This is a genomic window from Herbidospora yilanensis, assembly GCF_001570565.1.
Taxonomy (GTDB): domain Bacteria; phylum Actinomycetota; class Actinomycetes; order Streptosporangiales; family Streptosporangiaceae; genus Herbidospora; species Herbidospora yilanensis.
This window is the reverse complement of the sequence record NZ_BBXE01000013.1, coordinates 514748-743940: the sequence shown is the minus strand read 5'-3', so window position 1 is coordinate 743940 and position 229193 is coordinate 514748. Positions and strand designations below refer to the sequence as shown.

The 229193-nt window shown below is 71.1% G+C and carries 206 protein-coding genes (1 of these 206 cut by a window edge); 136 read left to right on the top strand and 70 right to left on the bottom strand.

The window, feature by feature from the left end; all coding sequences use genetic code 11:
• The first annotated feature begins 92 nt into the window (after positions 1 to 92).
• The 6 genes from rpsM (at position 93) to truA (ending at position 4171) form a co-directional block, all read left to right on the top strand.
• A complete protein-coding gene (gene rpsM / locus AW273_RS03455; RefSeq protein WP_062345037.1) occupies positions 93 to 473 on the top strand; it encodes a 30S ribosomal protein S13 in 381 nt (126 codons plus the stop codon).
• A gap of 37 nt (positions 474 to 510) precedes the next feature.
• Complete coding sequence (rpsK, locus tag AW273_RS03450) at positions 511 to 915, top strand: 30S ribosomal protein S11 (protein WP_020542285.1); 405 nt, start codon at positions 511 to 513, stop codon at positions 913 to 915.
• A 20-nt stretch (positions 916 to 935) separates the two neighbouring features.
• The gene (gene rpsD / locus AW273_RS03445; protein WP_030451475.1) at positions 936 to 1562 is read left to right on the top strand and encodes a 30S ribosomal protein S4; all 627 of its coding nucleotides are present in this window, start codon (positions 936 to 938) and stop codon (positions 1560 to 1562) included.
• A gap of 110 nt (positions 1563 to 1672) precedes the next feature.
• Positions 1673 to 2689 carry a DNA-directed RNA polymerase subunit alpha gene (locus AW273_RS03440; protein ID WP_030451474.1) on the top strand — a complete coding sequence of 339 codons (1017 nt, stop codon included), beginning with the start codon at positions 1673 to 1675 and terminating at the stop codon, positions 2687 to 2689.
• 83 nt (positions 2690 to 2772) lie between these two features.
• Complete coding sequence (gene rplQ, locus AW273_RS03435; protein WP_062345035.1) at positions 2773 to 3294, top strand: 50S ribosomal protein L17; 522 nt, start codon at positions 2773 to 2775, stop codon at positions 3292 to 3294.
• Positions 3295 to 3367: 73 nt separating this feature from the next.
• The gene (gene truA / locus AW273_RS03430; protein ID WP_062345448.1) at positions 3368 to 4171 is read left to right on the top strand and encodes a tRNA pseudouridine(38-40) synthase TruA; all 804 of its coding nucleotides are present in this window, start codon (positions 3368 to 3370) and stop codon (positions 4169 to 4171) included.
• Here truA and AW273_RS39020 read toward each other — a convergent pair.
• The 3 genes from AW273_RS39020 to AW273_RS03415 form a co-directional block, all read right to left on the bottom strand.
• Complete coding sequence (locus AW273_RS39020; protein WP_062345032.1) at positions 4161 to 6686, bottom strand: hypothetical protein; 2526 nt, start codon at positions 6684 to 6686, stop codon at positions 4161 to 4163. The genes truA and AW273_RS39020 overlap by 11 nt on opposite strands.
• Before the next feature lie 61 nt (positions 6687 to 6747).
• Complete coding sequence (locus AW273_RS03420) at positions 6748 to 7467, bottom strand: hypothetical protein (protein ID WP_062345030.1); 720 nt, start codon at positions 7465 to 7467, stop codon at positions 6748 to 6750.
• Between the two features lie 26 nt (positions 7468 to 7493).
• Positions 7494 to 8105 carry a CAP domain-containing protein gene (locus AW273_RS03415; protein ID WP_062345028.1) on the bottom strand — a complete coding sequence of 204 codons (612 nt, stop codon included), beginning with the start codon at positions 8103 to 8105 and terminating at the stop codon, positions 7494 to 7496.
• 368 nt (positions 8106 to 8473) lie between these two features.
• Here AW273_RS03415 and rplM point away from each other — a divergent pair, with 368 nt between their 5' ends.
• The 3 genes from rplM to glmM are packed head-to-tail and all read left to right on the top strand — an operon-like array spanning position 8474 to position 10802.
• The gene (rplM, locus tag AW273_RS03410; RefSeq protein WP_062345026.1) at positions 8474 to 8917 is read left to right on the top strand and encodes a 50S ribosomal protein L13; all 444 of its coding nucleotides are present in this window, start codon (positions 8474 to 8476) and stop codon (positions 8915 to 8917) included.
• A 30-nt stretch (positions 8918 to 8947) separates the two neighbouring features.
• Positions 8948 to 9469, top strand: coding sequence for a 30S ribosomal protein S9 (gene rpsI / locus AW273_RS03405; protein WP_030451466.1), 522 nt, complete (start codon positions 8948 to 8950; stop codon positions 9467 to 9469).
• Position 9470: 1 nt separating this feature from the next.
• Complete coding sequence (gene glmM / locus AW273_RS03400) at positions 9471 to 10802, top strand: phosphoglucosamine mutase (protein ID WP_062345024.1); 1332 nt, start codon at positions 9471 to 9473, stop codon at positions 10800 to 10802.
• A gap of 34 nt (positions 10803 to 10836) precedes the next feature.
• Here the strand turns inward: glmM and AW273_RS03395 are convergent, their stop codons facing one another.
• Both AW273_RS03395 and glmS read right to left on the bottom strand, forming a co-directional pair.
• Entirely contained in the window at positions 10837 to 12243 is a 1407-nt protein-coding gene (locus AW273_RS03395; protein ID WP_062345021.1) for a PhoX family protein, read from the bottom strand.
• Positions 12244 to 12284: 41 nt separating this feature from the next.
• The gene (gene glmS / locus AW273_RS03390) at positions 12285 to 14120 is read right to left on the bottom strand and encodes a glutamine--fructose-6-phosphate transaminase (isomerizing) (protein WP_062345018.1); all 1836 of its coding nucleotides are present in this window, start codon (positions 14118 to 14120) and stop codon (positions 12285 to 12287) included.
• A 93-nt stretch (positions 14121 to 14213) separates the two neighbouring features.
• On the opposite strand from glmS, the gene coaA reads away from it, so the two are divergent.
• The 16 genes from coaA to tsaD all read left to right on the top strand — a co-directional run bounded on the left by coaA (position 14214) and on the right by tsaD (position 27796).
• A complete protein-coding gene (gene coaA / locus AW273_RS03385; RefSeq protein WP_083949503.1) occupies positions 14214 to 15137 on the top strand; it encodes a type I pantothenate kinase in 924 nt (307 codons plus the stop codon).
• 130 nt (positions 15138 to 15267) lie between these two features.
• Complete coding sequence (locus AW273_RS03380) at positions 15268 to 16224, top strand: DUF389 domain-containing protein (protein WP_062345017.1); 957 nt, start codon at positions 15268 to 15270, stop codon at positions 16222 to 16224.
• Positions 16225 to 16277: 53 nt separating this feature from the next.
• Positions 16278 to 17168 (top strand): ABC transporter ATP-binding protein, encoded by an 891-nt coding sequence (locus AW273_RS03375; RefSeq protein ID WP_062345016.1) that lies wholly within the window; start codon positions 16278 to 16280, stop codon positions 17166 to 17168.
• Positions 17165 to 18031, top strand: coding sequence for an ABC transporter permease subunit (locus AW273_RS03370; protein WP_062345015.1), 867 nt, complete (start codon positions 17165 to 17167; stop codon positions 18029 to 18031). Before AW273_RS03375 ends, AW273_RS03370 begins: the two co-directional genes overlap by 4 nt.
• Positions 18028 to 18936: an ABC transporter ATP-binding protein gene (locus tag AW273_RS03365; RefSeq protein ID WP_062345014.1), complete on the top strand. Its 909-nt coding sequence runs from the start codon at positions 18028 to 18030 to the stop codon at positions 18934 to 18936. Before AW273_RS03370 ends, AW273_RS03365 begins: the two co-directional genes overlap by 4 nt.
• On the top strand, positions 18933 to 19649 hold the full coding sequence (locus AW273_RS03360; protein ID WP_062345012.1) for an ABC transporter permease: 717 nt from the start codon (positions 18933 to 18935) through the stop codon (positions 19647 to 19649). The genes AW273_RS03365 and AW273_RS03360 overlap by 4 nt, the downstream gene beginning before the upstream one ends.
• Complete coding sequence (locus AW273_RS03355; RefSeq protein WP_062345010.1) at positions 19646 to 20104, top strand: holo-ACP synthase; 459 nt, start codon at positions 19646 to 19648, stop codon at positions 20102 to 20104. The genes AW273_RS03360 and AW273_RS03355 overlap by 4 nt, the downstream gene beginning before the upstream one ends.
• A gap of 105 nt (positions 20105 to 20209) precedes the next feature.
• Positions 20210 to 21670, top strand: coding sequence for a bifunctional ADP-dependent NAD(P)H-hydrate dehydratase/NAD(P)H-hydrate epimerase (locus AW273_RS03350; RefSeq protein WP_062345007.1), 1461 nt, complete (start codon positions 20210 to 20212; stop codon positions 21668 to 21670).
• Positions 21667 to 22794 carry an alanine racemase gene (gene alr, locus AW273_RS03345; protein WP_062345005.1) on the top strand — a complete coding sequence of 376 codons (1128 nt, stop codon included), beginning with the start codon at positions 21667 to 21669 and terminating at the stop codon, positions 22792 to 22794. Before AW273_RS03350 ends, alr begins: the two co-directional genes overlap by 4 nt.
• Complete coding sequence (locus AW273_RS03340; protein ID WP_062345003.1) at positions 22791 to 23843, top strand: alpha/beta fold hydrolase; 1053 nt, start codon at positions 22791 to 22793, stop codon at positions 23841 to 23843. Before alr ends, AW273_RS03340 begins: the two co-directional genes overlap by 4 nt.
• A gap of 26 nt (positions 23844 to 23869) precedes the next feature.
• Positions 23870 to 24298, top strand: a complete 429-nt coding sequence (gene tsaE, locus AW273_RS03335; protein WP_062345444.1) for a tRNA (adenosine(37)-N6)-threonylcarbamoyltransferase complex ATPase subunit type 1 TsaE — start codon at positions 23870 to 23872, stop codon at positions 24296 to 24298.
• A 117-nt stretch (positions 24299 to 24415) separates the two neighbouring features.
• On the top strand, positions 24416 to 25051 hold the full coding sequence (locus tag AW273_RS03330) for a hypothetical protein (protein ID WP_062345000.1): 636 nt from the start codon (positions 24416 to 24418) through the stop codon (positions 25049 to 25051).
• 4 nt (positions 25052 to 25055) lie between these two features.
• A complete protein-coding gene (locus AW273_RS03325; protein ID WP_062344997.1) occupies positions 25056 to 25595 on the top strand; it encodes a class F sortase in 540 nt (179 codons plus the stop codon).
• Positions 25596 to 25627: 32 nt separating this feature from the next.
• Positions 25628 to 26329, top strand: a complete 702-nt coding sequence (gene tsaB / locus AW273_RS03320) for a tRNA (adenosine(37)-N6)-threonylcarbamoyltransferase complex dimerization subunit type 1 TsaB (protein ID WP_062344996.1) — start codon at positions 25628 to 25630, stop codon at positions 26327 to 26329.
• 20 nt (positions 26330 to 26349) lie between these two features.
• A complete protein-coding gene (gene rimI, locus AW273_RS03315) occupies positions 26350 to 26781 on the top strand; it encodes a ribosomal protein S18-alanine N-acetyltransferase (RefSeq protein ID WP_062345442.1) in 432 nt (143 codons plus the stop codon).
• On the top strand, positions 26774 to 27796 hold the full coding sequence (tsaD, locus tag AW273_RS03310; RefSeq protein WP_062344994.1) for a tRNA (adenosine(37)-N6)-threonylcarbamoyltransferase complex transferase subunit TsaD: 1023 nt from the start codon (positions 26774 to 26776) through the stop codon (positions 27794 to 27796). Before rimI ends, tsaD begins: the two co-directional genes overlap by 8 nt.
• A 67-nt stretch (positions 27797 to 27863) precedes the next feature.
• Here tsaD and AW273_RS03305 read toward each other — a convergent pair whose 3' ends face one another.
• From AW273_RS03305 to AW273_RS03295, 3 genes are all read right to left on the bottom strand, one after another.
• Positions 27864 to 29039, bottom strand: coding sequence for a coiled-coil domain-containing protein (locus AW273_RS03305; protein WP_157555536.1), 1176 nt, complete (start codon positions 29037 to 29039; stop codon positions 27864 to 27866).
• Positions 29040 to 29220: 181 nt separating this feature from the next.
• Entirely contained in the window at positions 29221 to 30372 is a 1152-nt protein-coding gene (locus tag AW273_RS03300; RefSeq protein ID WP_062344990.1) for a class I SAM-dependent methyltransferase, read from the bottom strand.
• Between the two features lie 34 nt (positions 30373 to 30406).
• Positions 30407 to 31480 carry a ricin-type beta-trefoil lectin domain protein gene (locus AW273_RS03295; RefSeq protein ID WP_062344988.1) on the bottom strand — a complete coding sequence of 358 codons (1074 nt, stop codon included), beginning with the start codon at positions 31478 to 31480 and terminating at the stop codon, positions 30407 to 30409.
• A gap of 250 nt (positions 31481 to 31730) precedes the next feature.
• On the opposite strand from AW273_RS03295, the gene groES reads away from it, so the two are divergent.
• The 4 genes from groES to AW273_RS36920 all read left to right on the top strand — a co-directional run bounded on the left by groES (position 31731) and on the right by AW273_RS36920 (position 34774).
• The gene (gene groES / locus AW273_RS03290; RefSeq protein ID WP_030451443.1) at positions 31731 to 32042 is read left to right on the top strand and encodes a co-chaperone GroES; all 312 of its coding nucleotides are present in this window, start codon (positions 31731 to 31733) and stop codon (positions 32040 to 32042) included.
• A 63-nt stretch (positions 32043 to 32105) separates the two neighbouring features.
• Complete coding sequence (gene groL, locus AW273_RS03285; protein WP_062344986.1) at positions 32106 to 33728, top strand: chaperonin GroEL; 1623 nt, start codon at positions 32106 to 32108, stop codon at positions 33726 to 33728.
• Positions 33729 to 33971: 243 nt separating this feature from the next.
• The gene (locus tag AW273_RS03280; protein WP_081898345.1) at positions 33972 to 34616 is read left to right on the top strand and encodes a sigma-70 family RNA polymerase sigma factor; all 645 of its coding nucleotides are present in this window, start codon (positions 33972 to 33974) and stop codon (positions 34614 to 34616) included.
• Complete coding sequence (locus AW273_RS36920) at positions 34613 to 34774, top strand: hypothetical protein (RefSeq protein ID WP_157555535.1); 162 nt, start codon at positions 34613 to 34615, stop codon at positions 34772 to 34774. Before AW273_RS03280 ends, AW273_RS36920 begins: the two co-directional genes overlap by 4 nt.
• Here the strand turns inward: AW273_RS36920 and AW273_RS03275 are convergent.
• Together AW273_RS03275 and AW273_RS03270 are read right to left on the bottom strand one after the other, a co-directional pair.
• Positions 34735 to 35112 (bottom strand): DUF5319 domain-containing protein, encoded by a 378-nt coding sequence (locus AW273_RS03275; protein ID WP_062337713.1) that lies wholly within the window; start codon positions 35110 to 35112, stop codon positions 34735 to 34737. The two genes, AW273_RS36920 and AW273_RS03275, sit on opposite strands and share 40 nt — an antisense overlap.
• Before the next feature lie 48 nt (positions 35113 to 35160).
• On the bottom strand, positions 35161 to 36150 hold the full coding sequence (locus tag AW273_RS03270) for a helix-turn-helix transcriptional regulator (RefSeq protein WP_062344984.1): 990 nt from the start codon (positions 36148 to 36150) through the stop codon (positions 35161 to 35163).
• A 412-nt stretch (positions 36151 to 36562) separates the two neighbouring features.
• Between AW273_RS03270 and guaB the strand changes: the two genes are divergently transcribed.
• Together guaB and AW273_RS03260 are read left to right on the top strand one after the other, a co-directional pair.
• Entirely contained in the window at positions 36563 to 38044 is a 1482-nt protein-coding gene (guaB, locus tag AW273_RS03265; protein ID WP_062344981.1) for an IMP dehydrogenase, read from the top strand.
• Between the two features lie 26 nt (positions 38045 to 38070).
• Entirely contained in the window at positions 38071 to 39189 is a 1119-nt protein-coding gene (locus tag AW273_RS03260; RefSeq protein ID WP_232327045.1) for a GuaB3 family IMP dehydrogenase-related protein, read from the top strand.
• A 259-nt stretch (positions 39190 to 39448) separates the two neighbouring features.
• Here AW273_RS03260 and nagA read toward each other — a convergent pair whose 3' ends face one another.
• The 3 genes from nagA to AW273_RS03245 are packed head-to-tail and all read right to left on the bottom strand — an operon-like array spanning position 39449 to position 42021.
• The gene (gene nagA / locus AW273_RS03255) at positions 39449 to 40570 is read right to left on the bottom strand and encodes an N-acetylglucosamine-6-phosphate deacetylase (protein ID WP_083949466.1); all 1122 of its coding nucleotides are present in this window, start codon (positions 40568 to 40570) and stop codon (positions 39449 to 39451) included.
• Complete coding sequence (locus AW273_RS03250) at positions 40567 to 41430, bottom strand: SIS domain-containing protein (RefSeq protein WP_062344979.1); 864 nt, start codon at positions 41428 to 41430, stop codon at positions 40567 to 40569. Before AW273_RS03250 ends, nagA begins: the two co-directional genes overlap by 4 nt.
• Before the next feature lie 27 nt (positions 41431 to 41457).
• Positions 41458 to 42021: a dihydrofolate reductase family protein gene (locus tag AW273_RS03245; protein WP_062344977.1), complete on the bottom strand. Its 564-nt coding sequence runs from the start codon at positions 42019 to 42021 to the stop codon at positions 41458 to 41460.
• A 130-nt stretch (positions 42022 to 42151) separates the two neighbouring features.
• Here AW273_RS03245 and AW273_RS03240 point away from each other — a divergent pair, with 130 nt between their 5' ends.
• A complete protein-coding gene (locus AW273_RS03240) occupies positions 42152 to 43561 on the top strand; it encodes a WGR domain-containing protein (protein WP_062344975.1) in 1410 nt (469 codons plus the stop codon).
• A 26-nt stretch (positions 43562 to 43587) separates the two neighbouring features.
• Here the strand turns inward: AW273_RS03240 and AW273_RS03235 are convergent, their stop codons facing one another.
• On the bottom strand, positions 43588 to 44325 hold the full coding sequence (locus AW273_RS03235; protein ID WP_062344973.1) for a TetR/AcrR family transcriptional regulator: 738 nt from the start codon (positions 44323 to 44325) through the stop codon (positions 43588 to 43590).
• Between the two features lie 71 nt (positions 44326 to 44396).
• Between AW273_RS03235 and AW273_RS03230 the strand changes: the two genes are divergently transcribed.
• A complete protein-coding gene (locus AW273_RS03230; RefSeq protein WP_062344971.1) occupies positions 44397 to 45218 on the top strand; it encodes an alpha/beta fold hydrolase in 822 nt (273 codons plus the stop codon).
• A 32-nt stretch (positions 45219 to 45250) separates the two neighbouring features.
• Positions 45251 to 46993, top strand: coding sequence for a glycerol-3-phosphate dehydrogenase/oxidase (locus tag AW273_RS03225; RefSeq protein WP_083949465.1), 1743 nt, complete (start codon positions 45251 to 45253; stop codon positions 46991 to 46993).
• Here AW273_RS03225 and AW273_RS03220 read toward each other — a convergent pair.
• Complete coding sequence (locus AW273_RS03220) at positions 46990 to 49086, bottom strand: beta-propeller domain-containing protein (protein ID WP_062344967.1); 2097 nt, start codon at positions 49084 to 49086, stop codon at positions 46990 to 46992. The two genes, AW273_RS03225 and AW273_RS03220, sit on opposite strands and share 4 nt — an antisense overlap.
• Positions 49087 to 49124: 38 nt before the next feature.
• Positions 49125 to 51017, bottom strand: coding sequence for a protein kinase domain-containing protein (locus tag AW273_RS03215; protein WP_157555534.1), 1893 nt, complete (start codon positions 51015 to 51017; stop codon positions 49125 to 49127).
• 97 nt (positions 51018 to 51114) lie between these two features.
• Between AW273_RS03215 and AW273_RS03210 the strand changes: the two genes are divergently transcribed.
• The 3 genes from AW273_RS03210 to AW273_RS03200 are packed head-to-tail and all read left to right on the top strand — an operon-like array spanning position 51115 to position 55525.
• Positions 51115 to 52671, top strand: a complete 1557-nt coding sequence (locus AW273_RS03210; protein WP_062344964.1) for a succinic semialdehyde dehydrogenase — start codon at positions 51115 to 51117, stop codon at positions 52669 to 52671.
• Between the two features lie 39 nt (positions 52672 to 52710).
• A complete protein-coding gene (guaA, locus tag AW273_RS03205) occupies positions 52711 to 54258 on the top strand; it encodes a glutamine-hydrolyzing GMP synthase (protein WP_062344963.1) in 1548 nt (515 codons plus the stop codon).
• Between the two features lie 25 nt (positions 54259 to 54283).
• A complete protein-coding gene (locus tag AW273_RS03200) occupies positions 54284 to 55525 on the top strand; it encodes an acyltransferase family protein (RefSeq protein ID WP_198167978.1) in 1242 nt (413 codons plus the stop codon).
• Here the strand turns inward: AW273_RS03200 and AW273_RS03195 are convergent.
• The 3 genes from AW273_RS03195 to dprE1 form a co-directional block, all read right to left on the bottom strand.
• Positions 55423 to 56223: a polysaccharide deacetylase family protein gene (locus AW273_RS03195; protein WP_062344962.1), complete on the bottom strand. Its 801-nt coding sequence runs from the start codon at positions 56221 to 56223 to the stop codon at positions 55423 to 55425. The genes AW273_RS03200 and AW273_RS03195 overlap by 103 nt on opposite strands.
• 68 nt (positions 56224 to 56291) lie before the next feature.
• A complete protein-coding gene (gene dprE2 / locus AW273_RS03190; protein ID WP_062344961.1) occupies positions 56292 to 57026 on the bottom strand; it encodes a decaprenylphospho-beta-D-erythro-pentofuranosid-2-ulose 2-reductase in 735 nt (244 codons plus the stop codon).
• A complete protein-coding gene (gene dprE1 / locus AW273_RS03185) occupies positions 57023 to 58327 on the bottom strand; it encodes an FAD-binding protein (protein WP_062344960.1) in 1305 nt (434 codons plus the stop codon). The genes dprE2 and dprE1 overlap by 4 nt, the downstream gene beginning before the upstream one ends.
• A gap of 183 nt (positions 58328 to 58510) precedes the next feature.
• Here dprE1 and AW273_RS03180 point away from each other — a divergent pair, with 183 nt between their 5' ends.
• From AW273_RS03180 to AW273_RS03170, 3 genes are read left to right on the top strand one after another with little or no spacing between them, the layout of a single operon-like run.
• Positions 58511 to 59458 (top strand): glycosyltransferase family 2 protein, encoded by a 948-nt coding sequence (locus AW273_RS03180; protein WP_062344959.1) that lies wholly within the window; start codon positions 58511 to 58513, stop codon positions 59456 to 59458.
• Complete coding sequence (locus tag AW273_RS03175; RefSeq protein ID WP_063909811.1) at positions 59455 to 60747, top strand: polysialyltransferase family glycosyltransferase; 1293 nt, start codon at positions 59455 to 59457, stop codon at positions 60745 to 60747. The genes AW273_RS03180 and AW273_RS03175 overlap by 4 nt, the downstream gene beginning before the upstream one ends.
• Complete coding sequence (locus AW273_RS03170; protein WP_062344957.1) at positions 60744 to 63665, top strand: bifunctional glycosyltransferase/CDP-glycerol:glycerophosphate glycerophosphotransferase; 2922 nt, start codon at positions 60744 to 60746, stop codon at positions 63663 to 63665. Before AW273_RS03175 ends, AW273_RS03170 begins: the two co-directional genes overlap by 4 nt.
• Here the strand turns inward: AW273_RS03170 and AW273_RS03165 are convergent.
• Entirely contained in the window at positions 63662 to 65119 is a 1458-nt protein-coding gene (locus AW273_RS03165) for a stealth family protein (protein WP_198167977.1), read from the bottom strand. The two genes, AW273_RS03170 and AW273_RS03165, sit on opposite strands and share 4 nt — an antisense overlap.
• 229 nt (positions 65120 to 65348) lie before the next feature.
• On the opposite strand from AW273_RS03165, the gene AW273_RS03160 reads away from it, so the two are divergent.
• The 5 genes from AW273_RS03160 to AW273_RS03140 all read left to right on the top strand — a co-directional run bounded on the left by AW273_RS03160 (position 65349) and on the right by AW273_RS03140 (position 69004).
• A complete protein-coding gene (locus AW273_RS03160; protein ID WP_062344953.1) occupies positions 65349 to 66188 on the top strand; it encodes a CDP-alcohol phosphatidyltransferase family protein in 840 nt (279 codons plus the stop codon).
• Positions 66181 to 67182, top strand: coding sequence for a sulfotransferase family protein (locus AW273_RS03155; RefSeq protein ID WP_062344951.1), 1002 nt, complete (start codon positions 66181 to 66183; stop codon positions 67180 to 67182). The genes AW273_RS03160 and AW273_RS03155 overlap by 8 nt, the downstream gene beginning before the upstream one ends.
• Before the next feature lie 4 nt (positions 67183 to 67186).
• Positions 67187 to 68233, top strand: a complete 1047-nt coding sequence (locus AW273_RS03150; RefSeq protein WP_062344949.1) for a sulfotransferase family protein — start codon at positions 67187 to 67189, stop codon at positions 68231 to 68233.
• A 73-nt stretch (positions 68234 to 68306) separates the two neighbouring features.
• The gene (locus tag AW273_RS03145; protein WP_062344947.1) at positions 68307 to 68681 is read left to right on the top strand and encodes a type II toxin-antitoxin system RelE/ParE family toxin; all 375 of its coding nucleotides are present in this window, start codon (positions 68307 to 68309) and stop codon (positions 68679 to 68681) included.
• Complete coding sequence (locus AW273_RS03140) at positions 68678 to 69004, top strand: helix-turn-helix domain-containing protein (protein ID WP_062344945.1); 327 nt, start codon at positions 68678 to 68680, stop codon at positions 69002 to 69004. The genes AW273_RS03145 and AW273_RS03140 overlap by 4 nt, the downstream gene beginning before the upstream one ends.
• Here the strand turns inward: AW273_RS03140 and AW273_RS03135 are convergent.
• The 5 genes from AW273_RS03135 to AW273_RS03115 form a co-directional block, all read right to left on the bottom strand.
• Positions 69001 to 70059, bottom strand: coding sequence for a glycosyltransferase (locus tag AW273_RS03135; RefSeq protein WP_062344943.1), 1059 nt, complete (start codon positions 70057 to 70059; stop codon positions 69001 to 69003). The two genes, AW273_RS03140 and AW273_RS03135, sit on opposite strands and share 4 nt — an antisense overlap.
• Complete coding sequence (locus AW273_RS03130) at positions 70056 to 72770, bottom strand: CDP-glycerol:glycerophosphate glycerophosphotransferase (protein ID WP_232327043.1); 2715 nt, start codon at positions 72768 to 72770, stop codon at positions 70056 to 70058. The genes AW273_RS03135 and AW273_RS03130 overlap by 4 nt, the downstream gene beginning before the upstream one ends.
• Positions 72771 to 72880: 110 nt before the next feature.
• Entirely contained in the window at positions 72881 to 73495 is a 615-nt protein-coding gene (locus tag AW273_RS03125) for an SRPBCC family protein (protein ID WP_062344941.1), read from the bottom strand.
• Positions 73496 to 73585: 90 nt separating this feature from the next.
• Positions 73586 to 73798: a hypothetical protein gene (locus AW273_RS03120; protein ID WP_062344939.1), complete on the bottom strand. Its 213-nt coding sequence runs from the start codon at positions 73796 to 73798 to the stop codon at positions 73586 to 73588.
• Complete coding sequence (locus AW273_RS03115) at positions 73788 to 75251, bottom strand: PspC domain-containing protein (RefSeq protein ID WP_198167976.1); 1464 nt, start codon at positions 75249 to 75251, stop codon at positions 73788 to 73790. The genes AW273_RS03120 and AW273_RS03115 overlap by 11 nt, the downstream gene beginning before the upstream one ends.
• A gap of 158 nt (positions 75252 to 75409) precedes the next feature.
• Here AW273_RS03115 and AW273_RS03110 point away from each other — a divergent pair, with 158 nt between their 5' ends.
• The 5 genes from AW273_RS03110 to AW273_RS03090 are packed head-to-tail and all read left to right on the top strand — an operon-like array spanning position 75410 to position 80213.
• On the top strand, positions 75410 to 76555 hold the full coding sequence (locus AW273_RS03110; protein WP_369409024.1) for a PspC domain-containing protein: 1146 nt from the start codon (positions 75410 to 75412) through the stop codon (positions 76553 to 76555).
• Entirely contained in the window at positions 76552 to 77190 is a 639-nt protein-coding gene (locus AW273_RS03105; RefSeq protein WP_030451408.1) for a response regulator, read from the top strand. The genes AW273_RS03110 and AW273_RS03105 overlap by 4 nt, the downstream gene beginning before the upstream one ends.
• A gap of 27 nt (positions 77191 to 77217) precedes the next feature.
• Positions 77218 to 78675: a glutamate-cysteine ligase family protein gene (locus tag AW273_RS03100; RefSeq protein WP_062344933.1), complete on the top strand. Its 1458-nt coding sequence runs from the start codon at positions 77218 to 77220 to the stop codon at positions 78673 to 78675.
• A 51-nt stretch (positions 78676 to 78726) separates the two neighbouring features.
• Positions 78727 to 79452 carry a neutral zinc metallopeptidase gene (locus AW273_RS03095; RefSeq protein WP_062344931.1) on the top strand — a complete coding sequence of 242 codons (726 nt, stop codon included), beginning with the start codon at positions 78727 to 78729 and terminating at the stop codon, positions 79450 to 79452.
• Between the two features lie 17 nt (positions 79453 to 79469).
• Positions 79470 to 80213, top strand: a complete 744-nt coding sequence (locus AW273_RS03090; protein ID WP_232327041.1) for a CPBP family intramembrane glutamic endopeptidase — start codon at positions 79470 to 79472, stop codon at positions 80211 to 80213.
• Here the strand turns inward: AW273_RS03090 and AW273_RS03085 are convergent.
• Positions 80202 to 80921 carry a PIG-L deacetylase family protein gene (locus AW273_RS03085; RefSeq protein ID WP_062344927.1) on the bottom strand — a complete coding sequence of 240 codons (720 nt, stop codon included), beginning with the start codon at positions 80919 to 80921 and terminating at the stop codon, positions 80202 to 80204. The two genes, AW273_RS03090 and AW273_RS03085, sit on opposite strands and share 12 nt — an antisense overlap.
• A gap of 75 nt (positions 80922 to 80996) precedes the next feature.
• Here AW273_RS03085 and pcrA point away from each other — a divergent pair, with 75 nt between their 5' ends.
• Both pcrA and AW273_RS03075 read left to right on the top strand, forming a co-directional pair.
• Positions 80997 to 83213 carry a DNA helicase PcrA gene (pcrA, locus tag AW273_RS03080; RefSeq protein ID WP_232327039.1) on the top strand — a complete coding sequence of 739 codons (2217 nt, stop codon included), beginning with the start codon at positions 80997 to 80999 and terminating at the stop codon, positions 83211 to 83213.
• Between the two features lie 88 nt (positions 83214 to 83301).
• The gene (locus tag AW273_RS03075) at positions 83302 to 84231 is read left to right on the top strand and encodes an amidohydrolase family protein (protein WP_062344925.1); all 930 of its coding nucleotides are present in this window, start codon (positions 83302 to 83304) and stop codon (positions 84229 to 84231) included.
• Positions 84232 to 84236: 5 nt separating this feature from the next.
• Here the strand turns inward: AW273_RS03075 and AW273_RS03070 are convergent, their stop codons facing one another.
• Positions 84237 to 85088 carry a hypothetical protein gene (locus tag AW273_RS03070; protein WP_062344923.1) on the bottom strand — a complete coding sequence of 284 codons (852 nt, stop codon included), beginning with the start codon at positions 85086 to 85088 and terminating at the stop codon, positions 84237 to 84239.
• A 186-nt stretch (positions 85089 to 85274) separates the two neighbouring features.
• Between AW273_RS03070 and icmB the strand changes: the two genes are divergently transcribed.
• The 4 genes from icmB (at position 85275) to AW273_RS03050 (ending at position 89604) form a co-directional block, all read left to right on the top strand.
• The gene (icmB, locus tag AW273_RS03065; RefSeq protein WP_062344921.1) at positions 85275 to 85676 is read left to right on the top strand and encodes a coenzyme B12-dependent isobutyryl CoA mutase small subunit; all 402 of its coding nucleotides are present in this window, start codon (positions 85275 to 85277) and stop codon (positions 85674 to 85676) included.
• 214 nt (positions 85677 to 85890) lie between these two features.
• A complete protein-coding gene (sucC, locus tag AW273_RS03060) occupies positions 85891 to 87072 on the top strand; it encodes an ADP-forming succinate--CoA ligase subunit beta (RefSeq protein WP_062344919.1) in 1182 nt (393 codons plus the stop codon).
• Positions 87072 to 87947, top strand: a complete 876-nt coding sequence (sucD, locus tag AW273_RS03055) for a succinate--CoA ligase subunit alpha (RefSeq protein ID WP_062344917.1) — start codon at positions 87072 to 87074, stop codon at positions 87945 to 87947. The genes sucC and sucD overlap by 1 nt, the downstream gene beginning before the upstream one ends.
• A 121-nt stretch (positions 87948 to 88068) precedes the next feature.
• Entirely contained in the window at positions 88069 to 89604 is a 1536-nt protein-coding gene (locus tag AW273_RS03050; protein WP_062344916.1) for a cell division protein PerM, read from the top strand.
• Here AW273_RS03050 and AW273_RS03045 read toward each other — a convergent pair.
• Positions 89601 to 90002, bottom strand: coding sequence for a hypothetical protein (locus AW273_RS03045; RefSeq protein ID WP_063909808.1), 402 nt, complete (start codon positions 90000 to 90002; stop codon positions 89601 to 89603). The genes AW273_RS03050 and AW273_RS03045 overlap by 4 nt on opposite strands.
• Positions 90003 to 90097: 95 nt before the next feature.
• Here AW273_RS03045 and purN point away from each other — a divergent pair, with 95 nt between their 5' ends.
• From purN to AW273_RS03030, 3 genes are read left to right on the top strand one after another with little or no spacing between them, the layout of a single operon-like run.
• Positions 90098 to 90706, top strand: coding sequence for a phosphoribosylglycinamide formyltransferase (gene purN, locus AW273_RS03040; RefSeq protein WP_083949459.1), 609 nt, complete (start codon positions 90098 to 90100; stop codon positions 90704 to 90706).
• Between the two features lie 22 nt (positions 90707 to 90728).
• Positions 90729 to 92270: a bifunctional phosphoribosylaminoimidazolecarboxamide formyltransferase/IMP cyclohydrolase gene (gene purH / locus AW273_RS03035; RefSeq protein WP_062344909.1), complete on the top strand. Its 1542-nt coding sequence runs from the start codon at positions 90729 to 90731 to the stop codon at positions 92268 to 92270.
• A gap of 9 nt (positions 92271 to 92279) precedes the next feature.
• A complete protein-coding gene (locus AW273_RS03030) occupies positions 92280 to 93140 on the top strand; it encodes a bifunctional methylenetetrahydrofolate dehydrogenase/methenyltetrahydrofolate cyclohydrolase (protein ID WP_062344908.1) in 861 nt (286 codons plus the stop codon).
• 217 nt (positions 93141 to 93357) lie between these two features.
• Here the strand turns inward: AW273_RS03030 and AW273_RS03025 are convergent, their stop codons facing one another.
• Positions 93358 to 94020 (bottom strand): FHA domain-containing protein, encoded by a 663-nt coding sequence (locus AW273_RS03025; protein WP_062344906.1) that lies wholly within the window; start codon positions 94018 to 94020, stop codon positions 93358 to 93360.
• A gap of 238 nt (positions 94021 to 94258) precedes the next feature.
• On the opposite strand from AW273_RS03025, the gene AW273_RS03020 reads away from it, so the two are divergent.
• The 4 genes from AW273_RS03020 to AW273_RS03005 all read left to right on the top strand — a co-directional run bounded on the left by AW273_RS03020 (position 94259) and on the right by AW273_RS03005 (position 99062).
• Positions 94259 to 95380, top strand: coding sequence for a citrate/2-methylcitrate synthase (locus AW273_RS03020; protein ID WP_062344904.1), 1122 nt, complete (start codon positions 94259 to 94261; stop codon positions 95378 to 95380).
• 56 nt (positions 95381 to 95436) lie between these two features.
• Positions 95437 to 95751, top strand: coding sequence for a DUF3017 domain-containing protein (locus tag AW273_RS03015; protein ID WP_062344902.1), 315 nt, complete (start codon positions 95437 to 95439; stop codon positions 95749 to 95751).
• 67 nt (positions 95752 to 95818) lie between these two features.
• On the top strand, positions 95819 to 97033 hold the full coding sequence (locus tag AW273_RS03010; protein ID WP_062344900.1) for an NADP-dependent isocitrate dehydrogenase: 1215 nt from the start codon (positions 95819 to 95821) through the stop codon (positions 97031 to 97033).
• A gap of 163 nt (positions 97034 to 97196) precedes the next feature.
• Positions 97197 to 99062 carry a serine/threonine-protein kinase gene (locus AW273_RS03005; RefSeq protein ID WP_062344898.1) on the top strand — a complete coding sequence of 622 codons (1866 nt, stop codon included), beginning with the start codon at positions 97197 to 97199 and terminating at the stop codon, positions 99060 to 99062.
• Here AW273_RS03005 and AW273_RS03000 read toward each other — a convergent pair.
• Entirely contained in the window at positions 99059 to 99430 is a 372-nt protein-coding gene (locus tag AW273_RS03000; protein ID WP_062344896.1) for a hypothetical protein, read from the bottom strand. The two genes, AW273_RS03005 and AW273_RS03000, sit on opposite strands and share 4 nt — an antisense overlap.
• A gap of 60 nt (positions 99431 to 99490) precedes the next feature.
• Here AW273_RS03000 and AW273_RS02995 point away from each other — a divergent pair, with 60 nt between their 5' ends.
• Positions 99491 to 100282: a DUF11 domain-containing protein gene (locus AW273_RS02995; RefSeq protein ID WP_157555533.1), complete on the top strand. Its 792-nt coding sequence runs from the start codon at positions 99491 to 99493 to the stop codon at positions 100280 to 100282.
• Here AW273_RS02995 and AW273_RS39015 read toward each other — a convergent pair.
• On the bottom strand, positions 100257 to 100385 hold the full coding sequence (locus AW273_RS39015; protein ID WP_269750208.1) for a hypothetical protein: 129 nt from the start codon (positions 100383 to 100385) through the stop codon (positions 100257 to 100259). The genes AW273_RS02995 and AW273_RS39015 overlap by 26 nt on opposite strands.
• A gap of 42 nt (positions 100386 to 100427) precedes the next feature.
• Positions 100428 to 101366 (bottom strand): UDP-glucose 4-epimerase GalE, encoded by a 939-nt coding sequence (gene galE, locus AW273_RS02990; RefSeq protein WP_062344893.1) that lies wholly within the window; start codon positions 101364 to 101366, stop codon positions 100428 to 100430.
• A 111-nt stretch (positions 101367 to 101477) separates the two neighbouring features.
• Here galE and AW273_RS02985 point away from each other — a divergent pair, with 111 nt between their 5' ends.
• Genes AW273_RS02985 through AW273_RS02975 form a run of 3 tightly spaced genes read left to right on the top strand, consistent with a single transcriptional unit; the run spans position 101478 to position 104793 of the window.
• Positions 101478 to 102767 carry a hemolysin family protein gene (locus tag AW273_RS02985; protein WP_062344891.1) on the top strand — a complete coding sequence of 430 codons (1290 nt, stop codon included), beginning with the start codon at positions 101478 to 101480 and terminating at the stop codon, positions 102765 to 102767.
• A gap of 40 nt (positions 102768 to 102807) precedes the next feature.
• Positions 102808 to 103812, top strand: a complete 1005-nt coding sequence (gene trpS / locus AW273_RS02980) for a tryptophan--tRNA ligase (RefSeq protein WP_062344889.1) — start codon at positions 102808 to 102810, stop codon at positions 103810 to 103812.
• A 24-nt stretch (positions 103813 to 103836) separates the two neighbouring features.
• The gene (locus AW273_RS02975; protein ID WP_232327037.1) at positions 103837 to 104793 is read left to right on the top strand and encodes a YihY/virulence factor BrkB family protein; all 957 of its coding nucleotides are present in this window, start codon (positions 103837 to 103839) and stop codon (positions 104791 to 104793) included.
• On the opposite strand, the gene AW273_RS02970 is transcribed toward AW273_RS02975, so the two are convergent.
• A complete protein-coding gene (locus AW273_RS02970; protein WP_062344887.1) occupies positions 104769 to 105854 on the bottom strand; it encodes a D-alanyl-D-alanine carboxypeptidase family protein in 1086 nt (361 codons plus the stop codon). The genes AW273_RS02975 and AW273_RS02970 overlap by 25 nt on opposite strands.
• A gap of 230 nt (positions 105855 to 106084) precedes the next feature.
• On the opposite strand from AW273_RS02970, the gene AW273_RS02965 reads away from it, so the two are divergent.
• From AW273_RS02965 to AW273_RS02930, 8 genes are all read left to right on the top strand, one after another.
• The gene (locus AW273_RS02965; RefSeq protein WP_062345431.1) at positions 106085 to 107257 is read left to right on the top strand and encodes a glutamate--cysteine ligase; all 1173 of its coding nucleotides are present in this window, start codon (positions 106085 to 106087) and stop codon (positions 107255 to 107257) included.
• On the top strand, positions 107244 to 108515 hold the full coding sequence (locus tag AW273_RS02960; protein ID WP_062345428.1) for an amidohydrolase: 1272 nt from the start codon (positions 107244 to 107246) through the stop codon (positions 108513 to 108515). The genes AW273_RS02965 and AW273_RS02960 overlap by 14 nt, the downstream gene beginning before the upstream one ends.
• A 168-nt stretch (positions 108516 to 108683) precedes the next feature.
• Positions 108684 to 109754, top strand: coding sequence for a BMP family lipoprotein (locus AW273_RS02955; RefSeq protein WP_198167975.1), 1071 nt, complete (start codon positions 108684 to 108686; stop codon positions 109752 to 109754).
• A 73-nt stretch (positions 109755 to 109827) separates the two neighbouring features.
• A complete protein-coding gene (locus AW273_RS02950; protein ID WP_062345427.1) occupies positions 109828 to 111363 on the top strand; it encodes an ABC transporter ATP-binding protein in 1536 nt (511 codons plus the stop codon).
• Entirely contained in the window at positions 111360 to 112499 is a 1140-nt protein-coding gene (locus AW273_RS02945) for an ABC transporter permease (RefSeq protein WP_062344883.1), read from the top strand. The genes AW273_RS02950 and AW273_RS02945 overlap by 4 nt, the downstream gene beginning before the upstream one ends.
• Positions 112496 to 113764: an ABC transporter permease gene (locus AW273_RS02940; protein ID WP_062344881.1), complete on the top strand. Its 1269-nt coding sequence runs from the start codon at positions 112496 to 112498 to the stop codon at positions 113762 to 113764. Before AW273_RS02945 ends, AW273_RS02940 begins: the two co-directional genes overlap by 4 nt.
• Positions 113761 to 114156, top strand: coding sequence for a cytidine deaminase (locus tag AW273_RS02935; protein WP_062344879.1), 396 nt, complete (start codon positions 113761 to 113763; stop codon positions 114154 to 114156). Before AW273_RS02940 ends, AW273_RS02935 begins: the two co-directional genes overlap by 4 nt.
• Entirely contained in the window at positions 114156 to 115439 is a 1284-nt protein-coding gene (locus tag AW273_RS02930) for a thymidine phosphorylase (protein ID WP_062344877.1), read from the top strand. Before AW273_RS02935 ends, AW273_RS02930 begins: the two co-directional genes overlap by 1 nt.
• Before the next feature lie 60 nt (positions 115440 to 115499).
• Here the strand turns inward: AW273_RS02930 and AW273_RS02925 are convergent, their stop codons facing one another.
• On the bottom strand, positions 115500 to 117269 hold the full coding sequence (locus tag AW273_RS02925) for an MFS transporter (protein WP_062344875.1): 1770 nt from the start codon (positions 117267 to 117269) through the stop codon (positions 115500 to 115502).
• Positions 117266 to 117913 (bottom strand): chorismate pyruvate-lyase family protein, encoded by a 648-nt coding sequence (locus tag AW273_RS02920; protein WP_062344873.1) that lies wholly within the window; start codon positions 117911 to 117913, stop codon positions 117266 to 117268. Before AW273_RS02920 ends, AW273_RS02925 begins: the two co-directional genes overlap by 4 nt.
• 392 nt (positions 117914 to 118305) lie before the next feature.
• Here AW273_RS02920 and AW273_RS02915 point away from each other — a divergent pair, with 392 nt between their 5' ends.
• From AW273_RS02915 to AW273_RS02905, 3 genes are read left to right on the top strand one after another with little or no spacing between them, the layout of a single operon-like run.
• Positions 118306 to 120399, top strand: a complete 2094-nt coding sequence (locus tag AW273_RS02915; protein WP_157555532.1) for a hypothetical protein — start codon at positions 118306 to 118308, stop codon at positions 120397 to 120399.
• Positions 120396 to 121622 carry a GNAT family N-acetyltransferase gene (locus AW273_RS02910; protein WP_062344869.1) on the top strand — a complete coding sequence of 409 codons (1227 nt, stop codon included), beginning with the start codon at positions 120396 to 120398 and terminating at the stop codon, positions 121620 to 121622. Before AW273_RS02915 ends, AW273_RS02910 begins: the two co-directional genes overlap by 4 nt.
• An 8-nt stretch (positions 121623 to 121630) precedes the next feature.
• Complete coding sequence (locus AW273_RS02905; protein WP_062344868.1) at positions 121631 to 121882, top strand: hypothetical protein; 252 nt, start codon at positions 121631 to 121633, stop codon at positions 121880 to 121882.
• On the opposite strand, the gene AW273_RS02900 is transcribed toward AW273_RS02905, so the two are convergent.
• Complete coding sequence (locus tag AW273_RS02900) at positions 121815 to 125000, bottom strand: helix-turn-helix domain-containing protein (protein WP_062344866.1); 3186 nt, start codon at positions 124998 to 125000, stop codon at positions 121815 to 121817. The two genes, AW273_RS02905 and AW273_RS02900, sit on opposite strands and share 68 nt — an antisense overlap.
• A gap of 543 nt (positions 125001 to 125543) precedes the next feature.
• On the opposite strand from AW273_RS02900, the gene AW273_RS02895 reads away from it, so the two are divergent.
• Entirely contained in the window at positions 125544 to 126728 is a 1185-nt protein-coding gene (locus tag AW273_RS02895) for a xanthine dehydrogenase family protein molybdopterin-binding subunit (RefSeq protein ID WP_157555531.1), read from the top strand.
• Here the strand turns inward: AW273_RS02895 and AW273_RS02890 are convergent.
• Both AW273_RS02890 and AW273_RS02885 read right to left on the bottom strand, forming a co-directional pair.
• On the bottom strand, positions 126655 to 127596 hold the full coding sequence (locus AW273_RS02890) for a hypothetical protein (RefSeq protein ID WP_062344861.1): 942 nt from the start codon (positions 127594 to 127596) through the stop codon (positions 126655 to 126657). The genes AW273_RS02895 and AW273_RS02890 overlap by 74 nt on opposite strands.
• A 427-nt stretch (positions 127597 to 128023) precedes the next feature.
• Complete coding sequence (locus AW273_RS02885) at positions 128024 to 128419, bottom strand: MarR family winged helix-turn-helix transcriptional regulator (protein ID WP_062344859.1); 396 nt, start codon at positions 128417 to 128419, stop codon at positions 128024 to 128026.
• A gap of 107 nt (positions 128420 to 128526) precedes the next feature.
• Between AW273_RS02885 and AW273_RS02880 the strand changes: the two genes are divergently transcribed.
• The 3 genes from AW273_RS02880 to AW273_RS02870 are packed head-to-tail and all read left to right on the top strand — an operon-like array spanning position 128527 to position 131646.
• Positions 128527 to 129939 (top strand): MFS transporter, encoded by a 1413-nt coding sequence (locus AW273_RS02880; protein WP_232327035.1) that lies wholly within the window; start codon positions 128527 to 128529, stop codon positions 129937 to 129939.
• Positions 129940 to 129976: 37 nt separating this feature from the next.
• Positions 129977 to 131050, top strand: coding sequence for an adenosine deaminase (locus AW273_RS02875; protein ID WP_062344857.1), 1074 nt, complete (start codon positions 129977 to 129979; stop codon positions 131048 to 131050).
• Positions 131047 to 131646, top strand: coding sequence for a PH domain-containing protein (locus AW273_RS02870; RefSeq protein WP_062344856.1), 600 nt, complete (start codon positions 131047 to 131049; stop codon positions 131644 to 131646). Before AW273_RS02875 ends, AW273_RS02870 begins: the two co-directional genes overlap by 4 nt.
• Positions 131647 to 131654: 8 nt before the next feature.
• Here the strand turns inward: AW273_RS02870 and AW273_RS02865 are convergent, their stop codons facing one another.
• Genes AW273_RS02865 through AW273_RS02855 form a run of 3 tightly spaced genes read right to left on the bottom strand, consistent with a single transcriptional unit; the run spans position 131655 to position 134574 of the window.
• Entirely contained in the window at positions 131655 to 133289 is a 1635-nt protein-coding gene (locus AW273_RS02865; protein ID WP_062344854.1) for a phospho-sugar mutase, read from the bottom strand.
• Between the two features lie 14 nt (positions 133290 to 133303).
• Entirely contained in the window at positions 133304 to 134104 is an 801-nt protein-coding gene (locus AW273_RS02860) for a purine-nucleoside phosphorylase (RefSeq protein ID WP_083949455.1), read from the bottom strand.
• Positions 134105 to 134121: 17 nt separating this feature from the next.
• A complete protein-coding gene (locus tag AW273_RS02855; protein WP_083949454.1) occupies positions 134122 to 134574 on the bottom strand; it encodes a gamma-glutamylcyclotransferase family protein in 453 nt (150 codons plus the stop codon).
• A gap of 96 nt (positions 134575 to 134670) precedes the next feature.
• Between AW273_RS02855 and AW273_RS02850 the strand changes: the two genes are divergently transcribed.
• Both AW273_RS02850 and AW273_RS02845 read left to right on the top strand, forming a co-directional pair.
• Positions 134671 to 136062: an NAD(P)H-quinone dehydrogenase gene (locus tag AW273_RS02850; RefSeq protein ID WP_062344847.1), complete on the top strand. Its 1392-nt coding sequence runs from the start codon at positions 134671 to 134673 to the stop codon at positions 136060 to 136062.
• A gap of 93 nt (positions 136063 to 136155) precedes the next feature.
• On the top strand, positions 136156 to 136590 hold the full coding sequence (locus AW273_RS02845) for a MerR family transcriptional regulator (protein WP_062344845.1): 435 nt from the start codon (positions 136156 to 136158) through the stop codon (positions 136588 to 136590).
• On the opposite strand, the gene AW273_RS02840 is transcribed toward AW273_RS02845, so the two are convergent.
• The 4 genes from AW273_RS02840 to AW273_RS02825 all read right to left on the bottom strand — a co-directional run bounded on the left by AW273_RS02840 (position 136580) and on the right by AW273_RS02825 (position 142274).
• Positions 136580 to 137623 (bottom strand): NAD-dependent epimerase/dehydratase family protein, encoded by a 1044-nt coding sequence (locus AW273_RS02840; RefSeq protein WP_083949453.1) that lies wholly within the window; start codon positions 137621 to 137623, stop codon positions 136580 to 136582. The two genes, AW273_RS02845 and AW273_RS02840, sit on opposite strands and share 11 nt — an antisense overlap.
• Positions 137624 to 137697: 74 nt before the next feature.
• A complete protein-coding gene (locus AW273_RS02835) occupies positions 137698 to 138894 on the bottom strand; it encodes a pentapeptide repeat-containing protein (protein WP_062344843.1) in 1197 nt (398 codons plus the stop codon).
• A gap of 144 nt (positions 138895 to 139038) precedes the next feature.
• Positions 139039 to 140406 carry a hypothetical protein gene (locus AW273_RS36915; RefSeq protein WP_062344841.1) on the bottom strand — a complete coding sequence of 456 codons (1368 nt, stop codon included), beginning with the start codon at positions 140404 to 140406 and terminating at the stop codon, positions 139039 to 139041.
• A gap of 122 nt (positions 140407 to 140528) precedes the next feature.
• Positions 140529 to 142274: an acetyl/propionyl/methylcrotonyl-CoA carboxylase subunit alpha gene (locus AW273_RS02825; RefSeq protein WP_062344838.1), complete on the bottom strand. Its 1746-nt coding sequence runs from the start codon at positions 142272 to 142274 to the stop codon at positions 140529 to 140531.
• Between the two features lie 204 nt (positions 142275 to 142478).
• Here AW273_RS02825 and AW273_RS02820 point away from each other — a divergent pair, with 204 nt between their 5' ends.
• On the top strand, positions 142479 to 142751 hold the full coding sequence (locus AW273_RS02820) for a WXG100 family type VII secretion target (RefSeq protein WP_030451352.1): 273 nt from the start codon (positions 142479 to 142481) through the stop codon (positions 142749 to 142751).
• Positions 142752 to 142797: 46 nt separating this feature from the next.
• Here the strand turns inward: AW273_RS02820 and AW273_RS02815 are convergent, their stop codons facing one another.
• Positions 142798 to 147324 (bottom strand): type VII secretion EssC family protein, encoded by a 4527-nt coding sequence (locus tag AW273_RS02815; protein WP_062344836.1) that lies wholly within the window; start codon positions 147322 to 147324, stop codon positions 142798 to 142800.
• 549 nt (positions 147325 to 147873) lie between these two features.
• Between AW273_RS02815 and AW273_RS02810 the strand changes: the two genes are divergently transcribed.
• The 12 genes from AW273_RS02810 to AW273_RS02755 all read left to right on the top strand — a co-directional run bounded on the left by AW273_RS02810 (position 147874) and on the right by AW273_RS02755 (position 159117).
• Positions 147874 to 148575, top strand: coding sequence for a hypothetical protein (locus AW273_RS02810; protein WP_062344833.1), 702 nt, complete (start codon positions 147874 to 147876; stop codon positions 148573 to 148575).
• Positions 148576 to 148578: 3 nt separating this feature from the next.
• Positions 148579 to 149319, top strand: coding sequence for a MinD/ParA family ATP-binding protein (locus tag AW273_RS02805; protein WP_062344831.1), 741 nt, complete (start codon positions 148579 to 148581; stop codon positions 149317 to 149319).
• Positions 149316 to 150623 carry a TadA family conjugal transfer-associated ATPase gene (locus AW273_RS02800; protein ID WP_062344829.1) on the top strand — a complete coding sequence of 436 codons (1308 nt, stop codon included), beginning with the start codon at positions 149316 to 149318 and terminating at the stop codon, positions 150621 to 150623. The genes AW273_RS02805 and AW273_RS02800 overlap by 4 nt, the downstream gene beginning before the upstream one ends.
• A complete protein-coding gene (locus AW273_RS02795; protein WP_062344826.1) occupies positions 150620 to 151501 on the top strand; it encodes a type II secretion system F family protein in 882 nt (293 codons plus the stop codon). Before AW273_RS02800 ends, AW273_RS02795 begins: the two co-directional genes overlap by 4 nt.
• Positions 151502 to 151853: 352 nt before the next feature.
• Complete coding sequence (locus tag AW273_RS02790) at positions 151854 to 152792, top strand: type II secretion system F family protein (protein WP_062344824.1); 939 nt, start codon at positions 151854 to 151856, stop codon at positions 152790 to 152792.
• A gap of 2 nt (positions 152793 to 152794) precedes the next feature.
• Positions 152795 to 153019 (top strand): hypothetical protein, encoded by a 225-nt coding sequence (locus AW273_RS02785; protein WP_030451345.1) that lies wholly within the window; start codon positions 152795 to 152797, stop codon positions 153017 to 153019.
• Positions 153016 to 153447 (top strand): TadE/TadG family type IV pilus assembly protein, encoded by a 432-nt coding sequence (locus AW273_RS02780; protein ID WP_062344822.1) that lies wholly within the window; start codon positions 153016 to 153018, stop codon positions 153445 to 153447. Before AW273_RS02785 ends, AW273_RS02780 begins: the two co-directional genes overlap by 4 nt.
• Entirely contained in the window at positions 153440 to 153832 is a 393-nt protein-coding gene (locus tag AW273_RS02775) for a TadE/TadG family type IV pilus assembly protein (protein WP_157555530.1), read from the top strand. Before AW273_RS02780 ends, AW273_RS02775 begins: the two co-directional genes overlap by 8 nt.
• Before the next feature lie 20 nt (positions 153833 to 153852).
• On the top strand, positions 153853 to 154254 hold the full coding sequence (locus AW273_RS02770; protein ID WP_062344818.1) for a pilus assembly protein TadG-related protein: 402 nt from the start codon (positions 153853 to 153855) through the stop codon (positions 154252 to 154254).
• Entirely contained in the window at positions 154251 to 157517 is a 3267-nt protein-coding gene (locus AW273_RS37740) for an AfsR/SARP family transcriptional regulator (RefSeq protein WP_062344816.1), read from the top strand. The genes AW273_RS02770 and AW273_RS37740 overlap by 4 nt, the downstream gene beginning before the upstream one ends.
• A 62-nt stretch (positions 157518 to 157579) precedes the next feature.
• Positions 157580 to 158191 (top strand): hypothetical protein, encoded by a 612-nt coding sequence (locus tag AW273_RS02760; RefSeq protein ID WP_157555529.1) that lies wholly within the window; start codon positions 157580 to 157582, stop codon positions 158189 to 158191.
• On the top strand, positions 158188 to 159117 hold the full coding sequence (locus AW273_RS02755) for a hypothetical protein (RefSeq protein WP_157555528.1): 930 nt from the start codon (positions 158188 to 158190) through the stop codon (positions 159115 to 159117). Before AW273_RS02760 ends, AW273_RS02755 begins: the two co-directional genes overlap by 4 nt.
• Positions 159118 to 159179: 62 nt before the next feature.
• Here AW273_RS02755 and AW273_RS02750 read toward each other — a convergent pair whose 3' ends face one another.
• The 5 genes from AW273_RS02750 to AW273_RS02735 all read right to left on the bottom strand — a co-directional run bounded on the left by AW273_RS02750 (position 159180) and on the right by AW273_RS02735 (position 164464).
• On the bottom strand, positions 159180 to 159677 hold the full coding sequence (locus AW273_RS02750) for a methylated-DNA--[protein]-cysteine S-methyltransferase (protein WP_062344812.1): 498 nt from the start codon (positions 159675 to 159677) through the stop codon (positions 159180 to 159182).
• Positions 159674 to 161050, bottom strand: coding sequence for a DNA-3-methyladenine glycosylase 2 family protein (locus AW273_RS02745; protein ID WP_062345419.1), 1377 nt, complete (start codon positions 161048 to 161050; stop codon positions 159674 to 159676). Before AW273_RS02745 ends, AW273_RS02750 begins: the two co-directional genes overlap by 4 nt.
• Before the next feature lie 571 nt (positions 161051 to 161621).
• Complete coding sequence (locus AW273_RS02740) at positions 161622 to 162560, bottom strand: NYN domain-containing protein (RefSeq protein ID WP_062344810.1); 939 nt, start codon at positions 162558 to 162560, stop codon at positions 161622 to 161624.
• Positions 162561 to 162674: 114 nt separating this feature from the next.
• Positions 162675 to 162878, bottom strand: coding sequence for an acyl-CoA carboxylase subunit epsilon (locus tag AW273_RS35945; protein WP_083949449.1), 204 nt, complete (start codon positions 162876 to 162878; stop codon positions 162675 to 162677).
• On the bottom strand, positions 162875 to 164464 hold the full coding sequence (locus AW273_RS02735; RefSeq protein WP_062344808.1) for an acyl-CoA carboxylase subunit beta: 1590 nt from the start codon (positions 164462 to 164464) through the stop codon (positions 162875 to 162877). The genes AW273_RS35945 and AW273_RS02735 overlap by 4 nt, the downstream gene beginning before the upstream one ends.
• 83 nt (positions 164465 to 164547) lie before the next feature.
• Between AW273_RS02735 and AW273_RS02730 the strand changes: the two genes are divergently transcribed.
• From AW273_RS02730 to AW273_RS02705, 6 genes are all read left to right on the top strand, one after another.
• Positions 164548 to 165864: an APC family permease gene (locus tag AW273_RS02730; RefSeq protein WP_062344806.1), complete on the top strand. Its 1317-nt coding sequence runs from the start codon at positions 164548 to 164550 to the stop codon at positions 165862 to 165864.
• A gap of 60 nt (positions 165865 to 165924) precedes the next feature.
• Positions 165925 to 166287, top strand: coding sequence for a type II toxin-antitoxin system RelE/ParE family toxin (locus tag AW273_RS02725; RefSeq protein ID WP_062344804.1), 363 nt, complete (start codon positions 165925 to 165927; stop codon positions 166285 to 166287).
• Complete coding sequence (locus AW273_RS02720; RefSeq protein ID WP_062345417.1) at positions 166287 to 166610, top strand: helix-turn-helix domain-containing protein; 324 nt, start codon at positions 166287 to 166289, stop codon at positions 166608 to 166610. Before AW273_RS02725 ends, AW273_RS02720 begins: the two co-directional genes overlap by 1 nt.
• Before the next feature lie 80 nt (positions 166611 to 166690).
• A complete protein-coding gene (locus AW273_RS02715) occupies positions 166691 to 167455 on the top strand; it encodes an ABC transporter ATP-binding protein (RefSeq protein ID WP_062345415.1) in 765 nt (254 codons plus the stop codon).
• On the top strand, positions 167431 to 168984 hold the full coding sequence (locus AW273_RS02710) for a hypothetical protein (protein WP_062344802.1): 1554 nt from the start codon (positions 167431 to 167433) through the stop codon (positions 168982 to 168984). The genes AW273_RS02715 and AW273_RS02710 overlap by 25 nt, the downstream gene beginning before the upstream one ends.
• A 68-nt stretch (positions 168985 to 169052) precedes the next feature.
• Positions 169053 to 171701 (top strand): phosphoenolpyruvate carboxylase, encoded by a 2649-nt coding sequence (locus AW273_RS02705; RefSeq protein WP_062344800.1) that lies wholly within the window; start codon positions 169053 to 169055, stop codon positions 171699 to 171701.
• Here the strand turns inward: AW273_RS02705 and fdhD are convergent.
• Together fdhD and AW273_RS02695 are read right to left on the bottom strand one after the other, a co-directional pair.
• Positions 171651 to 172493: a formate dehydrogenase accessory sulfurtransferase FdhD gene (gene fdhD, locus AW273_RS02700; RefSeq protein WP_062344798.1), complete on the bottom strand. Its 843-nt coding sequence runs from the start codon at positions 172491 to 172493 to the stop codon at positions 171651 to 171653. The two genes, AW273_RS02705 and fdhD, sit on opposite strands and share 51 nt — an antisense overlap.
• Complete coding sequence (locus AW273_RS02695) at positions 172486 to 174642, bottom strand: FdhF/YdeP family oxidoreductase (protein ID WP_062344796.1); 2157 nt, start codon at positions 174640 to 174642, stop codon at positions 172486 to 172488. The genes fdhD and AW273_RS02695 overlap by 8 nt, the downstream gene beginning before the upstream one ends.
• A gap of 119 nt (positions 174643 to 174761) precedes the next feature.
• Here AW273_RS02695 and AW273_RS02690 point away from each other — a divergent pair, with 119 nt between their 5' ends.
• The 6 genes from AW273_RS02690 to AW273_RS02670 all read left to right on the top strand — a co-directional run bounded on the left by AW273_RS02690 (position 174762) and on the right by AW273_RS02670 (position 179042).
• On the top strand, positions 174762 to 175577 hold the full coding sequence (locus tag AW273_RS02690) for a biotin--[acetyl-CoA-carboxylase] ligase (RefSeq protein ID WP_062344794.1): 816 nt from the start codon (positions 174762 to 174764) through the stop codon (positions 175575 to 175577).
• Positions 175578 to 175619: 42 nt separating this feature from the next.
• The gene (locus tag AW273_RS02685) at positions 175620 to 176132 is read left to right on the top strand and encodes a PH domain-containing protein (RefSeq protein ID WP_062344792.1); all 513 of its coding nucleotides are present in this window, start codon (positions 175620 to 175622) and stop codon (positions 176130 to 176132) included.
• Between the two features lie 85 nt (positions 176133 to 176217).
• The gene (locus AW273_RS35940; RefSeq protein WP_030451325.1) at positions 176218 to 176397 is read left to right on the top strand and encodes a (2Fe-2S)-binding protein; all 180 of its coding nucleotides are present in this window, start codon (positions 176218 to 176220) and stop codon (positions 176395 to 176397) included.
• A 15-nt stretch (positions 176398 to 176412) separates the two neighbouring features.
• On the top strand, positions 176413 to 176895 hold the full coding sequence (bfr, locus tag AW273_RS02680) for a bacterioferritin (RefSeq protein WP_030451324.1): 483 nt from the start codon (positions 176413 to 176415) through the stop codon (positions 176893 to 176895).
• Between the two features lie 201 nt (positions 176896 to 177096).
• Positions 177097 to 177765, top strand: a complete 669-nt coding sequence (locus AW273_RS02675) for a response regulator transcription factor (protein WP_030451323.1) — start codon at positions 177097 to 177099, stop codon at positions 177763 to 177765.
• 5 nt (positions 177766 to 177770) lie between these two features.
• Positions 177771 to 179042 (top strand): sensor histidine kinase, encoded by a 1272-nt coding sequence (locus AW273_RS02670; RefSeq protein WP_062344790.1) that lies wholly within the window; start codon positions 177771 to 177773, stop codon positions 179040 to 179042.
• On the opposite strand, the gene AW273_RS02665 is transcribed toward AW273_RS02670, so the two are convergent.
• Complete coding sequence (locus AW273_RS02665) at positions 179015 to 179497, bottom strand: GtrA family protein (protein ID WP_198167972.1); 483 nt, start codon at positions 179495 to 179497, stop codon at positions 179015 to 179017. The genes AW273_RS02670 and AW273_RS02665 overlap by 28 nt on opposite strands.
• Positions 179498 to 179715: 218 nt before the next feature.
• Between AW273_RS02665 and AW273_RS02660 the strand changes: the two genes are divergently transcribed.
• From AW273_RS02660 to purE, 3 genes are read left to right on the top strand one after another with little or no spacing between them, the layout of a single operon-like run.
• A complete protein-coding gene (locus AW273_RS02660) occupies positions 179716 to 180663 on the top strand; it encodes a hypothetical protein (protein WP_062344788.1) in 948 nt (315 codons plus the stop codon).
• Positions 180664 to 180712: 49 nt separating this feature from the next.
• Positions 180713 to 181783, top strand: a complete 1071-nt coding sequence (locus AW273_RS02655) for a 5-(carboxyamino)imidazole ribonucleotide synthase (protein WP_062345411.1) — start codon at positions 180713 to 180715, stop codon at positions 181781 to 181783.
• Positions 181776 to 182282, top strand: coding sequence for a 5-(carboxyamino)imidazole ribonucleotide mutase (gene purE / locus AW273_RS02650; protein ID WP_269750207.1), 507 nt, complete (start codon positions 181776 to 181778; stop codon positions 182280 to 182282). The genes AW273_RS02655 and purE overlap by 8 nt, the downstream gene beginning before the upstream one ends.
• A 4-nt stretch (positions 182283 to 182286) precedes the next feature.
• Here purE and AW273_RS02645 read toward each other — a convergent pair whose 3' ends face one another.
• On the bottom strand, positions 182287 to 183597 hold the full coding sequence (locus tag AW273_RS02645) for a UDP-glucose dehydrogenase family protein (RefSeq protein ID WP_083949499.1): 1311 nt from the start codon (positions 183595 to 183597) through the stop codon (positions 182287 to 182289).
• Positions 183598 to 183707: 110 nt separating this feature from the next.
• On the opposite strand from AW273_RS02645, the gene AW273_RS02640 reads away from it, so the two are divergent.
• On the top strand, positions 183708 to 184871 hold the full coding sequence (locus AW273_RS02640) for an acyl-CoA dehydrogenase family protein (protein WP_083949448.1): 1164 nt from the start codon (positions 183708 to 183710) through the stop codon (positions 184869 to 184871).
• A 1-nt stretch (position 184872) separates the two neighbouring features.
• Here AW273_RS02640 and AW273_RS02635 read toward each other — a convergent pair whose 3' ends face one another.
• Positions 184873 to 187635, bottom strand: a complete 2763-nt coding sequence (locus AW273_RS02635; protein WP_062344784.1) for an ATP-binding protein — start codon at positions 187633 to 187635, stop codon at positions 184873 to 184875.
• A 78-nt stretch (positions 187636 to 187713) separates the two neighbouring features.
• On the opposite strand from AW273_RS02635, the gene AW273_RS02630 reads away from it, so the two are divergent.
• The 9 genes from AW273_RS02630 to helR all read left to right on the top strand — a co-directional run bounded on the left by AW273_RS02630 (position 187714) and on the right by helR (position 199573).
• Complete coding sequence (locus AW273_RS02630) at positions 187714 to 190494, top strand: helix-turn-helix transcriptional regulator (protein ID WP_198167971.1); 2781 nt, start codon at positions 187714 to 187716, stop codon at positions 190492 to 190494.
• A 75-nt stretch (positions 190495 to 190569) separates the two neighbouring features.
• Entirely contained in the window at positions 190570 to 191070 is a 501-nt protein-coding gene (locus tag AW273_RS02625; RefSeq protein ID WP_232327032.1) for a helix-turn-helix transcriptional regulator, read from the top strand.
• Between the two features lie 80 nt (positions 191071 to 191150).
• Complete coding sequence (locus tag AW273_RS02620; RefSeq protein ID WP_062344780.1) at positions 191151 to 191942, top strand: alpha/beta hydrolase; 792 nt, start codon at positions 191151 to 191153, stop codon at positions 191940 to 191942.
• A 21-nt stretch (positions 191943 to 191963) separates the two neighbouring features.
• On the top strand, positions 191964 to 192752 hold the full coding sequence (locus tag AW273_RS02615) for an oxidoreductase (RefSeq protein ID WP_062344778.1): 789 nt from the start codon (positions 191964 to 191966) through the stop codon (positions 192750 to 192752).
• A gap of 118 nt (positions 192753 to 192870) precedes the next feature.
• Positions 192871 to 193509: an HD domain-containing protein gene (locus AW273_RS02610; protein WP_062344776.1), complete on the top strand. Its 639-nt coding sequence runs from the start codon at positions 192871 to 192873 to the stop codon at positions 193507 to 193509.
• Entirely contained in the window at positions 193497 to 194426 is a 930-nt protein-coding gene (locus AW273_RS02605) for an NADP-dependent oxidoreductase (RefSeq protein ID WP_232327030.1), read from the top strand. Before AW273_RS02610 ends, AW273_RS02605 begins: the two co-directional genes overlap by 13 nt.
• A 99-nt stretch (positions 194427 to 194525) precedes the next feature.
• Complete coding sequence (locus AW273_RS02600; protein WP_062344774.1) at positions 194526 to 195731, top strand: serine hydrolase domain-containing protein; 1206 nt, start codon at positions 194526 to 194528, stop codon at positions 195729 to 195731.
• A gap of 316 nt (positions 195732 to 196047) precedes the next feature.
• Positions 196048 to 197352, top strand: coding sequence for a sensor histidine kinase (locus AW273_RS02595; RefSeq protein ID WP_232327029.1), 1305 nt, complete (start codon positions 196048 to 196050; stop codon positions 197350 to 197352).
• An 88-nt stretch (positions 197353 to 197440) separates the two neighbouring features.
• Positions 197441 to 199573: an RNA polymerase recycling motor ATPase HelR gene (helR, locus tag AW273_RS02590; RefSeq protein WP_062344770.1), complete on the top strand. Its 2133-nt coding sequence runs from the start codon at positions 197441 to 197443 to the stop codon at positions 199571 to 199573.
• Positions 199574 to 199582: 9 nt separating this feature from the next.
• Here the strand turns inward: helR and AW273_RS02585 are convergent, their stop codons facing one another.
• The gene (locus AW273_RS02585; protein ID WP_062344768.1) at positions 199583 to 200431 is read right to left on the bottom strand and encodes a class II glutamine amidotransferase; all 849 of its coding nucleotides are present in this window, start codon (positions 200429 to 200431) and stop codon (positions 199583 to 199585) included.
• Positions 200432 to 200595: 164 nt separating this feature from the next.
• On the opposite strand from AW273_RS02585, the gene AW273_RS02580 reads away from it, so the two are divergent.
• Positions 200596 to 200928: a helix-turn-helix domain-containing protein gene (locus AW273_RS02580; protein WP_198167970.1), complete on the top strand. Its 333-nt coding sequence runs from the start codon at positions 200596 to 200598 to the stop codon at positions 200926 to 200928.
• Positions 200929 to 200932: 4 nt separating this feature from the next.
• Here the strand turns inward: AW273_RS02580 and AW273_RS02575 are convergent, their stop codons facing one another.
• Genes AW273_RS02575 through AW273_RS02560 form a run of 4 tightly spaced genes read right to left on the bottom strand, consistent with a single transcriptional unit; the run spans position 200933 to position 203730 of the window.
• Positions 200933 to 201472 (bottom strand): hypothetical protein, encoded by a 540-nt coding sequence (locus AW273_RS02575; protein WP_157555527.1) that lies wholly within the window; start codon positions 201470 to 201472, stop codon positions 200933 to 200935.
• A gap of 40 nt (positions 201473 to 201512) precedes the next feature.
• Positions 201513 to 201800, bottom strand: coding sequence for a PepSY domain-containing protein (locus AW273_RS02570; RefSeq protein WP_062344762.1), 288 nt, complete (start codon positions 201798 to 201800; stop codon positions 201513 to 201515).
• 35 nt (positions 201801 to 201835) lie between these two features.
• Positions 201836 to 203056: a sensor histidine kinase gene (locus AW273_RS02565; protein ID WP_062344760.1), complete on the bottom strand. Its 1221-nt coding sequence runs from the start codon at positions 203054 to 203056 to the stop codon at positions 201836 to 201838.
• On the bottom strand, positions 203053 to 203730 hold the full coding sequence (locus AW273_RS02560) for a response regulator transcription factor (RefSeq protein WP_062345401.1): 678 nt from the start codon (positions 203728 to 203730) through the stop codon (positions 203053 to 203055). Before AW273_RS02560 ends, AW273_RS02565 begins: the two co-directional genes overlap by 4 nt.
• A gap of 96 nt (positions 203731 to 203826) precedes the next feature.
• Here AW273_RS02560 and AW273_RS02555 point away from each other — a divergent pair, with 96 nt between their 5' ends.
• Complete coding sequence (locus AW273_RS02555) at positions 203827 to 204261, top strand: hypothetical protein (RefSeq protein ID WP_157555526.1); 435 nt, start codon at positions 203827 to 203829, stop codon at positions 204259 to 204261.
• Positions 204262 to 204268: 7 nt separating this feature from the next.
• Here the strand turns inward: AW273_RS02555 and AW273_RS02550 are convergent, their stop codons facing one another.
• On the bottom strand, positions 204269 to 204832 hold the full coding sequence (locus tag AW273_RS02550; protein WP_062344755.1) for a TetR/AcrR family transcriptional regulator: 564 nt from the start codon (positions 204830 to 204832) through the stop codon (positions 204269 to 204271).
• Between the two features lie 77 nt (positions 204833 to 204909).
• On the opposite strand from AW273_RS02550, the gene AW273_RS02545 reads away from it, so the two are divergent.
• On the top strand, positions 204910 to 205479 hold the full coding sequence (locus AW273_RS02545; protein ID WP_062344753.1) for a dihydrofolate reductase family protein: 570 nt from the start codon (positions 204910 to 204912) through the stop codon (positions 205477 to 205479).
• Here AW273_RS02545 and AW273_RS02540 read toward each other — a convergent pair.
• Positions 205470 to 207011 (bottom strand): LCP family protein, encoded by a 1542-nt coding sequence (locus AW273_RS02540; RefSeq protein ID WP_062345399.1) that lies wholly within the window; start codon positions 207009 to 207011, stop codon positions 205470 to 205472. The genes AW273_RS02545 and AW273_RS02540 overlap by 10 nt on opposite strands.
• On the opposite strand from AW273_RS02540, the gene AW273_RS02535 reads away from it, so the two are divergent.
• The gene (locus AW273_RS02535; protein WP_062344750.1) at positions 207010 to 208026 is read left to right on the top strand and encodes a glycosyltransferase family 2 protein; all 1017 of its coding nucleotides are present in this window, start codon (positions 207010 to 207012) and stop codon (positions 208024 to 208026) included. The genes AW273_RS02540 and AW273_RS02535 overlap by 2 nt on opposite strands.
• On the opposite strand, the gene AW273_RS02530 is transcribed toward AW273_RS02535, so the two are convergent.
• Positions 208006 to 209697 carry a CDP-glycerol glycerophosphotransferase family protein gene (locus AW273_RS02530; RefSeq protein ID WP_062344748.1) on the bottom strand — a complete coding sequence of 564 codons (1692 nt, stop codon included), beginning with the start codon at positions 209695 to 209697 and terminating at the stop codon, positions 208006 to 208008. The genes AW273_RS02535 and AW273_RS02530 overlap by 21 nt on opposite strands.
• Before the next feature lie 9 nt (positions 209698 to 209706).
• Positions 209707 to 211101, bottom strand: coding sequence for a bifunctional cytidylyltransferase/SDR family oxidoreductase (locus tag AW273_RS02525; RefSeq protein ID WP_062345397.1), 1395 nt, complete (start codon positions 211099 to 211101; stop codon positions 209707 to 209709).
• 105 nt (positions 211102 to 211206) lie between these two features.
• Between AW273_RS02525 and AW273_RS39010 the strand changes: the two genes are divergently transcribed.
• The 6 genes from AW273_RS39010 (at position 211207) to AW273_RS02495 (ending at position 216911) form a co-directional block, all read left to right on the top strand.
• On the top strand, positions 211207 to 212625 hold the full coding sequence (locus tag AW273_RS39010; RefSeq protein ID WP_062344747.1) for a CDP-alcohol phosphatidyltransferase family protein: 1419 nt from the start codon (positions 211207 to 211209) through the stop codon (positions 212623 to 212625).
• On the top strand, positions 212625 to 213248 hold the full coding sequence (locus AW273_RS39005) for a DUF5941 domain-containing protein (RefSeq protein ID WP_062344745.1): 624 nt from the start codon (positions 212625 to 212627) through the stop codon (positions 213246 to 213248). Before AW273_RS39010 ends, AW273_RS39005 begins: the two co-directional genes overlap by 1 nt.
• A gap of 93 nt (positions 213249 to 213341) precedes the next feature.
• Entirely contained in the window at positions 213342 to 214073 is a 732-nt protein-coding gene (locus AW273_RS02510; protein WP_062344743.1) for a phosphocholine cytidylyltransferase family protein, read from the top strand.
• 30 nt (positions 214074 to 214103) lie between these two features.
• Positions 214104 to 215144, top strand: a complete 1041-nt coding sequence (locus AW273_RS02505) for an iron-containing alcohol dehydrogenase family protein (protein WP_062345395.1) — start codon at positions 214104 to 214106, stop codon at positions 215142 to 215144.
• Positions 215122 to 215880 (top strand): CDP-alcohol phosphatidyltransferase family protein, encoded by a 759-nt coding sequence (locus tag AW273_RS02500; protein WP_062344741.1) that lies wholly within the window; start codon positions 215122 to 215124, stop codon positions 215878 to 215880. Before AW273_RS02505 ends, AW273_RS02500 begins: the two co-directional genes overlap by 23 nt.
• 149 nt (positions 215881 to 216029) lie before the next feature.
• Positions 216030 to 216911 carry a glycosyltransferase family 2 protein gene (locus AW273_RS02495; protein ID WP_062344739.1) on the top strand — a complete coding sequence of 294 codons (882 nt, stop codon included), beginning with the start codon at positions 216030 to 216032 and terminating at the stop codon, positions 216909 to 216911.
• Here the strand turns inward: AW273_RS02495 and AW273_RS02490 are convergent.
• The 5 genes from AW273_RS02490 to AW273_RS02470 form a co-directional block, all read right to left on the bottom strand.
• Positions 216908 to 217636 carry an acetoacetate decarboxylase family protein gene (locus tag AW273_RS02490; protein WP_062344737.1) on the bottom strand — a complete coding sequence of 243 codons (729 nt, stop codon included), beginning with the start codon at positions 217634 to 217636 and terminating at the stop codon, positions 216908 to 216910. The genes AW273_RS02495 and AW273_RS02490 overlap by 4 nt on opposite strands.
• A 38-nt stretch (positions 217637 to 217674) precedes the next feature.
• The gene (locus AW273_RS02485) at positions 217675 to 218793 is read right to left on the bottom strand and encodes a glycosyltransferase family 4 protein (RefSeq protein WP_062344736.1); all 1119 of its coding nucleotides are present in this window, start codon (positions 218791 to 218793) and stop codon (positions 217675 to 217677) included.
• Between the two features lie 60 nt (positions 218794 to 218853).
• Entirely contained in the window at positions 218854 to 220995 is a 2142-nt protein-coding gene (locus tag AW273_RS39000; protein ID WP_062344734.1) for an acyltransferase family protein, read from the bottom strand.
• Between the two features lie 282 nt (positions 220996 to 221277).
• Positions 221278 to 223215, bottom strand: a complete 1938-nt coding sequence (locus AW273_RS02475) for an LCP family protein (protein WP_062344732.1) — start codon at positions 223213 to 223215, stop codon at positions 221278 to 221280.
• Positions 223216 to 223391: 176 nt separating this feature from the next.
• The gene (locus tag AW273_RS02470; RefSeq protein ID WP_062344729.1) at positions 223392 to 224774 is read right to left on the bottom strand and encodes a hypothetical protein; all 1383 of its coding nucleotides are present in this window, start codon (positions 224772 to 224774) and stop codon (positions 223392 to 223394) included.
• A gap of 314 nt (positions 224775 to 225088) precedes the next feature.
• Here AW273_RS02470 and AW273_RS02465 point away from each other — a divergent pair, with 314 nt between their 5' ends.
• The 4 genes in view from AW273_RS02465 to AW273_RS02450 are tightly spaced (at most 48 nt apart) and all read left to right on the top strand, a layout consistent with a single transcriptional unit that may run on beyond the window.
• Positions 225089 to 226867, top strand: coding sequence for a hypothetical protein (locus tag AW273_RS02465; protein ID WP_232327027.1), 1779 nt, complete (start codon positions 225089 to 225091; stop codon positions 226865 to 226867).
• Positions 226868 to 226915: 48 nt separating this feature from the next.
• The gene (locus AW273_RS02460) at positions 226916 to 227836 is read left to right on the top strand and encodes a glycosyltransferase family 2 protein (RefSeq protein WP_062344727.1); all 921 of its coding nucleotides are present in this window, start codon (positions 226916 to 226918) and stop codon (positions 227834 to 227836) included.
• The gene (locus tag AW273_RS02455) at positions 227836 to 228894 is read left to right on the top strand and encodes a glycosyltransferase family 4 protein (RefSeq protein WP_062344725.1); all 1059 of its coding nucleotides are present in this window, start codon (positions 227836 to 227838) and stop codon (positions 228892 to 228894) included. Before AW273_RS02460 ends, AW273_RS02455 begins: the two co-directional genes overlap by 1 nt.
• A 34-nt stretch (positions 228895 to 228928) precedes the next feature.
• Positions 228929 to 229193 carry the beginning of a class I SAM-dependent methyltransferase gene (locus tag AW273_RS02450; RefSeq protein WP_198167969.1) on the top strand. The gene runs 587 nt beyond the window's last position, so the window shows 265 of its 852 coding nt (coding positions 1-265); its start codon is at positions 228929 to 228931; the stop codon falls past the right edge of the window.

Here is a 229193-nt window from a genome sequence, read left to right as displayed (position 1 = left end):
GACCCCCGGTCGGAGGCCGGGGCCCTCACCCCGGGCATTGGGGAGGGGCGTGGGGCGCAGGACCTCCGCGAAACGAAGGAGAATGCCCGACCATGGCTCGCCTGGTTGGCGTCGACCTCCCCCGCGACAAGCGGCTGGAGATCGCTCTCACCTACATTTACGGCATCGGCCGTACCCGCGCGCTCGAGATCCTGAACGCCACCGGCGTCTCCGGCGACCTGCGCGTGCACCAGCTCTCCGACACCGAGCTCGTGCCCATGCGTGACTACATCGAGGCGAACTTCAAGATCGAGGGTGACCTCCGCCGCGAAGTTCAGGCCGACATTCGTCGCAAGATCGAAATCGGCTGCTACCAGGGCATCCGGCACCGCAAGGGCCTGCCCGTCCACGGTCAGCGGACGCAGACGAACGCGCGTACCCGCAAGGGCAAGAAGAAGACCGTGGCCGGCAAGAAGAAGCCGGGCAAGAAGTAGTCCTTAGCTGCAGCCCATTTCAGGAGATAGCGCTTAAATGCCGCCGAAGAGCCGCCAGGGCGCACCCAAGAAGGTGCGCCGCAAGGAAAAGAAGAACGTCGCTCACGGGCACGCCCACATCAAGAGCACGTTCAACAACACGATCGTCTCGATCACCGACCCGAACGGGAACGTGATCTCCTGGGCCAGCGCCGGCCACGTCGGGTTCAAGGGCTCCCGTAAGTCCACCCCGTTCGCCGCCCAGATGGCCGCCGAGAACGCCGCCCGCCGCGCCATGGAGCACGGCATGCGCAAGGTCGACGTCTTCGTCAAGGGCCCCGGTTCCGGCCGGGAGACCGCGATCCGTTCGCTCCAGGCGACCGGGCTCGAGGTCGGGTCCATCCAGGACGTGACGCCGGTCCCGCACAACGGTTGCCGTCCGCCGAAGCGCCGCCGCGTCTGACGTCCAGGAGATAAGAAAAAATGGCTCGTTACACGGGTGCGGACTGCAAGCTCTGCCGCCGCGAGAAGACCAAGCTCTTCCTCAAGGGCAAGAAGTGTGAGTCCGCGAAGTGCCCCATCGAGATCCGTCCTTACCCCCCGGGTGAGCACGGTCGCGGTCGGCCGAAGGAGTCTGAGTACCAGCTCCAGCTTCGTGAGAAGCAGAAGACCCGCCGCATCTACGGCATCCTCGAGAAGCAGTTCCGCAACTACTACGAGGAAGCCAACCGCAAGAGCGGCAAGACCGGCGAGAACCTCCTCCAGATCCTGGAGAGCCGTCTCGACAACGTGGTCTACCGCGCCGGTTTCGCCGAGTCGCGCGACGCCGCCCGCCAGCAGGTCCGCCACGGCCACGTGACCGTGAACGGCAAGAAGGTGGACATCCCGTCCTACCGCGTCCGCGAGCACGACATCGTGGAGATCCGCGAGAAGTCGCGCAACCTCATGCCCTACGAGGTGGCCCGCGCCACCGCCGGTGACAAGACCGTCCCGGCGTGGCTGGGTGTCGCCCCCGAGGCCATGCGGGTGCTCGTGCACCAGCTCCCGGTCCGCCAGCAGATCGACACGCTGGTCCAGGAGCAGCTCATCGTCGAGCTCTACTCCAAGTAAGTAGTGCTCCTTGATGCCGCATGGTCCGGTTTGACCGGATCGTGCGGCATCATGGTTGTTGTCGAGTGGCGTCAAATAGCGGGCGCCGCCGTCTGTGAAGGGAATCACGCATGCTCATCGCACAGCGTCCCAGTCTCGTCGAGGAGTCCCTCGAGGAGCACCGGTCCAAGTTCGTCATCGAGCCGCTGGAGCCGGGCTTCGGTTACACCATCGGCAACTCCGTGCGGCGCACGCTGCTGTCGTCCATTCCGGGCGCGGCCGTGACCTCCATCCGCATCGAGGGTGTGCTCCACGAGTTCTCGACCGTTCCCGGGGTCAAGGAAGACGTCACCGACATCATCCTGAACCTCAAGAACCTGGTCGTCTCCTCCGAGCACGACGAGCCGGTGGTCATGTACCTGCGCAAGCAGGGCCCCGGCGAGGTCACCGCCGCCGACATCGCGCCCCCGGCCGGTGTCGAGGTGCACAACCCCGACCTCCACATCGCCACGCTGAACGGCAAGGCGAAGCTGGAGATGGAGCTGACCGTCGAGCGCGGTCGCGGCTACGTCTCCGCCGCCCAGAACAAGCAGCCCGGCCAGGAGATCGGCCGCATCCCGATCGACTCCATCTACTCGCCGGTGCTCAAGGTCACCTACAAGGTCGAGGCGACGCGTGTCGAGCAGCGCACCGACTTCGACCGGCTGATCCTCGACGTCGAGACCAAGCCGTGCATGAAGCCCCGCGACGCGGTGGCCTCGGCCGGCAAGACCCTCGTCGAGCTGTTCGGCCTGGCCCGTGAGCTCAACGTCGAGGCCGAGGGCATCGACATCGGCCCGTCGCCGACCGACGCCGCCCTGGCGGCCGACCTGGCGCTGCCGATCGAGGAGCTCAACCTCACGGTCCGGTCCTACAACTGCCTCAAGCGCGAGGGCATCCACACCGTGGGCGAGCTCGTCGCGCGCAGCGAGCAGGACCTGCTGGACATCCGCAACTTCGGCGCGAAGTCCATCGAAGAGGTCAAGCAGAAGCTGCACGAGATGGGTCTCGCGCTCAAGGACAGCCCGCCCGGATTCGACCCGTCCGCTGTCGCCGGTGGCGGCTACGACGACGAGGACGGCGGCTTCATCGAGACCGAGCAGTACTGAGTTTTCCCAGATAGAACGATCGTCTGATCGGCCCGACCCCGGTACCTGATACGGCCGGGGCGGGTTATCCAAAGGAGCATGTCATGCCCAAGCCCACCAAAGGCGCCCGTCTCGGTGGCTCCCCGGCGCACGAGAAGCTGATTCTGTCGAACCTGGCGACGCAGCTCTTCCAGCACGGGAAGATCAAGACCACCGAGGCCAAGGCCAAGCGCCTGCGCCCGCTGGCGGAGCGGCTGATCACCAAGGCGAAGAAGGGCGACATCCACAACCGTCGCCAGGTGCTGACCGTCGTCCGCGACAAGGGCGTCGTGCACCACCTCTTCACCGAGATCGCCCCCTCCTTCGCGGAGCGTCCCGGTGGCTACACCCGGATCACCAAGATCGGTCAGCGTAAGGGTGACGCCGCTCCCATGGCCGTCATCGAGCTCGTCAGCGAGCCGCTGAACGCCGTCACCACGACCCGCAAGGCCCCCGAGCCCGCCGCCGCCCCGGCGCCGGAGCCCAAGGCCGCGGAGATCGACGAGGTCGAGGAGACCAAGGCGGCGGCTTCCGCCGACGAGGCCGAGGTCACCGAGACCGAGGCCAAGAAGGACGACGAGGCCTGATCCTTCGGGCTTTCTGGGTCCGGCGTCCCGTGGGACGCCGGACCCGTTTCTTTTTCACCAAAGGGGTGTGTCGATGCGGCTGCGGCTCGATCTGGGATATGACGGGACCGACTTCTCGGGCTGGGCCAAGCAGCCCGGCAGGCGTACCGTCCAGGGAGAGCTCGAAGCCGCCCTGGGCCGCATCCTGCGCCTGCCCGAACCCCCGTCCCTGACCGTGGCGGGCCGCACCGACGCGGGCGTGCACGCGCGGGGCCAGGTCGCCCACGTCGACCTGGCCGACGACATCGAGGGGCCCGCCATGCTGCTGCGGCGGCTGGCGGGGGTGCTGCCTCCCGACGTGCGGGTGAACCGCGTCAGCGTCGCCCCTCCCGGTTTCGACGCCCGCTTCTCGGCCCTTTCCCGCCGGTACGGCTACCGCGTGAGCGACAACGCCGGGGGAGTCGACCCGCTGCGGCGCAAGGACGTCCTCTGGTATCAGCGCCCCCTCGACGTCGGCCTGCTGAACGCCGGTTCGGCGGCACTGCTCGGCGAACACGACTTCGCGGCGTTCTGCAAGAAGCGCGAGGGCGCGACCACGATCCGCGAACTCCAGCGGTTGTCGTGGGAGCGCGGCGAGACGTTCCTGACGGCGACGGTGGTCGCGGATGCCTTCTGCCACTCGATGGTCCGGGCGCTGGTGGGGTCGCTGCTGATGGTCGGCGACGGGCGGCAGCCCATCGAATGGCCGGGCGAGGTGCTCCGCCGCGCGGTGCGCGACTCTGGCGTGCACGTGGCGCCGGCGGTCGGGCTGACCCTGGAGGAGGTCAGCTACCCGGCCGACGCCGAACTCGCGGGACGGGCGGAGATGACCCGCCGGGTGCGCACGCTCAGCTCGTGACGCGCTTCTCGATGATCTCGGCCGTCTGGTCGCGGAAGGCGCCGCTGACCGGGCCGAGGTCCTTCTCCTTCTCGCCCGGGGTGTGGCCGTCGGCGTAGGTGGCGTAGCTGAAGACGATGTAGCGGCCCCAGACCATGCCGGCGGCGTAGCCGCCGCTGATGGCGACCCGGTCGGCGCCCGAGTCGGGGTCGCCGTTGAGGCCGCGGAACCACAGGTTGCTGCCGAGGTTCTTGGTCTGGTCGACGGCCAGGGCCGCGTCCTTGGTGGGGAGGACGGCGATGCCGGTGGTGACGGCGTACTGCTTCTTGCCGTCGACGTAGGTCGCGCGGAGCACCCGGCGGCAGTCGTTCTCCGTCAGGGACTTGGCGAACGCGCCGGCGGCGGCCGAGGCGCAGTCGTCGGTGATGTTGACCTTGACGCGTTTGAAGGTGCGGCCGTTCACGCTGACCTTCTCGTCGGGGAAGGCCTCGTTGAGGGTCAGCTTGCGGGGGTCGGTTGCCTCCGAGTCGAGCATCGCCGCCTCGACCGTCGGGGCGGGCTCGGCCTCGCCGCCGGGGGCCGCCGGGGCGTTGGTGACCGGGGGAGCCGCGACCTCGCCGACCGGCTCCTCCTCGCCCGAGTAGGCCATGTAGGCCGACGCCCCGATGGCCGCGATGACGACGAGGGCGCCGCCGGCCATCAGCACCTTCTTGGCGCCGCCGCCCTTCTTCTTGGCGGGCACCTCGATGATCGGGGCGGCCTCGGCCGGGCGGTAGCCCTTGGGCAGCGGCGGATGGACGATCCCCTCGGCCACCGGCGCGGCGCCCAGGCTCTCGAACCCTCGCCCCGGGGACGCCGGTGCGGCCGGCGGCACGGGGGGAGTGAACAGGTTCTCCTGCGTCTGCTCCGGCTTGGGGTCGACCTTCTGCAACGGCATCTCCGGATCGGTGGGGACGTCGGCCGCGGTGCCGTTCACCGCGGCGGATGAATGCTGGGCCTCCTGGAAGGCCGGTTGCTCCTCGCGGGGGATCGTCGTCTCGGCGGGCTCCTCGCCGGGGATCGCGGCCGACGGCCACGGGGTGCCGGTGTCGCTGGCCCACTGCTGCGCGGGCGGCCACGGCGTCGCCTCGGGGCGGTCGCCCGGGACGGTGGCCACCCCCGTGTCGGCCTCGGCGGGCGCCTCGGCCGGGTGGGCGGCCGCGGGCCAGTGACGCGGGTAGACGGGCGGGTCGTCGTGGGACTCGACCGGCTCGGCGGGGGCGGCGGATTCCTCGCCCGGCAGACGCGGCGGCCAGACGGCGATGTCACCCGGCTCACCCGGGCGCTCGGTCTCGGCGGCGGGCCACTCGGGGAGCGGGGGGAGACCGGAGGCGGTGGCGTCGACGGCCGCGGGCTCCTCCACCGGCGCCGGCGGCTCCGCGGTGGGCACGGTGGGCGCGGCGGGCGCGGCGGGCCACCCGGGCCACTGCTGCGCCGGAGCGGGCGGCCACGAACCGGCCTTGCCGTGGTCGCGGGTCTCCTCGGTCTCGGGGTCGTAGGCGGGGACCGGCCAGGCCGCGTCGCGGTCGCGGGTCTCCTCGGTGTCAGGGGAGTAGACGGGGGGCGGCCAGGCCTCCCGGGTGTCCTGGGTGTCGATGTCGCCTTCCGGGACGGGCGCCCAGGCGGCCCGGGTGTCGTCTTCCTGCGGCGGTTGCCAGGCGGCGCGGGAGTCGCGCGTCTCCTCGGTTCCCGGGTCGTAGACGGGGGCGGGCCAGGCCGAGCGGGTGTGGCCCTGTTCCTCGGGTGGCGCGGGGGCGGGCCAGGCGGCTTGGGGGTCGCGGGTTTCCTCGGTTCCCTGCCAGGCCGAGCGGGTGTGGCCCTGTTCCTCGGGAGGCGCGGGGGTAGGCCAGGCGGCCTTGGGGTCGAGGGTCTCCTCGGTTCCCTGCCAGGCCGAGCCGGTGTCGCCCTGTTCGTCGGGAGGCACGGGGGCGGGCCAGGCGGCCCTGGGGTCCCGTGTTTCCTCCGTCTGCGGGTCGTAGGCCGGCCAGGCCGGCTGGATCTCCGGCTCGGGGGCGGCGGGGATCGGCCAGGGGGCCCTCGGGTCGCGGGTCTCCTCGGTCTGCGGATCGTAGGCCGGAGGAGGCCAGGCAGAGGGCTGGACGGGATCGGCGGAGGCCTTCGGGAAGCCGAAGTGGCCCGCCGGGGGAGCCTCGGGGGTGTGCTCGGTCACCGGCGCGGGCGGTTGCCACGAGCGGGGCGTCGGCCAGGTCGAGCCGGGTTCGTCGGAGCGTTCCGCGTCTTCGGGGGCGAACCAGCCGCCGGATTCCGCGGGCTCGCGAGCCGGGGCCGGAGGCCACGTCGGGGGCTCGGCGGGCCGGGCGGCGGGAGCGGGTGGCCACTCCGGCTGGGCAGGGCGGGTCGTCGGGACGGCGAACCAGCCGTTGCCGGAGCCCTCTCCGGGCTGCGGGTAGTTCTCGTCACGAGCCGACTGCCCGAAACTGGGCGGGGGCACCTTGCCCTCGTGGTCGTGCTCGGAGGCGGAATCCTGGCCACGCATACCCGGAAGCGTATCGGCGCACGCGAGATCGTCGTGCCGCTATGGGCGTTTCCGCATCGGGCTAGCCTCGGCCACCCCGCACTGACCTGGTGTCGAGCGCGGTGAACACGGTGGCGTCGGTGATGTCGACGGCCGCCTGGTATAGGCGCTTGAGCTCGGCTTTCTTCGGTTCGTGGCCGTCTTTGAACTGGAACCAGAGCAGAATCGCATAATGCCCGTGGGTCCAGCCCCCGGCATAGGCCTCGCCGTCGCCGAGCTCCTTGGTGTGGTCGTCGTCGCCCGCGAGGGGCTTGAGGTAGTCCTTGCGCTCCTTGCCCGCCCCGGCCCCGGCGACGGTCTTGGCGCCCTTGCTGGTCTTCAGGTTGGCGACGCCGACGGTGCCGATCACGGTGCCCTTGGCGTCGTGGAAGCTGGCGCGGGCGAGCTGGTTGCAGCCGGCCGACTTCAGGGCCTTCTGCAGCTTCTCGCCGGTGACCGCGTTCTTGCAGTCCTTCTTCTCCATCTCGCGGACGGTCATCTTGTAGGACCTGCCGTTGCTCTTGAAGCGGCTCCGGCCGAAGATCTCGTTCAGGGTGAGCGGATCGGGGTCGGTCTCGCGCGCGGCGGCGTACCCGAACGTGCCTCCGGGGGCGACGGGCAGGCTCGGCTTGGGCGCGGCCGAAGTGGTGGCGGCGGGCGGGGCGGCGCCGTCGGAGCAGCCGGTGACGAGGCCGACGACCAGGGTGGCGACCAGACCGGCGGGGACGGCGCCGGCGAACCGGCGTCTGGCGGGGGAACCCATGACCTTGAGATTAACCGCAGACCGGGTCAGGAATACCCGAAGTCCTGCGTCCACCACGGCCCGCCGGGTTCGAGGGTGACGCCGACCCCGGTCACGGTGAGCTGGCAGTTGAGGATGTTGCGCCGGTGGGAGGGGCTGTTGAGCCAGCTCTTCACCGCGTCGGCGGCGTTCCGGTAGCCCTTGGCGATGTTCTCGGCGCCGCCCAGCCGGTAGCCGGCGCGGGTCATGCGGTCCCAGGGGCTCGCGCCGTCGGGCGACTCGTGGACGAACTTCCCGGTCGCCGCCATCTCGGCCGAGTGTTGCCGGGCCGAGGCCACCAGCCGGTGGTCGATCCGCAGCTTGGGGCAGCCGGCGTTGACGCGGGCCTCGTTGACGAAGAACACCACGTTCGCTTCGAGCTCGGCCACGTGGCTGCTGACCGGGGGCAGCCTGGTGCCTGCTTCGCCGCGGGTGGAGGGGGCCACCGACTCCTCGCCGCCCACGGGAGCGACCGGGACCAGCCCGGGCCGGTTGCGGGGCGGCGGCGACGGGGTCGCCTTGGCGGCCGGCTGGTTGTCGCGCAGGTAGACCTCGCTGGAGCCGTTGCCCAGCACGGTGATCCTGCCGATCACGATGCCGAGGACCAGGACCGCCAGCACGCATGCCAGAACGCCCAGCAGCGTCCCGCGTCGGGCGCTTGGCTGGGAATGCCGGTTGTGAGGGTTCTGCCACATACCGCAGCCAAATATAGGGATCCGAGAGCCTGTTGAAAATGAGAATGGAGAGACCGGATGGGTACCGGACCCGCAGATCAGGGCAGCGGAGTAAGCGCTCCGTTTTGGACCGTTGCGTTTTGCTCAAGTCAACGGCACCGGGTATGGTGGTGGATCGTTGTGTGTGCTTCAGTCCTTCGCTGACTGAACACGGCGCGTCCGGCGTCATCTCCCGTATGTGTGGAGACGGATGGTTGTGCCGCCGTGTGCCCGCGCGACCTCCGACTGTTCACCATTCGACAGAAGGCACTGCCGTGCGCACGTTCACCCCGAAGCCCAACGACGTCGAGCGTCAGTGGTACGTCATCGACGCCACCGACGTCGTGCTCGGCCGGCTGGCCAGCCACGTCGCGGTCCTGCTCCGTGGCAAGCACAAGCCGATCTTCGCGAACCACGTCGACACCGGCGACTTCGTGATCATCGTCAACGCCGACAAGATCGCTCTGTCCGGCAACAAGCTGGAGCAGAAGAAGGCCTACCGCCACTCCGGCTACCCGGGCGGTCTGCGCTCGGTCACCTATGGCGAGCTGATGGAGAAGCGTCCCGACCGGGCCGTCGAGAAGGCCGTCAAGGGCATGCTGCCCAAGAACGCCCTCGGCCGGAAGATGGCCAAGAAGCTCAAGGTCTACGCCGGTCCGGAGCACCCGCACCAGGCGCAGAGCCCGGTGCCCTTCGAGATCACTCAGATCGCCCAGTAACGCCGAGCCAGAAAAGTTAAGAGGAGAACCGTGGCTGAGACCATCGGTACCGAGACGCTCGTCGAGGGCGACGTCGAGGAATTCGCGGGCGAGGAGTTCCCGTCCGAGTACACCACCGAGTCGGCCCCCGCCGCCGACGCCCCCGTGCGCAAGCCCGTCACCACGGGCAACTCGTACGGCACCGGCCGCCGCAAGGAGGCCGTGGCCCGGGTCCGGATCGTTCCGGGCACCGGCAAGTGGACGATCAACGGTCGTAGCATCGACGTCTACTTCCCGAACAAGGTCCACCAGCAGATCGTCAACGAGCCCTTCGTGGTGCTCGGCGCCGAGGAGCAGTTCGACGTCATCGCCCGCATCGACGGCGGCGGCGTGACCGGCCAGGCCGGCGCCCTGCGCATGGGCCTGTCCCGCGCGCTGGCGATCCTCGACGCGGAGACCAACCGGCCGCCGCTGAAGAAGGCCGGCTTCCTCACCCGTGACGCCCGCGCCACGGAGCGGAAGAAGTACGGCCTCAAGAAGGCCCGTAAGGCTCCGCAGTACAGCAAGCGTTAAGTTGGGCCGCCTCTTCGGCACCGACGGGGTACGTGGGGTCGCGGGTCGCGACCTCACCGCCGAGCTGGCCATGGACCTGTCCGTGGCCGCCGCGCACGTCCTGCGCGATGCCGGGAGGAGCCGCCCGCTCGCCGTCGTAGGCCGGGACCCGCGCGCTTCGGGGGAATTCCTCGAAGCCGCCGTGGTCGCCGGCCTCGCGTCGTCTGGCATGGACGTGCTCCGTCTCGGCGTGCTGCCCACCCCGGCGGTCGCTCATCTGACCCCTGAGCTGGGAGCCGACCTCGGTGTCATGCTCTCGGCCTCGCACAACCCGGCGCCCGACAACGGCATCAAGTTCCTCACCCGGCAGGGCTTCAAGCTGCCCGACGCGGTGGAGAACGAGATCGAGCGGCGTCTCGGGGAGAAGTGGGAACGTCCCGTCGGCGCGGCCGTTGGCCGGGTCCGGGAGGCGTACGGCGAGACCGAACGCTATGTCTCCCACGTCCTGAGCTCGTTGCCGCACCGTCTCGACGGTCTGCGGGTCGTCGTCGACTGCGCCCACGGCGCCGCCCACATGGTGGCTCCCGAGGCGCTGCTGCGCGCCGGGGCCGAGGTCGAGACGATCGGCACCGCCCCCGACGGCCTCAACATCAACGACGGCGTCGGCTCCACTCACCTGGGACCGCTGCGTGCGGCGGTGCTGGCGCGCGGGGCCGACGTGGGCATCGCCTACGACGGCGACGCCGACCGCTGCCTCGCGGTGACCGCCGACGGCGCCGAGATCGACGGCGACCAGATCATGGCGATCCTCGCGATGGAGATGCGCGCCGAGGGCCGCCTGGCCAAGGACACGGTCGTCGCCACGGTGATGTCCAACCTGGGCTTCAAGCTGGCCATGCGCGAAGCGGGGGTGACGGTCGTCGAGACGGCCGTCGGCGACCGCTACGTGCTGGAGCGCATGCGGGAGGACGGCTTCACCTTCGGCGGCGAGCAGTCCGGGCACGTCATCATGCTCGACCACGCCACCACCGGCGACGGCCTGCTGACCTCGCTCCACCTGCTCGCGGCGGTGGCCCGCTCCGGCAAGCCGCTGGCCGAGCTGGCCTCGGTGATGACGAAGCTGCCGCAGGTCCTCGTCAACGTGAAGAACGTCGACAAGAACCGCGCCGGCGAGGCCGCCCTGCTGGCGGCGGTCGCGCAGGCAGAGCTGGAGCTCGGCGACACCGGCCGGGTGCTGATCCGGCCGAGCGGCACCGAGCCGATGATCCGCGTCATGGTCGAGGCGGCCTCGCACGACCAGGCGACGGAGATGGCCGAACGACTGGCCGAGGTCGTCCGAGTCACCTGCGGATGAACTGGGCCATCAGGCGAGGGCGGTTTCTGATCTCTCAGAAGCCGCCCTTCTGCCATGGTCCCCAGATGGCGAACGACAGGCCCTGGGACGACTGCACGTTGACGTACAGGGTGTGACCACCCGGCCCGAACGAGGCCCCCGCGAACTCCGCGCCCCCGTCGGTGCTGATCAGCCGGGAGAAGTCGAAGATCTGGCCGCGCCGGGTGAGCCCGCGCAGGTAGTTGCCGCCGTCGCCGTCCTCGCAGAGGACCAGCGTGCCGTGGCTGCTCGTGGTGATGTTGTCGGGCAGGTCGAGCGCCAGCGACGAGGGCGACTCGTAGATCAGGCGCAGCCGTCCGGAGCGGGTGTCGTAGGCGAAGACCTGGCCCCGGCCCTTGCCGAACCCCGACGGCGGCGTCTCGCCGGGTGCGGTCGCGCCGCCCTGGGTGGAGACGAAGTAGATCACGCCGTCGTCGTACACGGCCCCTTCGAGGCGGGAGAACAGCGCCGCGCCCTTTTCGCGGCCCTGGGCGCCGACGTACTGGATGGCCTGGTCGTTGGTGGGTTTCACGGTGAAGGTGGGGTCGGGGTCGTCGATGTCGACCCAGGTGGTCTCCCACGTCGAGCCCGGCGCGAGCCCGACCGACAGGTCCTCGCGCGGGCTGCGCTTCACGGCGAGCATCTGGAGCCGGCCGCCGTCGAGGATCCGGCCCGCCCGTCCGGGGTGCCTGGGCGCGAGGTAGCGGTAGAAGCCCGACGGGAAGCCGAAGTTGTCCTCGGTGAGGTAGATCGCGCCGCTGCCCGGGTCGAAGGCCGCCGATTCGTGGGCGAACCGACCGGCCTTCCTGATGGGTGTACGGGATGCGTCCCGCCGCAGCGGCACCTCGAAGATGTAGCCGTGCTTCTGCTTGAGCAGCGTGTTGTCGGCGCCGGTGAAGTCGTTGCCGACGTCGGGCCCGTTGACGGTCTCCTCGCAGGTCACCCAGGCTCCCCACGGCATGGGGCCGCCGGAGCAGTTCATCTGGGTGCCGTTCAGCGACACGCCGGAGCTGACGACCTCGCCGAAGCGGGTGACGGTGAGCGTGGCGCAGCCGCCGCCGGCCGCCGGGTCGTAGGCGGCGGTCACGTCGCCGAAGGCCCCGACCGGGCCGTTGACCTCGTGGTTGCGCACCAGGATCGCGGTGCCGCGCGGCCCGGCGAAGGCGGCCATGCCGTCGTGGCGGCCCGGGGTGACGCCGCCCTGGGTGAAGTCGCTGCCCGCGGGGTTGAACGACCGGTAGGCGAATCCCTTCGGGAGTTCCAGGCGGACCACGCCGTCGCGCAGGTCGGCGACGGGGGCCAGCGGGCCGTAGTCGGCTCCGTGGACGCGGGTGGCGCGAGTGCCGGCCGCGGCGACTCCGGCGAAGGGGCCGCCTAAGAGGGCGACGCCGGCGCTGCCGGCGATGAACGAACGTCGATCCATGAGGGTCTCCCTGGTCACTCTTCGTTCATGTCACATTAATCTCATTCGACCGTCACGGACTTGGCGAGATTGCGGGGCTGGTCGACGTCCAGGCCCTTGGCGGTGGCCAGTTCGCACGCGAACACCTGGAGCGGGACCGTCGTGACCAGCGGCTGGAGGAGCGTCGGCACGGCCGGGACGCGGATCAGGGCGTCGGCGTAGGGTTCGACGGCCGTGTCGCCGTCCTCGCAGACCACGACGGTCATCGCGCCGCGGGCGCGGATCTCCTGGATGTTGGAGACGATCTTGCCGTGCAGGGTCGGTTCGCCTTTCGGCGACGGGACCACCACGACGACCGGCAGGCCCTCCTCGATCAGGGCGATCGGGCCGTGTTTCAGCTCCCCGGCCGCGAAGCCCTCGGCGTGCATGTACGCCAGCTCCTTGAGTTTCAGCGCGCCCTCCATGGCGACGGGGTAGCCGACGTGGCGTCCGAGGAACAACACGCAGCGCCGGTTCTTCAGGGTGCGGGCGAGTTCGCGTACCGGCTCGACGGTGGCCAGCACCGCCTCCACGTCGGCGGGGGCCTTCGACAGGCGGGCGAGGATGCCGGCGATCTCCTCCTCGGGTAGGGTCCGGCGGCGTTGTGCCAGGTAGAGGGCCATCAGGTAGCAGGCGACGAGCTGGGTCAGGAACGCCTTCGTCGAGGCGACCGCGATCTCCGGCCCGGCGTGGGTGTAGATCACCGCGTCGGCCTCGCGCGGGATGGTCGAGCCGTTCACGTTGCAGATGGCCAGGACGGCCGAGCCCTGTTCGCGGGCGTGCCGCAGCGCCATCAGGGTGTCCATGGTCTCGCCCGACTGGGAGATCACCACGATCAGCGTGCCGGAGCTCAGGATCGGGTCGCGGTAGCGGAACTCGCTGGCCAGTTCGACCTCGCAGGGCAACCCGGCCCAGCGTTCGACCGCGTGCTTGGCGATCAGCCCGGCGTGGTAGCTGGTGCCGCAGGCCACGATGACCATCTTGTCGACCGTGCCGAGCGGCAGCCTGACCTCGTCGAGGCGCAGGCGGCCCTGTTCGTCGACCCGGCCCAGCAGCGTGTCGGCGACCGCCCGGGGCTGCTCGGCGATCTCCTTGAGCATGAAATGGTCGTGGCCGCCCTTCTCGGCGGCCGTGGCGTCCCAGTCGACGACGAACTCGCGGCAGGAGACCGGGATGCCGTCGAAGTCGGTGATCGTCACGTCGTGGGCACGCAGTTCGACCACCTGGTCCTGGCCCAGTTCGATGGCGCGGCGGGTGTGCGCGATGAAGGCGGACACGTCGGAGCCGAGGAAGTTCTCCCCGACGCCCCGTCCGACGACCAGCGGCGAGTTGCGGCGGGCCCCGACGACCAGGTCGGGCTCGGCGGTGTCCACCGCGAGCAGGGTGAACGCGCCCTCCAGCCGCCGGCAGACGCGGCGCATGGCCTCGGCGAGGCCCGCGCCGGTGGCCCGTTCGTCCTCGATGAGGTGGGCGACGACCTCCGTGTCGGTGTCGGAGGCCAGGATGTGCCCTTTCCCGGCCAGGTCGGCCCTGAGGGCGGCGAAGTTCTCGATGATCCCGTTGTGGATGACGGCGACCTGCGCGGGACAGTCGGTGTGCGGGTGGGCGTTCTGGTCGGTCGGGGCCCCGTGGGTGGCCCAGCGGGTGTGGCCGATCCCGACGGTGGCCTCGACGAGCGAGGTCTCGGCCAGAGCGGCCCGGAGATTGGCGAGTTTCCCGGCCCTCTTCTGTACGCTCAGCTTCCCGTTGACCAGGGCGATCCCCGCCGAGTCGTAGCCCCGGTACTCCAACCGGGCCAGGCCGTCGACGACGACGTCGATGGCGAGACGTGATCCCACGTATCCGACGATCCCGCACATAGTTCGCCCCCAATCACGTATGGGACAGAACATTCCATTTCACCAGTCCTGGAAACTCCACCGGCGGTCAAGATCGGGGTAGGGTTGGGCGTCGTGGCGGATCGGGACGCGTACGTCGAGCTGAGCCGGGCCCAGTGGGGCGAGCTGCGGCGCAACACGCCGATGACGCTCACCGAGGCCGAGCTCGAAGAGCTCAGGGGGGTCGACGACCCCATCGATCTGGCCGAGGTGACCGATATCTACCTGCCGCTGACCCGGCTCCTGAACCTCCACTTCACCGGCGCCCGGCAGCGCGGGGCCGCCGTCAGCACCTTCCTCGGCGACGACGCCGCCCCGCCGCCCTACATCCTGGGCATCGCCGGCAGCGTCGCGGTCGGCAAGTCGACGACGGCGCGCCTGCTCCACACCCTGCTCGCCCGCTGGCCCGAGCACCCGCGCGTCGACCTGATCACCACCGACAGCTTCCTCTACCCGAACGCGGTCCTCGCCGAGCGCGACATCATGCACCGCAAGGGCTTCCCCGAGAGCTACGACCGCCGGGCCCTGGTCAAGTTCGTGGCCGACGTCAAGCGCGGCATGCCCGAGGTCCACGCCCCGGTCTACTCCCACCTCGAATACGACGTCGTGCCGGGCGCGCGGCAGGTGGTCAAGCGGCCCGACATCCTGATCGTCGAAGGCCTGAACGTCCTGCAGCCCGCGCCGCCCACGGCGCTGGCGGTCAACGACTACTTCGACTTCTCGATCTACGTCGACGCCCGCGTGGAAGACATCCGCGGCTGGTACGTCGACCGTTTCCACAAGCTCCGGCGCACCGCCTTCGCCGACCCGAAGTCCTACTTCAGGCACATCGCCGAGTTGTCGGAGGACGAGGCGACCGTCTTCGCGCGCAACGTGTGGCGCGACATCAACGAGCGCAACCTCGTGGAGAACATCGCCCCCACGCGGGGGCGGGCGGGACTCATCCTGCAGAAGGGGCCCGACCACTCGATCAGGAGGATCCGGTTGCGCCGGATCTGAACCCCGTCGTCGCCGCGCGGGGACGCCGGATATGCGCGGGTAAGCCGGTGTCCCCTCTTCTCGTGCGGGTTTTCCACAGGTTCCGCGAGATGCGAAACCGCGTTCGACGGCTGCGGCCATAATCGGTCGGGTGCTGCATATTCGGGTCATCAGCCCCGCCCCTGCCACCGACGCGGTCATGGGGTGCCTGGCGGAGGCGACGGGGGTCACCAACCTCGTGGTTCTCCCTGGCGTGGCGCGTTCTCCCGAGGGTGATCTCGTCGAGTTCGACGTCGCCCGGGAGGCCGCCAACGGGGTCATCGAGAGCCTGCGCGGGCTCGGGATCGAGACCAGCGGGTCGATCGCCGTCGAGAAGATCGACCTCGCCATCTCCGAGGCCGCCGACCGGGCCCGTGAGGAGGCGCCCGGTGAGAGCGACGACGCGGTGGTGTGGGAGGAACTCGCCGCGCGGGTGGCCGACGACAGCCGCATGACGTGGGCGTTCATCGTCTTCCTCGCCATCGCCGCGCAACTCGCCGCGATCGGGGTGCTGCTCAACTCGCCGATCCTGATCGTGGGGGCGATGGTGCTCGGGCCGGAGTTCGGGCCGATCGCGGCCGTCTGCTTCGGGCTCATGCAACGGGAGTACGGGCTGATCGGGGCCGCGGTCCGCAACCTGGTCATCGGGTTCGCCGCCGCCATCGCGGTCACGCTGGCGTGCGCGCTGGTGGCCCGGGGGCTCGGCTGGATCGAACCGGCCATGATCGCCGATGGGAACACCGAAGAGGTGAACTTCATCGTCAAGCCCGACCGGTGGTCGTTCATCGTGGCCCTGCTGGCCGGGGTGGCGGGGGTGTTGTCGATCACGGCCGGGAAGTCGTCGTCGCTGGTCGGTGTGTTCATCTCGGTCACCACCGTGCCGGCCGCCGGATACGCCGCCGTCGCGGTCGCCCTCGGCGAGTGGGCCGAGGTGGGCCACGCCGGGCTGCAACTCGGGGTGAACATCCTCGGCATGGTCATCGCGGGCACCCTCACCCTCATGGTCCAGCGGCTCCTCTGGGGGAAGTACGGCGAACGCGTCGGTCCGCGACCACGGTCTGACCGATGACTCGTTCTTATGGGCGACGACCCGTCGACAGGTGAAGGGGTACTGTCCCGATCATGACCATCCTCGCCACCGAGGCGCTCACCAAGCGATATCCCCGGGTCACCGCGCTCGACCAGCTCACGGTCGACGTCGGCACCGGGGTGACGGGGCTGGTGGGCGCCAACGGCGCGGGCAAGTCCACGCTGATCAAGATCCTTCTCGGGCTGGTCCCGGCGAGCGAGGGCTCGGCCCGGGTGCTCGGCCTCGACCCGGTCACGCAGGGGCAGGAGATCAGGCGTTCCGTCGGTTACATGCCGGAACACGACTGCCTGCCGCCCGACCAGTCCGCCACCGAGTTCATCGTCCACATGGCCCGGATGTCCGGCCTGCCGCGCATCGCCGCCCGTGAACGGGCCGCCGACACGCTGCGCCACGTCGGGCTCCAGGAGGAGCGCTACCGGCCGATCGGGGGCTACTCGACCGGCATGAAGCAGCGGGTCAAGCTGGCCCAGGCGCTCGTCCACGACCCCAAGGTGATCTTCCTCGACGAGCCGACCAACGGCCTCGACCCCCAGGGCCGCGACGAGATGCTGCGCCTGGTCCACCGGATCGGCACCGAGTTCGGCATCAGCGTCCTGGTCTGCTCCCACCTGCTGGGCGAGCTCGAACGCATCTGCGACCACGTGATCGTCATCGACGCCGGGCGGCTGCTGCGCTCCTCGGCGATCGGCGAGCTCACCCAGGCCTCGCAGGTGATCTCCGTGGAGGTCGAGGAGGGCCTGGAGAAGCTGGCCGCCCGGTTGACCGAGACGGGCGAGACCGTCGTCGTCGAGGGCCGCTCCCTGACGGTGCAGGTGCGCGCCGACGAGACCTACGACCTGCTCAGAGACGCGGTCGTCGACCTCGATCTCAACCTGGTCCGCCTGGAGCAGCGCCACGCCCGCATTGAGGATGTGTTTCGATGAGCCAGCCCACCGGCGTCATCCACGACATCGGTTACCGCCACTACGACGGGCCCCGGCTCGGGCGGGGCGCCGCCGCCGTCGCCCTCGGTGTGCACAGCCTGCGCGGCGCCTTCGGGCTCGGCCGCACGTTCAAGTCGAAGATCATGCCGTTCCTGCTGTTCGGGACCATGATGTTGCCGGCCGTGGTGTCGATCACGATCATGGCGCTGCTGAAGCAGGTGCCGATGGGCTACACCGACTACGCGGTCTTCATGCAGCCGGTCATCGCGATCTTCCTGGCCGCGCAGTCGCCCGTGCTCGTGGCGCCCGACCTGCGCCACCGGGTGATCCCGCTCTACCTGTCGCGGCCCATCACGATCGTCGACTACATCGGGGCCAAGCTCGTGGCGATGATCGCGGCGCTGCTGATCCTGATGGTCGTGCCGCTCACCGTGCAGTTCGCCGGCGAGTTGCTGATCGACCTGCCGATGCCGCTGCACACCCACGAATACCTGGCCGCGCTCGGCGGTTCGCTGCTCAACGCGGTGCTGCTGACGGCGATCGGGCTGACGCTGGCGTCGTTCACGCCGCGCCGGGGGCTCGGGGTCGCCTCGGTGATCGCGTTCTACATGTTCACGCTGGCCGCCTCGGCGGTGCTCACCGGGGTGCTGGAGAGCGAGGGCTACCGCGACGCGTCCTCGTGGAGCATCCTGCTCAACCCGTTCTTCCTGGTCAACGCCGTTCAGAGCAATCTGTTCGGGACCCAGCCCACCGAGGGTCTCCCCTTCCCGTCCGGGGCGGGTCCGGCGCTGATCCTCCTCGCCGTGGTGGCTTTGGCCGTGACCGGCCTCTACGCCCGTTACCGGAAGGCGCTGACCGCATGAGCGTGATCGAGATCCGGCAGGTCAGCCGCTGGTACGGTGACGTCGTCGCGGTAAACGACGTGACGATGACGATCGGCCCCGGCGTGACCGGCCTCCTCGGCCCCAACGGCGCCGGGAAGTCGACCCTGCTGCACCTGATGGCCGGTTTCCTCCAGCCGTCGGGCGGCACGGCCACCCTCGACGCCAAGCCGATCTGGAAGAACCAGGACGTCTACCGCACGATCGGCCTGGTGCCCGAGAAGGAGGGCGTCTACGGCTTCCTCACGGGCCGGCAGTTCGTGCAGTCGGCCGCCCGCCTCCACGGCCTCGGGATCGACGCGGCCGACCGGGCCATCGCCCAGGTCGACATGGCCGCCGCCCAGGATCGGCGGATCGAGACCTACTCCAAGGGCATGCGGCAGCGCATCAAGGTCGCCGGGGCGCTCGTCCACGAACCCTCGGTGCTGCTGCTCGACGAGCCGTTCAACGGCATGGACCCGCGCCAGCGGCTCCATCTGATGGACCTGGTCCGCGACCTCGGCGCGGCCGGCAAGACCATCGTGTTCAGCTCCCACATCCTCGAAGAGGTCGAACGGGTCGCCCAGCAGATCGAGGTCATGGTCGCCGGGCGGCACGCCGCCTCCGGCGACTACCGGGAGATCCGGCGGCGGATGACAGACCGGCCCCACCTGTTCCGGGTGCGCTCCTCCGACGACCGCCGGCTGGCGGCGGCGCTGATCGCCGACACCGCGTCGGGCGGGGTGTCGTTCACGCCGCAGGGCCTGGAGGTCCGCACCGTCGACTTCCGGCGCTTCACCCACCAGCTCCCGAGGCTCGCCCGCGACCTGGGCGTGCGCCTGTGGCAGGTGTCCCCGACCGACGAAGACCTGGAAAGCGTCTTCTCCTACCTGAGCGGCCGATCATGAACACCGTCGTCGCGTCCATCACCTACCGGGCCATGCTGGGCCGCAAGCGGATCTGGCTGCTGGCCCTGCTGCCCATCGCGCTGATCGCGTTCGCCCTCCTGTTCCGCTTCATCGGGGGCGGCGACGAGAGCGTCGCGGTGCGGCTCATGACCACCTTCGCCATCGGCACGATGTTGCCCCTGCTGGGCCTCATCGCCGGAACCGGCGTGATCGCGCCCGAGATCGAAGACGGCACGATCATCCACCTGTTGTCGAAGCCGATCTCCCGTCCGGTGATCGCGTTCACCAAGTTCGTCGTCGCGGCCTCGCTGATGGTGGGCTTCTCGGTGATCCCGACCTATGCGGCGGCCTACATCCTGATCGGCACCGAGTCGGGGATCGCCAGCGGTTTCGCCCTGGGCGCCCTGTTCGCCGGGATCGCCTACGCCGCCGTGTTCCTCCTCCTCGGAGTCGTCTCCCGGCACGCCGTCACCATCGGCGTGATCTACGCGCTGGTGTGGGAAGGCCTCATCGGGGGGTATGTGCCCGGAGCCCGGCGTTTCTCCATCCAGCAGTGGGCCCAGTCGATCGCCGACCAGGTGACGACCTCGGCCTTCCTGAAGTCGGAGGTGGCGCTGAGCTTCGCCGTCCCGGCCATGGTCATCGTCGTGGTGGGATCGGTGTTGTGGGCCGGTCAGCGGCTACGTGTGCTCTCACTCACGGGGGACGAGTGATCGTCGGTATCGGGGTCGACCTGGTGGACGTCGCGCGGTTCGCGGCCACCCTGGAACGCCGGCCCGCCCTGCGCGAACGCCTCTTCACCGAGGTCGAACTCCAGGGCCGCTCGGTCTCGACCGGGCTGGTCTCCGGCCAGGCCGGTGCCCTGTGCACCGGCCACGCCGGAGACGAACTCTGCGGCGAGACCTTCGCCGACGCGGGCCGCGAGGTCCCGGTGGCCTCCCTGGCGGCCCGCTTCGCCGCCAAGGAGGCGGTGGCGAAGTCGCTGGGCGGCCCGCCCGGCCTGGCCCACCGCGAGGCCGAGGTCGTCGTCGGCGACCACGGCCGGCCGGTGCTGACGGTCAGCGGCCGGGCCGGAGAGGTCGCCGGGGAACTCGGAGTGCGCAGGTGGCACCTGTCGCTCAGCCACGACGGGGGCTTCGCGGTCGCCTACGTGATCGCCGAGGGCTGATCGCCGCTCGTCCCCGGATCGCCGCTCAGGCGAAGCGCCGCGACGCCCGGAATTTCGCCATACGGGGTGGGTGATCGCAGGAGGCCCCGGGATAGCGTCGTCATCATGTGGACTGCTTTCACCAGCGATCAGGTCAGGCAGGCCGAGCACGCCCTGATGGCCCTCGTGCCCGACGGCGAGCTCATGCAGCGTGCCGCCGCCGGGCTCGCCGCCGTCTGCGCGCGGCTCCTGCCGGGCGTCTACGGCTCCCGGGTCGTCCTGCTCGTCGGAGGCGGGGACAACGGCGGGGACACCCTCTACGCCGGGGCGCGGCTCGCCGCGCGGGGCGCCCGGGTCGAGGCGGTGCTCGCGGGGAGCAGGACCCATGAAGGCGGCCTCGCGGCCCTGAAGAGGGCCGGTGGGCGGGTGATCGAGGCCGGAGAGGTCGGCGTGCCCGATCTGATCCTCGACGGGCTGCTCGGGATCGGCGGCAAGGGCGGTCTGCGGGAGCCCTATGCCACGCTCGCCCGGATCGCCGCGGAGTCGGGGGCCATGGTGGTGGCCGTCGACCTGCCGAGCGGGGTCGACTCCGGCACCGGCGAGGTCCCGGGAGAGGCGGTGAAGGCCCAGGTCACCGTCACGTTCGGGGCGCGGAAGGCCGGGCTGCTCGTCGACCCGGGAGCCCAACGGGCCGGGATCGTCGAACTGGTCGACATCGGGCTGACCGGCCACCTGCCGGAGCCGGAGATCACCGCGCTGACCGCCGCGGACGTGGCCGGGCTGCTGCCGGTGCCGGGGTTCGAGTCGGACAAGTACCGCCGGGGCGTCGTCGGCGTCCTGGCCGGGAGCGATCGGTTCGCGGGGGCGGCCGTCCTCGCGGTGGGCGGGGCCGTCAGGTCGGGGGCGGGGATGGTCCGGTTCGCCGGGCCGGAAGACGCCGTCCACCAGGTCAGGGCCCGGTGGCCCGAGGCCGTGACGACCATGTTGAGGGAGGATCCGGTCGAGGAGGCCGGGCGGGTCCAGGCGTGGGTGCTCGGCCCCGGCATGGGCACCGACGAGCGTGCCCAGCGGATCGCCGCCGAGGTGCTCGCCACCGGCCTGCCGGTGATCGTGGACGCCGACGCGCTCACCATCGTCGCGAAGAACCCCGAGCTGCTGCACCGCCAGGCCCCCACGCTGATCACTCCGCACGCCGGTGAGCTGGGCCGGATCCTGGGCGCCGACCCGAAGGACATCGAGGCCAGACGGATCGAGCACGTCCGCAGGGCGGTCGAGGAACTCCAGGTGACGGTTCTGCTCAAGGGGTCGACCACGGTGATCGCCGAGCGGGGCCGGCCGGTCAGGGTGAACATGACCGGCACCCCCTGGCTGGCCACGGCGGGCACCGGCGACGTCCTGTCCGGCATCTCGGGGACGCTGCTGGCCGCCGGACTGGCCCCCTACGACGCCGGGAGCGTGGCCGCTTTCCTCCACGGCCTGGCCGCCCGGAAGGCCGCCGAGGGCGGGCCGATCGCCGCACTCGATGTGGCCATCTCGTTGCCGGATGTGATCCGGCACCTCCGGACGGCTGCAAATATGGAGGCATGAGCAGCAGCTTCGTCACTCCTGCCGAGGCCACGGTCGACCTTTCGGCCATCCGTCACAACGCCGCCCTCCTCAAGGAGGCCGCCGGCGGGGCCGAGATGCTGGCGGCGGTCAAGGCCGACGCCTACGGCCACGGTCTGGTGCCGTGCGCGATGGCGGCCCTGGAGGGCGGGGCGTCCGGGCTGGGGGTCGCCACGGTCCGCGAGGCCGTCGCCCTCAGAGACGCCGGGGTCGTCGCGCCGGTGCTGGCCTGGCTGATCCCGCCGGGGGAGCCGCTCGACGAAGCCGTGGCCAAGGGCGTCGACCTCTCGGCCGGAGCGCCGTGGCTGATCGACGAGATCGCGGCCGCCGCACGGCGTACCGGAAGGACGGTGAACGTCCACCTCAAGGTCGACACGGGCATCTCCCGGGGCGGGGCGACCGCGGAGGCCTGGCCCGACCTGGTCGACGCGGCCCTGAAGGCGCAGGCCGAGGGCGTGATCGTGGTCGACGGGGTCTGGTCCCACTTCGCCTGCGCCGACATCCCCGGCCATCCGTCCATCGACAGGCAACTGGCCGCCTTCGACGAGGCGGCCGGAAGCCTGCCGGGCGTCCGGCGGCACATCGCCAACTCCGCCGCGATCGTCACCCTGCCCCAGGCCCGCTACGACCTGGTCAGGCCCGGCATCGCCCTCTACGGGCTGAGCCCGATCCCCGAGATGGGCGGCTTCGGCCTGCGGCCCGCCATGACCCTCACGGCCAGGCTCGCCCTCGTCAAGAAGGTCCCGAAGGGCACGGGGGTCTCCTACGGCCACCTCTACGTCACCGGCAGGGACACGACGCTTGGCCTGGTTCCGCTCGGGTACGCGGACGGAATCATGCGAAACGCCACCAACCGTGCCCAAGTCCTCGTCAACGACCAACGCTTCACCATCGCCGGACGCGTCTGCATGGATCAGTTCACCATCGACCTGGGTGACCACCCCGCCACAGAAGGGGACGAAGTTGTCCTTTTCGGCCCAGGCGATAGAAATGAACCCACATGTCAGGAATGGGCCGATTCCCTCGGCACGATCACTCATGAGATCGTGACCAGGATCGGCACCCGGGTGCCACGTGTGCACGTGCGGCAAGGAGATCGGGAATGACAGTACGGCGCACAGCCGGCATCGCGGGGATCGTGGTCGGCGCGGCCTCCGCGGGGGTGGCGGTGGCCGCCCTGGCCAAGCGCTACGCCGTGGGCCGCATCCGGTTGCGGCCCGACCTGGAGGCCAGCGAACCCTTCGGCGAACTCCACGGCACGACCGCCCAGGTCGTCACCTCCGACAACCTCACCATCACCGCCGAGGTCGACGGGCCGCCCGACGCCCCGCTGACCATCGTGCTCTGCCACGGCTACTGCCTGACCTCCGACTCCTGGCACTACCAGTGGCGGCTGCTGCGCGAGAAATACCGTGTGGTCGTCTGGGACCAGCGCTGCCACGGCCGGTCGGAGCGGGTGGTCGACGTCGACCAGTCGATCGACCGGCTGGGCGAAGACCTCGCGCAGGTGATCGACGACCTGGTGCCGGGGCCGTGCGTGCTGGTCGGCCATTCCATGGGCGGCATGACCATCATGGCGCTGGCCGACCGCCGGCCCGAGTTGTTCGGCGACAAGGTCAAGGGCGTCGCGCTCATCTCGACCTCCGCGGGTAAGCTGGCCGAGCTCAGCCTGGGCCTGCCCGCGCTGGCGGCCAAGCTGGTCCACAAGGCCACGCCGACGGCCGTCGCGGTCATGAAGAAGAAGGCCGCGCTGGTCGACCGGGGGCGTCAGGCCGGGAACGACATCGCGTTCCTGCTGCTGCGCCACCTCGGCTTCGGCGACTCCGGCCGGGTCAGCCCGACCCTGGTCGACTTCGCCGAGTCGATGATCCGGGCCACGCCCGCCGACGTGATCGCCGGTTTCTACCCGGCGCTCATGTCCCATGACAAGCTGAAGGCGCTCGACGTGCTCAACAAGGTGCCCACGTCGATCATCGTCGGCGACCGCGACTGGCTGACCCCGCCCGAGCACAGCAGGGCGATCGCGGCGGCCGTGCCGACGGCGACGCTGACCATGGTGACCGACAGTTCCCACCTGGTGCAGCTCGAGTGTCCGGGAATCGTGAACGATGCCCTGATCGACCTGATCGACCGGGCGGAACTGGGGGACAGGTGAAGGAGCCTGCGGCCACGGCCGAGGACATGCGCTCACTCGGCGTGAAGATCGCCGGGCTGCTGCGCGCGGGCGATCTGGTCGTGCTGACCGGCCCGCTGGGAGCGGGGAAGACGACTCTCACCCAGGGGATAGGCGAGGGCCTGAAGGTACGCGGCCCGATCACCTCCCCGACCTTCGTGATCGCCCGGGTGCATCCGTCGTTGTCCGGGGGCCCGGCCCTCGTCCACGCCGACGCCTACCGCCTGGGCGGCGCGCTGGAGGTCGACGACCTCGACCTCGACGCCTCGCTGGCCGACTCGGTCACCGTGGTCGAGTGGGGCGAGGGCCTCGTCGAGGGTCTGTCGGACGAGCGCCTTGAGATCGTGATCGACCGGGACGACACCGACGAGAGTAGGTATGTCCTGCTTCGGGGTGTTGGTGATCGTTGGTCCGATATTCCCGCAGGGACGATCTAGTACGGTCCCGCTTGGAGCCTTCCACACCGCCGCCGATTCGTTAGAAAATGAAGATCTTTACTAATGGATTGGCCTAGATTTTCTGGGTAATGGTCGGCGGTGGGAGGGGTGGGGCCGATGAACGCGTTATCGAAGGCCGCGTTGGCCGGGGTGCTGCTACTCGGAGTCGCCGGCTGTTCTGCGGAGGCGGGCATCGTCCCGGAGCCGTCCATCACGGTGACGCCACCGGTGCCGACGGTCACGGCGAGCGTCCCGCCCCGGCAGGAGGTCCGGGTCACGCTCAACCCCGACGAGATCCAGGGTGGGCAGTCCCGCAACATCCGGATCACCGCCTACTGCCCGCCCGCGCTGCCGGGCACCAGCTACCAGGCCAGCGCCCACTCCGACGCGTTCACCGGCATCGTGAGCCTGCTGGCCCCGGCGGCCGAGACGCCCGCGCCGTCCCCGGCCCCCGCGCCCCGGCTGACCGGCGTGGCCGTGCTCAAGGCCAGCGCGAAGGCCGGTGGCTACCGCGTCGAGGTGCGCTGCTCGGCCACCAACGACACCGGCAACGCCCGTCTCCAGGTGCTGCGCAGCGGCAACACCGCCGACGAGACGCGTTTCCCGACCAAGGCGCCCGGCGCGGGCGGCGGCGGCACGGCCGCCGGCGGTCCCGCCGACGAGTCGGGCATCCCGGTCGCTCCGTTCGCCGTCGGGCTGCTGGCCGCGGCCGGTCTCGGCATCGCGGTGGCCCGCAGGCGCGCCCGGGGCTGACGCCTTGGCCGTCTCCACCCGGATGGTCGTCGCGGCGATCGTCTCGGGGTTCGTCCTGTTCGCGATGACCAAGCCCGACACGGCCGAGGTCGAGGGCGCGCGCAGCAGCGCGGTGCCCGAACGCATCGACATCCCCGTGCTGCGGATGAAGGCGCCGCTGATCAAGCTCGGCCTCACCGGCGACGGGGAGGTCGAGCTGCCGCCGTACGAGAAACCCAAGATCGCCGGGTGGTACGAGGGCAGTTCCGTGCCCGGCGACGAGGGCGCGGCCGTGATCATCGGCCACGTCGACACCAAGACCGCGCCCGCCGTCTTCTACCGGCTCCGGGAGCTGAAGAAGGGCGCGGCCGTCAAGGTCGTCAGGTCCGACGGGAAGACGGTCTCCTACAAGGTCGACGCGATCGAGCAGATCCCCAAGGAGTCCTTCCCCGCCGAGAAGGTCTACCTCGGCGAGGGCCTGCGCCTGATCACCTGCGGCGGGCAGTTCGACTGGGACGCCCACGAGTACAAGGACAACGTCATCGTGTACGCCTCCCGCACCTGAGCACACGCCCTGTAGGGCTAGGCTTGCTTTTTGTGCTGGTCCTGGCCTTCGACACGGCGACCCCTGCCGTGACCGCCGCGGTGCACGACGGAACACGCGTGCTGGCGGAATCCACCACCATCGACGCCCGGCGCCACGGGGAACTGCTCGCGCCGGCGATCGAGACCGTCCTGCGTGAAGCGGGCGTGACCGTCCACGACGTCACCGCCGTCGTGGCGGGGGCGGGTCCCGGGCCCTACACCGGGCTGCGGGTCGGCCTGATCACGGCGCGGGCGTTGTCGACGACGCTCGGGGTGCCCGCCTACGGCATCTGCACCCTCGACGCCATCGCCTACGCCGCCGGGGTGCCCGGCCCGTTCACGGTGATCACCGACGCGCGCCGCAAGGAACTCTTCTGGGCGACCTACGCCGACGGCTCGACCCGGCTCGACGGCCCCCGGGTCGACAAGCCCGCCGACGTGCCGGCGCGCGGCACGGTCGTGGGCGCCCGGCTCCACCTCGACGGCGTGACCGGTCCCGAACACCCGTCGGCCGGGGCGCTGGCCGCGCTGGCCGCCGTCGAACTGGGCCGGTTGTCGCCCGAGGAGGCCGCCGCGGCGGCCAAGCTGCCCGAGGGGCGCATCGACTCGGTCGAGGCCGCCCAGAACCGGGCCATCCTAGGACCGCCCGTGCCGATCTACCTGCGGCGCCCCGACGCGCAGATCCCGGGGGCGCCCAAGAAGGTGACGGCGTGAGCGTGGTGACGCTGCGCGGCATGGGCGTCGACGACCTGCCGGCCGTCATGGAGCTCGAACGCGCCACGTTCCCCGCCGACGCGTGGAGCGAGCGCATGATGCTCGGCGAGCTCGCCGACCAGCCCCGCACCCGCCACTACATCGTGGCCGAACGCGACGGCCGGATCGTGGGCTACGCCGGCCTGGCCGTGGCGGGCGACCAGGGCGACGTGCAGACCATCGCCGTCCTGGCCGAACACCGGCGGGCCGGGGTCGGCGCCCTGATGCTCAACGCCCTGCTCGACGAGGCCGGCCGCCGCGGGGCCTCCGCGGTCTTCCTCGAGGTCCGGGCCGACAACGCCCCCGCCCAGGCCATGTACGAACGGTTCGGCTTCCACCAGCTCGGCCTCCGGCGGGGCTACTACGACGACGGAACCGACGCGATCACGATGGTGAGGAAACTCGATGGCTGACGAGCCGATCGTCCTGGGAATCGAGACGTCCTGCGATGAGACGGGCGTCGGCATCGTACGCGGCCACACCCTGCTGGCCGACACGATCGCCTCCAGCATGGACGAACACGCCCGCTTCGGGGGAGTCGTCCCCGAGGTGGCCTCCCGGGCCCACCTCGACGCGATGGCCCCCACGGTCGACAGCGCCCTGGCGAAGGCGGGCCTGAAGTTCTCCGACATCGACGCCATCGCCGTCACGGCGGGCCCCGGCCTGGCCGGCGCGCTGCTGGTCGGCGTGGCCGCCGCCAAGGCCTATTCGGTCGGTCTCGGCGTGCCCCTCTACGGGGTCAACCACCTCGCCGCCCACGTGGCGGTCGACCAGCTCGAACACGGGCCGCTGCCCGAGCCGTGCATGGCCCTGCTGGTGTCGGGCGGCCACTCGTCCCTGCTGCTGGTGCCCGACGTGACCCGGGAGGTGATCTCCCTCGGTTCGACCGTCGACGACGCCGCCGGCGAGGCGTTCGACAAGGTCGCCCGGGTTCTCGGGCTGCCGTTCCCCGGCGGCCCCCACATCGACCGGGCCGCCCGCGAGGGGCGCGGCGACGCGATCCCGTTCCCCCGGGGCAAGGTCGACGACGGCACGCTCGACTTCTCGTTCTCCGGCCTGAAGACGGCCGTGGCCCGATATGTGGAGAAGCAGGGCGACTCCGTGTCGGTGTCCGACGTGGCGGCCTCGTTCCAGGAGGCCGTGGTCGACGTGCTGACCAGGAAGGCGCTCCAGGCGTGCCGCGCGCACGGCGTGGAAGACCTGCTGATCGGCGGCGGCGTGGCGGCCAACTCGCGGCTGCGGGCGCTGGCCCAGGAGCGCTGCGACGCGGCCGGGGTCCGGCTGCGGGTGCCCCGGCCGGGGCTCTGCACCGACAACGGGGCGATGGTGGCCGCTCTGGGGTCCAACCTGGTCGCGGCGGGGGCGACGCCCTCGCTGCTCGACATCCCGGCCGACTCGTCGATGCCCGTCACCACGGTCAGCGTCTGACCGCTTCGCGACGCGAGAAGGGCCGGGCCACCGAAGTGGCCCGGCCCTTCTCGCGTATGAGGCGTTGTCAGTCCTTGGAGCCCCTGGTTGGCCTCAGGAGGGCCTCAGCCAGCGCCAGCATCGTTTCCTCCAGCGCCCCCAGCCTTCTGGTCAGGTCGGTGTGGGCGGGCTCCACCGTGGTCGACAGGGCCTCGCGGACCGCCTCGCGGTCGGGGCGGGTCTCGACCAGCGGGGCGATCTCGCCGACCAGACGGTGGAGTTCGCCGATCTCCAGGGTCGCGGGGAGCTGGCCGAGCCGCTGGTTGATCGACTCGACACGGTCGTCGACGCCGTCGAAGCGTTCGCCGAGCTGCTCTTCCAGGGCCTCGACCTTCGAGCTCAGGCGGCTCTCCGAGTCGCCCACGCAGGCGCCCAGGCGCTCGTCGAGGGCGCTGACGGCGCGGTCGGTGCCGTCGAGCTTCTCGCCGTTCTCGGTGAGCTTGGCCTCGACGCCCGTCACGCGGGTGTCGATGTCGGCCAGGCACTCGTCGGCCGTCTCGATGCGGGCGTCGATGCGGTCGAGGCGGGCGGTCACCCCCGCGACCTGGCCCTCCAGGGCGTGGAACTGGGCCTTGGCGCCCGACTGGGCCTCGCTGATGGCGCTCAGGCGGGCGTTGCTGGCCGACTGCTGGCCCTCGACGCCGGAGATGCGGGTCGCGATCTGATCGAGGGTCGCGGTCAGGCGGGTGACCACGTTGTCGAGGCCGGTGGTGAGGGACTCGGTGAAGTCGGCCTCCAGGCGGTCGAGGCGCTCGGTGAGGTCGGTGACGGCCTTGTCGATGCGGCTGAAGCGGGCGGCGGCCGCCTCCATGCCGGTCTGCATCTGGGTGAGGCGGTCGGTGACCGAGGCCAGCCGGGTGAGGGACTCCTCGACGCTCTCGCCCATCGTGCCGACGTCGGCCCACAGGCTGGGGAGCTCGCCGATGGGGGTGACCTTCTCGCCGACGGTGTCGACGTGGTCACGGACCATCTCGATGTGCTGGGCCAGGCCCTCGGCCCAGGCGGGCGGGCGGCCCGTCAGGTCCTCGAGGCGGCCGCCGACCGCCTCCATGGTCGCGCTGATGCCGCCGAGCTCGCGCTCGCGGACCTCGCGGAGCAGCCATTCCATGCCCTCCATGCGCTGGCGGATCTCGTCGAGCACCGCCCCTTGGGTGCGCTGCTCGTAGACATGGTCCTGGGCCGCGCGGGCCAGCAGCTCGCGCATCCGGTCGGACACTGCGGCCTGACCGCCCGCTTGAAGGAGGGTGTGGTTTTCCACCGAGGAGCTCCGGATCAAGAGGAAGACGTGAACACGTAATGTCACCGAACGATAACCCTCGGCGCTGCCACTTTCCCGGGGACAGGGAAACATCGGGGTTCCCGATGGATTGCCCGGACTGGCGGCTTTACCTGCCCATTTCCGAGGCCAGCACGGCCACGGGACGGGTGCCGAGACGGGTCAGCACGACGACCGCCGACCTGTCCCCGGACAGTCGCAGATCGTGACGGAGCTTCTCCACGTCGACCGCCGAACCGCGCTTCTTGATCGTGACCGCGCCGACCCCGCGCTCCCGCAGCGCGGCCCTGAGCCTCTTCAGCGAGAACGGCATGACCTCCTCGACGAGATAGCCGGCCGCCCACGGCGTGGGCACGTGGTCGTCGGCGGACAGGTAGGCGATCTGGGGGTCGATCAGCCAGCCCCCGACGAGCTCGGCGACCTCGCCGACCAGGTGGGCGCGGACCGCCGCGCCGTCGGGTTCGTACAGGTAGCGCCCGATGGGGGCGACGTCGGCCTCGACGCCGCGGGCCGTCATCGTCTCGCCGTACGGCAACAGGGTCGCCCGGCGCCCCTCGGCGCCGGACCAGAGGACCGCCTCCTTGACCTCGCCCCGGAACGAGACCCATTCGGCCTCCATGCCCTCGGGGATGTACTCGTAGGGGATGCCGGGGGCCACCTTCAGGCACGCGGTGCGGGCCCGGGAGATCAGGTCGAGGATCACCTCCCAGCTCGGCGAATAGGCGGCGGGGTCGAAGACACGGCCCTTCGTGGTCCTGCGGGCGGGGTCGGCGAACAGGGCGTCGTAGGCCGACGGGTCGAGCTTCGCGGCGTCGGCGACGCGGACCTCCGCGTCTACGCCCAGAGCGTGGGCGTTCGCCGTCGCCACGGCCACGGTCAGGGGGTCGAGGTCGACCGCGTCGACCGCGCAGCCCGCACGGGCCTGGGCGATCAGGTCGCCGCCGATGCCGCAGCAGGCGTCGGCCACCGACCGGCCCGCCAGCCGCCGGGCGCGGTGTTCGGCGACCTCGGGGCGGGTGGCCTGCTCCAGGCCGTGGGGGGTGAAATACATCACCTCGGCGTCGGGGCCGAACTTGGCGACCGCGCGGCGGCGCAGGCCCGCCTGGGTGAGCGCGGCGGAGACCAGGTCGGCGTCGAAGCGCCGGCGCAGCGTGGTCACGGCCTCGACCTGGCCCGCGCCCGAGGCCAGCGTCGCGCCGGCCTCGGCCAGGGCCGTCTGGCCGCCGGGAGTGAGCAGGCGGGCGAAGCTCTCCAGGTCCACACGGAGACGCTAGCGCCCGCCGCTCACTGGTCGGCTATCGCGTGGTCCAGCGCTGGGCCGTGGTGCCGTCGCAGTCGCGGAGTTCCACCAGGGCGCCGTTGCCGGTGCCGGTGGAGTGCAGGCACTTGCCGGAGCCCGCCGCCGTGATCGAGCCGTTGGCGTTGTGGCTGAAGCGCTGCGCCGGGCTGCCGTTGCAGGGCCAGATCTGGATCTTGGTGCCGTTGGCGGAGCCGTTGCCGTTGACGTCCAGGCAGCGGGTCCCGTCGTAGACGCGGTACTCGCCGGCCGCGGTGCGGGTCCAGCGCTGGTTGGGGTTGGTGTGGCAGTCCCACGTGATGATCTGGGCGCCCTGGGCCTGGCTGGCGCCGTTGACGTCCATGCAGCGGTTGCTCGCGCCGTTGACCAGGTTGACCGTGGTGGAGGCCGTGGGCACGAGGCTGCCGGGGACCGACTGGAGGGCGGTCCACCAGCGGGCGGCCATCTTGTCGTAGCCGGTCTGGTTGGGGTGGAGGCCGTCGGCCAGGTCGGCGGTGGTGAAGCCGGTGTTCATGTCGACGAGGTGAGTCAGCGGGCCCTTGGAGGCCACGATGCCGGGGATCGCGGCGTTGAAGGTCTGGATCCGCGCGTTGAAGGCGGGATCGGCGGACGGCGTGATCTGTGCGACGAACAGCTCGACCTGAGGGGCGTTGGCCCGGATCTTGTCGATCAGGGCCGACAGCCGCGCGGGCGCCGTGGACACCTGGAACTGCTGGCCCATGTCGTTGGTGCCGATGTGCAGCAGGATCGTCCGGGGGCCGTACGCCTGGAGCCAGCCCACGATCTGGGCGTCGATTTGGTCGATCCGCCAGCCCGAGTGGCCCTCGTGGTCGTGGTCGCCCAGGCTCGCCGGCCCGTTGAACCCCGAGCCGACGAAGTCGACCGTGTGACCTGCCTGGACCATTCGCTGCCATAGATTGACGCGGTAGCCGCCGGGGACGTTGAACCCGTCGGTGATGCTGTCTCCCAGCGGCATGACCCGCACGCCGCCGTTCGACTCCGCGTGGGCGGGTGTGGTCAGGAGACCCGCCGTGAGCAGGAGGCCCGTGAGGGCCGTCAACAATCTGCGCATTGCCCATCCCTTCGATTGGTGGCACAAGCGAGGGCGAGATCAATGAACGACTGGGGCCACCGGCTGTCAACACTCGCCTGAGGTGCGGTCCCGCTCGTGTTGACGTGCTCGGGGAAGGTGCATACTGTGTCGTGTTGGCACTCGCCTAGTGAGAGTGCCAATGCGACGCAGATAGGTCTGACACCCGCGACGGCAGGCCGCTGGTCGCCTCTTCAGCTCATTCATCGCAATCTGAAGGGGAGGTCCGATCGTGACGACCGCCACCAAGGTTCCCGTTAAGCCGCTCGGCGACCGCATCGTGGTCCAGCCGCTTGAGGCCGAGCAGACCACCGCCTCCGGCCTGGTCATCCCGGACACCGCGAAGGAGAAGCCCCAGGAGGGCAAGGTCCTCGCGGTGGGCCCCGGCAACTGGGACGAGTCCGGCAGCAAGCGGGTTCCGCTCGACGTCAACGAGGGCGACGTCGTCCTCTACAGCAAGTACGGCGGCACCGAGGTCAAGTACGGCGGCGAGGAGTACCTCGTGCTCTCCGCCCGTGACGTGCTCGCCATCATCGAGAAGTAAGCCGTGAGAAGACCCCGGGCGCGACGAGCGCCCGGGGTCTTCGACGCTGAGAGGACTTGTTAAATGCCCAAGACCCTGTCGTTCGACGAGGACGCCCGCCGCGCTCTTGAGCGTGGCGTGAACGCCCTCGCCGACGCGGTCAAGGTGACCCTCGGCCCGCGTGGCCGCAACGTGGTCATCGACAAGAAGTTCGGCGCGCCGACGATCACCAACGACGGCGTGACCATCGCTCGTGAGGTCGAGCTCGACAAGCCTTACGAGAACCTGGGCGCCCAGCTCGCCAAGGAAGTCGCCACCAAGACCAACGACGTCGCGGGTGACGGCACCACCACGGCGACCGTGCTGGCCCAGGCCATGGTCCGCGAGGGCCTGCGCAACGTGGCCGCCGGCGCCCAGCCGCTGTCGCTCAAGCGCGGCATCGACCTGGCCGCGAAGGCCGTCAGCGAGAAGCTGCTGTCCTCCGCGCGTCACGTCGAGGACAAGAAGGAGATCGCCCACGTCGCGACGATCTCCGCCCAGGACGCCAAGATCGGCGAGCTGATCGCCGAGGCGTTCGACAAGGTCGGCAAGGACGGTGTCATCACCGTCGAGGAGAGCAACGCGCTCGGCCTGGAGCTCGAGTTCACCGAGGGCCTCCAGTTCGACAAGGGCTACCTGTCGGCCTACATGGTCACCGACCAGGAGCGCATGGAGGCCGTCCTCGACGACCCCTACATCCTCCTGACCCAGGGCAAGATCGCCTCCCTGGCCGACTTCCTCCCGCTGCTGGAGAAGGTCGCCCAGACGAAGAAGGCCCTGTTCGTGATCGCCGAAGACGTCGAGGGCGAGGCCCTGGCCGTCCTGGTCACCAACAAGATCCGCGGCACCTTCACCTCGGTCGCCGTCAAGGCCCCCGGCTTCGGCGACCGCCGCAAGGCCATGCTGCAGGACATCGCGATCCTGACCGGCGCGCAGGTCGTCTCCGAGGAGATCGGCCTCAAGCTGGAGCACGTCGGCCTGGAGGTGCTCGGCACGGCCCGCCGCGTCGTCATCACCAAGGACGCCACGACCATCGTCGACGGCGCCGGTGAGGGCTCGGCCATCGCCGACCGCGTCAAGGAGATCAAGCTCGCCATCGAGCAGTCCGACTCCGACTGGGACCGCGAGAAGCTCCAGGAGCGCCTCGCGAAGCTGTCGGGCGGCGTGTGCGTGCTCAAGGTCGGCGCGGCCACCGAGGTCGAGCTGAAGGAGAAGAAGCACCGCCTGGAGGACGCGATCTCGGCCACCCGCGCCGCGATCGAAGAGGGCATCGTCTCCGGCGGCGGCTCGGCGCTGGTCCACGTGGCCGCCGAACTCGACAACCTCGGCCTGTCGGGCGACGAGGCGACCGGTGTCGCCGTCGTCCGCAAGGCTCTGGTCGAGCCGGCCCGCTGGATCGCCGAGAACGCCGGCCTCGAAGGCTACGTCGTGACCTCCAAGGTCACCGAGCTCCCCGTGGGCCACGGCCTCAACGCCGCCACCGGCGAGTACGGCGACCTGGTCGCCCAGGGCGTCATCGACCCCGTCAAGGTCACCCGGTCGGCCGTGCAGAACGCCGCGTCCATCGCCGGCATGCTGCTGACGACCGAGGCGCTCGTCGTCGACAAGCCCGAGGAGGAGGCCCCCGCCGCCGCCGGCGCGGGTCACGGCCACGGGCACGGTCACTAATAACGGTTGCCGTTCTACGGCCCTCACCCCATTCCGGGGTGGGGGCCGTAGTTCTATATAGAAGCTGTACGCCCAATGGGTCTGAGCTGTCAGAACATCTGACAGAAATACAGCAATTTCAACGTATTAGTGAAATGTCCAAAACCGTCGGGTGTTCGTGCGATTACTTATGGTTATCGCCGCCCCAATGTGACCAATCCGTATCCGTTCACCATGACGACAGTTCTCTGTGTGGCGGGCATCATGCCTAACGTGACCGAGGGATGCGTCGCCGACGCCGCAACTGGGGTAAGGCTTGCGATTGGGTCCAGAGTCGACGTGAGGCCGGAGGAGTCCGACCTCAGGGAGCTGACCAGTCTGGCCGTGACAGGGGACCGCACCGCCATCGAGAGGCTGCTGACGCAGCTCCGGCCGATGGTCGTGCGCTATTGCCGAGCCAGGCTCGGCCGGGTTTCGGGGCATTACCACAACGCCGACGACGTGGCCCAGGAGGTCTGCATCGCGGTGCTCTCGGCGCTGCCGCGTTATCGGGACATGGGCCGCCCGTTCGCGTCGTTCGTCTTCGGCATCGCCTCCCACAAGGTGGCCGACGCGCTGCGCAGTTCGGTGCGGTCGGCCGTGCCGACCCAGGATCTCCCCGACGGGCCCGACGAGGGTCCCGGGCCCGAGGAGACCGTGGTGCGCTACATCGAGGCCGAACACGCCCGCGCGCTGCTGTCGCGGCTGCCGGAGAACCAGCGGGAGCTGCTGATTTTGCGGGTGGTCTCGGGGTTGTCGGCGGAGGAGACGGGCAACGTCCTCGGCATGTCACCCGGCGCGGTCAGAGTGGCCCAGCATCGTGCTCTTGCCCGGCTCCGTCAGATGGCGGAGCTAGAGTCGATTGCGTGACAATCGACGTTGACGCCGTGCTCGACGCGTTGGCCCGGCGCGAGGTGGTGCGGTCAGCCGATCCGGCGATCCTGGTTCTGAAGACCCTGATCGCCGATGTTGACAGCATTCAGGAAGCTCAGCGGCTCTCTTCGGTGTCGATGACGCCGTCGACGTAGCCCCGGGCGTACTCCCAGCTCACGTAGTCGGCGGGGTCGGGTTGGAAGGCGGGCTCGTGGACTTGGGGCCGGCCGTTGTCGATCATCTGGCGCAGGTTGCCCCGGAGCAGGTCCCAGTCGAAGTAGTGCTGTTCGCCGCATTCCGGGCAGTCGAGCACGAGACCGAGCACCCCCTGCGGTTCGAGCAGGGAGCGGAACACCTCCACGTCGGCGAGGTCGGTCAGGGCCTCGTCGCGCTCGGCCATCGTGAGCGGCTCGGGGTCGTCGAGCTCGCCCAGCTCCACGGCGGGGTCGTTGGGGTCGTCCGCGAACGGGTCGCGGGGGACGTCTTCCAGCACGTAACCACCATATGACTCCCATCGCCCCCGGTGTGCTCAAAGGCCGGGTCAGGACAACCAGCCCCGGCGGGCGGCCTCCACCCCGGCCTGGAAGCGGGTCTGGGCCCCCAGCTCCGCCATGGCGTCGGCGAAGCGGGCCCGGACGGTCCGGACCGAGAGCCCCAGGCGCCGGGCGATGGTGTCGTCGGAGATCCCCTGGGACGCCAGCCTGAGGACCTGAACGGCCCCCGGAGAGTGCCGGACGGGCACCGCCCGCTGCCACATCTCGTCGAACAGCGCCCGCAGCGCGCCCACCACGATCGGGGCCCTGACCAGGTAACAGTTGTATGCGCTGCCGGGCAACGACACCCCCCAGTCGGCCGGGAGGCCGGCGGCGTCGTGGCCGATCGCGAAGAACCAGCTCGGTACACGGTCGAGGGCCCGGATGCCCGCCCCCGCGGCGGCGAGCCGGTCGAGCGAGTCGCGCATTCCGGGCATCGAGAGGGCGGACGAGGGGATCACCGCACGGGCGGAAAGGAGATCGCTTTTGAGCGCCTCGATCCACGTGTCGGCATATTTTCGGATGAAATCCGTCAAACTGCGTTCATCGGGGATCGCGGTCACCAGATCAGAAGGCGGCGATTGGAGCGCCAGCCCGATCACGCTCTCGTAGAGTTCGTCGGCGCCGTTCACCAGTTCCACCGGGAACCGGCGGTCCTGATAATCGCGCCCGGCGTCGTAGGTCAGGGTCAGCCCGCCCACCGAGGCGAGCACCTCGTCGATCTGGCGGCTCTCCTCGGCCAGGCGGTCGAGGCGGGCGGCGATCAGGCGGCCGATGGCGGCGGCGGGGTGGCGGGCCAGGTATTCGCCCGCCTGCTCGTCGACCGCGCCCAGCCGGACCAGGCCGGCCAGCCGGGCGGCCACCTCGTCGGCGGGCTCGTCGGCGGCCTGGGCGATCTCGGGGAGGGTGGCGCGGTGCAGCCGCAGGACGGTTTCGTACACCGCCGTCTGGGCCCTGGTGAGGCCCAGGCGTTCCAAAGGGTCGGCAGAGGTGGTCATCGTCGGTCCAGTTTCAGGTCGTGGTCGCGCCCGGATGTCTGCTCCCTCGCCCGGAGCCGCCGCGGCCGGGCCACCGAGCGACTTCGCGAGAATAACGCGCTATTGCGTTTCGGGCCGAGAAAACCGCGACAGGTGCAGCTTCGTGTAGTTGCAGGTTCGGACATTGTGCCGAGACCGAGGGTGACGCACTCTTGACCGTGCGTCGGCACGGGTGGGACACCGTGACCGACCGGGCGCGGAGGGGGGCTCGGCGGTCACCGTGGGGGTCCCATCACCCGACGCGTCAGGGGGGTCCGTCCAGCGACGGCCCCCCTTTCCCATGGGGGTGGCGGTTCCCTTGTTCGGCTCGCTCTAGACTGGCTCGAAGGCCTGACGAGGTCTTCTTTGCCGCACGAGGGGGTTCGCGGACACCATGGCCAGATTCACCGAACAAGGGCTCACGTACGACGACGTACTGCTGGTGCCCGCATATTCGGACATGCAGCCGGGTGACGCCGACACCAGCACCCGGCTGACCCGCACGATCACGCTGCGGATTCCTCTGATCAGCGCCGCGATGGACACGGTCACCGAGGCGCGCATGGCGGTGGCGATGGCCCGCCAGGGCGGCGTCGGCATCCTCCACCGGAACCTGTCGATCGACGACCAGGCCCGCCAGGTCGACCTGGTCAAGCGGTCGGAGGCCGGCATGGTCACCAACCCGGTCACCTGCTCGCCCGACGACACCCTGGCCGACGTCGAGGCGCTCTGCGCGACCTACCGGATCTCCGGCGCCCCGGTCACCGACGCCGAGGGCGTGCTGGTCGGCATCGTCACCAACCGCGACATGCGCTACGAGACCGACCACTCCCAGCGCGTCAGCGACGTGATGACCAAGATGCCGCTGGTCACCGCGCCGGTCGGGGTCTCCCGCGAGGAGGCCTTCCGGCTGCTGCGCACCCACAAGGTCGAGAAGCTGCCGCTCGTCGACGATCGCGGCCGCCTCCAGGGCCTGATCACGGTCAAAGACTTCACCAAGAGCGAGCAGTATCCGCTGGCCACCAAGGACGCCGACGGCCGCCTCATGGTCGGCGCCGCCATCGGGGTCGCCGGTGACGCCGAGGAGCGCGCCCGCGCCCTCGTCGAGGCCGGCGTCGACGTCATCGTCGTCGACACCGCCCACGGTCACTCCAAGGGCGTCTGCGACATGATCGCCAAGATCAAGGCCAACACCGCCGTCCAGGTCATCGGCGGCAACATCGCCACCCGCGCGGGCGCCCAGGCGCTCATCGACGCGGGCGTCGACGCCGTCAAGGTCGGCGTCGGGCCCGGCTCCATCTGCACCACCCGCGTGGTCGCCGGCGTCGGCGCCCCGCAGGTCACCGCCATCCACCAGGCGTCGCTCGCGGCCGGCCCCGCCGGGGTGCCGCTGATCGGCGACGGCGGCCTCCAGTACAGCGGCGACATCGCCAAGGCCATCGCGGCCGGCGCCGACGCGGTCATGCTCGGCTCCCTGCTCGCGGGCTGCGAGGAGTCGCCGGGCGAGCTGATCTTCATCAACGGCAAGCAGTTCAAGTCCTACCGGGGCATGGGCTCGCTGGGCGCCGTCCGCAACCGCGAGCGCGGGGGCGTGTCCTTCTCCAAGGACCGTTACGCCCAGGACGCCGTCTCCGGCGACGACAAGTACATCCCCGAGGGCATCGAGGGCCAGGTCCCCTACCGCGGTCCGGTCGCCGCCGTGGCCCACCAGTTGGTCGGAGGGGTCAGGCAGGGTATGTGGTACACCGGCTCCCGCACCATCGAGGAGCTGCGTGAGAACGGCGAACTGATGCCGATCACCGCCGCCGGGCTGAAGGAGAGCCACCCCCACGACATCCAGATGACGGTGGAGGCTCCGAACTACCACCGTCGCTGACCTCTATCGACCAACAGGAAACACACATGACTCAGGTGGAGATCGGGCGCGGCAAGACCGGGCGGCGCGCCTACGCCCTCGACGAGATCGGCATCGTTCCCTCGCGGCGCACCCGCGACCCCGAGGAGGTGTCGATCTCCTGGCAGATCGACGCCTACCGCTTCGACCTGCCGCTCGTGGTCAGCCCGATGGACAGCGTGGTCTCACCCCGCACGGCGATCGAGATCGGCCGGCTGGGCGGCCTGGGCGTCCTCGACCTCGAAGGTCTCTGGACGCGCTACGACGACCCGCAGCCGCTGCTCGACGAGGTGGCCGAACTCGGCACGGCCGCCGCGACCCGCCGGCTGCAGGAGATCTACACGGCGCCGATCCAAGACGACCTGATCGGCCGCCGCATCGAGGAGATCCGCGCGGCCGGGGTGACCACGGCGGTCCGGCTGTCGCCGCAGCGCACCGTCCAGCACCACAAGGCCGTCATCGACGCCGGCGTCGACATCTTCGTGATCCGCGGCACGACCGTCTCGGCCGAGCACGTCTCGGGCAGGGCCGAGCCGCTGAACCTGAAGCAGTTCATCTACGAGCTCGACGTCCCCGTGATCGTCGGCGGCTGCGCGACCTACACGGCGGCCCTGCACCTGATGCGGACCGGCGCGGCCGGCGTCCTGGTCGGCTTCGGCGGCGGCGCGTCCCACACGACCCGCAACGTGCTGGGCGTCGTGGTGCCGATGGCGACCGCGATCTCCGACGTGGCGGCGGCACGACGTGACTACATGGACGAATCGGGCGGCCGCTACGTCCACGTCATCGCCGACGGCGGCATGGGCGGCTCGGGCGACATCGCCAAGGCCATCGCCTGCGGCGCCGACGCGGTCATGGTCGGCTCGCCCCTGGCCCGCGCCGCCGAGGCCCCCGGCCGCGGCTTCCACTGGGGCTCCGAGGCCCACCACCCCGACCTTCCCCGCGGACGTCGCGTGGAGTTCGGCACCATCGGGACCCTGGCGGAGATCCTCCACGGCCCGTCGTCGGTGGCCGACGGCTCGATGAACCTGATGGGCGCCCTGAAGCGCACGATGGCGACGTCGGGCTACAGCGACATCAAGGAGTTCCAGCGCGTCGAGGTCGTGGTCGCCCCGCCGCAGCCGTGACGACGTTCTGACGCAGGGCGCCGAGATCTTTCCCGGCGCCCTGCCGCGTTTTTCGGTGCGGCCGGCGCATATGGCGAGATTTCCGGCGCTTGCGCCGGATGGCCGGTTACCGGCCCTTGCGTCCGGCTCCCGTTCGGCTGGTCGCGTATGCCGAAATTTCGGCACTTGCACCCGATGGTGGTCGCGTAGGCCGGATTCGGGCCTCGGCGCGTGGGCGCGCGCGGAGCAGGGGCTGGCGAGTAGGCATCGGTTCGTCGTCTCAGACCCACTCGCCGTGGCGCATGACCCGGTGGACCTCCAGATCGTCGTCCAGGACCACCAGGTCGGCGCGTTTGCCGACCGCGATCGAGCCGACCTCGTCGTCGAGGCCCAGGGCTCTGGCGGGGTTGAGGGAGGTGACCTCGGTGGCCTGCGGGAGGGTCAAGCCGTTGAGCTTCACGCCGCGCCGGAAGGCCTTGTCCATGGTCAGCGTGCTGCCCGCGATCGAGCCGCCGCCCTCCAGGCGGGCTTCGCCGCCTCTGACCTCCACGCGCATCGGGCCGAGGTCGTAGTCGCCGTCGGGCATGCCGGCCGCGTCCATCGCGTCGGTGACGAAGGCGACGCCGCCCCTGGCCGAGCGCAGGGCCAGGTCGATGACCGCCTCGTGGAGGTGGAAGCCGTCGTTGATCAGTTCGACGGTCACCCGTTCGTCGGCCAGGGCCGCCGTGATCGGGCCGGGGTCGCGGTGGCCCAGGGGGCGCATGGCGTTGAACAGGTGGGTGGCCACCGTGGCGCCCGCGTCGATGGCCGCGCGGGCCTCGTCGTAGGTCGCGTCGGTGTGGCCGATCGCGGCGATCACGCCGTTGGCGACGCAGGCGGCGACGGCGTCGAGGGCGTTCGGGAGTTCGGGGGCGATGGTGAACATGCGGGCGTGGCCGTGGGCCGACTTGATGAGGTCGAGGAACTCGGCGACCGACGGCTCCCGCAGGAGGGCGGGGCGGTGGGCTCCGCACTTCGCGGCGGAGATGTACGGGCCCTCGAAGTGGATGCCCGCCAGCAGGCCCTCGCGGCAGAGTTCGGCCAGTTCGCCGGCGACCCGGCGGAGGTGGTCGAGCGGGGCGGTGACCAGGCTGGCCACGGCCGTGGTCGTGCCGTGGGACAGGTGGAAGGCGAAGGCGCGTCTCGCCTCGGGGGCCAGGCCGGTCGGGTAGCCCGCGCCGCCGCCGCCGTGGACGTGCATGTCGACGAACCCCGGGACCACGAAGTGGTGATTCAGCGATTCGCCGTCGCGCGGGGCGGTGCCGTGGCCGATGTGGGTGATGCGGCCCTCCTCGATGGAGAGCCAGCCGTCGGCGACCGCGTGTCCGGTGACGATCCGGGCGTTGACGAGGGTCGTGCTCAAGGCAGGATCACCGATCTCGTGAGGTGGCGCGGTTCGTCGGGGTTCAGGCCGTGGGCCAGGGCGCGGGCGACGGCCACACGCTGGATCTTCACCAGTTCCGCCATCGGGTCGCGGGCCGAATCGACGAACGTGCCACCACAGTCGAGCACCTCCGCCGCCAGGCCCTCGGGGGCGTCGCCGAGCAGCCACGTCACCCGCCCCGGGCCCGCGATCGAGATCGGGCCGTGGCGGTATTCCATCGCCGGGTAGCTCTCGGTCCAGGCGCGGGCGGCCTCGCGCATCTTCAGCGCCGCCTCGGCCGCCAGGCCGGTGGTCCAGCCCCGGCCGAGGAAGGTGTACTGCTCGGCGCCGGCCAGGTCGCCGAGGTCGTCGGAGAGGGCGAGTTCGGCGTCGGCGATCGGCCCGGTCAGGTCTTCGCCCAGGTGGGCGCGGAGCAGGGCCAGCTGGGTGGTCGCGAAGCGGGTCTGGACGACCGATCGTTCGTCGGCGAAGTCGAGCACGATCACCTCGCCCGCCGCCGTCATGACGGGCGTGGCCGGGTCGGCGGTGATCGCCACGGTCGGCGTCTCCACCGCGTTCAGCAGGGCCAGGACCTCGGTCGTGGTGCCCGACCGGGTCAGCGCGAGGACACGGTCGTAGCCGCGCCCCAGCGGGAACTCCGAGGCGGCGAAGGCGTCGGTCTCGCCCAGGCCGGCGGACTCCCGCAGGGCCGCGTACGCCTGGGCGACGAACCAGGACGTGCCGCAGCCGACCACGGCGACCCGTTCCCCCGGCCGCGGGAGCGGGGCGTTCGCGGCCAGGTCGGCGGCCCTGGCCCAGAGAGCCGGTTGTGAGGCGATTTCCGATTCGGTGTGCGTCACAACCGGCACTTTATCCAGGCAGGCCCCTCAGGAACCGGCGGGGGCGTAGCGGTGCACGGTCACCGAGCCGCAGGTCCGGGACTCGATCAGGCGCAGCCGCAGGCGGTCCTTGACCCCGCTGAGCAGCGGGGTGCCGCCGGTGAGGATCACCGGGTGGACGGCGACGACGATCTCGTCGAGCAGGCCCAGGCCGGCCAGCGTGGAGGCCAGCGCGTTGCCGCCGGTCAGCATGATGTTCCCGTCGCCCTCGCCCTTCAGGGCGGTCAGGTCGGCGGCCAGGTCGGCGCCCCGGACGATCCGGGTGTCGTCCGGGACCTCGGTCAGGGTGTCGGAGACGACGACCTTGGCCTTCGACCGCCACTTGGGGGCGTAGGCGATGTCGTGCGGGTGGTCGCTGACCTGGTCGGCGGTGGGCCAGTAGGAGGCCATCCAGCCGTAGACGACTCTGCCGTAGAGCAGGATGTCGGTGGCGTCGGTCTGCTCCTCGGAGAAGGCCGACAGTTCGGGGCCCATCTCGGCCCAGTCGAAGGCGCCGGGGCCGTCGATGTAGCCGTCGAGCGACGTGTTGACGTAGTAAACGATCTTTCGCATGTCCGCTCCTCAGTCGTCGTTTCAGCAGTGGGTCGGAGCCGGGCGCGGGTTCTCTACATGCGTACCAAGAAAAAATGTCCGCCACTTCCCCTACGCTCGCGATCACTCATCAAAGGGAGGAAATGGGGATATGACGTACCTGGAGCTGTCCGAGGAAGGCGGCGGGGCGCACAAGTTCTACGAGGCCGTGGTCTCGGGGACGCGGGTGACCGTCACGTACGGCCGGATCGGGGAGAACGGGCAGGTCAAGGTCGCCGACTTCCCTACTGAGGAGAAGGCGCGGGCGGCGGCGGCCAAGAAGATCGCGGAGAAGACCAAGAAGGGCTACGCCCCGGCGGTCCGGGGCGTGCGGCAGCGCCGCGCGGTCACCCGGCGGGCCATCGTCAGCACCCGCTCCACCGCCCAGCAGGCGCCGGTGCTCTGGCGCTTCGCCAGCGGCTCGGCGGCGTTCGGCATCTTCGTCGACCGGGAGCGCTGCTGGGTCGGCAACCAGGCCGGGCAGGTCTACACGCTGACCCCCGAAGGGGAGATGACCGGGCGCTACAAGCTGCCCGACGGGGTCAAGTGCATCGTCGCCGACGACTTCTGGATCTACGCGGGCTGCGACGACGGCAAGGTCTACGACCTGAGCGGGAAGGTGCCGCGGGCGGCGTACGAGATCGCCTCCGACGTCGACATCTTCTGGCTCGACATCGCCGACGGCGTGCTGGGGGTCTCCGACGACTCCGGGCGGATCACCACGATCGACTACGAAGACGAGTTCCTCTGGGCCCGCACCGGCGGCGGCCGCTCCGGGTGGATGGTGCGCTGCGACGGCGACGCCGTCTACCACGGGCACTCCGGCGGCGTGGCCCGCTACGACCTCCAGGGCAACCAGGCGTGGTACCAGACCGCCGCCTCCGGCGTGCTGTTCGGCTGGCAGGAGGAGAAGTCGGTGTACGCCGGCACGGCCGGCCGCACCGTCCACAAGCTGGCCAAGGCCGACGGCGCGGTCGAGGCGGTCTACCGGTGCGACGCGGCGATCTACTCGTGCGCGACGTCGCCCGGCGGCCAGTACGTCTTCGCCGGCGACTCCTCCTCGTCGGTCTACTGCTTCTCCGCCGACGGGACCCGGTTGTGGAAGCTGGCGACCGGCTGCGGCTCGGCGTTCTCCATGCAGTACCTCGACGAGCGCCTCTACATCGTGACCACCGACGGCTCGCTGGCCTGCGTCGACGCGACCGAGCAGGCCATCGCGGCGGCCCGCGGGGGCACCGTCCCGCAGGCCCGCGATGTCAAGATCGCCGCCGCCCTGCCCGTCGTCGAGCCGTCGGTGACCGTGGAGACGACGACCGACACGGGCGACGGCGTCCTCGTCGAGTGCTTCAGCGAGGGCGGCCGGTTGCGGATCCGGGTGCTCAGCCCCGGGTACGAGGCGTGGAACGTGCAGTTCCCGCGCGAGATCCGCGAGCCGGGCGCGCGGTATGTGGTCGAGGGCATCCGGCCGTCGGGCAACGGGGGGTTCTACCGTGCCTTCGGAGACATCCGCCGCCTGGTCTGATCCGGGGGGCGGCCCAAGGTCCGGCGCTAGCCGTTCCGTCTGCCGGCCTGGTTCTCCAGGCCGTCCAGTAGCAGGTTGAGGCCGCCCGCGAACGCCTCGCGGGCGGCCTTGTCCCATGCGACCGGGGGCAGGCCGGCCGACCTGGGGAAACGGTCCGCGAAGTCGGGGACCAGGTCGTTCATCAGGCGGGATCTGGCCGTCCACCACTCCTGGTCGGACGTGCCCGTGCCGGCGGCCGCCCCCCGGTTTTCCGCGATCGTTCTCGCCGAGCCTCTGACCAGGCTGAACAGGGCGCTCACGGTCGCCCTGACCGCCACGTCCGGGAGGACCTCCAGCAGTCTCTCCAGCACCGTCTGCTCGTGGGGGCCCAGGACCGGGCGGGCGTGGGAGACCTGGAGCAGCCACGGATGCCGCAGGTAGCGCTCGTGGAGGGCCACGGCCCAGGCCTCGACCGCCTGCCGCCAGTCGCCGGGCAGGCCGGGGACCAGGCCCGCGTGGGCGTGGTCGTACATGAGGTCGATCAGTTCCCGCTTGGTCGGGACGTAGGTGTAGAGGGCCATCGCCGTCTTGCCCAGGCGCTCGCCGACCGCGCGCATCGACAGGCCGTCGAGGCCTGATTCGTCGGCCACCGCGATGCCCGCCGCCAGGATCGCGTCGACGGTCAGGGCCGGTTTGGGGCCGCGCCTAGGCGGGCCGTCGCCCGGCGTCCGCCACAGGAGCGCGAGTGTGCGCTCGGGGTCACCCTGTCCCGCGTAGACGACCACGCCGTTCCAACTCCTTACGGCATAAGCTATTGTTCCGGCCATAAATAGCTTACAAGATAAGGAGATAGTCGATGTTCGCCACCCTCCACGACGGCGCCCGGATCGACGTCCACGTCCACGGCGAGGGGCCCGCCCTGCTGCTGCCCGTCGATCCGAGACCGGCCGACGACGGGCCGGCGGCGGAGGCCCTGCGGGCCTGGGGAGGAGAGCCCGGTCTCGGGTTCAATCTGATCAAGGGGCTCGAAGACCGGTTCAGGGTCGTCGCCTTCGACTACGAGGGGCACTGCCTGGCCGTGCCGAAGAAGGACCTGACCCCGGCCAACGTGGCCGCCGACCTCCTCGCCGTCGCCGACGCGGCGGGCGCCGACACCTTCGCCTATTACGGCTACTCGTGGCTCGCCATGGTGGGGCTCCAGCTCGCCATCCGGTCCGACCGGGTCGACACGCTGGTCATGGGCGGATATCCGCCGATCGACGGGCCCTACCGGGAGATGCTGGCCGTCACCGAGGCGGCCTGGGAGTACGCGAGGAACCCCGCCCCGCCCGCCGAGAACGTCACCCCCGGCGACTGGGACAACGCCACGCCGAGCGCGAGCCCGGCCCAGACCGGGCAGTTCATGGCCCTCTATCAGGAACTCCAGGAATTCGACGACCGGGCCGTGACGCTGGACATTCCGAGGCTCTGCTTCGCCGGATCCGAGGACACCATCGTCTACAGCGACAAATGGGGCGGGGTCACCGTCGACGTGGCCGGGCCCTTCCTGCGGAGCCGGGCCGACATGGAGGCGAAGGGCTGGGAGGTACGGGTGCTCGACGGCCTCGACCACATGGGCGCCATGCGGTCGGCGGTCGTGCTGCCGATCCTGACAGGATGGGTAGGACGCCAGGGGTAGGCGCATAGCCGTACAAAGGGAGAGTTGAACCCATGACCGCGCTTATGGGGACAGGGCGGCTGGGGCCGGCGGAACGCTACGCGGCCCTGTCGCAGATGGCGGCGCAGGAGCTCGACGTCGTGGTGGTCGGGGGCGGCGTGGTGGGCGCGGGCGTCGCGCTCGACGCCGCCACGCGAGGGCTCTCCGTGGGCCTCGTGGAGGCGCGCGACTACGCCTCGGGCACCTCGTCGCGCTCGTCGAAGCTGATCCACGGCGGGTTGCGCTATCTCGAACAGCTCAACTTCGAGCTGGTCAGAGAGGCGCTCCAGGAGCGCGCGCTGCTGCTCCAGCGCATCGCCCCCCACCTGGTGCGGCCGGTGCCGTTCCTGTTCCCGCTCACCCACGCGGGCTGGGAGCGGCCCTATGTGGGCGCGGGCCTGATGCTCTACGACTCGCTGGGCTTCTCGTTCGGGTTCACCCGGGGCGTGCCCGGGCACCGGCACCTGTCGCGCACCCGCGCGCTGCGGCTGGCCCCGGCGTTGCGGAAGACCGCGTTCAAGGGGGCCGTCCAGTACTGGGACGCCCAGGTCGACGACGCCCGCTACGTCATGACCCTGCTGCGCACCGCCGCGACCTACGGCGCCCACGTCGCCTCCCGCACCCAGGTGGTCGGCTTCCTGCGGGAAGGGGAGCGGGTCACCGGCGTACGGGTCCGCGACCTGGAGACCGGCGAGGAGATCGACATCCGGGCCCGGCAGGTCGTCAACGCCACCGGGGTGTGGACCGACGACATCCAGGAACTCGTCGGCGGGCGCGGCCAGATCCACGTCAAGGCCTCCAAGGGCGTGCACCTCCTGGTGCCCCGCGACCGCATCCACTCGCTGACCGGCATCATCCTGCGCACCGAGAAGTCGGTGCTCTTCGTGATCCCGTGGGGACGCCACTGGATCATCGGCACCACCGACACGGCCTGGACCCTCGACCTGGCCCACCCGGCCGCCTCCCGGACCGACATCGACTACGTCCTCGACCACGTCAACGAGGTGCTGGCGGTCCCGCTGACCCGAGACGACGTCGAGGGCGTGTACGCCGGTCTGCGGCCCCTGCTGCGCGGCGAGTCGGAGCAGACGTCGAAGTTGTCGCGCGAACACGTCGTCGCCCACCCGGTGCCGGGGCTGGTGCTGGTCGCGGGCGGCAAGTTCACCACCTACCGCAAGATGGCCGCCGACGCCGTCGACGCGGTGGTCCACGGCCTGGCCACCCGGGTGCCGCCCTCGTGCACCGACACCGTCCCGCTCGCGGGGGCCGAGGGCTACCAGGCCCGCTGGAACTCCCGCTACCGGCTGGCCCAGCAGTCGGGCCTGCACGTCGCCCGCATCGAGCACCTGCTCCAGCGCTACGGCTCGATGATGGACGAGGTCCTGGCCCTCATCGAAGACGACCCCGACCTGGCCCGGCCGCTGACCGGCGCCGACGACCACCTGCGGGCCGAGATCGTCTACGCCGCCACCCACGAGGGCGCCCGGCACCTCAACGACGTGCTCAGCCGGCGCACCCACATCTCCATCGAGACCTTCCACCGCGGCCTGGCCGTCGCCGAAGAGGTCGCCCAGCTCCTCGCGGGGCCGCTGGGCTGGGACGACGACCAGGTCAAACGTGAGGTGGAGTACTACACCAAGCGGATCGAGGCCGAGCGCGCCGCCCAGGAGACCGACACCGACCAGGAGGCCGACGCGATCACCATCGGCGCTCCCGAGATCGTCCCGGTGGCCGCGCCCGATCGCAAACCCGTCTAGAAGAACTTCACCCAGGCCCGGTCGGCCAGGGTCGCCTTGTCGCTGATCTTGACGCCGAGGTCGGAGAAGGTCCAGACCGTGTCGCCGATGATCACGCTGCGCCTGATCGACGGGTCGAGCGGCAGGTTCGGGTCGCCCGGCTTCGGATGGGTGATCACACCGGCCTTCTCGATCGTGTCGCCGATCTTCAGCACGAGCGCCTGCGAGCCGTCGTAGTAGTCGGCTCCCCAGGTGGCCAGCGGGATCAGCGCCAGGCCGTCCTGCGGCCAGTAGAGGAAGGCGTGCGGGTCCCATTCGGCCTGGGTGGCCGACTCCTCCTGGTGGTAGCGCGACAACACCGCCGGGGCGCCCGGGTCGCGGACGTCGAACAGCGACACCTGGGTGCCCTGCGTCCGGCCCCTGGTGTCGGCCTCCTGGCCGACGCCGATCAGCCTGCCCTCGCCCGCCGGGTGCAGGTAGGCCGAGAAGCCGGTGATCTTCAGCTCGCCGGTGACCTTCGGGGCCTGCGGGTCGCGCAGGTCGAGGGTGTAGAGCGGGTCGACCTGGCGGAAGGTGACCATGTAGCCGACCGGGCCGATGAACCGCACCGAGTAGATGCGCTCACCCTTGCCCAGGCCCGTCACCCGGCCGGTCTCGGCGAGAGTGTCGGCCTTAAGGACGTAGACGGCGCTCTCCGACTTCTCGTTCTGGGCCCGCGGCGTCGTGGTGGTGGCGATGCGCAGGTGGTTCTCGTACTCCGACATCGAGTACTGGTTCAGCAGCCGCCCGGGGACCGAGCCGGAGGCGACGTAGCGCGGCGTGCCGGTGCCGGTGACGTCGAACCGGTGCACCTCGGTGCGCTCGGACACGGGCACGACCTCCGGCACGGTGTCGTCGCGCCCGGAGGGCGAGGGGCTGACGACCTCGGCGGTGGGGACGACCTTCTCGGCGCCGCTCGGCGTCGGCTGCGCCTCGGGCGCGACCTTGCCCGGGTCGGGGATCTGGGTGGGCATGTCCGGGTCGGGCGACGGGGGCACCGGGGCCGCGGGGGTCGCCTCGGCGATCGGCGCCGGGTCGACGTCCACGGCGATCGGCATCGGGAAGAAGCCGCCCCACCAGAGCGGGTTGCTCGTCACGTAGAGGCTGTTCTGGGTGCCGTAGACGGTGTCGCCGTCGGCCGCGACGCTGATCGGTTCGGTCGTGCCGAAGGAGCCGTTCAGGTCGAGGGTGTGGACGGTCACCAGCGACCGTCCCGTGAAGTCGGCCGGGTGGCTGACGTTCTCGCACTTCACCGCGCCCTGGGTGAGCCGGCCGTTCGACTCGATCTCGAACTTGGGCAACCAGGCGTCGAGGGGGGCCTTCCGGTAGGTCTCCTTGACCGCCTCCAGCATCTCCTCCTGGGTCTTGGCGCCGTCGTACTGGGGCATCGGCACCTGCGGCTCGCTGCGCACCACGATCCGGACGGTGGTCCCGACCATGCGCGCGTCGACGTGGATGGCGTTGGCGGGGGACATGCTGCCGAGGACCTTCGGCGGGCCGGCCAGGTCGACCATGACGTAGCGCGGCGAGGCGAGCATCGCGGGCCCGGCGGCCACGCGGGCGGTGGCGGCCGGGACGTACCCGCCGTTGTTGAACAGCACCAGCGCGCGGTCACCGGCCACCAGCAGGTTCGCCTCGGCCCACGACTGCTCCTCGGCGACCAGCCGCAGCGTGCCGGTCACCTTGCCGGACGCCGCGTCCATCACCCGCAGCACGCCGCGGTTGACCGTGACGACCCGCTCGCCGTCGGTCTTGACCAGGTCGGGCTCGTCGACCCCGGCCTCGTGGACGTTGGTCGTCGAATGGGTCTGGGCGCCCGCGCCCGCGGTGGACCGGGCACTGTCGGCCGCCTCCGCCATCGCCATGGGCATCACCTGGAAGCTCTGGGCGTGCTTGACCGCGGCCTCGCGCAGCCCTTCGAGCATGCTGTCGCAGTCGTCGAACGCGACCAGCTTGATGTTCGACGTCAGGTCGATCGGCGTCACCGGATCGGGTGCCGGGGCGGCGCCCGGCGTGCAGGCCGTCGCCAGCAGGGCAATCGCGATGGCGCCCGCCACGCGAAACGAGGTGGTCATGCCCACAAGACGGATCGGAGGCCCCCTCGGTTCGGGCGCTAATCGCGCCGCAGGTAGCCGTTGCGGAAGTAGAGCTTGTCCATCGCCGCGTCGGTCGCCCTGATCAGCGTCTGGGTCTCGGCGCCCTTCAGGTCGGTGACCACCACGGCGTCCTCGTCGTCGTCTCCGGTGGCCGTGCAGAAGATGTGGGTGGTGTCCCACCAGCCCAGCACGGTGTCGCAGCCCGACTCGAACTCCTCCAGCACCGCCCCGGTAGCGGTGTCCCAGACGCACAGGGTCACCGTCTTGTCCGCGCAGGTGGCCACGAACGCCCCGCCTCCGGCGGTGAACAGGTCGCGCGGGTCGGTGAGGGTGCCGCCGATCTCCGGCAGCGTCTTCACCTCCTTCCCCTGCAGGTCGTAGACGTGGGGGACGCGGCTCTCCTTGTCGGCGACGATCGCGGCGATCGTGTCGCCGTCGCCGGTCCAGGCGAACGCGGCGTCCTCGGTCAGGCCGGGCACCTCGACGATCCGGGCGGTCCCGGCCGGCACGTCGACCAGGACGAAGCCCTTGGTCGTCGTCTTGTCGTCGACCTTCTCGCGCATGGTGAGCAGGACCCGGTCGCCCTCGGGTGACCAGTGGACGTAGTTGGTGGTGCGCGGCTTGGCGACCGTCCGCACCGTCACGGTCGTGCCGCTCGCCACATTGGTGATCTTCAGCGAGTCGAGGTCGTCGGCGTCGTACTCCCACGGGATCCCGGCCAGCCGGTCGGCGGTGGGGCTGGGGGCGGCGTCGACGTAGGAGTGGCGGGTGAAGGTCGCCTTGCCGGGATCGCGGACGTAGGCGTCCCACTTCTCCCGGTCGACCCAGAAGATCGACAGGTAGGCCGGGTCGCCGGGTCGTTCCAGCGCCACCGCCGTGGTGTCGTCCATGTCGATGGTGACCGGCGGCCGGGGGCTGGGGGACGCCGGGCCCGGCGCGGCCGAGGTCGTGACCGGGGCCGGGGGCGGGGCGCTGTTCGTGGTCGCGGCCCACACGCCGCCGATCGCCGCGATCACCGTCACCGCGGTCGCGGCCGTGACCACGGCCAGCGTGGGGAACTTCCGCTTCTCCCGGAAGACCTGCGGGACCGTCACCCGCGCCGCCGCCGGATCGCTGACCAGCAGCCGGTCGATCACCTCGCGCGCGGTCGGGCGCAGCGCCGGGTTCTTGTTCAGGCAGTCGAGCAGGATGCCCCGCAACGGCTGGGGGACGTCGCCCAGGTCGGGCGGCATGCGCAGCACCCGGTTGATCACCGCCGGCATCGTGTCGTTGCCGAACGGCGCCCGCCCGGTCGCAGCGTAGGCGATCGTGCCCGCCCACGAGAACAGGTCGGCGGCCGGTCCGATCGGCCCCCCGGCGAGCTGCTCCGGAGCCATGTAGGCGGGAGTGCCGATCATCGTCGAGGTCAGCGCCGTGTGGCTGCCCAGGGCCTTGCTGATGCCGAAGTCGATCACCCGGGGGCCGTCGGACCCGAGGATCACGTTCGGCGGCTTGAAGTCGCGGTGCACGATCTCGGCCTGGTGGATCGCCGCCAGCGCCGTCGCGGTGCCGATCGCGAGCCGGTGCAGCGAACTGCCCGTACGCGGCCCGCTCCGCGGGATCGCCTGGGCCAGCGACTCGCCCTCGATGTACTCGCTCACGATGTAGGGCCGCTGGTCTTCGGCCCCCACGTCGATCACCTGGGCGGTGCAGAACGGCGCCACCCGCTTGGCCGTGCTGACCTCCTGCAGGAACCGCCGGACCATCGTCTGGTCCTGCGCGAGCTCCGGCCGCAGCCACTTGATCGCCACACGTTCGCCGCTGGGACCGGCCCCCAGGTAGACGATGCCCTGACCGCCTTCCCCGAGGACCGCCTCCAGCCGGTAGCCGCCGAGCACAGGGGGATCGGACGGGCGTAAGGGAGTCGTCACGACTTGAATTGTGGCCCATCACCTCGGTGGCAGGGCGTTGCGAATTGACCGTACCGGCCGGTAGTCATGAGCTTCGCGCCGGAATAGTCTCGCTTTCATGGCTGGTGAACTCCGGGTGCCCGACCCCGCGCTGCTCGACCGTCTCCTCCGTCACGTCACGTCGGAGGGCAAGACGCGGACCGTGGTCGCGCCCTTCACCGGAGCGCCGCTGGCCGAGGTGCCGATCTCGTCGGCCGAAGACGTGCGCCGGGCCTACCGGCAGGCGCGGGAGGCCCAGGAGGCCTGGGCCGAGCTGCCGGTCAAAGACCGGATCAGGCCGTTCGAGCGGCTGCACGACGCGATCCTCGACCGCCGCGCCGACCTGCTCGACGTCATCCAGTGGGAGACCGGGAAGGCCCGCCGGCACGCCTACGAAGAGGTCCTCGACGTCGCCGCGAGCAGCCTCCACTACGTGCGCAAGGCCCCCGGCCTGCTCGCGCCGCGCGCCCGCCGGGGCCCGTTCCCGCTGGCCACCCGGACCGTGGAGGTACGCCATCCGCGCGGCGTCGTGGCCTTCATCAGCCCGTGGAACTACCCCCTGTCGCTCGGCGTGAGCGACGTCGTGCCCGCCCTGATCGCCGGGAACGCGGTCGTCCACAAGCCCGACACCCAGACGCCCCTGTCCACCCTGTGGACCATCGACCTGCTCACCGAGCTCGGCATGCCGCCGGAGATCTGGCAGGTCGTCGTCGGCGACCCGGCCGACATCGGCGAACCCCTGATCGACGACGCCGACTACGTCGCCTTCACCGGCTCGACCCGGGCCGGCCGGGGGGTGGCCGAGGCCGCCGCCAAGCGGCTCATCGGGTGCTCCCTGGAGCTCGGCGGCAAGAATCCCATGATCGTCCTGGACGACGCCGACGTCGACCGCGCCGCCGCCGGCGCGATCAGGGCCTGCTTCACCAACGCCGGTCAGCTCTGCGTCTCGATCGAGCGCCTCTACGTCCACGACGCCGTCTACGACGCCTTCACCGAGCGGTTCGCCCGCGCCGTGGGCAACATGAACATCGGCCCCGGCCACGACTGGGCCGTCCAGATGGGCTCCCTCACCTCCCAGCGCCAGCTCGACGCCGTCACCGCCCACGTCGAGGAGGCCGTCGAGAAGGGCGCCACGGTGGTCACCGGCGGCAAGGCCCGCCCCGACCTCGGCCCGTTCTTCTACGAGCCGACCATCCTGGAGGACGTCACCGACGACATGGCCCTGTGCCGCGCCGAGACCTTCGGCCCGGTCGTCGCCCTCTACCGCTTCGACACCATGGCCGAGGCGCTGGAGCTGGCCAACGACACCCCCTACGGCCTCAACGCCTCCGTCTGGACCGGCGACCCCGCCAAGGGCCGCGCCCTGGCCTCCCGGATCAAGGCCGGCACGGTCAACGTCAACGAGGGCTACGCCTCGGCCTACGGGTCGTTCGACTCCCCGATGGGCGGGATGAAGAACTCGGGTCTGGGCCGCCGCCACGGGAACGAGGGGCTGACCAAGTTCACCGAGAGCCAGACGATCTCCTCCCAGGCGGCCTGGCTCGGCTTCGACCCCATCCTCGGCATGCCATATGAGACATATGCCGACACCCTGGTCACCCTGCTCAAGGGAATGAAGAGACTCCGCCTTAAGTAGACTGGCGCTACCGCCGGTTCATCTTCAGGGAGTCCTCCTGTGTCAGAGTTCGACACGGTCCTGGTCGTCGACTTCGGGGCGCAATACGCCCAGCTGATCGCGCGCCGGGTACGTGAATGCCAGGTCTACTCCGAGATCGTCCCCTCGACGATGCCGGTGGCCGAAATGCTGGCCAAGAAGCCCAAGGCGATCATCCTGTCCGGCGGGCCCTCCTCGGTCTACGCCGAGGGCGCCCCCGCCGCCCCCGTGGGGTTGTTCGAGACCGGGGTGCCGACGTTCGGCATCTGCTACGGCTTCCAGGTCATGGCCCAGGCCCTCGGCGGCACGGTCGCCAAGACCGGGGTCGCCGAATACGGCCGCACCGACCTGACCGTCGTCGAGCCGGGCCGCCTGTTCGGCGCGCTGCCGGTCTCCCAGCAGGTCTGGATGTCCCACGGCGACTCGGTGAGCCAGGCCCCCGAGGGGTTCACGGTCACCGCGTCGACCACCGAGACCCCGGTCGCCGGGTTCGAAGACCCCGCGCGGGGCTTCTACGGCGTGCAGTTCCACCCCGAGGTCATGCACACCGACCACGGGCAGAAGGTGCTGAAGGCGTTCCTCGACGCGGCCGGGTGCCGGCCGAGCTGGACGATGCTGAACATCGTCGAAGACGCCGTCGAGGCGGTCAAGGCGAAGATCGGCGACGGGCGGGCCATCTGCGCCCTGTCGGGCGGGGTCGACTCCGCGGTGGCCGCCGCGATCGTGCAGCGGGCCATCGGCGACCGGCTGACCTGCGTCTTCGTCGACCACGGGCTGCTGCGCAAGGGCGAGGCCGAGCAGGTCGAGCGTGACTTCGTGGAGATCACCGGGGTCAAGCTGCGCGTCGTCGACGCGGCCGAGCGGTTCCTCAAGGCGCTGTCCGGGGTGACCGACCCCGAGGAGAAGCGCAAGATCATCGGCCGGGAGTTCATCCGGGTCTTCGAAGACGAGCAGCGCGCGATCCTGGCCGACGGGCCGGTCGACTTCCTGGTGCAGGGCACCCTCTACCCCGACGTGGTCGAGTCGGGCGGCGGCACCGGCACCGCCAACATCAAGAGCCACCACAACGTCGGCGGCCTGCCCGACGATCTTCAGTTCGACCTGGTCGAGCCGCTGCGCGCCCTGTTCAAAGACGAGGTGCGGCGGGCGGGCGAACAGCTCGGGCTGCCGGCCGCGATGGTCTGGCGGCAGCCGTTCCCGGGGCCGGGGCTCGGCATCCGGATCATCGGCGAGGTCACCCATGACCGGCTCGAGATCCTGCGCGAGGCCGACGCCATCGCCCGTGAGGAGCTGACCCGGGCCGGGCTCGACCGCGACATCTGGCAGTGCCCGGTGGTGCTGCTGGCCGACGTGCGGTCGGTGGGCGTGCAGGGCGACGGCCGCACCTACGGCCACCCGGTCGTGCTGCGGCCGGTGAGCTCCGAAGACGCCATGACGGCCGACTGGTCGCGGGTGCCCTACGACGTGCTGGCCCGCATCTCCACCCGGATCACCAACGAGGTGCGCGAGATCAACCGGGTCACCCTCGACGTCACGAGCAAGCCGCCGGGCACCATCGAGTGGGAATAGTGCCAGTCGGGGTAGATTGGCCCCGGTGACCACGTCTAACCGCCTGGCCTGGCTTGACGCGTTGCGCGGCATTGGCGCGCTCGCCGTGGTGGCCGAACACCTGCTCCCGTGGGTCTATCCGCCGCTCCGGCCGACGTTCATGAACATCGGCATGTACGGCGTGGTCGTGTTCTTCCTGGTCAGCGGATACATCATCCCCGCCTCGCTGGAGGGGCGGGGAGACGTGCGGGCCTTCTGGACCAGCCGGCTGTTCCGGCTCTACCCGCTCTACCTGGTGGTGTGCGCCATCGCGCTGCTGGTCGGGCTCTGGGTCCCGGTCCGGGAGCAGGTGCCCCGTGACGCGTCCGGGGTGCTCGCGCACGTCTCGATGTTGCTCGACGTGGTCCACGTGGGCGGGCTGGCCGATCCGATGTGGACGTTGTCCTACGAGATGGTGTTCTACCTCGTCGTGACGGCCCTGTTCGTGAAGGGCGTGCACCGGTTCAGCGGGTGGTACGCCATCGGGTTCGGCGTGCTCGCGGTGGCCGCCGGGATCGTGATCGGGGCACCCTGGCTGCCGGGGCCGTGGCCCGCCGTCGTGTCGGGGGTCGTGTTCGTCGTCGGCATGGCCGGAATGTTCAGTGGGCGGTTCCAGACGACCGCCGCGCTGGTCCTCGGCGTGATGGCGCTGGTGCTGCTGATCGGGTCGTCGTACGTGCCGTGGTTCGGGGCGGCGATCCTCGCGATGATGTTCACCGGGACCGCGATCTATCGCTGGGAGAAGGGCACCGGGCCGTTGTGGCCGGTGTTCGCCGCCGCCGTCCTGGTCGCGCTCAGCCCGGCCTGGGCCATCGCGGCGGGCTGGTGGTGGGTGCAGCCACCCGTGTGGATCACCACGCTGGTGCTGGCCGGGGCCACCTTCTGGGCCGGGCGGGCGCTGCGCCACCGCACCTGGCCGAAGGTGTTCGTCTGGCTCGGGCTGATCAGCTACTCGGTCTACCTCGTCCACCACCCGATCCTGCGGATGGTGCCGATCCTGTTCGGCCACATGATGTCCAAGCCGGTGTGGGAACGCGCGCTGCTGGCCGTCGGCTATCTCGTCGTGCTGCTGCTGGTGAGCTGGGCCACCTACAGATGGGTCGAGGCGCCCGCCCAGCGGCTGGGCAGGCGCCTCGTGAAGAAGCGTCAGACCTCGCCGGCGGGCTGGCCGCCGAACGGGTCGTCCTCGTCTTCGAGCAACTGGCCGTCGTCGTCGCTGCCCTCGGGGGCGGGCGGCGGCGCCGGGTAGGACTGGCCGGGCGTCAGCTTGACCCCTTCGAGCAGGGTCGAGGCCGTGACGAAGTGGTAGCCCTGCTTCTTCAGCGTGGCCAGCACCTTCGGCATCGAGTCGACCGTCTGCTTGACGGTCTCGTGCATCAGGATGACCTCGCCGCGCCCGGCCACTTCGAGGGCCTTGGAGGTCAGCAGGCCGACCTGGCGGTTCTCCGCGACCCAGTCGCCGGTCGAGGTGGTGCCGGGGATCAGCACCATGCCGAACTTGGCGGCGATCTCGCGGACCGTGTCGTCGGTGAGGCCGCCGGGGGCGCGCATCACCGTCGGGGCCTTGCCGGTGACCTTCTTGATCAGCTTGTGGGTCTCGTTGACCTGGTCGTAGACCTCGGTGCGGGTCAGCTCGGTCAGCCACGGGTGCGACCACGTGTGGTTGCCGATCTGGTGGCCGGCCTTGGCGATGTTCTTCAGCAGCGCCTGGTGCCTGTTCACCTCACGGCCGATCACGAAGAACGTGGCCTTGGCGTCGTACTTCTTGAGCGTCGCCAGCAACCTGGTCGTATAGGGCCCCGGGCCGTCGTCGAAGGTCAGCGCCAGGCACTTGTGGGTGGCGCAGAACGGCTTCTTGGGTGCCTTCTTGGGCGTCGCCGCGGCGGGTGCGGCGGGCAGGGTCACCACCAACGCTAAGGCGGCGAGGGCGGGGATCAGACGGCGCATCACAGACTCCTCGGGGATCACTCAAGCCCGAAGCGTAACGCCTGTTATTGAGAGTTCTCTGAGCCGCGTCATCCGGTGATACGACGGACGACCGAGCCGGGCAGCCGGGTGAGCTGGCCGAGGATGCCCGGCACCCACACGACCCCCGACTTCGCGCGCAGGCCGTCGAGGACCGCGCCGGCCACCGTCTCGGGGCTCGTCGCGATGGCCGGCGGGGTGACGCCCCTGGTCAGCCGGGTGCGGACGAAGCCGGGGCGGACCACCATCACGTGCACGCCGGATCCGCGCAGCGCCTCTGTCAGACCGCGGGCGAAGGCGTCGAGGCCCGACTTGGCGGAGGCGTACAGGAAATCGGCCGCGGTCGGGCGGCCCGCCGAGACCGAGGAGAAGACCACGAGCGCGCCGTGGGTCTGCCGGCGCATCGCGTCGGCGCACACGATCGCGGCGGTCATCGCCCCGACGTAGTTGACCATCGCCACGTCGGCCGCCTTCAGCGGGTCGAGGTCGGCGTCGCCGAGCAGGCCGCAGGCCACCAGCGCCACGTCGACGTCGCCGCCGGCGAACACGTCGCCGATCACCTTGGCGTGCTCCTCGACCCGGAAGGCGTCGAAGTCGGCCGTCTCCACGCTCGCGCCCGCCTCGGCCAGCCGCACCGCCGCGGCGTCGCGGGCCGGCGACGGCCGCCCGGCCAGGATCACCCGGCGCACCCGGCGGCGGACCAGCCGCATGGCGGTGGCCATCGCGATCTCGGACGCCCCGCCGACGATCAGCAGGCTCTGCGGTTCGCCGAACGCGTTCTTCACAACGACAACCTCCTGGCGAGATCTGACTGGAAGACCAGGCGCGGATCGAGCTCGCGCCGGCGCTCCCGGAAGGCGGCCAGCCCCGGATACATCACCGGCAGCAGTTCGGGCCGCAGCCGCGAGTCCTTGGCCAGATAGACCCGCCCGCCCGCCTCCGCCACCAGCTCGTCGAGCCGGTCGAGCAACCAGGCCAGCCCCTTGGTGGTGGTCGGGAAGTCGAGCGCCAGCGACCACCCCGGCGTCGGGAACGAGAGCCAGCCGCCGCTGCCCGGCCCGAAGCGCTTGAGCACGGTCTGGAACGACGCGGCGTGGCTGCGCCTGATCCGTTCGACGATCTTCATGAGGGTCTGCTCGGCGCCCATCGGCACCACGAACTGGTATTGCACGAGCCCGCGCGGCCCGTAGAGGCGGTTCCAGTGGCCCACCCGGTCGAGCGGGTGGAAGAACGACGCCAATGGCCTGACCTGCACCGATTCGCGTTTCGTGGTGGCGTAGAGGCCCCGGTTGACCAGGCTCATGGTGTGGCGGTTCAGCAGCCCGACCGGTAGGAAGCCGGGGGAGGCCTCGAAGCCGCGGGCCCGGAACGACCGGGCCGCGCCCTGCCGTGCGTGGTCGGCGCCCTCGACGACGCCCCGGCCCTGCCGGGACAGGCAGTCGACCCAGGCGGCGGTGTAGCGGTGGGCGAGGTCGGCCTGGGTCAGCCGGGTCATCACCGATTCGAGGTCGCGGCACTTCCAGGTGTTCACGATCATGCGGGAGGTCTCGATCGGGGTGAGCCGGATCGTCGCCTTGGTGATCACCCCGGTCAGGCCCATGCCGCCGACGGTCGCCCAGAAGTCGGGGTCGGCGGGCGTGAGCGTACGGGTCACGCCGTCGGCGCCGAGCAGGTCGAGGGCGGTGACGTGGCTGCCGAAGGAGCCGTCGATGTGGTGGTTGCGGCCGTGGATGTCGGCCGCGACGGCCCCGCCCACGGTCACCTGCCGGGTCGCCGGGGTGACCGGCGGGAACCAGCCCTCGGGCACCAGTTCGCGCATCAGCCGGTGGAGGCTCACCCCAGCCTCGACCGTGACGTAGCCGTCGCGGACCGGCCCGATCGCGGCCAGGCCGGTCATGTCGAGCACCAGCCCGCCCGCGTTCTGCGCCGGGTCGCCGTAGCTGCGGCCGAGACCGCGCGCGATCATCCCGCGCCCGCCCGGGGCCAGCACCAGCGGGGTCAGCTCCGCCTCGGCGCCGGGCCGCAGCAACTCGGCGACGCTCGGGGAGGTACGGCCCCAGCCGGTGAGGATCGTCTTGTTCGCCATCGACTCTCTCCGTGATTGACCGATCGCGTCACGTTATCCCGGCATTCGGGGGAGAGCGAGCACGCACCCGCCACGGGCGGGTGACCTGCGCCTCAAGGATGGGTCAAGAGATCGGTCGTGACTCACCGTGACCGGCAGGGTTGCGGGGTAACCGCACCGTTCCGCCCGTTGGAGTTGCCCCGGATGGCCGCCACCCTTTCGGTGATCGTTCCCGTCAGGGACGGCGAACGCCACATCGCCGACGCCCTGACCTCCCTGCGCGCCAACGCGCGTGCCGACTTCGAGTTCATCGTCGTCGACGACGGCTCGGCCGACGCGACCAGGGAGATAGCCGAGAGCTTCCGGGGCGACCTGCCGGGGCTGACCGTCATCGGCCGGGACGCCTCCTCCGGCGTCTCGGCGGCCCGCAACCTGGGCCTGGCGGCGGCGAGCGGGACGTACGTCACCTACCTCGACGGCGACGACTGGTACGCCCCCGGCTACCTTCCCCAGCTCGTCTCCGCCATCGAACGGCTCGGTTGCGACTTCGTCCGGGTCGACCACGTGCGGGTGACCGGCACCACCCGGGAGGTGCGGCGGGCGCCCGAACAGCGGCGCGGGGTCGTCTTCCCGGGCCGTGCGGGCATCACCGGCATGGGCCGCCTCGGCATGGTCGACTACCCGGTCCCGTGGGCCGGGATCTACCGGCGTTCCCTCGCCGGCCAGGGCCTGCTCACGTTCGACCCCGCACTGGCCACCGCCGAGGACCGGGCCTGGGTGTGGCGCCTCCACCTCCACGCCGCCACCTACGCCGTCGCCTCGCTGACCGGCGTGTTCTACCGGCGCGGCCGCAAGGCCTCGCTCACCCAGGTCGGCGACGAACGGCAACTGCACTTCCTGGACGCCTACCTCGGCGTCATCCACGACCTCGACGGAGACGACCCGGAGCTCGTCCGCAAGGCGACGCACAACCTGTGCGCGCTGATCGCCTACCACCACAAGCTGCGCGGGCGGCTGCGCCCCGACGTCGCGGCCACCTTCGACACCCGGGCCACCGCCGCCCTGCGGGAAGTCCCGCCGGACGCCCTCGCGGTGGTCCTGCCGACGCTGGGCCACGCCCGCGAGAAGCTGCTCAGGAGGTTCCTGCCTTGAAAACCCAGCTTTTCTACTGTTCGACGTTGTTCGGGGCGATGACGCTGGCCGCGGCCATCGACGCCGGTCTGTTCGGCCCGGCCGGGCGGCGTGTGCTGCTCGTGTCGAACAACGTCGCCGTCCCCGAGCTGATCTCCCCGCTGCACCGGACGCCCGCCTTCGAGGCGATCGGCGACCGGTTCGACCACGTGCACTTCTGGAACGAGCTGATCGCCCCCTACCACCCCGTCCGCGTCCGGGTCCGGCCCGAGCAGGGGCCGCTGCTGCGGCGGCTGCTCACCCAGCGGCTGCTCGACGGGCACGCCCCCGACGAACTGGTCGTCGAGTCGATCGGCGCCTACCCGGCGCGCGGGCTGGTGGAGATCTTCTCCGGATGCCCGATCACGGTCTACTCCGAGGGCCTGATGAGCTACGGCCCGACCCGCGACGCGATCCCCGGCGACCTCGGGGCGCGTGTCGACCGGCTGCTCTACCTCGACCTGATCGAGGGCATGCGGCCGCTGATGTTGTCGGAGCACAAGGTCCCGGCGGTCGCGGTGCCCGACGTGGCCTTCCGCGACATCGTCGGCAAGGTCAGCGCGGTCACGCCGGTCGGCGGGCGCGGCGGGGCGCTGCTGCTCAGCCAGTACATGTCCGACGCCGGGCTCATCTCGTGGGACGAGGAGCAGGCCATCCACGAGGCCATGCTGCACGGCGTCGCCGCCCGCGGCTTCACCACCGTCCGGTTCAAGCCGCACCCGTCGGCCGGCCGCCGCCAGGTGCGCGGCATGAAGGCGCTGGCCGAGCAGCTCGGGGTGCAGCTCACCGTGGTGCCCGAGTCGGTGCCGGCCGAGACGTGCTTCGCCGCCTACCGGCCCGACCTGGTCGTCGGCACCTTCTCGACCGGCCTGATCACCGCCCGGCACTACTTCGGCATCCCGGTCGCCACGGTCGGCTGCCCGCGGGTGCTGGAGCGGCTGAAGCCCTACGAGAACAGCAACCGGGTCGCGCTGACGATCGTGGACGCGAGCGTGCCCGAGCTGACCCGGACCGGCGCGCTGGTCCCGGCCCCGGTCGAGCCCGACCTGCTGCCCCGGCTGGTGGAGGGGGTCGTCTACTGCGCCCAGCGCAAACGGATGCCCCACCTGCGGGCCAGCGCCGAGGCGGTCGTCCGGGAACTGCGCAAGGACCTGCGCTGGCGCTACTTCCCGCGCCGCCGCCTGGCCCAGTACGGGCTGATCAAGAAGGCCCCCCGGCCGTCGTTGTGGCGGCGGGCGCTGCGCTACGCGCGCCGGCTGGTGACCGGATGACCCGGCCGACGCTCTCGGTCGTGGTGCCCTTCCACGACGTCGCCGAGTTCCTGCCGCGCTGCCTCAACTCGCTGGCCAGGCAGCGGCTCAAGAACATCGAGTACGTGCTGGTCGACGACGGCTCCACCGACGGCAGCGCGGTCATCGCCAAGGAGAAGGCCGCCGCCGATCCCCGGTTCACCGTGATCGAGCAGGAGAACCGGGGCCTCGGGCCGGCCCGCAACGCGGGGGCGCGGGCGGCCCGGGGCACCTACCTGGCCTTCGCCGACGGCGACGACACCCTGCCCCGCACCGCCTACGCGTCGCTCGTCGGCAGCCTGGAGGCCACCGGCTCCGACCTGGCCTGCGGGAACGTGAAACGGATCGTCGGCGGCAAGCTGCGGCCCTCGGCCGGGCACGCCGAGGCGTTCGCCGCCACGGTCACCGGCACCCACATCCGCCGCCGGCACGCGCTGCTCGCCGACCGGACCATCTGGAACAAGGTCTTCCGGCGCGAGTTCTGGGACCGGCACGGCTTCGAGTTCCCCGCCCGGCGCTATGAGGACTCGCCGGTCACCATCCCGGCCCACGTGTTGTCGGGCTCGACCGACGTGCTCGAAGAGGTCGTCTACCACTGGCGTGTCCGGTCGGGCTCGATCTCGCAGCGGCGGACCGAGCCGGCCAACGTGCTCGACCGGCTGGCCTCGATGCGCGCGGTGTCGGAGTTCCTGACCGAGCACGCGCCCCGTCTCTGGGCCAGGCACGACCTGCTGGTCACCGAGTTCGACCTGTCGTTCCTGCTGGAGGCGCTGGAGACGGCCGAAGGTGCGGAGCAGGAGGCGCTGCTCGACTCGCTGGCCGAGACCCTGGGCGTGCTGCACCCGAAGGCGATCGCCAAACAGCCGTCGATCCGGCGGCTGGAGCTGCATCTGGCCGCCAACCGGATGGTGCCCGAACTGCGGGAGGTCCGGATGTTCCGCCGCGCGTCGCTCGGCGACGCCGGCGCGGTGCGGCACGGCTGGTTCAGGCGCCGCCGCTGGTTCATGGACTACCCGTTCCTGCGCGACCCGGCGAAGGGCATCCCCGACTCCGTGTACGACCCCGGCGTCGACTTCCAGCTCAGGGCGGTCGTGGACGGCGTACGGATGGACGGAACCCGAATGACCGCCAGGGGCTACGCCTACATCACCCACCTGGACAGCTCGCGCGGCACGGTCGACGTGTGGTTCCAGCGGGAGGGCGTCCGGCTGCCGCTGGAGGTGAAACGGGTCACCCGGATGGACGCCACCGCCGACTCCGGGCAGTCGGCGACCTGCCACGACGACGCCGGGTTCGAGGCGTCGATCGACCTGGCCGACGTGCCGCGCGGACGCTGGAACCTGCACTGCTCGGTGACCGACGGCGAGGTCGTCAGGAAGGGCGTGCCGGAGGCCCATCCCGACACCGGCCATCGCCGTTATCCGCCCGGGGGAGTACACCAGCCGAGCCTGACCGAAGAGGGGCTGGTGCTGCGGCGGCCGGTGAAGGACCGCGGCCACGCCTGGATCGAGTGGAGCGGCGACCGGATCGCGGTGCGGACCAGGAAGGTCCAGCCGCTGGTGTTCCAGAAGACCACCCACCGTCCCGGCGAGGACGGCCGCGTCCTCATCACCCCGCCCGCGCGGGTGGGCGTCTGGCGCATCAGGAAGACCGACGGCACACCCCTTCGCCTGCGCGTGGGGGTGTCGCCGTCTCCGCGCCGGATCGGCGTGCACCTGGTGTCGTTCCGTACCGAGCTCGAAGGGGAGGTCCTGGTGGTGGTGCAGCCCGCTCTGGAGGACGACGAACGGGGCCGGTTCGCCGAACGCCGCCTGCGCGGGACCGTGCGGCACTTCAAGAGGAACCCCATCAGGGAGACCGTGGTCTTCGACGCCTACGGCGGCCGGCTGGCCTCGTGCAACCCGCGGGCGGTCTTCGAGGAGATGCGGTCGCGGGACCTGCCGCTGGAGTACGTCTGGGTCACCCGCGACGGCTCGTTCGAGACGCCGGAGGACTCCCGGGTCGTCCTGCACGGCTCCAAGGAGCACGAACTCGCGCTGGCGACGGCGCGTTACCTGGTCGGCAACCGCACCCAGCCGAACTGGTACACCAAGCCGCCCGGCCAGACCTATCTGCAGACCTGGCACGGCACGCCGCTCAAGAAACTCGGCCACGACCTGCGCGACCTGCCGTTCCGGCGCACCGAGCTGCTCGACTGGATGGCCCGCGACGTGCCGCAGTGGGACCTGCTGATCTCGCCGAACCCGTTCTCGACGCCCATCATGCGGCGCGCGTTCGGCTACCGGGGCGTGGTGTTGTCGACGGGCTATCCGCGCAACGACGCGCTGTTCTCCGCCGACCGGGCCGCGCTGGTGCGCAGGAGGCTCGGCATTCCGCCGGGCAAGAAGGTGGTCCTGTACGCCCCCACGTGGCGCGACGACCTCCACCGGGGCAGGAAGCGCCGCCTGTCGATGGAGCTCGACCTGGCCCGCATGCGGTTCGCGCTGAAGGACCACGTCGTGCTGGTCAGGGCGCACCACCTGATCACCGACCGGCCGAAGATCAAGGCTCCGGCGATCGACGTGACCGGCTACCCCGAGATCTCCGACCTCTACCTGGCGGCCGACGTGCTGGTCACCGACTACTCCTCGGCCATGTTCGACTTCGCCTGCACCGGAAAGCCGATGGTGTTCTTCACCTACGACCTGGAGCGCTACCGCGACACGCTGCGCGGCTTCTACTTCGACTTCACCGCCGAGGCGCCGGGGCCGCTGACCAGGACCACCGACGAGACCATCGACGCCATCAGGGAGGCCGCGGTGCCCGCGGCCTACCGGACGTTCCGGCAGAAGTTCTGCCCGTGGGACGACGGGAGGGCGTCGTCCCGAGTGGTCGACATCCTGCTCAGCGGCTCTCTTTAGAGGCTCTCGAACGGCGTGGGGGTCGGGTAGTAGGCGTCGAGGAAGCGGGCCAGGGCGGCGTCCTGGTCCGCCGTCGTCGGCGCCGTGTCGTTCAGGCAGAACGCGTCGTGCTCGCGGTTGGCCAGCATGCGGCGCAACTTCGCCGGGGTCTTCGGCAGCGCCAGGTCGACGTAGGTGTAGTCGATCTGGCCCGGCAGCGCCCGGCCCGTCAGGTAGGCGTAGTAGTGGGCCAGCGACGACGCGGTCGAGATGTCGCTCGCCCGCCGGAACCGGCTGGCCGAGACCGTCTTGAACTCGGCCGGGAACCGCTCCTCCAGCTCGAACAGCAACGACCGGCGCAGCGCGTAGGGCACGTGCTTCATCTTCTGCGTCAGCGTGCGCCCGCACAGCTCCTCCAGCATCCGGCGGTTGTTCATGCCGGCCTGGTGGACGGGGTTGTCCTCGTTCAGCGTGAACGGGACCTGCGCGACCGACGGGAAGAACCGGGTGATGCCGTTGCCCTCGAAGAACGTCTCCGGGTAGAGCACCTTGCCCAGGAAGAAGTCGTCGTTCAGGTAGAGGAAGTGCTCCGACAGGCCCTCGATGTGGTGCAGCCGCGACTCGATCGCGTGGCTGTTGAACACCGGCAGCACCGACTGGTCGGCGAAGATCTCCCGGTGGTCGACGATCCTGATCCGGTCGTCCTCGACCAGCCACGACGGCTTCTGCCGGTCGGTGACGACGAAGACGTTCCGGATCCAGGGCGCGTACGTCAGCAGCGAGCGCAGCGAATAGCGCAGCTCGTCGCGGCTGACGAACCGGGCCTCGCTCGTGGCCAGGTCGCTCAGGCCGCCGGTCAGCGCCAGCTCCTTGCGCGCCCGCCATTCCGGGTCGTTGCCGTCGACCCAGGTGTAGACCGCGTCGATCGGGAAGTCGACGTCGTCGACCAGCCGGCGCGCGAACTCCGGGCGCGTCGGATAGACCCGCGCCGACTCCGACACCAGCCGGTTGAACAGCGACTCCGGCGCGTCGACGGTCTCCTCGTGGACGGGCACCGCCTCGCACACGCGGTTGGGCCGCGGGGCCACCAGCATCTCGCCCTCACGCTGCCAGAACTCCAGGTCGACGCCCGACTCGGGGCCGAGCGTGAGGGTGCGTGACGGGCTCGCGTAGTAGAGCCACAGGCGGATCGCCTTGGCGTCGCCCATGTCGTTGCGGCGCAACTGCCGGATCTTGCCCAGCTCGTTGACCTTGTGCCGGCCCCCCGGCAGCCGCGCGCCGTAGAGCCCGTGACGGGTCAACGACGTGATGGCCCTCTGCCGGTACGTCGTGCGCACCGCGATGACCGGTGGACGGCCGCGCATGGGCCGTACACAGAAGAACGGAATCGCCGATCCGGACAGTGATCGGCAGATCAGGTCGAACGTCTCCCGCGAAGCCTGCGCGGGACTGGCGTCCTGCCTGATCAGAGCCACCCTGGGTGGCATCGGTTCGCGCGCTGTCAGGCGGCTGTGAAGCTGTCGGTACAACGTAGACACCGGCATGGCTCTCCCCCCGAAGAATGCGGCGACCCTACCGGACGCCTGAGTGCGTTGGCGGGGGCTTTGCCCACGTCAGGGCAATGGTCAAGAAGTGGCAACGAGATGCTCTGGGGAGCCCAGAAGAAGCCGTTGACGACTACCGAACGTAGTCATTCTTACGTTCATGGGGGGCTTCACGCTCGACGACATACTGGCGACGCGCAAGCCACGGGACTCCTGGTGGACCGTCTTCGCGGTCGACCCGGTCGCGTGCCGGCTCGCGCTCCTGACCGCCAACCACACCTCGATCACGCCCAACGGGCTGACCGGCCTGTCGATGCTGCTCGGCGGCGCCTCGGCCGCCTGCTTCGCGGCCGGTGAGCTGGCCGCGGGCGCGGCGCTGTTCTACCTGAGCTTCACCGTCGACTGCATGGACGGCAAGATCGCCCGGCTGAAGGGCAGCGGCACCTCGTTCGGCCTCTGGCTCGACTACGTCGGCGACCGGGTGCGCGTCGCCGGATGCGCGTTCGGCTTCGCCTTCGGCGAGGGCACCCTGTGGGCGTTGTGGCTGGCCGCCGGGATCGTGGTCCTGGACCTGTTCCGGTATGTCAACGGGCCCCAGCTCCTCAAGGTCAGGGAGGCCTCCCGCGACCGGGTGCGCGCCGCGACCGGCGGCGACCCCGTGTTCGTCGAGGACGTCCTGCTGGCCGACCCGCTGGCCGACGTCCGCGACGAGTCCGTCGTCGATCTCCAGTCGGCCTTCCGCCGCAGATTCCCCTGGTTCGACCGGTTCCGCCTGTTCCTCGCGCGGCACCGCGTCCGGACCCATCTCATGAGCGGCATCGAGTTCCACGCGGCGATCTTCGTCGTCGCGCCCCTGTTCGGGGCGGCCGCGATGCTCTGGTCCGCGCTCGCCACGGGCGCGCTGCTGGCCGCGTTCGAGGCCGCTCTCGTCTACCGCACCTGGCTGGCGGCCCGTGAGGCCGACCGGGTCGTACCGGAAAGGGTGAAAGTGCTTGTCTGATCGGCCGATCTTCATCGTGGCGTGCCCCCGCTCGGGAACCACGCTCCTCCAGCTCATGCTGCACGCCCACCCGCGCATCGCGATCCCGCCGGAGACGCGCATCCTCGTGCAGGCCTACCTCAAGCGCCGCCGCTTCGGCGACCTGCGCAACCCCGAGCGCCGCCGCGAGATGGCGCAGTGGGTCACCGGCGGCCACCGCACCCAGTTCGGCGACCTGGGCATCGACAAGCACGAGTTCATCGAGCGCGCCGTGGCCGGTCCCGGCTCGCTGGGCTCGGTCGTCGGCCTGGTCTACAAGATGTTCGGCGAGCAGCACGGCAAGCCGCGCTGGGGCGACAAGCGCCCGCCGTACATCAAGCACATGGACGCGCTCATTGCGATGTTCCCCGACTGCCAGATCGTCCACATCATCCGCGACGGCCGCGACTGCGTCTCGTCGCTGAAGGAGATGCCCTGGTTCAAGGAGGACATCTACCAGGCGGTCAACCGCTGGTGCGAGGCCATCGACTTCGGCCGCAAGTGCGGCCTGGGCCCCGACAGCTACTACGAGATGCGGTACGAGGACCTGACGGCCGAGCCCGAGCTCGAACTGAAGAAGTTGTGCGCCTTCCTGGGCGAGGAGTACCACCCCGCCATGAAGGAGCCCTCCAAGGTCGCCGACACGATCCCGTCGCACAAGTCGTGGCACGAGAACACCCGCGGCGAGGTCACCACCTCCCGCACCGGCACGTGGGCGACCCGCCTGGATCCGTGGGAGCTCTCGCTCTGCGAGACCGTGATGGGCGAGCGCCTCACCGCCTACGGCTACGAGCTGTCGGGCGCGCCCAAGGCCGAGCGCAAGCACGTGGCCCAGTACGAGAAGACCGCCGCCTACTGGAAGCGCCGCTACCGCAAGCGCGCCGTGACGGAGTGGTTCAACCGCTTCCGCGAGGCAGGCCCGGTCGCCGCGCAGCTCACCGAAGGCCAGCGAGAGCTGTCCGGGCTGGGCTCCTGAGCTTATGGAGACCCTGGACCGGCCGGTCTTCGTCATCGGCTGCCCGCGCTCGGGCACCACGATGCTGCAGCTCATGCTGCACAGTCACCCGCGGATCGCGGTCCCGCCGGAGACCCGCTTCATGATCCAGGCCTACCACGCCCGACGCCGGCACGGCGACATGCGGCGCCCGGACAACCGGCGCCGCCTGGCCGAATGGGTGGCCGGCGGAAAGGACACCAAGTTCCGCGAACTGGGCCTCGACCGCGTCGAGTACGTCGACCACGCGGTGGCGGCCCCCGGCTCGCTCGGCTCGGTCCTGGGCACGGTGTTCCGCGACTACGCGGCCCGCTTCGGCAAGCCGAGGTGGGGCGACAAGCGCCCGAGCTACTTCAAGCACGTGGGCATGCTGCTGCGCCTGTTCCCGGACGCCCAGTTCATCCACCTGGTCCGCGACGGCCGCGACTGCGTGGCCTCGCTGATGGAGATGCCCTGGTACAAACTGGACGTCTACCACGCCATCGCGAACTGGGCCGAGGCGATCGACTTCGGCCGCCACCACGCCGCCCACCTCCCCGCCGGTTCCTACTACGAACTCCGGTACGAGGACCTGACGGCCGACCCGGAGTCGTCCCTGAAGCGCCTGTGCGGCTTCATCGGCGAGGACTACGACCCGGCGATGTGCGAACCCCGGCACGTCGCCCAGGTGGCCGTGCCGGCCCACAAGGTCTGGCACGCCAACACCCACACGGCCGTCACGACGGCCCGCAGCGGTAGCTGGTCGAACCGGCTGGAGCCCTGGCAGATCTCCCTGTGCGAGACCGTTCTGGGCTCCCGTCTGGAAGCCCACGGCTACGCCCTGAGCGACGCCCCCCGCGCCGACCGCGGCCACCGCACGGCCTACCGGACGACGGCGGCCAAGCGACGCGGCGCCCGGCTGAAGCGGGTGGGGCGGGAACGCCTGGTCCGGTTGTGGGAACCGGGCCCGATCCCGGCCCTGCTGACCTCGGGCCAGCGCGAACTGGCCGGGCTACTGCCCCTGCCACACGGCCAACTGGTCGAATCGTCGTAGACGGGGGATTTCCTGGGATTCCAGCCCTGGGAAATCCCCGCTCGGGACATTATCCTGAGGTTATGTTTCGTGCATGATCTGGGATGTCGTCCTTCTGGAGCCCGTGGAGTCGTGGTTCTTGGAACTCGTCAAATCCGACCTCGTCACCGCGGAGTTGATCGAGGACGCTATCGATCAGCTCGCTGAGGTCGGTCCCACCCTGGGGCGGCCTCTCGTCGACACCCTTGAGCACAGCAATCTTCCGAACCTGAAAGAACTGCGGCCAGGCTCGACAGGGAGATCGAAGATCCGGTTGCTCTTCGTCTTCGACCCCGACCGGTCGGCGATCTTCCTGGTCGCCGGTGATAAGGCGGGACAATGGTCCCGCTGGTATGACAAGGCCATACCTCTCGCTGAGGCACGCTACGCCGAATACCGGGCGAAGCTGGAAAAGGAGGTTGATCGATGAAAGCCCGCCGCTGGGAAGACGTCAAAGCCGAGGCGCATCGTCTGAATCCTGAGATGGCCGATCCCGAACGCAAGGCGAAGGCTCGTGCCCTGCAAGACGCGTATGTCGCCGGCTATCAGCTAGGGGAACTCCGCAAATCCCTGGGTAAGACGCAAGCGGACATCGCGAAGATCCTTGGCGTCTCACAGTCCAGAATCTCCCAGATCGAGAACGGCAACCTCGAAGTCATGGAGCTGGAGACGCTGCGGGCCTATGCCGCCGCGCTGGGCGGGCACCTCGACGTCACGATCAACGTCGGGTCCCACTCGATCAAGGTCGCCTAGCGGCTCAGGTGGGCGAAGAGGTGTTCCCACTGGTCGAGGACGGGTTCCAGGCGGAAGGCGTCCGCGTGGGCGCGGGCGGCGGCGCCCATCTCGGCTCTTCTCGGTTCGTCGTCCATCAGCTCCGCCAGCGCCGTCGCCAGAGCCGTCACGTCGCCCGGGGGGACCAGGACGCCCGTCACGCCGTCGTCGATCAGGGTGCGGACCCCGCCGGAGACGTCGAAGGCGACCGTCGGGATGCCGAAGGCCGCCGCCTCGCCCAGAACCAGAGGGAAGCCCTCGTGATCGCTCGACAGGGCCACCAGTGACGCGGCGCGATATTCGGTCGGCATCTCCCCGGCGGGAATCCGGCCCCGGAACACGACCTTGTGTGACACGCCCTCGGTCACGGCGTGCAGCATGAGGCGGTCGGTGTCGGGGCCGTCTCCGATCAGGTGGAGTTCCCAGTCGGGGCGGCCGGTGCGGGCGAAGGCCGAGATCAGGCGGTCGAAGCGTTTGACGCCGGTCAGGCGGCCCACGCCCAGGATCCGGGTCCTCCGCAGCGGCGACGGGCGGTGCGGCCAGCCGGGCAGCGGGTTCGGGATGTGCCAGGTGTTGGGGAGCAGGGCCTCCTCCGAGAAGCGCCACGCGTCGTCCTCGCTCAGGAAGACGGCCTGGTCGAGGTCGCCGTAGTGGGCCTTGACCGCGCCGAAGTGCCAGGTGCCCCGGGCGTGGGCGAACGAGCCGTGGTACTGGCCGATGCCGCGGTGGCCGCCCAGGAGGCCCGACAGGCGGCCGACGACCCCCGGTGAGGTCATCACGAGCAGGCCGGGCGCGATTCCGTCCAGGAGCCGCCGGGCTCGTTTGGCCGCGCCGAAGCCCCAGCGCGGGCCGCGGTTGAGCTCGTGGCGGCCGTAGGCCGGGTCTTCGACGTACGTCACCGGGTCCAGCGACATGTGCAGGCCGATCACGTGGACGTCGTAGCCGCGCCGGGCCAGGCCCTGGGCCAGCGTGTGGGTGACCCGCTGCAGGCCGCCGAGCGTGTCGGCGTCCAGGCAGGCGAAGGAGACGGTGTTCACAGGGCGGCCTCCGTCGGCTGCGGGATCACGGCGACTGGCGTCTCGGGTGTCACGCCCTCGAAGAACGTGTCCACGACCCGCGCCGCCGCGTGGCCGCGCTCCTCGGCGCACCACGTCCGGCGGAAGGCGGCGTAACGTTCGGGGCTCCACGGGTCGCGGATGGCGGCGGCCAGTTCCCGCGTCGTGGTGACGCAGGGGCCGGGGGCGATCTCGGGCAGGTCATAACGGCTGCCGCGTTCGGTCTTCCGGTAGGTCTCCCAGTCGTCGACGAGGAAGACCATCGGCTTGCCCGTCACGGCGAAGTCGCACATCAGCGACGAGTAGTCGGTCACCAGCACGTCGGCGGCCAGCAGCAGGTCGTTGACCTCGGGGTAGCCGCCGGCCTGGCGGGCGAACCAGCGCAGGTCCTGCGGGATCACGTGCCTCTCGATCGGGTGGGTGCGCAGCACCAGGACCCACTCGTCGCCCAGTTCGGCGGCCAGCTCGCGCAGGTCGGCCCGGACGGAGGCGCCCCTGGAGAGGTCCCGATACGTGGGCGCGTACACGACGATCTTCTTGGCGGCGGGGATCTCCAGGTCCCGGCGCACCCGGGCCGCCGCCTCGGGGTCGCCGTGGAACAGCACGTCGCAGCGTGGCGAGCCGTGGCGCAGCACCGGGCCGGCGTACTCGTTGGCGGGGATGAAGGTGCGTTCGAACTCGGCGCCGGGGGAGACCAGGGCGTCCCAGCGGGCCACGTTGGCGCGCCACTCCTCACGCGGGCCGGGGAAGTCGCCGCGCAGGTCGGGGGCGTCCAGGCCGATCGACTTGATGCCCTGGCCGTGCCAGGTCTGCAGGTAGCGGGTGCCGCGCGGTTTCGGGAAGCCGAGCGGCATGCCGTGGCTGTCGACCCACCAGCCGGCGCGGGCCATGGTCCAGACGTGCCGCCAGCTCATCCGGCGGACCGTCGTCAGGTGACCGGGGAACACGCCCGAGGCGCGCGACCAGACGGCGCGCAGGTTCGACCCCCGCCGGACGAGCTCCTCGTGGACGTAGCGCGGGTGACCGGTGTAGCCCCGGCCGCAGTCGGCCTCGAACAGGACCAGGTCCTTCTTGCGCGGGACGACGCGGATGAGCACCTTGTAGACGGCCAGTTTCACGTCTCTGGCGGCCAGCCGCCTCCGTAGCCGGGCCGGGAGCCCGGCGGCCCGCAGGGCGTGCGGCCGGATGAACGGCCGCCGCGCGACGGCCCGTACCAGGCCCGTTCTGCGCCAGTGCAGCCGCAACGTCGCGGTGTCGCCGAGGGGGCGGGCGGTGATCTCATACCCCTTGGTTCTCAGCGTCAGCGGCTCCAGGCCCGCACCGACCAGCAGCGGGTCGCTGGTGGTGTGGCCGTCGAGCGGGCGGGTGAAGCCCAGGCGCGGTTCGCGGGCGCCGCCGCGGCCCGGCGGGATCGTGGCCAGGTCGACGACGACCTCGGTCCTGATCGTCCCGTCGGGCTGGCGGCGCGGGATCAGCCGGATCCGGTGCCTGCCGGTGATGAGGTCGGCCACGTCGTCCAGGCCGACGACGCCGAAGGGGTCGTAGGTGGTGATCGACATCGACAGGACCGAGCCGGCGGCGGAGATCTCGGTGACCTCGTGGCGCAACCGGGCCTCCGAATAGGGCAACTCGGCCAGCCGCATGTCGGTGATCTCGAAGGCCGGGTCGGGCTCGGTGCCCCAGTAGGTCAGGCCGTCGACCCTGACCGCGTGCCGGGGCGGCGCCTTCGGGCCGGTCAGGCTGCGCGCGGCCACACACAGGTCCTCGACGCGGTCGCGCAGCAGCAACTCGCCGCAGACCCGCGTCATCGGGTCGGCCCGCTCCAGTACGCCCGGCTCCAGGCGCTCCAGGTAGGGACGCACCACGGCGGCCATCTCCTTGGCCCACACCGCGTCGAACCGGGGCAGCGCGTTCAGGTAGACCCGCAGGTCCTGCTGGACGAACCGGGACTGGCGGCGGGCGACCAGGTCGCCCATCCCGGCGTCGCGCAGCGCCTGGTCGGCGGCCTCGGCGGCGGCGACCCGGGACCGCGCGTTGGCCACGTCGCGCAGGCTCAGGGAGATCGACGGGTTCTCGCCGGTCGCCCGGTGCCACAGGTAGACGGGCCACGGCACCACCGCGAACCGCCGCGCTTCGGCGTAGAGGCGGGCGGTGAAGACGTGGTCCTCGTAGTGGAGGTCCTCACGGAAGCGCAGGTCGTGGCGGCGCAGGAACTCGACGTCGTAGATCTTGTTGGTCGAGAAGCCGTCGAGGAACAGGCCGGGCTCGGCCCGGATGCCCTCGACCAGGCGTCTGCGCCGGAACAACTCCGGGTAGTAGGGCGCGCTCGTCCCGCCGGCGTCGTAGTGGCGCACGATCTGGCCGGCCACGAAGTCGGCGCCGGTCCGTTCGATCTCCGCCAGCAGCGCCTTGCAGGCGTGTCTCGGCAGTTCGTCGTCGCTGTCGAGGAACATGACGTAGGGCGCCCGCGCCGCGTCGAGCCCCGCGTTGCGCGGCGCCCCGCAGCCGCCGGAGTTCCGGTCGAGCCGGAGGTAGTGCACCCCGGGGAACCGGCCGGCCACGTCGGCGGTGTCGTCGGTGCTGGCGTCGTCGACGACGATGATCTCCAGGTCGCGGAGGGTCTGGGCGTAGAGGGACCGCACGGCCCTCGGGAGGCGGGCCGCGTCGTTGTAGGTGATCACGACCACACTCACAGCCGGTCGGGCCGCCATACCCACCCCCATATCAGATGAAAATCACTGATATGGGATGTTCCCTGACGAAATCGGACGATTGCCCTCTGTAGTCATCTTTTGCCGACGACTTACCGGCGGCCCCACCGCCGGACGGCGTAGACGATCAACCCGATCGCGCCGAGCCCGCCCACCACCGGGGCCAGCCGCTTGACCAGGGACGCCCCGGCGGCCTCCCGCAGGTCGAAGGCCTCCTCGTCGGCCGTCCGGGAGGTGCGCAGCGTGCCGGACGGATGGGACTCGTGGATGGGATCGGGCACGACCGTCAGATGCCGCCGCCCCTCGATCACGGCGGCCAGGTTGGCGGCGAACCGTGTGCCGACGTCGTCGAGGACCGGCCGCGGCAGGTCGGTCGCGCACGTCGTCACGAGCGTGACCCGGGTGCCCGCCACGTCTTCCAGCAGGTGGGCCACCATGGCCGCCTCGGTGGCGCCGGTCGCGTGCACGCCCTCGGCGACGACCTCGACGCTCCGGGCGTCCTTGTCGACGTTGGCGATGCGGGCGCTGCCCCGGTAGTCGACCGTGAGCGGGCCGACCCTGACCCGCATCCTCCCGGTGGCCGTGTCGCCCTCGACGGAGTCGAGTGTGACGCCGGGCAGGCAGGGGGCCAGCCGTTCAACGTCGAGGAGGACCGACCACGCCTGGTCGACCGGGACCGGCACGGTGAACTCGTGCTCGAATCGCATGGCTCGACTCCGTTCTCTCAAAGCCGCTCCGGAGACAACTACCGCCAAACTCCGAACGTACGCCTGCGCAGTCCCAGATCAACCCCCGGGTCACCGCTTCCGGATCACCTTGGCCAGGATTCCCGCGATTCCCGCGACTCCCAGGCCCCCGATGAGGATGGGCCCGATGATCGCCGGGTCGGGTGTCGGGTCGGTCAGGTAACGCACCCCGACCCCCACGAACAGCAGGCCGCACAGCAGCGCCATCCAGTCGGTCCGGTGGCCCCTCTTGCGGTCGTTCCGCTCCGGCACGTCAGGCGCCACGGCGCACCTCCACGTCGCCGACGCCCGCCGAGACGTACAGCTCGATCGTGGCCGCGAGGCCGTCGGGGCTGGTCACCGGGTCGAGGACCCGGCTGATCCGGACGCCGGCGCCGTCGCTGACGTGGTGGTCGATCTTGACGTCGCCCAGGCGGGTGGCGCCGTGCACCTCGATGACGGCGTCGGGTGGCACGACCACGGTGAGCTGGCCCAGTGACACCGAGGCGTCGAACCTGACCCGCGACCCGGGCGCGAGTTCGAGGTCGGTCAGGTCGAGTTCGCCGGCCCCGACGCCCACGGCGTAGGTGCGCGCGGCGGTGGCGACGGTCGTCGGGTGCCACGAGTAGCTGCCGACCCGCTTCTCTATGCCGGTGACCGACGTGCCGACCACCAGGGCCACCGCGACGATCACGCCGAGCGCGATCAGCCCGGCCCCCCGGCCGAACCAGGCGGCGACGAGCAGGCCCCCTCCGATGACGGCCAGCACCGCCCCGCCGACCATCGGCAGACTCACCGAATCGGTCCCGGGCTGCTGCACGGCGACCATGACCCCTCCAACGATCATTGCGAGCACGAATGTCAGGACGCCGACGAAGGACCTGCGCTTCTTGACCTTCGGCGCCTTGGGTGGTTTGGGCGGTTTGGGTGGCCTGGGCGGCGCCGGTGGCGGCGCGGGCGCCCTCTTGGCGAACGGCCCGTGCGGGGCGAACGCGTCGCCGGCCGCGTAGGCCGCCTGCCTGGCCTCGTAGGCCAGATCGGACAACCGCCGGTAGCCGTCGGGCGACGTCGGCGGGGGAGGGGTCCGGGGATACTCCCGCGTCGGCCGCCGCGCCTCGGGCGCCGGTTCCTGGTCGGCCGAGCTCGCCGACGGGTAGCGGCCGAACGACATCCGGTAGGACTCGCGGAACGACTCCCGTACCGTCTCCCGGAGGTTCCCGCCCGTCGCCCCCGCGGTGAAGGCCCCCAGCGTGAACGCCGGGGCGGCGGCGGGCGGCGGCTCCATCTTCGTGGTGCCCCGGCGTCCCGCCAGCCGTTCGGGAAGCGACGTGATCAGCCCGAGCACGTCGACCCCCCGCGCGTGGGCCGCCAGCAGCGTGATCGCCAGCAGCACCCCCACCACGATGGTCCCCCGGTCGATGCCCCCCGAGGCCAGGTTGATGATCAGACCGAGCGTGAAGACGGCCACGAGCAGGGCCGTCACGGTCTCGGGGTCGAATATCCTGCGCGTCCACTGCTCGACGTAGCCGGGCCCCCCGCCCGGCTCGCGCATCAGCAGGAAAGCCGCGATGTAGAGGAACAAGCCGATGCCCGACCCCAGCAGCAGCACCGCGAAACCCACGCGGAACAGCACCGGGTCCATGCCCGTGAAGCGGCCCATCCCGGCGCACACGCCCATGAGCATGCGCCCGTCGGACGAACGGGCGAGCGGGATCTCCTCGGGTGGTGCCTCGGTCATGGTGCCCATCCTGTCCGTTTTCCTGGGATGACCGCCATCGGGGACGTCCCTGAAAGCCTTCTCAGGGACTCGCCCTGATGCGTCCGCGCGAGACGACATGTGACGATGCAGGAGCAATGTCGGATAACCCTGGCGCCGCCGAGGCGTCCCCCAGATTGATGAGGCCCCGGGCGGGGCGCGTGGTCGCCGGAGTCGCCCAAGGGGCCGCCGCTCAGCTGCGCCTCGACCCGGTCGTGCTGCGGCTGGCGTTCGTGCTGCTCACGATCCTCGACGGGGTCGGGGTGGTGGCGTACGCCGCCCTGTGGATGTTCACCGCGACCGAGCCCACCGAACAGCCCCACGGCAGCCGCGACTGGGGCCAGGTGGCGGCCTACGGCCTGCTCGGGTTCGCCTTCGGAGCGCTCGCCCTGGTCAGCGGGGCGGCGGCCGGCGGGCTCGCCATGTGGCCGATCGCCGTCGGCGGGATCGGCTCCCTCATCCTGTGGCAGCAGGCCGAGCCGGGCCGGCGGCAGAAGTGGATGACCTCGACCGTCGGCCGGGTGCGCGCCACCTGGGTCAGGTCGGGCATCGGCCTGCTGCTCGTCGGCGTCGGGGTCATCGGGTTCCTCGCGGCGCAGGACCAGCTCGCCCAGGCGAGCACCGGGCTGGTGTTCACCGGGGTCGTGCTCGGCGGGGTCGCCCTGATCGCCGCGCCGTGGCTGGCCGCGTTGTGGCGGGAGTTGCAGAAGGAGCGCACCGAGCGCATCCGGCAGGAGGAGCGCGCCGAGGTCGCCGCGCACGTCCACGACTCGGTGCTGCACACCCTGACCCTGATCCAGCGTGCCGCCCACGACCCCCGCGAGGTCACCCGCCTGGCCCGCAGCCAGGAGCGCGACCTGCGCAACTGGCTCTACATGCCGAAACAGGACGCCGACGCCACCCTGGCCGCCGCCGTCCGGCGGGCCGCGGCCGAGGAGGAGGACGCCCACGGCGTCCCGATCGAGATCGTCTGCGTCGGCGACTGCGACCTCGACGACGGCCTCCGCGCGATGGTCCACGCGACCCGGCAGTCGATGGTCAACGCGGCGAAGTATTCCGAATCGCCCGTGGTATCGGTTTACCTTGAGGTCGAACCCGGCGAGGCCACCGTTTTCGTCCGGGATCGCGGGAAGGGGTTCGTGCTTGACGACGTACCGGACGACCGCATGGGCATCCGCCAGTCGATCATCGGCCGGATGGAGCGCTTCGGCGGCACGGCCCGCGTCAAGACCGCCCCTGGCGAGGGCACCGAGATCATGCTGACGATGAAGAGGACCACCCCATGAAGACGGTAAGAGTGCTGATCGTGGACGACCACCGGCTGTTCCGGTCGGGGGTGCGGGCCGAGCTCGGCCCCTCCATCCAGGTGGTCGGCGAGGCCGAGGACGTGGAGTCGGCCGTGGCCACGATCGCCGAGCTCGAACCCGATGTGGTCCTGCTCGACGTGCACATGCCGGGGGGCGGCGGGGTCGAGGTGCTGCGCCGGGTGCTCGGCTCCGGGGCGCAGGTCCGGTTCCTGGCGCTGTCGGTCTCCGACGCCGCCGAAGACGTGATCGGCGTGATCCGGGGCGGCGCGCGGGGCTACGTGACCAAGACGATCAGCGGCGCCGAGCTGACCGACGCGATCACCCGCGTGGCCGACGGCGACGCGGTCTTCTCGCCCCGCCTGGCCGGTTTCGTGCTCGACGCGTTCGCCTCGACCGAGGCCCCGCCGATCGACCCCGAGCTCGACTCCCTGACGCAGCGTGAGCGGGAGGTGCTCCGGCTGATCGCGCGCGGGTACGCGTACAAGGAGATCGCGAAGGAGCTCTTCATCAGCGTGAAGACCGTGGAGACCCATGTCTCCTCGGTGCTCAGGAAACTCCAGCTCTCCAACCGCCACGAGTTGTCCCGCTGGGCCACCGCACGCCGGCTGGTCTGAGCGCGCCGGGTGTGACACGCTGCACAAATGGGGCGTGACGTACCCGCGACGCAGTTCAGCCGCGACGACCGGCGGCGCTACCGCGACAAACTGAAGCGCTCGCTCGACGTGCTCGCCCGCATGCTCGGCGAGGCGCGGTTCGACTCCGAACGGCCGCTGGCCGGCCTGGAGATCGAGCTCAACCTGGTCGACGACCGGGGCGAGCCGGCGATGAAGAACGCCGAGGTCCTCGACGCGATCTCGGCGCCCGACTGGGACACCGAGCTGGGCCAGTTCAACGTCGAGATCAACGTGGCCCCCCGGGAGCTCGGCGGGCCCGGCCTGGTCGAGCTGGAGCAGACCGTCCGCAACAGCCTGAACCACGCCGAGGCGCAGGCCCGCACGGTCGGCGGCCACATGGTCCTGGTCGGCATCCTGCCGACGCTGAAGGAGAGCGACCTCTCCGAGGCCACGCTGTCGGCCAACCCCCGCTACAGGCTGCTGAACGAGCAGATCTTCGCCGCCCGGGGCGAAGACCTGCGCATCGCGATCGACGGCGTCGAGCGCCTGCACACCTACGCCGACAGCATCACCCCCGAGGCCGCCTGCACCAGCGTCCAGCTCCACCTGCAGGTCAGCCCGCGCAACTTCGCCGCCCACTGGAACGCCGCCCAGGCCATCGCCGGGCCGCAGGTCGCCGTGGCCGCCAACTCGCCCTACCTGTTCGGCAGGGAACTCTGGCGCGAGACCCGGCTGAGCCTGTTCGAGCAGGCCACCGACACCCGCCCCGAGGAGCTCAAGGCCCAGGGCGTGCGCCCCCGCGTCTGGTTCGGCGACCGGTGGATCACCTCGGTCTTCGACCTGTTCGAGGAGAACAACCGCTACTTCCCGGCGCTGCTGCCGCTCTGCGACGACGAAGACCCGGCGATGGTCCTGGAGGCCGGGGGAGTGCCCACGCTGAGCGAGCTGACCCTGCACAACGGCACGGTCTACCGCTGGAACCGGCCCGTCTACGACATCTCCGGCGGCCTCCCCCACCTGCGCGTCGAGAACCGGGTCCTGCCGGCCGGCCCGTCGGTGGCCGACATCCTCGCGAACGCGGCGTTCTACTACGGCCTGATGCGCGTGTTGCCCTTCGCCGAACGCCCGGTCTGGACGCAGATGTCGTTCTCCGCCGCCGCCGACAACCTGCGCGCGGCGGCCCGCCACGGCATCGACGCCCGCCTCTACTGGCCCGGCATGGGCGAGGTCACCGCCTCGGAGCTGATCCTGCGCCGCCTGCTGCCGCTGGCCCACGACGGCCTGAAGTTGTGGGGCTGCGACCCCAAGTGCCGCGACCGCCTGCTCGGCATCATCGAACAACGCTGCCTGACCGGGGTGACCGGCGCGACCTGGCAGGTCCGCAAGGTGCGTGAACACGGCGGCGGCCACGAGGGCCTGCGCCTGATGACGCTGGAGTACATGGCCAACATGCACACCAACGAACCCGTCCACCAGTGGGGCTAGAACTCCGGGCTTCTCAAGAAATATCCGCCTTTGGGCGGGCAGGATGAGGGCGTGCAATTACGCAGGCTCCTGGCGATCTCCCTCCTGGCCCTGACCACGTCGTGCGGTTCCGTGACCGCCCCCGATCCCGAGGCCGGACCGGCTCCCGAGGTGACCACGCCCGACCTGATCGAGACCGACCTCGACCCGCCCGCCGACCCGCCGTCCTCCGACTGCGAGGTCAGGGGCGAGAACTTCTCCGAGGACGTCCGCCTCGCCCGGTGCATGACCGAGGAGTTCTGGACGCAGCAGTTCACCGCCTCCGGCGGCACCTACCAGCCGATCAGCCGGTTCGTCGAGTACAACGGCGACGACGGCCCGGCGTGCGGCGATCAGCCCGCCGTGCCGAACAACGCCTTCTACTGCCCCGACGGCCACTTCATCGCCTACGACGCGACCTGGCTGCAGAGCCTCTACGACCAGCTCGGCGACGGCGCCGTCTACCTCGTGATCCCGCACGAGTTCGGGCACTCCGTGCAGAACCAGCTGATGTCGAACTTCGAGTTCTCCGTCCAGGCCGAGCTCCAGGCCGACTGCTACGCGGGCGGGACCCTCAACGGCCTGATCGCCGCCAACCGGCTGCAGGCGCAGGAGGGGGACGACGTCGAGCTGATGGCCAACCTGGAGGCGGCCGGCGACCCGACCGACGCGTGGTGGGAGCCGGGAGCCCACGGGACCGCGCAGCAGCGGCAGCTCAACTTCGCGCGCGGCTTCGAACGGGGCGTCGGGGCCTGCTGAAGGGGCAGACCTACCTGATGGCTCACGCGATGGCGAGTGGACAGGCCCGGCCACGACGGGTTCGGCGACCGGGAGCGGCGCTCGGGGCGGCGGTGGGGGTGCTGGCCGCGGCCAACGTCCTCAACAACACGGTGGCGCGCCGCTACGCGCCGCTGACCTCGGCGGTGGCGACGGGCGCGCTCCTCCTGATAGCCCGCCGGGCCGGGGCGGGGCCCCGCGACCTCGGCTTCGCCTCACCCGCCCGGGGCGCGCTGATCGGCGGCGGCCTGGCCGTCGCCGTGGCGGCCGGCTACACCGGCGGCGTGCTGCTGCCCCCGACGCGGCGCCTGTTCCTGGACGAACGGGCCCTGGCGCTGACCCGGGCCCGGCTGTTCGAGGAGGCGCTGCTACAGGTGCCGGTCGGGACGGTCCTGCTGGAGGAGGTCGCCTTCCGGGGGGTGCTCCCCGAGTTGTTCGGCCACTCGTTCAAGCCCCGGACCGCCTCGGCGGCCTCCAGCCTGCTGTTCGGGTTGTGGCACGTGCTGCCCGCCCTCGACATGGCCCGCGCCAACCCGGCCGCCGCCAGGGCCGGCGCCTCCCGGCTGGTCGCCGGGACCGTGGCCACCACGACCCTGGCCGGCCTGGGCTTCCACGAACTGCGCCGGCGCGGTGGCCTGCTCGCCCCCGCTCTCCTGCACGTGGCGACCAACTCGCTGGGTTTCCTCGCGGCCCGGGGCGCCCGCCGGATGGACGCCCGGAGGACCCGCCGCTCAGCCCGTTGAGACCACGTGGAACGCCTCGGCGTACGTCCCCTCGGGCAGCCCGCCGGCCCGCGCGTTGGCCGACAGGAAACCCTTGACGAAGTCCTCCATGCCGTCCATGTGGCCGGTCTGGGACTCGTGGGCGCGCAGGGCGGCGAGCTTGCGGTCGAGCGTCGCGGTCACGTCGACCCAGTGGTTGGGGGTGGGGGAGCCGATCATCCAGACCTCGCGGACCGTCCAGGCCTCCAGGCCCTCCTCGGCGAGCAGGTCGGGGAAGGCGTAGGGGTTGCGGGCGTCGGGGTAGACGGCGTCGAGGGTGGCCGAGCCGACCGCGCGGTGGTCGGGGTGGGTCGGCCCGAGCCGCACGTAGTTGCGCTCCGGCGTCGAGGTGATCACCAGGTCGGGCCTGACCTGGCGGATCACCCGGGCGATGTCCTTGCGCAGCGCCAACGTCGCCTCGACGGCCCCGTCGGGGTAGCCGAGGTGGCGGATGTCGGCGACCCCGACGTGCTTGGCGGCGGCCGCCTGCTCGGCACGGCGGAGCTCGGCCATGCCGACGCCGTCGACGGCCCGGTCGAAGCCCCCGGCGTCACCCGAGGTGGCCAGCAGGTAGACGACCTGGACGCCCTGGTCGGTGAACGAGGCGACGGTGCCCGCGCCCCCGAAGTCGATGTCGTCGGGGTGGGCGGTCACCACCAGCACGGTCTGGATCTCGGCGGCGTCCAACATGTGTCCTCCCGGAAGTCGGTCGCGGATGTTCGTTCACTTGAGCGAACTGTCGCTGCGCGGCCCTACGCTAGACGGGTGACCCATCCCTTGCTTGACGGCCTCAACCCCCAGCAGAAGGAGGCCGTCGTCCACCAGGGCGGCCCGCTCCTCATCGTCGCGGGGGCCGGTTCCGGCAAGACCCGGGTCCTGACCCATCGCATCGCCTACCTGCTGGCCGAGCGCGACGTCCATCCGGGTGAGATCCTCGCGATCACCTTCACCAACAAGGCCGCCCGCGAGATGAAAGACCGGGTCGACAAGCTGATCGGCCCGCGCTCCAAGGCCATGTGGGTGATGACCTTCCACAGCGCCTGCGTCCGCATCCTGCGCCGCGAGGCCAAGCGGCTGGGCTTCACCACCAGCTTCTCGATCTACGACCAGGCCGACTCCCAGCGGCTGATGGCGCTGGTCTGCCGCGAGATGGACCTCGACCCCAAGCGCTACCCGCCGAGGTCGTTCTCCGCCCAGGTCAGCAACATGAAGAACGAGCTGATCGACTACGAGACCGCCGCCGACAAGGCGCAGACCCACCTTGAGAAGACGCTCGCCGAGGCCTACCGCACCTACCAGCGCCGCCTCACCGAGGCCGGCGCGATGGACTTCGACGACCTGATCATGCTCACGGTCACGCTGTTCCAGCTCTTCCCCGAGGTCGCCGAACACTACCGGCGCCGGTTCCGCCACGTCATGGTCGACGAATACCAAGACACCAACCACGCGCAATACACGCTGGTCAGGGAGCTCGTCGGCGTCGAGCCGCTCAAGGCGGCCGGTGAAGACGCGGTCGCCCCCGCCGAGCTCGTGGTGGTCGGCGACGCCGACCAGTCGATCTACGCCTTCCGCGGCGCCTCGATCCGCAACATCCTGGAGTTCGAGCGCGACTACCCGTCGGCCAAGACGATCCTGCTGGAGCAGAACTACCGCTCCACCCAGACGATCCTCAACGCCGCCAACGCGGTCATCTCCCGCAACGAGAGCCGCAAGCCCAAGAATCTCTGGTCCGACCAGGGCGCCGGCCCCAAGATCATCGCCTACGTCGCCGACAACGAGCACGACGAGGCCACCTTCGTCGCCCAGGAGGTCGACCGCCTCTCCGACGACGAGGGCGTCACCCCCGGCCAGGTCGCGGTCTTCTACCGCACCAACTCGGCCTCCCGCGTGTTCGAAGAGATCTTCATCCGCACCGGCCTGCCCTACCGGGTGGTCGGCGGCGTGCGCTTCTACGAGCGCAAAGAGGTCAAAGACCTGCTGGCCTACCTGCGCGTGCTGGCCAACCCCAGCGACACGGTGTCGCTGCGCCGCATTCTCAACGTGCCCAAGCGCGGCATCGGCGACCGCGCCGAGTCGATGGTCGAGGCGTTCGCGTCCAGGGAGCGCGTCTCCTTCTGGGAGGGCCTGCGCCGCGCCGAGGAGGCCCCCGGCATCGCGACCCGCTCGCTCAACCAGATCCGCGAGTTCGTGTCCCTCCTCGACGACCTGCGGGCCAAGGAGCTGCCGATCTCCGACCTGGCCGAGGAGATCCTCACCTCGACCGGCTACCGCACCGAGCTGGAGACCTCCGGCGACCCGCAGGACGAAAGCCGCATCGAGAACCTCAACGAGCTGATCTCGGTCGCGTCCGAGTTCGAGGCGGCCAACCCCGAGGGCACCCTGGTCGACTTCCTGGAGCAGGTCTCCCTGGTCGCCGACGCCGACTCGATCCCCGACCCCGACGGCGAGAGCGGCGGCGTGGTGACCCTGATGACCCTCCACACCGCCAAGGGCCTGGAGTTCCCCGTGGTCTTCCTGACCGCGATGGAAGACGGCGTCTTCCCCCACATGCGCTCCCTGAGCGACCCGAGGGAACTGGAGGAGGAACGCCGTCTCGCCTACGTGGGCATCACCCGCGCCGAGAAGCGCCTCTATCTGTCCCGCGCCGCCGTCCGCACGGCCTGGGGGGCCCCCTCCTTCAACCCGGCCTCCCGCTTCCTCGCCGAGGTGCCCCAAGACCTGGTCGAGTGGCGCAACGACCCGAAGAAGAACGCCTGGGGCGCCGCGACCAAACGCGAGACCCGCCCGCTCGCGAGCCGCGGCGGCGGCAAGCCCGCCGTCCAGTTCACCGCGGGCGACCGCGTGACCCACGACCAGTTCGGGCTGGGCACGGTCCTTGAGGTCGAGGGCGAGGGCGAGAAGACCCGGGCGAGAATCGACTTCGGCAGCGCGGGCGTGAAAACCCTCATGACCCACTACGCGAGAAGCCTCGAAAAACTGTAGACGCGGCGTTTTCCGGCCGGTGGTGGGTCTTTTCTCCCGTTACGAATGCGATATTTCCTGACGCGTACACCCGAGAGACGAGGATCACATGGCCGGCGAACTGATCGACGTGCACGCCCACTTCGTGACCGGTGACTACATCGCCGCCGCCACCGAGGCGGGGCACGTCACCCCCGACGGCATGCCCCGATGGCCCGCCTGGACCCCCGAAGACCACCTGAGCCTGATGGACGTCAACGGCATCCGGAAGTCGTTCCTCTCGGTCTCCTCGCCGGGCACCCACTTCGGCGACGACCTCGCGGCCCGGAAGCTCTCGCGGCAGGTCAACGAATACGCCGCCGACCTGGCCAGAAGGCGGCCCGACCGGTTCGGCCACTTCGCCTCGCTGCCGCTCCCCGACGTCGAGGGGGCCCTGGCCGAGGCCGGTCACGCCCTCGACGAGCTGGGCAGTGACGGGGTGGCCCTGATGAGCAACGCCCACGGCCGCTATCTCGGCGACCCGGCCTACGAGCCGCTCTGGGAGGAGCTCGACCGGCGGCGGGCGGTGGTGTTCGTCCACCCGACCTCGCCGGTCAACCACGAGCAGGTCGCGATGGGGCGGCCGAGGCCGATGCTGGAGTTCATCTTCGACACCACCCGGACCGTCTCCGACCTGGTGTTCACGGGGGTCCTGACGCGGCACCCGGGGATCAGGTGGATCTTCACCCACGGCGGGGGCGCTCTGCCGCTGCTGTCCGACCGCATGGAGTTGTTCCGGACCGCCTTCTTCGGCGGCTCGCCCGCCGATCCGTCGGTCCTGGACCAGGTCGGGAGGTTGTGGTTCGACCTCGCCGGGACGCCGTTCCCCCGGCAGGCGCCGGCCCTGGAGAAGGCCTTCGGCACCGGTCAGATCCTCTACGGCAGCGACTACTGCTTCACGCCGCCCCCGGCGGTGGCCGCCCAGGTGGCGTCGGTCGACGCGACCTGGCGGGCGCTGACCACGGCCAACGCCCGCCGGTTGTGGTCACACGCGACCTGAGGAGGTCAGGCCGCCTCGGCCTTCAACGCGGCCAGCGAGGACGACAGGCCCGCGCCGCTGAAGTCGAGCTCGTCGAGCTCCGCGACGTCCTCGGTGGGCGCCTTGACGGACACCTTCGCGCCCCACGACACGAACCGGGAGTCGATGGTGACCGTCTCCTCGCCGTCCATCCGGAACGTGCGGTCCGACGTGGTCGTGACGATGCGGACCACCAGGCCCTTGGCGTTGACGTACAGCTTGTAGGACAACACCGACTTCTTCTGGGCGGAGGTCGGCATGCCCATCGAGCCGAGGCCCTGGAGCCACTTCGACGTTTTGTGGAGGTCGCCATAGGTGATCTTGCCGGCGTACACCGACCCGACCCGCTTGCTCTTCTTCAGCAGTTTCTGCAGCGTGGCCGGCTCGGCGGGGTTGATGAGCTGGCCGAACTGGCCGGTGACGCCCGACGCGAGGCCCTCGGGGAAGCGGACCCACGTCTTGCCCTCGGGCAGCAGGGCGCTGAGGGTGCCGCCCTTGATGTAGGCGATCTTGCCGACCTTGATGACCTGCTCCGGCTTGGCCATGGCCTGGAGGTCTTCCGGCATCTCCGCCACTTCGGAGGCCTTCATGTTGAGCTTCGTGGTGATGTCCGACGCGGCCACACCGGACCGGCCGAATTGGAGCGTTCCCGTGCGTCGGGTCAGGATCTCCTTGCCGACGAGGAACTTGTCATTGAACTTCACGCCGAGCCCGGTCTTGAACTGCGCCTTGAGCGCGGCGACGGGGTTCGGGGCGGCGGCCTGCGCGGGGGCCGCGCCGACAGCGGTCACGGCCGCGACGGCCGTGGCGCATGCCGCGATGGCGAGGGTTCGCCTCATTGGGGGGTTCCTCCGGGATGGGTCCCTGAATGGGAGAGGTGGGACGGGAGGATTCTGCCGGAACATCTACCTCAAATCGATCACTTATCGCGTCTTTTCACAAACTTCACACTTGAAACTCCAACAAACTCCGTCAGGCCGAGGCTTCGCCGAGACGTCCGGGGCGGCCGGGTTACAGTGCGAACCATGGAATCCAGGATCAGGATCGTCGTCGCCAAACCCGGGCTCGACGGTCACGACCGCGGCGTGAAGGTCGTCGCCCGCGCCCTGCGTGACGCGGGCATGGAAGTCGTCTACACAGGTCTGCACCAGACCCCGGAGCAGATCGTCCGCACCGCCATCCAGGAGGACGCCGCCGCGATCGGGCTGTCGATCCTCTCCGGCGCCCACATGACCCTCTTCGCGAAGGTGATGGAACTCCTCCGTGAACAGGACGCCACCGACATCGTCGTCTTCGGCGGCGGCATCATCCCCGAGGAGGACATCCCCGCACTCCGCGACATGGGCGTGGCCGGCATCTTCACCCCCGGCGCGACCACCGACGAGATCGTCGAATGGGTGAAGGCGACGATCCCCGCCTCCGTCTGAGCGGGGCCCGACTCGCCCATTCGGTACGTATCCGGGAGCCCGCACACCCCCATCCCGGACGTCTAGTACATAACGGGAAAGTCGGCAACCCCCAAACGCCCCCCTATGACCGCGCCACACACGGCCTGGGGCTAGGCTTTCTGCGCGGAAATGCCAGGCAGGACGACGGCGCCCTGTCCAGTGGCGCCCTCGACATTCAAAGGGACGGACCCTCGTGGACCTGTTCGAACATCAGGCGAAGGAGCTCTTCGCCGCGTACGGCATCCCGGTGCCGCGCGGAATCGTCGCGCACACCGTGGCTGAAGCACGGGCGGCGGCCGAACAACTGACCGGGCGGGTCGTGGTCAAGGCCCAGGTCAAGACCGGTGGCCGCGGCAAGGCCGGCGGCGTGAAGGTGGCCGACGACGCCAACGACGCCGAGGCGAAGGCCAAGGCCATCCTCGGCATGGACATCAAGGGCCACACGGTCCACAAGGTCCTGATCGAAGAGGCGAGCGACATCGCGGAGGAGTACTACTTCTCCTTCCTGCTCGACCGCGCGAACCGTACCTTCCTCGCGATCTGCTCCGCCGCGGGCGGCATGGACATCGAAGAGGTCGCGCACACCGCCCCCGAGAAGGTGGCGAAGGTCCCGGTCAGCCCGATCGACGGGATCGACCGGGCCAGGGCGCGCGAGATCGCGCAGGCCGGCGGGCTGCCCGAGAAGTCGCTCGACGGGGCCGCCGAGCTCATCGAGCGCCTGTGGGCCGTCTTCGTCGACGAAGACGCCTCGCTCGTCGAGGTCAACCCGATGATCCTCGCGGCCGACGGCCAGGTGAAGGCGCTCGACGGCAAGGTCACCCTCGACGCCAACGCCGACTTCCGCCAGAAGGAGCATGAGGCCTACGTCGACAAGGCGGCCGAAGACCCCCTTGAGGCGCGGGCCAAGGAGAAGCACCTCAACTACGTGAAGCTCGACGGCAACGTCGGCATCATCGGCAACGGCGCCGGTCTGGTCATGTCCACCCTCGACGTGGTCGCCTACGCCGGCGAGCAGTTCCCCGGCTCGCCGAAGCCGGCCAACTTCCTCGACATTGGCGGCGGCGCCTCGGCCGAGGTGATGGCCAACGGGCTGGAGATCATCCTGTCCGACCCGGCCGTGAAGTCGGTGTTCGTGAACGTCTTCGGCGGCATCACCGCCTGCGACGCGGTCGCCGACGGCATCGTCAGCGCCTTCAAGCTGCTGGGCGACCGGGGCGAGGCGGTCACCCGCCCGCTCGTGGTTCGCCTCGACGGCAACAACGCGGCGCTGGGCCGCGAGATCCTCCAAGGCGCCGCCCTTCCGGGCGTCGAACTTGTCGACACCATGGACGACGCGGCCAAGCGCGCCGCCGAACTCGCCGCGGTAGGTGCGTAATGGCCATCTGGCTCACCGAGAAGAGCAGGATCATCGTCCAGGGCATCACGGGGTCCGAGGGCACCAAGCACACCCTGCGCATGCTGGCCTCCGGCGCCAACGTCGTCGGCGGCGTGAACCCGCGCAAGGCGGGCACCACCCACGAGGGCCTGCCGGTGTTCGCGACCGTCGCCGAGGCGATGGAGAAGACCAAGGCCGACGTCAGCGTCATCTTCGTGCCGCCGGCCTTCACCGCGAGCGCGGTCAAGGAGGCGATCGACGCCGAGATCCCCCTCGCGGTCGTCATCACCGAGGGCGTGCCGATCCACGACACGACCGAGTTCTGGGCCTACGCCGTCGCCAAGGGCAACAAGACCCGGATCATCGGCCCGAACTGCCCCGGCATCGCCTCGCCCGGCGCCTCCAACGCCGGCATCATCCCGGCCGACATCACCACCCAGGGCCGCATCGGCCTGGTCTCGAAGTCGGGCACGCTGACCTACCAGCTCATGTACGAGCTGCGCGACTTCGGCTTCTCCACGGCGGTCGGCATCGGCGGTGACCCGGTCATCGGCACCACCCACATCGACGCCCTCCAGGCGTTCCAGGACGACCCGGGCACCGACGCCATCGTCATGATCGGCGAGATCGGCGGCGACGCCGAGGAGCGCGCGGCGGCCTACATCGAGAAGAACGTGACCAAGCCCGTCGTGGCCTACGTCGCCGGTTTCACCGCCCCCGAGGGCAAGACGATGGGCCACGCCGGCGCCATCGTGTCGGGGTCGGCGGGCACCGCCCAGGCGAAGAAGGAAGCCCTGGAGAAGGTCGGCGTGCGTGTCGGCAAGACCCCCAGCGAGACCGCCCGTCTCATGCGGGAGATCATGCAGAACCGTTGATCATTCCCCGCGGACCCCGGTGCGAAGCGCGCCGGGGTTCGCGTTTTCCTGAGGACAAACGGGACGGCCCATCGGCGCGGCGTGACCGTGTTACGGCCCGCCCTTGAGAGCATCGGCTACTGTGACGGCGCTTCTCGACCAGATTCGGACAGTCCCCCGGGCCGTCTTCGGCGACGACGACCGGCGTCCGCTGCCGGTCTCGGGCATGCTGGCCGCGGCGGGCACACTCGGCATCGGCCTGGCGGTCCTCACGACGCTGACGCTGATCGGCTGGATCGCGGCACCGCGCGGCACGTTCGGCGCGGGGCTGCCGGGGGTGTTCCGGACCGCCTGCCAGCTCTGGCTGGCCGCCCACCACGCGGGGTTCGAGATCCCGGGCGGCGGCCGGGTCGGCCTGCTGCCGCTGGGCCTGATGATCCTGCCGGGCACCCTGCTCTACCGGGCCGGGTTGTGGATGGCCAGAGACGCCGACCTGCGGCTGCGGCTGCCCGCGCGGTTGCCGAAGGGCTCGTCCAAAGACCTGGCGAACGCCCGCCGCAAGGCCCAGCTCATCCTGATCGCCCGCGCCGGCATCTCGCTGGCCGCGCCCTACGCCCTGCTGGCCGGGATGATCGCGCTGGTGGCGCGCAACGAGGTGACCCAGCCGTTCGTGGCCGAGGCGCTGATCAGCCACCTGCTGCTGGCGTTCCTGGCCGGTTCGGTGGCGGTGGCCCGCACGATCGGGCCGTGGCGGGCGATGGTCCGGCTGCTGCCCGAACGGCCGCGCTCGGTCGTGGTGGGCACCTTCGTGGCCGTCTCGCTGATGCTGGTGGCCGGGCTGCTGCTGGTGCTGGGCATGATCGCGGTCAAGTTCGGCGAGATCAAGGCCCTCACCGACGTGCTCAAGCCGGGCCTCGTGGGCGGGGTGCTGCTGGCGCTGGTCGAGGTGCTCTACCTGTTCAACGCGGGGATCTGGGGGATGGCGTACATCACCGGGCCCGGGTTCGCCATCGGGGCCGGCACCCTGGTCGCGCCGACCGGGGTGAAACTGGGCGCCATCCCGTCGTTGCCGCTGCTGGGCGCGCTGCCCGAGTCGGGCCCGGTGCCGCCGTGGCTGATGGCCGTGGTGGCCGTCCCGTTCGCGGCCGGGGCGGTGGCCGGGGTGGTGGTCGCCCGCATCGCGCCCACGCCATCGCTGGAGGCGGCGCCGCTGTGGGGGTTCGTCTGCGGGCTGAGCTCGGGCGCGGTCGCCGGGCTGCTGGCGGCGTTGTCGGGCGGCCCGCTGGGTGGCGCCCGCATGGCCGCCGTCGGCCCCTCGGCGTGGGAGGTGGCCTTCTCGGTCACCCTCGAAGTCGGCGTGGCGGCGGGCATCTCGGCCGGGCTGGCCAACTGGTGGCTGATCTCCCACACGCCCGCGCAGCAGCCGATCGCCGAGGTCGTCACGAAGGTCAAGAAGAAGCGCAAGGCCAAGAAGCAGCCGCTGCCCGGTCACTGGATGGACGCCACCGAGGCCGACACCATCCCGATCCCGGTGATCCGCGACGTCGAGCCCGACGACCACGCCGTCGAGACCTTCGCCCGCAAACGCTCGACCCCGATCAGGCCCGACGACGACGAGGAGCCGATCGACGATCCGACCGGCGCCCACGTCACCTATCTGAACATCAAGGACGACTAGCCGGGCAGCGGCATGTTGGCCGGCCAGGGCATGCCGAGCTTGGCCTCCAGCGCCGTCTTCAACTGGGTGGAGCACTCGGTCTGCGCCGTGACGGTGCCGGCCCCCTTCAGGCACTCCGTGTACGCCGTCAGCTCGGTCCCCAGGTAGACCTGCACGGCCGTGCTGACCCCGCCGAGCAGGAACGCCAGCGTGGAGATGACCACCGCGCCGGTCGCCATGCCGGTCGGCTGGCCGCCCTTCTTGAGCGTCCGCAGGTCGCGGACGCCCACGATGAGGCCGAACACCGACAGGGCCAGGCCCATCGTCGGCACGAACAATGTGAAGATCAGCGCCATCAGAGCGAGGGCCAGCGCCCGGCGCCCGCCCATCTCCGCGGCCGTCTGCAGTGGTGTGGTCACGATCTCCCGCCTTGCTGATAGGGCCTTCACGCCGCACGACGGCGTGACCGATACCCTTTGTCACGCACCCGTTCACTTCCCCGAAGGAGACCGCTCTGTCTTCCCGGCTAGTGGTCCTCGTCTCGGGTTCGGGGACCAACCTACAAGCCCTTCTCGACGTCGCGGCAGATCCGGCCTACGGAGCGACCGTCGTGGCCGTCGGGGCCGACCGTCCGGAGATCGAAGGGCTGGCCCGCGCCGAACGCGCCGGTCTGCCCACCTTCACCGAGCGGGTAAGTGATCATACGGCCCGTACGGCGTGGGATTCCGCTCTGGCCGAGAAGATCGCCGAGTACAAACCCGATCTGGTGGTGTCGGCCGGGTTCATGAAGATCCTCGGCCCGGCCGTGTTGTCGCGGTTCACGGTGGTCAACACCCACCCGGCGCTCCTCCCGGCCTTCCCCGGAGCCCACGCCGTGCGCGACGCGCTCGCCTACGGGGTGAAGGTCACCGGCTGCACCGTCCACCTCGTCGACGACGGGGTCGACACCGGCCCGGTGATCGCCCAGACGGCGGTGCCCGTCGAAGACGGCGACGACGAGGCGACACTCCACGAGCGCATCAAGGTCGTCGAGCGCGGGCTGCTGGTCGAGGTGGTCGGGCGGATGGCCCGCGAGGGCTGGCGGGTCTCCGGGCGCACGGTGCGTCTGGGCACGACCCTCTGAACAGAACACAGGAGGCTACACAGTGACTCGGATCGCCATCCGGCGCGCGCTGATCACGGTTTACGACAAGACCGGCCTGGAAGACCTGGCCCGCGGCCTCGAAGCGGCGGGCGTCGAGATCGTCTCGACCGGCGGCACGGCCGCCGCCATCGCCTCCTACGGCATCCCGGTCACCAAGGTGGAGTCGCTGACGGGCTTCCCCGAGTGCCTCGACGGCCGGGTCAAGACCCTCCACCCGCGTGTCCACGCCGGGCTGCTGGCCGACGGCGCCAACCCCGATCACGTCACCCAGCTCGAAGAGCTGGAGATCGAGCCGTTCCAGCTCTGTGTGGTCAACCTCTACCCGTTCCGCGAGACGGTCGCCTCGGGCGCGTCCGACGCCGACTGCGTCGAGAAGATCGACATCGGCGGCCCGGCGATGATCCGCGCCGCCGCCAAGAACCACAACACGGTCGCGGTGGTCGTCGACCCGCGCTCCTACTCCTCGGTGCTGGCCGCGATCGGCGAGGGCGGCTTCACCGTCACCGAGCGCCGCCGCCTGGCCGCCACCGCCTACGCCCACACGGCCAGTTATGACGTGGCCGTGGCCTCCTGGTTCGCCAACGTCTACGCCCCCGAGGGCGAGTGGCCGACCTTCATGGGCGCCGACTGGACCCTCAAAGACGTGCTGCGTTACGGTGAGAACCCCCACCAGCGCGCCGCCCTCTACTCGACGGGCTCGGGCGGCCTGGCGGGCGCGCAGCAGCTCCACGGCAAGGAGATGTCCTACAACAACTACGTCGACGCCGATGCCGCCTGGCGCTCGGCCTGGGACTTCGACGCCCCGGCCGTCGCGATCATCAAACACGCCAATCCGTGTGGCATCGCCGTGGGTTCCGACGTGGTCGAGGCGCACCGCAAGGCCCACGAGTGCGACCCCGTCTCGGCCTACGGCGGTGTCATCGCGGTCAACCGCGAGGTCACCAGGGAGCTGGCCGAGCAGATCGCGCCCATCTTCACCGAGGTGGTCGTCGCGCCGTCGTTCGCCGACGACGCCCTGACCGTGCTGAAGGAGAAGAAGAACCTCCGGCTGCTGGCCTGCCCGCAGGGCCCCCGCAACGCCGCCGAGTTCCGGCGCGTCGACGGCGGGCTGCTGGTGCAGACCGTCGACCGCGTCGACGCGCCCGGCGACGGCGTCGCGGGGTGGGAACTGAAGGCCGGTCCGGCGGTCTCCGCCGAGACGCTGGCCGATCTGGAGTTCGCCTGGAAGGCCGTTCGCTCGGTCAAGTCGAACGCGATCCTGCTGGCCAGCGACGGCGCCTCGGTCGGCGTCGGCATGGGCCAGGTCAACCGGGTCGACTCGGCGCGCCTGGCGGTCACGCGGGCGGGGGAGCGGGCGGCCGGCTCGGTGGCCGCCTCCGACGCCTTCTTCCCGTTCGCCGACGGCCTGCAGGTGCTGGTCGACGGCGGCGTGACCGCGATCGTGGAGCCGGGCGGCTCGATCCGTGACGACGAGGTCATCGCGGCGGCGCAGGCCGCCGGGGTGAGCCTCTACTTCACCGGCACCCGACACTTCTTCCACTAGGAGGGGCCCATGAGCGCAGGGATTCTCGACGGCAAGGCCACCGCGGCCAAGATCAAGCTCGACCTGGCGCTGCGCGTCGGCAAGCTCGCCGAGGCGGGCGTCACGCCGGGCCTGGGCACGGTCCTGGTCGGCGACGACCCGGCCAGCCACATCTACGTCGCCAGCAAGCACCGCGACTGCGCCGAGGTCGGCATCAACTCGATCCAGCGCGAGCTGCCCGCCGACGCGACCCCGGGCCAGGTCGAGGACGTCATCGACGAACTCAACGCCGATCCGGCCTGCAACGGCTACATCGTGCAGCTCCCGCTGCCGCGCCACCTCGACACGATGGCCCTGCTGGAGCGCATCGACCCGGCCAAGGACGCCGACGGCCTCCACCCGGTCAACCTGGGCAAACTGGTGCACATGGTCGACGCCCCGCTGCCATGTACGCCACGCGGGGTCGTCGACCTGCTGCGCGAATACGACGTGCCGATCAACGGCGCCGAGGTCGTGGTGATCGGCCGCGGCATCACCGTCGGCCGTCCGCTCGGCCTGCTGCTGACCCGGCGGTCGGAGAACGCCACCGTCACCCTGTGCCACACCGGCACCCGTGACCTGGCCGATCATGTCAGGCGGGCCGACATCGTCGTCGCGGCGGCCGGGGTGCCCGGGCTCATCACCGCCGAGATGGTGAAGCCGGGTGCGGCCGTGCTCGACGTCGGCGTGTCGCGGGTCGACGGGAAGATCGCCGGCGACGTCGCGCGCGACGTCGCCGAAGTCGCCGGGTGGGTCGCCCCCAATCCCGGCGGTGTCGGACCGATGACCCGCGCCCTGCTGCTGACCAACGTGGTCGAGGCCGCGGAGCGGGACGCGGGTCTGGTGAGCTAGGAAACGGAGACCCCTCGCCGAGCTCCGCGACCCGTCTCGTGTTTTTCGGGCAGGTTCCCACCGTGAGTCACAGTCGGCGTTCGGCCGTCCGTGTCTCGTGTCTCTCTGGCAGGTTCCCAGTGCGAGCCACGGCCGGCGTTCGGCCGTCCGCGTCTCGTGTCTATCGGGCAGATTCCAGCGCGAGCCACAGCCGGCTTCTGGCCGTCTGCGTCTCGCTTCAGCTCGCTCGGCGCCCGGCTGCGGGCGCCGAGGCGGGATGCGCCGGAGTTCCGCCTCCCTCGGTCGCCCGTTGTGGCGGGACGACCGGGGTCGGGCGGACCAGCCCGAGCGCGACCACCTCGTTGGCGAGGCGGGTGCGCCGGTTGGTGCCCTCGGGAATGCGGAACTTCTGGTAGAGCCGCAGCAGGTGCTGCTTCACCGCGGCCTCCGTGACGACCAGGTCGTCGGCGATCTCGCGTGCGGTCGCGGGCGCCACGAACGCTTCGTCCGAGAGCGCCGGCCGACAGAGCGACGTCAGCACGTCGACCTCGCGCCGGGTGAGCTCGGGCGCGGCGGCCCGCCGCAACTCGACCTCTGGCGCCAGGTCTTCGCGTGGTATCCCGCCGACGCGCGCGCGGGCGGCGCCGAACGAGACGACGTCGCCGTCGTCGAGGACCCTCCGGGCGATCGGCCTGCCGTTCACCCGTGTGCCGTTGCGGGACAAGCCCAGGTCAACGACATACAGGTAAGGTCCCCGCCTGACGAACTCGGCGTGTAAACGCGACACGCTCGGGTCTGTCAGCCGGATGTCGGCACCTCGGCCCCGGCCGATCGTAGTGATCTCGGGGCGCAAGGGCACCACCTCGCCGGTGTCCTCAATCCGTATGAACGGCCCCTCCACGGCAGTTCCTCCCCAGGTAGCCCGCCGTTACTTTCACATCAGCTGCGGCTTACCCAAACGTGGGGATCGGGAATCGCCTTTACCCTGACCAGAATCGGCGCTCAATTGGTCTGGACCTCTAAGCCAGATGCGGACGGCCGAAGGCCGGCCGGGGCTCACGTTGGAATCTGCCTGAAGGAAAGGGTGCCTTAGCAGCTCACGGGTAGACTTTCGCGGTAGATAAGCGGAGGAAACACTCATGGCAGACAAGCCCACCAAAGGCCTCGCCGATGTCGTCGCCGCGTCCACAGCGCTCAGCGACATCGACGGCAAGGCCGGTCTGTTGTTCTACCGCGGATACGACATCCACGACCTGGCCGGCCGTACGACATTCGAGGAAACCGCCCACCTTCTCCAGCACGGCACCCTCCCGAACCGCGACCAGCTCGCCGAATACGGCGCGGAACTCGTGCGGGGGCGCGGGCTCGGCAGTCTCGTCGAGCAGAACATCGTGGAGATCGCCGAGAAGCAGGAGCCCATGGAGGCCCTGCGCACGCTGCTCTCCCTCACCAGCGCCGACGATCCCGACAAGGACTCCAACGCCGCCGACGCGAACCTGCGCAAGGCGGCCCGGCTGACGGCGCTCCAGCCGATCCTGGTGGCGCGTTTCCACGCGGCCCGCCGGGGCGTGGACGCACCCGAGCCCGATCCCGACCAGTCGATCGCGGCCAACTTCCTGCGCCAGGTCACCGGCAGGGAGCCGACGCCCCGGGAAGTCGAGATCTTCGACGAGTGCCTGGTGCTGCACGCCGACCACACCATGAACGCCTCGACGTTCGCCGCCCGGGTCTGCGCGGCCACGCTGTCCGACATGCACTCGGCCGTGGTCGCCGCCATCGGCACCCTCAAGGGGCCGCTGCACGGGGGCGCCAACGAGCAGGTGATGCGCACCCTGGAGACGATCGACCCCGGCGGCGTCGCCGACGCGGTGCGCGCGAAGCTCGCCGGCGGCGAGAAGATCATGGGGTTCGGCCACCGGGTCTACAAGACCGAGGACCCCCGGGCCACCCACTTGCGCCGCATGTCGGAGGAGCTGGGCGAAGCGTCCGGCGACGACACCTACTATCGGATGTCGAAGGAGATGGAGGAGGTCGTCTTCGCGGAGAAGGGCCTCTACCCCAACGTCGACTTCTACGCCGCGACGGTCTACCACTTCCTCGGCATCCCGACCGACCTGTTCACCCCGGTGTTCTCGGTCAGCCGGATGGCGGGGTGGACCGCCCACGTCATCGAGCAGCACGCCGACAACCGGCTGATCCGCCCGGACAGCGAGTACATCGGCGCGCGCGACCAGAAATGGGTCCACATCGACGAGCGGTGACCAACCGCACATCTGACCAGAGACGGATACCGACCATCAACACCAACGCGAGGCGCATGGCCTGGGGGGCCTACGTCATGGTGGCCGCGGGCGCGGCCACCGGGCTGATCCTCATCTCCGAGCTCCCCGAACCCTGGTTGGGCGGCGTCGTGCTCGGCGCCGCCTTTCTCGCGGGCGCGGTGCTGCGACTGCTGCTGCCCCGGCGTCACTCCGGCGGACTGTCGGTCCGGTCGCGTCTCACCGACACCCTCACCCTCACCGTTTTCGGGCTGCTGATGGTGGCGGCCGGGGTCTTGCTGGAGGTCGACCTCCATCCCTCCGACCTCATCGTCGACCAGGCACGGCCGTCCGATAGCCTCGTCGGCCAGTGACCTCAAAAAGGACGCAGGCCATGCCCGACTTCGGGGCAAATGTTCGTTCAGAAGGGGAACCCCACGAATGCCCAAGATCAAGGTAGCGGGTCCGGTCGTCGAGCTTGACGGCGACGAGATGACCCGGATCATCTGGCAGTTCATCAAGGACCAGCTGATCCTGCCCTACCTCGACGTCGACCTCAAGTACTTCGACCTCGGCATCGAGCACCGTGACGCGACCGACGACCAGGTCACCATTGACGCCGCGAACGCGATCAAGCAGTACGGCGTCGGCGTCAAGTGCGCGACGATCACCCCCGACGAGGCACGTGTCGAGGAGTTCGGCCTGAAGAAGATGTGGAAGTCCCCGAACGGGACGATCCGCAACATCCTCGGCGGCGTCATCTTCCGTGAGCCGATCATCATGTCGAACGTGCCGCGCCTGGTGCCCGGCTGGACCCAGCCGATCGTCGTCGGCCGTCACGCGTTCGGCGACCAGTACCGCGCCACCGACCTCAAGATCCCCGGCGAGGGCACGCTGACCCTGACCTTCACCCCGAAGGACGGCAGCGAGCCGATCGAGCTCAACGTCTTCGACTTCCCCGGCGGCGGCGTCGCCCTGGCCATGTACAACCTGGACGAGTCGATCCGCGACTTCGCCCGCGCGTCCATGCGCTACGGCCTGGCCCGCAACTACCCGGTCTACCTGTCGACGAAGAACACGATCCTGAAGGCCTACGACGGCCGGTTCAAGGACATCTTCGCCGAGGTGTTCGAGAGCGAGTTCAAGGCCGACTTCGAGGCGGCCGGGATCACCTACGAGCACCGGCTGATCGACGACATGGTCGCGGCGTCCCTGAAGTGGGAGGGCGGCTACGTCTGGGCGTGCAAGAACTACGACGGTGACGTCCAGTCCGACACGGTGGCGCAGGGCTTCGGGTCGCTCGGCCTGATGACCTCGGTGCTGATGACCCCCGACGGCCAGACCGTCGAGGCCGAGGCCGCCCACGGCACGGTGACCCGCCACTTCCGGCAGCACCAGCAGGGCAAGCCGACGTCGACCAACCCGATCGCGTCGATCTTCGCCTGGACTCGTGGCCTGCAGCACCGCGGCAAGCTCGACAACCAGCCCGAGGTCATCGACTTCGCGTCCAAGCTGGAGCAGGTCTGCATCGAGACCGTCGAGAGCGGCAAGATGACCAAGGACCTGGCCCTGCTGGTCGGCGGCGACGCCGAGTGGCTGACCACTCAGGACTTCCTGGCCACGCTCGACGAGAACCTCAAGAAGAAGATGGCCTGACGCACGCGCCTCCCCCGGAGCCGCTCGCCTTTCCCCGGTGGGCGGCTCTTGTGTTTGCCGTAAAGTCAGCCTGGCCAAATGATGACGAAAAGCGAGACTCGGACGGCCGAAGGCGGCCGGGGCTCGCGCCGGGAATCTGCCTAAAGAAGCGTGGGACTCATTCATGATCGAGCCGCTCGGGTCGGGGGACCCGAAACAGCTCGGTCCCTTCACCCTGTCCGGGCGGATCGGCGAGGGCGGCCAGGGGACCGTCTACCTCGGCACCGATCCTTCGGGTGAGCGGGCCGCGGTGAAACTGCTGCACGTCAAGTTCACCGGCGACGCCATGGCCCGCTCCCGCTTCGCGCGGGAACTGCGGGCCGCCGAACGCGTCGCCAGTTTCTGCACGGCCCGCGTGATCGCCGCCGATCTCGAAGGCGACACCCCCTACATCGCCAGCGAGTACATCGACGGCCCGTCGCTGCGCGAGCAGATCGACCGGTCGGGCCCGATGAGCGGCGCCGAACTCGAACGCCTCGCCGTCGGCACCGCGACCGCGCTGACCGCCATCCACCAGGCGGGCATCATCCACCGCGACTTCAAGCCCGACAACGTGCTGCTGGCCACCGACGGGCCCCGGGTGGTCGACTTCGGCATCTCCCGCATCCTCGACTCCACGGGCACCATCACCAGCCGGGCGATCGGCACACCGGCGTACATGGCGCCGGAACAGGTGTCCGGGGACGACGTCGGACCCTTCACCGACGTGTTCGCGTGGGGCGCGACGATCGCCTACGCCGCCACCGGGCAGGCCGCGTTCGGGGCGAAGTCGATCGCGGCGGTGCTGAACCGGATCCTCAACCACGACATCGACCTGAGCCCGCTGCCCGAGCCGCTGCGCGGCGTGGTGGCGGCGAGCGTGAGCAAGCGGCCGGCCGACCGGCCGACGGCGGGGCAGATCCTGCTGCGGCTGCTCGGCCACCCCGAGACCGGCGACGCCTCGACCGTGGTGATGACCCAGGGCGCGCTGGTGGCCAACCCCGAGACCGGCCCGTTCCCCGTGGTGAAGGACGTCGGGGGCAAGGACGTCGAGGACGAGACCCGGGAGTTCCGGGTGCCGGCGCCGCCGCAGAAGCCGCCGTCGCCGTCGAAACGGGCGAAGTGGTGGCTGCCGGCCTCCATGGCGGTCGCCGCCGCGATGGTGCTCGGCGGGGTCGCGGTCGTGGTGACCCTGATGGTCAACTCGCCCGACGCCGCCCCGAAGGAGAGCCCCTCGCCGAGCCGTTCGGGCCCCTACGCGTCGGTGCTGGAGAAGGCCAAGCGGACGGGGAAGCTCACGATCGGGGTCAAGGGCGACCTGCCCGGCGTCGGCTTCGGCCCCGGCGACGAGACGCCGACGGGGTTCGAGGTCGAGGTCGGCCGCTATCTCGCCAAGGAGCTCGGCGCGAAGAGCGTGGAGGTCCGGGAGGTGTCGGCCTACAACCGCGTGGACGCGCTGAACAACGGCACGGTCGACATGGTCGTGGCGACCTATGCGTGGGAAACGTCCAGAAACGACTGGGTCACCCTCGCGGGACCTTACTACCAGGCGCGGAACGACGTGCTGGTGGCCGACGACTCGAACATCAGGTCCGCGGCCGACCTGCGGGGCAAGCGGCTGTGCGTCCGCCCCGGCACCAACGCCGCCGAGATCCTGAAGTGGCTCTCCGGCCAGGGCATCGCCATGAACGAGGTCAAGGCGGGCGATGCGGGGGTGTGCATGGACATGCTGCGGAGAGGCGAGGTCGACGCCTTCCCCGGCGACGACCTCATGCTCGCCGGGTTCGCCGACCGCGAGTCGGTGAAATACCGGGTGCTCGGCCTCGGCGTCGGCTCGGCGCGTTACTCGGTCGGGGTGCCGAAGGGCGACGTCGAGACCTGTGAGGCGGTCCGCACCGCCATCGTCAAGCTGTTCGACTCGGGCACCGCCCGGGGCCTGCTCGACAAGTTCTTCGGCAACGCCGTCTTCACCCCCGACCGCAGGATTCCCGTCAAGGTGCCCTGCCGCTAACCGCGCCGCCGGGGCCGCAGCAGCAGGACGATCATCACCAGGACCTCCAGCGCGAACGCGGCCCCCATCGCCGTCGGAGTCAGCCAGTCGGCGTAGTCGGGGCAGGTGGTCCGGAACGGCGTGCCGTCGACCACGACGGTCTCGCAACTGAACAGGACGAGCGGGACGACGTACACCCACAACACGCCCAGCGGCCACACCAGCAGGCCGAGCGCCTTCTCCCATGGACGCCAGCGCCGGGAGGCGAGCAGCAGGTAGGCGCCGACCAGCCAGCCGACCACGAACAGCACGCCGCCGAAGGTCAGCAGCAGGACCGTGGTGACGTCGTAGAGCAGGGCGCGGACTTTGCCGTCCCGTGTCCCTTCCATGGGGTCGACGGTAGCGTGTCCGAACGATCATCTCGACGCCCCGCACGTTCAATTGGTGCCATGCGTCGATGGATGGTCGCGGGGGTCGCTTTCCTCGTCTCGGGGGTCCTCGCCGATCCCGCGCTGGCGGCCGGGCCCGGCGGGCACGAGAGCCAGTGGGGCGGCGCCGACCTGTCGGTGTCCATCGTGGCCCATCCCAAGGTCGCCCAGCCCGGCCAGCCGCTGACCTACAACGTCCAGGTGAGGAACGGCGGCCCGGGTGACGCGGTGCTGCCCACGCTGACGGTCCGCGTGCCGACGGACTTCACGATCGTGAGTGTGGACGTCGCCGAGTGCCGGCCCGGCCGGGGCCTGTCCGAGGTCGTGTGCCGTTCGTCCAAGGACGTGGCGGCCGGCAAGTCGGGCGGGGTGGTGATCACCGGTCTGGTGCGCCCGAACGCCCTCGGCCCGCTGCACGTCCAGGCCCGGCTGACCTCCGAGGTGCTCGACGGCCACGAGACCGACAACGAGGCCGAGTCGTTCACCAAGGTCGACGAGGGCGCCGACCTGACCGTGCGGCTCTCCGCCGCGCGGCGCAGCGGCCACCGGACGACCGTGCACGCCGCCGTCCGGAACAGGGGGCCGCGGGTGGTGCGCGACGCGATGGTCTTCGTCGACGGGGCCCGCTGCGGCGGCCGGACCGGCTGCGTGGTGCCGACGATCCGGCCCGGGGGCACGGCCTGGTTCCGGCTGGCGGTGCGGCGCGGCAAGGGCGCGGTGACGGCGATCGTGCGCTCCCAGGGGCGCGGCGACCGCCATCCCGCCAACAACCAGGCCTCGATGAAGCTCAGGGGCAGGGCGGCGTCCCGCTGATCATGTAGGCGCCGCCGGTGGCGAACACCACCCCCGCGGCCGAGGCGAGGCTGCCCAGCAGGACGAGCAGCGTGATTCCCGCATATGCCAGCACTCGCCTCATAGCCGAGACCCAATCACATTTTCACGCTGCGAATCCGGACAATTACCGAACTGCTCGCCACGCGTCTTCGACGATCGAGGTCAGCCCGCTGTGCTCGGGCTGCCAGCCCAGTTCCTTCTGGATCAGCTCCGACGACGCGACCAGCACCGCCGGGTCGCCCGCCCGCCGGGGCGCGATGGCCGAGGGGATCGGGTGGCCGGTGACCTCGCGGCAGACGTCCACGACCTGCTGGTTGGAGAAGCCGGCCCCGTTGCCGAGGTTGAAGATCTTGTGGACGCCCCTCTCACAGGCCGCCAGCGCCAGCAGATGGGCGTTGGCGACGTCGGAGACGTGCACGTAGTCGCGCACGCATGTGCCGTCGGGCGTGGGGTAGTCGCCGCCGAACAGGCTGATCGACTCGCGCTCGCCGAGCGCGACCTTGAGCACGTTGGGGATCAGGTGGGTCTCGATCACGTGGCGTTCGCGGAAGCGGCCGTAGGCGCCGGCGACGTTGAAGTAGCGCAGGCTGACCGCGCCGATGCCGTACATCCCGGCGAAGGCGGTCAGGGTGGTGTCGACGGCCAGCTTCGAGGCCCCGTAGGGGTTGGTGGGCCGGGTCGGGTCGGTCTCCCGGATCGGCGTGTTCTCGGGCTCGCCGTAGGTGGCGGCGGTGGAGGAGAAGACGATGTGGCCGACGCCGCCCTTGCGCATGGCCTCCAGGAGGCGCAGCGTGCCGCCCAGGTTGTGCGACCAGTAGAGTGCGGGTCTCTCGACGGACTCACCGACCAGGCTCTTGGCCGCGAAGTGGAGCACCGCGTCGAACCCGGACAGATCGCCCGGCTCCATGAAGGAACCCTCGACGAACCGCGCGCCGTCGGGCACCGCGTCGGCGTGGCCGGTCGAGAGGTCGTCGAGCACGGTGACCTCGTGTCCCGCCTCGACGAGCTGCGCCGCCGTCACGCTGCCGATGTAGCCCGCGCCTCCGGTAACCAGTAGCTTCACGTTGGATTCCGTTCGACTATGTTCGTTTTTGTACGACGCCCAGCCTAGCCGCGCACTGAGTACGCTTTCAGGTCTCTCGTCATCGGAAGTCGCCAAGGCGGAAACATTCCAGTGAACAGTCTCGCGGCCAACATCGCCCTCGTCCTGGTGTTCATCCTGATCGGGGGCTACTTCGCGGCGGCCGAGATGGCCCTCGTCTCGCTGCGGGAGAGCCAGGTGCGGCGGCTGGAGAAGCTCGGCCGCCGGGGCGCCAGGGTGGCCAAGCTCGCCCGCGACCCCAACAGGTTCCTGTCGGCGGTCCAGATCGGCGTCACCGTGGCGAGCATGCTCTCGGCCGCCTTCGGCGCCGACACGCTCGCGGGGGAGCTGACCCCCGCCCTGGAGGGCTGGGGCCTGCCCGAGTCGGCCGCGCCGCTGGTCGCCCTGCTGGTGGTGACCCTCGCCATCTCGTACGTCTCCCTCGTGCTCGGCGAGCTGGTGCCCAAGCGCCTGGCGCTCCAGCGGGCCGAGGGCCTGGCGCTGCTGGTCGCGCCGTTCGTCGACCGGATCGCGGCGTTGTCGCGCCCGGTCATCTGGGCGTTGTCGAAGTCGACCGACGGCGTGGTGCGGCTGCTCGGCGGCAACCCCAAGGCCGACCGCGAGGCGATGACGATAGAGGAACTGCGCGACATGGTCGCCGGGCACGCCGAGCTGACCGCCGACGAGCGGCACCTGATCGCCGAGGTGTTCGCGGCCGGCAAACGGCAGTTGCGGGAGGTGATGCTGCCGCGCACCGAGGTGGAGTTCATGGCGGCCGACACCACCCTGGCCGAGGCGGCGGTGCTGGTCGCCTCGCTGCCGCACTCGCGGTTCCCCGTCTACCGCAACTCCTATGACGAGGTCGTCGGGTTCGTCCACGTTCGCGACCTGCTCGACCCGGTGCTCACCGGCCGGATCGACCCGATCTCCGAGGTCGTGCCGATCCGCCCGGTCAAGCAGGTCCCGGGCACCAAAAGGGTGCTGGCCACCCTGTCGGAGATGCGCGACGAGGGCCACCACCTGGCCATCGTGGTCGACGAGTACGGCGGCACGGCCGGCATCGTCACCCTGGAGGACCTGGTCGAGGAGCTGATCGGCGACATCCGCGACGAATACGACCACGAGGAGCCCGGCATCCGCCGCATCGCGGGCGACGTCGAGGTCGAGGGCCTGCTCCGGCTGGTCGACGCCCATACCGAGATCGGCATCGGGCTCCCCGAGGGGCCCTACGAGACCATCGGCGGGTTCCTGATGGCGAAGCTGGGCCACCTGCCCGTCGTCGGCGAGGCCGTGGAGGTGCCCGGCGCGCGCCTGACGGTGACGGAGATGGACGGGCGGCGGATCTCCCGGGTCCGGGTCACCCCCGCCACCCCGGAGGCGTAAATCGTCGCGACCAGGCCGGGGTTGCTGGAAGAATGTCGTCATGGCTCGCCCTCGTGTTCTTTCCGGCATCCAGCCCACGTCGGACTCGTTCCACCTCGGCAACTACCTGGGCGCGGTCCGCCAGTGGGTCCCGCTGCAGGAGACCCACGACGCGTTCTACATGGTCGTCGACCTCCACGCGATCACGGTCACGCCGAGCGCCGCCGAGTTGCGCACCCGCACCCGCGTCGCCGCCGCCCAGCTCTTCGCCTGCGGCCTCGACCCCGAGCGGTCGGCCGTCTTCGTGCAAAGCCACGTGCGGGAACACGCCGAGCTGGCCTGGATGCTCATCTGCATGACCGGCATGGGCGAGGCCGGCCGGATGACCCAGTTCAAAGACAAGTCGGCCAAATACGGCGAGGGTTCGGCCTCGGTGGGCCTGTTCACCTACCCGATCCTCCAGGCCGCCGACATCCTGCTCTACCAGACCGACCAGGTCCCGGTGGGCGCCGACCAGAAGCAGCACATCGAGCTGACCCGCGACCTCGCCCAGCGCTTCAACACGCGCTACGGGGCGACCTTCACGCTGCCCAACCCCTACATCGTGAAGGAAGTCGAGAAGATCACCGACCTCCAGGACCCGACGGCGAAGATGTCGAAGTCGTCGTCGAGCCCGCAGGGCATCCTCGACGTGCTGGAGGAGCCGGGCACGCTGCGCAAGAAGGTCATGCGGGCGGTCACCGACACCGGCACCGACATCGTCGCCGACGACGAGAACAAGCCGGGCGTCACCAACCTGCTGCGCATCCTGTCGGCGCTGACCGGCACGACGATCCCCGAGCTTGAGGCGCGCTACGTCGGCGCGGGCTACGGCACCTTCAAGAAGGACGTCGCCGAGGCCGTCATCGAGACCTTCGCCCCGATCCGCGAGCGGGCCGAGAAGCTGCTCGCCAACGAGGCCGAGCTCGACCGCATGCTGGCGATCGGCGCCGCCAAGGCCCGCGCGGTGGCGCAGGAGACCATGGAGAAGGCCCGCGACGCGATGGGCTTCCTGCCGACTCACTGACCTCGGCGGGGGTAGTACCCCGGCGTGATCAGTTCGTCGACGAGGTCGATCGAGGCCGCCAAGGCGTGGGCGCGCGACAGAACCGAGCGCGCCCGCATCCGCTGGCGGTGGGTCGACCATCTCATCCGGACGATCCACCGCTACCAGATCATGCACGGCGACCGGCTCGCCGGCGCGGTGACCTACTTCGCGTTCCTGTCGTTCTTCCCGGTCATCGCGCTGGCCTTCGCGGTGTTCGGCTACGTCGTGACCTTCCGGCCCGACGCGCTGACGACCCTGAACCGGGCGATCAACGAGCAACTCCCCGGCCTGGCCGACAAGCTCGACCTGAGCTACCTGGCCGAGGCCCGCGGCGCCGCCACGGTCATCGGCCTCGTCGGCCTGCTCTACTCCGGCCTGGGCGGGGTCGACACGCTGCGCACCGCCCTGCGCGACATCTGGATGAACCGCGAGCCCCCGGTCAGCTTCCCGCTCGCCAAGCTGCACGACCTCGTCGCGCTGGTCCTCATCGGAGTGGCGGTGATCCTCTCGACCGTCGTCAGCGGCGCGGCCGGCGGCGCCGCCGGCACGGTGGCCGACTGGTTCGGGATCGGCGGGTCGTGGCTCGGCACGGCCGGTCTTGCCGTCGCCGGGATCGTCGCCTCGCTGGCCGCCGACACCCTCGTCTTCCTGGTCATGTTCGGCTGGCTGGCCCGGCCCGCCCAGCCGTTCGGGGTGATCCTGCGTGGGGCGGTGGTCGGCGCGGTGCTGTTCGGCGTGCTCAAGCAGTTCGCGACGCTGCTCCTGTCGCACACCCTGTCGAACAACACGCTCTACGGCACGTTCACCGTCATGGTCGGGCTGCTGCTGTGGATCAACCTGTCGGCCCGGGTGGTCTTCTACTCCGCCGCCTGGACGGCCACCGCCACCCTGGGCCCGCCGCCGGAGCCGTCACCGCCCCCGGCCACCCACGACGGCTACGACGAGGCCGTCGGCGACTGACGCCGTTTGCGGCGGATGCCCCAGCCGAGCAGGCCCACCCCGGCGACCAGGCCGCCGCCCAGGACGATCGTGGCCATCGTGCCCGAGCCCGTCTCCCGGGCGGCGGGCGCCGACACGGCGGCGTTGCCCTCGGGCACCGGGGCCTTCTCGGCGGCCAGGGCCGAGGGGGCCGGGGTCGGCCGGTCGGGCAGCGGCTCGACCAGGGCGCCCACGGCGGCGTTCCTGCCGCGGTTGGCGAAGCCCCAGTTCATGAGCTCCTCGACGTCCTTCCAGAACGACTCCTCGTGGCGCATGACCGACACGATGATCGTGTGGCCGTCGCGCTTGGCCGCGCCGACGAAGCTGCCGAAGGCCTTGGACGTCCAGCCGTTCTTGACGCCGAGCATGCCGTCGTAGGTCCACAACATCTTGTTGTGGTTGCCGATCTCGTAGTGGCCCTTCGGGGCCGGGAACTTGGCGGTCTTGGTGGAGATGTACTCGCGGAAGTCCTTCAGCTTCAGGCCCGCGCGGGCGATCAGCGCCAGGTCGTACGCCGAGCTGCTCTGCCCCGGCTTGTCGAGGCCGCTGGGGGTCTTGGCGACCGTGTCGTTGGCCTGGAGGCGCCGGGCGACCTCGTTCATGTCGGCCAGGGTCTCCCGCATGCCGCCGTTGGCCTCGGCCAGGGCGTTGGCGCAGTCGTTGCCGCTGACCATCATCAGCGCTCTGAGCAGGTCGTGGACCTTGTAGATCGGCTTGGGCACGAGGCCGACGGCGCTGCCCTCCTCGTTGACGGCGGCGTGGCTCGGCTTGACCGTCTTGTTCCTGTCGAGCAGCGGGATCAGCGTGAGGGCGGTCAGAGCCTTCAGTGTGCTGGCCGGCAGGAACCTCCCGTGGGGGTTCTTGGCCGCCAGCACCTCGCCGGTGTCGGCGTCGGCGATGACGTACGAGCTCGCCTTGGTCTTGGGCGGCGCCTGCACCCCCGCCGGGACGATGAGCCCGGAGCCGGCGAGTTGCGGCCCGCCGATCGCGTCGGCCGCCAGCGCGGCCGGCTGGGCGCCCGCCACCAGTCCGGCCGTGAGCACGGCAAGGCTGAGGGCACTCGTACATCTACGCATGTCGCGAAAGATCCCCCAAAGATCGCAGCCGTACGCATTGGACCCTACTGGTTGAAAGACCGTTTGGGGGCAGTTGGCCGATTCGGGATGAGAGGTCACGATGTACAAGGGGCCTTGATCGGATGTGGGCTTTCGGTTTGGCCGATTAACGCCACGTCGGGTGACAGTGCCTGAGACGATGGACTATGGAGGTTGTTGTGCCGATCGAGTTCAATCCGTCCCGCGGTGCGACTCTGGGCGTCGAGTGGGAGCTACAGCTCGTCGACACGCACACGCGCAGACTCCGGCAGGACGCGCGCGAGATCCTCGCCGCGGTGCCCGATCTGAGCGAGAACGCCCGGCCCAAGGCCATGCACGAACTCATGCAGTCGCAGATCGAGATCGTGACGGACATCTGCCACACCGCGGCGGAGGCCGTACAGGATCTGGAGCGGAGCCTGAACCGGCTCCGGGAGGTCGCCGAGCCGCGGGGCATCGCGCTGGCCTGCACCGGAACCCACGCGATCAGCGACTGGCGGGACGCGGAGTACTCGCCGAACCAGCGCTACCTCGAACTCGTCGAGGAGATGCAGTGGCTGGCATGGCGCATCCAAACATTCGGCGTACATGTTCACGTCGGGGTGCGGGAACGAGATAAAGTCATTCCTATAGTCAACGCACTTGCGGCCTACCTGCCTCATTTCCTGGCGTTGACGACCTCCAGCCCGTTCTGGGGCGGCCAAGACACCGGGCTCGCCTCCAGCCGGGCAATCGTTTTTGGGGCACTGCCCACGGCCGGGCCGCCGCATTTACTGGCGGACTGGTCGGAGTTCGAGGACTACATGGAGACCCTGATTCGTGCCGGCACGATCAAGAGCATCAAAGAGGTCTGGTGGGACATCCGGCCCCATCCCGACTTCGGCACGATCGAGATCCGCATGTTCGACGGCATCCCGACCCTCCGCGAGGTCGGCATGGTGACCGCCTTGTCCCAGTGCCTCGTGACACAGTTCGACCAGCAGCTCGACCGGGGCTACAAGCTTCCCAGCCCGGCCGCGTGGGTCGTGCGCGACAACAAGTGGCGGGCCACCCGCTACGGGCTGGACGCCGTCGTCGTCACCGACGACAAGGGCTCGACCGCCCCGCTGCGCGACATGCTGTACGAACTCCAGCGAGAACTCGAACCGGTGGCCGAGAGGCTCGGCTGCGCCGATGAGCTGGCCGTTCTGGGCGACGTGCTCGAACAGGGCAGCTCGTGCGAGCGGCAGCGGGGAATCATCGCCGCCGGTGGAACTCTTGAAGACGTTGTCGACGCGACCATTACCGAGCTGGCCCAAGACCGGTTCGTCACCGCGAGGAAGGCAGATGGAGCAGATCATGCAGGGACATGATCAGGAGACGGAGTCTCCCGAGGGACATGGTCTGACGGGGGAGCTCGACGCCTTCCTCGCCGCTCACGAGAGTGAGCTCGTCGCGCTGCGCCGCGACCTTCACATGCACCCCGAGCTCGCGTTCAACGAGCACCGCACCACCGGCAAGGTCGTCGACCTGCTGAAGGGGGCAGGTCTGGAGCCCCAGATCCTGCCCCGGGGCACCGGCATCCTGTGCGACATCGGCTCCGGCGGCGGCCCCACGATCGGCCTGCGCGCCGACATGGACGCCCTCGCCATGCCCGACGAGAAGGACGTGCCCTACCGTTCGCTCCAGCCCGGCCGCTGCCACGCCTGCGGCCACGACGTGCACACCGCGATCCTCGCGGGCACCGGCGTCTTCCTGGCCCGCCAGGCCGCCGCCGGGCTGCTGCCGGGCCGGGTCCGGCTGATCTTCCAGCCCGCCGAGGAGATCGTCGAGGGCGCCCTGGAGGTCATGGCGGCCGGCGGCATCAGCGGCCTCGACCGGGTGTTCGCGCTGCACTGCGACCCGCGCCTGGAGGTCGGCCAGCTCGGCCTGCGCTCCGGCGGCATCACCGCGGCGTGCGACCGGCTCACCGTCCGCCTGCGCGGGCCGGGCGGCCACACGGCCCGGCCCCACCTGACCGCCGACCTCGTCTACGCCCTCGCGAAGATCGTCACCGAACTGCCCGCGGCCCTCAGCCGCCGGGTCGACCCGCGCTCGTCGTTGTCCCTGGTCTGGGGCCGCGTGCAGGCGGGCTCGGTCGGCAACGTGATCCCCGAGGACGGGGTGATCGAGGGCACCGTCCGGTGCCTGGAGGACGAGGCCTGGCACGCCGCCCCCGACCTGATCAAGGCGCTGCTCGACGGCGTCGCGGGCGCCTATGGCGTCGAGGCCGAGCTCGACTACCGGCGCGGCGTGCCGCCGACGGTCAACGACGCCGGAAGCGTGCAGATGTTCCGCGACGCCGCGATCCAGGTCCTCGGGCCCGACGCGCCCGCCCCGACGTCGCAGTCGCTCGGCGGCGAGGACTTCGCGTGGTACCTGGAGTCGATCCCCGGCGCGCTGGCCCGCCTGGGCGTGCGCACCCCGGGCGACAACCGCGACTTCGACATCCACCAGGCCACCTTCGACGTCGACGAGCGCTGCGTGGGCGTCGGCGTCCGGGTGCTGGCCGCGACGGCCCTGACCGCCCTGTGGGACGGCCAGCGCACGGCGGTCCGCCGGGGCTCGGAGTCGGAGGCGCTGCTCGCCTGATCGGTCACCTGATCGGTCACAAGGTGGCGTGAGCTGCATAACAGGCTGATTGCGGAGCTGTGCTGGCGTTTTGAGCATCCTTCCCGAACAACTATCTTCCGTGCAGGTTGCCGTGCGTTCTGTTCGCGCGTGCGACGGAAGTGAACGTCACGGAAGGGGAGTCCCACCTTGCTCCGCAATCGTTTTGGCAAGGTCGTCGCCGGTGCCGCCGCCGGTGCGATGCTGCTTGCCGCCGCCGCCTGTGGCGGCGGCGACACCACCGAGGGCGCCCCCAGCGCCGCGCCGACCGACGGCGCGTCGGCCCCCGCGGCCTCGGGCGTCAAGGTCGGGCTCGCGTACGACATCGGCGGCCGTGGCGACCAGTCCTTCAACGACTCCGCCGCGGCCGGCCTCGACAAGGCCGTGGCCGAGCTCGGCGTCGAGATCAACGAGCTGGAGGCCGGCAACGGCGAGGCCGAGTCGGCCAAGGAGGAGCGCCTGCGGCTGCTCGCCTCGGGCGGCTTCAACCCGGTCATCGCGGTCGGCTTCGCCTACTCCGCGTCGGTCGCCAAGGTCGCGGCCGAGTTCCCCGACACCAAGTTCGCCATCGTCGACGACGAGGCCAACAAGCTGCCCAACGTCTCCAACCTGGTCTTCGCCGAGGAGCAGGGCTCGTTCCTGGTCGGCGCGGCGGCGGCGCTGAAGTCGACCAAGGGCAACGTCGGCTTCGTCGGCGGCGTCGAGGTCCCCCTGATCAAGAAGTTCCAGGCCGGTTTCGAGGCGGGCGCCAAGGCCGTCAAGCCGGACATCAAGATCCAGGCCAAGTACCTGACCCAGCCGCCGGACTTCTCCGGCTTCGGCGACCCGGCCAAGGGCAAGACCGCCGCCGAGGGCATGTTCGACGCCGGCGCCGACGTGGTCTACCAGGCCGCCGGCGGTTCGGGCGCGGGCGTCTTCGAGGCCGCCAAGGCCGCGGGCGGCATGGCGATCGGCGTCGACTCCGACCAGGCCAAGACCGCCGACCCGACCGTCGCCGACGTCATCATCACCTCGATGCTGAAGAAGGTCGACGTCGCGGTGTTCGACTTCATCAAGAGCTACACCACCAACTCCGTGGTGGCCGGCTCCAAGGTGTACGACCTCGCGGCGGGCGGCGTCGACTACTCGACGACCGGCGGCAAGGTCGACGACATCAAGACGCAGCTCGACGACTACAAGGCCAAGATCTCGAGCGGTGAGATCACCGTTCCCAAGGAATGACACGGCGACGTGACCGTTGAGAGGCCCGGTGTTCACCACCGGGCCTCTCGGCACGCTTACGCAGGAGGCCAGCATCAGCACCGAGACCACCGTCTCCGAGGTCGCCGTCCAGCTTGAGGGGATCACCAAGAGGTTCCCCGGCGTCGTCGCCAACCGCGACATCAGCCTGACGGTCCAGAAGGGGCACATCCACGCCATCGTGGGGGAGAACGGCGCCGGCAAGTCGACCCTCATGAAGATCCTCTACGGCATGCAGCGCCCCGACGAGGGCGAGATCCGCGTCAACGGTTCGCCGGTGACCTTCCACACCCCGGGTGACGCGATCTCGGCCGGAATCGGCATGGTGCACCAGCACTTCATGCTGGCCGACAACCTCACCGTGCTGGAGAACGTGATCCTCGGCAGCGAGCCGAGGAAGGGCGGCCTGGCCCTCGACTTCGCCGCCGCCCGCAAGAAGATCAAGGAGATCTCCGACGCCTACGGCCTGGGCGTCGACCCCGACGTCCTGGTCGAGGACATCGGCGTGGGCACCCGCCAGCGGGTGGAGATCCTCAAGGTGCTCTACCGGGGCGCCCGCATCCTGATCCTCGACGAGCCGACCGCGGTGCTCGTGCCGCACGAGGTCGACGAGCTCTTCGAGAACCTCCACGGCCTGGTCCGCGAGGGCATCACCATCATCTTCATCTCCCACCACCTCGACGAGGTGCTGAAGGTCGCCGACGCGATCACGGTCATCCGCCGCGGCACCACCGTCGCCGAGGTCGACCCCGCGAGCGTGACCGCCCGCCAGCTCGCCGAGCTGATGGTCGGCAGCGAGCTGCCGAGCCCCGAGACCCGCGAGTCGACGGTCACCGACGTGGTCGCGCTCCAGGTGACCGGCCTGACGATCGGCGCCGAGGGCGAGCGCAGGGTGCTCGACGACGTGACCCTGACCATCCACAAGGGCGAGGTTCTGGGCATCGCCGGCGTCGAGGGCAACGGCCAGGCCGAACTGGTCGAGGCGATCATGGGCATCCGGCCCTCCGCCGGCACGATCACGCTGGCCGGCGAGGAGATCACCACCTGGACGACGCTGCGCCGCCGCGAGGCCGGGATCGGCTACATCCCCGAAGACCGCCACCGCCACGGCCTGATCCTGGAGGCCCCCCTCTGGGAGAACCGGATCCTCGGCCACATGAAGGAGAAGGTCAACGTCCGGGGCTGGTGGATCAACCGCAGGGGCGCCCGCGCCGACACCCAGCGCATCGTCGAGCAGTACGACGTGCGCACCCCCGGCATCGACGTCCTCGCCTCCGCCCTGTCCGGCGGCAACCAGCAGAAGCTCATCGTCGGCCGGGAGATGAGCGGTGAGCCGAAGCTGCTCATCGCCGCCCACCCGACCCGGGGCGTCGACGTCGGCGCCCAGGCGGCCATCTGGGACCACCTGCGGACCGCCCGCGCGGCCGGGCTCGCGGTGCTGCTCATCTCGGCCGACCTCGACGAGCTGATCGGCCTGTCCGACTGGCTGAAGGTCATCCACCGCGGGTCCCTCGTCGCCGAGTTCGACCCCGCGACCGTCACCCCCGAACAACTCGGTTCCGCGATGACGGGCGCCGGGGAGGAAGCATGAGCTCGACATTCACCGATCGCCTGCTCGGGCGGGTGAGACTGAGCGGCTGGGTGTCGCTGGCCGCGCCGATCCTGGCGATCCTGTTCGCCGGGGTCGTCACCTCGATCGTGCTCGCCCTCACCGGCAACCCGGTGCTCGACACCCTCACGACGATGGTCGACTACGGCTCGCAGCCCCGGTCGCTCGTGCTGATCCTGAACAACGCCACGACGTACTACCTGTCGGCGCTCGCGGTGGCCCTCGGCTTCCGCATGAACCTCTTCAACATCGGCGTCGACGGTCAATACCGTCTGGCGGCTCTGGTCGCGGCGGCGGTCGGCGGTGCGGTCACGCTGCCCGCGCCGTTCCACCCGATCCTGATCATCCTGGTCGCGATGCTGGTCGGCGCGGCCTGGGCGGGCATCGCGGGTGTGCTCAAGGCGACGCGGGGCGTCAGCGAGGTCATCTCGACCATCATGCTGAACACCATCGCCACCGGCCTTGGCGCCTACCTGCTGGCCCAGTGGGCCGTTCCGGTCGCGGGCAGCAACAACATCGGCACGCCGCCGATCGCGGCCTCCGGGCAGGTCCCCGGTCTCACGCTGGTCCCCGGTTCGTCGTTGAAGGTGTTCGGTCTCATCTTCCTCGCCGTCGCCGTCGGCATCGGCTTCCACGTGCTGCTCAACACCACTCGGTTCGGGTTCGACCTGCGCGCCACCGGCCGGTCCGAGGCCGCCGCCGTCGCCAGCGGGGTCAACGTCAAACGCATGGTCGTGTACGCCATGCTGATCTCGGGCGGGATGGCGGGCCTGATCGGCATGCCGCAGTTGCTCGGGGCGTCGTACAGCTACAGCCTGGACTTCCAGCCCGGTCTCGGCTTCACCGGGATCGCCATCGCGCTGCTCGGCCGCAACAACCCCGTCGGCATCGCGTTCGGAGCGCTGCTCTGGGCCTTCCTCGACGTCTCGGCCAACATCCTCGGCCTCCACAAGATCTCACCCGAGATCGTCACGATCATGCAGGGCGTGATCGTGCTCTCCGTGGTCATCGCGTATGAACTCGCGCACCGCTACCGCAGTGTCGCCGAGCAGAAGCGGGTCAGCCGCGAGCTGGCCGGCGCAGCGTCCACCCCGCAGAAGGAAGGAGCGACGGCATGACCACCACGACGACGACGGCCGCCCCCGCCGCCGCGCCCTCCGCGCGGAAGTTCAGGCTGACCTGGCAGATCCTCCTCCTGGGGCTGCTGGCGCTGCTGTTCCTGCTCTCCGTCGCCCGGGTGCTCACCGGCGCGAACGACATCACCTCGGGCGGCGCGATCGGCGCGGCCCTGATGGCGGCCGTGCCGATCGGCCTCGCCGGGCTCGGCGGCCTGTGGTCGGAGCGGGCCGGCGTGGTCAACATCGGCCTTGAGGGCATCATGATCCTCGGCACCTGGTTCGGCGCGTGGGGCGCGATCGTGACCGGGAACCCATGGGCCGGCGTGCTCGCCGGGGCGGTCGGCGGGTTGCTGGGCGCGGCTCTGCACGCCGTCGCGACCGTGACCTTCGGGGTCGACCACGTCGTCTCCGGTGTGGCGCTGAACATCCTCGGCCTGGGCGTGACGAAGTACCTGTCGACGCTGGTCTTCGCCGAGATGTCGGGCGGCGGCGACACGCAGTCGCCGCGGGTCCCCGTGATGCAGACCGTCTCCATCCCCGGAATCGGCGGCCCGCTCCAGGATCTGGAATCCCAGCACTGGTTCTTCATCTCCGACCTGGCCGGGGTGCTGCGCGGCCTCACCCAGAACGTGTCGCTGTTCACGCTGCTGGGCGTGGTGCTCGTACCGCTGACCTTCTGGTTGTTGTGGCGCACCGCCTTCGGCCTGCGCCTGCGGTCGGTCGGCGAGCGGCCGGTCGCGGCCGAGTCGCTCGGCGTCAACGTCTACTTCTACAAGTACGTGGCGGTCCTTGCCTCCGGCGCCTTCGCCGGCCTCGGCGGGGCGTTCCTGGCGATCGTGGCGGCGGGCACCTACCGTGAGGGACAGACCGGTGGACGCGGCTTCATCGGCCTGGCGACGGTCATCTTCGGCAACTGGCGTCCGGGCGGCCTGGCGGCCGGCGCGGGCCTGTTCGGTTACACCGACGCGCTCCAGCTCCGGCAGGGCGGCACCTCGGTGCACGCGCTGCTGCTGGTCGTGGCGCTGCTGCTGGTGGCGGTGGCGATCTGGCAGTTCGTGAAGCAGCAGCGGTCGAGGGCCGCCCTGCTGACCGGTGTGGCGGCCATCGCGGTCCTGGTCGTCTTCGCGGTCACCGACACGATCCCCGAGCAGTTCACGTCGTTCACGCCGCACCTGACGACGCTGCTGGTGTTGTCGCTGGCCTCGCAACGGCTGCGGATGCCGGCCGCCGACGGGTTGCCTTATCGAAGGGGACAGGCGAAATGACGCGAATCGACTGGGACGCCTTGCGCGCCGCGGCGGGGGAGGCCATGCGGCACGCGTACGCGCCGTACAGCCACTTCCCCGTGGGCGCGGCGGCGCTGGTGGACGACGGCCGGATCGTGACCGGCTGCAACGTGGAGAACGCCTCCTACGGCATCGGCCTGTGCGCGGAGTGCGGCCTGGTGTCGGCCCTGCACGCCTCGGGCGGCGGCCGGCTGGTGGCGTTCACCTGCGTCGACGGGCACGAGGAGCTGCTGATGCCGTGCGGGCGCTGCCGGCAACTGCTGTTCGAGCACGGCGGCCCCGAACTCCTGGTGGAGACGCCGGAGGGGCCGTGGCCGATGGCGAAGTTCCTGCCGTTCGCCTTCGGGCCTGACGATCTTTCGGGGAAGTAATGGCATTCGACGCGATCGACATCATCGTCACCAAACGTGACAGGGGCGAGCTTTCGGCCGCCCAGATCGACTGGGTGATCGACGCCTATACGTCCGGTTCGATCGCCGACGAGCAGATGTCGTCCCTGGCGATGGCCATCCTCCTGAACGGGATGAACCGCCGCGAGATCGCCGACTGGACCGCCGCGATGATCCGCTCGGGCGAGCGGATGGACTGGTCGATGCTCGACCGCCCGACCGCCGACAAGCACTCGACCGGCGGCGTCGGCGACAAGATCACCCTGCCGCTGGCGCCGCTGGTGGCGGCCTGCGGCGCCTACGTCCCGCAGTTGTCCGGCCGGGGCCTCGGCCACACCGGCGGCACGCTCGACAAACTGGAGTCGATCCCCGGCTGGACGGCGTCGTTGTCGAACGAGGAGATGCTCGCCGTCATCCGCTCGGCGGGCGCGGTCGTCTGCGCGGCCGGCTCGGGCCTGGCCCCCGCCGACAAGAAGCTGTACGCCCTCCGCGACGTGACCGGAACGGTGGAGTCGATCCCGCTGATCGCCTCCTCGATCATGTCCAAGAAGATCGCCGAAGGCACCGGATCGCTGGTCCTGGACGTGAAGGTCGGCTCCGGCGCGTTCATGAAGAACGTGTCCGACGCCCGCGAACTGGCCCGCACGATGGTCGAACTGGGCACCGACGCCGGAGTGCGCACCGTGGCCCTGCTCACGGCCATGGACCGCCCGCTCGGCCTGAAGATCGGCAACGCCCTGGAGGTCGAGGAGTCGATCGAGGTCCTGTCCGGCGGCGGCCCCGCCGACGTGGTCGAACTGACGCTGACACTGGCCCGCGAGATGCTGGAGGCGGCCGGCGTCTCGGGCAAGGACCCGGCGGTGGCCTTGAAGGACGGCTCGGCGATGGACGCCTGGCGCCGCATGATCACCGCCCAGGGCGGCGACCCCGACGCCCTGCTCCCGCGCGCCGCCGAGACGATGGAGATCACCGCCCCCGCTTCGGGCGTCCTGACCACCCTCGACGCCCTGGGCGTCGGCGTGGCGGCCTGGCGGCTCGGCGCGGGCCGCGCCCGCAAGGAGGACCCGGTGTCGTTCGGCGCGGGGATCGTCCTGCACGCGAAGCCGGGCGACATCGTGCGCGCGGGCCAGCCGCTGATGACCCTGCACGCCGACGAGACGGCGCGGTTCGAGCGCGCGCTGGAGTCGCTGGACGGCGCCTACGAGGTGACCGACAACTCCGACCCGGGCCTGCTGCCCCTGGTCGTGGAGCGCATCACCGCCTGACACGCGAGAGCCTGCCCGGTGACGCGAGCAGCGGGTCACCGGGCAGGCTGGTTTCGCGGGTCACCGGGTCGGTCGCTGCTGGTCCAGCAGGACGTCGGCGATGAGGTTGATGCGGTTGGTCGTCTCTTTGAGGGTGCGCAGCATCTCGGCCGCGACCTCGTCGCCGACCGGGGCCGACATGGGGACGGCCCGGCGCGGCAGGGGGATCGGCGGGTGGACGGGGGTGCGGGCGACCGGACGGTCGGGGCGGGGTGCGGGACGTGCTTCGGGACGGGCTTCGAGACTGGGTCCGGGACGGGGGGCCGGGCGGGGTTCGGGGCGGTTCGGGGTGCGTTTGGCGGAACGGGCCGACGCCGGGGGCTTCGTGGCGCCGAAGAACAGGCCCAGGCAGCCCGCGAAGACCGCGAGGGCCAGTGACCCGAGGATGACGCTCGTGTAGCCGGGCATCGGCGCCTCCACCAGGGGGCGTTCGAGCAGGACCACCGTGACGGCGATGCCGATCGTGCCGCCCACCTGGCGGACGGACATGGTCGCGCCGACCGCGGTGGCGTAGCGCTCCGGGCCGGCGGTCAGCGCGGCGGCGGCCGACGAGCCCGCGTTGAGCAGGCCGAAGCCGAGGCCCAGCGCGGCGTTCAGCGGCAACCACACATGCAGGACGTCGAGCGGCCTGCCGGTGCCGACGACCAGTTGCAGCAGGCCGATGCAGCTTCCGGCGATGATGACCGCGCCCAGGTAGATGACCACGCGCGGGCCCCGGCGCTTGATCAGGCCGCCGGCGATGACGCTGCCGATGAGGACACCGGCCGCGTTGGGCGCGATGGCGGCGCCGATCAGCTCCGGCGACCGGAACATGGCCTGGCCGAGGAACAGCGGCATGATCACCAGGATCGGGAGGGAGACCAGGCCGTACAGGGCCGAGAGGGTTCCGGCGAGGGCGAAGCGGCCCTTGCGCCACAGACCGAGGTCGATGGCGGGGGCCTTGTGGTGGGCCGAGCGGGCCATCGTCGCCAGCAGCATCAGCGTCCCTCCGGACACCGCGCCGATGACGTACGGGTCCCAGCCCCGGCGGGGGAACTGGACGATCGCCCAGGTGAGCATCGCGAGGGCGGCGCCCAGCAGGAGGCAGCCGATGATGTCGGGCACCGCGCCACGGGTGTGGGGCGGGCGGGGGAGCGTCATCGACAGCGTCAGCAGGAGCAGGGTGAGGAACGCGCTGGGCACGAACAGCACGCGCCAGCCGATCTCCATGTTCTGGCTGAACCAGCCGCCGAGGGCGTACATGAGCGTGCCGGCGACTCCGGTGGACGCGCTCCAGACGCCGATGGCGGCGGCTCTGCGGGTGGTGGGCACCGTCGCCAGCAGCATCGCCAGCGAGGCGGGGACCATGAGGGCGGCGCCGAGTCCCTGTGCGGCGCGGGCGGCGAGCAGCAGGCTCCACATGGGTGTGACGACCGTGCAGAACGCCGCGAGGGAGAACAGGGACAGTCCGATGGTGAGCAGCCGCCGCGGGCCGAACACGTCGGCGAGCCGCCCCCCGACGGGCAGCAGCGCCGCGTACGGGAGGGCGAAGGCGGTCAGCAGCCACTGGACGTCGATCGGTGACCGGGGGCCGAAGCCGCTCTCGGCGAGTTGCGGCACGCCGAGGGTGGCGGCGAGCGTGTCGGCCATGGTGATGCCCATGATGCCGGCGCACACGATGACGGGCAGGTAGGTGGTCTTGCGCTTGTGCGAGCTGGGCGCCGGTCGTCCGCGCCCCCGGAGGCGGCGGGGCGGGTCGGTGAGCAACGGGGGAAGGCCGTCGTCGCCGCGCCGCTGGGTGAGAACGCTCATTCGGCCGGCTTGCGGGAGGGTGCGGCGGGTTGGGGGAGGGAGACCAGGGTGTCACTGATGTACGTCTGCATCGCGGGTCCTCGGCGGGGGTGCGCTGGACGTTTCTTCGCGGGCCACGGCCGGGGGTCCTCCTCCAGCAGGGGGAGGTCCCGGATGGGCGTCACGATCGCGGGGTGGAACTGCTCTTCTACGTGGAGGAATGGCCTGCCTCCAGCGAAGACGAGATACGAGCGGTAGACGCTGGGCCGGCCGACACCGCCCCATTCGCCCATCCGGCAGCCGGTCTCGGTGATCACCCGACGCTGTTCGACGGCCCCCTGCAGCACCCGGCCGAGGGGGGTGCCCCCGCCGTCGACGATGCTGCGGGCGACCAGATGACTCGACGTCATGATCACCGTGTTGACCGAGATGGCCCTGCCGTCCGGGCGGACGAGTTGCGATTTACGGACGACGAGCGGTTCGTCGCCCTCGCCGGCCACGAGTGCCTTGACGGCCGCGCGGGGCCGTACTTGCGAGGACGGCAGCCCCCGCTGGTCGAGCACACGGACGCGCAGCGGTACACCGAGTAACGCGGAAAGCAATTGCGTCGTTGATCCGTCGTTGGTGAGGACCATTCGGGTCACGGCGTCGGCCGGGATGCTCATATGACCCTCCTTTCCCGTTCTGACAAACTATCTGACACAAGTTGAGATCTTAATTACTTTCTGCGCTTTCGCAATAGGTTCGGATTTCGGTCACCCTTGCGCTGTCGCGTTCCAGCACGTCGTCACTGCAGGTCGGGGTATCGGTCAGGCTGTAAGACTTCTTGTCAAATTCCTTTACAGAAATGCGAGTTGCTTATGTGACGTGAGTCCGGATTGTCCTAGTATGTGGGGTTTTGTCGTGTAAAAGGATCACGGCAGATATGCATTTCACCCTCCGTCACAATTCTTCTTGACATCTGCCTGTCAATACTTCCAACATCATTTGCATCAAGTCCGCGCGAACCCTCCTTCGTAAAGGCGGCAGTCAAGTGAACGTGCAATACCTGTTCGTTATGAACGGCGAAAGGGACGGACTGACCGGACGTCGCGTCGTGACCGGCCGGGCGCTGGCCCGGCGGGTTCCCTGGCCGCACCGCGGCGGCGCGCGCTTCCCCACCCCCCACCGCGGCACCGTGGCCCTGGTGGGCTCCGGCGGGTCCGAGGACGCGGCGTCGCTGCTGGCCCAGGTCCGCCAGGGCGGCTTCGACGTCGTGCTCGTCGACACCGACGACGTCTCCGCCGGCCGGTCCGGCCACACCGACCGGTTGCGGGTTCCGGCCATGACCCCGTCCGCGGTCGCCGCCGCCGTCGAGGGCTTCTCCCGCCGCGTCGACGGCCTCATCTGCTGGGAGCCGCGCTACCAGGAGGTCGCGGCGGCGGCCGCCGTGCGGCTGGGGCTGCCCTCCTTCGGGGAGACGGCCGCCATCGGCAGCGCCGACCCCCTCAGCACCCAGGTCCTGCTCGCCGCCGGGGGCATGCGCACCCCGCGGTCGATCCTCGCCGTCTCACCCGAAGAGGCGAACCGGGCCGCCCAGCTCATCGGCTGCCCCGTCCTCTTCGTCGCCCGGACCCCCGGAGGGAACCTGTCCCGGCGACGCGTGGACGATCTCGCCGGCATCCCCGCCGGATTCGCCGGCGCCCGGGCCGCGACCGGTGACAGCGGCGCCGTTCTCGTCGAGGAGGTTCCGGTGGGCGCACCGGTCACTGTGGAGTGCTGGGTCCGTTCGGGCGCGCCGCTCGGCGTCGCGGTGATCCGCCGGTTCGGCGAGTACGACATCGTCGACGCCGCCGACCCGCTCCTGGAGGACGCCGACACGGCCGCGGTCATCGCCACCGCGGTGGCGGCCGTGGGCGTCCAGGACGGGCACTGCGGCGTCGGCCTGCTGCTGTCCGACGAGGGCGCCATCGTGACGGACCTGCGGGCCGGGCCGCCCGACCCGCTGCTGTGCCACGTCGTCGAGCTGGTCACCGGGGTCAACCTCCCGGCCGCCGCCGCGGCCATCAGCTGCGGCCGCGAACCGGAGGCCACCCGGCACCGCCAGCGCCGCGCCGCGATCGTCACCCCCGTCGACATCCGCGCGCCCCGCCTGGCCGACCTCGACGACGACCTGCCGTACGCGGGCTGGCTCGAACGCTACGAGCCCGGCGGCCGGGCCGTCGTCACCGGCCGCAACCCCCGCGAGTGCGCCCTGCGCGCCGCCCACCTGAGGGCCGCCCACATGCGCGCCGCCCACCTGTACATCCCGGCCGAATGGCCCTTCCTGCCCCCGTCGATCCAGCGGATCCGCGAACCGGAACCGGCCCTCGACCTCCAGCCGACCCTTCCACCGCCCCTGAGCCCGGCACCCGCGCCCGCCAGACCCGAACTGGTCCCGTTCGCGGCCCTCCAGCCGCCGCAGGTCCAGGCACCCCCGCCGGTCACCCAGACGGCGGTGCCTCAATCGGCCACCCAGCCGGCCCGGACGGCCGTTCCGCAGCCGAGGTCCGCCGCGCACACGACACCCCAGCCGTTGCCGGCCTCGGCGCCGCACACCACGCCCGAGCCGCTGCCCGCCTCGATGCCCTACTCGACTCCGCTGCCGGTGCAGGCCGCCGCGCCGCAGTACATCCCCCCGCTGCCGTCGGTCCCAGGGGCGCACACCAGGCCCGGGCCCCTGCCGAACCCGATGCCGTCCCCCGTGCCGGCCCCCACGCCCCTGCCGCCGTCCGCCCAGGCCCCGCGGTCCACGCCGGAACCGCCTGAGTCGCCGCGCGGCCCGATGCCGCACTCGGCTCCGTTGCCCGTGGAGAGCGCCGCGCGGCAGGCCATGCTTCGCCGGGCGTCGCAGGACAAGCCGGAACCGCCCCTCGTGGAGGCCGCCACGCCGCAGGCGCCGCCTGCCTCGGTGCCGTCTCCGTCGGCCGATCGGGCCCCGGCGCTCCAGCCGTCGCAGGACCGGTCGGAGCCGTTGCCCGCGCTGACGCCCTTCTCCACGCCCCTGCCCCCGCAGGCGCCGCCCGCCCCGCAGCCGTCCCCGGAGGCGGAACCCGAAGAGGCGCCCGAACCGGCTCCTCCGGCTGACAGCCGGCCGGTGATGCCGCCCAGCATGGCGAAGGCCGTTCGATGAGGGCCGGGGGTTCGACGGCGGCCGTCTCCTTCTACGAGGAGGCGCCGAAGCGGCCGGGCGTCGAGGAGGTGCGGCTGACCACCGCGCCCCTCCGGTCGGCTCCGGCGCGGTGGGACGAGCTCGCCCCCCGTACCGCCGCGGGGTTCTTCAACGGCCGGGCCTGGCACCAGGCGCACGCCGACCCGGACGCGGCCGCCTGGCACGGCGTGGTCCTCGGCTGGGTGGGCGGCGCGGGGCGGCCGTCGCTGCGGACCGTGGTGCCCGTCAGCCACTACGACCGGGCCCCCGTCCGGCCGATGCTCGACCCGGCCCGGTTGTTCGGCTCGATGTTGCGGGGCGGACGGTTGTGCACCCCCGAGGCGTGGGGGCGGGTCACGCTCATCGGCGCGACGGCCGGATACCGCACGGTGCCCGTCTGCCACCCGGACGACGAGCACCTGTGGGCACGGGCCGTCCAGTACGCCATGCCCGACGACGGCACGGCCGCCGTGCTCTACCTCGACGGGCCCACGGCCGGGCGGCTGACCCGCTACTTCCCGCGCGCGCCCCTCATCCTGACCCACGCGCGGACCGTCATGCGGATCCAGGGCGCCACCTTCGAGGAGCACCTGGGCGCGCTCCAGCGGTCGAGCCGGACGCTGGCCCGGCGCGAGGAGCGCGTGTTCGCCGACGGCGCGCGGGCGATCAAGGTGCTGCCGCTGACGGCGGCCCTGCTGCCCGACCTGGCCCGCCTGCACCCCACGCCCAAGGAGGCCACGGCGGCCGAGCGCGAGCTGCGCCGCTATCTCGCCTCGCCGCTCGCGGGCGCGGCTCACGTGATCCTCTGCACGCACAACGGCGTCACGATCGGCTACCGGCTGGTCTTCCAGCACGGCGACGGCCTGGTCGCCCACCGCATCACGCTCGACCCCCGGCGCACCGGCCACTTCGCCGAGCAGGCGGTGTTGCAGTCGCACGCCCCGGTCAGGATGGGCCTGGCCCGGCATCTGCAGGAGATCGACTTCGGCGTCGGCGGGTTCACCGAGAAGCTGCGGCGCGGCGCGCGGCTGCTCCCGCTGTGGTCGCTGCTGCTGCGTCCGCCGCTCGGCTGGACGGCCCGGCACACCCGCGAGGTCAACCGCAGGCGCGCCGGTGAGCTGTTCGACGCGTACGCGCAGGACATGGACGTCGACGACCTGGCCCTGCTCCGGCTCATCGCTCAGACCGGCATGTTCGCCGCCTAGGGGGAATCGTGACGCACTCCATCTTCAGCCCGTTCGAGGACGAACGCGCCGAACGCGCCGGCCGTCGTCCCTACGCCGACCCCGACTCCATCACCACCCTGGTCGACTCCTTCCGCCTGACGGCCTCCGACGACGACGTACGCGAGCTGTTCGACCAGCTCAACTTCCATCTGGTCGCGGTGGAGAAGCTGCTCACGTCCTGGTACGCGCGCAAGCATCCGGGGCGTCCGCTGCCGCTGCCGCGCCGACCAACGCCGTGACCGTGCGGGAGTCGGTGCCCGCGCAGACGGCCAGCACGGCCGGGTCGCCGACTCCGCCCGCCCAGGCCGCGCGCACGGCCGCGTCGCGGGCGACGGTGGCCAGCGCCTCGGTGTGAGCGGCGTCGGCGACGGCGGCCAGCCGCTCGGCCACCCGGTCCAGCAGCGGACGGCAGGCCCGCGCCAGGCCCGCCGTCCGCCGGTCCAGTTCGGCCCGGCTCGCCGCCAGGGCCGCCAGAGCCGTCTCACGGGTCGGGGCGGGCCGCAGCCGCCGGACCCGGGCCTGGGTCATCCCTCCGGCCCGCGCGAGCAGCCCGACGACGTTGACCCCGGCGGCCAGCGCCGCGCGGACCTCGTCGTCGCGGGCCGTCCGCGCCTCGCCCAGCAGGATCGCGGCGCGGCCCACCTCGGCGAGCGCGCCCCGGCCCGGGGCGCGCGGCGGCAGCAGCAGGTCGGCGCCGAGCCCCTCCAGGATCCGGGCCAGCGTGTACGGGCTGATCCGCGCCACCTCGCACATCGCCGTCACCGTGCGGTGCCCCTCGCGCCAGGCGCGGCGGACGGCGTCGCCGTGCTGGTCCCGCCGATCGCGGAGGGCGGCGGCCGAGGCGGCGATCCGCGCCAGGAACACGGCCTCCTGGGCCCGCGCCCGCAGCCGCACCTCCCGGCGCAGCGCCCTGACCCGTCCCTCGGGCAGCCCGCTCACCCGCATGAGGGTGGTCAGGCTGGTCACCCCGGTCCGCACGCACGCGCGCAGCGCCTCCACGAGCTCCCGGTCGATCGGCTCGGACACGAAGGGGATCTCGTTCTCCGGCAGCCCGGTCCAGGCGGCGACCAGAGCGGCGTCCCCGGCCCCGGCCGCGTGCAGGTCGGTCAGCGCCTCCCGCAGCGCCTCCCTGGCCGCGTCGCCGGTCGCGCGGGCCGCGGCGAGTCGGGCCGAGGCGGCGCGCACGGCGTCGAGGAGCGGCCCGGAGCGTGCCCCGTGGGCGGCCAGCCGCCGTGACCGGCGCGCGTGGGTGCGGCACTGGTCGCCCATGACGGCGCGGTTGCCGCACCCGGCCGGCCAGACGCACAGGTAGGGCGCCCCGGCCGCGACGACCAGGATTGGCCGCCGGGCCAGCGTGGCGGCCAGTTCCTTGGACTTCCAGCCGGCCTCGTCGGCGGCGACCAGGCAGAGCGGCCCGTTGGTCTCGTCGAGCAGCAGTTCGGCGAAGGAGACGAGCGTGGTCGCGCGCATCCGCCCCCGATAGCGGGCCTGCGGGTACCAGGCGAACCGGGTCTCCCCGGCGCGGTCGAGCGCCACCAGGAGGCTGAGGTCGCCGCCGAGCCGCGCCTCGGCGACGAACCGGACGGCCGCGCCGGCGCCCGCGTGCGCGAGGTGGAGCGGCAGCGTCTCGTGCTCCCACGGGCCGGGCTCGACCGACGGGAACTCCTCGGGCCACAGCCCTTCGTCGCGCAGCACGGCGACGGCACGGTCGGCGCCCACGGGGCGGCCGTAGGCGCGGGCCAGCAGGGCGGTGAGCGCCCGCATGGTCAGCAGGGCGGGCGGGCCCGCCAGGACGAGCTCGCGCAACCGGCCTCCCGCCGACAGGGGCTGCCGCCGGGCGCGTTCCCGGGCGGCGGCGATCCGGACCTGGCGGTCGGCCGTCCCGATGGGGCCGCGCGGCGGGTGTTCCATCTCCAGCGAGGCGGTTCCGGCGGGGGCGGGCCCGCGTCGCTGGTGGTAGTGGCGGCGGCACAGCGCCTGGACCGGGTCGTGGTCGGGGACGCGCCAGACGCGTTCGCCGCAGCCGTCCGCCCACGTGCAGAAGAAGGCGTCGCCGACCGTCGTGGCGGTGGCGTCGAGATCCCGGGAACGCCAGCCGGAGCAGTCGGTGACCACCAGGCACAGCGGCCCGGCGACGTCCTGGCGGAGCCGCCGGGTGAAGTCGGCCAGCGTCGCGGCGCGCATGCGGCCCTGGTAGCGGGCCTCCTCGTACCAGGCGAAGCGGCGTTCCTGATCGGGGGAGACGGCCAGCAGGAGCGTGCGCCCGCCCGGCAGCGGGACCTCCTGGACGAACCGCACGGCCGCGCCGGCCCCCGCGTCGGCCTGGAACAGCGGCAGCACGTCGTGGCACCACCGGCCGACGGCGGGCGACCCCGGCGGCAGCACGGGCGGCAGCGGGCCCTCGGGCCACAGGTTCTGCGCGGAGAGCAGGATCTCGGCCTCGCCGGTACTGACCGGATGACCGAAAAGCGTGCCCAGCCGCTCGGCCAGCAGGTCCATCGTCCACAGGCCGGTGGACGGCCCGCCGAGCACGGCCGGCCGCAGATCGGGGGCCGAGGCCGTGGCGGGCGCGGGCGCCGGCCGCACCGAGCGGGCGTCGCCGCCGCTGCGCACCCAGACGGTCAGCGGCAGCCCGGCCAGGCCGCGCGCGCACTCGTCGAGGTCGAAGACCGGATGGTGGGCGGTGATCAGGCAGGTGGGACGTCCGGTCTCGGTCACCAGCCCGGCCGCGAAGTCGAGGAACGTGGCCGCGTTCGCGGGCCCCGAATAGGCGCGGAACAGCAGCGGCCCGCCGGGGATCAGCGCATAAGCCAGGTGGAAGCCGAACGGCGCGGCCGGGAAGGACGAACGGGGGAGAAGCGCGCCGATGTCCACCAGTCCCCCGCGCATCAGAAGCGCGTCCTGTTCCCGTGCTTTCTCTTTTATGTACGCGTAACGCTGTTTCCACAATCGCGCGGATCCGTCCGGCCACGTGACGAGCGAGTGCCGGGGCCATAAACCGAGTGAACGCAGCAGACGGCCGATGCTGGTGAGCGTCAGCGAGACGCCGTGGTCACGGGAGACGAGCTCGTTTACGAGTTCCCGCGTCCACAACCGTCCTGTCAAGCCCGCTGACTCGGGGCCGGCCAGCAGCGCGATGGCCAGATCGTGCAGCCCGTCGGGCGAAAGCGCCGACGGCCGCCCCTGCAACGGGCTGGCCTGCAGTTTCTCCGGCCCGGAGCGGGCCTGGCGGAGCCATTCGTAGACCGACGACCGGGACACGCCCATGTTCCGGCTCACCTGCGCGACCCGTTCGCCCGCCTCGACGCGGGTCACGGCGGTGGTGCGCAGGGACGCCAGGAACGCCCGGCCGTCCACATCCCGCATACGATGCGGACGGCTTGTCAAATCTTTGTCAATGACCGTGTAATGATCCACGTGCGACCAAATAACACGAATTCGGCAGCTATGCAAACATTCGTCTCATTAATTGTGTCAGGAAACCTGACACAAATAGGACCCGTCCCGGGGAGCCGCCCAGATCAGTGCCGCAGTGGGCGGGTAACCGCCGTCCGGAACCAGGCTTTCGGTCCAGGCGGGATCGGTATGACCCGAGAAACCTGCACTGATTAGTCCCGTGAACACGTTTGCTGGTGGTCAAGTTGCCCTGTCACGTCTATGCTCCGTTTGACGCACTTGATCGAGGCGTCGATTTACGCACCGTGTTAGGCGAGGAGCACAGTGCCCGAGAAGATCGCTCAACGCGTTCGAGCCGCTCGCCTGCAGAGAGGGTTGTTGCCATTCCAAGTGACGTCCGAACTGGATGCCGACTCGATCGAACGGATTGAAAGCGGAGACCTCGAACCGACCGCGGCCATGATCAGGATCATCGCGCGAGGCCTCCAATGTTCCCCTCTGTGGTTGACCGACGGACTTGACCCGCACACGATCGCGGGCCTGCGGGCCGAGGCGGCCAAGGCGGGCGGCGCGCTGGCCGAAGGCCGCTTCCCCGAGGCGAGAGACCGCTACGCGGCGCTGCTCCGGCAGCCGTCGCTGGGCATGGTCCCCGACCTCTGGCGGCAGGCCGAACTCGGCCAGGCCCAGGCGGCCGAACGCGAGGGCGACCTGCCCCAGGTGATCACCCGCGTGACGCGGCTGCTCGACTCCCACCTCGACGAGTCCTCCGAGACGCTGGCCCGGTCGAGCGGGCACTGGACGCAGTTCGTCGACTACCGCGTCCGGCTGGCGACCGTGTTGTGCCGCTGTCACCTCGAAGCGGGTGACATTTCGGCCAGCGTGGCCGTGGGCGAGAGCGCGCTCGACCGCGAGATCGGCGCGGCCGGCTGGACCTCCAGCGTGATCGAGCTCGGATGCGCCCTCATAGCCACGTACGGAGAGCAGGTCGACCTGCACTCTCATCCGGAAGAGGCCGGACATGGTTCGCATCTGCGATTGCATCTGCTGCTGAGCGAGCTGACGAGTGCCGCGATAGAGCTCGGCGAGCCCCGCGGACGTATTTCGGTCGCCTGGCAGAACGGAATCGCGGCGGCGAGGTCGGGATTAGCGCCGACCGCACGGGGCCTTTTCGAGCAGGCCCTATCTCTGTACGGCGCCGGCTACCACGATCCGCTCGGCCTGGCCCGCCTGCGGGCGACCATGGCCGGGGAACTCATCAGGGCCGACCCGGCGACGGCGGAGGAGCTCTTCCCGGTCCTCACGCGGGCCCAGAGCGAGCTGGCCGACGCGGCGGCCGGGATCGTCGACCGGGGGTTCTGCGCGCTCGCGCTGGCCCGTGCCGACCTCGTCAGGGGCGATCCGCACCAGGCGATCGACCGCGCCAACGAGGTCGTCAAGGCCGTCGGGGAGACCGCCGCGCTGCTGCACGTCCACGCCTCGGAGGTCATCGCCGAGGCGCACCTGCGGCTCGGCGAGACCTGGGAGGCCGAACAGGCCCTCGTGGCCGCCGCCGAGCGCTGGGAGACGATGACCTCCCGCGAGCGGGCCTCGGCGATGTGGATGCGGGTCGCCGACCTCAGGATCCGGAGCGACGACCCGGACGGCGGTCGAGCGGCCCTCGACCGGGCGCTCGCAGTGATGGCGGTCTGAGCCCGCGCAGCAGCTCGTCGGGCTCGCGCCCCAGATGCCGCAGCACGCAGCACATGTGCGCGAAGACGGCCTCGGCGCGCGGATAACGGTCGGTGGAGGCGGCACGCGCGTGCGCCTCGAACGCGGCGATCAGGGCTTCGGGGTAGTCGGCCAGGTAGACGCCGGAGATGCGCGGCGCGAACATCGACAACTCGCGGTCGAGCTGCCAGTAGTAGGACACCAGGTCGGTGAGCGGCTCACACGCCTTGACCAGGTCGTCGTGGTTCTCGAAGCGGGGCACCGGATGGTCGTGGTCACAGACGGGCACGTCGCCGAGCGGGGCCGGTTCCGGCCGTCCCGGGTCGAGCGGCACGTCGGGGAACTCGATCTCGTTCTCGCCGCCGCTCTCCAGGAGGATGCGGCGGGCCGTGGCCAGCGGGGGATAGCCGAGGGTGAGGCCGCGCACGGCCCTGGGCAGTTCGGTGAAGGCGTCCATGCCGGCGAAGGTGTGGTTGGCGGGGGATTCCTTGCGGTGGGAGAGCAGGCCCCACGCGGCCGTCTCGGCCGCCTCGGGGGGCAGCACGTCGCGGTAGTAGGCGACGAGCGCGTCGAGCTCGAACAGCTCTCCGTACGTCTCCTCACGGCCCGCGGTGATGTGCAGGGCGTTCCCGTCGACGCGTTCGCGGTGATACTCCAGCCCCACCCGCCGGGCGCGGATGCACCAGGCCTGCGCCTCGTCGAGGGGGAGGGTGAACCGGCCGAACGGCTTGCGCCCGGAGAGCAGGGCGCCGGCGATCCAGCGTTCACTCCACGCGGCTCCGTCGTAAGGCGACGGATCGGCGAGATCTCTTAGTAACCCCTGTGAAAGGATCTCGTTCCACGGGCTCACTAGAGAACTTCTGAATCCATTCATGGCGGGTCCGGTGAAATCCCAGATCCGGTATCCGTGCCAGACGGCGAGTATCCGGGTCCAGGAGCCGAACTCGCTTTCCGCTCGCTGTCCGGCGTAAAGGCCGTGTAATGGGTTGCCGAAGTCGTCCTGGAAGGGCCCGGGTTGGACCCGTCCTGCGGGGCTCACCGGTGTTCGATCATCATTTAGGGGCGTCCAGCCGCGCACGGGGCCGGGCCTCCTTTCCGCCATAGGGATTGTCAGGCTCCCCACCGGCACCTTGAGAAGCGCGCCGAAACCGAAAAGAATTTTGCCCGATCAACGATCGGTCGCGCAATGCACCGAATTAGCCAAGGTGGGCATTTTGCGCTGCACGTGCATCTTCGCGTGCGTTTGAAAGTTACTTTCCCTTATGTGCGGGCCGAATTCACCCCTGGGGGGTGGCGGCCAGGTGGTCGCGCAGCACCCGCCGCTGCGTCGGCAGCGCCTCGGAGTGGCGGATCCGGCCGGCGTCGGTCAGCGTCACGAAGACCCCGCGCCGGTCGTCGGCGCACATCGAGCGGAGCACGAGCCCGGCCTTCTCCAGGCGGGCGATCAGCCGGGACAACGCGCTCTGGCTCAGGTGGACCCCGGCCGCGAGCTCCTGCACCCGGAACTTCCCGTCGGCGCTCAGGCAGACGCCCTCGACCAGGCGGTCGAGCACCTCGAACTCGCTGACGCCGAGCTCGTGGCGATCCTGCAGTTCCCGTTCCAGGTCGGAGACGATCGCGGCGTGCCTGGCGGACAACTCACGCCAGACGGACAGCACCTCGTGGTCGGTCATCGTGCACCCCTGATCTCCTTGCGCGGCACCATAGCACTCCGGGCAAGCGTATGCAAACGCATTAAATGCTTGTGCATTGAATGCATGTGCATGTAACGTGGCCGTCCATGATGTCTACTCGTGAGGGCCGCTGGGGGGCCTCCCTTTGGGGCGTCCTCATCGTGCTCTGCACCGTCGTCTTCCTCGACGGTCTCGACGTTTCGATGGTCGGCGTCGCGCTGCCGTCCATCCAGGCCGAACTCGGCATGTCGACCTCGGCGCTCCAGTGGGTGGTGAGCGGGTACGTCCTCGGTTACGGCGGCCTGCTGCTCCTCGGCGGGCGGACCGCCGATCTGCTGGGACGACGCCGGGTCCTGCTCGTCGCGCTGGCCGTGTTCGCCTTCGCCTCGCTGCTCGGCGGCATCGTCGACAACGGCGCGCTGCTGATCGCGGCCCGGTTCGTCAAGGGCATGTCGGCCGCCTTCACCGCGCCGGCCGCACTGTCGATCATCACCACGACCTTCGCCGAAGGGCCCGCGCGCAACCGGGCCCTGAGCATCTTCACCGCCTGCGCGGCCAGCGGCTTCTCCCTCGGCCTGATCCTGTCGGGGCTGCTGACCGAACTCGGCTGGCGGTGGACCTTCCTGATGCCCGTGCCGGTCGCCGTCGCCGCCCTCGTCGCGGGGGCCCGCCTGCTGCCCCGCTCGGAGGAGCGCGGCGAGGGCGGCTACGACCTCTTCGGGGCGCTCACCATCACCTCGGGCATGCTGCTGCTGGTCTACACCGTCGTCGAGGCCCCCGAGGTGGCCGTCGGACGGACCGTCGCCACCGGCCTCGCCGCCGCGGTGCTGCTGGGCCTGTTCGTCTGGTGGGAACTGCGCACCGAGCACCCGCTGGTGCGGCTGGGCATCCTGCGGTCAGCGCCGCTGCGCCGGGCCAACCTCGGGCTCGTCATCCTCTTCGGCTCGTACGTCGGCTTCCAGTTCGTCGCCATGCAGTACTTCCAGAACATGCTCGGCTGGTCGGCGCTGGCCACCTCCCTGGCCTTCCTGCCCGCCGGGCTGCTCGTCGCGCTGTTCTCGACCAGGGTCGGGTCGCTGGCCGACCGGTTCGGCACCCAGAAGATCGTGCTGGCGGGGTCGGTGTCGCTGGTGCTCGCCTACCTGGTCTTCCTGAACATCGACATGGACCCGTCACTCTGGCTGGTCATCCCGGGGATGCTGCTGCTCGGCGGCGCCTTCGCGCTGGCCTTCCCCTCGCTCAACATCCAGGGCACCAACGGGGTCGCCGACGCGGAACAGGGGCTCGCGTCGGGGCTCGTCAACACCTCCGGCCAGGTCGGCGGGGCGGTCGTGCTGGCCATCGTCACGGCCACGCTGACCTCGGGCGTCGGGGGCGGCGACCCGCTGGGGTCGACGCGCGCCGCGATCGTCATCTCGGCCGTGTTCGCGCTGATCGGGCTGGGGATCTCGATCACCGGGGTGGTGGCCGGGAGGAGGCGGCGCGCACCCGCTCCCGAGCAGGTTCTGGAGACCGTGTAGCAGATCATATTTGCGCAGGTGAAGGTAGTATGCCGCAATGAGCCTGCCCACTTTTGAGCAGATCCGCCAGGCCCCCAAGGTGCTTCTCCACGATCACCTCGACGGGGGCCTGCGCACGGAAACGATCATCGAGCTGGCCCGCGAGACCGGCTACGACAAACTGCCCTCCACCGACCCGGCCGAGCTCGACGCGTGGTTCCGCGCGTCGGCCGACTCCGGGTCGCTGGAGCGCTATCTGGAGACCTTCGCCCACACCGTGGGCGTCATGCAGACCCGTGAGGCGCTCGTCAGGGTGGCCGCGGAGTGCGCGGAGGATCTCGCGAACGACGGAGTGGTCTACGCCGAGGTCCGCTACGCCCCCGAGCAGCACACCGAGCGGGGGTTGTCCCTCGACGAGATCGTCCAGGCGGTCAACGAGGGGTTCCGGATCGGGTCGCGGGGGCGGGGCATCCGGGTCGGCGCGCTGCTCACGGCGATGCGGCACCAGGCCCGGTCGATGGAGATCGCCGAACTGGCGGTGCGCTACCGCGACGTCGGGGTCGTCGGCTTCGACATCGCGGGCGCCGAGGCCGGCTATCCGCCCACGCGGCACATCGACGCCTTCGAATACCTCCAGCGCGAGAACGCCCACTTCACCATCCACGCCGGCGAGGGGTTCGGGCTGCCGTCGATCTGGCAGGCCATCCAGTGGTGCGGGGCCGACCGACTCGGCCACGGCGTCCGCATCATCGACGACATCTCCGTCTCGGGCGAGGACGCCAAGCTGGGCAGGCTGGCCGCCTACGTCCGCGACAAGCGCATCCCGCTGGAGATGTGCCCGACGTCCAACATCCAGACCGGGGCGGCCGAGTCGATCTCCGACCACCCGATCGGGCTGCTGCGCCGCCTCCAGTTCCGGGTCACCGTCAACACCGACAACCGGCTGATGAGCGGCACCTGCGTGACCAAGGAGTTCGCGCAGCTCGTCGACGCCTTCGGCTACGACTGGGACGACCTCCAGTGGTTCACGGTCAACGCGATGAAGTCGGCGTTCATCCCCTTCGAAGACCGCCTGGCGCTGATCAACGGCGTGATCAAGCCGGGGTTCGCACAGTTGAAGTGGCGCGCATGACCTTCCGCTCGAAGACGGCCTGGTTCTTCGGCTGGGCCTGGCTGGTGTTCGTCGCCGTCAACACGGTCGACCTGGTCGTCCGGGGGAGCCTGCCGTCGGCGCTGGTCGTGGGGGCCGTGCTCGGCTTCGTCACCTGGATGACCTACTTCCTGGCGCTGCGCCCGGCGACGATCACCGAGCAGGGCGGCGTGCGGGTCCGCAACCCCTTCCGCACCGCCTACCTGCCCTGGTCGGCCATCGACGACGTCACCGTGACCAGCGCGATCACGATCACGGCCGGCGACCTGACCGTCCGCTGCTGGACGCCGATGCCGACCGCGCGCGAACGGGCCAAGAGCCTGCGGCAGCAGAACCGCCAGGTCAGGCGGGGCCGCTACCCGACGTCCGAGCCGACCCTGACGAAGGGCGAGCGGGCCGCCCACGAGGCCATGGCCGGCCGCACCCACGCCGACTGGGTGGCCGACGAGATCAGGGAACTGGCCACGACCAGGAAAGGCGAGTCCACCGGCGAGCCGACCGTGACGTGGGCGATCGACTCGTTGGCGGTGACGGCGGCGTTGCTGGTGCTGCTGGTCGCGGCGGTCCTCGCGCTCTAGAGGGTGCTCTAGAGGGCGAGGACCTCGCGCAGGTCGGCTTTGAGCGCCTCGATCTGGTCGGCCGCGGCCGACCGGGTCTCGGCGATCTCGGTCACCGGCAGCACCAGTTCCAGGTAGCACTTCAGCTTCGGTTCGGTGCCGCTCGGCCGGACCACCACCCGGCCGCCGCCCGACAACCGGTAACGCAGGCCGTCGGTCGGGGGCAGGTCGGGCGAGCCCGCCGCCAGGTCGTCGATCGACTCGACGGTCCGGCCGCCCAGCCGGGCCGGCGGCTTCGACCGCAGCCGCGCCATCGCGTCGGTGATCTGCGCCAGGTCGTCGACGCGGAAGGAGAGCTGGCTGGTGGCGTGGAGGCCGTAGCGGACCGCCTGGTCGTCGAGCAGGTCGATCAGGCTCAGGCCGCGCCGCTTGGCCTCGGCGGCGATGGCCGCGACGGTCAGCGCCGCCCCGATGCCGTCCTTGTCGTGGACCGGCAGGCCCTCGTCGGAGCCGACGCTGTAACCCAGGGCCTCCTCGTAGCCGAAGACCAGCCCGCCGCCCGCCTTCATGATCCACTTGAAGCCGGTGAGGGTCTCGCGGTGCCGTACACCATGGGCTTGCGCGATCTTCCCCAGGAGCGACGACGAGACGATCGTGGTGGCCACCAGGCGGTCGGGCTTGCTCGTCGAGCGCAGCACGTGCTCGGCCAGCAGGCCGCCGACCTCGTCGCCGGTCAGCATCCGGAACGTGCCGTCGGCCTGGCGGGCGCCCACGGCGCAGCGGTCGGCGTCGGGGTCGTTGGCGATCACCAGGTCGGCGCTGACGGCCGAGGCCGAGGCCAGTTCGAGGGCCAGGTCCATGGCCCCCGGCTCCTCCGGATTCGGGAACGCCACCGTCGGGAAGTCGGGATCGGGCCGGAACTGGGCCCCCACGATCATCGGCGAGGCGAACCCCGCTTGCAGGAACGCCTGCCCCAGCGTGCTCCCTCCGACGCCGTGGAGGGGGGTGTACGCCACCCGCAGTTCCCGCGCCGAACCCAGCGGCAGCGAGGTCACCGCCTCCAGATAGGGCGCCAGGATGTCGCGGTGCGCCAGTGTCGTCCACTCCTCGCCGAGGGGAAGCTCGTCGACCCGCCCGACCGCGTCGATCGCCGCCGAGATCTCCGTGTCGACCGGCGGGACGATCTGCGAGCCGTCGCCCCAGTAGACCTTGTAGCCGTTGTCCTGAGGGGGATTGTGCGAGGCCGTCACCATCACCCCGGCGTCGGCCTTGAGGTGGCGGACCCCAAAAGCCAGCACCGGGGTCGGGAAGAGGCCGCACATCAGGGACACCCGGAGGCCCGCGCCGGTGAGGACGGCGGCGGTGTCGCGCGCGAACACGTCGGAGTTGTGCCGCGCGTCGTACCCGACGACCACGTGACGCCCCGGGCCCAGCACCGCGGCCAGCCCGGCCGCCGCGCGCATCACGGTCACCCGGTTCATCCGGTTGGGCCCCGCGCCCAGTTCGCCGCGGAGGCCGGCCGTGCCGAACTCCAGCTTCGCGCCGAACCGGTCGGCCAGCCCGTCGTGGTCGCCCGACTCGAGCAGCGACTCCAGTTCCGCCCGGGTCGCCGGGTCGGGGTCCTGGCCGAGCCACTCCCGCGCGCGTGTCGTCAGATCGTTCATCGCCGTCCCCGGACTCAGAGCCTGCCGACGACCTGGCTCAGCAGGCCGCCCATCCGCTGCGCGGTCGCCCGGCCGACCTCCAGGACCTCTTCGTGGTTGAGCGGCTCGCCGACGAGCCCGGCGCCCGGGTTGGTGACCAGCGACAGGCCCAGCACCTCGGCGCCGCACTGCCGGGCCGCGACGGCCTCCAGCACAGTAGACATGCCGATCAGATCCCCACCGAGGGTGCGGAGCATGCGGATCTCGGCCGGAGTCTCATAAGTCGGGCCGCGGAAGGCGACGTACACCCCCTCGGCCAGCGACGGGTCGGCCTCCTTCGCCAGCGCGCGCAGCCGCTTCGAGTAGACCTCGGTGAGGTCGAGGAAGGTCGCGCCGGTCAGCGGGTTGGCGCCGGTCATGTTGATGTGGTCGCTGATCAGGACCGGGTCGCCCACGTTCTGGGTCTCGGGCCGCAGCCCTCCGGCGGCGTTGGTCAGCACGACCACCCGCGCCCCCGCCGCGCAGGCGGTCCGGATCCCGTGGACGACCGGCTCGACGCCCAGCCCTTCGTAGAGGTGAGTGCGGCCGAGGAAGATCAGGACATGCTGCCCGTTCTGCGCCTTGACGGCCCGGATCCGCCCCGCGTGGCCCTCGACGGCCGGGGGCGCGAAACCGGGCAGGTCGGTCGAGGGGAACTCGGCGAACGGCTCGCCGATCGCGTCGGCCGCCGGCACCCAGCCGGAGCCCATGACGAGAGCCACGTCGAACGCGTCGACTCCCGTTTTCGCGCGCAGCGCGGACGCCGCGTCGGCGGCCAGGGAAAATGCGTTACTCACGCTCCTGAGCGTACAAGTCAGTCACCGAGGGACTTACAGGGACGGGCACGCAGTTCGTGGACGTAGTCATCGGGTGCCCCCGCCTTCTCGGCGGCGTCGGCGATGATGCCGAGATAGCGTGCCGACGGAAGCCCGCCCTCGTAGGAGTCGACCACGTAGAACCAGGCCAGCACGTCGCCGTCGAGCGTGGCCACCCGCAGCCGGATCTTCGTGTAGAGGCCCAGGTCGAGGCCCGTCCAGCGGTCGAGCGACGGTTCGTCCCACTCGGGGACGTCGTAGAGGACGACGAACACCTGCGAGCCCTCGTCTTCGACCACGGTGGCCAGCGGGCCCTCCCAGCCGACGTCCTCCCCGCCGAAGGTCAGCCGCCAGCCGGTCAGCCAGCCTGTTCCCCTCATCGGCGAGTGGGGCGCCCGCTCGGCCATCTGCTTCGGGTCCATGTTGCTGCCATAGGCGGCGTATACAGGCACCGCATCAGCCTAAACCAAGATCGCCCGCAGGACCGGCCGTGGCGGTTCCACGTAGTCGTGCCGTTACACCTCTTCGGGTGCGGGAGAATGGGACATGTGACAAGGATCGTGATCATCGGCGGCGGCCCCGGCGGATACGAGGCGGCCCTGGTCGCCGCCCAACTCGGGGCCCGGGTCACCGTGGTCGAGGAAGAGGGGCCGGGCGGCGCGTGCGTGCTGACCGACTGCGTCCCGTCCAAGACCATGATCGCGACCTCCGTCCGCAAACAGGCCCTCGTCGACGGCACCTCCCTGGGCGTTCACTTCACCGGCGGCCCCGACGGCGACGTCGGCGGCGCGGTGGCCGACATGCCGGTCGTGAACCGGCGTGTCAAGGAACTCGCCCGCGCCCAGTCGGCCGACATCGCGGCCCGCCTGGCCGCCGAGAACGTCGAGGTCGTCCGGGGCCGCGGCCGCCTGATCGAGCCGGGCACCGTCCGGGCCGGCGACCGCACCATCCGCGCCGACGTGGTCATCGTCGCCACCGGCGCGACCCCGCGAGTCCTCCCCGGAGCCGAGCCCGACGGGGAGCGCATCCTCACCTGGCGGCAGATGTACGACATCGACGAGCTGCCCGAGAAGCTGATCGTCGTCGGGTCGGGGGTGACCGGCGCCGAGTTCGCCGGCGCCTACATGTCCCTGGGCTCCGAGGTGACCCTGGTCTCCTCCCGCGACCGCATGATGCCCAACGAAGACGCCGACGCGGCCGAGGTCCTCGAAGAGGTCTACCGGCGGCGCGGCATGAACGTGATGGGCCGCTCGCGCGCCTCCTCGGTCAAGCGCACCGCCGACGGGGTGGTGGTGACCCTGGAAGACGGCCGCACCGCCGAGGGCACCCACTGCCTGATGACGGTCGGCATGGTGCCCAACACCTCCGGCATCGGCCTGGAGGAGAACGGCGTCCGGCTCGACCGCAACGGCTTCATCGAGGTCGACAAGGTCTCCCGCACCTCCGCCCCCGGCGTCTACGCCGCCGGCGACTGCACCGGCGTCCTCATGCTCGCGTCGGTGGCCGCCATGCAGGGGCGCATCGCGGTGTGGCACGCTTTGGGCGAGGCCGTCCAGCCGATCCGGCTCGCGACGGTGGCCTCCAACATCTTCACCGACCCCGAGATCGCGGCGGTGGGGGTGACCCAGAAGCAGGTCGAGAACAAGGAAGTCGACGCCAAGGTCGTGAAGCTGCCGCTGGCGACCAACGCGCGGGCGAAGATGCAGGGCTTCCACGACGGGTTCATCAAGATGTTCTGCCGGCCCAACACCGGCATCATCCTCGGCGCGGTCGTCGTGGCCCCGCGTGCTTCGGAGCTGATCCTGGCGCTGTCGGTGGCGGTGCAGCACCGCTTGACGGTCGACCAGCTCGCCCACACGTTCGCGGTCTACCCGTCGTTGTCGGGGTCGATCACCGAGGCGGCCCGCCGCCTGATGTCGCCGTTGACGGCGGGAATCTAGCCGGGCGACCGAGCCGCCGGCGACCCATCCGCGACGTGACGGAGCGGCAGGCGGCGGCCGGGTCGGGCCGGTGTCGCGTCCTATTCTGGGGCCGTGACCGGCTCACTCACCATCCAGCAAGTCTCACGGCACTCCGGATTCAGCGAACCGACCCTGCGCTACTACGAGAAGATCGGCCTTCTCGGCACCGTGGGCCGCGACTCCGTGAGCGGGCACCGGCGGTACGGCGAGGCCACCGTCGCCCGGGTCGAGACGCTGGCCTGTCTCCGTTCCTCCGGCATGACCGTCGAGGGCATGCGCCGCTACGTCGAACTGCTTGAGGCCGGTGACGACTCGGCCGACGAGCTGTACACGCTCTTCGCCGACCAGGCCGAGCGGCTCGCCGGCGAGATCGATCGGCTCCGGGTCCGCCAGGAATACCTGGCGCTCAAGGCGCGCATGTGGCGGGCCCGTGCCGACGGCGACTCCGCCACCGAGAAGGAGGTCGTGGCGCGCGTGACGGAGATTCTCCAGGGGTTCAGGGCTTGACGACGCCCAGCGCGATCAGGCTGTCGGCGGTGTCGGTGATCGTCTCCGTCAGGTCGCGCGGCCGCCATCCGAGCACCTTCCGGGCCTTCTCGTTGCTGATCGTCGGGATCTGTCCGCCCAGCGTCGCCGCCTCGCGCAGGGCCGGGTCGGTCCGCGCGCCCTCGCGGGTCTGCTCGTCGGTCAGTTCGACGCCGGGCATGCGGTCGGCCAGGGCCGGCAGGTGCCTCGCCAGGATCCGGCCCATCTCGTAGAAGCTGGTCGCCGGGCCCCCGACGCCGATGAACCGCTCTCCAGCGGCATCCGGGCAGGTCATGGCCCGCAGGTGCAGTTCGACGACGTCGCGGACGTCCACGACGCCGAAGTACATCCGAGGCGCCACCGGCATGACGCCCTCCAGGAACGCCTTGACCAGCCCGGTCGACGCCGACAGCCGCCGGTCCAGGAGCGGGCCGAAGATGCCGGTCGGATTGACGACGGTGAGCTCCGGGCCGCCGTGTTCACGGGCGTAGTCCCAGGCCGCCCGCTCGGCGACGGTCTTCGACCTGATGTAGGCGGGGATGTCGTCGGCGGGGTCGGTCCAGTCCGACTCGTCGTAGTGTCCGCCGGGTTTGGCCGTGTAGCCGACGGCCGCGTACGACGACGTCAGCACCACCCGCCGCACTCCGGCGGCACGTGCCGCGGCGAGCACTCTCAAGGCGCCGTCGCGGGCCGGCACGATCAGTTCGTCGTCGCTGCTCGGCGGGGTGAACGGGAAGGGGGAGGCGTGGTGCCACACGTATCGCGCGTCCGCCACCGCTTCGTCCCAGTTGTCGTCCGAGGTCAGCTCGGCGTGGACGAAGGTCACCCGGTCGCCGGGGTCCACGCCCGCCCGGCGGAGCCGGGCGAGGACGTCCGGCTCCTGGCCGGGGTGCCGGACCGCGACGCGGACGCGGTATCCCTCCCGGACGAGCCGGGCCACCGAATGGCCGCCCACGTGGCCGGTCCCTCCGGTGACGAGGACGGTGGTGTTCTCCAGAGGCATGTCGTCGGTCATGTCCGGAAGTGTTCCGGCCTTCAAGCGCTTGAAGTCAAACCGGTCCGGGCGCGACCCGCCGGCGGGCGACCCCTCTAGCGGGGCAGCACCGCGCGCACCCGCTGGAGCGCCTGCCTCCCGTGGTGGACCGCCGCCGCGGCCGCGTGGAGTTCCTCCGGCGTCCGGGCCAGATAGAGGGCCTGCTTGGCCGCCTCGTAGGCGTCCAAGGCCGCTCGCCAGTCGTGGCTGGGGCCGCTCACCGCCTTGACCTTCATGTCGAAGTCGAGCGTGTCGATCTCCTCGCCGAAGCGGGTCACGTCTTCTTCGGCGACGCGGCGGGCCATCGTGAAGCCGGCCTCGTCGCGGCGGGTGCGCTGGTGGCTGACGCCCCAGACGATCAGGGTCAGGCTCAGGCCCAGGGCGCCGGCCAGGATGATCAGCAGGGCGGGCGACATGCCCAGGATCCGGGGCGGCAACTGGCGGCTGGTCGGCGCGGAGGTCGGTTCGTCGCCGCCGGTGGGCTGCTCCGCCGGCAGCGTCGGGAACGAGAAGCCGGTGGGCAGGTCGGCCGGGTTGCCCCGGGCGCCGTCGAGGTTCAGGTCGTCGGCCTGGATGAAGCTCGCCTTCTCGACCACCGCCCCGGTGAAGTCGGCGCCCTGGAGCTCGGCCTGGGTGAACTGGGCCTCGGTCAGGTCGGTCTCCTTGAAGACGGCGTGTTGCAACTGGCCCTGGCCGAACTCCGCCTCCTTCATCTTGGCCCGGGTGAAGTCGGCCGTCCGGCCCTTGACCTGGCCGAGCTCGGCCTCGTTCAGGTCGGCGCCGACGAGCTTGGCGTTGGTCAGCGTGACCTGGGTCAGGTTGGCCCTGGTCATGATTGCGTCGGTGAGGTCGGCGTGGGGGAACTCGGCCTGGCCGGCCTCGACGTCGATCAGGGTGGCGCCCCGCAGGTCGGCCTGCTTGGCACGGAGCTGCCCCAGGTCGGCGGAGGTCAGGTCGGCGCCGCGGAGGTCGGCGTACTCAAGGTGGGCCTGGGTGAAGTCGGCCTCCTTCATGGAGGCGTTGCGGAGGATCGCGCCCGTCAGGTCTTTCTGGGTGAAGTCGACCTCGTCGAGTTTGGCGCCGGTCAGGTCGGCGCAGCGGAGGTCGCTCGGGAGCTGGCGCCCGTTGGTGAAGTCGGCGCCGCGGAGCTTGACGCCGGAGCCCTTCTTACAGGGCGCCGCCGCGGCGTCGGCGGCGGTGGCCGGGACGAGGACCAGGGAGAGGGCAAAAGATAACGCGACGAGGGCACGCACGGGAAACAGCCTCCTGAGGGGATGCTCCGAGTTTCTCACGCGCCCTTTCGCCCCGCTTGCAGTCACCTTGAACGCGGTCCGCACATGGAAAGGCCCCGCGGAGCCTCGTCGAGGCCCGCGGGGCCCGTGCCCTCGTCGGGCGGGTTACCAGTCGCCGCCGAAGTCGCCGCCGCCGAAGTCGCCGCCGCCCCAGTCGCCGCCGCCACCGAAGTCGCCTCCGCCGCCGAAGTCGCCTCCGCCGTCGGCCGCCACGCCGTCGGCGTAGCCCGCGTCGTAGCCGTATCCGCCGTAGCCGAAGCCGCCGAAGGCGCTGCCGAGCATCGTGCCGACCAGCATGCCGGTCAGCAGGCCGTCGAAGCCGCCGTAGTAGCCGTTGGCGTAGGGCTGGTAGGCCGGGCCGGCCGCCCAGTAGGGCGCCCGCTGGCCGTTGGGCAGGACCACTTCGCGCATCTGGGGGTCGAAGCCGCGCTCGATCGCGTTGGCGTCCATGGCGCAGGCCGGGACGTCGCGGAGCGCGCCGCCGGGCGGGGCCCAGCGGACGTTGCGGACCGAGGGGCCGTGCTGGGGGTTGAAGAAGCACGGGGGGAGCCGCTCGGGCAGCGGCAGCTGGTTGACCTTGGCCTTCACGACGGCCAGGGCGTAGCGGCCGTCTTCCAGGGTGGCGGTGACGTCGCGCAGTTCATCGGCCCGCCTGACCTGGTTGAGCTGGACCTTCGCCTTCTCGTAGGAGTCGAGGGCGTGCTGCCAGTCGTGGTCGGTGCCGGCGGCCGGGAGCATCTTGGCGTCGAGGTCGAGCGAGGTGATCTCCTCGCCGAACTTGGTGACGTCTTCTTCGACCGTCTGCCTGACCGCCTTGAGCTCGGCGGCCTCCTTCTCCTCGCGCCGGCGCTTGTTCCGGCGGCCGATCAGCCAGATGCCGCCGCCGCCGACCACGGCGATGACGCCGAGGCCGATCCAGACGCCCGCGTTGCCGCTGATCGTGTCACCGGAACCCTGGGCTCCGCGGGGATTGCCAGAGAGCTGCATGTCGACCCGGTTCGTGAACTCCTTCATCACGGCCACCGGGTCGCCGACGTGGGCGTAGGCCGACTCATTGGCGATCTTGCCGGCCGCGTTCTGCGGGAACGCGCTGGTTCCGGCGAACAGGCTCGTGCCGTCGATGACCGCCACGGTCGCCGCGGAACGGCCCTCCTTGTCGAGCTGGGTGAGCAGGCCCGGGATGAACTGGGCGACGTTCGCACGGGTCACGGTGCCCTCGGGCAGCGCTACGGCGTAGATCGGGAACTTCGAGTCGTCGAGCGTCTGGGTGATCTCCGACTGCTGCGCGCTCGTCAGGGGGGATCCGCTCACCGTGAACAGCGGGCTCTGCTTCCACGCACCGACCACGGTCGCCGCGTCGGGAGGCGCGGCGGCGGCGCCCGCCGGGGGGCTCACCAGGAAAAGGGCGGACAAGCCGACGAACAGGGCCGCGACGGCGGCCCCGAGGCGGCCTAGTGGGTGGGATTTTGTCACGATTCGGCCCTCCTTCGCCCATGAGGACGAACGGCGTTGCGCGATGGTTCCTCTGCCACTCCACCGTATCCGCCCGCGGACGACGCCACGCGCGCGGATGAGCCCGCCGGACAGGGGATCCGCTACGCGTCCTTGATCTCGCAGATGACCGACCCGGCGGTGACCGTCTGACCCACCCCGGCCGCCAGGCCGGTGATCACGCCGGCCTTGTGGGCGGTGAGCGGCTGTTCCATCTTCATGGCCTCCAGGACCACGATCGTGTCGCCGGGGGCCACCGACTCGCCGTCTCCGGCCACGACCTTGACGATCGTGCCCTGCATGGGGCTGACCAGCGAGTCGCCGGACGCCGCCGCCTTCTTGGCCGCACCGCCGGAGCGCTTGGGAGCCTTCTGTACGTCTCTCGCCACCCTCCCGCCGGAGAAGCCCGACGGCAGGACCACCTCCAGCCGCTTGCCCCCGACCTCCACCGTGATCCGCTCGCGGCCGGCCGGTTCGGCCGTCTCCCGCACCCCCTCGTAGGGTGCGATGTCGTTCACGAACTCGGTCTCGATCCAGCGGGTGTGCACCGAGAACGGCTCGGAGACGAACGCCGGGTCGCACACGATCTTCCGGTGGAACGGGATGACCGTCGGCATCCCGTCGACCTCGAACTCCGCGAGCGCCCGGCGGGCCCGCTCCAGCGCCTGGGTACGCGTGGCTCCCGTCACGATCAGCTTCGCGACCAGCGAGTCGAACGACTGGGGGACCGTCATCCCGGCCTCGTAACCCGAGTCGAGCCGGACCCCCGGGCCCGAGGGGGTGCGCAGCGCGGTCAGCGTGCCGGGGGCGGGCAGGAAGCCGCGCCCGGCGTCCTCGGCGTTGACGCGGAACTCGAAGGAGTGCCCGCGCAGCTTCGGGTCGCCGTAGCCGAGGGTCTCCCCGTCGGCGATCCGGAACATCTCCCGCACCAGGTCGATGCCCGACACCTCCTCGGTCACCGGGTGCTCCACCTGGAGACGGGTGTTGACCTCAAGGAAGGAGATCGTGCCGTCCTGGCCGACGAGGAACTCGCACGTGCCGGCCCCCACGTAGCCGGCTTCGCGGAGGATGGCCTTCGAGCTGTCGTACAGGATGAGCATCTGCTCCCCCGTCAGGAACGGAGCCGGGGCCTCCTCGACGAGCTTCTGGTGGCGGCGCTGGAGCGAGCAGTCGCGGGTCGAGACGACGACCACGTTGCCGTGGGAGTCGGCCAGGCACTGGGTCTCGACGTGGCGGGGACGGTCGAGGTAGCGCTCGACGAAACACTCGCCCCGGCCGAACGCGGTGACGGCCTCGCGCACCGCGGACTCGTACAGATCGGGGATCTCCTCCATCGTGCGGGCCACCTTGAGCCCGCGCCCGCCGCCGCCGAAGGCCGCCTTGATCGCGATCGGCAGCCCGTTCTCGGCCGCGAACGCGACGACCTCCTCGACGCCGGAGACGGGGTCGGGGGTGCCCGCCACGAGCGGGGCGCCGACGCGCTGGGCGATGTGCCGGGCCTGCACCTTGTCGCCCAGCGCCATGATCGCCGAGGGGGGAGGGCCGATCCAGGTCAGCCCCGCGTCGATGACGGCCTGGGCGAAGCCCGCGTTCTCGGCGAGGAACCCGTAACCGGGGTGGACCGCGTCGGCCCCCGTCCGGCGGGCCACGGCCAGCAGCTTCTCGATGTCGAGGTAGGTCTCCGCCGGGCTCTGGCCGCCCAGCGCGTGCGCCTCGTCGGCGACGCGGACGTGCAGGGCGTCGAGGTCCTGGTCGGCGTACACGGCGACGCTGGCCAGACCCGCGTCCGCGCACGCGCGGGCGATCCGAACGGCGATCTCGCCCCGATTGGCGATCAGCACCTTCTGCACCGGGAGCTCCTATCCCTCGACCTGAGACTGGAGTGTATGGATCCTCGTCGGGTGACCAACCGCCGACCCGGGTTTGCGCCGGTTTTTCACCGTTGACCTCCCGAAAACAGCCCCCGCTTATAGCGACTGCGCATAACCAGTGCTCAGGGCCGGTCCGGCGTCTACCGTGAGGTCGCCATATCGGTGTCCGTGAAGGGAAAAAAGATGAGTCAGAGCTTGCTCGGCGGCGACCCGGCGGAGATGCAGACCATGGCCGCCCAGTTCACCCAGCAGGCCGACCAGGTCCGCGCGACGATGGCCACCCTCGACCGCGAGGCCGCCAAGGTCGGCTCGGTCTGGACCGGCCCCGGCGCCGAACGGTTCCGCGACGCCTGGCAGAACTACCGCGCGGCCTTCCAGCGCATGTCGGAGGAGCTCAACGAGGCGTCCCGGACGATCAACACCTACCGAGGCAACATCGAGTCCGCCACCCGCTGACCAGTGGGCGTGGTTCCCCCGCGCCGGGAACCACGCCTGCCACGCGTCAGGGGACGGCCGTCTGGATCGGGGTCGCCGTGCCCGAGACGATCAGCAGGCCCCGGCCGGCCGGGCCGCCGCCCGTCGCCCCTCGCGGGAGGCGGACGTTGAACAGGTCGCCGTCGGCGGGGCTCTGGACCGACAGGAGCAGGCCCGTGCGGGCCTTGCGGGCCTCGGCCACGAAACCCCGGTAGGCCGTGGCCAGGTCGCCCGTGGTGCCCGCGATCAGCAGGCCGTGGTCGCCGTCTCTCGCCGTGCGGAGGATCTCGTCGAGGGCCGTGCCGAGGGCCGAGTCGGGGGAGATGAGCTCGGCGTCGTCGACGATCACGACGTAGTTCTCCTGGCCTTCGAGGAGCTTCATCGGGTCGTGCGCCCCCGGCAGCCCGCCGAAGCCGCCGCCGGCCGCCGCCTGGTCGTCCTCCCGCACGCTCCGCGCGTTGCCGTCGAGCACGGCCAGCACACCCCGGAGCTCCCGCAGCGGGCTGCGGCGAGGCGCGATCACCAGCACCGGCACGTCGCGGTCGAGCAGCGACTGCGCCGCCGTCAGCAACGTCGAGGAGCGGCCCGACCGTGCCGGCCCGGCGATCACCGCCGCCGGGCCCTGGCCCAGCAGGTCGACGCCCATCGGGGCCAGCGCGTCGCCGCCCGCCCCCAGGAGGGCCCACAGGCGCGAGGGCGGTGCGAAGCCGCGTACGAGACCGAGCGCCTGGTCGGCGGTGATGCGGGCGGGCAGCGCGTCGACCCGCAGCGGCCGGTTGACCGTCGCGGGGGCCGCCGAGCGGGCGAGGGACTGGAGGGCCGCCACCTGGGCGGGGCCCGAGGGGTCGTCGGCCAGCAGGGCGATCTGGCTCTCCACGATGCCGTGTTCGCTCATCGACAACGCCCGGCCGTTGGGCATCGCCGACGGCACGTTCTTCGCCGGGAGCCCGGCCAGGCCGTAGTCGGCCGGGTCGGCCAGCCGCAGCACGAGCCGGTCGTCGAACACCGTCGAGATCTGGCCGATCAGGCCCGACCGGTCGGAGGTCACCACCGCCCGCAGGCCCACGGCGGGACCCTCGCGGAGGATCTGCATCACCCCGTCGACCAGCCGGCCGTAATCGTAGTTCTCGAAGGCCGCGACGAACCCCTCCCACCGGTCGATCATCAGCAGCAGCCACGGTTCCCGCAGGCCCGCCGCCCGCGCCTCGGCCAGCGACGCGAAACCGGCCTCGGCCAGGACCTGCTGCCGCCGCGCGATCTCGGCCCGCAGCCGGGCCAGCAGCCGTTCGACCCGGTCGAGCTGGTCGCGGGTGACGACCGCGCCGCAGTGGGGGAGGGCGACGAGCGGCAGCAGGGCGCCGGAGCCGCAGTCGATCGCGTGCAGGTGGACGTCGTCGGCGGTGACCTGGGTGGCCAGCGATCCGGCGATGGTCCGCAGGGCCGTCGAGCGGCCGCTGCGGGCGGTGCCGGCGATCAGCAGGTGGCCGGGGCCCAGCACCAGAGGGCGCCGTTTCTGCGCCCACGGCAGGTCGGTCACGCCGAACACGATCGTCTCGCCGCCGACCTCGGGCAGGGCGACCTGGTCGGTCAGCGGGGGCAACCAGGGGCTCGGCTGCTTGGGCACCCCGCGCGACACCTCGATCACCCGGTCGACCAGGCGGGCCAGGTCGGTCGTGCCGGTCAGCTCGGAGACGAGGGTGCTCGCCGGCGGACGCCCCAGGGCCTCCCAGGGCAGGTCGGTCACCCGTACCTGCCCGGGCGACCCGCCCCCGCCGGGCGCCCGCCCCCCGATGCGAGCGGCCTGGACGGCCACCGCCGGCCCCGCGCCCGACCGGACGTAACAACGCCCGGGGGTGGACTTGGGGATGTGGGCGGCCTCCGGCCCGTCGATGACGTCGGCCGACTCGCGGGCGTCGGTGACCCGAAGCGCGATCCGGAGCGACGTGTTGGCCTGGATGTCGGCGGTCACCACACCGGCGGGGCGCTGGGTGGCGAGGATCAGGTGGATGCCCAGCGACCGGCCCCGGCGGGCGATGTCGACGAGGCCCTCGACGAACTCGGGCAACTCGGCGACCAGGGCGGCGAACTCGTCGATGATCAGCACCAGGCGCGGCATCGGCTCCCGGACGCCCGTCGTCCGGACGGCGGCCCGGCCGAAGATGCCGGGGGCGGTGGCCTGCTGGACGCCGGTGGCGCCCATGATCCAGGTCGTGCCGCGGTCTTCGAGGTAGTCGTCGATGTCCTTGGCCCCGGCGTCGAGCAGCAGCCGCTCCCGGCGGCGGATCTCGGCGGCCAGCGACGCCAGCGCGCGCTGGGTGAGGTGGGCGTCGAGGTCGCTGACCATGCCGACCGTGTGGGGCAGCCGGACGCACTCCTTGAACGCCGCGCCGCCCTTGTAGTCGACCAGCACGAACGTCATCTCGTCGGGCCGGTTCACCGCCGCCAGCGAGCTGATCAGCGTCTGGAGGAGCTCGGACTTGCCCGCGCCGGTGGTTCCGGCGATCAGCGCGTGGGGGCCGTCACGGCGAAGGTCGACCGCGAACGGCCCGTCGGGGCCCACGCCCAGGATCGCCCGGGTCGACCGGCCCGGGTTGTCCGGTACGTCGATCAGGTCGAGCAGCCGCGCCGAGTCGGGCAGCGCGGCCGACGGGTCGTCGCGGCTCACGTCGCGCAGCGGCGCCAGCGAGCGGGCCAGCCGGTCGGCCCACGCGGGGGAGACCTGGTCGGGCCGGATCGCGCCGAGGGAGTCGAGGCCGCCGCCGCGCAGCCGGATCGTGCCGTCGTCCTCGCAGGCCACGACCGTCGCGCACTCTTCCGGCAGGAGCGACTGGGCGTCGTCGACCGCGATCGTGTAGACCCCGGCGGGCGGGCCCTGGCGCAGCACTTGCGGCATGCCGGGCAGCGCCCGCATCGCCTGGGCGCCGTCGAGCACGACCAGCACGTCGTAGGGCCGCTCGTCGTAGGTGCCGAACGACGGCTCGGCCTGTTTGGGGGCGCCGCGGCCCAGGTCGTTCCAGCTCGACGGGCCGCCCGTCAACCGGCCCGGCTTCAGCAGCGGGCCGCCCTCGTCGCCCTGGCGCTCGGTGATCAGGGCGGCCAGTTCGGCCACCCGCCGGGCGGCCGATTCGAGGTCGCCGCCGACCGACGCCAGGCTGCCGGTCGCGTGGGTGACGCAGTGGGGCAACCAGCGCACCCAGCCCCACTGCGACGCGCCGTCGGGGTTCGCCGACAACACGACGATGGCCAGGTCGCGGGGGCTGTGCAGGGTGGCCGCCTGGGCCACCAGCCAGCGCGCGACCGCCAGAGCGCCCGGCCGGGGGCCGGTCACCCCGGCCACGCCCAGGCGGCGCATCGCCAGCGCCACCGGGACGTCGCGGGCCGGCGGCACCAGCTCGGGGGAGGGCGGCTCGAAGGTGATCTCGGCGGGCAGGTCGGCCAGCCCCACCCGCAACCGCAGCGCGTCGGCGTCGTGGGTGCGCCGCTCCCAGAGCCGCCGCCTCGGGCCGGTCGCGGTCAGCAGCAGCTCGGCGGGGTCGGGCGCGGCCGCCCGCCGGGCCGCCTCGTCGGCCGCGCGGGCCTTCTCGACCGCCCGGTGGAAGGCCTCCATGGCCGCCTTGTGGTCTTTGACCGCCTGGCGGTGCTGCTTGCGGCCGTGCCGCCGGTCGCTCGCCCACTGGCCGATCATGATCATCGGCGTCATGAACGCGATCAGCAGGAAGTACCAGTTCTGGAACGCCCACGCCATGACCAGCCCGAACGCCGCGGGCAGGAACGCCGCCAGCAGTTGCAGCCGGGCCCCTTCGGCCCTCCGGGGCTCCTGCGGCACCTCGATCCTGGCCACCCGCTCGGGCGGCACCAGCCGGGGCGGCCGGTTGTAGGCCAGCCCGCCGTCGGGCAGCGCGTCGAGGTGGGCGTCGGGCGGCTCGACGCGGCCGACCGTGAAGACCGAATGGCCGATCGCGAGCACCGCGTCCTCGGGCCAGTCGACCGGCCCGGTCACCGGCTCTCCGGCCAGCCGCAGCGGCACCGTGCCGACCGGCTCGACCGTGATCGCGGCCGGCCCCAGCCGGACCACGGCGGCCTCGGGCGGGAGAAGAGGGTCGGCCACCGCCACGGCGCACGCCGGATCGCCGCCGATCACGTGTGCGCCAAGCCCCAGGCGGTGGACCGACCCGGCTCCCGGGCCACCGGCGACCCGCAACTCGGCCGTGCCACCCGGCTCCTCGACCACGGTGGCCGCCGCCCCGCGGGGGTCGAGCGCCACCCGGTCGCCGTCGCGCAGCAGACCGAACACGCGCGCGTCGGCGGGCAGCGGACGGCCGTCGAGCCAGAGCACGCCGTCGTGGCCCGTGTCGTGGCCCGCGCCGTGTGACGTGTCGTGACCCGCGTCCCTGTCGATGCCGTAGGGCGCCCGCGCACGCGGGAGCCGGACGACGTTGCCCAGGTTGCGGGTGTCGAGGGCGGTGGCCAGGCCGGTGGCCGTGGTCGACTCGTCGCCGTCGACGATCACGTCACGGTGACCGGCGCTGCCGACGACGGTGAGGGTGATCCGCATCGGCGGTACTCCAAGGGGATCGGTGGCGGGGTCACCGTACAGAGACGGCGCGTCACCACGGCGGTGTATGACCGAATCGGTTGGTGTGTGGACATGGCCGCATGCCTGTGGGTAACCCTGTGGACAACGTGTCCGCATTCCGGCAGGGTCCGCGTGGTCGCGCCGCTCTCAAGTGGGGCCTTTGCCGGGTTCTTCCGCGCCGGATCCACCGTGTTCACCTGGCGTTTCTGTGGAAAACCGGTGGGGTTGTCCACAGGTGTCCGGGATGCTCGGGCGATATATACCGAAATTCCATATCCGTTGCGGTTGTGCCCCGCTTCAGTGTTATACGAAAGAGGCTGGGGCAATTGTGGCGTTTGTGACCCGTGGGACTTCTCGCCCTGTCTACCTGGGAAAACGGGCGATGATGCCGTTCTCTTTGACGGCGTGACCTATAACCGATAAGCATGGCTCGCCATTTTTCGGAACCATCGGGTTCGGCGATGTCCATAATGGCGTGATATTTCGTCGCGAATCCTAAATTGCTTTTGATCTGGGAGTTCCCTGCCCATGAGGACCAGCGAGAAGCCCGTCCGGGACGTCCCCCGCCCCGTCAACGGCTCCCCCGTCGATCGGCCCACCCTTTCCGGACCGGCCTCGCGCAAGCTGCCGGTGCCACCACGGGAGCGCAAACCCGCGCTCGCGGCCGTCGCCGTGCTCCTCATCGTCGGCGGCGCCCTCACCAGCACCCTCCTCGTCATGCGCAGCGGCGACCGCGTCTCGGCCGTCGGCGTCGCCGAGCAGATCGGCGCCGGGCAGCAGATCCCGGTCGCCGCGCTGCGCGAGGTGCAGATCGCCGACACCGGGATCGCGTACGTCCCCTGGCGCCACCGCGACCAGGTCGCCAAGACCTTCGCCGCCGTCACCCTGCTGCCCGGCACGCTGCTGACCGAGACGATGGTCACCAGTGACAGCGAGGAGGTCGGGCCCAACCGGGCCAGGGTCGGGCTCTCGCTCAAGGCGGGGCAATATCCGTCGGGCCTGACCGCCGGCGACGTCGTGCAGGTCATCTACGTGCCGGGCAACGCGCGGGCGGGCGCCGTGCCGCAGAAGGTGCTGGTGCCCTCGGCGCGGGTGCACAGCGTCGGGTCGTCGGAGCGGGGCGCCTCCGGGCTGGTGACCGTGATCGTCGACGCCTCGTTGTCGCCGCAGGTCGCGGCGTTCGCCTCGACCGGGGAGATCGCCCTGGCGGTGCTCCCGGGGGCCAGGTAGCCGATGGCGCTGATCGTGCTCGCCGCCGACAAGGGCGCGCCCGGGGTCACCACCGCGGCGACCGCCCTGGGGGCCGTGTGGCCGCGTCCGGTGCTGCTGGCCGAGTGCGACCCGTCCGGGGGAGACCTCGCCTACCGGCTGCCGGCGGCCGACGGCGGGGTGCTCAATCCGGCGCGCGGGCTGCTCAGCCTCGGTGCGGTGGCCCGGCGGGGGCTCCACCCCGACCAGGTGTACGAACACACCCAGCGGCTCGTCGGCGGCCTCGACGTGCTGGCCGGGCTGACCAACGGCGAGCAGGCCGCCGGGCTGACCTGGCTCTGGGGCCCGCTGGGGCGCTCGTTCGCCGCGCTCGACCACGCCGACGTGCTGGCCGACTGCGGGCGATTGGGCGTACAGCCCGCCATGAACGAGCTGGTCGACGAGGCCGACCAGGTCATCCTGTTCACCAGGGCCAGCCTCGACCACGTCGCCCACCTGCGCGAGCGGCTGACCCTGCTGAAGCGGCGGGCGGGTGTGGTCGTGGTCGCCGATCCGCGCAACTACCGGCCCTCGCTCGACGAGGTGCGGCGCATCGTGTCGGGCCACGACGTCTCGTTCGTCGGCGGCATAGCCTACGACCCCAAGGGCGCCGAACTGCTGCGCGGCGAATGGGGCGGCCGGCTGGAGCGCAGCCCGCTCATCCGGACCGCCCGCGAACTCGCCGGACGGCTGGCCGGCCACCTCCAGAAGAAGGTGGCCCCGTGATCGACCACACGCTCGTCAAACGTTTCCGCCAGGAGGTCGGCGACCGGCTGGCCCACCAGCGGCGGCTCGACCAGGCCGGCGGCATCCCGCCGATGAGCGGCGAGGACGAACGCCAGTTCGCCCGCGCCCTGATCGCCCAGGTCCTCGAAGAGTTCGCGCGCGGCGAGATCGGCGTGGGCCGCACCCCGCCGACCGTCGACGAGGAGGAGGCCCTCGCGGCCGGGATCCACGCCGCCCTGTTCGGCGTGGGCCGCCTCCAGCCGCTCCTCGACGACCCCGAGGTCGAGAACATCGACATCAACGGCTGCGACCGGGTCTTCGTCAGCTACGCCGACGGTCAGGAGCTCAGCCACGAGCCGGTCGCCGAGTCCGACGAGGAGCTGATCGAGCTCATCCAGATCCTCGCGGCCTACTCGGGCCTGTCGTCCCGCCCCTTCGACACCGCCAACCCCCAGCTCGACCTGCGCCTCCCCGACGGGTCGCGGTTGTCGGCGGTCATGGACGTCGCCGTGCGGCCCGCGATCTCGATCCGGCGGGCGCGGCTGGGCAAGGTGTTCCTGACCGACCTGGTCGGCAACGGCACGCTGACGCCCGACCTGGCCCGGTTCCTCGCGGCGGCGGTGCAGGCGCGCAAGAACATCATGATCGCCGGATCGACCAACGCGGGGAAGACCACCCTGCTGCGCGCGATCGCCAACGAGATCCCCGTCCACGAGCGCCTGATCACCGTCGAGCGCGCACTCGAACTGGGCCTCGACCAGTTCCCCGAGCTCCACCCCAACGTGGTCGCCTTCGAGCAGCGGCTGCCCAACTCCGAGGGCCAGGGCGAGATCACCATGGCCGAGCTGGTGCGCCGCTCGCTGCGCATGAACCCGTCGCGGGTGATCGTCGGCGAGGTCCTGGGCGACGAGATCGTGACCATGCTCAACGCGATGACCCAGGGCAACGACGGCTCGTTGTCGACGATCCACGCGAACTCGTCGATGGAGGTCTTCAACCGCATCGCGACCTACGCCCTGCAGGCCGAGGAGCGGTTGCCGATCGAGGCGTCCCACATGCTCATCGCCGGGGCGATCGACTTCGTGGTGTTCATCGAGAAGCGCAACGACTACCACCGGGGCGGCGCGCTCAAGCGCTTCGTCTCCTCCGTCCGCGAGGTCGCGGGCTGCGACGGCCGGGTCCTGTCGTCGGAGATCTTCACCGCCTCGGAGGCCGGGGTGGCGGTGGCGCACGCCCCCATCGCCTGCATCGACGAACTCGTCCACCACGGCTACGTGCCGTCGGCGGGGGGCGGCTGGTCATGATCCCGTTCGATCCGCTCGTGATCCTGGCCGGCGCCGCCGCCGGCGGCGGCCTGTTCCTGCTCTTCCTCTCTCTGTACGGTCTGCGCCCCCGCCCGGCCTCACCCGACACCGGCGCCCAGCGGCTCCGGTTGTTCCAGTCGCTCACCACCCGGGGGGCCATCGCGGCCATCGCGGGCGGCCTGACGCTGGTGGTGACCGGCTGGCCGGTCGTGGCCGTCGGCGCGGTGCTCCTGGTGATCGCCTGGAAGGGTTTCACGGGCGGCGCGGCCGAGGAGCGGGCCGCGATGAAGCGCCTCGAAGGCCTCGCGGCCTGGGCCGAGTCGCTGCGCGACACCATCGCGGGCGCGGCCGGCCTCGAACAGGCCATCCCCGCCTCGATCCGGGCCGCCGCCCCCATGCTCCAGCCGCACCTGCGCGCCCTGGTCGACCGGCTGCGCGCCCGGATGCCCCTCGGCGACGCCCTCCGGATGTTCGCCGACGAGCTCGACGACCCGTCGGCCGACCTGGTGGTGGCGGCGCTGATCCTCAACTCCCGCCTCCGGGGTCCCGGCCTGCGCGACGTGCTCTCGGCCCTGGCCGTGTCGGCCCGCGAGGAACTCGACATGCGCCGCCGTGTGGAGGCCGAACGCCGGTCGACGAGGAGAAGCGTGCAGATCGTGGTCGGCACGGCCCTGGCCTTCGCGGCCTTCCTGGTCATCGCCAACCGCGACTACGTGGCCGAATACGACTCCCTGCTCGGGCAGGCCGTGCTCGTGGTCGTGGCGGCGCTGTTCGGGGCGGGGTTCGCGTGGATGCGCCGGCTGGCCCGCTTCGACAAACCCGGCCGGATCCTGGCCCCTTACCGACGCCCGGAGACGGCGGAGGCGGTGAGCTCATGAGCAACCGGACATCCACAGGGCCGATCGGCCCGCGACACGCCTCTCTCCGCCGCACGGCGCTATGCCTCGGGCGTGAACGGGCTGGCGAGTGGCTGGATTCGGGGGCCGAAGGCTGGTGCGATATGCCGAAATTTCGGGCGCGGAAGCGCCCGGTCCGCGACGCGCTCGGCTCCTCGGCCGTGGTTCTGGGTCTCGGTGCAACCGGTGGCTCCGCCGTGGCTTCCTCTTGCGGGGTGTCGAGGTCCTTCGCCGGTGCACTTACGGAAACGGGCGGTCTGAAGGCGGCTCTTGATGGTGGGTTCGGCGTGGCTCTGCGGCATCAGGGCCGCGCCGTCCCTCTGGGGGTGACCTCGTGATCGCGACCGCGTTCGCCGGAGGCGTGCTCGGGCTGGGGATCCTGCTGCTGCTCAGAGCGCTGTTCCCGCCGAGACCCGGGCTGGCGACCAGGCTGGCGGCGCTCGACGTCGCCCGGACCGGGGAGGACGCCCCGAAGACGCCCCTCGTCGCGCCCGACGAGGAGGTCAGCGCGTTCCGGCAGGCACTCGGGCAGCGGCTCGCCAAGTTCTACGCCGCCCGTGGGTGGGAGGCCCGGTCGATCCGGGCCGACCTCACCCTGCTGGGCAAGTCGTTCGAGGGGTTCCTCGCGACCAAGGTCCTGCTGGCCGTCTCCGGGCTGCTCGCCTTCCCGCTGCTCGTGGGATGGCTGGCGGTCATGGGGTGGGGGGTGTCGTTCCAGATTCCGCTCTGGTCGGCGCTGCTGGTCAGCGTGATCTTCTTCTTCCTGCCCGACGTGCAGATCGGCAAGGACGCGGCCGTCCGCCGCCGCGACTTCCGGCACGCCGTCGGCGCGTTCCTCGACCTGGTGGCCATGAACCTCGCCGGCGGGCGCGGGGTGCCGGAGGCGCTCATGATGGCCGTCTCCGTCGGCACCGGCCCGGGGGTGAACGCCCCGGGCTCCAACTGGGCGATGGAGCGCATCCGCGAGGCGCTCGCCAACGCCCGGATCGTCGGCATCACCCCCTGGCAGGCCCTCGGGCAACTCGGCGACGAGATCAACGTCGACGAGCTGCGGGACCTGTCGGCCGCGCTCGGGCTCGTCGCCGACGACGGGGCCAAGGTGCGGTCGTCGCTGACGGCCCGCGCGGCCACGCTCCGCAGGCGCGAGCTGGCCGAGATCGAGGGCAAGGCGGGCGAACGTTCGCAGTCGATGCTCGTGGCGCAGCTCCTGCTGTGCGCGGGCTTCGTGATCTTTCTCAGTTACCCGGCCGCGATGAAAATGTTGGGATCTTGAAAATGATCGATTACCTGGTGGCGATGATCAGCGTCCGCATCCACAAGGCCCGGACGGCCCCCTCACGCGGGGCGTCGGCGGTCGAGTGGGCGATCATCACGGCGATCATCGCCGGGGTGGCGCTGGGCCTGGCCGCGCTCATCCAAGGCCTCGTCGAGTCCCGCTCGGCCGAGATCACCACGAACTTCGGCGGCGGCGAATCCGGTGGCGGCGGCGGTGGTGAGTGAGACGTCCTGACCGCCGGGACAACGACCGGGGCGCGACCGTCATCGAGCTCGCGCTGCTCATGCCGGTCGTCCTGGTCGTGGTGCTGCTGATCGTCCAGATGGCCCTCTGGTTCCACGGGCGGCAGGTCGCCGACGCGGCCGCGCGCGAGGGCGCCCGGATCGCACGATCCGGTGACGACGACTGGCAGGGCGCCGCCGAGGCCAAGGCCCAGCAGATCATCCAGGCCATCGGGCCGGAGATCCTGCGGTCGGCCACGGCGACCGCGTGGGAGGAGGGCGACTCGCGCGGTGTGGAGGTGACGGGCAGCGCGGTGCAGGTCGTGCCGCTGCTGCCCGAGATCTCCTTCACGATCACGGCCCGGTTCGGCGGGCCGGTGGAGTGTTTCCGGCCCGACGACGGCAGCGGGGGGTGTGCGCCGGATGAGTGAGCAGGCGACGGACCGGGGGTCCATGTCGGTCGAGACCGTCATGCTGGCGCCCGTCCTGCTGCTCTTCCTGCTGTTCCTGGTCGGCGCCGGACGTGTCGTCGAAGCCCAGGGCGAGGTCAACGGCGCCGCCCGCGACGCCGCGCGGGCCGCCTCGGTGCAGCGCGACAGGGGCGCGGCCGAGGAGGCCGCCACGTCGGCGGCCACCGGCGCGCTCGCCGACTGCCCGCCGGAGGTGTCGATGGCGGGCACCGACTGGCAGGAGGGAGGCCAGGTCGAGGTGACCGTGACCTGCACGCTCGACCTCGACTTCCTCGGCTTCGGCGCCGCCGTGACGATCAGCGGGGACTCCGTCGTCCCCCTCGAACAGTTCCGGAGGGTCGAGTGAGACGGGCCGACCGGGGTTCCATGTCCACCTTCGTGGTGCTCTTCTCGGTCGCCGTGTTCCTGCTCGCGGGCCTGCTCGTCGACGGGGGCGCGGCGATCAACGCCAAGTTGCGCGCGGCCGACATCGCCGAGCAGGGCGCGCGGGCGGCGGCCGACCGGATCGACGTCGAGACGCTCCGGTCGACCGGACGGTTGCGGCTGCTCGGCGACGCCGAGGTGTGCGGCCGGGCCGGCGAGATCGTCTCCGCGCACGACGCCGACGGGGTCGCGATGGGTCGGTGCACGGTCGGGGCGGGCCAGACCGAGGTGACGGTGGAGGTGAGCGTTACATGGGAAGCGTTCTTCCTGGCCGCGATCGGATTTCCGGGATCGGAGATGACCGCGTCGGCGACGGCCGTCCCCGACCAGGGAGACGGCGCGTGAAACGGACCGCCGGTGACGTCTTCGCCGGTCTGGCGGCCCTGGTGGCGCTGGTCGCGCTGCTGGGGGGCGTCCCCTATGCCCTGATCCGGTTCGCCGGGCCGCCCATCCCCGACGAACTGCTCGACCTCGACGCCCTGATGAGCCAGGTCGGCACCGAGACGATCACCGCCGTGCTGGTGCTGCTCGTGTGGGTCGCCTGGGCCCAGCTCGTGGTCTGCGTCCTGGTCGAGGTGTACGCCGGCATCCGCCGCATCGGCATGCCCGCCCGCGTCCCGCTGTCGGGCGGCACCCAGGTGCTGGCCAACCGGCTGGTCTCGGCCGTGCTGGTCCTCTTCACGGTCTCGGCCGTCGCCGTCCCGCTGACGCGGTTCGCGTCCACGCCCGTGGTGCCCGTCAAGCCGACGCTGGTGAGCGCCGAGTCGGCGATCACCGAGCGCGCGGCCCTGGTGCCGCGCGGCGAGGTCAAGAAGGTGTACGTCGTCCAGCCGCCCCACGGCCGCCACCACGAGAGCCTGTGGGAGATCGCCGAGAAGTGCCTCGGAGACGGCCGCCGCTACGGCGAGATCTACGAGCTCAACAAGCACAAGGAACAACCCGACGGGGCCCGCCTCCACATGGCCGACCTGATCCGTCCGGGCTGGGTGCTGGACATGCCGGGCGATTCCCGCAACACCCACGTGGTCCCCGCCGACGACAGCCGCACCGAGATCCTCAAAGACCACCCGGGCCCGCCCGGCAAGGACAAATCCGACCGCACCGCCCCGCCAGACCGGAGCACCCAACCCGAGCGGAGCACCCAGCCCGACCGGGTTGGCCAGCCCGACCGAGACACCACACGGCCGGGCGACGACACCCGCTTCGAGAACCGCGACAACACCCACGCCCAGCCTCCAGCGGAACGACCCGGCGCCGACCCCACGCGGAACCCGACGCGGCCACCCGCAGAGAACCGCCCGCCGACCGCCGACCCGACCCCGCCGCCCTCGGCGGGGGAGGACAACGCCGCCCGCCCGCCGGTCGCGGGCGAGCCGACCCGCCCACCGGTCGACGGCGATTCGACCAGGCCAGGTGACTCGACCCGTCCTCCTGCCACGGGAAACCGGGCCGACGACGTCACCCGTCCTCCTGCCACGGGAAACCCGGGCGACGACGCCACCCGCCCCCCTGCCACGGGAAACCCGGCCGACGACTCGACCCGTCCCCCCGCCGCCGAGACCCCCACCCGGCCGCCGACCGAGGAGACCGCAGGCCGCCCGGCCGAGACCGGGACTCGCCCGTATGAGACCGGCAGGCCCGAGGCCACCGCCCGCCCGGACCGTACCGAGCCCAGGAAACCGATCCCGACCGTCACCGCGACCACCCCCGCCGAGGAGCCCGGCATCGGGGACACCACGATCCCCCGGTCGGGCGTGGTCGCCGCGCCCGAAGGCGGCGCCATCCTGACCACCCCGGTCGCCGGACAGGGCTGGACCGAGCAGGTCGACCTGGCCGACTACCTCGCGGGGGCCGCGCTGCTCTCGGCGGGACTGCTCCTGCTGCTGGGCAGGAGGCGCAGGCGGCAGCTCTGGACGCGGGCGTTCGGGCACCGGATCCAGCGGCCCAGGGGAGAGGCGGCCTCGGCGGAGGTCGCGATGCGGCTCGGCGCGGACGCCCCGGGCAGCCGTGTCCTCGACAGCGGGCTCCGGCTGCTCGGCAGGCTGCTGGCCGAGGCCGACCGTCGGCCGCCCGCCATCTACGCGCTGCACCTGTCGGCGCGCGGCATGGACCTGTGGGTGCATCCGCCGAGCCAGGACGTCCCGGCCCCGTTCGAGGCGGCCGACGGCGGGCAGATCTGGCGGCTGGCCGCCCACGAGGCGAGAAGGCTCGACGACCAGGCCCTGGCCGACGTGCCGGCCCCCTACCCGGGCCTGTTCTCCCTCGGCACCGCCGAGACCGGCCGGGTGCTCGTCGACCTCGAAGCCGCCCACGGCGTCATCAGCGTCGTGGGCCCGCAGGCGGTCGCCGCCCTGTCGGCGCTCGCCGTCGAGCTGGTCACCAACCGCTGGTCGGACACGATGAAGGTCACTCTCGTCGGTTTCGGCCAGGAGTTGCGCGCGATCGCCCCGGAACGGGTGAACGTCGCGGCCTCGCTCGCCGAGGTCCTGCCGGAGTTCGAGAACGCCGCCCAGCCGCCCGACGTCCTCACCGGGCGTATCCACGGCCGGGCGCGCAACCCCGTCCATCCGCCCCACTACCTGCTGAGCGCCGTCCAGCCGACCGCCGAGGAGGCGCGCAGGCTCGCGGTGCTGGCGAAGAACACCAGGTCGGCGGCCGGATACGTGATCGCCGCGCCGCTCCAGCACGCCACCTGGACGTGGGAGGTCACCGAAGACGGCCGTTCGGTCATCGAGGCGCTGGGCTTCGACGTGAAGGCGCAACTGCTGCCGCGCCGCCACTACAGGGCCATCGTCGACCTCTTCCGCACCGCCGACGACAAGCAGGGCGAACCGCTGCCGCTGCCGGACATCCGCCGCCACGACGAGCCCCCGGCCATCGAGGTCCGCATCCTCGGCCCGATCGAGATCTCCCCGGTCAACGCCCTGGAGGAGGGCCGCGCCGCGCTGGCCGGCGAGCTGGTGGTCTACCTGGCCACGCATCCGGGGGGCGTGCACCCGGTGGTGCTGGGCGGAGTGCTCTGGCCGCGCGGCGTGCAGCCGATGGTGCGCGACGCGACCCTGGCCCGCGTCGCCGAATGGCTCGGCAAGGACCAGGAGGGCCGCCCCTACCTGTACGCCGACGCCTCCGGCCGCCTCCACCTGAGCGAGGAGGTCAGAACCGACTGGTCGATGTTCCAGGACCTGGTCAGGAGAGGCGACCCGATGTCGCTGGAGAAGGCGTTGCGCCTGGTCAGAGGGCCGTTGCTGAACCCCAGGCCGGCTGGTCGCTACGCGTGGCTGGCCGCCGACCCGCTGGAGTTCGACGTCACCGCCTCGGTGGCCGACGCCGCCCACCGCCTGTGCGAGTCGCGCCTCTACCGGGGCGACGCCGAGGGCGCGATCGCCGCCGCGAGAACGGGGCTGCTGCTGGCCGCCGACGACGAGGGCCTCTGGCGTGACCTGCTCAGAGCCGCCCACGCCACCGGCGAGCCGGCCCGGCTCCGCGCCGTGGTCGACGGCCTGCACCGCCGGGCCGCCTCCCATCCATACGGAGGCGGCATGGCTCCCGAGACCGAAGCCCTCATCGACGAACTGCTCCCCGTGTGGCGAGCGACGACCACCGCGTGAGAACCATGCCGAAACACACACATCACTGGATCACGGTCCGGCCCGGTCGTTACGTTCACCCCGTGCGCTGGGTAGCCGTCATCGGGCTCGTCACCGCCCTGACCGCCTGCGGAGCCCCGGCGGACCGGGGCTTCACGCCGCAGGGCGCGGCCCCGTCGAAGGCCGCCGTGGCGGCCGCGCCGGCGACCGCCGAGACCGTCACGATCAACGACGACCTGACCGTCTCCATCGAGTGGCCCGACCGGCGCGACGAGATGATCACCGCTTTCACCGACTCCTACGTGAACCAGTGGAAGGCGGTGGCCTCCGGCGGCGCCGACGAGACGTACCTGCGCAACGTCGAAGACGAGGCGAGCCGCGTCGCCTACGCCTGGGTGTCGAGCTTCGCCAAGACGAAGACCTCGGCGAAGGGCACCGCCAAGCTCTATTCGATCCGGGTCGCCGCGGTCGACGGCCGGGGCGCCGAGGTCGACGCCTGCGTCGACACGTCGGGGGTCCAGGTCGTCGACGCCGCCGACGCCCCGCTGCCGCAGCAGCCCAACTGGACCAAGCCCCCCAAATCCATCTATCTCCAGGTCGCCGCCGTACGGCGAGGGGACGACGGAACCTGGCGCGTCAAGTTCTTCCAGCACGCCGCCTTTCCCGACCAAGCCGCGAAGGAGTGCCAACGGTGAAAGCCGCGCTCGCGTTGACACTGGCCCTGAACCTGGTCTCCGCCGCCCCGACCCCCGGCGGCGCCCACGGCGAGGGCTTCCAGACGGGCCGGACCGTCGGAGTCCGCCTGACCAACTCCAACATCATCATCAGCGGCAACGGGACCAACGGCCGCGCCGACGGCTACAAGATCAAGCGCCCCTGCTGGTACGAACCAGGCAAGTCGGCCGAGGACATGCTGCAGACCCAGGAGCAGCTCCGGAGCTGGTGGTTCCACACCAACCCCGGCGGCACCGAGGAGGACTTCCAGAAGTTCCTGGAGCAGTACAAGGACAAGGTCGGCCAGGACGGCCGCTGGTGGTCGCCGGCCTACAACGCGGCCGACCCCGGCGGCATGGCGTGCTGGTCGGGCCTCGAAGGGGCACTCTGGGTGCCCGACGGCGAGACCCCGGCCGGGGGGATCACCATGGAGGAACTCCTCCAGATCGCCCGCGCCGCGCTGACCGTGCCCGAACCGACGATCGAGCTCAACCCCGACGCGAAGAGCTACGTCAACCTGCCGACGTGGGTATGGCTGGGCGACCAGGGCGCGACCACCCGGTCGGTCACCGCGACCCTGCCCGGCGTCATGTCGGCCACGGTCACCGCGACCCTCGACACCATCACGATCGACGCGGGCACGAGCAAGGACCGCGCCGAGGTGAAGCAGAACTGCGGCCCCAACGGGCACCCCTACGTGAAGGGCGGCACGTTCACCTGCGGCGTCCGCTACCTGCGCGCCTCGGCCGACCAGCCGCGCAAGGTCTACACGCTGACGGTGACGACGGTCTGGCCGGTCACGAGCAATGTCGACCAGTCCGTCGTGCCCTTCGTTTACGATCCGGTTGAGGCGACGGTGACCCGAGACGTACCCGTGGGTGAGGTGCAAACCTCTGTCGAGGGGTAGTCGTCCAAGCCCGTGATCGTGCGTCCGTCACATCTCCTTCGGCGCACGATCACGGCCCCTGACTAGAGCGCCGCGCCCTCGTGGGCGAGCAGCCACTCCTTGACCGGCGTGCCGTAGTAGTAGCCGCCGTAGCCGCCCGTCGACGGCAACACCCGGTGACAGGGCACGAACGGCGCGACCAGGTTCTGCGCGCACGCGCCGCCCGCCGCGCGGGCCGCCGTCCGCGGCATCCCGGCCCGCTCCGCCAGCTCCGCGTAGCTCACCGTCGTCCCGGCCCTGACCCCGCGGAGCGCGGTCAGGAGCCGCTGCCGCCGGTCGCTGCCGGGCTGGACGGCCGCGATGGCGTCGAGGGCGTCGAGGCGTCCGTCGAGATATTCCTTTACGGCTCCCGCCGCCCCCGGCACCTCCCCGACGGCCAGGCCCAGCTTGCGCAGTTCCGGGGAGAGCCGGGCGAACATGGCCTCCGGATCGCCGGTGAAACCGGCCGCCACCAGGACGTCGTCGTGCGCGAGCATGGCCAGCGGTCCCGCGGGCGTCGGCACGGTCTGGGCGATGATCATGATTTCTCCTCGGCGTTCCACAGATGCAGCGCGGCGTAGGCCCGCCAGGGCCGCCAGCGCTCGGTCTCACTCATGGGGATGGCCAGCGCGGCCATGGTGCGGCGCAGCCCGAGATCGTCGTCGGGCCACGCGTCGGGATCGCGCAGCGCCCGCAGGGCCACGTATCCGGCCGTCCACGGCCCGATCCCGGGCAGCTCGACCAGCGCCGCGACCGTCTCGGCCGGATCGCCGGCCTCCAGGTCGATCTCCCCGGACGCCACCGCCTCGGCGGCGGCCCGCAGCGTGGCCACCCGGCGCGTCGTCATGCCCAGCCCGTCGAGGTCGAGGCCGGCCATCTCCTCGGCCGACGGGAAGATCTCCGCCGACCGGGCGGCGATGCGCCCCAGGATCGTGCGGGCCCCGGCGACGGAGATCTGCTGGCCGACGACCGCCCGTACGAGCAGCTCGAAGGAGTCCCACGCCCCCGGCACCCGCAACCCCGGCCGGGCCGCGACGAGCGGCCCGAGCGTGGTCGGTTCGAGGGCGGCGGCGATGGCGTGGGGATCGGCGTCGAGGTCGAGCAGCCGGCGGCACCGGGCCACGATCCTGGCGAGCTGGCGGGTGTCGCCGCCGGTCACGGTCAGCCGGACATGGTCGGTGACCGGGGTCAGCGTGACCTCGCCGCCGGGGATGCGCCGCTTGTAGACGGCGTTGTCGACGACCTCCTCCACGCCCGGCACGGCCCGCGCGTTCAGGAAGGCCAGCAGGGCCCGCGCCTCGAACGGCTGCCGGACGCCCAGCCGCAGCGTCAGCCCTCCGGGCGCCATCGGCCCGTCGGACCTGCGCAGGTCGCCGGGCGCGAACCGGTAGGACTCCTTCATGGCGGCGTTGAACTGGCGTACCGAACCGAACCCGGCGGCGAAGGCCACATCGGCCATCGGTAGCGACGTCTCGGTCAGCAGTTGCTTGGCCAGCAGCAGCCGCCGGGTCCGGGCCACCGCGAGCGGCCCGGTGCCGAGCTCGGCCGCGAACAGCCGGTGGAGGTGGCGCTCGCTGACGTGCAGGCGGCGGGCCAGCTCGGCCACCCCGCCGTCGTCGGCGACCCCGTCGTCGATCAGCCGCAGGGCCCGCCCGACCAGGTCGGCCCGGAGGTCCCAGCCGGGCGCGCCGGGCGACAACTCGGGCCGGCAGCGGCGGCACGGCCGGAACCCGGCCGCCTCCGCCGAGGCGGCGTGGTCGTAGAACCGCACGTTCTTCCTGGCGGGTGTGCGCGCCGGGCAGATCGGCCGGCAGTAGATGCCGGTCGAGGTCACCGCCGTGTAGAACCGCCCGTCGAACCTGCGATCCCTGGCCGAGATCACCAGATAACGCTCCTCGAAGTCGAGTGTGTTCACGCCGAACACGCTACGCCCAGCTCACAGGGACGAGCTGGCGGAATTCGGACGTCAGCGTGGCAACCCTTCTGACCAGGGACGACGTCACGACCGTCGCGCCTTCGCGGCCGGTCGGCGCCGCTTGCGGCCGAGCCGGAGACCGGCGGCGGGGCCGGCCGGGCGGAGCCGTAACGGAAAGCCCCTTCAAAGGGCGAGTCGGCGCCGCAGCCACAAAGGGCGAGTCGGCGCCGCGGCCACAAAGGGCGAGTCGGCGCGCCGCAGCCACAAGGGGCGAGACCGCCGCCACAAGGGGCGAGACCGCCGCCACAAGGGGCGAGACCGCCGCCACAAAGGGCGAGACCGCCGCCACAAAGGGCGAGTCGGCGCCGGAGCCACAAGAGTCGGCGCCGCGGCCACAAAGGGTGAGTCGGCGCCGCAGCTTCAAAAGCGCGATCCGGCGTCGCAGCTACGAAGGGCGAGTCCTCGCCGCATCTGGTTCGGGCGGCTTGCGCCGCCCGAAATTTCGGCATATCGATCCGCCGCTGTCCACGCGCGCCTTCGGCGCGTGCATGGCGTCCGGGACCTCCGGGCGCTATTTCGACGAGATGCCGACGCCCAGGTCGAACTCGCGGTAGACGCGTGCCCAGAAGCCGTCGCGCAACCAGACGCGGGCCTCCGGGTAGGGCCGCAGCGAGTGCCCGAGCTCCTTCTCGGCCTCGATGAGCAACTCGGTGTCGATCACGGTCGGCAGGAGCGGTCCCGGGAGCAGGTCGCGGATGTTGTCGCGGCCCCGCGTCAGGATCCACTTCTGCGCGACGTGCTCGCCGACCTCCTCTACCCGGGGGCGGCTCGGCCCGAGCTTGGGCTGGCCCGCCTGCTTCTGCGGCGGGGCCGCCGGTTTGGCGGTGCGGCCCGCGAAGACCTGGGCCGGTGAGGGCGGCGGGGTCACCGCCACCGGGATCGGCGCACGCGTGAAAAAGGCCCTCAGGAAGTCGGCGGTGATGATCTCAACGGTGTCGGACTCCCAGACCAGCCGTTCGGCCTGGTTCGTGCCGAAGGGGGGCTCCACCCCCCACAGGTGCACCCGGACCCCGTAGGCCTGGGCGGCCTCCACCGCCGGCACCATGTCCTCGTCACCGGCGATCAAGACGGTGTCGCTGACGGCGTGGTGCCGGGCCAGCGCCTCCAGGTCGCTCCGTATCTGGGCGTCCACGCCCTTCTGCTGGCCACGCGCGTTGAGGTTGCCAAGCCGCACCTTCACCCAGGGGAGCTGGGCGATCACCCGCTGGTCGACCGTGGGGACCCGGTCGCGGGCGGCGTCGTACCAATAGACACGCAGGAGTTCGCCGGGGAGGCGCTCCATGGCATGCTTCTGCAGGGACTGGATCAGTTCGTCGGCCGCGACGCGATATTCCTTGCGTTCCTTCGCGCCCAGCAGAACCTCGCCGGCGGCGGCGTAGAGATAACCGACATCGACGAGAACCGCGTATTTCGCTGCCATGCTGTGCACTGCGAGGTCCGGGATGGCCATCGCGTCCTCCAGGCCTCGTCTCCGTGTGTTGTTGGTCTAGCTGGTATTGCCCTTTTGGAGATACTCCCAACTCTTGGGCCACTTGACACCCGGTTCGGCCGATCTAATCCCTGTCTATTCGGGTAGTCCGCTGGCCCTCCAGGATCCCTTACCGGGTCTTTGCGGGACGTTTCCCCGCATCCTTCGCGAAGGGGCCCGCCACCTGGGCGGACTCGGCTCGCTTTGCTGCTCCGTCAGTGAAATATCACGTAGCGCTACGACCAGCGCGGCCACCTCTTCGGGCGTCGCGTCGCCGCGCACGATCCTGAGGTGGGTCATAGCGGGATGTTCCCATGCTTCTTCGGAGGCAGGGAGGCCCGCTTGTTCCGCAGCGTGCGCAGCGACCGGATGATCTTCACGCGGGTGTCGGACGGGCGGATCACCGCGTCGACGTATCCCCGTTCGGCGGCGAGATAGGGGTTGGCGAGGGTGTCCTCGTACTCGGTGATGTAGCGGGCCCGCGCCGAATCGGGGTCTTCCGCGTCGGCCAGTTCGCGGCGGTAGAGGATGTTGACCGCGCCCTGGGCGCCCATGACCGCGATCTGCGCGGTGGGCCAGGCCAGGTTGATGTCGGCGCCGAGGTGCTTGGAGCCCATGACGTCGTAGGCGCCGCCGTAGGCCTTGCGGGTGATCACGGTGACCAGGGGGACGGTGGCCTCGGCGTAGGCGTACAGGAGCTTGGCGCCGCGCCGGATGATGCCGTTCCACTCCTGGTCGGTGCCGGGCAGGAAGCCGGGCACGTCGACGAAGGTCAGCACCGGCAGGTTGAACGCGTCACAGGTACGTACGAACCGGGCCGCCTTCTCCGAGGCCGCGATGTCGAGCGTGCCGGCCAGCGACATCGGCTGGTTGGCCACGATCCCGACCGCGTGCCCCTCGACCCGCCCGAACCCGACCAGGATGTTCGGCGCGAACCCGGCGTGCACCTCCAGGAACTCGCCGTCGTCGAGCACGTGCGACAACACGGTGTGCATGTCGTAGGGCTGGTTGGCCGAGTCGGGGATCAGCGTGTCGAGCTCCCGGTCGTCGTCGGTGACCGTGAGGTCGGCCTCGGCGTCGAAGACCGGCGGCTCGTCGAGGTTGTTCGACGGCAGGTAGGACAGCAGCGCCCGCGCGAAGTCGAGGCAGTCGTGCTCGTCGGTGGCCTCGTAGTGGGCCACGCCCGACTTGGAGTTGTGCGTGTGCGCGCCGCCGAGCTCCTCGAACGTCACCTCCTCGCCGGTGACCGTCTTGATCACGTCGGGGCCGGTGATGAACATGTGCGACTTCTCCGACACCATCAGCACGAAGTCGGTGAGGGCCGGCGAGTAGACCGCGCCCCCGGCGCACGGCCCCATGATCAACGAGATCTGCGGGATCACGCCCGAGGCGTGCACGTTGCGGCGGAAGATCTCGGCGTACAGGCCGAGGGAGACCACACCCTCCTGGATGCGCGCGCCCCCGGAGTCGTTGATGCCGATGACCGGGCAGCCGGTCTTCAGCGCGTGGTCCATGACCTTGACGATCTTCTCCCCGAAGACCTCGCCCAGCGACCCGCCGAACACGGTGAAGTCCTGCGCGAACACCGCGACCGGACGCCCGTCGACCGTGCCGTAGCCGGTCACGACGCCGTCGCCGTAGGGCCGTTCGCGGTCCATCCCGAAGCTGGTCGACCGGTGCCGCGCAAGTTCGTCGAACTCGACGAAGGAGTCTTCGTCGAGGAACGCCGTCAGGCGCTCCCGGGCGGTCATCTTGCCCTTCTCGTGCTGCTTGGAGACCGCGCGCGCCGACCCCGCGTGAGCCGCCTCGTCGAGCCGTCGCTCCAGGTCGGCGATCTTCCCGGCGGTCGTGTGCACGTCGATCTCTGGCACCGGTTGAGCACTCATGGCGCAAGGGTAATCCGGACGCCCCCGCCGACTTCCAGGGGGTGTTCACGCGTGACCCGCGTGACGCTGGGTAGTCGCGACGCATGAGTACGCAGGCCCCGGCTCTGAAGCGCGTCATCGGACGCCGCATGCTGCTGCTGTTCGTCGTCGGCGACATCCTCGGCGCCGGCATCTACGCTCTGGCCGGCAAGGTGGCCGGCCAGGTCGGCGGGGCGTTGTGGGTGCCGTTCCTGGTCGCGTTCGTGCTGGCGGCCCTGACCGCGACCGCCTACGCGGAACTGGTCGGCAAGTACCCCCAGGCGGCCGGCGCGGCCCTCTACACCAACCGTGCCTTCGGCATCCCGTTCCTGACCTTCATCGTGGCCTTCGCCGTGCTGATGAGCGGCGTGACCTCGGCCGGCGCGGCGGCCAGGGCCTTCGGCGGCACCTACCTGGCCGAGTTCGTCACCCTCCCCACCGTCGTGGGCGCCCTGATCTTCCTGGCCGTCGTGACCCTGGTGAACTTCGCCGGCATCTCCGAATCGGTCAAGGTCAACGTGGTCCTGACCCTGATCGAGGCGTTCGGCCTCCTGGTCATCATCGCGATCGGCGTGTACGCCCTCCTCACCGGCGACGGCGAGCCCTCCCGCGCCCTGGAGTTCCACCCCGAGAACGGCGCCTTCCTCGGCATCCTGGGCGGCACCGCCCTGGCCTTCTACGCCCTCCTGGGCTTCGAGGACTCGGTCAACCTGGCCGAAGAGGCCGAAGACCCGCAGCGCTCCTTCCCCCGGGCCCTGTTCGGCGGCCTGGCCGTCGCCGGCGTCATCTACCTGGCGGTGGCGTTCACCGCGACGACGCTGGTCGACACCGAGACCCTGAAGAACTCCACCGGCCCGCTCCTCGAAGTGGTCAAGGTCGCCGGCCTGGAGTTCCCCCCGAAGCTGTTCGCCCTGATCGCCCTGCTGGCCGTCGGGAACACCGCCCTGATCAACATGCTGATGGCCTCGCGCCTGGTCTACGGCATGGCCCGCGAGGGCATCGTGCCGAAGGTCTTCGGCGCCGTCCACCCGAGCCGCGCCACCCCGTGGGTCGCCATCCTCTTCACCGTCGCCATCGCCGTGGTCCTGGTCTGCACCGGCGACGTGGGCGGCCTGGCCGACACGACGGTCCTGCTGCTGCTCGGCGTCTTCACCATCGTCAACATCGCCGTCCTGGTGCTGCGCAGGGAGACCGTCGAGCACGACCACTTCCACGCCCCGTCGTGGGCCCCGGTTCTGGGCGCGGCCGCCTGCGTGATCCTGATCCTCCCGATCACCGGCCGCGAGGGCTCGGTCTACCTCCGCGCCCTCATCCTGCTGGCCATCGGCGTGGTGTTGTGGGCGGTGAACCACCTGGTGGGCAGACGGTCGAAATCCTTGTAGCCGAGGGCTGGATTCTCCGTCTGCCCGCGCATACTATCAAGGATATATACCATCGACGGTATGGTCGAGATCGCGCTGGAGCCCGAGGTGGAGGCGTGGCTGGCGGAGTTGCCCTTCGGGCACTACCAGCGAGTCATGGCGAAGGTGGACCGATATCTCTGGCAACGGTGCGGACAACCGGATGGTGATCACGTCAAGAGCCTGCGTGAGGGTGTCAGCGAATTACGAGTGCCGCTGCACGAACAATCCTGGCGGATCACTTTCTGGCGGCCCGGGGGCGGAACGATCATTCTGCTGACGGTGTTTGCCAAGACACGCAACGGGCCACAGCATGATGACGTGGAGCGGGCGGTGAAGGCGATGCGAGCTTGCCAGTCGGGGCATGACATGAGCACCACCCACGTGTTCGACAGGAGGTCATGATGGCCGGACACAGCACGTGGCGGACTCTGCGGGACAAACGGCTCCAGGAGGCCGAGGTCGAGGAGCACCCGGAGTACACCCGGGCCCTCCGCGACATGGATCTGGGTGACCGGCTTCGCGAGGTCCGGGTGGCGCGGAAGCTGACCCAGGCCGAGGTCGCCGCTCGGGCGGGGATCTCCCAGCCTGCCCTTTCCCGCATCGAACTGGGTGGCGGGATACCGACCCTGGAAATGCTTGACCGGATCGGCCGGGCGATGGGGGTCCGGTTCACCATCTCCGTGGGCGAGGAGGAGGCCGAACAGATCGACCTGCTTGCCGGTTGACCGCCGCCACGTCGAAATCGTGACCTCCTGGCGGAGATCGGCAGAGCCGGATTCGGGGGAGGCGGGGCAGAGTGGAGGGCATGACAGAGGCGGTTCGGACGCGGGGCCTGGTGAAGGCCTTCGGGCAGCAGGTCGCGGTTGCCGGGGTGGATCTGGTCGTGCCCGCCGGGAGTTTCGCGGGGCTCGTGGGGCCCAACGGGGCGGGGAAGACGACCACGCTGAGCATGATCACGGGGCTGCTCAGGCCAGACGGCGGGCTGGTGGAGATCCACGGCGCCGACGCGTGGGCCGAGCCCGTGAAGGTCAAGAGCTCGATCGGGGTGCTGCCCGAAGGGCTGCGGCTCTTCGAGCGGCTCAGCGGGCGGGAACTGCTGCTCTACAACGCCGAGCTGCGCGGCATCTCCCGGGAGGAGGGCGCGAAGCGGGCGGCCGAGTTGCTGAGGGTCATGGACCTCGTCGAGTCGCAGGACAAGCTCGTCGTCGACTACTCGACCGGCATGCGGAAGAAGATCGGGCTGGCCGCCGCGTTGCTGCACAACCCGGCCGTGTTGTTCCTCGACGAGCCGTTCGAGGGCGTCGACCCGGTCAGCGCCAACACCCTCACCGAGGTGCTGCGCCGCTACACCGCCTCGGGGTCGACCGTGATCTTCTCCAGCCACGTCATGGACCTCGTCGAGCGGCTGTGCGACTGGGTCTCGGTCATGTCCCGGGGTCACATCGTCGCGCAGGGGCCGATCGGCGAGGTGCGGCGCGGGCGTTCGCTCAACGAGGCGTTCCTCGACCTCGTCGGGGCCGGCGGGTCGGGGGAGGAGGGGCTGTCGTGGTTGGGCTCTTCGTCCGGCTGAAGCTCCGGCTGATCGCCGGAAGCCTCAAGGGCACCGGCCAGCAGCGGGCCGGGTTCCTCTTCTCGCTGATCGCCGGGCTGCTGGTCGCCCTCGCCGGGTTCTACCTGATGGCGGGGCTGCGCACGCTCGACCCGTCGACGGCCGCCGACGTCGGGGTGGTCTTCTTCTCGTTCATCCTCATCATGTGGATCGTCGGGCCGCTGCTGATGTTCGGGCTCGACGACACCCTCGACCCCGCCCGGCTGGCCCTGTTCCCGCTGACGACCGGGCAGCTCACCCGCGGGTTGCTGGCCTCCTCCGCCGTCGGCGTCTGGCCGGTCGCCTCTCTCTTCGCGATGACGGGCGTGATCTTCGGGCTGGCCCGCTCGGTCACCGGCGCCCTCATCGGGATCGTCGCGGTGCCCGTGGCGTTCGCCTGCTGCCTGGTGGTGTCGCGGCTGGTCACCACCGCCCTGTCCGGCGCGCTCCGGACCCGGCGCGGACGCGACCTGATGGCGGTCGCCGTCATCCTCGTCGTCGTGGGCTCGCAGCTCCCGGGCATGCTGCTCAACCAGGGGCTCGGCGACGGACTTGAGATCATCACCCGGACCGCCGGAGTGCTGCGGTGGTCGCCGACCGGGCTGGCCGCCCACGCCATCGCCGACGGCGGGCTCGTGGGGGTCGCCGAGGTGGTGGCGGTGGCGCTGTTCACCGCCGTCTGCGCGTGGTTGTGGATCGTCGCGCTCAAGGCGGCGCTCACCAGGGCCGACTCCTCCAGCCAGGGCGGCGGGAGCGTCCGGCGGTCGCGGTTCGGCGGGCTGCTGCCCGAGGGCGTGCTCGGGGCGGTCGTCGCCAAGGAGCTCAAGTACGCCCGCCGCGACCCCCGGGGCCGTGTCACCTGGATCAGCGCCCTGGCCGTCGTCATCGTCATGATCTTCTCGACCCGGAACAACACCGGCGGCGAGCCGATCGTCTGGATGGGCGTCTTCCCGGTCTGGCTGGGCGGCCTGGTGGTGTCGCTGCAGGCGACCAACTCCTTCGGCATCGACGGCAGGGCCCTGTGGATCAACGCCGTCGTGTACGCCAAACCCGAGGCCCTCCGCGCCGACCTGGCCGGACGCCACCTGACCATCACCCTCCTCGGCGCCCCGCTGATCTGCCTGGCGGCGGTGGCCACCGGCCTGCTGACCGAACCCGTGTGGATCCTCCCTGCGGCGCTCATCGGAGTCGGCGTGATGGGGCTGGTCTTCGCGGTCGGGTCGTTCACCAGCGTCTACTTTCCCTACACCCAGCCCGAACGTATCAACGCCTTCACCGGCGCGGCCCCCGGCCAGGGCGGGCAGGCGTTCCTGTCGTCGATCGGCTCGCTGGTCGGCGGGGCGGTGCTCTCGCTGCCGGTGCTCATCCCGGTCATGGCGGGTCACCTCTGGGTGTCGGCGCTGATGCCGGTCCTCGGTTTCGGGCTCGCCTGGCCGGCCCGCGCCAAGGCCTCGGTGATCGGCTTGCGCCGCATGCCGGAGCTGATGGCCGATGTCTCCCGCCCCACCTAACCATTGGTCTAGTCCAATGGGTGAGACCGGTCTGAGGCTGTTCGGGAGCACTCGCTAGTCTTCCAACCATGGCCGCCCTGTCTCACCACGACCGCCACAGCGCCGTCACCGAGATGCCCGACGACCTCCGCGCCGACGTCCGCCTCCTGGGAGAGATCCTGGGACAGGCAATTGCCGAAGACGGCGGCCCCGACCTCCTGGCCGATGTCGAACGTCTCCGCAAAGCGGTCATCGCCGCCCGCCGGCGGGAGACCACGGTCGACGACGTGGCGGCTCTGGTCGCCGAATGGCCCCTCGATCGGGCCGTGTTGATCGCCCGGGCCTTCACCTGCTACTTCCACCTCGCCAACCTGGCCGAGGAGCACTACCGCATCCGCATCCTGCGGCAGCGCGACCGCGACGACGTGCCGGTGCCCGAGTCGCTGCCGCAGGCCGTGCGGGCGCTGCGCGGCGACGTGGGGGCCGGGGAGCTCGACCGGCTCATCGGGGAGCTGGAGTTCCGGCCGGTGCTGACCGCCCACCCCACCGAGGCCCGGCGGCGCGCGGTGGTGACCGCGATCCAGCGGATCAGCGGCCACCTCGACCTCTACAACACGCCCGGCCGGGGCGCGGGGGAGCGGCAGGAGGCCAAGCGGCGGCTGCGCGAGGAGGTCGACCTGCTGTGGCGGACCGCCCAGCTCCGGTCGACCAAGCTCGACCCGCTCGACGAGGTGCGCACCGCGATGGCGGCCTTCGACGAGACGCTGTTCCGGGCCGTGCCGCTGATCTACCGGTCGCTCGACGGCGCACTGGAGCCGGGCACCGGCACCCGCCCGCCGGTCGCCCGCCCCTACATCCGCTACGGCTCCTGGATCGGCGGCGACCGCGACGGCAACCCCAACGTGACCTCGAAGGTCACGCGTGAGGCCCTGCTGATCCAGAACGAGCACGTGCTGATCGCGCTGGAGAACGCGGCCACCCGCATCGGCCGCACGATGACGGTGGCCGCCGAGCGCACCCCGATCTCGCCCGCCCTGCGCGCCGCCCTGTCCCGCGCCGAGGGCGACTTCCCCGACCTGGTCTCCGAGATGGCGACCCGCTCGCCGAGCGAACCCCACCGGCAGTGGTTGCTGTTCGTGGCCGGGCGCATCGCCGCGACCCGCCGCCGCGACCTCGACCTCGCCTACCGGTCGCCCGCCGACCTGCTCGCCGATCTGCGGCTGGCGCAGGAATCGCTCGTCGAGGCCGGCGCGGTGCGGCAGGCCTACGGGGAGCTGCAGCACCTGATCTGGCAGGTGGAGACCTTCGGCTTCCACCTGGCCGAGCTGGAGGTGCGGCAGCACTCCCAGGTCCATGCCGCCGCGCTGGCCGAGATCGAGGCCGGGGGCGCGCGGTCGGAGCGCACCGAAGAGGTGCTGGCCACGATCCGGAGCATCGCCTGGATCCAGGAGCGGTTCGGCGTCACCGCCTGCTCCCGCTACGTCGTCTCGTTCACCCGCTCGGCCGACGACATCCTGGCCGTCTACGCCCTGGCGCAGCACGCCCTGGGCGACCGCGCGCCGGTGCTCGACGTGGTGCCGCTGTTCGAGTCGGGGGAGGACCTCGACAACTCGGTGCGCGTGCTGACCGGGATGATCGCCTCCGAACCCGTCCAGAAGCGGCTGGCGGCCAACGGCCGCCGGGTCGAGGTCATGCTCGGCTACTCCGACTCCGCCAAGGAACTCGGCCCGGCCGCCGCGACCATGCGCCTCTACGACGCCCAGGCCGCGCTCACGAAGTGGGCCGCCGAGAACGACATCGTGCTCACCCTCTTCCACGGCCGGGGCGGCGCCCTGGGCCGGGGCGGCGGACCGGCCAACCGGGCGGTCCTCGCCCAGGCGCCGGGTTCGGTCAACGGCCGGTTCAAGGTCACCGAGCAGGGGGAGGTCATCTTCGCCCGCTACGGCCACATGGCCATCGCCCGCCGCCACATCGAGCAGGTCACCAACGCGGTGCTGCTCGCCTCGACCAGCCCGGTCGAGCAGCGTACCGCCGACGCCGCCGCGAAGTTCCGCGAGCTGGCCGACCAGGTCGCCACCGCCTCCGAGCGGGCCTACCGGGGCCTGACCGAGGCGCCCGGCTTCCCCGAGTGGTTCGCGCTGGTCAGCCCGCTGGAGGAGATCGGCTCGCTGCGCCTCGGCTCCCGCCCGGCCCGCCGCGGCCTGGGGGCGCCGAAGTCGCTCGACGACCTGCGCGCCATCCCGTGGGTCTTCGCCTGGGCCCAGACGAGGGTCAACCTCCCCGGCTGGTACGGCCTGGGCTCCGGCCTGGCCGCCGTCCTCGACGCCGGAGGCCAGGCGGAGTTGCGGGAGGCCTACAAGGAGTGGCCGCTGTTCGCCTCGCTGCTCGACAACGTCGAGATGTCGCTGGCCAAGACCGACCGCGCCATCGCCAGCCGCTACCTGGCGCTGGGCGGCCGCGACGACTTCTTCAAGCAGGTCATGGACGAATACGACCTGACCCGGCGGCTGGTCCTGGAGATCACCGGCCACTCCCGGCTGCTGGAGTCGCGGCGGGTGTTGTCCAGGGCCGTACAGCTCAGAGACCCCTACGTCGACGCGCTGTCGCACCTGCAACTGCGGGCGCTGACCGCGCTGCGCACCGCGGACGACCTGGGCGACGACGAGCGCGAGAGCCTCTCGACGCTGCTACTGCTCAGCGTCAACGGCGTCGCCGCCGGCCTGCAGAACACGGGCTGAGCCCGCGTACACGTTGAAGCGCTCCTCGCGGAGGAAGCCCACGAGGGTCATGCCGAACTCCCGCGCCACGTCGACGGCCAGCGACGAGGGCGCGGAGACGGCCGCCACGACGGAGATCCCCGCCGCGAGGGCCTTCTGCGCGATCTCGTACGACGCCCGGCCGGACACCAGCAACACCGGCCGGGGCGCGTCGTTCAGCAGCGACCAGCCGATCACCTTGTCGACCGCGTTGTGCCGGCCGACGTCCTCCCTGAGCCTGATCAGCTCGCCCTCGGGGGTGAACAGACCGGCGGCGTGCAGGCCGCCGGTCCGCCCGAACACGCCCTGCGCGGCGCGGAGTTTGGCGGGCAGCCCGTAGAGGGTGTCCGCCGAGATCTCAAGGTCGTCGGCCGCCAGCGGCGTGCACTTGCCGTGCAGCGCGTCGAGGCTGGCGGAGCCGCACACCCCACAGGCGCTCGATGTCACGAAATATCGATCGAGTCCGGGCAGATCGGGCAGGGGACCACGAAGTCTCACCGTCACCGTGTTGAAGCGTGCCTCCGGCGGCACGTCCTCGTCGGTGCAGTAGGCGATGGCCTCGATGCCGGTGATGCCCTCGCCGTTGAGGAACCCGGCGGCCAGCTCGAAGTCGGAGCCGGGAGTCCGCATCGTGATCGCCAGGGTCCGCCGTTCGGTCCCGGACGTGACGCGGATCTCCAGCGGCTCCTCGGTGGCCACCTCGTCGGCCCGGTCGCGGGAGAGGGCTCCGGCGACGGACCGGACGCGGTAGCGGGTGACCGGACGGTCACCCATGGCGGGTCAGCGTCGCGAAGGCGTTGTAGTCGGGGATCTTCGCGTCGGGCGACCGGCGGGCCTTGTCGAGCAGCACGTTGCCCTCCGGCCAGTGGACCTGGATGTTCCCCGGCGTCAGCGGCGCCCGCAGCACCTTGCCGACCAGCGACCCGCTGGGCGTGGTCAGCTCGACCTCGGTCCCGTCGGGCAGGCCGAGCCGGTCGGCGTCGTAGGGGCTCATCAGCACGGCCTCGCGGGTGGCGCCGTTGAAGCCGTCGACCCGCTCGTGGACCATGCTGTTGAACTGCTTGCCGCGCCGGGTGGCGACCAGGAACGTCCCGTCGGGCCGGTGGAGGCTCGGCAGCCCGACCGCCGCGAACGTGGCGGTGCCGAAGGGCAGGTGGCGGCCGCCGTACTGGACGTTGTCGCCGAACTTGGCCAGCTTGGCGATGCCCTCGTAGAACGGCACGGCCTTCTCGATGTCCCGGCGGATCTCGGCCGTGCCTCGGTAGCGGAGCCGGTCGGCGAGTTCGGGTCTCGCGCGGGCGGCCAGCTCGGTGAAGATCTTCCATTCGGGCCAGGCCTCGCCGACGCGCGGCCCCTTGACCTCGGGGGAGAAGATGATGCGCCGTTCGGTCGAGGTCTCGGTGACCCCGCCCTCCATCTCGTAGCGCGTCTGGGCCGGGAGCAGGATCACGGTCTCGCCCGGGACGAGCATCTGCGACGACACCACGATGTCGACGTGCACCCGCAGCCCGACGCGTTCGAGCGCCTCCCGGCAGTACGCCGGGTCGGGCAGCACCTCCAGGAAGTTGCCGCCGCTCGACACCAGGACGTCGAGGTCGCCCGCGTGGGCCGCGTCGATCATGTCGGTGGCGGTCAGGCCCGGGGCGAGCGGCAGGTCGAAGCCCCACAACTCGGCGAACCTGCGGGTGTGCTCCTCGGTGATCGGCAGGCCGCCCGGCAGGCCGGTGGCGTAGGCGCCCATCTCGGCCCCGCCCTGCACGCCGCTGTGGCCCCGGATCGGCATCAGGCCGCAGTGGTCGCGGCCAAGGAAGCCGCGGGCCAGCGCCAGGTTGACGATCGCGCGGACGTTGTCCTCGCCGTAGGTGTGCTGGGTGACGCCCATCGACCAGACCAGCACGGCCGACTTCGCCTCGCCGAGGAGGCGCGCCAGGTCGTACATCTCGGCCCTGGTGGCGCCCGAGAGGGCCTCCAGCTCCTCCCACGACTGGGCCTCGACGGCGGCGCGGGCCTCCTCGAAGTCCTTGGTCCGGTCGGCGATGAAGGCCTCGTCGAGCCAGTCGTTCTCGATCAGGTGCTTCAGCACGCCGTTGAGGAACCCGATGTCCCCGCCGATGTTGACCGGGAAGAAGTGGTCGGTGATCTTCGTGCCGAAGACGGCCGACTCGGCGTTCGAGGGCACCCAGTACTTCTGCATGCCCGGCTCGCGATAGGCGTTGACCATCGCGACCTTCGTCCCGGCCTTCTTCGCGTGGTAGAGGTACTTCATCGCGACCGGCTGGTTGTTGCTCGGGTTGCTGCCGATGAAGACGATCAGGTCGGAACCGATCCAGTCGGTGTACGAACAGGTCGTCGCCGCCGCCCCGATCGCCTGCTTCAGCGCGACCGTCGAGGGCGAGTGGCAGATCCGGGCGGCGTTGTCGACCGAGTTGGTGCCGAGGGCACGCACCGCCTTCTGGGCGGCGAAGTAGTTCTCGTTCGGCACGCCCCGGCTGGTCAGATAGACGCCGATGTTCCCGTTCAGGCGGGGCGCGATCGTGTCGAGCGCCTCGTCCCACGAGATCCGGGTGAAGCCCGGGTCGCCCGCGCGCCTGATCATCGGGTGGGGCAGCCGCCCCAGCTCCCGGAGCTGCGCGCTCTTGGCCGGGAGCGCCGACACGTCGGCCAGCAGGGCCGGGTCGAGCGCGGGGGCGGTGTTCAGCGGCAGCAACCGCAGGCGGATGTTGCACAGATGGACCTCGTCCATCGTCCAGTCGCGCATGCCCTTCGTGCCGAGCGCGCAACCGTCGCAGGTGCCCTGGGTGAGCAGGCGCCAGGCGTAGCGGCGATTGCCCTTCACCGCGCGGAAGGCCTTCCACAACTCCAGGTAGTTGTTGGGTTTACGTTCGCCGATGCCGAAGGGCTTCCAGCTCGCCCAAGTTCTCATAAGGGACAGATTATGCCCAACGGGACGGCTCAAGGGTAGGGGTGGCTACATGGGGTAGTAATCCCAGGTCATCGACTGTTCGTCGAACGGAACGGTGTTCGGAAGGGAGAATGGCAGTCATGCCCGAACCTTCGTATCCCGATCTCGACCGACCCCAGTTGTCCCAGGCCGCCCTCCGGGCCGAGCTGGTCAGGCCCGGATCGTTGTGGTCGTCCCTCACCGTGGTCGAGCGCACCGGCTCCACCAACGCGGACCTCGGGCAGGCCGTCCGCGACGGCGTCCGCGAGGGCGCGGTCCTGGCCGCCGAGTCGCAGTACGCCGGGCGGGGCCGCCTCGGCCGCGTCTGGATCGCCCCGCCGCGCTCCGGGCTCACCTTCTCCGTCCTGCTCCGGCCCGAGGCCAGGACGTCCCTCCAGGGCTGGTTGCCGCTGCTGTTCGGGCTGGCCGCAGCCACCGCGATCCGCCAGGTCGCCGAGGTCGACGTACGGCTGAAATGGCCCAACGACCTGCTCCACGACGAACGCAAGCTGGCCGGCGTCCTGGCCGAGCGCATCGACTCGGCCGTGGTCATCGGCATGGGCCTCAACGTCAGCCTGCGCGACTCGGAACTCCCCGTCCCCCACGCCACCTCTCTGGCGCTGGCCGGGGCGACCTGCCTCGACCGCGACCGGCTGCTGGCCGGGGTGCTGCGGGAGCTCGAACGGCTCTACCGCGACTGGTGCCTGGCCGGCGGCGACGCCGACGCGTCGGGCCTGCGGGCCGCCTACCTGGCGGCGAGCGCGACGGTCGGGCAGGAGGTCCGGGTCGAACTGCCCGGCGAACGGCTGCTCACCGGCCGGGCGACCGGGATCAGCGAGTCGGGTCAGCTCGTCGTCAGAAGCGGCGGAACCGACCATCCCCTGAGCGCGGGCGACGTCGTCCACGTTCGACGCTAGAACCACGCCCGGAACGGACTGGTACGTGCCACGATGTGGCCCATGGGTCTCCCTGATCACCACCTGACCGACGGTGAGCGAGTGGTCCACTCGTTCCACCCGCACTGGAAGCGGCTCGTCGGTCCGTTCCTCGCGCTGGTCCTCGTCGTGGCCGCCTCGTCGGCCGCGATCTACTTCATACCGAACGACTACGAATTCTCCGGCATCGCCCGCATCGCGGTCGCGGTGGTCTCGGTGGTCGCGCTCGTCCTGCTCACCTTCGTGCCCTATCTGCGGTGGAAGACGACCGGCTACACCCTGACCACCCACCGGTTCACGATCAGCACCGGCGTCCTCAGCAAGTCCCAGGACGACATCCCGCTCGCCAAGGTCAACTCGGTCAGCTCCGACCAGACCCTGATGGAGCGCGTCCTGGGCAGCGGGACCCTGAAGGTAGAGTCGGCGTCCGAACGCGGCGTCATCGACTACCGCGACATTCCCAAGATCCAGACCATCCGCGCCGATCTGTTCCGGCTGGTGGAGGACGCGTCCGACGGAGTCGTCGACGGTCACTGATCTGTGGCGATGCTCACATAGGCAAGCCTAACCAAAGTCGGTTACCTTAGGAGAGCCTTACCTATGCATCTCCGAGGGGTCCCTGATGTACGCCTGTGTGTGCCGCGCCGTCACCGAGAACGAGGTGCACGACTGCATCGCCAACGGCGCACGGACCATGCGGCAGATCCGCGACACCACCGGCGCCGGGGGCGACTGCGCCTCTTGTGTCAGGAAGATCTGTGCCATTCTGAAGCGGTCAGAGAGTTTGATCACGACCGCTTAGGCAAGGGGCCCCGGCATGCAGGGCGACAAGGACATCATTGCGCTGCTCAACGAGCAGCTTACGTCTGAGCTGACGGCCATCAATCAGTACTTCCTCCACGCCAAGATGCAGGAGAACTGGGGCTTCACCAAGCTTGCCAGCTTCACCCGCGCCGAGTCGATCGACGAGATGCGCCACGCCGAGGCGCTGACCGACCGCATCCTCTTCCTCGAAGGCCTGCCCAACTACCAGAAGCTCTTCACCCTCCACGTCGGCCAGACCGTCAAGGAGCAGATCCAGAGCGACCTGGAGCTCGAACTCGGCGTCGTCAAGCGACTGAAGCCGGGCATCGCCCTCATGCGTGAGCGCGGCGACATCGTCTCGGCGCTGCTCTTCGAGGAGATCCTCAAGGACGAGGAACACCACATCGACTACCTGGAGACCGAGTTGTCCCTCATGGAGACGCTCGGTGACGCTCTGTACCTCCAGCGGTACGCCGAGCCGCCGTCCGCCTCCTGACTCAGTCGAGACGCAGGGCCGCGAGAAACGCCCGCCGGGGTCCCGGCGGGCGTTCGCTTTTCCTGGCCGCCAGCCCGCCCGGACATGCCGCCGCAAAAACGCCTTTGTCCACGTTTGCCCAGGTCAATTGATGGGTCAACGTGGAGTCAAACCGCGCGCTGTGCCCGGGAAACGATCGCCTAAGGTCCTACGATCGCTTCCATGACCTGCGTACTTCTCGCCGAGGATGACACCTCGATCTCCGAGCCGCTTGCGCGCGCCCTGCGCCGGGAGGGCTACCAAGTCGAGGTGAGTCCCGACGGCCCGCAGGCCCTGGAAAGGGCACTCTCGGGAGGCGTCGACCTCATCGTTCTCGACCTCGGTCTCCCGGAGATGGACGGCCTGGAGGTCGCCCGCCGTATCAGGGCCGAGGGCCACGGCACTCCCGTTCTGATTCTGACCGCTCGCGTCGACGAGGTCGACACCGTCGTCGGCCTCGACGCGGGGGCGGACGACTACGTCACCAAGCCGTTCCGCCTCGCCGAACTGCTCGCCCGCGTCCGGGCCCTGTTGCGGCGGGGGACCTCCGAAACGCCGGTGGTCCAGGGCGTCCGGATCGACGCCGACTCCCGCCGGGCCTGGATGGGCGACAAGGAACTCCACCTGACCACCAAGGAGTTCGACCTGCTCCGCGTACTCGTGCGCGACGCCGGCAAGGTCGTGACCCGGGAACAGATCATGCGGGAGGTCTGGGACACCAACTGGTGGGGTTCCACCAAGACCCTCGACATGCACATCTCCTGGCTGCGGCGCAAGCTCGGTGACGACGCGGCGAAGCCGCGGTACATCACGACCGTCCGAGGGGTCGGCTTCCGCTTCGAACGCGAGTAAGGGGCATGCGGAGGCGTCTGCTCTCCTCGATGCTGCTCGTCGCGGTCATCGCGGTGCTGCTGCTCGGAGTTCCCCTCGGTGTGGTCGTCGTACGTCTCATCAACGACGAAGCCGCGCAGGAGCTCCGAGCGGAGGCCACGCGCGTGCTGATCAGCGTTGAGTACGCCATCAGCCAGGAGCAGCCGGTCGATCCCAAACAACTGGAGCGGAACTACCCCAACCGGTTCATCCAGGTCGCGTTCCGCGGCATAGAGCCGATCACCGTCGGCGTCGAACCTCCCGTGAACCGGTCGCTGACCGAGGACGCGCGCTCCGAGAACGGCGTCGTCCGGCTCAGCCGCGACACCGCCGAGATCGACCGCGACATCCGGGCGCGGCTGCTGCTGACCATCGCCCTGGCCATCGCCGCCCTGGTCGTGGCCATCGGGCTCGCGGTCGTGACGTCGCGCAGACTCACGCTGCCGCTCCTCGATCTGGCCAAGATCGCGGAGCGGCTGGGCTCGGGCGACGCCCGTCCGAGCAAACACCGCTACGGCATCCCCGAGCTCGACCGGGTCGCCGAGGTGCTCGACCGCAGCGCGATCCGCATCTCCGAACTGCTCGGCCGGGAGCGCGAGTTCGCCACCGACGCGTCCCACCAGCTCCGCACGCCTCTGACCGGGCTCACGATGCGCCTGGAGGAGATCGTCGCGGCGGCGTCCCAGCCGGCCATCGTGCGCGAGGAGGGGGAGGCGGCGATCGTCCAGGCCGAGCGGCTGACGGCGGTCATCGACGAACTGCTCAACGCCGCCCGGCGGCAGCGCCACTCCCAGGCCGAGCCGATCGACGTCGACGAGGTGCTGGTCCAGCAGATCACCGAGTGGGATCCCGCGTTCCGGCGCTCCCACCGGTCGATCCAGCTCACCGGGAGCCGGGGCCTGCACGCGCTGGCCACCACGGGCGGCCTCAGCCAGGTCGTGGCCACGCTGCTCGACAACTCCCTGCACCACGGGGGCGGCATCGTGTCGATAACCACGACGAGCTCGGAGAAGTCCATCGTCATCGAGGTCTCCGACCAGGGCGAGGGGGTGCCCGAGAAGATCCGTACCAGGATCTTCGAACGGAGCGTGACCGGCGGCAGCGGCACCGGGCTCGGGCTCACGCTGGCACGGTCACTGGTCGCCGCCGACGGCGGGCGGCTGGAGCTGGTCAAACCCCGGCCGGCGACGTTCGCGATCTTCCTCAGGAAGGTCGGCGACGACGAAAAGGGCTACCGCGTGGTGAGCGGCCCCGCCTGACCTTCCTCCTGGACCACCGGCGGGGCCATGAACACCCACCGCTTGTACGACCAGAAGCGGAACAGGGTGCCGAGACCGGTGCCGATCACGAGGCCGATGTTGTTGGACAGCAGGCTGTCGAAGCCGAGCGTGTAGCGGATGAAGCCGAGACAGATCAGCTCGATCAGCAGGCCGACGCCGTTGAACAAGAAGAACAGGACGTACTCGCGGGCCAGGCCGCTCTGCTCGCGGTGGCGGAAGGTCCAGAACCGGTTGCCGAAGTAGGCGAACGTGGTGGCGACCACCGTGGCGATGACGTTGGCTATCAGCGTGCCCTCGGAGCCCCACATGGACCAGAGGATGTTCACCAGGCCGAACTTGATCACGGCGGCGATCGCCCCGACGGCGCCGAACTTGATCACTTCTCGGAGGAGGGTGGCGAATCGCGCGTAGGCGCCGCGGATGAGTTGCTGCACGAGCCGCACAGTCCTTCCTGGTGGAATGGGGTCGTCTCAGGCTACCGGTTGGGGCTGTTAGGCGGGCTGAAAGCTTCCTCTGAGTCCCTTTCTGCCCAGGTCGTCCAAGAACATTTCAAGAAATTTCAGACTTTGCGGCCCGATCGGGGTCGCCACGGGCTACGTTGGCGCCCGACGTCACACCCGCGCGCACATTTGGGAGAGGTGCGGGCATCCTCATGGGCCGACTGAGCCGGACGGTGATCACCGGTATCGTGCTGGGCCTGTCGGCCGCCTGCGGCGGGCTGCCCGCGGAGACCACGGCCCGCGAGTCCCCCTCCCGCGAGCCCGAGACCCTCACCCTGGCCGCCGCCGAGGCCGCCTTCGCCGACCTGGGCGAGCTTGAGACCGCCTGGCACGACAGCGACTGCGACGAGGTGGCCCGGCTGCTGGCCGCCCCGATCGCCGAGCTCGCCGGCTCCGCCTGCACGGCCACCGCGCTCGGCCACGAGAGCGCCCGGTTCGACTACAGCGAGCCGGAGTTCTACCTGCCGAGCCGCAGCGTCAAGGGAAAACCGTGGTTCGCCGCCCTGGCGAAGGAGCCCGACCCGGCCTATTTCGTCTTCACCCAGGGCAAGGGCGGCTGGCGGCTGGCCCTCGGGCCGGTCCCGGTGCCCGAGGGCGCCCCGGAGGTGCCCGTCACCGACGCCGTCGTGCCCGCCGGCGACGTCAATCCGCAGGTCACCGCGAGCCTGGTGTCCCAGCGCTGCCTGACCTATCTGACCGACCCGACCGGGGTCAACGGCATCCGGGTCTCCTCCGGCGACGCCATGCGGGACCTGCGTGACTCGATCACCCGGGCCCCGGCCAGACACCGCCCCGACAGGATCAGTGTCGACGTGCGCCTCGTCCGGGGCGCGCCGGCCCACGCGCTGGCCCTACCCGGCGGCGCGTTCCTCGTCTTCCACACCCTGCGACTGGTCACCACCCAGAGCCCCGGCCCCGGCCGGGACGAACTGGCCAAGTCCTACTTCGCCGAACAGGACGTCCGTGCCTTCGCCGGCCACGGCCGGCTGGGCGAGGTGACCGCCGAGGAGCTGTTGTTCCTGGCCACGAAGGTCGACGCCGACGGCCGGATGACGACGGTGGGGATGGGCCGCAGGCTGGCCTCCGTGACGAAGGCCTGAACCGGGCTGGGTAAGCTTCCCGTTCGTGAACAGCCCCTTCATCGTCGGCATGGTCGGCGCCGGGCAACTGGCCCGGATGACCCAGCAGGCCGCCATCGCCCTCGGCGTCGAGCTCCGGGTGCTGGCCCAATCGCGGGACGAGAGCGCGGCCAAGGTCGTCGTCGACACCCGGCTCGGCGACCACCGCGACCTCGCCGACCTCATGGCGCTGGCCAAGGGCTGCGACGTGGTGACCTTCGACCACGAGCACGTGCCGACCGAGCTGATCGAGTCGCTCGGGGCGCCGGCCCGGCCGGGCGCCGCCGCGCTCGTGCACGCCCAGGACAAGCGGGTCATGCGGGAACGGCTGACCGCTCTCGGGGTGCCGTGCCCCCGGTGGAGCTCGACCGACTTCACCGCCCCCGTCGTGCTGAAGGCCGTCAGGGGCGGCTACGACGGGCGGGGCGTGTGGGTGGCGCGCACCCAGGCCGAGGTCGACGAGGTGGTCTCCCACGGGATCGACCTCATCGCCGAGGAGATCGTGCCCTTCGAGCGGGAGCTCGCCGTGCTGGTGGCGCGCTCGCCCCACGGGCAGGGGGTGGCCTACCCGGTCGTGGAGACCGTCCAGGAAGACGGGATCTGCGTCGAGGTGATCGCGCCCGCCCCCGGGCTCGACCCCGAGCTCGCCGCCGAGGCGCAGCGCATCGCCCTGACCATCGCCGAGGAGCTCGGCGTGACCGGCCTGCTGGCCGTGGAGATGTTCCAGACCGCCACGGGCCTGCTGGTCAACGAACTGGCCATGCGCCCGCACAACTCCGGGCACTGGACGATCGAGGGCGCCCGCACCTCCCAGTTCGAGCAGCACCTCCGGGCGGTGCTCGACCTGCCGCTGGGCTCGCCCGAGATGGCGGCGCCGGTGGTCGTGATGGCCAACCTGCTGGGCGGCCCCGACCCCGACGTGTATTCGCGCTACGAGCACGTGATGGCCAACGACCCCGGCATCAAGATCCACTTCTACGGCAAGGACGTCCGTCCCGGCCGCAAGATCGGCCACGTGACCGCCCTGGGCGACGACCTCGACGAGGTCCGCGCGCGGGCGAGGCACGCGGTCACCTGTCTGAGAGGACCCATCAGTGTCTGAGCTCGGGCCTGAGGTCGGCGTCGTCATGGGCAGCGACTCGGACTGGCCCGTGATGGGCCAGGCCGCCGAGGCGCTGCGGGAGTTCGGCGTGTCCTTCGAGGCCGACGTGGTGTCGGCGCACCGCATGCCCGAGGAGATGATCGCCTACGGCAAGTCGGCCGCCTCCCGGGGCCTGAAGGTGATCGTGGCGGGCGCGGGCGGCGCGGCCCACCTGCCGGGCATGCTGGCCTCGGTGACCCCGCTGCCGGTCATCGGCGTGCCGGTGCCGCTGAAGTACCTCGACGGTATGGACTCGTTGTTGTCGATCGTCCAGATGCCGGCGGGGGTGCCGGTCGCGACGGTCGCGGTCGGCGGGGCGCGGAACGCGGGGCTGCTGGCGGTGCGGATCCTGGCGGCGTCCGACCCGGCGCTGCGGGAGCGGATGGTGGAGTTCCAGGCAGAGCTGAAGAAGACGGCCCACGCGAAGGGCGAGGCCCTCCGGAAGGCCGCGGGTTCGTAGGGGTCTACTGCGGGCGGCCTAGGGCTCGGTAGTTCCAGCCGGCCTCGCGCCAGACCGTCGCGTCCAGGGCGTTGCGGCCGTCGACGATGTTGCGGAGGTTGACGACGCGGCCCAGGGCGTGGGGGTCGAGGTCGACGAACTCCTGCCACTCCGTCAGGAGCAGGACCACGTCGGCGTCGCGGGAGGCGGTCAGGGCCGACTCGGCGTAGCTCAGGGTCGGCTGGGCCTTGCGGGCGTTGTCCAGGGCCACCGGGTCGTAGACGGTGACGGAGCCGCCCTCCTGGCCGATCGTGGCGGCCACGTCGAGGGCGGGTGAGTCGCGGATGTCGTCGGAGTTGGGCTTGAAGGCCGCCCCGAGCACGCCGACCACGCGGTTGCGGAACGAGCCGCCGACCATGTCGCGGGCCAGGTCGACCATGCGGGCGCGGCGGCGCATGTTGATCGCGTCGACCTCGCGCAGGAAGGTCAGGGCTTGGTCGGCGCCAAGTTCTCCGGCGCGGGCCATGAAGGCGCGGATGTCCTTGGGCAGGCAGCCGCCGCCGAACCCCAGGCCGGGGTTGAGGAAGCGGCCGCCGATGCGTTCGTCGTACGAGAGGGCCTCGGAGAGCCGTTTCACGTCGGCCTGGGTGGCCTCGCAGACTTCGGCCATGGCGTTGATGAACGAGATCTTGGTGGCCAGGAACGCGTTGGCGGCCGTCTTGACCAGTTCGGCGGTGGGGAAGTCGGTGACCACGATCGGGACCTCGCCGAGCGGCGCGTAGACCTCGCGCAGGACCTGCTCGGCCCTGGGGGAGGCGACGCCCAGGACGATCCGGTCGGGGTGGAGGGTGTCGTTCACGGCGAAGCCCTCGCGGAGGAACTCGGGGTTCCAGGCCAGGTCGACGTGGCCGCCCGCCAGTTGCCGGAGCCGGGTCGCGAGGCGCTGGGCGGTGCCGACCGGGACGGTCGACTTGCCCACCACGAGGCAGTCGCGCCGCAGGTGCGGGGCGAGCGACTCGACGACCTGATCGAGGTGGGAGACGTCGGCGGCGTACTCGCCCTTCTTCTGGGGGGTGCCGACGCAGATGAAGTGGACGTCGCCGAACTCGGCGACCTCCTCATAGGAGGTGGTGAACCGGAGGCGGCCGGTGGCCACGTGTTTCGCGAGGAGGGCGCCCAGGCCCGGTTCGTAGATCGGCGACTCGCCGCGCCGCAACCGGGCGATCTTGTCGGGATCGACGTCGAGGCCGAGCACGTCGAAGCCGAGCTCCGCCATGCACGCGGCATGCGTCGCCCCCAGATATCCGGTCCCCAGGACCGTCAGTCGGTGTGTCACGCCGCCGCTCCCCTCGATGACCTGCACTTATCAGGGTGTGTGATGTTACATGAGGCTATCGGTGGCAGATCGTTCACCGCTGTGATAGTTGGACGTCCTACAATCCGTACATGAGCTTTCCTCTGTACGCGCCGGCGGAGGAGCACGACATGCTCCGCGAGGCGGTCCGCGCCCTGGCAGAAGAGAAGATCGCCCCGCGTGCCGCCGCGGCCGACGAGAACGAGGAGTTCCCCGCAGACTCCTACAAAGACCTCGTCGCGGCCGATTTCCACGCGGTCCACGTGCCCGAGGAATACGGAGGGGCGGGGGCGGACGCGCTCGCGGCGGTGATCGTCATCGAGGAGGTGGCGCGGGTCTGCGCGTCGTCCTCGCTGATCCCGGCGGTCAACAAGCTGGGCACGGTGCCGCTGCTGCTGTCGGCGTCGGAGGAGCTCAAGGCGGCCTACCTGCCCGCCGTAGCCCGGGGCGAGGCGATGTTCTCCTACGCCCTCTCCGAGGCCGAGGCCGGCTCCGACGCCGCCGCGATGCGCACCCGCGCCGTGGCCGACGGCGACTCCTATGTGCTCGACGGCGTGAAGACGTGGATCACCAACGCCGGCGTCTCGGAGTACTACACGGTCATGGCGGTGACCGACCCGTCCGCCGGGGCCCGGGGCATCTCCGCGTTCGTCGTCGAGAAGTCCGACGAGGGCGTCTCGTTCGGCCCCAAGGAGAAGAAGCTCGGCATCAAGGGGTCGCCGACCCGGCAGGTGATCCTGGAGAACGTGCGCATCCCCGCCTCTCGCATGATCGGCGCCCCCGGCACCGGCTTCAAGACCGCCCTGGCGACCCTCGACCACACCCGCGTCACCATCGCCGCGCAGGCCCTCGGCATCGCCCAGGGTGCGCTCGACTTCGCCATCGGCTACGTCAAGGAGCGCCGTCAGTTCGGCAAGGCCGTCGGCGACTTCCAGGGCGTCCAGTTCATGATCGCCGACATGGCGATGAAGCTGGAGGCGGCGCGGCAGCTCACCTACGCGGCGGCGGCCAAGTCGGAGCTCGCCATGCACGGCACCCCGGTCAAGGACCTGACGTTCTTCTCCTCGGCGGCCAAGACGGCCGCCTCGGACGCGGCGATGGAGATCACCACCGACGCGGTGCAGCTCCTCGGGGGGTACGGGTACACGCGGGACTATCCGGTGGAGCGCATGATGCGCGACGCCAAGATCACCCAGATCTACGAGGGGACCAACCAGATTCAGCGGATGGTGATGGCGCGGCAGCTCCTGAAGTAGGTCAGTCGGCCCGTTCCCGGCGCAGGGCGGGCAGGTCGGCCCGGGAGTCGATGCCGAGTTTGGGCAGCAGCCGGGCCAGGTGCGCGCCGACCGTCCGGCGCGACAGGTAGACCTGCTCGCCGATCTCCTCGTCCGACAGGCCATCGGCGGCCAGCCGGGCGATCTGCAGTTCCACGGGCGTGAGCTTGTCGCGGGCCGTCAGGACCCGGTCGGCGCTGACCTCGCCGCAGGCACGCAGCCCGCGCCGGGCCCGGTCGCTCCAGGGTGCCGTCCCGAGGGCGTCGAAGGTGTCGCGGGCGGCGCGCAGCAGCGGCCGGGCCTCGCCCGGATCGCCCCGGCCCAGCAGCCACTCGCCGTAGGCCACCTGCGTGTACGCGCGGGCGAACGGCCAGCGGGCGTGGTCGGCGGCGAGGGCGTCGGTGAATCGGGCCCGCGCGTCGGCCGGGTCGGCGAGCAGCGCCCGGGCCAAGGGCAGGCCCACGTGCAGCGCGGGCGCGGGCGTCCTCCGCGCCGCCTCCTCCAGTTCGCGCAGCACCGCCCGCGCCGGGCCGGTGTTGCCGCTCCCGGCGGCGGCGTCGGCGAACGCGGCGGCCACGTAGCAGCGCAGCGCGAGCTGGTAGGACGGGTCGGCGGGGTCGTGGAGACGGCGCAGGTGCCCGTACGCCTCGTCGTGCCGGCCCTCGCCCAGCGCCGCCAGGCCGCGGGCCATCTGCACGGTGGCGAGCACCGGCCGCACCCCGGCCGCCACGCTCATCGCCTCGGCGCGCGCCGCGAGCTCCCGGGCCTGCCCGGGTTCGCCGCGCAGCGCCGCGAGCATCGCCTGGGTGGACACGGCGGTGCCGTACATCTGCGGCTGGTCGGTCTCCAGGGCCAGCCGGGCCGCCTCCTCGGCGGCCGGGATCGCCACGTTCAGGTTGGTCCGGAGCACCGCGCTCCACGCCTGCTGCGCGAGGGAGCGGGTGAGCAGGTAGAGCCGCCCCTGGGCGCGCAGCCCCGGCAGCGCCGCCGCGGAGAAGGTCTCCACCTGCTCGAACGCGCCGACGATCACCGCCGCGGAGCCCAGCAGCCGTGCCGCCTTCGGGTCGATGACGGGTTCGGCGGCCAGCTTCCGCAGCCCTTCGACGACCACGGCGCCCCGGTCGATCGGCGCGGCGTAGGCCAGGATCGCCAGCAGCAGCGGGTTCGCGGCCGGCACCGGGAGGCTCTCGGCCGCCGTGACGATCCGGTGACGTGCCTCGGCGCCCGGCTCGATCCAGAAACACTGCAGCGCGGCGCTCCACAGGATGCGGAGCGCCTCCTCCGGGCGGCCGTCGGCGGCGACCGACTCGGCCAGGGCGGCGAGCGTCTGCGGGCCCGTCGCCCGGCCGTCGGAACCGTCGTTGAGGGTGCCCCGGATCCACGACGACTGCGCCTGCTGGCGGGCGGTGAGCGGCAGCAGTTCGGTCTGGCGCAGCAGGCGTACGACGACGTCGCGGCCGCCCAGCTCGACGGCCTGGTCGGCCGCCCGGAGCAGCCGGTCGGCCCGGCGGCGCGCGTCCTCGGTGAGCTTGGCCGCCTGCTCCAGGGCGGTCACCGCCTCCGTCGGGGCGCCGCGTTGCGCGACGCGGGCGGCCATGGCGTCCAGTTCGGCGGCGATCGCCTCGTCGGGCCGGGCGGCGGCCGACGCGCGGTGCCAGATCCTCCGGTCGGCGGCGTGTTCGTCACCCTGCCGGACCGGTGCCGCCGCGAGCGCCGCGTGGCCGGCGCGGCGCTGCGGCAGCGACGCGGCCTGGTAGATCGCCGAGCGCATGAGCGGGTGCCGGAACCGGATGTGGGCGGCGTCCGGCTCGATCAGCCCGGCGCGGATGCCCGGCGCCAGGTCGTGGCGGGTGACCGGCCCGGCGGCGAGGACGGCGGCGGCGGCCAGCGCCTCGTCCTGCGTGGTGCCCTCGCCGAGGGCCGCGACGAGCAGCAGGGCCCGCGTGGCGGCGGGCAGGTCGCCCACGCGGGCGCCGAAAGTGCGCTCCAGCCGCTCGGTCAGCGGCAGCCACGGCGACGACAGCAGTCCGGCCCCCTGGTCGCGCCATTCGCCGGTCAGCTCCACCAGCGCGAGCGGGTTGCCGGCGCCCTCGTCGAGCAGCCGCCGCCGGGTCCGGGGATCGATTCCGGGGGCACGCGCGTCGAGCAGGAGCGCCGCGACCGCGTCCGGCAGCGGACCCAGGACCAGCTCGGGCAGCCCCGCCTCGGCCAGCGCGCAGGGCACGCCGTCGCGCAGCGTGACGAGCAGCGCCACCGGCTCGGCCGCCAGGCGCCGGGCGACGAAGGACAACACCCCGGCGGTGGGCGGGTCGAGCCACTGGCCGTCGTCGGTGAGCACCAGCAGGGGGGTCCGGCTCGCCGCCTCCACGAGCAGGTTGAGCGTGGCGAGGCCGACCAGGTAGAGATCGGGGACGGGGGCGTCGATCAGGCCCAGCGCGGCGGCCAGCGCCCGCCGCTGCGGATCGGGCAGCATCGTGTCGTCCAGGCGGGCGGGATGCAGCAGGCGGTGGAGGCCGGCGTACGGGAGATGGAACTCGGCCTGGGTGCCGGCCGTCGACAACACGCGCAGCCCGGCGGCCCGGCCGGCGTCCGCGGCCTCGGCCAGCAGTGCGGACTTGCCGATGCCCGGCTCGCCGCGGACGACCAGCGAACCGCCCCCGTCGCGCACACCGTGGAGGAGGCCGGACAGGCGGGCGAGCTCCGGGTCTCGTCCGACAAGAGCCGGTTTGGCGGAATGGCTGGACATGGTGACATAGTCTCCTGGGTGCCGCCTCCCGGGCGATCCCGCCCCGGCACCCGCGCACGCTTCGTCGAGGGGGCAATCGTGTCCGACGACGTCACCGCCACGTCGCTGCACGGCCGGAACGCCGAACGGGACACCATCGACGAGATGATCCGGCGGCTCGGCGCGCGGCTCAGCGACACGCTCGTCCTCGCCGGGGAGCCGGGCGTCGGCAAGACCCGGCTGTTGCAGGCGGCGGCCTCGCGGGCCTCGGCGGCCGGGCTGCGCGTGCTCGCCGTCTCCGGCGTCGAGTCGGAGCTTCCGCTCGGCTTCGCCGCGCTGCACCACCTTCTCGCGCCGTTCCTCGATCGGCTCGGCCGGATCCCCGGGCCGCAGGGCGACGCCCTGCGGCGCGCGTTCGGGCTGACGCACGGCCCCCCGCCCGACCAGTTCCTGATCGGCCTGGCCACCCTCAGCCTGCTCGCCGAGATCGCCGCCGACCGGCCCCTGCTATGTCTCGTCGACGACGCCCACTGGCTCGACCGCGACTCCGCCCAGGCGCTCGCGTTCGTCGGCCGGCGGCTGCACGCCGAAGGGGTCGGGCTGCTCGTCGCACTCCGCGAATCGGGGGCGGCGCTGTTCGAGGGCCTGCCGGTCCGCCCGATCGGTGGGCTGCCCGACGCGGACGCCCGTCGGCTCCTCGCGGAGTGCGTCGCCGGCCCGCTCGACGACGCGGTGGCCGGGCGGGTGGTGGAGCAGACCGACGGCAACCCGCTCGCGCTCATCACGCTGGCCGCCGCCCTCTCGGCCGAGCAGCTCGCGGGCCACGCCGACCTGCCGGTACGCCTCCCGCTGGGGGCCCACCTGGAGACCTACTTCCTGGGTCAGGTCCGGGCGCTGCCCCCGGCCACCCGGGAACTGCTGCTGGTCGCCTCGATCGCCCCCGCCCACGACCAGGGGCTGCTCTGGCGGGCGGGGGCGCTGCTGGGCCTGTCCCCGATCGACGCCGACCCGGCGCTGGCCGAGGGCGTCCTGCTGCCCGGCGACCTGGCGGGCGGCAGCGTCACCTTCCGGCATCCGCTCATCCGGGCCGCGGTCTACAACGCGTCCCCGCCCGCCGACCGCCGCCGCGCCCACCGGGCGCTGGCCGACTCCAGCGACCCCGTGCTCGACCCCGACACCAGGGCCTGGCACCTCGCCGCCGCCACCCCCGGCACGGACGAGGGCGTCGCCCGGGACCTGGAGGCCTCCGCCGAGAGAGCCCGCGCCCGGGGCGGCTACACCGCCCAGGCCGCCTACCTCGCCCGCGCCGCCGAGCTCAGCCCGGACGCGCGGGCGCGCGGCGGACGGCTGCTGGCGGCGGCCGGGGCGTTCCTGGCCGCCGGGGACATCGCGGCGGTCCGCCGCCTGCTCGACCAGGCGCGGCCGATGCTGCACACCCCCGTCGCCCGGGCGATGGGGGAGCGGCTGCGCGCCGCCGTCGCCAACTACGACGACCGGGTGGCGCACGCGCCCGCGATCCTGATGGACGCCGCCACCGCGCTCGGCGACGGGGACGAGCGGCTGACCCGGGTGATGCTCCGCGAGGCCATGGAGACCGCCATGGTCGCGCTGGAGCACACGGTCGGCGTCCGGCCGCTCGACGTGGCCCGCGCCGTGCTCGCCCTGCCGCCCGATCCGGCGGATACGGCCGCCGATCTGCTGGCGCGGGCGTTCGCCACCCGGGTCACGGCCGGCTACCGGGACGCGGTGCCGCTGATGCGGGCCGCGATCACCGAGTTGTGCACGGCGGAGCGGCTCAGCGAGGAGGGGATGCCCCTCGCGCTGCTCGGCGGGCTGGCCGCCGACGAGCTGTGGGACGAGCAGGGCCGGTTCGCGCTGCTGCGCCGACTGGCGGCGGCCGGCCGTGAGAACGGGGCGCTGCACGCCCTCCGGGTGACGCTCACCCTGCTGGCCGGCAGCGAGCTGCGCGCGGGCCGGATCGCCGTCGCCGACTTGCACTACGCCGAGAACTTCGACCTGTACGCGATGAGCGGCCTGATGCCGAAGGGCGGCCCGCAGTGGCAGATCGAGCAACTGGTCTGGCAGGGTCGTGAGCAGGAGGCCCGCGCCGCGGCCGACCAGATCGCCGTGATCGCTGCCCAGAACGTCCCGGCCCTGGTCAACCAGGCGGCCCTGGCCATGACGGTGCTGGAGGTCAGCCTCGGCAACTACCGCGAGGCGCTCGACCGGGCCCGCCCGGTGTTCGACCGCGACCCGCCGGGCAGCGGCAACCGGGTGCTGCCCGACCTGATCGAGGCGGCGGTCCGGGCCGGCGACCTCGACACGGCACGGCTGGCGCTGGCGCGGCTGGAGGAGCGGGCCACGGTCAGCGGCACACCCTGGGGGCTCGGCCTGCTCGCACGCGGCCGCGCGCTGCTCGGCGAGCACGGCGGCGGATCCGTGGAGCCGCTCTACCGGCAGGCCCTGGAGCTGCTCGGCCGAACCCGGACGCGCACCGACCTGGCCCGCACCCACTTGCTCTACGGGGAGTGGCTAAGGCGGCACCGGCGCCGCGGCGAGGCCGGGGCGCAACTCCGCACCGCCCACGAGATGTTCGCCGCGATGGGCGCCGGGATCTTCACCGAGCGCGTCCGGGTGGAGCTCGCCGCGACCGGAGAGCGGGTGGCGCCCCCGGCCCCGCCGGTCGGGCCGGTGCTGACCCCGCAGGAGACCAAGATCGCCGAGCTGGCCGCCGAGGGCGCCACCAACGCGGAGATAGCCCGGCGGCTGTACGTCAGCACCTCCACCGTCGAATACCACCTCACCAAGATCTTCCGGAAGCTGCGGATCACCTCCCGGAGGCAACTGCGGGAACTCCGCAAGGACGGCCTCACCCCGTGACTGGGGTGTTTCCCTGATTCGGCGGCCTCCTCCGGCGCGGTTCCATGAGAACGACGACGCATGGGGGAGGAAAAGGTGCCCGCTCACGATCTGCACGCGCGCTTCCTTGAGGTACGCCGCAGGGCGAAGGGACCTGTCGCCGTCGTCGACGCCGACACCATGTTCGTGAACAGTGCCGCCGCGGGCCTGCTGTCGTCCGCCGACCGCACGCCGCTGTGGGCGTGGGCCCGGCGGTGGCTGGGCGCCGAGCCGGAGCGGCGGCCCGGACGGCTGACCCTGACCTCGGGCACGTCGTCGGGGCGGTGCGAGGGCGTCTACGACGACGGCGCCCTGGTCGGCGCGGTGATCTGGCTGACCGGCGCCCCGGCCGAGACCGGTCCGGCCTGGTCGCGGCTCACCGACTCGGAGCGGACCGTCGCCGAGCACGTCGCCCGGGGGCTCACCAACCGGGAGACGGCGGCGCTGTTGTTCATCTCGCCGCACACGGTCGACTACCACCTGCGGCAGGTGTTCCGGAAGTTCCAGGTGCGCTCCCGGGTGGAGCTGGCCCGCCTGATGGCGATCCGGGCGGGCTGAGGACTACGCGTTCGCGTGGGGTGCCGGGCGGGCCCGGTCCCTAGCGTGAGGAGTGCCCGCCCGCCTGCTGAGAGGCCGCCATGAGCACTCCCGTCGTCTTCATCCACGGACTGTGGTTGCACGCCACCTCCTGGGACCCCTGGATCGACCTGTTCCGGGAGGCCGGTTACGCTCCCGTCGCGCCCGGCTGGCCCGGCGACGGCGCGACCGTCGAGGAGTCCCGGGCCAACCCCGAGGCCATCGCCGGCCACGGCATCGACGACGTCGTCGAGCACTACTCGAAGATCATCGGTGGCCTGCCGGAGCGCCCGATCCTGATCGGCCACTCCTTCGGCGGCATGATCGCGCAGAAGCTGCTCGGGCTGGACCTCGGGGTCGCCGCCGTCGCGATCGACGCCGCGCAGATCAAGGGCGTGCTGCCGGTGCCGCTGACCGCGCTGCGCTCAGCGCTGCCGGTGTTCCGCAACCCCGCCAACCGCAACCGGGCCGTGTCGCTCACCGAGGACCAGTTCCGGTACGCCTTCGGCAACGCCGTCTCCGAGGAGGAGTCGGCCGAGCTCTACCGGAGGTGGAGCATCCCAGCCCCCGGGAAGCCGCTGTTCGAGGCAGCGACGGCCAACTTCGACCCACACTCGCCCGCCAAGGTGGCGACCGGGAACGAGTCACGCGGTCCGCTGCTGCTGATCACCGGCGGCCGGGACCACACCGTGCCGGAGTCGGTCACGCTGGCCACGCTGAAGCAGTACCGGCACTCCGCCGCGATCACCGACTTCCACGAGTTCCCCGACCGGGCCCACTCGCTCACCATCGACGGCGGCTGGCGAGAGGTCGCCGACGTCACGTTGGCCTGGCTCGCCCGCCACTCCCTCTGAGGCATGTGGAGAAGGCCGGCAATGGAACTGCACCTGCAAGGCAAGACCGCCGTGGTCACCGGGGCGAGCAAGGGCATCGGGCTGGCGATCACCCGGGCGCTCGCGGCGGAGGGCGTCAGCGTGACCGCCGGAGCGCGGCACATCAGCGCCGGGTTGTCGGAACTGGCGGCGAGGGGCCGCGTGCGCCCCGTCGCGGTCGACCTCGCCACCCTGGACGGCCCGGCCGAACTGGTCGCGGCGGCCGGGGAGGCCTTCGGCGGCCTGGACATCCTGGTCAACAACGTCGGCGCGGTGCGCCCGCGCACCGGCGGCTTCGCGTCCGTCACCGACGTGGACTGGCTGGCCACCCTGACGGTCAACTTCCTGTCCGCGGTGCGTGCCACCCGTGAGGCGCTGCCGCTCATGCTCGGCCGGGGCGGCGGCGCGATCGTGACGGTCGGCTCCGTCAACGCGTCGCTGCCCGACCCGCTGGTGATCGACTACAGCGCCGCGAAGGCGGCCCTGGCCAGCTTCAGCAAGTCGCTGTCGAAGGAGCTCGGCCCCGAGGGGATCAGGGTCAACACCGTCAGCCCCGGGCCGGTCGCCACCGACCTGTGGCTCGGCGCCGAGGGGGTCGCCGCCACGCTGGCCCGCCACAACGGCGGCGAGTCGCGCGCGGTGGCGGAAAAGGCCGCCGCCGACTCGGTCACCGGCCGGTTCACCCGCCCGGACGAGGTCGCCGACCTCGTCGTCCTGCTCGCCAGCGGGCGCGCGGGCAACGTCACGGGCGCCGACTTCGTCATCGACGGCGGCCTGATCGACACCCTGTGACCTCCGCTTGTTTGTCGGTATATGAGGGATTTCTGGCCGGATGAGGGCGGCGCCGCAGACCCGTCCACGGGCAGCATGGAAGCCGGACGTTCCTTCCACAGCCGAAAGGTCGGCGGCGATGCCAGAGGCCATCGGGGGGCTGGAGATCCCTGAGACGACGGCGGTCGCCGAGGCGACCAAGATCGTTCAGGACATGACCGGCCCCCTCATCTACCACCACTCCCGGCGGGTCTTCTTCTTCGGGCTGATCCACGCCAAGCGGCTCGGCGTGAAACCCGACCCGGAGCTGCTCTACCTGGCGGCCATGTTCCACGACACCGGCCTCCAGACCCCCTTCTCCGGGGTGGAGCAGCGCTTCGAGCTCGACGGCGCCGACCACGCGCGCGCGTTCCTGCTGGAGCGGGGCTTCGCCACGGCCGCCGCCGACACGGTCTGGACGGCGATCGCCCTGCACACCACGCCGGGCGTGCCCGGCCGGATGGCCCCGGAGATCGCGGCCGTCCACCTCGGCGTGCTGACCGACGTGGTCGGCTTGGGTCTCGACGGGTTCGCGCACGGTCAGCTTCAGGAGATCCTCGCCGCCCACCCCCGGGGCGACTTCAAGAACGAGTTCCTGCGGGTGTACGCCGACGGGCAGAAGGACCGCCCGGAGACCACCTTCGGCACCGTCAACTCCGATGTGCTCGAACACTTCGTCCCCGGCTTCCGGCGGACGACGACGGTCGAGCGTGTCCTGAACTCCCCGTGGCCGAGCTGATGCGGGCGGTCGTCGCGCGGGAGCGCGACGCCGGGATCGACGGGCTGACCCTGGCCGACATGCCCTATCCGCACGCGGCCGAGAACGACGTCATCGTGCGCGTGCACGCCGCCGGGTTCACCCGGGGGGAGCTCGACTGGCCGGCGACGTGGACCGACCGGGCCGGCCGCGACCGGGCGCCCAGCATCCCCGGTCACGAGTTGTCGGGGGTGGTGGCCGAGCTCGGCTACGGCACCACCGGTCTCACCGTGGGCCAGCGGGTCTTCGGCCTGACCGACTGGGCCAGGAACGGGTCCCTGGCCGAGTTCACCGCCGTGGAGGCCCGCAACCTGGCCCCTCTGCCGGCCGACGTCGACCACACCGTGGCCGCCGCGTTGCCCATCTCCGGGCTGACCGCGTGGCAGGGGCTGTTCGACCACGCCCGTCTCACGGTCGGCCAGACCGTCCTGATCACCGGCGCCGCCGGGGGTGTCGGCTCGATCGCCGTCCAGCTCGCGCGGGAGGCGGGGGCCGTCGTGATCGCGGCCGGCCGGGCCCGCGACCGCGAGATCGTGTCCGGCCTCGGCGCCCGGACCTTCCTCGACCTCGACGCCGAGGACGTGCGGGACGCCGGTGAGGTGGACGTGGTGTTCGACGTCGTCGGCGGCGACGTCCTGGCCCGGTCGGCCGAGCTGGTCCGTCCGGGCGGCACCCTGGTCAGCGTCGCCATGCCGCCCGAGGTGCGGCCCGCGGACGGGCGGGCGTTGTACTTCGTCGTCGAACCCGACCGCGTCCGGCTGGCCGACCTCGCCCAGCGGGTCAGGGACGGACGGCTGCGGCTGCTGGTGGGCGACGTGCGCCCGCTGGCGGAGGCGGCCGGCGGGTGGGCCCGCAGACCCGCCGCGCCCGGCAGGACGATCATCCAGGTGGCGGCCTGAGCGTGCCGGCGGCCGTGTCAGCGCCGCGACGGCCCGGTGTCAGCGCGTTCGGCGACCGTGGTCCTCACGAACCGAACGGCAGGACGCGAGGAGAACATCATGGGCCGTTTCACCGAATCAGGGTTGCGCCGAGTGCGTGAGGTGCTGACCCGGCACGTCGAGTCGGGCCGCATTCCCGGTGTGGTCGCGCTGGTCGGCCGGGGCGAGGAGGTCCACGTGGAGGCGGTCGGCACCATGTGCCATGACGGCGGGCCGCCGATGAGCCGGGACACGATCTTCCGGATGGCCTCGACGTCGAAACCGGTGTCGATGGCGGCGGCGATGGTGCTGCTGGACGAGTGCCGGTTGCGGCTCGACGACCTGGTCGATCCGTGGTTGCCCGAACTGGCCGGCCGCAAGGTGCTCAAGCGTGTCGACGGGCCGCTCGACGAGACGGTGCCGGCGCGGCGGCCGATCACCGTGCGTGACGTGCTGACCTGCACGTTCGGGCTGGGCATGGACATGACCGCGCTCGGGTCGCCGATCATGAACGCGATCTTCGAGCGGGGCCTGACGCCGAACCTGCCGGTGGAGATGCCCGAGCCCGACGAGTGGATGCGCCGCCTGGGCGAGTTGCCGCTGATGTACCAGCCCGGGGAGCGCTGGCAGTACCACATCGGCAGCGACCTGCTCGGCGTGCTCGTCGCCCGCGTGACCGGCCAGTCGTTCGAGAGTTTCCTGCGGGAGCGGGTGTTCGGCCCGCTGGGGATGCGCGACACCGGCTTCCACGTGCCCGCCGAGAAGCTGGACCGGCTGCCGCCGCTGTACGCGCCCGACCCGCAGACCGGCGAGTTCCTCGTCTGGGACGAGGCCAAGGGCGGCCGCCACAGCACGCCCCCGGCCTTCCAGGGCGGGGGCGGAGGGCTGGTCTCCACCGCCGACGACTACCACGCCTACTTCCGGATGCTGCTCAACGGGGGCGAGCGGATCCTGTCGCGGCCGGCGGTGGAGCTGATGACCACCAACCGGCTCACGCCCGAGCAGAACGCCGCCCGCAACGCCCTGGCCACCGCCAACGTCCACGTGTCGTTCGGGCAGGGCCAGCACGGCGGCTGGGGCCTGGGGATGGCGGTGCGGACCTACCGGGGCGACTACGCCCCCGTGGGCCAGTTCGGCTGGGACGGCGGCAGCGGCACCTCCACCTACGCCGACCCGGCCAACGGGCTCGTCGGCGTCCTGCTCACCCAGGTCGGCATGTCGGTGCCGGACCCGGCCCGGCTCGTCCATGATTTTTGGACCACCGTCTACCAAACGATCGAGGAGTAAAAGCTTTGCCCAACGCGAACCCCGCCAGGCGTCGGCCTTGGCGGGGTTCACCGCGCTGACCGGCCAGAACAGGTTTTGGCCAGGTGAACTGAGCGTCATAGACTCAAAAGCGAACAGCAGGTCGTCCGCCTCCCCAGAGAATCGCCGTCGAGGTGACTTCGCCCTCGGCCCGGACGCCTCTCGCACAAGCGGAACAGACCGCGCGATGACCTGACGACACACCGGCCGCCGCAGAGGCCCGACCGGCGTTCTCGCGTTTCCTTTCCGCGCGGCAGAAAGGCCTTCGATGACGCGAGCCTTCCGAGTCCGGAGAACCGTGGCGACCGCCCTGGTGACGACCCTGGTGTGCGTCGGGGTCAGCGTGCTCTTCCTGCTCTTCGCGGGCTACAAGGAGATGGACAGCGTCCAGGCGCGGGCCACCATGACGTGGGGCCACGTGGTCCCGCTCATCCGGGAGGGCCCGCTTCCGAAGACCCTGAAGGACGAATCCGTCAACGCCGTGCAGGTGGTGGACGCGCGCGGGCAGGTCGTGGCGGCCACCCCGCAACTGGCCGGAAAGGGCCCGATGGCCGACTTCCACGCCGACCGCGCGAGCGTGCGGGCGGTGCGGACGTTGTGCCCGCCGGCGGGGCTCAGCGAATGCGCGACCGTGTTGTCGTACAAGGTCTACCAGCCGGGCGGGTTCTGGTTGCTCTACATGGCGCTGCCGGTAGTGGCCTGGTACGGGAGCGTCAGCTCCATCGTCACGGCGATCGGGGTGTCGCTGCTGGTGATCACGGTGCTGACCGCCTGGACCTTCCGCGACCTCACCAAGGCCCTGGCCCCCGTGAACGCCATCCGCTCGCGGATGGCCGAGATCACCGCCACCGGCCTCGACCGCCGGGTCCCGGTGTCGACCAAGTACGAGGAGATACAGCTCCTCGCCGAAACGGTGAACGCCACCCTCGACCGGCTGGAGGTCGCCTACCAGCAGCTCCGCCGCTTCACCCAGGACGCCTCCCACGACCTGCGCACCCCCATCACGGCCATGCGGGCCCAGTTGGAGGAGGCGCTGATGCACCCCGACGGCACCGACTGGCCCACGATGAGCACGGAGGTCCTCGCCGGGGTCGAACGGCTCCAGGCGATCGTGACCGACCTGCTGACCCTGGCCCGCCTCGACGCCCGCGCGCCGGTCGACCGCTCGCCGACCGATCTGGCCGCCCTGGTCGACGGGGAGCTGAAGCGCCGGGCGTACCGGAAGGAGATCGTCACCGACCTGGCCGAGAACGTGCGGGTCGACTGCGACCGGCTGCGGATCGCCCGGGTGCTCGGCAACCTGCTCGACAACGCCGAACGCCACGCGACCTCGCAGATCACCGTGCGGGTGCGGGCCGACGCCACCTGCGCGATCCTTGAGGTGCTCGACGACGGGGCCGGGATCTCGCCCGAGCACCGGGAGATCGTCTTCGACCGGTTCACCCGCCTGGACGCCTCACGGGCGCGCGACGCGGGCGGGACCGGGCTGGGCCTGGCCATCGCGCGGGAGATCGCCGAGGCGCACGGCGGGAGCCTGACGATCCAGGACAGCGAACGAGGGGCCCGGTTCGTATTGCAACTCCCCGCCATTTTCAACCTATAGCGCAACCCCGGGCTTGCCACAAGCCCCCCGTCATGCCGCAGAATCGTCCGGCCAAGCCCACAATCTGCGAAAACCGGGGGACGCAGACGTGAATCCACTGACCACCAGTGCGTTCGACCTGCCCGACCATCTGGCGCCCAAGGCCGACCCGGCCCTGATCGCCCGCGACGAGGAACACTTCGCCGCCATCGCCGAGAGCCTCCACCGGTCGATCACCGACCTGTCGGCCCGCCTCGACGCCGAGCGGAGGGCGCCGGGCGGCCAGGGGCGCGCGGCGTTCGACCGCGACCAGGAGGTGCACCGGCTGACCGCCCGCCTCCGCGCCCTGCGCCGCTTCGGCCTCGACCTCTGTCTCGGCCACATGGTCGCCGAAGACGGCCGGGAACCCGTCTACATCGGCCGCCTCGGCCTGACCGACGACACCGGGCGGCGGCTGCTGCTCGACTGGCGCTCACCCGCCGCCGAACCGTTCTTCGGGGCCACCCACGCCAACCCCATGGGCCTGACGAGCCGCCGCCGCTACCGCTGGACGGCCGGGCGGATCAGCGACTACTGGGACGAGGTCTTCACCCAGGACGGATTCGACGGCCACGCCGCCGCCCTCGACGACCAGTCGGCCTTCATCGCCAGCCTGGGCGGCAACCGCTCGGGCCGCATGCGCGACGTGCTCGGCACCATCCAGGCCGACCAGGACGCCATCATCCGCGCGTCGTCGCGGGGCGCGCTCGTCGTCGACGGCGGCCCCGGCACCGGCAAGACGGTCGTCGCCCTGCACCGGTCGGCCTACCTGCTCTACTCCGACCCTCGGCTCGGCCACCACCGGGGCGGCGTGCTCTTCGTGGGCCCCCACCAGCACTATCTGGCCTATGTGGCCGACGTGTTGCCGAGCCTCGGAGAGGAGGGGGTGCGCACCTGCACCCTGCGCGACCTCGTCAAGGAGGGCGCCGCCGCCGCGACCGAGACCGACCCCGAGGTGGCCCGGCTCAAGGCCTCGGCCGAGATGGTCAAGGCCGTCGAGCCCGCCGTGAGGTTCTACGAGAACCGGCCCGACAAGGGCATGGAGGTCACCGACGCGAAGATCTGGCTGAGCCCCGACGACTGGGCCGAGGCCTTCGACGCCCCCGACCCCGACACTCCCCACAACGAGGCGCGCGACGTCATCTGGCAGGAACTGCTCACCATCCTCACCGACAAGTACGAGGGCGACGCCTCCCGCGACATGGTCCGCCGCTCGCTGCTCCAGGACCGCGAGCTGGTCAAGACGTTCAACCGGGCCTGGCCGCTGATCGAGGCCGCCGACCTGGTCGGCGACCTGTGGACCGTCCCGGCCTACCTGCGCCTGTGCGCCCCCTGGTTGACCATCGAGCAGATCCGCCTGCTGCAGCGCCCGGAGGCCCAGGCCTGGACGGTCTCCGACCTGCCCCTTCTCGACGCCGCCCGGCAGCGGCTCGGCGACCCGGAGGCCGCCGCGATCAAGCGCCGCCAGCAGGCCGCCATCGCCGTCGAACGGGAACGCACCGGCCACGTCATCGACCGGCTCCTCGACACCGACGACGACGGCGAGGGCCTGATCACCATGTTCCACAACCAGGACATGCGCGACGCCCTGGTCGACGAGACCGTGGCCCCCGGCGTCGAACCCGACGTCCTCGCCGGCCCGTTCGCCCACGTCGTCGTCGACGAGGCGCAGGAGCTCACCGACGCCGAGTGGCAGATGCTGCTGCAGCGCTGCCCGTCGCGGAGCTTCACGATCGTCGGCGACCGCGCCCAGGCCCGCCACGGCTTCACCGAGACCTGGGAGGAGCGCCTGCGCCGGATCGGCCTCGACCGCGTCACTCTGGCCCGGCTCACGGTCAACTACCGCACCCCGGAGGAGATCATGTCCGAGGCCGAGCCCGTCATCCGGGCGGCGCTGCCCGACGCGAACGTGCCGACCTCGATCAGGATCGGCGGCGTGCCCGTCCGCCACGGCAAGGCGTCGGAGCTGGCCTCGGTCCTCGACGCCTGGCAGGGCGACGGCATCGCCTGCGTGATCGGCGACCCGTCCTTCCGGCCGACCGCCCGGGTGCGGTCGCTGACCCCCGAACTGTCGAAGGGCCTGGAGTTCGACCTGGTCGTGCTGGTCGACCCCGACAGGTTCGGCGAGGGCGTCGAAGGGGCCGTCGATCGGTACGTCGCCATGACCCGCGCCACGCAGGAGCTGGTGATCCTCACGAGCTGACGGGCCGGTTCACGCGCCGTGTTGTGACGCCGCCGCCTCCGGCCGCAGGTCCCGCAGGGTCATCTGACGACGCGGCGGATCGGGCAGCACGATGTTCCTGTGCACGGCCGATCTCCGGTCGGCGTGCAGGAGTTCACCCGGTTCCATGAGACGCCAGCCGGGGTCGTCGTCCATTCGTTCACTGGCCACCACGACGCATTGCCGGTCGGCCAGGTCGGCGCTTTCCACCGTGATCCTGCCGCCGGTTCCCTCATGGCGGAGAAGGCCGGCGTGGCGTTCCAGGACGTACAACTCATGGGTCTCGGGATAACGCAGCGCCCACATCTGCGTGTCCGACGTGAGGACGAGGTTGAGCGCGTACAGCGGGAGTTCGTCGGCGATCCAGCGGGTCGCCGACACGATCGCGGCGCTGACGTCGCCGCCGTTGGCGCGGATCTCGCGGGTGATGAGCGCGAAGACCCGTTCCGAGTCGGTGTCGCCCTTGACCAGGCTCCGGTCGGGGCCCAGTTCGGCCTCCAGCCGGTCGAGGCCCTCGACGACGCCGTTGTGCGCGAACAGCCGGTTGTCCTGCTTGAAGGGGTGGGTGTTCCTGCGTTCGAGGCCGCCGGTCGAGGCGTAGCGGACGTGGGCGATGAAGGTCGCCGAGCACTCCTCCTTCGCGTCGTGGGCGAAGCAGCGGTCCTCGTAGGCGGCGATCGGGGCCTTGTGAGTGTGGGCCTCGCCGCGGTCGAAGAAGCCCAGGCCGGCGCCGTCGGGGTCGTGGTGGCTCTGGGCGGTCAGGGAGTCGGGGGCCTCCAGGAGCCAGAACGTGGCCTTGGTGCGGTGCGGGGCGGCGGACAACCCGAAGAGGCGGCACATGACGTGCTTATCCCCGTGGCCGCAAACCGGCACAGATCGGCACGGACAAGGGTTTGGCCACGTGCGATCATGGGGGCGGTCAAGGTGCCGCGGAATATACGGCGGCTATACAGGCGCGTCCTACGTTGGGCCGTATGTCACGGATGACCATGGATGATCACCTGATGGCACGCATCGTCGCCTACATCGACCACCGCCTCGGGGACCCGGACCTCTGCCCGCCCACCATCGCCGCGGCGCACTACTTATCGATTCGCGGGCTCTACCGCATGTTCGAAGCACGGGGAGTGTCGGCGGCGCGGTACATCCGGTCGCGGCGGCTGGAGAAGTGCAGAGAGGAACTGGGGTCGCCGAGGTCGACGGGGGTGCCCGTGGGGGTCATCGCGCAGCGGTGGGGGTTCCGGTCGTGCTCGCACTTCTCGCGGGTGTTCCTGGAGGAGTACGGGGTGTCGCCGGCTGCCTATCGGAAGCGGGGGACGGAGAAGACGGCCGCCTGAGGCCTCAGACGGGGAAGTCGGCCGCCATTCGCACCGCCTCGCCGAGTGGCGGCACATTCCATTCGGCCCTCTCCTCGTCGGTCGTCTCCGGTTCCACGTCCCACAACCGGAACCCCTCGCCGTCCTCCACGTACTGGGTTCCGTAGTGCTGCGGCAGGCCCTGGTGCATCAGCCACCGGTCCATCGCCGCCGCGGCCAGCCACTTGGCCGGGCCGTATCCGGCCAGCGCGCTCAGCCGGGCCAGCACGTGCCCGAGGTGGAAGTGCTCCACCAGGTGGGAGTGCTGCAGGACCATCGCCGCGTTGTAGTAGTCGCGCGGCGACCGCACGTGCCCACTCCCCAGCAACCGCATCACCTTGGCGCGGCGGGCCCGGTCGCGCTCGAAGTGTCCCTCGGCCGGGGCGGTGCCGGCCCGGTCGGCCTGGTCCCCGGCGAAGACGCCGATGAGCACCGGGTTGTCCGGGGAGTGGGCGTCGGGAGCGGTGAGCCGGTCAAGGACCAACGGCAGGTTGAACCGTTCTCCGATCAACCGTGGGCTCGGCATGCTCCCAGTGTGAATCGCGTCTCAGGTGGCGTCGAGGGTGTCAGTCGTCGTAGTCGCGGGTGAACTTGACGATGCTTCCGTCCGACACGGCGACGTAGACGTCGTACTCCCAGTGGCCCTTCTCCAGCTCGATCTTCCAGGTGCGCCGGCCGTGCTCGTACTCGCGCTCGACCTCGCTCACGTACGCGCCGGGCACCTTCTTCTTCGCGATCTTCACGGCCTGCGCCTTGGTGACGGCGGCGGTCGTGGCGGCGGCGACGGCGGGGGTGGCGGCGGCGGTCAGGCCGAGAACGGTGACCGCGGCGGCTACTGCGTATCGGATTCTCATGCCCTCAGATTCGCCGGAACCCGGATAGCGCCACGCTAAGACGTCACTAACGTCAGCACCACCCGCGCGCCGCCGCCGGGGGACCTCTCCAGACGCGTCTGCGGCACGGTCCGGCGCACGATGTCCAGGCCGAGCCCGGTCGACCCGGCGCCGCTGTGGCCGCGCTCCAGGGCGGCCGGGCCGAAGCCGGGGCCGTCGTCCTCCACGACCAGTTCGCGGGGCGTCAGGCGTACCGAGAAGGAGACCCCCTCGTCGGTGTGGGCGAACACGTTCTCGAACAGCGCGTCGAGGGCCGCGGCGAGGTCGGGGGCGGAGACGGGCACCTCGACGGGGCCGGGCGGGACCGTCACGGAGAAGGCGCGTTCCTGCTCCTCGGCCAGCACCGACCAGAACTCGGCCCGCTCGCGCACCACCACGGCGGCGTCGCACGAGCCCTTCTCCCGGGTGCGGCGGCGGGCGTCGAGGATCACCGAGGTCACCGCCTTCTCCAGCGCGTCGACGCGGGCGGCGATGCGGTCGGCCTCCGAGGGGTCGCGCAGCGACTCTGCCTCCAGGCGGAGCCCGGTCAGCGGGGTCCTGAGCCGGTGGGAGATGTCGGCGACCGTCTCGCGCTCCTCGGCCAGCAGTTCGCCGATGCGGCCGGCGAGGTGGTTGAGGGCCAGCCCGGCCGACCGCACCTCGGGCGGCCCGCCCGGCACCGCGCGGGCCTCCAGGTCGCCTCCGGCCAGCCGGTGGGACACCCGGGCCAGCGCGGTCATCGGGCGGGTGATGGCGACCGCCAGCCGGTCGGCGAGGGCCACGCCGAGCCCGATCAGGACCACCCCGAGCAGCAGCAGCCCGAGCCAGGTCTGACCGACGCCGCGGGTCAGGTCGTCGGGGGTCAGCACGACCCGGACCACGCTCGTCCCGCCCGGCCCCTGCACCGCGACCAGGACCTCCCGGCCGCCGGACGGGGAGACGGCGGTGAAGCTGCGGCCCCGCCGGGCCAGTTCGACCGTCTCGGAGACCTGCCGCGCGCCGGGCGGGAAGACCGCGACGTCGTGGCCGGCCGCCGCCTCGGCGCGGCCGACGGCCAGGGCCAGCGTCGCGTCGTCGACGGTCCCGATCACCGCGCCGACCGACTGCGCCTCCGCGGTCGCCTGCGTGATCGCGTTGTTCTCGGCGGTCGCCCGCACCAGCAGGGCCAGCGGCACCAGCATGGCGACCAGGACGAGGGAGGTCGTCGCGGCCACCAGCAGCGCGAGCCGGCTCCTCACGGCGACACCAGCTTGACCCCGACTCCGCGCATGGTGTGCAGGTAGCGCGGTTCCTGGGCGGTCTCGCCCAGTTTCCTCCGCAACCACGACAGGTGGACGTCGACCGTCTTGTCGGTGCCGCCGTAGGGCAGTTGCCACACCTCGATGAGGAGTTCCCGTTTCGTCACCACCTGCCCGGCCCGTGCGGCCAGATAGAGGAGGAGGTCGAACTCGCGCGGCGTCAGGTCGAGCCGGCGCCCGTCGAGCAGCGCCTCCCTGCCGCGCGGGTCCACCCGCAGGCCGCCGACCGTCACGGTCGGGTCGCCCGGCGCCGATCCGGTACGCCGCAGCACCGCCCGCACCCGCGCGTCGAGCTGGGCCGCCGTGAACGGTTTCACCAGGTAGTCGTCGGCCCCGGCGTCCAGCACCCGGACCGACTCGGCGTCGCCGTCGCGGGCCGTCGCCACGATCACCGGCACCGCCGACACCGCGCGCAGCATGCGCAGCAGTTCGGCGCCGTCGAGGTCGGGCAGGCCCAGGTCCAGCACGACCAGGTCGGGACGGTCGTCGAGGGCCATGCGCAGCCCGTCGAGCGCCGACGACGCCGACGCGACGGCGTGTCCCTTGTCGCGGAGGGCGCGGACCAGCGCGGTCCGGATCGTCACGTCGTCTTCGATGAGCAGCAGACTCGCCATGGTGCCCGACACGTTAGTCAATGTCCGGTTCGGTGGCGATGGGGCTTAGCGTCGCCTTAACCCGGCCTTAGCCCAGGGAGAGGGATGGTGGACGGCATGGATCGGCGTCTCGTCTTCGCGGTCGCGGGCTGGGTGGTCGCGGCGCTCGCGGCGACCGTCGCCGGGCTGGTCGTCATCGGCTCCTTCGGCGGCGCGTTCCGGGGTCCGGGCGGCCAGGCGCTCTCGGCCGAGGCGGTCCGGCGTGAACTCGCCCTGCCCGCGCCCCCGGTCGACCCGCCGACGCCCCGCCCCTCGGCCGCCGCCGCGGCGAGCCGCGTCGTGTCGACCGAAGGGGGCACGGTCGTCGTGTCCTGTACGGCCGGCCGCGCGCACCTGACCTCCTGGACCCCGGCCCAGGGCTGGCGGACCGACGACGTCGAACCGGGCCCCGACCAGCGGGCCAAGGTCAAGTTCGAGCGGGGCGAGGCCGAGGTCGAGGTGGAGACCCACTGCGAGGGCGACGTGCCCCGCACCGTCGTCACGAACGACTGAGCGCCGGTCAGAGCAGCCCGTCGACCAGCGCCTCGACCACCGCGTCGGTGGAGGTCCCGGGGTCGATCGGGACGGTCAGCCGGTCGAGCAGCAGCCCGTCGACGGCGTAGTGGAACAGCGCGATCTCCGCCGGGCCGCCGGGCAGCCCGGCGGCCCGGTTGTAGGCGACGTCGGCGCGGAAGCCCTCCAGCAGCACGCCCCGCATCAGGTCGGCGACCTCGGGCCGCCGGGCCGCCTCCAGCCGCAGCTCGAACCAGGCCAGCGTGACCTCGGGATGGGCGCTCAGCCGGCGCACGATGTCGCGCACGTGGCGGGCGAACGAGGCGCGGTCGGGCGGGTGGGAGGCGAGCTCGGCCAGCACCTCGGGATCGGGCGCGAAGCGTTCGCCGATCCGGGCGACCAGCCCTTCGAGCAGGTCGGCCCGGGAGCGGAAGTAGTTGGACGCCGTTCCGGTCGGGGCGCCGCACTCGGCGTCGACCGCCCGGTGGGTGAGGCCCCGCGAGCCCTCCCGGGCCAGCACCCTGATGCCGGCGTCGGCCAGCTCCGCCCGTCGTCCCGCGTTTCGTGCCATGGCGTCGAGAGTAGCGCAACCACGACGGCTGTAGTACATTCTGGGCAATCACTACAACTGCCGTGGTTGGAGAACGTATGCGAGAGCTCACCTATTACGTCGCCGTCTCGCTCGACGGCCGGATCTCCGGTCCCGCCGACGACTTCTCGGCGTTCCCGGTCGAGGGCGACCACATCGAGATGATCAAGCGCGACTACCGCGACACCCTGCCCGACGTCGGGCTGCGCATGCTCGGCCTCACCGCCGACGGGTCGCGCTTCGACACGACCCTGATGGGCTGGAACACCTACGCCGCGGGCTTCGCCCACACCCGCGACCCTTATCCGCACACGCGCCAGTACGTCTTCTCCCGCACCCGGGGCCCCGGCGACGTGCCGGAGAACATCACCCTCACCGGCGAGGACCCGGTGGAGGTCGTGCGGCGGCTGAAGAAGGAGGAGGGCACCGGCATCTGGCTCTGCGGCGGCGGCCTGCTCGCCAGCGCCCTGGTCGACGAGATCGACCGGATGGTGCTCAAGGTCAACCCGGTCGTGCTCCAGGACGGACCGGCGCTCTTCGCCGCGCCCTACGCCCCGCACACGTTCCGGCTGGAGCGCACCACGCCCTACGCGTCAGGCGTGGTGGTCAACGAGTACGTTCACGCCTGAGGCTTGCAGATGTTCTGCGTGGCGGTCCGGGCCGCCGGGGTCGGCGCCTTCGACGGGGTCGGCGCGGCCGTCGGCACGCTCACCTTCTCGACCTCGTGGTTCTCGGTGCCGATGATGACCTCGATGCCCTCGACGTCGACCTGGCGCATCTCGGCCCCGGGCAGCGCGGCGGCGACCGTGCGGGCGGAGTCCTCGCGCCCGGCGGCGTAGCGGACCACCGTGTTCTTGTAGTCGCGGCGGCCGGTGTCGCCCGCCTCCTCGGGCACCAGGAAACCCGCGCCGAGCAGGGCGTCGCGGGTGCGGGCGCCGAGACCCGTGACGAGGGTGCCGTTGAGGACCTTCAGCCGGATGCGGTTCGGCGGCACCGACAGCGGGGCCGACCGGCTGAGCGTCGGGGTCGCGGACGCCGTGGCCGAGGGGGTCGCCGACGGCGACGGCTTGGCCGGCTTGGCGAGGTCTTCGTCGTTGTCGATGCGGCGGAACATCTCGGCGGCGGCCGCCTTGTCCCAGAGCACCGCCGACTCACCCGTCGGGGTCGTGTAGTTGACGTCGGCGATCGGCACGGTCGCGAACGACACGTCGTCGGTCGACACGTCTTTGAGCTGGGTGGCCAGGTCGAGCATGTTGCCGGACAACTCGTCGTCGACCGTGAGGGTGCGCAGCGTCGAGTTGACCAGGGCGCCCAGCTTGGCCGGGTTGGTGAGCGTGCCGCCGCTCAGCGCCTGCTGGAGCATGGCCGAGATGACCTGCTGCTGGCGGTCGATGCGGTCGAGGTCGGAGCGGGCGGTGGCCCGCGTGCGGGCGTACGCGAGGGCGTTGACGCCGTCGAGGTTGTGGGTGCCGGCCGTCAGGACGAGCTTGGTCTTGTCGTCGTTGATGGGAACCGGCGTGCAGACCGTGATGCCGCCGAGCGAGTCGACCACGTCGATGAAGCCCAGCACGTTGACCTCGACGTAGTGGTTGATGCGCATGCCGGTGGCCTGCTGCACCGCCCGGACGGCGAGCTTCGCGCCGCCGAACTGGTAGGCGCTGTTGATCTTGTGAGTGCCCTGGCCGGGGATCTCGGTCCACGTGTCACGCGGCAGCGAGACCACTGTCACCTTCTTGTGGTCTTCGGAGACGTGCACGACCATCATCGTGTCGGTGCGCTGCCCGACCTCGCGGCCCAGGTGGAGCTGGTTCTGCTGGCGGCGCGACAGGTCGTCGCGCTTGTCGACGCCCACCAGGAGGATGTTCATCGCGCCCCGGGTGGCCGAGCCGGCGGTGCCGGCGTCGACCGAGGTGATGCGGCCGGAGACGTAGTTGGGCAGCGCCCACGCGAAGCCCGAGCCGACCAGCACCAGGCTCGACAGGGTGCCGGTCAGGACGATGGAGCGCATGCTCGCCCGGCGGTGCCGGCGGCCCTTGCGGGGAGCTGCTACCCGGACCCCTCCGTAGGCGTCTCCGCCCACGTGAACACCCGAGTCCTCCACGCGCTCCCCCTTCGAGGTTGCCGTCCACGCCCCCTCGTACAGTAGCGTGAGCGCAGCCATGAACCCCTTCCTCGACGCGCCCCCCGCGGTCTCCGTCATCATGCCGGTGCTCAACGAAGAGCGGCATCTACGCGAAGCGGTCCAGCAGGTCCTCGACCAGGACTATGCGGGCCCGATCGACGTCGTCCTGGCAGTCGGCCCCTCCCGCGACCGCACGCAGGAGGTCGCCGAGTCGATCGCCGCGGCCGACTCCCGGGTGACCATCGTGCCCAACCCCACGGGCCGCACCCCCCATGCGCTCAACGCCGCCATCAGCGCCTCCAAGGGCGAGGTGGTGGCCCGGGTCGACGGGCACGCCATGTTGCCGCGCGACTACGTCCGCACCGCCGTGGAGACCCTCGGGCAGACCGGCGCCGACAACGTCGGCGGCATCATGGCCGCCGAGGGGGTCAGCCCGTTCGAGAAGGCGGTCGCGCGGGCGATGACCTCGAAGATCGGCGTCGGCAACGCCGCGTTCCACGTCGGCGGCGAGGGCGGCCCGGCCGACACCGTCTATCTGGGCGTGTTCCGGCGCACCGCGCTGGAGCGGGTCGGCGGCTACGACGAACACTTCCAGCGCGCGCAGGACTGGGAGATGAACCACCGCATCCGGGCGACCGGCGGCCTGGTGTGGTTCCAGCCGAAGATGCGGGTCTCCTACCGGCCGCGTGCCACCGTCGGCGCCCTGGCCGGTCAGTACTTCCACTACGGCCGCTGGCGGCGGGTGGTGGCCCGCACCCACCAGGGCACCATCAACCTCCGCTACCTGGCCCCGCCGATCGCGGTCTCGCTGATCGTGCTGGGCCTGGTCGCCGGCTTCTTCTGGCCGCCCGCGTTCGTCGTCCCGGCCGGCTACGCGCTGGCCATCGTCGCCGGTTCGGTGCTGACCGGCCGCGACCTCGAACCGGCCGCGCTGCTCCGCCTTCCGGTCGTCTACGCCGCCATGCACCTGTCATGGGGCACCGGCTTCATCACCAGCCCGAAGCGGCTGCGCAAGAAGCACGAGACGGTCGGGCTACAGGACCTGCTTCATTAGCCCCTGCCGATAGGCCTCCTCGACGGCCGCGGCGAACCGGGCCATCGGTTCGCCGTCGCCGAGCAGGTAGCCGCGCAGGGCGCGGCGGGCGTCGGCGAGTTCGTCCTCGCCCGGCCCCTTCGACATCTGGGCGAGGATCTCGGGGAGCTCCCGCAGGTCCTCCGACAGCAGGTAGGCCGCCCCGGCCGACGGATAGCGGGTGACGAACTCCTCCCGCTCCCGGTCGGCCACGTTGGTGACGACATAGGGCTTGCCCGACGCCATGAAGTCGGCGACCACGCTGGAGATGTCGCTGATCAGCAGGTCGGCGTCGTTGAAGCAGTCGTACAGGCTCGGTTCTGGGCCCAGCACCACCGTGCCCGAGTCGGGGTGTTCGCGGCGCAGCCGGGCCATGATCGCGCCGTGCGCGCGGCGGACCGTCATCGAGCGGTGGCCGGTCAGCGGGTGGGGCTTGTAGACGACCCTGACCCCTTCGGCGAGCAGCGCGTCGACCAGGTGGGGCCCCATCGCCGCCACCGACGTGTGGAACAGGTCGTCGGTCCAGCCCTCCCAGGTGGGGGCGTAGAGGACCGAGCGCGTCTGCGGGCCCTTCTCGCTGATCCCGGCCAGTTGCGGCCGGCCCACCTCGACGATCGTCTCGTCGCGCACCCCGACGCCGGCCCGCCGGTAGCGGTCGCGGCCGGCCGGCCCGGCCACCCAGACCTGGTCGTAGACCTTCGTGTACGGGTTGAACGACGCCTCCTTGTCGCTGTCGCCGTGGCCGACGAACACGCTCACCACGCCCGGCACCCGCAGCATGTGGATGTTGTTGCCGACGTTGGAGGCGAACAGCGCCACCCGCGCGCTGTCGAGCCCGCGGAAGTTCATCATGTCGACCGCCGACGGGATGCACAGCACCGGCAGCGACGTCGGGGCCAGCGCGGTGAACAGCGGCCGTTCGCGCAGCACCACGATCGCCCGCCGGGGCAGCGCCTCCAGGACCGGCAGCCACATCGACGCCTGGTAGACGGCGTTGGCGGCGCCGGAGAAGTACAGGATGACCTCCGGGTCGTAGGCCCTGACCCGCTCGTCGACGAGATGCGCGACCCGGCGGCGGTCGGCCACCGGCGCGGCCCGGCGGAGCCGCATCGCGAGCAGCGCCGTCACCACCGCCATGGCGGCCAGCGTCACCGCCGTCCCCGCGCCCGCGAGCCACGCGTCGCCGGACAGGCCCGCGACCGCCGCCAGCGCGACCGGCGGGACGTCGAAGTAGAGCAGCCGGGTCCCGCGCCGGCCGAGCAGCCGGCCGGGCGGCGCCATCGGCAGCGTGACGTGCAGGTTGCGCGACTCCACCGGCCGCAGATGGTGCCACCGGTGCAGCAACAGCGCCAGCCCGGTCTGGGTGGCTCGCATGGCATGGAAGATGAACAGCCCGCCCGCCAGGAACTCGAACGGCAGGCCCAGCCGGGCCAGCAGCAGCACCGCCGCCATCTCCCGGGCCAGGAACCGGACCGTCACCCCCAGGTGCACGCGGCCGAGCTGGTCGGCCGCCGCCTTCGGCAACAGCGGCTCGGCGGCGTAGGACACGAGCACGGCGGCTGCGAACAACCCCGGCGACGGTGCCAGCGCGGCCGCCACCAGCACTGGGCACGAGCCCACCACAACGCCCGTGACCAGGACTTTCTTCCCCATAGAGGGGGGTTACCCAGTCAGCCGCACATCGATCACCTGTCCGGTCAAAGGGGACACCAGCACATCGATGCTGGTCTCCGCCACGGCGTAGGGGGAGAGCAACGACGTCGGCGGTTCGTCGCCGAACGCGCGCTGCCGCATCGGCGTGGCGGTGCGTTCGGGGTTGACGCAGTTGACCCGGATGCCGTGGGGCGCCCACTCGTCGGCGAGCGCCTGGGTGAGGTTCACGACGGCGGCCTTGGACGAGGAGTAGAGGCTGTAGTCGGCCCGGCCGCGCGTGTAGGAGGAGGAGGTGTAGAGCAGCAGGTGGCCGCGGGTCTCGGCGAGGTGGCCGAACGCCGCCCTCGCCACGTTGACCGGCCCCAGGTAGTTGACGGCGACCGTCTCCTCGACGGTCGCGGGGTCGGTGTCGGCCAGCTTGCCCATGTGCAGCACGGCGGCGGTGTTGACCACGAAGTCGATGCGGCCGGTGGCGGCGTGCACGCCCCGGAGGGCCTCGGCCACCGCGGCCGGATCCTGCACCGCGACCCCGCCGGCGGTGCGGGAGAAGACGTGGGTGTCGGCGCCGTGCTTGCGGGCCAGGTCGGCGACGTCGGCGCCGATGCCGTAGGAGCCGCCGAAGACGACCAGCACCTTGCCGGTGAGGTCGAGGCCGGGCTGCGGGTCGGGCGGGGTGGCGGCGGCGAGCTGGAACAGCTTGTCGGCGATGTAGACGTCGACCGGGTGGGTCACCTTCATGTTGTGCTCGCTGCCGGGCACGATCGCGATCGGCACGTCGGGGCGGTAGCGCAGCATGACGCCGCAGTCGTCGGTGGCGGGCCGCCGGTCGAAGTCGGGGTCGGCCAGTGCGCGCCGGTAGGCGTCGCGGATCACCGACAGCCGGAAGCACTGCGGGGTCTGCCCCCGGCGCAGCCCCGACCGGTCGGGGATGTCGCGGATGATCTCGCCCGACGGCCCCGGCACCGCCACCACCACGGTGTCGCTCGACGGGATCGCGACGTCGACCGCCTGGAACTCCTGCAACTTCTCGACGCACGCGGCGATGATGCGGGGCTCGATCAGGGGCCGCACGGCGTCGTGGAGGAGGACGTCACATTCCTCGTCTCCCAGGGCGGAAAGGGCCAGCCAGGTCGACTCGGTCCGGCTCGTTCCGCCGTCGATCACCTTGCTGACCTTCGTGAAACCGTTACGCTCCACGAGCGCCCGCACCTCGTCACCGAACCCCGGGGTCATCAGCACGACGACCTCGTCGATGTCGGGGTGGCCGTCGAAGACGGCCAGGGTGTGCTCCAGGATGGTCCGGCCCGCGATCTTGAGGAGCTGCTTCGGCGTGTTGAGCCCGACCCGCTGCCCGACGCCTCCGGCCAGGACGACGCCGACCGTGCGCAACCGTGATTCGATCATCTTGATCCTCCCCGCCCGCACCATACCCCTCGCGGTGATTGCCCATTAGTGATCACTCGGTTACTTTTCGGGTTAGCGCGGGCGTCGACGGAAGTGGGGTCTGACATGCAGGTTCAGTCCGTCACGCAGACCGTGGCGGTCGTGCTCGCCAACACCCCCGCGGCCCGGCTGGCCTGCGACGGGGGCACCGTGCTCGGACGGCTCACCGAACAGCTCACCTCAATCCCGGTCGCGGTCAGAGTGGTCGGCCACGCGGGCGGCGACCTCGCCGACGACCTCAGGGAGATCGCCGTGGTGGCCCGGGCCGGCTCCGCGCCGCTGGCCATCATCTCAGGTGACGTGGTGGCCCACACCGAGGCCATCGCCGGACTCCTGGAACACCCGGCCCGGGGCACCGGCGCGCTGGTCGCCGCGGGCGAACCCGGCCCCGGCGCGAGCCCGGTCAGGGTCGAGAACGACCGCGTCGCGGCGGCCGGGAACTCCTTCCACCAGCTCGTCGGCCCCAACGCCACCTTCCGCGGCGTGCTCCAGGTGAGCGCGCCCGACCTGCCGCGCGTGGCCGCGGTCGCGGCCGAGCTGAGCGACCTGGCCGCCGAGAGGCTGCTCGGCGACGCCCGTGACGACGAGGCCGCCGACCTGCTGCTGGCCGGGCTGGTGCGCTCGGGGGTGCCGGTCGCGGCGGTCCCGCTCGGTGTCCTGCACGCCGAGCGGGTGACCGGGCAGGAGGCCGCCGACGCGGCGTTCGGCCGCCTCGGCGCGGTCGACGAGGAACGCGCCCGGCTCGACGCCGCCGTCAAACAGGACGACGGCTTCTTCGCCACCTACGCCGTCAGCACCTGGTCGCGCCACCTCGTGAAGGCGGCGGCCTGGTTGCGGCTGACGCCCAACGGGGTGACCGGCGTCTCGGTCGGCCTGGCGGCGATGGCCGCGATCTGGTTCTCCACCGGGACCCGCGCCGCCCAGCTCGCCGGGGCGGTCGCGCTCTACCTGTCGTTCGTGCTCGACTGCGTCGACGGGCAGCTCGCCCGCTACACGCGGCGGTTCAGCCCGATCGGGGCCTGGCTCGACGCGACGTTCGACCGCGTCAAGGAGTACGTCGTCTACGTCGGGCTGGCCATCGGCTACAGCGGGGGCATGGTCGGCGGGCCCACCGGGCCCGAGAACATCTGGGCCCTGGCGGTCGCCGCGATGTTGCTCCAGGCGATCCGGCACATGATCGACTTCTCGTACGCCGGTGCCGTCGCCGACGCCGCGAAGGTGGGCTCGGCGTGGGGCAACTCACGGCGGTCGCTGGCCGTGGCGGCCGACGGGGCCCGGCTGGTGCAACTGGCCGGCAAGCTGGAGCAGGGCACCGCCACCCGGTGGGCGAAGAAGATCGTCGTGCTGCCGATCGGCGAGCGCATGGCGCTCATCGCGCTCACGGCCGCGTTCTTCAACGCCTACGTCACCTTCGTGGCGCTGCTGGTCTGGGGCGGGATCGCCGCCCTCTACACGCTCACCGGACGGATCGCGAGGTCGCTCTGATGACGACGACTCACCTGTCTCCGGTGCCCGCCGGGCACGTGGTCGCCTACCGCGACGACGGCCCCCTGTCGGCCGCGATGGGCACGATGGTCTCCGGCCAGATCCCGCCGCTGCCGCCGGCCCTGGCGGGCATGTTCGTGACCGGGGTGCTGCTGACCCTCGGCGTCGCGGGCGCCGACGGCCTGGCCGTGTTCGCCCCGGCGGTCGCGCTGCTGCTGGCCGGGCCGGGCTCCTCCCACCGCCACGACGGGCGGCTCGACTGGCTGGTGCCGCCGATCCTGCGGATCACCGAATATGGCTTCGTGGCGTCGGTCGGGTTCGCCCACGGGGTGCCCCCGGTGATCATCTTCCTGCTCCTCGGCGCTATCCTCTTCCACCATTACGACCTCGTCTACCGGGTCCGCCAGCACGTCTACCCGCCCGCCTGGCTCGCGGCGGCCGGGTTCGGCTGGGAGGGCCGCATGCTCGTGGTCGCCGCGGGCGCGTGGTTCGACGGGGTGACGGCGGTGTTCGTGCTCCTGGCGCTCTACCTGTGGGGCATGTTCGGCTGGGAAAGCGTGACCTGCTGGCTGGCGGCCCCGCGTTCCGGTACGGAGGCCGCCAATCTCGACATCAACGATTAATCTAAACAACAGCCCTCATTCGGATTACACGATCAGGTCCGGTTGGCAACTAACCTGTGGGGTTACACGCAGTTCGACCCCAAGGAGCGCACGTTGCTGGGAATGGTGCTGGCCGCCGGAGCCGGCCGCCGTCTAAGGCCCTACACCGACACTCTGCCCAAGGCGCTGGTGCCGGTCGACGGGGAGACGACGATCCTGGACATCGCCCTGGGCAACCTCGCCGCGGTGGACCTCCGCGAGGTCGTGGTGATCGTGGGATATCAGGCGCAGGCCGTCGTCGACCGCAAGGCGGCGCTCGAAGACCGCCACGGCGTCAACCTGACGCTGGTCTTCAACGACAAGGCCGAGGAGTGGAACAACGCCTACTCCCTCTGGTGCGCCCGCGACTACTTCTCCCACGGCGTGCTGCTGGTCAACGGCGACACCGTCCACCCCGTCTCGGTCGAGCACACCCTGCTGAACGCCCCCGAGACCAGCGACGTGCTGCTCGCGGTCGACGACGTGAAGACGCTCGGCGACGAGGAGATGAAGGTCACCCTCGGCGGTGAGCAGCTCAAGCGCATCACCAAGCTGATGGACCCCTCCGAGGCCTACGGCGAGTACATCGGCGCCACCCTCATCCGGCCGGGCGCGGCCGAGCGCCTGGCCGACGCGCTGCGCACCACCTTCGAGCGCGACCCCCAGCTCTACTACGAAGACGGCTATCAGGAGATGGTCGAGCGCGGCGAGACCATCCACGTCGCGCCGATCGGCGACGTGCGGTGGGTGGAGGTCGACAACCACGACGACCTCGCCAAGGCCCGCCTCATCGCCGCGACCTACTGAGAGGGGGGGCACATGCCGATTCTGGCGAGGATGCTCCCCGCACCCATCACCATGGAGGTGCGCCGGGGCGCGATCGCGCAGCTCGGGTCGCTGCTGGCCGACAGCCGGGTGGCGACCTCCGGGCGGGTGGCGGTGGCCGTGGGCGCGGGCCTGGGCGACCGCATCACCGAGGTCATCGCGCCCTCGCTGGGCGACGCGGAGGTCTTCCGGGTGCCCGACGGCTCGGTCGACGCGGCCGTCTCGCTCGGCGCCGACCTGCGCAAGGGCGCCTATGAGGCGCTGGTGGGCATCGGCGGCGGCAAGACCATCGACGCCACCAAGTACGCCGCCTCGCTGGCCGGCATCCCCATGGTCGCGGTGGCGACCAACCTGGCCCACGACGGCATCTGCTCGCCGACCGCCTCGCTCACCCACGAGAGCGGCAAGGGCTCGTTCGGCGTGCCGATGCCGGTGGCGATCATGGTCGACCTCGACTTCGTCCACGACGCCCCCCGGGCGCTGGTGCGCTCCGGGATCGGCGACGTGATCAGCAACCTGTCGGCGATCGAAGACTGGCAACTCGGCAACACCGAGCGCGGCGAGCCGATCGACGGGCTGGCCTGTTCCATGGCCCGCACGGCCGCCGAGGCCGTCATGGGGCGCGGCGACTCCATCGAGTCCGACGCGTTCCTGACCGTCTTGGCGGAGGCTTTGATTCTTTCCGGCATGTCGATGGTCATCGCCGGGTCAAGCCGTCCGGCGAGTGGCGGCGATCATGAGATCCTGCATGCCGTGGATCAGCTCTTCCCCGGTACGTCCAACCACGGCGAGCTGGCCGGCATCGGCGCCGCGTTCTGTTTCCACCTGCGCGACGACGAGGCCCGGCTGGGTCAGATCGTCGACTGCCTGCGCCGGCACGAACTGCCGGTCACCCACCTCGACGTGGGCCTGACCACCGAGCAGTTCGCCGAGGCCATCGCGCTGGCGCCGTCGACCCGTCCGGGTCGTTACACCATCCTTGAGCATCTCCGCCTGACCGAGGGCGAGATCCGTGATCGAGTTGAGGGTTATGTCCACGCCGTCGGTCGCTGAGGTCCGCGCCAAGGCGCAGCCCGAGATGACCCTGGAGCGCCGCAACGGGGAACACTGGGCGGGCCTGCTCTACATGCGCAAGCTGTCGATCTACGTCACCTGGGCGCTGGCCCGCACCCCCATCACGCCCAACCAGGTCACCGGCCTGATGATCGTGACCGGGGTGGCGGCGGGCGCGGTGCTGGTGCTGCCGGGCCTGGCCGCGGCCGTGCTGGCCGCCCTGCTGGTGCAGGTCTACCTGCTGCTCGACTGCTCCGACGGCGAGCTGGCCCGGTGGACCGGGCGCACCTCGCTGACCGGCGTCTACCTCGACCGGGTGGGCCACTACTTCGCCGAGGCGGCGATCCTCATCGGGCTCGGCTTCCGGGCCTCCGAGACCTGGCCCGATTGGTACACCGTGCTCGGCTTCGCCGCCGCGCTCGGCGCGATCCTGATCAAGTCGGAGACCGACCTGGTCGACGTCGCGCGGGCCCGCTCGGGGCTGGTCGCGGCGACCGAGGTGTCGGCCACCCAGTTCCAGTCGCGCAAGCTCGCCATGGCCCGCCGGGCGGCGGCCGCGCTGCGGTTCCACCGGGTGATCCAGGCGGTCGAGTTGTCACTTATCGTGGTGGTCGCGGCCATTCTCGACTTCTGGTTTCCGGCGACGAGGATTCTCGTCGTGGCGTGCGCGATCATCGCCGGAGTGCAACTTATTCTGCACCTGGTGAGCATTCTCGCCTCACGGCGGCTCGCTTGAGTTTTGCGGCGATCTCTCTTGCCCGGACACTTCGTGTTTGGTGGGTGTTCGCCGCTGGTTCCGATACGCTTAGTCCGGATTTGCCCGCCCAAATAGACTCGGTGATCATGAAATCGTGTGTCTCCCACCTCGTGCCGGGGCGATGACGCATGAAGATTTCCTGTGTCATCCTCACGATGGGTAACCGCATTCCGGAACTCGACCGCGCGGTCGAGTCGGCGTTGACGCAGGTCGACGGTGATATCGAAGTGGTCGTCGTGGGCAACGGGGTCGAGGTTCCGCCGCTTTCGGTGGAACCGCAGCCCGGGTCCTCGGCCACCATCAAGACCGTTCGCCTCACCCACAACGTCGGCATCCCCGAAGGGCGCAACCGGGGTGTGCAGGAGTGCTCGGGCGACGTCGTGCTCTTCCTCGACGACGACGGCTGGTACGCCAACGACAAGGTCGCCGCGCACATCCGCGAACGCTTCGCCGCCGAGCCCGACCTCGCGGTCATCTCCTTCCGGGTGATGGACCCCGACGCCGGGGTCGTGCAGCGCCGCCACGTGCCGCGCCTGCGGGCCGGCGACCCCGAGCGGAGCTCGCCCGTGACGACCTTCCTGGGCGGCGCCTGCGCCATCAGGCGCTCGGCGTTCCTCCAGGTCGGCGGCCTGCCGGAGAAGTTCTTCTACGCCCACGAGGAGACCGACCTGGCCTGGCGGCTGCTCGGCGAGGGCTACCGGATCGAATACGACGCCCAGACGGTCATGTTCCACCCGCTCGTGCTGCCCACCCGCCACGCCGACTTCTACCGGCTCAACGCGCGCAACCGCGTGTGGCTGGCCCGGCGCAACCTGCCGTGGCCGCTGGTGCTGCTCTACCTGGGCAACTGGATGTTGCTGACGCTCATCCGCGACCGCTCGCCGTTCGCGCTGCGCGCCTGGTTCCGCGGCTTCGCCGAAGGCTGGCGCGAACCGGCGGGCGAACGCCGCCCGATGGCGTGGCGGACGGCCTGGCACATGCTCAAGCTCGGCCGCCCGCCGATCGTCTAGAAGGCTTCGCCGAAGCTCATCGACACGTGCGCGGCCGTCATGGAGGCCAGCGCCCGCTTCGGCAGCCCGAGCTCGCTGAGTTCCTTGGCGATCGGATGGTTGCCCAGCCGGATCAGCGCGCCACCCGGCCGGGCCCTGACCCCCGACGCCCGCACACTCCAGCCGGTGCGCCGGGTGCCGCCGTCGCGGTGCGCGAACGCCTCCAGCGCCGGCAACCCGGCGTTCGGCAGCGGCACCCCCGGCCGGATCAGCAGGTCGAGCACCAGCCGCCCGTCCTTGCGCAGCACACAGCGCTTGTAGGGGGTCTTCTGGCGGACGTCGATGTCGGCCAGCTCCTTCGGGAAACCCCAGATCTCCCGGCCCGCCTCCAGCGTGAACGTCTGGTCGACCGGCAACCAGTGGACGAACGCCGCCGACCCGCTCGCCCGGACGTCGAGCACCCCTGCCCGCGCCGACCGGCGGGGCGGCGGCCCGGCCTCGGGTGGACGGACCCAGAAGACGACCCCGAACTCGTGGTAGGCCCCCAGGTCGGAGTCCTTGTACTCGGCGAAGACGAGCGTGCACAACGCCTTCCCCGGGAGGATCTCGGTCACGTCGAGCCCCGAGTAGGCGATCACCGCACGGGCCGCGTCGGCCCGCACGAGATAGGTCGCCGCGCCCGCCGCCGCGTCCCTGACCTCCACCGGAAGGTCCACCCGGCGGCCCTGGATGAGATGGCTAGCCATAACCCCAGTACATCAACGCGGGGCCGACCCGTACAGTCTCAGACGGCCACGGCGCGGTGCCCGCCGCGGACGGTCACCCGGCCGCGGGCCGAGGCCCAGTTCTCCAGCAGTGACACGAACTCCGGCGCCCGGTCGGGCCAGTGGTAGGCGGCCCGCGCCTCGGCGTGGCCGTCGGCGGCCGCCTTCGCGCGGCGCGCGGGGTCGTCGCGCAGCTCCAGCACCGCCCGGTAGGCGGCCGCCACGTCGCCGAACGGCACGACCGTGCCGCAGCCCCTCATCGCCTCGACGGCCTTGGGCAGCGGCGTCGTGATGACGGGCACGCCCTGGGCCATGTACTCGATCACCTTGGTCGGCGTCGACTCGCGGTAGTTGGGCACGTCGTGCAGCAGCGACAGGCCGGCCAGCGCGCCCTGGGCCATCCGCAGGGCGTGCTTGTTGGGGACGTAGCCGAACCAGTCGAGCAGGCCGGTCCGCTGGGCGTCGCGGAGCATCGGCCGCACGTCGGCGTCGGCGGGGCCGATCAGGTCGAGCCTGATGCCGTGGGGCCGCAGCAGCCTCGCCAGCTCGATCATCTCGGTGGCGCCGCGCGCCGCGGAGATGTGGCCGACGTACACCACCCGCGACTCACCCGGCGGGGGCGGCGCGGTCTCGGCGACGTAGGTGTGGTTGGGCACCACCGGGTGGTCGGCGGCGAACCGGGCCCGGTAGGACTCCTCGGCCAGGATCAGGTGCAGCCGCCGCTCGGCCCGCGCCTCCAGGTTGCGCAGCAGCGGCGGCAGCGTGGTGCGCGCGAACTCCGGCAGGTACGGCTTCGCGTCGAGCGCGGCCACCGTGTCCTCGTGCACGTCCCACACCGTCGCCGGACGCCGCCTCGGCAGCGCCAGGAGCAACTCGATGTCGTGCACCAGCAGAAGATCGGCGTCGGCGCAGCCCCGCTTCAGCGCGCTCCGCGCCGCGCGCAGCGCCTTGGCCCGGTGCAGCCCGACGGCCCGGGGCACGTCGATGGCCCGGATCTCCGGCTGCGGCGTCACGTTGCAGTGCGTGAACGGCGCGACGTAGGTGACCTGGTGACCGGCGTCCAGCAGCGCCCGGATCTGCCGGTGCATGATCCGGGCGTCCTCCGGATGGTGGACGACCGTGCCGACACATACCTTCATGCAGCGAGGCTGACCGGCAGGTCCGACATGCCCGGATGCGGGGCGTTAACCGCAGCCGAACTACGGTTGAACTTCCGCCTGTGGTTTCCGGTAGAGCCAGGTCAGACGCGGTTCGAGCAGCCACTTGAAGATGGACCGGGTGATCGGCAGGCAGAGGATTATCGCCAGTACGAAGGAGCTCGCGATGATCGCCAGGGTGCCCAGCGGGCCTTCGAGCCACTCCAGCTTCAGTAAGCCGAAGTCCTTCAGGATCAGGATCGGGATGCCGTGGAGAAGGTAGGCGTACAGGGTCCGGACGCCGAGGTCGCTGAACCAGGTCTCCCGCTTGGGGATGATCGCCAGCACGGAGAAGCACAACGCCAGCACGCCGACCAGGAACGCCAGGCGGAAGCCGAGGGCGTACCACCACTCCTGGTTGAGGTCGGCGTAGCTGTACCGGTTGTAGAAGATCTTCAGGCCGATCTGGGGCGCGAGCACGATCGCGGCGGCCGTCCAGGCCGCCAGGACGAACGCGCCGATCATGCGCACCCACGACTTGTGCAGCCACTCGAAGTGCTCCGGCTTGAGGACCATGCCGAGCACGAAGAACGGCAGCAGGCCGAAGAACCGGTCCATGCTGAAGTCCTGTTCGAGCTGCGAGAAGCCCGAGATCAGATAGACCACGACCGCGACGGTGAACGGCCAGCGCACCCGCTTCCACACCGGGACCGTCACCCGCCAGAGCAGCAGGGCGACCAGATACCAGTTGAGCCAGGCCGGGTCGGTGATGGTCAGCGACCACTTGCCGCCCAGGCCCCAGCGCAGCAGGGCGTAGCCGACCTCCACGATCACGTAGGGGATGAGGATCGTGTCGACGAGCTTGTTGACCTTGCCCCGGGAGTCCCAGAAGTTCCGCGACAGGTAGCCGCTGATCATCACGAACAGCGGCATGTGGAAGGCGAACGCCCAGATGTACCCGGCCTTGTTCGCCGGGTTCGCGCCGACCGTGTCGCGCAGCGCGTGGCTGGAGATGACCAGCGCGATCAGCACGAACTTGACGTTGTCGAGGTGGTGCGAGCGCGGCTTCTTGGCCGGGCTGGGCTCCTCCACCTCGGTGTACGCCGGCGGCGCCGTCGTCGGCGGGGTCGCGGCCCACGCGGGGAGCGGCATGGACGGGGACTCGGGGAACCCTCCCGTCGTGCCGCCGGTGTGACCGCCCGTCTGCGCGCCGACGGCCGCGAACGAGTCGGTCTGGAAGCTCTCGAACCCGGGCGGCTGGGTGGGCAGCGGCGCCGACGGCGGGTCGTAGGGGGAGCGGCGGCGCTGCCACGGGCTCCAGTCGGCGGGCGGGTCAGGGTAGTCGACCGCTCCCATGCCGGGGGGCGTCTGCTGGGCGTGCGGAATGCGCTGACCCTGCTGCGGGTCGGGCGTGTGGGGGATACGCGTGGCCGTCTGCGGGTGGGGCTGCTGCACGGGCTTGGGCGCGCCGCCGCCGAAGTAGTCGAACCCCTCGGCGGGCGCGTCGTCGACCGGGGGCCGCCGATCGCGGGGCTTGCGCTGCGGCAACGGGTCGGCGGAGGAGGTCTGGGTGGGCGCGGCGAGCGGCCCGCCCCCGGGCGCGCCGGAGCCGGGGAAGGAGCCGGTGGTGCCGGGGCTGCCGGAGCCGGGGAAGGAGGCGGTGGTGCCGGGTGCGCCGGTGCCCGGGAAGGAACCAGGGGTTCCGTATGCGCCGGTGCCGGCGAAGGATGCGTGGTCGCCGGAGCCGGGGAAGGGGCCAGGGGTTCCGTATGCGCCGGTGCCCGAGAAGGATGCCGGGTCGCCGGTTCCGGGCATGCCGAATCCGCCCGTGCCCGAGGCCGAACCCGGTTCGCCGGGGAACCGGGCCGCAGAGCCAGGGGCGCCACTGCCGGGGAAGGATCCGGGGGTTCCGGACGTGCCCGCGCCGTCAAAAGGGCCGGGGAAGGGGGACTGGCCGGTGTCCGGGCCGGGCTTCTGGGGCGCGAAGGAGTCGGCCAGATGGCCGCCTGAGGCGTAGGGGTTCTGCGGAACCTGCTGCGGGCCGGTCGAGTGCACCCCGTGGGCATGGGGGCCGGCGCCGAGGTCGATCGCTCGCTGGGGGCTCGTCATCGACGGGTCGTGGTCGTCGACCGGCTGGCCGGGGGCCAAGGGGTCGCCCTGGATGGCGGGGAGGTCGAGGTGGGTGTCGTCGGTGATCCGGCCCATCACCCCCGTTGGTGCGTCTTCAGCGTCCGGATTCGGAACCGGGGGGCGGTTTCGGATGTCGCTCACGTGTCACTCACGGAAGAACGCTCAGCTATCTGTCAGAGGACGGAACCAGACGAGGCCTGACAAACGCCCCCAGGGTGGCAGAAGGGAGACCGGGGCGCCCAGGCCGGACACCCCACCTTAACGTTCTTGTCGCCGCGATGTCGCAGGAGGGCGGAATCTCCGGGAAATCCCAAAAAGCGCCCTCCTGCGGCCGAAAAGCCTGCCGAAACCCGGGGATCAGGTCGCGCAGATGTCGGTGTTCGCGTCGACCGTCGACTCGTCTTCGGCCGCCGACAGCGGGACCTTGACGCCGCCGAAGTCCTTGCCCACCACGAGCTGGATGATCGGGCCGACGGCCTTCTTCGGCTTGCCCGGCGCGGGGGTGGTCGGCGTGAACGGCTTGACGTTGGCCACCGGCAGCGGCGTCGTCGACGGGTCGACCGTCTTCAGCAGCGACGCGATGAGGAGCTTGGAGCCCTCCCAGCCCTCGCCCTTGTAGGCGACGGAGGTGGTCTCCTGGTCGGAGCCGTCGGCCTTGCGGCCGTCGCCGATCTGGGTGACCTTGAAGCCCTGCGCGGTCAGCGCCTCGGCGACCTCGCTGGCCTTGCCGGTGGTGTTGGTGCCGTTCACGACCTGGACCCGCACCTGCGCGGCCTCGGTCGGCTTCGGCGCCGGCGGCGCGGAAGGCTTGGCCTCGCCGCCGCCCTGGTCGGAGCCGCCCTCGGCGGGCGCGGCCGACGGAGGCGGGGTCGGGGCGGCCGTGGAGACCGCGCTGTCGGTGCGGATGGCCGCGAACAGGTTGTCGGCCTGCGGCTGCTTCCACTGCACCCGGTTGGAGTCGGCCACGTAGGCCTCGACCGGCACGGTCATCGCCTTGAAGCCCTTGGCGGTCAGCTTCTGGGCGCTCTGCGCGATCTGGATCAGCGTCTCGGTGTTGAGCTGGTCGTCCATCTCGACCGAGCCGGTCGCGGCGCCGATGAACTCGGCGAGCTTCGGCAGGTCGCCGATCAGGTCGCTGCTGGTGGCCTTCTTCACGACCTGCGAGAGGAAGACCTGCTGGCGCTTGATGCGCTCCAGGTCGCTGCCGTTGCCGATCTTGCGGATGCGGACGTAGCCGAGCGCGGCCTCGCCCTTCACGATCTGGCGGCCGGCCGGGAGGTTCAGCTTGGAGGCGCGGTCGTTCACGGCCTGGGGCAGGCAGATCTCGATGCCGCCGAGCGCGTTGACGATGTTCTTGAAGCCGGTGAAGTCGACCTTGATGAAGTGGTCGACGCGGATCTGGGTGAGCGACTCGATCGTGCGGATCGTGCAGACGATGCCGCCCAGGTTGAAGGCCGAGTTGATCATGCCGAGCTGGGCCGGCATCGGCTGCTTGGTCTGCATGTTGTCGCACGACGGGATCTGCACCATCGAGTCGCGCGGGAAGCTGATCAGCCGGGCCTGGTCGCGCTGCGGCGACACGTGCAGCAGCATGATCGTGTCGGTGCGCTCGGTGTGGTCTTCGCGGGCGGCCTTCTGGCCGTAGCGGGCGTTGTCGCCCTGACGGGTGTCGGAGCCGACCAGCAGCACGTTGAGCGCGCCGGTCTGGTTCTGCGGGCGGTTGGTGCCCAGGGCGTCGGTGACGTTGGTGGTCTGGATGTTGCCGAGCGTGCGGCGGTAGACCGTGTAGGCGGTCAGGCTGCCGGCCACCAGCACGGTGGTGAGCACCACGCTCACCCAGCCCAGTGCGCCGAGGCCCGCCTTCGCCCGGCCGCGGCCACCCGAGCCGCCGTTGCCGGGGGCCTGCGGCGGGGGACCGGGCGGCGCGCCCATGCCCATGCCCGCGACGGGAGCGGTGTAGGCCGCCTGCTGAGCCGAGGCGGCCGTCGTGGCGGCGCCGACCGCGACGGGGACCTCGTCGAAGTCGTCTTCGCCGTCGTTCTTGCGGCGCTTCAGCCAGCGGAACCGGCGCGGCTCGTCGTCGTCATCGTCCCAGCGGTCGCCGACGCCCCAGCGGTGCTCGTCGAAGTCGGGGTCGCCCTCGGTCTCGCGGCGGCGGGCGGACTGCTCGGCGTACATGGGCGGCGGCTCGAACACGGGCTGCTGCGGGACGCCGGGGTTGCCGCCGCCATAGGAGTAAGCACCGGTGCCCCAACCGGGTTGGTCGGACGAGGGGACGTGCCGGTGGTCGCTCATACCGTCTCCTCGACTGAACACACGTCGAAGGCAGAGGCGTCGTGGATGATTCGCTCGCTCATTGCGCCTTCGAGATTAGGTCACGATGCGGTCGCCCGGCCCAGCGATCTCCGATTTGGGCTGGCGGACAGCATACTCATTTGCGGACATTTCACGGTATGCGGTTGTACTGAGCTTTACTTGCATTTCACTGACGTCGCAGGTGAAAGGGCCATCGCGGCGGCCAGGAACGCCAGGGGGGCGGCGGGCAGAACGTACCGATAGTCGAAGACCGCCGTGGCGGCCGGGACGACCAGGAGCGCCCATGCGACCGCCCACGGAATGAGGACGTCCGAACGCCGCATCGCGATGACGGGAACGAGCAGGACGAGCAGGAGCAGTGGCCCCGGTAGCGCCAGCACACTCTGATAGGTACGGAGCCAGCCCGCCACAGGTTCGATCACTTGCGTGGAAATGGGCCCGTTCTCGTATCGGCGGGCGAGTTCGACCCCGAGTGTGTCGCGTGTCCGCGGCTCGGCCGGGACCGTGACGGGGAACTCGTAGGCGGCGTACACCTCGGGGTTCGGGTAGACCGGCCGGCCGGGCTCGAACGCCCTGACCAGATCCCGGGCGACCGCCGCGAGATAGTCGCCCGGCTGCCGGGCGATGGCGAGCAGCGCGAACCGCTGCGCGAGGGCGTCGTTCGCCGCCGTGAAGGTCTCGCCGGGCAGCCTGACCAGCGGAGAGGCGTCGTCCCAGACGTAGTCCTGGGCGGGCGGCCTCGGGTCGCGGTCGTCGCAGAGCACGGCGAGGTCGGCGGGCGGCTTCATGACCTGGCATTCGGCGAAGGGCATGACGCGGACGTAAAGGAAGGCCCCGTTGGCCCCCACGATTCCCACCCGGTCGTGCGCCGCGTGGAACCACACCCCGTAGGCGACGACGGGCACCAGCGCCCCGGCCGCGAAGACCGCCGTCCACCTGCGGGCGCGCCATCCGTACAGGACCAGGAAGACGACGATCAGCGGCAATCCGGCGGTCCGCGTGATCGTCGCCGCCGCCAGCAGCACCCCGACCGCGAGCGCCGTGCGCCACGTGACCGGCTTCAGCGCCAGCACGGTCGCCGCGACGACGAGGAACAGGAAGAGCGTGTCGGAGACGAGCAGGTGTTCGAGCTGGATCTGGTACGCGTCGAGCAACACCACCGCCGCCGCGACCACCCCGAGGACCTTCCGCCGGATCGCGGTGTAGATCAGCACGGCGGTGGCGAGTCCCAGCAGATGCTGGACGACCACCACCAGCCCGAAACTGTGGAACGGCTCGAACAACCGCAGGAAGAACGAGTACCCGGCCGGCCGGACGAGATCGGGCCGGGGCCTGATCGCCGTCACGACATAGGTGTAGGTGTCGGGAAACCAGAGCGCCGGCTGATAACCGACCACGGCCAGCACCCGCAGCAGCAGCCCGACGCCGAACACCCCGGAGAACCAGGGGTTCTCCCGCACCCACGCGAGCCCCCGGCGCATCCGCGAGGGCATCGCGGGCGCGGCCCGGCGCTCGGCGCTCACGTCCTCAGCGGTCACGCGACCGACTCATCCGATCGCCGGACACCCGGCACGACCGGGGCGTCAACGCCGCGAAGAACAGCCTGGCGGCAGGTCGTGCCGTGTCCTCCTGTGGAGCTGACGTCAGACATTCCGGGTCCTCCCGGGTGCGGTCGGCCGTGAAGCGGGAACCCCGGCCCGTGAGAGCCGGAATCCCCGCCTCTAGAGCTGGGAGTGGTCAACGGGCTCCAGGTCAGGCGCGCGTCGACCGGCCACGCTACACCGCTAGGCTCTCGCCCATTCGCGCGCTGAGGATCGACCTGTCACCGGGACGGCTGCTGGCCGTCGGGTCGGTGCTGCCCGCGCTGGCCCTGTCGGGCTGGTTGTCGGCTGGGCTGGCGCTGGTCTTCCTCGGCTGGTTCGGCGTCTGGCAGATGATCCTGCTGGGGGTCCCGGCGGCGGCGCTGTTCGTCTGGGCGGGGTGGCCGAAGGACACGGTCGAGTCGACGTGGTGGCAGGCCGGATCGGTGTTCCTGGTCGCCGCCGCGTCGGGGGTGTTCAACACCGTCTACGCCTCGCAGCAGTACATCGTCCGCCGCGACCCGGCCACCTACCAGCAGTACGCCATCTGGTTGCGGGAACACGGCGGGTTGCCGATCGCGCCGGCGGTGGAGGCGTTCGGCGGCGGCGACGACGCGCTGCGGTTCGCGAGCATGGGGTTCTACGCCCACGACGGCGCGATCGTGCCGCAGTTCATGCCGGGCGCGCCGATCCTCTACGCCTCCGGGTTCACCCCGGCGCTGCTCGGCGCGCTGGCCGTGCTGACCGTCGGGGGAGTGACCGCCCGGCTCGTGCACGCGCGGTTCGCCTGGATCGGGACGCTGGCGTTCGCGGTCGCGATGCCGATCCTGTACACCTCGCGGACCACCTTCAGCGAGATCCCGTCGCTGGTGCTGCTGTTCGGCGGCATCGCCCTGGTGCTGACCGGGCGGCGGATGTTCGTGGCCGGGCTGGTGTTCGGGCTGGCCCTGCTGATCCGGATCGACGGGCTGCGCGACATCCTGCCCGTGCTCGTCTTCGGCGTCGTGGCGCAGCGAAGACTGCTGGCCGGTGTCGTCCTCGGCGGCGGGATCGGGTTCGGCGCGGGGTTCGTGTTGTCCCGCCCCTACTTCGACTACCTGAGCGGCTCGCTGTTGCCGTTGCTGGCGATCTGCGCGGTGGTGCTGGTCGTCGCGCCGTTCGTGAAGAAGGTGCCACGCCGGCTGCCGGACGTCGCGGCGGCCGGGGTGGTGCTCGGCGTGCTCGCCCTCGCGGTCAGGCCGCTGGTCGAGACGGTGAAAAGACCGGTGACCAACCCGGAGGACGAACTCACCGCCCAGATGATCGAGGCGGTGCAGAAGGCCAACGGGCTCCCACTCGATCGCACACGTCTCTATTACGAGGATTCGCTCTACTGGGTCATCTGGTACGTCGGCCTCCCGGCCCTCCTCCTCGCCGTCTTCGGCGCGTTCACGCTGATGCGCAGGATGGAGAAGCCGTGGCTGCTGCCGACGGCGATCATCCTGTGGACCACCGTCACCACGCTCTACCGCCCGGCCATCACCGCCGACCACCCGTTCGCCGCCCGCCGCCTGGTCCCGGTGATCATCCCGGGGCTGATCCTGCTGGCGGTGTGGGGCGCGCGGAGGCTGCCCGTCTGGGCGACCGCCGCGTTGCTGCTCGTCCCGCCGGTCATCACCTCGATCGGCACCGCGTTCACCCCGATCGAGAAGGGGGAGCTGGCCGCCGTGCGGAAGATGTGCGACGCGATCCCCGACGGCTCGACGGTCCTGATCGTCGAGCGGGTGACCGGCGACCGGCTCACCCAGGTGGTCAGGGGCCAGTGCGGCTTCCCGACGGCCAGAGTCGCCTACCCGGAAGGGGAGAGCGTCCCGCTCGAAGCCGATGTCCGCAGGATCATCGCCAAAACGCATCGCCCCGTGCTGCTCGCGGCCGAGCCCGGACAGCTCACCGCCTACGGCACGCCCCGGCAGGTCATGGCCCTGCGGACCCGCCAGGACGAGCGTTCTCTTGTCAAAGCGCCTGACGGAACGTGGTCGCTGAGCGTGGACGTCTGGCTCGCCGTGCCGTGATGTGCGGTCGGGGTGCGACTGGGCAGAGTACCCTCTTCCGACGTGGACATGCCCCCGGAGAGTGGACCAGTGGTGAGCGACAACCCCTACGTCACGATCGTGCTGCCCTGCTACAACGAGCAGGACCATGTGATCGACGAGGTCGAGCGCATCAGCGCGGCCATGGACTCCTCGGGTTACACCTACGAGCTGGTCGCCGTCGACGACTGCTCGACCGACGCCACGCTGGAGCGGCTGCGCGAGGCTGCGCCGCGTTTCCCGAACATGCGCATCCGCGCCTTCCACCGCAACGGCGGCTCGGGCACGGTCCGGCGCATCGGGTCGCAGGAGGCCCGCGGCGAGATCGTCGTGTGGACCGACGCCGACATGACCTACCCGAACGAGCGCATCCCCGACCTGGTCCAGATCCTGGAGAAGGACCCGACGGTCGACCAGGTCGTCGGCGCCCGCACCACGGAAGAGGGCTCCCACAAGCTGCTCCGGGTGCCGGCCAAGTGGGTGATCCGCAAGGTCGCCGAACGGCTGGCCGGGCAGAAGATCCCCGACCTGAACTCGGGCCTGCGGGCGTTCCGCAAGTCGGTCGCCAAGCCCTATCTGCGGCTGCTGCCGCCCGGGTTCTCGTGCGTCACCACGATCACGCTGGCGTTCCTGTCGAACCAGCACGACGTCTACTACCTGCCGATCGACTACGCCAAGCGGGCCGGCAAGTCGAAGTTCAGCTTCTTCGGCGACGCCTACCGCTACATCCTGCAGGTGCTGCGGATGATCATGTACTTCAACCCGCTCAAGGTCCTGATGCCGCCCGCCCTGTGGCTGGTCGGGATCGGCCTGGTCAAGGGCGCCTACGACGTGGTCAACTACGGCTTCTACCTGACCAGCAACGCCATCGTGATCTTCCTGTCCGGCATGCTCATCGGTTCGGTCGCGCTGCTGGCCGACCTGATCGTGCGATCCCGCGGCAACGAGTGATGCGCGTCGCGATCGTCGGGCCGACCTTCCCCTACAAGGGCGGCGGCGCCCAGCACACGACCGAGCTCGCCCACCGCCTCGCGCGGGCCGGGCACGACGTCGTGATCGAGTCGTGGAAGGCGCAGTATCCGTCGTTCCTCTATCCGGGCGTGCAGACCATCGACACCCCCGAGGGCGAACCCTTCCCGGGCACCCGGCGCAGCCTCGACTGGCGCCGCCCCGACGGCTGGGTGGCCTGCGGCCGCCGCCTGCGCGGCGCCGACCTGGTGGTCCTCACCGTGCTGAGCCCGGTCCAGGTCCCGCCCTATCTCGGCATCCTGTACGGCCTGCGCCGCCAGGCCCGCGTCGTCGCGCTCTGCCACAACGTCCTGCCCCACGAGACCAAGCCCTACGACCGGCCGCTGATGAAGGCGCTGCTCAGGCGGGTCGACGGCGTGCTGGCGCACTCGGAGGCGCAGGCGACGCTGGCGCGCGAGCTGGGCCAGCCGTTCGTGAAGGTCGCGCCCCTGCCGCCCCACCTGCCGTCGGCGGGGGTCACCGGCGAGGGCGGGCTGAACCGGCGGTTGTTGTTCTTCGGCATCGTCCGCCCGTACAAGGGCCTCGACCTGCTGCTCCGCGCGCTGGCCCAGGTGCCCGGCGTGGGGCTGACCGTGGCCGGGGAGTTCTGGGGCGGCACCGAGGCGACCACGGCGCTGATCCGGGAGCTCGGCCTGGCCGACCGGGTCGAACTGCGTCCCGGTTACGTCTCCGCCGACGAGGTGCCGAAGCTGTTCGCCGGGGCCGACGCGCTCGTGCTGCCCTACCGGTCGGCGACCGCCTCCCAGAACGTGTGGCTCGGGCACGAGCACGGTGTCCCGGTCATCGCCACACGGGTCGGCGCGCTGGCCGACAATGTGACCGACGACGTCGACGGGCTGCTGGTCGAACCGGGCTCCGCCGACGCCCTCGCCGACGCCCTGCGCCGGTTCTACGAACCGGGCACCCCCGAGCGTCTCCGGACCGGGGTCAAGGCGGTCGACCCCGAGCCGTACTGGTCCGCCTACCTGGCCGCGCTCTGACCGTTCAGCAGGTTCAGCAAGAGGAAGGACGCCCGTGGGCACCGAACGCGCCGCGCAACTGGAGTACTCCGAGTTCCAGTCGGCGATGCTCGACGAGGCCAAGCGCCGCCGCAAGGCCGCCAAGATCATCGCGGTGCTGGCCCACTTCCTGGGCCGGGGCGACCGACCCCTTGAGGGCCTGACCGTCGCCGACATCGGCTGCTCGGCCGGGTTCATCGCCGACGAGCTGGCCCTGGCCGGGGCCCGGCACACCTTCGGCATCGACATCGACGTCCCGGGCTTGCGCAAGGCCGCCGGGC

Bases quoted from the DNA above. Each gene is read 5' to 3' on its own strand.
- AW273_RS02820 (WP_030451352.1), top strand. From the start codon at position 142,479: ATGAGTCAGAGCTTGCTCGGCGGCGACCCGGCGGAGATGCAGACCATG.
- AW273_RS02810 (WP_062344833.1), top strand. From the start codon at position 147,874: ATGAGGACCAGCGAGAAGCCCGTCCGGGACGTCCCCCGCCCCGTCAAC.
- AW273_RS02685 (WP_062344792.1), top strand. From the start codon at position 175,620: ATGGGTCTCCCTGATCACCACCTGACCGACGGTGAGCGAGTGGTCCAC.
- AW273_RS03105 (WP_030451408.1), top strand. From the start codon at position 76,552: ATGAAGACGGTAAGAGTGCTGATCGTGGACGACCACCGGCTGTTCCGG.
- AW273_RS02485 (WP_062344736.1), bottom strand. From the start codon at position 218,793: ATGAAGGTATGTGTCGGCACGGTCGTCCACCATCCGGAGGACGCCCGG.
- AW273_RS02575 (WP_157555527.1), bottom strand. From the start codon at position 201,472: ATGCCGAGCCCACGGTTGATCGGAGAACGGTTCAACCTGCCGTTGGTC.
- AW273_RS03015 (WP_062344902.1), top strand. From the start codon at position 95,437: ATGGCCTGGGGGGCCTACGTCATGGTGGCCGCGGGCGCGGCCACCGGG.
- AW273_RS02940 (WP_062344881.1), top strand. From the start codon at position 112,496: ATGACCACCACGACGACGACGGCCGCCCCCGCCGCCGCGCCCTCCGCG.
- rpsM (WP_062345037.1), top strand. From the start codon at position 93: ATGGCTCGCCTGGTTGGCGTCGACCTCCCCCGCGACAAGCGGCTGGAG.
- AW273_RS02960 (WP_062345428.1), top strand. From the start codon at position 107,244: ATGCAGGGACATGATCAGGAGACGGAGTCTCCCGAGGGACATGGTCTG.
- AW273_RS02935 (WP_062344879.1), top strand. From the start codon at position 113,761: ATGACGCGAATCGACTGGGACGCCTTGCGCGCCGCGGCGGGGGAGGCC.
- AW273_RS02690 (WP_062344794.1), top strand. From the start codon at position 174,762: ATGCCCGAACCTTCGTATCCCGATCTCGACCGACCCCAGTTGTCCCAG.
- AW273_RS02640 (WP_083949448.1), top strand. From the start codon at position 183,708: ATGAGCTTTCCTCTGTACGCGCCGGCGGAGGAGCACGACATGCTCCGC.
- AW273_RS02580 (WP_198167970.1), top strand. From the start codon at position 200,596: ATGGCACGCATCGTCGCCTACATCGACCACCGCCTCGGGGACCCGGAC.
- fdhD (WP_062344798.1), bottom strand. From the start codon at position 172,493: ATGGGTGACCGTCCGGTCACCCGCTACCGCGTCCGGTCCGTCGCCGGA.
- AW273_RS02610 (WP_062344776.1), top strand. From the start codon at position 192,871: ATGCCAGAGGCCATCGGGGGGCTGGAGATCCCTGAGACGACGGCGGTC.
- AW273_RS02815 (WP_062344836.1), bottom strand. From the start codon at position 147,324: ATGCGGATCACCCTCACCGTCGTCGGCAGCGCCGGTCACCGTGACGTG.
- AW273_RS03070 (WP_062344923.1), bottom strand. From the start codon at position 85,088: ATGAGGCGAACCCTCGCCATCGCGGCATGCGCCACGGCCGTCGCGGCC.
- AW273_RS03240 (WP_062344975.1), top strand. From the start codon at position 42,152: ATGACGTACCTGGAGCTGTCCGAGGAAGGCGGCGGGGCGCACAAGTTC.
- AW273_RS39000 (WP_062344734.1), bottom strand. From the start codon at position 220,995: ATGGGCCGGATCACCGACGACACCCACCTCGACCTCCCCGCCATCCAG.
- AW273_RS03115 (WP_198167976.1), bottom strand. From the start codon at position 75,251: ATGACCGAGGCACCACCCGAGGAGATCCCGCTCGCCCGTTCGTCCGAC.
- AW273_RS02570 (WP_062344762.1), bottom strand. From the start codon at position 201,800: ATGAGAATCCGATACGCAGTAGCCGCCGCGGTCACCGTTCTCGGCCTG.
- AW273_RS35940 (WP_030451325.1), top strand. From the start codon at position 176,218: ATGTACGCCTGTGTGTGCCGCGCCGTCACCGAGAACGAGGTGCACGAC.
- AW273_RS02490 (WP_062344737.1), bottom strand. From the start codon at position 217,636: ATGGCTAGCCATCTCATCCAGGGCCGCCGGGTGGACCTTCCGGTGGAG.
- AW273_RS03280 (WP_081898345.1), top strand. From the start codon at position 33,972: ATGCCTAACGTGACCGAGGGATGCGTCGCCGACGCCGCAACTGGGGTA.
- AW273_RS03150 (WP_062344949.1), top strand. From the start codon at position 67,187: ATGGAGACCCTGGACCGGCCGGTCTTCGTCATCGGCTGCCCGCGCTCG.
- AW273_RS02885 (WP_062344859.1), bottom strand. From the start codon at position 128,419: ATGACCGACCACGAGGTGCTGTCCGTCTGGCGTGAGTTGTCCGCCAGG.
- AW273_RS02505 (WP_062345395.1), top strand. From the start codon at position 214,104: ATGCTCCCCGCACCCATCACCATGGAGGTGCGCCGGGGCGCGATCGCG.
- AW273_RS03195 (WP_062344962.1), bottom strand. From the start codon at position 56,223: ATGCGCCGTCTGATCCCCGCCCTCGCCGCCTTAGCGTTGGTGGTGACC.
- AW273_RS03160 (WP_062344953.1), top strand. From the start codon at position 65,349: ATGGGGGGCTTCACGCTCGACGACATACTGGCGACGCGCAAGCCACGG.
- AW273_RS03230 (WP_062344971.1), top strand. From the start codon at position 44,397: ATGTTCGCCACCCTCCACGACGGCGCCCGGATCGACGTCCACGTCCAC.
- AW273_RS02475 (WP_062344732.1), bottom strand. From the start codon at position 223,215: ATGAGCGACCACCGGCACGTCCCCTCGTCCGACCAACCCGGTTGGGGC.
- AW273_RS03395 (WP_062345021.1), bottom strand. From the start codon at position 12,243: ATGGATCGACGTTCGTTCATCGCCGGCAGCGCCGGCGTCGCCCTCTTA.
- AW273_RS02455 (WP_062344725.1), top strand. From the start codon at position 227,836: ATGCGCGTCGCGATCGTCGGGCCGACCTTCCCCTACAAGGGCGGCGGC.
- AW273_RS02915 (WP_157555532.1), top strand. From the start codon at position 118,306: ATGAACGGCGAAAGGGACGGACTGACCGGACGTCGCGTCGTGACCGGC.
- AW273_RS35945 (WP_083949449.1), bottom strand. From the start codon at position 162,878: ATGACCCACCTCAGGATCGTGCGCGGCGACGCGACGCCCGAAGAGGTG.
- AW273_RS03225 (WP_083949465.1), top strand. From the start codon at position 45,251: ATGACCGCGCTTATGGGGACAGGGCGGCTGGGGCCGGCGGAACGCTAC.
- AW273_RS03365 (WP_062345014.1), top strand. From the start codon at position 18,028: ATGAGCGTGATCGAGATCCGGCAGGTCAGCCGCTGGTACGGTGACGTC.
- AW273_RS02675 (WP_030451323.1), top strand. From the start codon at position 177,097: ATGACCTGCGTACTTCTCGCCGAGGATGACACCTCGATCTCCGAGCCG.
- AW273_RS02715 (WP_062345415.1), top strand. From the start codon at position 166,691: ATGACAGAGGCGGTTCGGACGCGGGGCCTGGTGAAGGCCTTCGGGCAG.
- AW273_RS03360 (WP_062345012.1), top strand. From the start codon at position 18,933: ATGAACACCGTCGTCGCGTCCATCACCTACCGGGCCATGCTGGGCCGC.
- AW273_RS03090 (WP_232327041.1), top strand. From the start codon at position 79,470: ATGGCTCACGCGATGGCGAGTGGACAGGCCCGGCCACGACGGGTTCGG.
- AW273_RS03010 (WP_062344900.1), top strand. From the start codon at position 95,819: ATGCCCAAGATCAAGGTAGCGGGTCCGGTCGTCGAGCTTGACGGCGAC.
- AW273_RS39005 (WP_062344745.1), top strand. From the start codon at position 212,625: ATGACGACGACTCACCTGTCTCCGGTGCCCGCCGGGCACGTGGTCGCC.
- AW273_RS02540 (WP_062345399.1), bottom strand. From the start codon at position 207,011: ATGGCTGCGCTCACGCTACTGTACGAGGGGGCGTGGACGGCAACCTCG.
- AW273_RS02875 (WP_062344857.1), top strand. From the start codon at position 129,977: ATGAGCCTGCCCACTTTTGAGCAGATCCGCCAGGCCCCCAAGGTGCTT.
- AW273_RS02865 (WP_062344854.1), bottom strand. From the start codon at position 133,289: ATGAACGATCTGACGACACGCGCGCGGGAGTGGCTCGGCCAGGACCCC.
- AW273_RS03305 (WP_157555536.1), bottom strand. From the start codon at position 29,039: ATGCGCGAGCTGCTGGCCCGCGCGGCCCAGGACCATGTCTACGAGCAG.
- AW273_RS02585 (WP_062344768.1), bottom strand. From the start codon at position 200,431: ATGTGCCGCCTCTTCGGGTTGTCCGCCGCCCCGCACCGCACCAAGGCC.
- AW273_RS03350 (WP_062345007.1), top strand. From the start codon at position 20,210: ATGTGGACTGCTTTCACCAGCGATCAGGTCAGGCAGGCCGAGCACGCC.
- alr (WP_062345005.1), top strand. From the start codon at position 21,667: ATGAGCAGCAGCTTCGTCACTCCTGCCGAGGCCACGGTCGACCTTTCG.
- AW273_RS02530 (WP_062344748.1), bottom strand. From the start codon at position 209,697: ATGGGGAAGAAAGTCCTGGTCACGGGCGTTGTGGTGGGCTCGTGCCCA.
- sucD (WP_062344917.1), top strand. From the start codon at position 87,072: ATGGCCATCTGGCTCACCGAGAAGAGCAGGATCATCGTCCAGGGCATC.
- AW273_RS02725 (WP_062344804.1), top strand. From the start codon at position 165,925: ATGGTCGAGATCGCGCTGGAGCCCGAGGTGGAGGCGTGGCTGGCGGAG.
- AW273_RS03030 (WP_062344908.1), top strand. From the start codon at position 92,280: ATGAGCGCAGGGATTCTCGACGGCAAGGCCACCGCGGCCAAGATCAAG.
- AW273_RS03375 (WP_062345016.1), top strand. From the start codon at position 16,278: ATGACCATCCTCGCCACCGAGGCGCTCACCAAGCGATATCCCCGGGTC.
- AW273_RS39015 (WP_269750208.1), bottom strand. From the start codon at position 100,385: ATGAGGCGAGTGCTGGCATATGCGGGAATCACGCTGCTCGTCCTGCTG.
- AW273_RS03085 (WP_062344927.1), bottom strand. From the start codon at position 80,921: ATGTTGGACGCCGCCGAGATCCAGACCGTGCTGGTGGTGACCGCCCAC.
- AW273_RS02670 (WP_062344790.1), top strand. From the start codon at position 177,771: ATGCGGAGGCGTCTGCTCTCCTCGATGCTGCTCGTCGCGGTCATCGCG.
- AW273_RS03220 (WP_062344967.1), bottom strand. From the start codon at position 49,086: ATGACCACCTCGTTTCGCGTGGCGGGCGCCATCGCGATTGCCCTGCTG.
- AW273_RS39010 (WP_062344747.1), top strand. From the start codon at position 211,207: ATGCAGGTTCAGTCCGTCACGCAGACCGTGGCGGTCGTGCTCGCCAAC.
- AW273_RS02655 (WP_062345411.1), top strand. From the start codon at position 180,713: ATGGTCGGCGCCGGGCAACTGGCCCGGATGACCCAGCAGGCCGCCATC.
- AW273_RS02525 (WP_062345397.1), bottom strand. From the start codon at position 211,101: ATGATCGAATCACGGTTGCGCACGGTCGGCGTCGTCCTGGCCGGAGGC.
- AW273_RS02785 (WP_030451345.1), top strand. From the start codon at position 152,795: ATGATCGATTACCTGGTGGCGATGATCAGCGTCCGCATCCACAAGGCC.
- AW273_RS03180 (WP_062344959.1), top strand. From the start codon at position 58,511: ATGGCCGCCACCCTTTCGGTGATCGTTCCCGTCAGGGACGGCGAACGC.
- AW273_RS02730 (WP_062344806.1), top strand. From the start codon at position 164,548: ATGAGTACGCAGGCCCCGGCTCTGAAGCGCGTCATCGGACGCCGCATG.
- AW273_RS03370 (WP_062345015.1), top strand. From the start codon at position 17,165: ATGAGCCAGCCCACCGGCGTCATCCACGACATCGGTTACCGCCACTAC.
- AW273_RS02920 (WP_062344873.1), bottom strand. From the start codon at position 117,913: ATGAGCATCCCGGCCGACGCCGTGACCCGAATGGTCCTCACCAACGAC.
- AW273_RS02750 (WP_062344812.1), bottom strand. From the start codon at position 159,677: ATGATCATCGCCCAGACCGTGCCGACGCCCGCGGGACCGCTGGCCATG.
- AW273_RS03295 (WP_062344988.1), bottom strand. From the start codon at position 31,480: ATGCGCAGATTGTTGACGGCCCTCACGGGCCTCCTGCTCACGGCGGGT.
- AW273_RS02615 (WP_062344778.1), top strand. From the start codon at position 191,964: ATGGAACTGCACCTGCAAGGCAAGACCGCCGTGGTCACCGGGGCGAGC.
- AW273_RS02550 (WP_062344755.1), bottom strand. From the start codon at position 204,832: ATGGCACGAAACGCGGGACGACGGGCGGAGCTGGCCGACGCCGGCATC.
- AW273_RS03420 (WP_062345030.1), bottom strand. From the start codon at position 7,467: ATGGGTTCCCCCGCCAGACGCCGGTTCGCCGGCGCCGTCCCCGCCGGT.
- groL (WP_062344986.1), top strand. From the start codon at position 32,106: ATGCCCAAGACCCTGTCGTTCGACGAGGACGCCCGCCGCGCTCTTGAG.
- AW273_RS02495 (WP_062344739.1), top strand. From the start codon at position 216,030: ATGAAGATTTCCTGTGTCATCCTCACGATGGGTAACCGCATTCCGGAA.
- AW273_RS03170 (WP_062344957.1), top strand. From the start codon at position 60,744: ATGACCCGGCCGACGCTCTCGGTCGTGGTGCCCTTCCACGACGTCGCC.
- rpsK (WP_020542285.1), top strand. From the start codon at position 511: ATGCCGCCGAAGAGCCGCCAGGGCGCACCCAAGAAGGTGCGCCGCAAG.
- AW273_RS02925 (WP_062344875.1), bottom strand. From the start codon at position 117,269: ATGAGCGTTCTCACCCAGCGGCGCGGCGACGACGGCCTTCCCCCGTTG.
- AW273_RS03330 (WP_062345000.1), top strand. From the start codon at position 24,416: ATGAACGCGTTATCGAAGGCCGCGTTGGCCGGGGTGCTGCTACTCGGA.
- AW273_RS02775 (WP_157555530.1), top strand. From the start codon at position 153,440: ATGAGTGAGCAGGCGACGGACCGGGGGTCCATGTCGGTCGAGACCGTC.
- AW273_RS03270 (WP_062344984.1), bottom strand. From the start codon at position 36,150: ATGACCACCTCTGCCGACCCTTTGGAACGCCTGGGCCTCACCAGGGCC.
- AW273_RS03340 (WP_062345003.1), top strand. From the start codon at position 22,791: ATGACAGTACGGCGCACAGCCGGCATCGCGGGGATCGTGGTCGGCGCG.
- AW273_RS02545 (WP_062344753.1), top strand. From the start codon at position 204,910: ATGCGAGAGCTCACCTATTACGTCGCCGTCTCGCTCGACGGCCGGATC.
- AW273_RS02705 (WP_062344800.1), top strand. From the start codon at position 169,053: ATGGCCGCCCTGTCTCACCACGACCGCCACAGCGCCGTCACCGAGATG.
- AW273_RS03125 (WP_062344941.1), bottom strand. From the start codon at position 73,495: ATGCGATTCGAGCACGAGTTCACCGTGCCGGTCCCGGTCGACCAGGCG.
- rpsD (WP_030451475.1), top strand. From the start codon at position 936: ATGGCTCGTTACACGGGTGCGGACTGCAAGCTCTGCCGCCGCGAGAAG.
- truA (WP_062345448.1), top strand. From the start codon at position 3,368: ATGCGGCTGCGGCTCGATCTGGGATATGACGGGACCGACTTCTCGGGC.
- AW273_RS02795 (WP_062344826.1), top strand. From the start codon at position 150,620: ATGATCCCGTTCGATCCGCTCGTGATCCTGGCCGGCGCCGCCGCCGGC.
- guaB (WP_062344981.1), top strand. From the start codon at position 36,563: ATGGCCAGATTCACCGAACAAGGGCTCACGTACGACGACGTACTGCTG.
- AW273_RS02910 (WP_062344869.1), top strand. From the start codon at position 120,396: ATGAGGGCCGGGGGTTCGACGGCGGCCGTCTCCTTCTACGAGGAGGCG.
- trpS (WP_062344889.1), top strand. From the start codon at position 102,808: ATGGCTCGCCCTCGTGTTCTTTCCGGCATCCAGCCCACGTCGGACTCG.
- AW273_RS02555 (WP_157555526.1), top strand. From the start codon at position 203,827: ATGGATCGGCGTCTCGTCTTCGCGGTCGCGGGCTGGGTGGTCGCGGCG.
- AW273_RS03260 (WP_232327045.1), top strand. From the start codon at position 38,071: ATGACTCAGGTGGAGATCGGGCGCGGCAAGACCGGGCGGCGCGCCTAC.
- AW273_RS03100 (WP_062344933.1), top strand. From the start codon at position 77,218: ATGGGGCGTGACGTACCCGCGACGCAGTTCAGCCGCGACGACCGGCGG.
- AW273_RS39020 (WP_062345032.1), bottom strand. From the start codon at position 6,686: ATGCGTGGCCAGGATTCCGCCTCCGAGCACGACCACGAGGGCAAGGTG.
- glmS (WP_062345018.1), bottom strand. From the start codon at position 14,120: ATGTGCGGGATCGTCGGATACGTGGGATCACGTCTCGCCATCGACGTC.
- AW273_RS03440 (WP_030451474.1), top strand. From the start codon at position 1,673: ATGCTCATCGCACAGCGTCCCAGTCTCGTCGAGGAGTCCCTCGAGGAG.
- icmB (WP_062344921.1), top strand. From the start codon at position 85,275: ATGGAATCCAGGATCAGGATCGTCGTCGCCAAACCCGGGCTCGACGGT.
- AW273_RS02600 (WP_062344774.1), top strand. From the start codon at position 194,526: ATGGGCCGTTTCACCGAATCAGGGTTGCGCCGAGTGCGTGAGGTGCTG.
- AW273_RS02805 (WP_062344831.1), top strand. From the start codon at position 148,579: ATGGCGCTGATCGTGCTCGCCGCCGACAAGGGCGCGCCCGGGGTCACC.
- AW273_RS02740 (WP_062344810.1), bottom strand. From the start codon at position 162,560: ATGGCCATCCCGGACCTCGCAGTGCACAGCATGGCAGCGAAATACGCG.
- AW273_RS03110 (WP_369409024.1), top strand. From the start codon at position 75,410: ATGAGGCCCCGGGCGGGGCGCGTGGTCGCCGGAGTCGCCCAAGGGGCC.
- AW273_RS02460 (WP_062344727.1), top strand. From the start codon at position 226,916: ATGCCCCCGGAGAGTGGACCAGTGGTGAGCGACAACCCCTACGTCACG.
- AW273_RS03000 (WP_062344896.1), bottom strand. From the start codon at position 99,430: ATGGAAGGGACACGGGACGGCAAAGTCCGCGCCCTGCTCTACGACGTC.
- bfr (WP_030451324.1), top strand. From the start codon at position 176,413: ATGCAGGGCGACAAGGACATCATTGCGCTGCTCAACGAGCAGCTTACG.
- AW273_RS02995 (WP_157555533.1), top strand. From the start codon at position 99,491: ATGCGTCGATGGATGGTCGCGGGGGTCGCTTTCCTCGTCTCGGGGGTC.
- AW273_RS03245 (WP_062344977.1), bottom strand. From the start codon at position 42,021: ATGCGAAAGATCGTTTACTACGTCAACACGTCGCTCGACGGCTACATC.
- AW273_RS03020 (WP_062344904.1), top strand. From the start codon at position 94,259: ATGGCAGACAAGCCCACCAAAGGCCTCGCCGATGTCGTCGCCGCGTCC.
- AW273_RS02500 (WP_062344741.1), top strand. From the start codon at position 215,122: ATGTCCACGCCGTCGGTCGCTGAGGTCCGCGCCAAGGCGCAGCCCGAG.
- tsaE (WP_062345444.1), top strand. From the start codon at position 23,870: ATGCGCTCACTCGGCGTGAAGATCGCCGGGCTGCTGCGCGCGGGCGAT.
- AW273_RS02535 (WP_062344750.1), top strand. From the start codon at position 207,010: ATGAACCCCTTCCTCGACGCGCCCCCCGCGGTCTCCGTCATCATGCCG.
- AW273_RS03145 (WP_062344947.1), top strand. From the start codon at position 68,307: ATGATCTGGGATGTCGTCCTTCTGGAGCCCGTGGAGTCGTGGTTCTTG.
- AW273_RS02660 (WP_062344788.1), top strand. From the start codon at position 179,716: ATGGGCCGACTGAGCCGGACGGTGATCACCGGTATCGTGCTGGGCCTG.
- AW273_RS02720 (WP_062345417.1), top strand. From the start codon at position 166,287: ATGGCCGGACACAGCACGTGGCGGACTCTGCGGGACAAACGGCTCCAG.
- dprE1 (WP_062344960.1), bottom strand. From the start codon at position 58,327: ATGGCGAACAAGACGATCCTCACCGGCTGGGGCCGTACCTCCCCGAGC.
- tsaD (WP_062344994.1), top strand. From the start codon at position 26,774: ATGGCTGACGAGCCGATCGTCCTGGGAATCGAGACGTCCTGCGATGAG.
- AW273_RS02735 (WP_062344808.1), bottom strand. From the start codon at position 164,464: ATGAGTGCTCAACCGGTGCCAGAGATCGACGTGCACACGACCGCCGGG.
- AW273_RS03210 (WP_062344964.1), top strand. From the start codon at position 51,115: ATGGCTGGTGAACTCCGGGTGCCCGACCCCGCGCTGCTCGACCGTCTC.
- AW273_RS02930 (WP_062344877.1), top strand. From the start codon at position 114,156: ATGGCATTCGACGCGATCGACATCATCGTCACCAAACGTGACAGGGGC.
- AW273_RS03140 (WP_062344945.1), top strand. From the start codon at position 68,678: ATGAAAGCCCGCCGCTGGGAAGACGTCAAAGCCGAGGCGCATCGTCTG.
- AW273_RS02620 (WP_062344780.1), top strand. From the start codon at position 191,151: ATGAGCACTCCCGTCGTCTTCATCCACGGACTGTGGTTGCACGCCACC.
- AW273_RS02880 (WP_232327035.1), top strand. From the start codon at position 128,527: ATGATGTCTACTCGTGAGGGCCGCTGGGGGGCCTCCCTTTGGGGCGTC.
- AW273_RS02635 (WP_062344784.1), bottom strand. From the start codon at position 187,635: ATGTCCAGCCATTCCGCCAAACCGGCTCTTGTCGGACGAGACCCGGAG.
- AW273_RS02870 (WP_062344856.1), top strand. From the start codon at position 131,047: ATGACCTTCCGCTCGAAGACGGCCTGGTTCTTCGGCTGGGCCTGGCTG.
- AW273_RS03005 (WP_062344898.1), top strand. From the start codon at position 97,197: ATGATCGAGCCGCTCGGGTCGGGGGACCCGAAACAGCTCGGTCCCTTC.
- rplQ (WP_062345035.1), top strand. From the start codon at position 2,773: ATGCCCAAGCCCACCAAAGGCGCCCGTCTCGGTGGCTCCCCGGCGCAC.
- AW273_RS02840 (WP_083949453.1), bottom strand. From the start codon at position 137,623: ATGACCGACGACATGCCTCTGGAGAACACCACCGTCCTCGTCACCGGA.
- AW273_RS02560 (WP_062345401.1), bottom strand. From the start codon at position 203,730: ATGGCGAGTCTGCTGCTCATCGAAGACGACGTGACGATCCGGACCGCG.
- AW273_RS03075 (WP_062344925.1), top strand. From the start codon at position 83,302: ATGGCCGGCGAACTGATCGACGTGCACGCCCACTTCGTGACCGGTGAC.
- AW273_RS02945 (WP_062344883.1), top strand. From the start codon at position 111,360: ATGAGCTCGACATTCACCGATCGCCTGCTCGGGCGGGTGAGACTGAGC.
- AW273_RS02695 (WP_062344796.1), bottom strand. From the start codon at position 174,642: ATGAGAACTTGGGCGAGCTGGAAGCCCTTCGGCATCGGCGAACGTAAA.
- rimI (WP_062345442.1), top strand. From the start codon at position 26,350: ATGGGCGTCGACGACCTGCCGGCCGTCATGGAGCTCGAACGCGCCACG.
- AW273_RS02770 (WP_062344818.1), top strand. From the start codon at position 153,853: ATGTCCACCTTCGTGGTGCTCTTCTCGGTCGCCGTGTTCCTGCTCGCG.